This window comes from Crystallibacter permensis (genome assembly GCF_025960875.1).
Classification (GTDB): domain Bacteria; phylum Actinomycetota; class Actinomycetes; order Actinomycetales; family Micrococcaceae; genus Crystallibacter; species Crystallibacter permensis.
In genome coordinates this window covers 1-229189 of sequence record NZ_JAODLR010000004.1, presented here as the reverse complement: position 1 = coordinate 229189, position 229189 = coordinate 1, and the positions used below count along the sequence as shown (strand labels likewise).

Sequence of the window (229189 nt, the reverse complement as noted above, 5' to 3'; positions counted from 1 at the left end):
GACGGCGGCAAGACCGCCACACTGGAACCGCACGAGCTCGAAGACAAGTACTTCATGCTCCGCGTACGCATCGACGGCGGGGCGCTGACCACCGAACAGCTGCGGGTGATCGGCCGCATCTCCTCGCAGTTCGCCCGGGACACGGCGGACCTGACCGACCGGCAGAACATCCAGCTGCACTGGATCCGGGTGGAGGACGTGCCGGAAATCTGGAACCGGCTGGAGGCGGCCGGACTCTCCACCACCGAGGCCTGCGGCGACGTGCCGCGCGTCATCCTCGGTTCCCCCGTGGCGGGCATCGCGGCGGACGAAATCATCGACCCGACGCCGGCCATCCGGGAAATCTCCGAGCGCTACATCGGGGACGAGTCCTTCGCCAACCTGCCGCGCAAATACAAGACCGCCATCACCGGGCATCCGAGCCAGGACGTGGTCCACGAGATCAACGACTTCGCACTGGTGGGTGTGGTGCACCCCGAGTTCGGCCCCGGTTACGATCTCTGGGTAGGCGGCGGGCTGTCCACGAATCCACGGCTGGCTGAACGCCTGGGCGTATTCGTCCCGCCGGAGCGGACGGCCGAAGCATGGGTCGGCGTCACCAGTATCTTCCGGGACTACGGCTACCGGCGGCTGCGCAACAAGGCGCGGCTGAAATACCTGCTGGCCGACTGGGGGCCGGAGAAGTTCCGCGCCGTCCTGGAGGAGGAGTACCTCTCCGCCCCGCTGCCGGACGGCCCGGCCGCGCCCAAGCCCACCTCGCCCGGGGACCATGTCGGCGTGCACCGGCAGAAAGACGGCCGGTTCTACGTCGGTGTCACCCCCGTAGTGGGCCGCGTTTCCGGCAACACCCTGGTGCAGCTGGCCGACCTGCTGGAGGCCAAGGGTTCTTACCGGCTGCGGACCACACCTCACCAGAAACTGGTGCTGCTGGACATCGCGGAGGAACACGTGGCGGAGCTGACGGCAGAACTCGACGGGCTGGGCCTTAGCGCTGCACCTTCGCTGTTCCGCCGCGGCACTATCGCCTGCACCGGGATTGAATTCTGCAAGCTCGCCATCGTGGACACCAAGACCACCGCCGCCGCGGCGATCACCGAGCTGGAAACCCGGCTCAAGGACCTCGCGGATAGCGGGGAGTTGCCGCAGCAGCTGAGCCTGAACATCAACGGCTGCCCGAACTCGTGCGCCAGGATCCAGACGGCCGACATCGGGCTCAAGGGCCAGCTGCTACCGGACGGCAACGGCGGGCAGACCCCGGGCTTCCAGGTCCACCTCGGCGGGGGACTGGCCGCCGTGGACCGCGCGGAACCGGGCCTGGGCCGGACGGTCCGTGGACTGAAGGTCACTGCCGATGGTCTGGTCGACTACGTGGAGCGGCTCATCCGGCAGTACACCGCCGCAAAGCACGACGGCGAGACCTTCGCGCAATGGGCGCACCGCGCCGAGGAAGGAGCACTGAAATGACCGCACGTCCAACCACGACCGCCCTATCAACGCCGGCAACCACGCCATCGTCATCCCGTCTCCGGAGCGAGGAACAGCTGCGCACGCTGGCCGACGCCGGGGCGGCCGAACTGGGGTGGGACGCTCCGGCACCCGAGGTTGTCGCCTGGGTGGCGCGCAACTTCGGCACGCCTGAGGCCGCCGTCGCCTGTTCGATGGCCGATGCGGTGCTGCCGCATCTGGTCGCGCAGCAGTTGCCCGGCGTCGATGTCCTGTTCCTGGAGACCGGCTACCACTTCCCGGAAACCCAGGCCACGCGCGACGAAGTAGCGCGCTCGCTGAACGTCAACGTGGTGGACGTGCTGCCGGAGCAGACGGTGGCCGAGCAGGACCGCAGCCTCGGCACGGACCTGTTCTCGCGCGACGCGGCCTTGTGCTGCGAGCTGCGCAAGATGCGCCCGCTGAAAAGGGCCCTGTCCGGTTACGGCGTCTGGTTCACCGGCGTCCGCCGCGATGAGGCACCTACCCGGACCAACACCGAGTTGATCACTTGGGACAGCGTGCATGCCCTGGTCAAGGTCAACCCGCTGGCCGGTTGGAGTTTCGATGATCTGCTGGAGTACGCCGGCCGGAACGGCGTGCCGGTGAACCTGCTGCTGTCCAACGGCTATCCGTCCATCGGATGCAAGCCCTGCACCCGCCCGGTTGCCCCGGGCGAAGACCCCCGTGCCGGCCGCTGGGCCGGCCTTGCCAAGACGGAATGTGGGATCCACCAATGAACACCGCTTACCTGACCGAAGACCGTTTGCCCACCGGCACGCGCACAGGGCTGTCCTCGCTGGACGCGCTGGAATCCGAGGCCATCCACATCATCCGCGAGGTGGTCGCCGAGTTTGAGCGGCCGGCCCTGCTGTTCTCGGGCGGCAAGGATTCCGTGCTGATGCTGCACCTGGCCACCAAGGCCTTCTGGCCCGGCAAGGTGCCGTTCCCGGTGCTGCACGTGGACACCGGCCACAACTTCCCCGAGGTGCTCGAATTCCGCGACCGGACGGTGGAAAGGTTGGGCCTCCGCCTGGTGGTGGGCAGCGTGCAGGAGTTTATCGACCGCGGCGACCTCTCCGAGCGGGCTGACGGCACCCGCAACCCGCTGCAGACGGTACCCCTGCTGGACGCGATTTCGCGCCACCGGTTCGACGCGGTCTTCGGCGGCGGACGGCGGGACGAGGACAAGGCGCGGGCGAAGGAACGGATCCTGAGCCTGCGCGACGAGTTCGGCCAGTGGGACCCGCGCAACCAGCGCCCCGAACTGTGGAACCTCTACAACGGCCGGCACACCGTGGGCCAGCACGTCCGCGCCTTCCCCATCTCCAACTGGACCGAGCTGGACGTCTGGCGCTACATCGAGCGCGAAGGCATCGAGCTGCCGGGCCTCTATTACGCCCATGAACGCGAAGTGTTCCGGCGGGACGGCATGTGGCGGGCGGTCGGCGAAGTGTCGCAGCCCCGGGACGGCGAGGAAGTCCTGACCAGGACGGTGCGCTACCGGACGGTAGGGGACATGTCCTGCACTGGCGCCGTGGAATCAGTCGCCGCCACCGCGCACGACGTCGTCATCGAAGTCGCGGCCTCCACCCTGACCGAACGTGGCGCCACCCGGGCCGATGACCGCATCTCCGAGGCCGCCATGGAAGACCGCAAGAAGGACGGGTACTTTTAATGACCATCACCGACTTCCAGACCGCCACGCTGTTCAGGTTCGCCACGGCAGGTTCCGTCGACGACGGCAAGTCCACGCTGGTGGGCCGGCTGCTGCATGACAGCAAATCGATCCTCGCGGACCAGCTCGAGGCAGTCACCCGCACCAGCGTCGAGCGCGGCTTCGGCGGATCCGCTTCCGGCGAAGGGCAGGGCCAGCAGATCGACTTGGCCCTGCTGACCGACGGCCTGCGCGCCGAGCGGGAACAGGGCATCACCATCGACGTCGCCTACCGCTACTTCGCCACCGAGAAGCGCAGCTTCATCCTGGCCGACTGCCCGGGCCATGTGCAGTACACCAAAAACACGGTGACCGGCGCGTCCACGGCGGATGCCGTCGTCGTACTTATCGACGCCCGCAAGGGCGTGCTGGAACAGACCCGGCGGCATCTGGCCGTGGCCCGGCTGCTGCGCGTGCCGCACATTGTCGCCGCGGTCAACAAGATCGACCTGGTGGGGTTCAGCGAGGCTGTGTTCCGGGATGTGGAGGAACAGTTGCTGCGTGCGGCCGCGGAGCTTGGGCTGCCCGACGTGCGCGTTGTGCCGGTCTCCGCGCTGGAAGGCGATAACGTCGTCGAGCTATCCGCGCGCACACCCTGGTACACGGGGCCGGCGCTGCTCGAGGTGCTGGAAACGCTGCCCGCGGTGGACGAGCTCGAGAACGAATTCGAGGCGTTCCGGTTCCCCGTGCAGTCGGTCATCCGGCCGCAGGGGGCGCTGGCGCCGGGCCTGGACCCCGAGCCCTTCCGCGACTACCGCGGTTACGCCGGGCAGCTGGCCTCCGGTGTGGTCCGTGTCGGCGACAGCGTTACCGTGCTCGGCTCCGCCGCCGGGACCCAAATAACGACGTCGGTGGCCGGCATCGACTTCGCCGGCACCTCCCTGCCGCAGGCCTCCGCGCCGCAGTCAGTGGTGCTGCGGCTCAGTGACGATATCGATATCAGCCGCGGCGACCTGCTGGTGGAAGCCGGCACCTTCGCGGAGGCAAGCCAGGACCTGCACGCCTCGCTGTGCTGGCTCTCGCCCAAGCCGCTGCGTGAAGGTGCCAAGGTCCTGATCAAGCACGGCAGCAGGACCGTGCAGGGGCTCGTCCGCTCCATCAAGGGCTGGCTGGATCTGGCCAGCTTCTCCGAAGGGCCGGCGGCGGACCTTGGGCTCAACGATATCGGGACCGTGCAGATCCGGCTGGCCTCGGCGCTGCCCGTTGAAGACTACGAACGGCACCGCCGGACCGGGGCCTTCCTGGTGATCGACCCCGTGGACGGCAACACGCTCGCTGCCGGCATCGCCAGCGGGGTTCCGGACGGGGAGGGGGAGCCCCGTGGCGGCTAAACGGACCCGGAAGAAAGGGCTCCTGCTCTCCAACCGCACGTCCGAAGTCCTGCTCGCCGTCGGGCTGGCCGTCGCGATTGTTGCCGGAGCGGTCGCGGCTTCGAGCGCTGCCAACCGCAGCGGTAGTCCCGAGGCCGCGGTCCCGGTGAGCGATGCGCAGGAACTGCGGCTCGGCTACTTCGCCAACGTGACCCATGCACCGGCGCTGATCAGTTTGGACAAGGGGTTCTTCGCCGAGGAGCTCGGCGGGACTGCTCTGTCCACGCAGGTCTTCAACGCCGGTCCGGCCGCCGTGGAGGCGTTGAACGCCGGCGCCATCGATGCCGCCTTCATCGGACCCAATCCGGCCATCAACTCCTATGTCCAGAGCGAGGGACGGTCCCTGCGGATCGTCTCGGGGGCGAGTTCCGGCGGCGCCCAACTGGTGGTGCGCCAAGGAATCGACAACCCCGAAGACCTGCACGGGGCCACGCTGACCACGCCGCAGCTTGGCGGGACGCAGGATGTTGCCCTGCGGGTCTGGCTGAAGGAACAGGGGATTGCCATTGCCGCGGACGGCCAGACGGGCGCAGCCATCAACCCGACGGAGAATGCCCGCACTCTGCAGCTGTTCAAGGACGGACAGATCGACGGCGCGTGGGTACCGGAACCGTGGGCCTCGCGGCTTGTGCTCGAGGCCGGCGCGAAGGTGCTGGTCGATGAACGGGACCTGTGGCCGGAGGGCCAGTTCACCACCACGCTGCTGATTGTGAGCACCGACTTCCTGAACCGGCACCCCGGGCAGGTCAAGGCGCTGATCGCCGGCGAACAGCGGTCCGTGGACTGGCTCAACGAGACGTTGGCCGCAGATCCGGCCGCGGTGGCCGAAGCCATCAACGCTGGGCTCGAAGGCGCCCATGGCCTGCCGCTCACCGACGAGGTGGTCCGGCGCTCGCTGGCGAACATCACGTTCACCGTGGATCCCCATGCCGCCGTACTGGCCCAGCTGCTGGAGGACGGCGTCACGGCCGGCACCACCGAGCAGGCTGACATCAGCACCATCCTCGATCTGTCCATCCTTAACGGTCTCCGGACGCAGGAAGACAGGCCTGCCATTCCTGCCGCCGGCTTGGGCAAGGAGCAAGGACCATGACTTCTCAAAACACCGTGCTGCAACGCGCCGCCGCCCAGCTGGAAATCAGCGGCCTGTCCAAACGCTTCGGCCCGGACGCCCCGCTGGTGCTGGACAACGTCAATCTGAGCGTGGAGCGAGGCGAGTTCGTTGCGCTGCTCGGCGCCTCGGGCTGCGGCAAGTCCACGCTGCTGAACCTGGTGGCCGGACTGGAAGAACCCACGGCAGGAGAGCTGAAAGCTCCGGAAGCGGCGTTTATGTTCCAAGACGCCTCGCTGTTCCCCTGGCTGTCGGCGCAGGCCAACGTCGAGCTGGCGCTGGAACTGCGCGGGGTGGGACGGCAGGAGCGGACGGAACAGGCCGGGGAACTGCTGGAGCTGGTCCACCTCGGGGGTGCCGGGAAAAAGCGTCCGCACGAGCTGTCCGGCGGCATGCGCCAGCGGGTGGCCCTCGCCAGGTCGCTGGCCCAGTCCCGTGAGCTGCTGCTGATGGACGAGCCGTTCGCTGCCCTGGATGCCATCACCCGGGACCTGCTGCATGACGAACTTGAACGGGTCTGGCGCCGGACCGGGCGGACCATCATCTTCATCACGCACAATGTCCGTGAAGCGGTCAGACTGGGGCAGCGGGTGCTGCTGATGTCCTCCCGCCCCGGCCGTATCGTCGCCGAATGGAGCGTCTCCGAAGGGCTGGACGCCCGGGATCGGGCCGAGCTGTCCGGCGAGATCACCACTGTGCTGCGACGGGAGATCCGCCGTCATGCGGCTTGAAACAGACTCCGGCGACGACGTCGGCCAGCTCGAAGCCGGGCTGGATGCGCTGCAGGCCGAGCCACCGGGCAGGTCCAGAGTCAGGCCGGCCATCGGCAAGGCGCTGCTGCCCGTGTTCGCGCTCGCCGCCATCGTCTACGTGTGGCAAATGTACATCTGGATTGTGCAGCCGCGCCCGGACATCCTGCCCGGCCCGGCCGACGTGGCCGCGGCGCTGGGCTCTTTGTGGGGCGACGGCGCGGCGCAGGAGACCATCCTCACCAGTCTCGAACGCGGCGTGCTCGGATTCCTGATCGCAGCGGTGATTGCCACCCCGGCCGGCCTGCTGCTGTCCCAGCACAAGGGGCTGCGCGCAGCCTTCGGTCCGCTCATCTCCGGGCTGCAGGTCCTGCCCTCCGTGGCCTGGGTTCCCGCGGCCATCATCTGGTTCGGCCTGACCGATGCCACGGTGTACTTCGTGGTGCTCATGGGCGCCGTGCCCTCGATCATCAACGGGCTGATATCCGGTGTCGACCAGGTGCCGCCGCAGTTCCTGCGGGTAGGGCATGTCCTCGGCGCCAACCGCTGGCAGCAGGCAACCCGGATCATCCTCCCGGCCGCGCTGCCCGGCTACATCGGCGGACTCAAACAGGGCTGGGCCTTCTCCTGGCGCTCGCTGATGGCCGCCGAAATCATCACCGTCGGCGGGTCCATGGGCTTCGGCCTGGGCTCATTGCTTCAGCAGGGCCGGGACCTTTCCGATATGGCCATCGTCGTGTCGGCTATCCTGCTGATCCTGGCCATCGGCATCGTTATCGAGCTGCTGGTTTTTGCCCCCGTGGAGCGCAGGCTGCTGCGCGGCCGGGGACTGCTGAAGTCCGGCGAGGCATGAGTCCTGTAAGGCTCGCCCTCCACAACCTCTCTTCCCACTGACCTGAATTCCCCGAAAGGAACACACCAATGACCACGTCCCCCCTTGCCTCGCCCCAGTCAGGCGCAGGAAAGTCATCCGAGCCGGAGGCTGCACTGGCTCCTCAGTCCGACGGCGCCAGGCCGCTTCGCGTCGCCGTCGTTGGTTCCGGTCCTGCCGGTGTTTATGCCGCCGATATCCTGACGAAAAGCGAAGAGGTGGCCTCCGGCGCGGTGCGGGTCAGCATCGACCTGTTCGACCGCTACCCGGCCCCGTACGGCCTGATCCGCTACGGCGTTGCGCCGGATCATCCACGTATCAAGGGGATAGTGACCGCGCTGCACAAGGTGCTGGACCGCGGCGACATCCGGTTCTTCGGCAACGTAGACTACGGTACCGATCTGTCCCTGGCCGACCTGCGCGAACACTACGATGCCGTCATCTTCGCCACCGGGGCCATTAAGGACGCGGATCTGAACATCCCCGGCGTCGAACTTGAGGGCTCCTTTGGCGGGGCGGACTTCGTTTCCTGGTACGACGGCCACCCGGACGTGCCCCGCGAGTGGCCGCTGGAGGCCAAGGAAATCGCGGTGATCGGCAACGGCAACGTGGCCCTCGATGTTGCCCGCGTGCTGTCCAAGCATGCCGATGACCTGCTGGCCACCGAGATCCCGGACAACGTTTACCGGGGCCTGAAGAATTCGCCCGTTACCGACGTCCACGTGTTCGGGCGACGCGGTCCGGCGCAGGTGAAGTTCACCCCGCTGGAGCTGCGCGAGCTGTCCCACTCCAAGGATGTGGACATCGTGCTGTATCCGGAGGACTTTGACTTTGACGAAGGCTCGGACGAGCAAATCCGCTCCAACAACCAGACCAAGACCATGGTCAACACGCTGACCAACTGGCTCGTGGAGGAGCAGGACACCGGAGCCTCACGCCGGCTGCACCTGCATTTCCTGCACACGCCGGTGGAAATCATCGGGGGCAGCGGGGAAGCGGCGGGCCGGACCGCGGGCATCCGTTTCGAGCGCACCGAGCTCGACGGCAGCGGCAACGTGCGCGGCACCGGAGAGTTCATCGACTATCCCGTCCAGGCCGTGTACCGGGCGGTGGGCTACTTCGGATCCGCGCTGCCCGACATCGAATTCGACCACCAGCGCGGTGTGGTCCCGAACGACGGCGGCAAAGTGCTGGATGCTGACGGGAATCAGGTACCGGGGCTGTATGCCACCGGCTGGATCAAGCGCGGCCCGGTGGGCCTGATCGGACACACCAAGGGCGACGCGCTGGAGACCGTCACCCACCTGCTGGCGGACCGGACCGGATTGCCCGCTGCCCCACAGCCGGACGAAGCCGCGATCCTGGAACTGCTCGGGGACCGCGGGGTGGAGTACACCACGTGGGACGGCTGGCTGGCGCTGGACGCGCACGAGCGGGCGCTGGGCGCCGAAGCAACGGAATCGGGCCCGGTGGCGCGCGAACGGGTCAAGGTAGTCCCGCGGGAGGACATGGTCCGGATCTCGCGATCAGAGGAGGCCGTCGCAGTCGGGGGAGTGGCCGCAGCAGCCGGCACGGACCGCAGCTAGGAGGAACCGGACTCGGCCGCGAGCCGGCGCACGGTCAGGGCCAGCCAGAGATGGACCCGGTCCGCCGTGGACGCCGGGTCGTAACCGGTCAGCTCGATGATCTGGGCCAGCCGGTACCGCACGGAGTTGCGGTGTAACCCGAGAGTCTCGGCGACCGCGGCCACGGAACCGTTCAGTTCCAGATAGGTTTCCAGCGTGGACATCAGCTGGGCATCGTGGGCCGCGTCGAACTCGGACAGCGGATCCAGCGCCTCGGCGGCGAGGTCGGCCAGCGGCACGTCTTCGGAGGCCATCAGCAGCGAGGTCAGCGACAGCCGCTGCGGCACGTTCAGGCGCGCACCGTGGGTGAGGGCTTCCTTCGCCTCGAAGTAGCTCCAGCGCAGGCCGTTGGGCTGGGCATAACTGCCGCCCACGCCCACGGTGGCGGTGAGGCCGGCGTCGTACAGATAACTGCTGAGTTCCTCGCCGAGCCGCTCGCCGGACTCGGCGTCCTGGACCACCAGGACCAGCCGGTCATCGACGAGTCCGGTAGCGGTCCCTTCGAAGGCGGCGGGCAGCGGCAAGGTCCGCAGGGCGGGGCGCTGCCCGGTGGCGGTCTGGACCAGCATGACCAGCTGGCGCCGTGCGGTGTCGACGCCGATGGTGTTCAGCCTCAGGGTCGCATCCTGGCCGTGCAGGGTGCCGCGGACAATATCCTGCAGGATCTGTCCGGCGGCATTGCGCTGGGCCGTCCGGTGCTTGGCCTGGTTGCTCAGTTCCAGGCTGATCATGCTCTGCGCATAGTCGATGATGGCATTGCGTTCGTACGGCTCCGCCAACGCGAGCGTGCACCGGTCCTTCAGGCCGGTGGCAATGGGCACCTTGTTCCAGCTGCCGGTGGTGCCGGCTCCGGTGCTGAAGAGGACGGCCCCATACTGCGAAAGTTCGACGTCGGTACCCACCATTCCGGCCAGGGTGCGCAACAGCGCCGGCAGGCCGCCACCCCCCAGCAGCGAGGCCGAGAGGGCCTGATGGTCGGAGAGCAGCCGCTCAAGTTTGCGGTAGTGGTCGGCCGAGATCGCATCGGCCACCATCCGGCTGATCGCGACGAACGGCGTTTCGTACGGGATTTCGAACACCGGCAGGTTCAGTTCGTCCGCCTGGTTCAGAAACGCCGGCGGAACTTTGCTGTGCGAGAGGCCCAAGGCGAAGCCGATGGCAACGACACCGGCCTCGTGGACACGCGCGACGAAGCGCCGTTGCGCGGCAGCGGTCTTCTGGCGCAGCCCGGTTGTCAGCACCACCTCGCCGCCGCTGAGGAACGGCAGCGGGTCTTCCAATTCGGTAGTCGCCACCCAGGTGATGGCAGCATCGGGATTGCCGGTCGCCTTCCCCACGACGCGCAGGTGCAGGGACTTCTTGGCCAGAAGACTGGCGAGGGATACAGCCATAGGGTCACTATACGGGTATTCATTGTGCAGCTGCACTACAAGAGCTTGACTGCGCGACGGGAAAAACGAAGACTTTCAGAGCTGACAGGGATAACGGTTTGTGCGTTGACCAGCGGGGTGCTGTTCCTCGCGCATGGGGCCGGGTCTATGATGGGCGAAATCAGTCATTTTGCAATCGTTAAGAGGTCCTAGCATGAGCAATCTGCCGCACCCGAAAGGGGCGCCGCCGGCCAAGCCGCCGCGCGAGATGTGGTCCACCCGTAAAGTCTTCATTCTCGCCGCCATCGGTTCCGCCGTCGGCCTGGGCAATATCTGGCGCTTTCCCTACGTCGCCTATGAGAACGGCGGCGGGGCGTTCATCATCCCGTATCTGGTTGCACTTCTGACGGCCGGCATCCCGCTGCTGTTCCTCGATTATGCAGTGGGGCACCGCCACCGGGGCTCCGCGCCGCTGGCTTACCGGCGCCTGACGCCGAAAGCCGAAGGACTCGGCTGGTGGCAGGTCGCCATCTGCTTCATCATTTCCATCTACTACGCGGTGATCATCGCGTGGGCCGGCATGTACATGATCTTCTCGTTCACCGAGGCCTGGGGTGATGATCCGCAGGGGTTCTTCCTCGGGGAATTCCTTGAGGTCAGCGAGAACGTCAACATCGGCTTCGACTTCGTGCCCAATGTGCTCATTCCGCTGGTCATTGTCTGGGCCTTGGTGCTGCTGGTCCTGGCGGCCGGCGTCCAGAAAGGCATCGGCCGGGCCAACATCATCTTCCTTCCGCTGCTGTTGGTAATGTTCCTGATCCTGGTGGTCCAGTCGCTGTTCCTGCCTGGTGCGGCCGACGGGCTGGACGCTCTGTTCACCCCGGATTGGGGTGCGCTGACAAACACCGGAGTCTGGGCGGCGGCCTATGGCCAGATCTTCTTCTCGCTGTCCGTGGCCTTCGGCATCATGGTCACGTACGCGTCCTACCTCAAGCGCAAGACGGACCTGACCGGCTCGGGCTTTGTGGTGGCCTTCGCTAACTCCGGTTTCGAGATCCTGGCCGGCATCGGCGTCTTTGCCGCCGTCGGTTTCATGGCCTTCACCGCGGGCGCAGAGGTTGGCGATGTCGCCGGAGCCGGCGGCATCGGCCTGGCCTTCATCGCCTTCCCGACCATCATCTCCGAGGCCCCGCTGGGCGCGCTGCTCGGCGTCCTCTTCTTCGGATCGCTGGTCTTCGCCGGCTTCACCTCGCTGATCAGCATCATCGAGGTGATCATCTCGGCTGTGCAGGACAAGCTGGGCATGGGACGGGTGAAGACCACGTGGATCGTCGGTATCCCGCTGGCACTGATCTCGATCCTGCTGTTCCCGACCACCACCGGACTGAATCTCCTGGATGTCACGGACGCCTTCGTCAACAACTTCGGCATCATGGCGTGTGCGTTGGTCACGGTGCTGCTGCTGACGTACGCCTTCCGGAAGCTGCCGCTGCTGGGCGGGCACGTCAGCGACGTGTCCTCGATCAAGCTCGGGCTTGGCTGGCGGATCCTTGTGGGCATCCTGTCGCCGATCGTCCTGGGCTACATCCTGATCAGCGAACTGATCAAGAAAATCCAGGAAGGCTACGGGGAGATGCCAACGTGGTTTGTGGGCGTCTTTGGCTGGGGCATGGTGGTGGCGCTGATCGTGGTTGCCCTGGTCCTGTCCCTCATTCCGTGGAGCAGCAAATCCGCGGCCAACGATCCTGTGCTGGATGCGCCGAATAAGAAAGAGGTAAGCAAATGAGCACCGCGGCCATCGTCATGCTGATCATTTCCATCCTGACTGTTTGGGGAGGCCTTGGCCTCGCGCTGGTCAACCTCCAGCGGCACCCGGAAGACGACACTCGAATGCCCGAGGAGCACGCACCGGAGCTCTGATGCCCGTTCCTTCCTTCTGTCGATGCCCCGTTGCCTGCGCAGCGGGGCATCGACGCGTCCGGAGTACATGGCTGGCTGGACAAGTGCACGAACGGCAGCGCCGGTCCGTGTGCAGGAAGCTATGGCTGGGGGCCGGGCCGGGGGCATATTGTCGCAGTGTTGCGGCAATCACAGCCGCGGAACGGTTATGCGCGTTACGGCCTGAGGCCAGAAAAGGGATGTAAACCGTGGTTCAGACCCTGCAGAACTTCATCAACGGCGAATTCGTCACTCCCGCCGGAACCGAGCTGCTCGACATCATCAACCCGACCAACGGCGAAGTGGTAGCCCAGTCCCCGGTCTCGGTTGAATCCGACGTCGATGATGCGATGGCTGCGGCCGCGGCGGCGTTCAAGACCTGGAAGCACGCCACGCCCAGCCAGCGCCAGTTGCTCCTGCTCAAGCTCGCGGACGCGCTGGAAGCCCACAGCGAGGAACTGGTCGAGGCGCAGCACCGCAACACCGGCCAGGTCAGGGAAATGATTGCCTCCGAAGAGGTGGCTGCCGGTGCCGACCAGCTGCGCTTCTTCGGCGGAGCCGCACGCCTGCTCGAAGGCAAGTCCGCCGGCGAATACATGGAAGGGCACACGTCCTTTGTGCGCCGGGAACCGATCGGCGTGGTTGCGCAGGTGGCGCCGTGGAACTACCCGCTGCTGATGGCCGTCTGGAAGATCGGCCCCGCCCTGGCCGCCGGGAACACCGTGGTGCTCAAGCCTTCCGACACGACACCGGAATCCACCTTGGTGCTGGCCCGGCTGATCAAGGACATCTTCCCGGCCGGCGTCGTCAACGTGGTGCTCGGCAACGGCGGCACCGGCGCTGCCATGGTGGAACACAAGACGCCGGGCCTGGTCTCCATCACGGGCTCCGTCCGCGCGGGAATCGCCGTGGCCAGCGGAGCAGCCAAGGGCCTGAAGCGCGCACACCTGGAACTGGGCGGCAAGGCTCCGGCCATTGTCTTCGCCGACGCCGACATCAAGAAGAGCGCCGCGTCCATCGCCGAGTTCGCCTTCTTCAACGCCGGCCAGGACTGCACCGCCATTACGCGCGTGCTGGTGGAGGAATCCGCCCACGACGATCTGGTCAACGCGATGGTCGATCACACCAGGACGCTCCGGACCGGCTCCGGCAATGACGCCGAGAACTACTTCGGGCCGCTGAACAACATCAACCACTTCAATGCCGTGAACGCCGTCATGGACGCGCTACCGGAACACTGCACGGTCGCCGTCGGCGGCAAGCGTGCAGGCGACAAGGGGTTCTTCTACGAAGCGACCATCGTCACCGGGGCGAAGCAGACGGACGCTATTGTGCAGCAGGAAACCTTCGGCCCCGTCATTACCGTGCAGAAGTTCGGTACGGAGGCCGAGGCCGTGGAGATGGCCAACGACGTCGAATACGCCTTGGCCTCCAGTGTCTGGACCCGCGACCATGGCACGGCCATGCGCGTCTCCCGCGACCTGGACTTCGGCGCTGTCTGGATCAACACCCACATCCTGCTCACGGCAGAGATGCCGCACGGCGGATTCAAGCAGTCCGGCTACGGCAAGGACCTGTCCATGTACGGCGTCGAAGACTACACCCGCATCAAGCACGTCATGAGCGCCCTGGACGCTTAAGCACCAAACAAACCTACGTACCTGAACCAGTTGAAAGGCAAAGAAATGACCACTCAGGCTACCGAGCCCCAGTTCCGGCTCGAGCAGAAGCGCAAAATCCTCGGCGACTTCCCCGGACCCAAGTCCGTTGAACTCGCAGCCCGCCGTGCGAAGGTTGTCGCCGGCGGCGTCGCCTCCAGCGTGCCGGTCTACGTGGCCGACGCCGACGGCGGTATCGTCCAGGACGTCGACGGCAACTCCTTCATCGACCTGGGCTCGGGTATCGCCGTGACCAGTGTCGGTGCGTCCGATCCCGCCGTCGTCGGCGCGGTCAAGGAACAGGTGGAGCACTTCACCCACACCTGCTTCATGGTCAGCCCGTACGAGGGTTACATTGCGGTTGCCGAGCAGCTGAACGAGCTGACCCCGGGCGACCACGACAAGCGTACCGTGCTGTTCAACTCCGGCGCCGAAGCCGTTGAAAACGCCGTCAAGGTGGCACGCATCGCTACCGGGCGCACCGCCGTCGTCGCCTTTGACCACGCCTATCATGGCCGCACCAACCTCACCATGGGGCTGACGGCGAAGGCCATGCCGTACAAGTCCAGCCCTGCCGGCAGCTTCGGCCCGTTTGCACCGGAAATCTACCGCGTGCCGATGAGCTACCCGTTCCGCGAGGAAGCCGACATCAAGGGCGAGGACGCGGCCCGCCGCGCGATCACCATGATCGAGAAGCAGATCGGCGCCGAAAACGTCGCCGCGATCCTGATCGAGCCGATCCAGGGCGAGGGCGGCTTCATCGTCCCGGCCGAGGGCTTTCTGCCGGCCCTGGCCGCATGGGCCAAGGACAAGGGCGTGGTCTTCATCGCGGACGAGGTCCAGGCCGGCTTCTGCCGCACCGGTGAATGGTTCGCCTCCGACCACGAGGGCATTGTGCCGGACATCATCACCATGGCCAAGGGCATCGCCGGCGGCATGCCGCTGTCCGCGATCACCGGGCGCGCGGAGCTGATGGACGCTGTCCACGCCGGCGGACTGGGCGGCACCTACGGCGGCAACCCCGTGGCCTGCGCCGCCGCGCTGGCCGCCATCGAAACCATGAAGGAGCAGGACCTGAACGCCCGGGCCCGCTCGATCGAGTCCCAGGTGCGGGCCCGGCTGGAGAAGCTGGCGGCCGAGGTGGATATCATCGGCGAGGTGCGTGGCCGCGGAGCCATGCTGGCGCTGGAATTCGTGCAGCCGGGTACCGCCGGCACCACCAAGGATCCGAACGCCGAGGCGACCAAGGCGATTTCCGCCGCCTGCCTGAAGGAAGGCGTCATCATCCTGACCTGCGGCACCTACGGCAACGTGGTCCGTCTCCTGCCGCCGCTGGTCATCGGCGACGACCTGCTGTCGGATGCCCTCGACGTGCTCGAAGGTGCCATCCGCGCAGCCGCTGCCTGACGGTCCAGCGTATTTATCCGAGGGGACAGGATCCGGCCTTCGCCGGGCACTGTCCCCTCGGCGCTTCCGGAAACCGGCTGGTGAAATGTGTCCTGCCTCACGGTAGAGTCGCCTCATAATGCTCATGCGGTAACCGCCGCGGCGGTGGAGGGTGGAACGGATGCGATATGTCGTGGGGTACCAGCCGGATGACCGGGGAGCCGATGCCATCGCGCTGGCGGTAGCCATTGCGCGGGCGCAGGGGACCGGGCTGGACATCGTCTACGTTGTGCCGGAGAACGCGCCCTATGTAGCCGTCAATCCGCAGGGCAAGCGCATCAGCGCCGGCGAACAGGAGGTCCTGACCGCGCGCCGCGAAGCGCTGAAACTGGTGCCTTCGGATATCGACGCCGAATTCCGGGTGGTGGACTCGGATTCTTTCGCCGAAGGCCTGATCGAAACGGCCACTGCGCAGTCGGCAGCGCTGATCGTCATCGGTGCCGCTTCCAACGGGTTGTTCAAGCGGTTCTCGGTAGGCAGCGTTGCGAACGCCTTGCTGCACGCCTCACCGGTGCCTGTGGCCCTTGCGCCGCGCGGCTACCAGCGGAAGGGGCCGCTGACCCGGCTCACGGCCTTCATTGGCGAGCGGCAGGGCGCGCAGATGGCACGGGATGTGGCACTGCGGGCCGCGGGCCGCCGTGGCCTGCCGCTGCGGCTGGTCTCGCTCGTGGCACTGGACACGCAGGAACGCTCGGACTCCGGCGAGGCGATCCACCAGGCGCATCTGCATGCCAATTCGGTGCTGGCGGAAGCCGCCACCACCGCGCTGGACGGAACCGCAACCGTCACGGTGGCGCACGGACGAAGCATTGAAGAGGCCATCGACAGCCTGGACTGGGACGACGGCGAACTCGTGATCATCGGTTCCAGCCGGCTCGCCCAGCACAACCGGCTGTTCCTGGGCAGCACGGCGCTGAAGGTGCTACGGGCGCTGCCAGTGCCTATGGTCGTGGTCCCGCGCGAAGGCGTTCACGGGCTGGATGCGCCCGGCCACGTTTGACCGGTTCAGGCGGCAACGGGTTGAGACAGCTTGCGGTAGGAAGCGAACATGTCCGTGGTCAGGATGATCAGGGACAGCCAGATCAGGCCGAACCCGATCCACCGTTCCAGCGGCATCGGCTCGTTGAAGACGGCCAACGCGATGATGAACTGGATCAACGGGGCCAGATACTGCAGCATGCCCACCATGCTCAGCGGCAGGCGCCGGGCCGCAGCTCCGAAGAACAGCAAGGGCAGTGCCGTGATGAGTCCGCCGGCTGCCATCAACCAGAAGTGCCCGGGCCCGTTGTCGAGCAGGGTTGCCTGCCCCTGGACCATGAGCACCGCCATCACTGCCCCGGCGAGGGGAGTCAGCACCAAGGTCTCCACGCTCAGGCTTGAGACGGCGTCCACCTTGGTACCGACGTTCTTCTTGACCAGACCGTAGAAGCCGAAGCTGAAGGCCAGGACCAGCGACAGCCAGGGCACGTTGCCGTAACCGAAAGCCAGCACCAGGACGGCGATGAACGCCACGGCCAGGGCCACCCATTGGGTCCGCCGGAGCCGTTCCTTCAGGATGAGCACCCCAAGCAGGACGGAAATCAGCGGGTTGATGAAGTAGCCGAGCGAGGCCTCCACCGTACGTTCGCTGAGTACGGCGACGGTGTAGGTCAGCCAGTTGACAGCGATGAGCGCGGCTGCCAGCGAAAGCGTGCCCAGGGTGCGCTTGTCCGTCAGTGCGGCCTTGAACGGGCGCCAGCTGCGCATGGCCGTCATCAGCAGCACGCAGAACAACAGCGACCAGACTACCCGGTTGGCCACGATCTCCAGCGGACCGGCCGGTTCCAGGATGGCGAAGTAGAGCGGCAGGATGCCCCACAGCCCGTAAGCAGCCAGCCCGAAGAGCAGGCCCGTGCTGTGTTCGCTGCGCGGTTTCCTGCCTTTGGTGCCGGCTCCTACTGCATCCGTCTCCGCCGCGGCGTCCAGATCCGGGGCGACGGCAGTTAGCTGCTGGCGGGGAGGGGAGGCGGGATCGCCGTCGTTAGTTGACACAGAGCCCATAACATCACCGGCAGGCTCGGTATTCCAACCCATCGTCTGGTGGGCTCATGCGGCGGTGGCCTCAGCCGGGCAGCTGGCCGGAAAGTTTGCCCGTGAGTTCTGCCCAGGCCTCAAGCGGGTGTTTCCCGCCGGGGGCAGGTTCCTGCGCGTAGTTCACGGCCAGGGACTCCACCGGCGGAACCCCGATCAGCCGAGCGCGCGGCCCCGCGGCTGCCAGCGCCTGCTGTGCGCCGTAGTCCCGCAGCGTCTCGGAGCCGAAGAACGCACAGGCCGGAACGGACATCCCGGTGAAACGCGCCGGGCGGGCAAGATTGCTGAAGCCCACGGCATGGCCCAGGACGGCGGTGCGGGCGTGGCTGCGGTGCATCCGCGCGGCAAAGGCGTCCAGCTGGTCCGGGTCCAGCGGATCCGCGCTTTCCGCCAGGAGTTCCACGCTTTCGTGCACCCCGGCCGCGGATCGTTCCACCGTAACGACGGCGATCGCAGCTGCCGCCGTCCCCACCCGCGGCTGCCCCACGGCGGCCAGCACCGAGGTTTCCGGTGCCCGGTCATAGCAGTGGGCCGTGATCGCTGCGGTGTCCCAGGGTTCGCTGACCGGTTCGGCACGGCCCCATCCGACGGGCGGGTGGCCGGTGAGTTCGGTGAACAGCTGCGCGGTGAAGTCCCCGATGCGGGTGCCCAGGCTCGCCGGGTGCATAGTCTCGGCCCGGACATGGAGCAGGCCGCCGGGCGTGCGCGGGGTCAGCAGGAAGTCCTCGGCGAGTTCGTCGAGCGGTTCGAAAACCTCGCCGTTCCAGGTGTGGACCCGGCCGGTGAAGCCGTCATAGAACGTGCCGTCCGCACTGGTGGCCAACCATTGGCAGCCCGGCTCCGAGAGCAGCATGCTCAAGGGCAGGCTGATCGCGGCAGTACCCGGTGTCAGCACGGCGAAGCGCCGTCCGTCTTCCTGGGCGGCCGCATGCGACTTGGCGATCCAGGGCGAGAGGTAGGTGACGGGTTTGTCCTGGAAAAGGACGCCCGTGGCGGGGCTGCTGAAATCGAAAGCGGAGGCGTGGCTCACGGCTGCACCTGCCCGGGAACGACGACGGCGCCCTCGCACCGGCGGGCGAGGGCATGGCAGAGGGCGTCCGCCCTGGCCGTGGCTTCGGGAAGCCCGCCGCGGACGTGGACGTCCTGCCACCAGAGCGGTTCGGCGGCGGGATCTCCGGTACCGGGGGTGAAGACGGCCGGCACCCGGACGCCGGGCACCGCGGAGACTTCCGCTCCGGCGAGCAGCCGCTGCACCTCCTGCGGGACCCGGACCAGGCGCGGCAGCTCGAGCACCAGCTCGACCTCGCCGTCGTCGGTGAAGAGTTCCAGCAGGGAGTTCTCCGCGGTTTCCCTGACATTGAGTTCCGGCACGGTGGCGACCATGGCCTCGACCACGGTGCGCTGGTCCGGTTCCCGCAGGCTGATGACGGTCCAGTCACTGCTCATCGGTGTCGGCCTCCGTTGCGTTGTAGTAGAGCTGGACGGTGTTCACGGGCTTGCCCGACTGCACCAGCTGCGCCCGGCCTGGCGGCAGCGCCCGGGCGCGAATGCCGTTGAGCAGCGCGCCCTCGCCACGGTCGCCCGACATCAGGAGGCCGGTGCTGCCCGAATCGCGCAGCGACATAAAGAAGGCCTCGTACATGCCGCGGCTGGCCCCGCGCACCCGGCGCGAGAGCACCGCGTGCAGGCCGATCTCCGGGCCCAGTGGCAGGTACGGTGTCAGCCGGCTCAAGGGGGAGGATCCGCCCGCAGTGAGAATGTCGTAGTCGTCGATGATGAGCACAACGCGCGGAGGATTCCCGCCGTTGTTGGCACCGCCGTCGTTGTTTGCATTGACGCGTTTGTCCAGTTCCGATGCCACGGCCCCGGCCAGCTGTTCGGCCAGCGCGGGGCTGGTGGCATAGCCGCCCAGGTACTCCTCGGGCACCTCGTCGGCGAGGCCGCGCCGGGGGTCGAAGACCGCGAAGACCAGGTTGTCCGGCGTATGCTGCTCGGCCAACCGCCGGATCACCGAGCGCATGACGTTGGTCTTGCCGGCGCCGTCGTCGCCGAGGACCACCAGGTGCCGGTCCTTGACGTGCATGTCCAGGTGCTCGGTGCCCAGATCCGTCTCGCGCAGGCCCAGCGGGACACGGCCAGGCCGCGCCGGGGTGACGGCCGTTTCCGCCCCGACCAGCGGCGGCAGGACGCGGACCTGCATGGCCCGGTCATTGGTGGAGGCCGCGACGGCGGCAACCAGGTCCCGCATGCCCTGGACCGCGGTGTCAGGATCCGGCTCGGAGTCGATCCGGGGCAGGGCGATGTGGCCGATGAGCTTCTGCTCCATCAGGCCGCGGCCCGGCCGGTCCGCGCTGATGGATTCGGCGAGTTTGCGGCCGAAGTTTGATTCCGCCGGATCGCCCAGGCGCAGTTCGATCCGGTTGCCGAAGAAGCTCTGCTGGGCAATGCGGACCTCGTTGGTGCGGGTGGAGGTCACAATTGTGTGGATGCCGTAGCCGCCGCCGCGGGAGATGATTGAGTGGACCTTCTTTTCGACGTCGTCGAACTCGTCGCTGAGCTGGCCGTAGCCGTCCAGCACCAGCACGATGTCCGCGCTGGCGAGTTCCGGAATCATGCCTTGGGCGCACATCCGGCGCAGCGTCTGCAGCGAATCGATCTGGTACCGCTCGAACAACTGCTCGCGGGCATCCAGCATGGCCGCGATCTCCTCGATGGTGCGGCGCACCACTTCGCGGTTGGTGCGCACCGCCACGCCGCCCACGTGCGGCAGTCCCTCCAGCGGCAACAGGCCGCTGCCCAGAAGATCGACGGCGTAGATGCCCACCTCGGAGGGGCTGTGCGTGAGGGCCAGGCTGCAGACAATGGTCCGCAGGGCCGTGCTCTTGCCCGACTGGGGACCGCCGACAATGATGGCGTTGCCGCCGGCATTGTTCAGGTCCAGTTCCCACAGGCCCTGCCACTGCTTGGCCGGATCATCCAGCAGGCCGATGGGGACACGCAGGTTGCCGCCCTTGGCCAGCCGGATGCCCTGGCTGGTGGCGGCGACGGAGCCGGCCGCGGTGTCCAGCGCGATGCCCTTCGGCAGCGGCGGCAGCCAGATGGGCTGGACCGAGCGCGGGAAAGTGCGCAGGGTTTCCATCAGCGTGGACATGACGGTGGGCCCGGTGGTCCGCTGCGAGGCCTTGGTCCGCAGCCCCGACTTTGCCGGCTTGCTGCCGGCCGCACCTGCTGCGGCGTCTTCGAGAACGGCGGCGTAGCGCGGGACAGCCAGCACCAGCTCCTCGGACTCTTCCTGTTCCTCTTCCGGTTCCTCCACCTCTACGGGGCCGGAAACATAGCCCGATTTGAACCGTGTGTAGGTGGTGGTGTCCACCTTCAGGTAGCCGAAACCGGGGACCGGTGGCAGATGGAAGGCATCCGGGGTATCCAGCACCGTGCGGGACTCGGATTCGGAGAGGGTGCGCAGGCCGATCCGGTAGGAGAGGTAGGTGTCCAGGCCGCGCAGCTTGCCGCCCTCGATCCGCTGGCTGCTCAGCAGCAGGTGCACGCCGATGGACCGGCCGATGCGGCCGATGGAGAGAAACAGTTCGATGAAGTCCGGCCGCGCGGTCAGCAGTTCGCCGAACTCGTCGATAATGACCACAAGATGCGGCAGCGGGTCCATTTCTTCGCCCCGGGCCAGCCGTTCCTGGCGGTGCAGCTGGTAGTCGGTGATGTTGGCGATGTTGCCGGCGGCCTTGAGCAGTTCCTGCCGACGGAGGATTTCGCCGTTCAGGCTGGCGTAGACGCGCTCGATCAGCGTCAGGTCATCCGAAAGGTTGGTGATGATGCCGGTGACCTGCGGGGCACCCTCGAACGGGGCGAAGGTGGCGCCGCCCTTGAAGTCCACCAGCACCATCGCCAGCACATCGGGGGAGTGGGTGGCCAGCAGCCCGAGCACCAGGCTGCGCAACATCTCCGACTTGCCCGAACCCGTAGCCCCCACGCACAAACCGTGCGGGCCCATGCCGAACTGGGCGGATTCCTTCAGGTCAAGCATGGTGGGCTTGCCCCGGTCATCCGGACCGAGCGGGACCCGCAGGAAGTCGATCTCGCTGCGAGGCTGCCACAGCCTGCGGATGTCCGCGGCGTCCAGCCGGGGGGAGAGGCCCAGCATCTCCAGGTAACCTACGGAACTCTCGGCGCTGTTGTGCTCAAGCGAGTCCGCCGAGAGCCGCATCGGCGCCAGTTCGCGGGCCAGCGACTCCGCGGTGGCCAGCGGCAGCTCGTCCAGCAGCCCTTCCTCGATCACCGGGTCAACCGGATCCTCGCGGTAGTTCTGGCTCAGGAAGCTGCGCGGGCCGGCGAGCGTCTCGCTGATCCGGATGCTCACCTCGCCGGGTTCATGCCGGCGGTCGTCGGTGAGGTAGATGACCGTGGCGCCCAGCTGGCCGGGGGAGGACAGCTTGTCCGGCAGCGCCAGTTCCTGCGGCGGCTCGCCGTAGGTGTCGGCGATGATCAGCAGCCGCGGCATGGAGTTGCCCACGCCGGCCTTCAGATAGTTCTTGCGCGCTTCGGCGGCGATGGTGGAGCGGTTCTGCAGGTCGTCCTTGAGCAGGTCGGAGAGGGAATCGAGCGAGGGCGCCAGCCGGAGGACGGGTCCGGTGCGGTGCGTCCGCGACTGGTCCGCCAGATGCGGCAGCCACGTAGCCCAGGCCCAGTCGTCGTACCGGTCCTCCGGGACGGACAGGGCGATGTGCAGATCCTCCGGGGAGTGGAACGCGGCGGCCTCTACCAGTAGGTTCCGGCAGACGGCCAGGGCGAACTCGCGTGAACCGACCAGGCTGACGTTCCCGGCCGAGTCCAGTGGAATGGTCAGCGGCAGCTCGGGGGAGGCCTCGAAGCGCTGGCGCAGGATCTGCAGTTCGGTGGTCATGAACTGGTCCGTCTGCTGCAGACCGGAAGTGGAGTCGTTGACCCTGATCTCCCGGTTCCGCCGCTCGCCGCTGCCGATCCGCACATCCAGGAAGTCCTCGTTGCGCCGGCGGCGTTCCCAGATCCGTTTGGGATTGCGGATGATGTCGAACAAGGCCGACGGCGGGGGGCTGCTCACGCGGGCCACCTTGATGGCGCGCTGCTCATCGGTGCGCAGCTCGGTCCGCGCGCGCTCCAGATACTCCAGGTAGTGCTCGCGTTGGTCGCGGCTCTGCCGGGCCTGCTTGCCTTTTTGGCTGACCATCATGGCGATGGAAGCCAGGATGGTCACGATCATCATCAAGGCACCGACGGCGGCCAGGGACGATCCCCGGAAGAGCATCATGACCGTCATGGACGCGCCCGCACCGAGCAGCGGCACCAGCGACATCATGTTCATGCCGCTGCGGCCCTCGTTCACGGGCGGCGGCGCATCCAGGGCGTAGGGTTCCACGGTGCGCGCCGGCGGTGTGGTCCGGGCCGGGCGGTGGATCAGTTTGACGCTCATATCACCGGTTCCCGTTGGCTGCGTGCAGCGCCGTGGATGCGAGCGTGGTGGCATCCAGCCGGGTCTGCGGTGCCAGCAGGCCAAGGTCGATTTCGACGCCGGCGGCCAGATGCCGGTCGTAGGGCAGGGCGAGCACGTCCAGGCCTTCGCGGCTGAGCCGGACCGCCTCCTTGACCGGGTCCAGCGGGGCGTCGGAATCGGTGCTGGTCACTACGGTCAGCAAGGGCAGCGCGTGGGTGGCCGGATCCTGCCGCCAGGCCCGGGCGTAGCTGAGCGCGTCGTTGACCCCGGACACGGTGGCCGGGACCACTTGCACCACGGCGTGCGAGGACTTGATGGCCCACACGCTGTCCGGATGGCTGATGCCGGTGGGACAGTCGAGCAGCGTGATCGGGAAGTAGCGGCTGACGGCAGTCAGGGCGTTCCCCAGCGCCGGGTACTCCGCGCGCGGCTGCCACAGCCGGACGCCGGTGGCGTAAAGATTGGCCCCGGCAGCCCCCATCCGGCCGGCCAGCTCGGCATGGCTCGCAGGGGTTCCACTCACGACGGCGGAGGCCAGCTCGTCGACGGACGGCGCCTGTTCGAGGCCAAGACGCAGCGTCAGGGAGCCGAGCCCAGGATCGTTGTCCACGGCGGCCACAGAGTCCTGGCGCATGGCGGCAAACACGGAGGCGAGCAGCGCCGTCGTCGTTGTTTTGCCGGCACCGCCACGCGAACTGATGACGGCGATGCGGCGGCCGGTGGTGACCGATTCCTGAGCTCCGGCGGCGGCCGCGCTGAGCCGCTGCGGATAGTCGTCGGAGCGGAAGAGGCTGGTGAGCTGGCGCAGAACACGGGCGCCGGCGGGCAGTCCCTGGCGGGTGCGCAGGCGGCGGCGGAAGGTGTCGGTGGAGGTTTCGAAGCCGCCGAACCCGCTTTCTGCGGTGGCGTGTGCGGCCTGTGCTTCGCGCCGGGTCTGCGGCGCCGGCTGGGGAGTCCACGGATCGTACGTCACTGGGGCTTCCTTCCCAAGGAGCGGGGTCGTGCTGGGGTTGCGGGCCGGCCTGCGGTCGCGGTGCGCGCCGGACTCATGAGCCGAAGCTGGTCAGCAGCTGGGCGAAGAGTCCGAACAGCCCGAGGATCAGCGGCACGGCGGCCAGGATGGCGATGGTCTCGATCTTGTTCCCGGCCAGCCGCAGGCGCGCGGCGGTGTGCGCCGGCAGGCTCAGCGTGAGGACAGATCCGATGGCCAGCGCCGTCACCAGCAGGAGCAGGCCCACCAGCCATTCGGAGCCGTTCAGCAGCCGCAGGGCGGACAGCGCCAGCCCAGCGACTCCCACTGAGGCGGCGATGTAGAGCGAGACCCGCTCGGCGGCCAGCGGAAAGGAACGCGCACGCAGGCTTGCGGCGAGGACCAGTGCTGCCAGCAGCGGCAGCGTCCACGCCTGCTGGGCCGAGTCCGTGCCCAGGATCCACAGCGCCGCGGCGATGGACAGCGCCGTCAGCACAGTGCCCAGCGCCAGGGTCCGGTGCGCGGCGCGGATGGCGTCCAGCGCATCGGCACGCCGGATGGAGCCACCCTGGGAACGCTGGTCATCCAGGGTGGCCAGGCCGGAGACGGACAGGGCGATCTTCGGCGTCAGGCCCAACAACACAATGCTGATGGCCCCGGAGATGGCTGCTGCCCGGACCGGATCACCGGAGAAAAACCCGCACGCGGCCCAGATAACGGTCAGGGCGGCCAGCGTTCCCGCCGCACCGAACATGGCCTTGGACCGGCCCAGCACTGCCCCGACGGCGGCAAAGGCCGCAGTAGAGAGCAGCGCAAGAACAAGCAGCTTCAGCTCAATACCGAAGTCCAGATGCAGGACGGAGCCGAGCCCGAAGAGCCAGCCGGTGCCAGCCAGCGTCAGTCCCACGTTCCTGCGCTGCTGCATCCCGAACATAGCGGACCCGGCCAGCAGGACAACGGCGACCGCCAGCAGGATCCACCAGCTGCTGCCGCCCGCGAACGAGCCCAGCAGAATTTCCGCGGCGCCCCAGCTGCCCAGTGCTGCGAAGGCACCCGCCATTAGGTGGCGGAAGCGCTCGTCCCAGCGCCCGCCCACCGCCTCTGTTTCTTCGACCACCGTATCCGTGACGTCATAGACGACGGCGGGCGGCGGAGCATCGGAGGCGTTGAACAAGGTGAGCTTGCCGCCGTCGCTGACACCGGCGTCGGACAAGGTCAGCTGGTCGGCCAAAGGTTCGCCGGAGGCCTGGACCAGCACCTTGGCCGCGACCTCGTCACGCGGTGAATCCGCCATCAGGTCGAGGATCTGCGGCATCAGGGTACCTACCGGCTGGTCCGCCGGCAGCAGCAGATCCAGGTGCCGGCTTTCGCCGATCAGCGTGACGCGGGTAAAAGCGAGGGGCATCGGTCAGGCTCCAGGACGTAGGTTTTCGAGGGGCAGCGCCCCGTGCTGGGGATCTTCATGCAGCTGCACCCAGGCCGAGGCCGAGCGTTCCTGCTGCTTCTGCCGCTGTTCGGCCAGCAAGTTGCTGACGAAGGAGTAGCCCACGCAGATTGCGGCGATGAGTGCGGCCAATGCAATGCTGAACAGGAACAGCCTCAAGCTATCCATCCAGCGGCGCTGGTTCGGATTCCCGCCGTACAACAGCGCAGAGGTCAGCCGGTTGCGCCGGACCACCACAGACTCGATGAGCTGACTGTCGTAGTCGTTGGCCATGCAGGCACTCCTCTTCTGGCGTCGGTTTCGTGTGGCGGGCGGTGCTCGTCGGCTCTGCGGCCCGGCAACGCGTATCCATCATGTCATCCCGAAACCGCCAAAAGGCCGGATGACCGGCCGAGTGGGGAGTTCTACCCATGCTGAACGGTTGCGACGGATGTGGCATGTGGGATTCTATTGAGTTAACCGGTTACCGCAGACCCCTTACAGTCTCCAAAGCTTCTGCTGGTAATTCTTGCGAAACGATCAACCAGTACAGACGAGAGCGCAGCCGAGCGCCATAAAGGTGGTAATGATGAAATTTGATATGGGCTCACAGACCCTGTCGCAGCTGACCTCGCAGACCGGAGGCTCCAACGAGGACATGGGCCAGCTGGTCCGGAACCTGGTTGACGCGGTGGCGCCGCTTGAAGGCAAGTTCAACGGCCAGGCCCGCGTAAAGTTCGACGAGTTCAAGGCCCGCGCCGATGAAATCGCCAACAACCTCAATGGTGCGCTCGCCGCGATCCTCACCGGCCAGAGCGAAATGGACCTGGCGTTCCACACCGGCGACCAGGAGTCGGCCGACAACGCCTCGCAGCAGCAGGGCACCGCGAATTTCGACGCCGCCAACTTCAGTTCTTCGCGCTAGTCGCTCCGGCCCCCAGCAGCGGCCATCCCTGAAAGATTTCATTTCCCCGGCACCACCGCCGGATCTCCGAAAGGAACAGCTATGTCCCAGGACCGTCTTACTTACGACACTGACATCTCCGCCCAGGTACAGGGCGAAATCCAGTCCATCGTCGGCCGGCTCGAGAGCCTGATCGCCGAGCGCGACAAGGCCGTTGCCGCCGCCATGTCGGATTACCAGGCCGACGGCGTCTCCGAGGAGTACCAGGGCGTGGAATCCCGCTGGAAGAACGCGGCCGGCGAGGTCAAGGAAATCATCCGCCTGGTCCGGAACACCCTTGAGCAGAATGACCAGACCGCGGCGAACACGGGTGCCCGCGCCCGTGCCGCCGTCCAGAACATCGGCTAACCAGCCGGATAGGGCAGCGCCGAAACCCCGGCGCTGCATTTCGTACGGATCAGGCACGCCAGGCATGGAGGAAAGATGGCAGCGGACTGGGACATTGAATCGGCGACAATCCAATCCATCATCGGCAAAGTGCAGACGCAGACGGAGAAGTACGCGGACCTGTTTGTGGAGTTCGGCGCGGAAGTGAGTTCCATCATGGAAGCCTCGAAGTCGCAGATCATCGGCGAGGCGCTGGTCGGATTGTCCGAAGAGAAGCTGCAAGCAGCCATGACGCAGGTCCAGGGCCGCAGTGTCCAGGCCCTCAACTCCACATCTACCGCGGTCAACGCCATCATCACCGGTGACCAGACGATGGAACAGAACGTCCGGGCGGCCCAGGACACTGCCAACGACGAATACATACCCGAGCCCGCGCCTGCGCCGCACCGGAACGGACCGGTTCCCCAAGCGGTCTGAACGACTTTTGCACCGCCGCCGCACATTCACTCATTCACTCACTCGCACACATGAGGTATTGAACCATGGGCTGGAATCCCTCTGAGTTTCCGCCGTTGCCGGACGGCGATGTGCTGGAACAGCACGCCGGCAAGCTGCGGACCAAGGCAGAAGGCATTCAGTCGGCGGCCGAGGAATCGCACACGCTGTGGGCCGGCATGTCCACCGCGTACAAGGGCCCGGGGGACTGGCAGGTCCACACTGCCTTCAACAAGGTGGCCTCCGAGGCGGACGTTGTCCTGGAGGACGCGAACGCCGTCACGGCTGCCATCGACACCTTCGCCGAGTGGGCCAGGGAAGCCAAGCGGCGCTTCAACGCCCTCTACGCCGACTGGCTCGCGGTGCAGTCCCGGATCGACGACGGCGGCGATGACTGGCGTGAGGACCAGGACCTGGTCAATGACGACAACAACATCCTCAAGTCCGCCGACGCGTTGCTGGCCGAACATATGGAGGCGGAACGCACGTGCGCGACGGCGATCTCCGGTCTCTTCGATGGGCCATCGTATGTCGTAACAACGCAGGATGGGCCGGGAGCCAACCAGGTCGCCTACGGGTATACCGCTGACCAACTCGACGCCGCGGCGGCGGAAGGGAACATTCCCTGGGGCCAGCCCACCGAGTGGGACAAGCCCTGGTACCGCGACGCGCTCGACGGCGTGGTGTCCTTCGGCAAGGGTGTCTGGAGCGGCATTACCGGTACGGTGACCGGTCTGTGGAACATGGTGAACTTCACGGACATGGAGACCTTCTCCGCGACGTGGAAGGGCATTGGCACGCTGGCACTGGACGTGGCCATTGTTGCCAGCCCGGTTGCCCAGGTCGCCCTGCGCGCCACCGGAAACAAACACATCGTGGACCAGTCGGCGGAGCGGCTGGTGGCCGTGGGCAAGGCCGCCGTTCATTGGGATGACTGGAAGCGCGATCCTGCCTATGCTGCCGGCGCGTCTGCTTTCGATCTGGCTTCCATCCTGCTCACGGCCGGCGGCGGCGCCGTGGCCAAGACGGGGTCCGTGGCCTCGGCCGTGACCCGGGTCGGCAGCACCGGCAGCCGCGTGGCCAGCGTCGTGAACGCCACCGGACTGACAAAGATCGCCGGCTACACCGGCCGGGTCATCGACCTGGGCAGCGCGCTGAAGATCAACACGGTCAACTTCGCCACGGATACCGCCCGTGTCACCCTCGGGCGGGTGGCACCTGCCGCCGTCCGCGTGGACAACTTCATTAACGACGTCGGCACCTCACTTTCCGGTCCGCGTCCGGCCTACGCCGGGGTTCCCACCGGCAACGGTCCGGGCCCGGTTAGCACGCGCATCGACAACCTGATCAACCGCTTCGATGCCGAAGGCCCCGCTAGCCCCACCCGCGGAACCATTCCGGAGACGGCACCAGCCCGCGGAACCAGCGGTGACACCACGGCGCGTCCTTCCGGCCCGGCCAGCCACGATAGCCCTCAGCCATCCGGCTCTCCTGCGACGCGGGGGGCAGTGCCTTCCAGCCGGAACGCGTTCGACGTCGACGGTCAACGTATCAATGATCGTTTTCGCCACCCTGAAGCTCCCGAGCGCGGAACCGGACAGCCGGACGTCATCAGCGACCCGGCCCGGCATGAAAGCTACGGGCTGTCCCGTGGCGACGCTGATCTCCAAGGCCGAAGCTTGGAGAACGGAGCGCGGTATCCGGAAAGCATCAGCGACGACCTAGCCGGCATCGTGGATGAAAAGCAGCCGAAGTTCGGGGTCGACGAGAACGGCACGCCGCTGAGCGAACAGGAGTACGCGAACCGTTACGGGGAGATCAATGACTCAAGCGGCGCGCTCGAATGGGACAGCTATCCCGACAACGCGGGCGCTGTGGAAGGCACTATCCGCACCTATGATTCGCTCGATGACCTGCGCGGAGATATCGGCGAAGTGCCGCTGGACCGCATCGGTCCCAACGGCGGCGCTTACCTCGCCGTGGACGGTACTCCGTGGCATATGCGGAGCCTGCCGGTCAACACATTGGGCAAGGAGCTGCACCATTTCGACTTCAACGAACTACCCGACGGCGTCCGTATTGAAGTTTCGGAAATCGCGCCGGCATTCGGCCGTCCCGGCGGAGGCACCCAGCTGCGGTTCCTCGACGACAACGATGTCCCTGTCGGTGTAGACGAAGCCATCCGCAGAGGAGGGCTGCAGGAAACCGGTCCTCGTACCTTTGACAGGCCATGGGCTTCGAACGCGAGCAACCCTGTTGACCTCCTGCAGGAACATGGGCTCAAGGTTTCCAGCCGGGCATCTGTCCTCGACGCGGTAGCTAAAGCAGACATCGAACTCAAGCCGAACACAGTCTATGAGGTTGCCGGGCGAGGAAAGTTCTACACCAATTCATCCGGCAATATCCAGCACATAGAGGCCACGAGTGGCGAGAAGGGCGGCTGGAACCCGGAACTGAATAATCCCCGCCCGCTGGTGCGTTACCACATTGACGACAACGTGGTCATCCACACTGATGCCGGGGCCCGCCCTGTGGCGCTGCACGCTCACGACATTGAGTACTTCAGCAAAGACCAGGCCGAGAACTGGCGGCACGAATCAAACCAGCAGAAAGTCGGAAACCTGGGCGGTACGGACTACGATGGCGGCCACTTGCTGGCCGCAATGTTCGGGGGACCGGGCGAGAAGATCAATCTCATTCCCCAGCTGAACATCCAGAACCGCAATCTGGGCCTGGCCGACCTCACCTCCGTTGAGCGGAGAAAGCTCACCGGAAACGCGCGCACCTGGTATGAGACCGAACTATGGATCCGGGACAGGCTTAAAGATGTCCCGCAAGGGACCGCAAAGCCTGCGGTAACGTGGGACGTGAAGCCGGTCTACGGCTCCGGTGATCCCTCTGCAGTACCTGGCAGAGTCGAGCTGAAGGTCACTATTGACGGGCAGCAGCAGAAGTTTTACTTCCGGAATAAGAGAGGCTGATATTTCATTGGCACAGCTGATCGGCAGCGCCGAATTGGACAGGCTTAATACCCTTGCCAGAGCGAAGTATCCCCAAGCCGCAGAAATCCGCCTTGAGATCAACATGTTCGGTACCGCTTTGAGTCTGACCGAATCAGCCCTCGGGGAAGACGGCCGCTGGAAGAACACGGACTTCACGGACAAAGTTGAGTTTGACCCGCAGCTGCTGGATGACGACAAGGTGGCGAGCTACAGCAAGGGGACAGGATCTTGGTTCGAAGCCCGGCTGAGCCTGCGTCGAGATGCGGAAGCATTGTTCGAACGATTCCCGCAGGACCCGATGGACCGTATCTCGGAAGGGATCGGCATGCCTCTTTCGACGGAATCGATCCAGGACGAGCTCGTGATTTTTCCCCGGTATCGGGAGAACATTCCGTCCTGGATGGTCGATTCACTGAACGCTCAGGGGGAAGCCGTTCCGTACCTCGACCCAGCCGATGATCAGGTTGTGTTCGGCGAAGAACGCATCCCGTACGAGGATCCGAGCCTGTGAGGCGTCGATCCGTTCCGACACACATTTCCCGAGGACGACAGACAGATGACTGAACGAACGCCCATCATGGTCCGTCAGCAGGAGCTGGTCGAGAGCTTGGCCGCTTGGATGCTCTCGGCCGTTAACACGGAACCGGGCTGGGACCGGATGGTACTCGAGCTCAAGCCGTCCGCCGGTGCCATCCTGATGCGGATCACTCAGGAACGGCAGGGGGTATCCGGGTCCAACACCGGCCAATTGCAACCGGGTACCACCGCGTTCAATGATGCGGCCGAACTGCACCAGTTGACCGGAGGCACTGACGGCAGGTCGTGGAAGAACGCCGCCATCAACGTCTCGGCCCACGGCTGGCCGGACCCGCGCTACAACCTGGATACGTACTTCAACTACGATCAGCCTGCACCGGATTTCGGGCTCGGGGAGCCCGAGGATGCCGCCCGGGGCAATGGGACCGGAGAACATCCCGCTCGGGGTGCCGGCGTCGATAACCGTCTCGTTCGGGAAGCGATCGAGGAGTTCAGCCGCAATCCTGGTCAGCAGGCGGCCGTCAACGTCCTGCGGCAGGTCATCGGATCGGAGCTGCTCCTTGACATTACCGATGCCGGGAACGGCAGGCCGGGCATCTCGATTGTCGAGGCCAATGGGGTCCCAGCGGTGCTTGCCTTCACTTCGCAGGAGACGCTGGCCGCATTCAGGGCCAGTACCGGGCGGCCGGGCGCGCCTGCCTCCTGGGTGCAGCGGGGGGAAGAACTGTTGAAGTTCGTCGACAGCAAGCCAGAAGTCCATTACCTCTATCTCGACCCTGCGGGACCGTCCTGCGCTCTTGGCCGGCCGGAGATCAAGTTCGCTGTGGCCAGCATGGTCAATCCACGTCTGAAGGCCGCGGCTGGAACGGAGTCTGCGGCGCCCGCCGTGGCGGAGCTGTCTGCCCAGGGTGCGCGCGTCCTGCTTGCAGACAACAAGGACCAGTCGGGCCAGGGTCGCGGTCCGCTGGTGCTGGCCGGCCCCGAGGGGCAGTCGGTCCTCCCAGTGTTTTCCTCCGGTGTCGAAGTGGCAGCGTTCGATTCTTCTGCCCGCTTCACCGAAGTCGATGCAGCCTGGGTCCTGGATACTATCCGCCGGAACCCCGACCGTGAACTGGTGATCAACCCGGCTGGCCCGTCTGTGGTCATCCGGCACGGCGACCTCTAAGCGTCTGCGGTAATGCAAAAAAGCGCGGAACCACCGCACACGGATCTTGCTGCCCTGGACCAAACGGTACTGGCAACGGCGGCGCGCTGGTATGGAAGCGGGCCCGCGATTGTGCGCCAGGGTAATTGGTCGGTCTTTGATGAAGAAGACTACCGAATGGTGATCAAATGCTCCGGCAGGAACTATGTGGTCTACGACCGTCTTTTCCAGTCCAATGCCGAGCGGCGGCCGCAGTATTTGATCTCGCCAGACCCGGGAACTGTGAACCGCTGCGTCCTATATATAGCGTCGCAGCGTTATAGGAAACAGCAGGGGCTGCCTTCCCTGCCGCTGGAGGACCACGCGAACGAAAGATTCAGCGGCCGGACAGTATCACCGGAGGGGATATACCCGACGGTGATCGAAGGCAGCCGCGGGGGAGTGCCCTATTCGGCGGCATTCAGTTTCCGGAACGCGGCCAGGGCGTTCACCCATTATGCCGGTGCCCCGCTGGATGAGTTGGTGGAATCCCTTCAAGCTCCGGATGGGAGCCCCCTCTTTCCGCTCCTCTCCCAACCGCCTACACCATCCCCGGCCGGCGCGGCGGCAGCGGTACGTGCTGCACGGGACTACCTTCCGGCGCCCGATCCCGGCGAAGCCCTGCCCACATCGGGCGCACGGCGTAGCGAACGGCTTGCGCAGCATTACGCCCTCCTGTGCCGTGCGAAATCGGGACTCGACGCCATACGGCTGTTTCCACCGCTGGACCGGACATCGATCAGCCCCGGGCCGGAGGAACTGGTTGCCCTGCGGGCGTTGGGAGACGGCCAGGAACGTTCACCGGAAGCGACGCCCCTGTTCGGCGATTTCTGGTATCTGCCCCAATCGGAGCTGGCCGGCCGAGGCGAGGAACTGATGAAGTGGCACCAGAGTACTGCGACGCGCAACCGCAACCGCCACTCCGATGACAGGCTTCGTCCGTCAATGTTCGATGCGGGCTGGATTCCGTTCGCGGCCGCTTCTGACGGTGAAGTCCTGGCCGTTGATACCAACCCGGGACCGGAGGGTGAGGCGGGGCAGCTGGTCAGTTCCGGGGACCGGATTGACCATGAACCGACGTACCAGGCGCCGTCCCTGCCAGCCTTGCTGGAACGGCAGATCCGGCTGCTTCACGCCGACTGCAGCTACTGGGAACTCGGCGACAACGACGACGGCAGCGAGGATTCGCTGCGGCCGATGGTGTCCTATCTGTCCCGGTTCCTCCGGCTGGCCGCCGGACTGCCGGAACCCGAGGAAGGTATGGGTCCTGCGGAAGCCGTTGCCGCCGTCGTGCCCTATCTGGAATTGCTCGGCGTGCAGGTCCAACGCATGGGGGACCGGAGCAGTTGTGAAGCCGGGGAGGTGCAGATTCAGTGGCATGTGCCCCACAACCCCGGAGCGCCGGACATCACTGTGACCGGTCAATCCGGCGAGTGGTCGTTCCTGCGTGCTGCCGACGCCGCCCGTTGCATTCTGTGGCAGGCCATGTCCGCGTTGAGGCGTCACAGGGCTTCGGAAGCCGGAAGGTTGTCCGACCTGCTCCTGGTACCGCAGCCCCTGCCGCATGAGATAGCGGTCTCGCCGGATGATGACCGTGTGTATATGCAGTACGGAAATCAGCCACTGAAAGAGATCATCGGTTACTACGGCCTTCCGCTCTTTCGGGAAGGTCAAATGTACGGTGCATATGAACCAGGCGACTGAATCATCTCCCGGTATGCGGCTGTGCCACCGCAGGAGCTGGTCATATCGCTGGTAGCCCCGGATGGCAGGCCGTTGTTCGCCCGGTTCCAACGTCCGACGGTGCGCGCCACCTCACTTAGTACGCCGGCGCTCCGATTGACGAGCTGACCGCATCCATCGAACCCGACGACGGAGTTCCGCATTTCACGCCTGATCGTCTCGGGTCCGACGGCTGAGGCCACGGGCTGGACTGTTCAAGCCTGGATACGGCCGCGCATAAGGCGACGGCCTGTGGCCAATGCCACCGTTTTAGGACGTGGGCGACTGCGGCATTTAGAATAGGAAACTGTGCGCTTATTGCGCAGGAGGATTCCCCCGAAAGAAGGACGATCAGTGTCTAACTCAGTTACGGACCGGGAGCAGCGCCCGTTGCGGGTCGCCATCATCGGAGCCGGCCCTGCAGGTGTCTATGCTGCCGACATCCTGACCAAGGCCGAGCGTGACTTTGAAGTCAGCATCGATCTCTTCGACCAGTACCCTGCGCCCTACGGGCTGATCCGTTACGGTGTTGCACCGGACCACCCCCGGATCAAGGGCATCGTGAATGCGCTGCACAAGGTGCTGGACCGCGGTGACATCCGGTTCCTGGGCAACATCAACTACGGGCGCGACCTCACGCTGAAGGACTTCCGCGACTTCTACGATGCGATCATCTTCGCCACCGGCGCCATCAAGGACGCAGACCTGGATATCCCCGGCGTCGGGCTGGAAGGCTCCTTCGGCGCCGCGAACTTCGTTTCCTGGTACGACGGCCACCCGGACGTGCCCCGCGAGTGGCCGCTGGAGGCCAAGGAAATCGCCGTCATCGGCAACGGCAACGTGGCCCTCGATGTTGCCCGTGTGCTCTCCAAGCATGCCGACGACCTGCTGGCCACCGAGATCCCCGACAACGTTTACCGGGGCCTGAAGAACTCGCCCGTTACCGACGTCCACGTCTTCGGGCGCCGTGGTCCGGCGCAGGTGAAGTTCACCCCGCTGGAGCTGCGCGAACTCTCGCATTCCCGCGACGTCGACATTGTCCTCTACCCGGAGGACTTCGACTTCGACGAAGGCTCGGACGAGCAGATCCGCTCCAACAACCAGACCAAGACCATGGTCAACACGCTCACCAACTGGCTCGTGGAAGAGCAGGACTCCGGAGCCTCCCGCCGCCTGCACCTGCATTTCCTGCACACCCCGGTGGAAATCGTCGAAGGAACCGGCGACGGCGCCGGCAAGGTTGCCGCGATAAAATTCGAGCGCAACGAGCTGGATGGTACCGGCAACGTCCGAGGTACCGGCGAGATCGTTGAGTACCCGGTCCAGGCCGTCTACCGCGCCATCGGCTACTTCGGTTCCGAACTGCCCGAGGTCGGTTTCGACGAACGTCGCGGCGTCATCCCCAATGAGGGCGGCCGCGTGATCGACACCGAAGGCAACCCGGTTCCAGGCATCTACGCCACGGGCTGGATCAAGCGCGGCCCGGTCGGCCTCATCGGCCACACCAAGGGCGACGCGCTGGAGACCATCGGCTTCCTGCTGGAGGACCGCCTTGATCTGCCTGCGGCAAAGAACCCCGGCGAGGACGCAATTATCAGCCTGCTCGAAGAGCGCGGCGTCGAATACACCACCTGGCAGGGCTGGCTGAAGCTGGATGAGTATGAGCGCAAGCTCGGTGCCGATTTCGCAGCGGCGAATGACGACGGCGGTGCTCCCGCCGTCCAGCGCGAACGCGTCAAGGTTGTGCCGCGCGACGAAATGGTGCGCGTCTCCCGCGGCTGACCCCGGAAACGTTGGCCGGACGCAAGGAGTGCGCCGGGGACGTTAGCCAGTTGCGTCAGCTACGGATTGACGTAGAAGCGCAGCACGTCGCCGCTGGGCAGCTCGAGCCGGATCTTGTTCCGGCTCGGAGTGCTGATCCGCGCCTCCGGATAGACGGTCCGCAGGCTGTTGATGAGCGGCTCCGGACCTGGGTCTTGAGCGCCCTGCCCCGAACGCGATTGTTCAGCCGATCTGCCTCGGCCGGCCAGCTTAGCGGTGCTCCGTTGCAGCCAAGTCTGTGTTGTAGCCACGATACCCATCCTCAGTTGATGGCTTAACCGTTTCCGGCTGGTCCGACCCCCGTGCCGTCCCTATACCAGTATGCGAGCCATTGCTCTCTACCTTAGGACGGCACACATAGAAAAAGTTATGAAAATCAAACTTCATATGGTGCCGCACTATGCTGGGGTCCAGCAGAGCATCCAGCCAGGATGCCGTGGGAGGACGAGGAGCGCGCACGGGGCATGGCCAGACCGCAGAACCTCCAGCGCAAGCCGCAGTTACTGGCGGGCATTCTGGATTATTTGCAGGACAAGAACCTTGCCGGGCTGTCCTTCCGGTCCCTGGCGGAGGGACTGGGAATCAGCAGCTACATGTTGGTTTACCATTTCGGCACCAGGGAACAGCTGGTCGCTGAAATCGTGGCCCAGGTCCAGTCCGGGCTGGCAGCGCCGCCTCGCGGCCAAATGCTCCAGCTGGCACCCGACGGTTTCCGCGAGCAGATGCTCCGGTTGTGGAGCCTGTCCATGACGGTCCGTGGCCGGCAGCTCCAGCGGCTCGGTTTCGAAGCCGCCATGCAGGATCCGGAAGGGGTGTTCGGCAGCCACTCCGCCGACCTCTATGGGGCCTGGCGGGACGTGGCCACCGCTTGGCTGCAGGCAAACGGAGTGGGGCCGGAGTCGGCAGAGGCCGAGGGGCGCCTTTTTGCGGCAGGTGTCCACGGCCTGCTGTATGAGCACGTGCTGACAGGACAGGCGCAGCAAACGACGGCGGCCTTCCGCCGATTGCTCGATCGATACCTTTCGAACGCGGAGTCTTCGCCTACGCTGGACCTGTGACCAACAATATTCCACTTAATGATGAACAGGCCGGACGGGTTGTCGGGATCGCCATGGATCTGGCCCGCGAAGGCAAGACCAGTGAACTCTCGGAGTTTCTCGACCACGGACTGCACGTGGACGTGCTCGATTCGGACAACAACACCCTGCTGATGCTCGCCGCCTACCACGGGCACGAAGAGACTGTCGGGATGCTGCTGGAGCGCGGTGCCGATCCCGATATCCGAAATGCCCGCGACCAGACGCCGATTGCCGGCGCGCTGTTCAAAGGCGAAGATGCCATAGTCGGCAGACTGCTGGCGGCCGGAGCCGACCTCGATGCAGGCACGCCAACCGCGCGCGACGCAGCCAAGATGTTCGGCCGGGAGCACCTGCTCGAGAAATAAGAAATGCCCGGGACCAGCCGCATGACTGGTCCCGGGCATATTCTTTGGCTCTTAGACCGAGTCGGAGTTTACATCCGTCTCGGAAAGCTCGCCGGCCCGCAGTGCCTCAATGGCCTTGCGGACGCCTTCGCCGTAGGCCGGGTCGGCCTTGGTGCAGTTGGCGATGTGCCGCTCGATGGTGGCTTCGGAAGCCCCGTCGATGCCGCGGGCGGTGTTCTCGAAGAGCACCTGCTTCTGCTCGGCGGACATCTTCTCGCGGAAGAGGATGCCGGGCTGCTCGAAGTAGTTGTCGTCGTCCTCGCGGTAGTTGAACCGGTCGGCGATCGCGCCTACGGCCTGCGCCGGATCGCGGTACTTCGGCTGCTCCTGCCAGCGGCCGTAGGAGTTCGGCTCGATGCCCGGGGTTGCACCCTGGTTGCCGTCAACGCGCATCGTGCCGTCGCGGTGGTAGGAGTTGACTACCTTGGCGCCGCGCGGGTAGTTCACCGGGATCTGGTGGTGGTTGACACCCAGGCGGTAGCGCTGTGCGTCGCCGTAGGAGAACAGGCGGCCCTGCAGCATGCGGTCCGGGGAGAAGCTGATGCCCGGCACGACGTTGGCAGGCGAGAACGCGGCCTGCTCGACGTCGGCGAAGTAGTTTTCCGCGTTGCGGTTCAGTTCCCACTCGCCAACCTCGATCAGCGGGTAGTCCTTCTTCGACCAGACCTTGGTCAGGTCGAAGGGGTGGTACTTGTACGTCTCCGCGTCGGCCTCGGGCATGATCTGGACCATGAGCTTCCACTTCGGGAAGTCGCCGCGGTCAATCGAATCGAGCAGGTCGCGCTGGTGCGATTCGCGATCGTCGCCTACGAGCTTGGCAGCTTCCTCATCGGTGAGGTTCTTGATGCCCTGCTGCGTACGGTGGTGGAACTTAACCCAGAACCGCTCACCGGCGTCGTTGATGAAACTGAAGGTGTGCGAGCCGAAGCCGTGCATGTGGCGGTAGGAGGCCGGGATGCCGCGGTCGGACATAACGATGGTGACCTGGTGCAGGGCCTCAGGCAGGTTGGTCCAGAAGTCCCAGTTGTTCTCGGCGTTGCGCAGGTTGGTGCGCGGGTCGCGCTTCACAGCGTGGTTGAGGTCGGGGAACTTCAGCGGATCGCGGAAGAAGAACACCGGGGTGTTGTTGCCCACCAGGTCCCAGTTGCCCTCTTCGGTGTAGAACTTAACGGAGAAGCCACGGATGTCGCGCTCGGCGTCGGCTGCGCCGCGCTCCCCGGCAACGGTGGAGAAACGGGCGAACAGTTCGGTCTTCTTGCCGACCTCGGAGAAGATCTTGGCGCTGGTGTACTTGGTGATGTCATTGGTCACCGTGAACGTGCCATAAGCACCGGAGCCCTTGGCGTGCATCCGGCGCTCGGGGATGACCTCGCGGTCGAAGTGCGCCATCTTCTCCAGGAACCAGACGTCCTGGAGCAGCATCGGGCCGCGCGGGCCGGCGGTCAGGCTGTCCTGGTTGTCCGCGACGGGCGCGCCCGCAACGGTTGTCAGCGGCTTGGTGTTTTCAGCCATGTGTTCTATTGCTCCTTGTCGGATCTTCTATTGTGAAGGTCTTTTTGGCAGTGCAGTCCGGGCAGATGCCCCAGTACGTGACCTCGGCTTCGTCAATCGTGAAGCCGTGGTCATCGGAGGCCGAGAGGCACGGTGCTGCGCCAACGGCGCAGTCCACGTCTTCTATCCCTCCGCAAGACCGGCACACCAGATGGTGGTGGTTGTCGCCAACCCGGGCCTCGAAGCGGGCCGGTGAGCCTGACGGCTCGATCCGGCGCACCAGCCTGGCGTCGGTCAGCGCTGCGAGCACGTCATAGACGGCTTGCTTCGAAACCGTGCCCAGTTCGGTCCTCACCACACCGGTGATGGTGTCGGCATCGGCGTGCGGGTGGGCACGAACGGCCTCCAGCACTGCAGTCCGTGGACGAGTCACACGAAGCATGGCTTCGCGCAGCAAGTCCTCCGGCTCCCTCATATCGACCATGGCACCGATACTTTCACGTTTTCTGGAATCAGTCCAGAAAAGATTCGCTCTGGGCGTGTCGCGGATCACGGGAGTGGTTCGGTTATTTGGCGGCGCACTAATCGCCTATCGTCGTCCGCCGGTGCCACCCCGTAGCTTACGATGACATTCACTTTAGGAGGTGCGCACTTTATGTCTCCAACCCAGGAATCCACGGTGCAGGTAGAAGGCCGAGAACTCAAAATTCTGACCCGGGGGAGCGGCCCGGAAGCCTTCGTACTGGTACCCGGCATCGGTGTCTCGCCACGGTATTTTGCCCCGCTGGCCCGCGAACTGGCTGCCTTCGGTGCCGTGCACTCTGTTGAGCTGCCAGGATTCGGCGGAACCCGGGCTCCACGGCAGCCGCTGTCGATGCAGGGTTTCGCCCGGCTGGTGCGGGGTGCGCTGGATTCTGCCGGCATTGGCCCGGCGGTGCTGGTGGGGCATTCAATGGGGTGCCAGATCACCGCGGAGATGACCGTCGCCCACCCCGAGTTGACGCGCGCCCTGGTGCTGCTGGGGCCGACGACGAACCGGAAGGAGCGAAGCGCCCTGCAGCAAGGGTGGCGGCTGTTCCAGGACACGCTGAGGGAACCACCACAGGTCAACTATGTGGTGCTGAGCGATTATGCGCGGTCCAGCAAGCGCTGGTACTTCACCACCGTCCCCGAAATGGTCGGGCACCGGCTGGAGGAAACAGTGGCCAAAATTGACGTGCCCACGCTGGTGCTGCGCGGTGAACGCGACCCGATTGCGCCGCGCGAGTGGGTTGCCGAACTCGGAAGGGCCTGCCCCGGCGCGCGGATTGCGGAAGTCCCGGGCGAGGCCCACGTGGCGATGTTCCGCCGGCCCAGAACCGTCGCGGGCTACTGCCTGGAACTGGCGGCACGGGCATGAGCGGCGGCCGGGCCCGGGGCGTTGGAATGACGCTGCGCCGCGGCTGGGCATGGCTGCAGGACTATGCCTATGTCGCCTATTGGCAGGTGCACGGTTTCCTGTTCCGTGATGATCCTGCGCCTTATCTGCAGGCAGCGGGCCGGGAGGACCAGCCGGTGCTGCTCATCCCGGGCATCTACGAAAAATGGCAGTTCCTCAGGCCCATCGCCGACGACTTGAGCCAGGCGGGCCATCCGGTCCACGTAGTGGAGCCGCTCGGATACAACCGGGGCGCTGTGGCCAGGATGGCTGAACTGGTCAGCGCCTACCTGGCGGCGGCAAACCTGCAAAACGTGACCATCGTCGCCCACAGCAAGGGCGGGCTCATCGGCAAGTACGCCATGACCATGCCGGGCGCCGCCGGACGCATAGCCCGTATGGTTGCCATTAACACTCCGTTCTCCGGTTCAATCTACGCCCGGTTCTTCCTGGTTCCCAGCATCAGGGCCTTCTCGCCACGTAACGGCGCCCTGCGCTCCCTCGCCGCAGAACTGTCCGTGAACCATCGGATCACCTCGGTCTACAGTTCCTTTGATCCCCACATCCCCGGTGGCAGCGAACTGCCCGGCGCGGAGAACATCGAGCTGGACCTGATGGGCCACTTCCGCATCATCGGCGACCCCAAGGTCCTCGAGGTGATCCGCAGCGTGCTGGCAGGGAAAGGTGCTTCCGGCAACTAGAATCTGGTCCATGCCCAAACTGTTCGCCGACACCACGCCGCTCAAGGAGAGCCTGGATTTTCGGCGGATGTGGATCGGGACCTCGCTGTCCTCGATCGGAGCCCAGCTCACGCTCGTGGCGGTCAGCCTCGAGGTCTACCAGCTGACGCAGTCGACCCTCGCGGTCGGCGCCATCGGCATCGTCGGTCTGGTCCCGCTGGTGCTGGCGGGACTGTACGGCGGCTCGGTGGTGGATGCGCACGACCGCCGGAAGGTCGCCCTCTACTCCGGTCTGGTGCTCTGGACCTGCGCCGGGCTGTTCGCGCTGCATGCCTGGTCCGGGCTGGGCCAGATCTGGCTGCTCTACCTCCTGATTGCCATCCATTCCGGCGCCGCCGGCCTCAACCAGCCGGCCCGCAGCGCCATTGTGCCCCGGCTGGTCCGGCGGGAGATCCTGCCTGCTGCCAACGCCCTGACCATGATGACCTTCGGACTGGGCATGACCATCGGCCCGCTGCTCGCCGGTGTGCTTGTGGCCAACGTCGGGTTCGGCTGGACCTACACCATCGACGTCGTGACCTTTACCGCCGCCATCTGGGCCGTATTCCGGCTGCCGTCGATCCCGCCGGAAGGCGAGGTCCGCAAGGCCGGGCTCCGCTCCGTTCTTGAGGGACTGCAGTTCCTGCGCACCCGGCCCAACATCCGCATGACCTTCCTGGTGGACATGGCCGCCATGGTCCTTGCGCAGCCCCGGGCCCTGATGCCGGCCATCGGCGCAGTAGTCATCGGCGGCGGGGAAGCGACGGCGGGAATCCTGCTGGCAGCGGTGGCTGCGGGCGCGTTTCTCGCGGCTCTCTTCTCCGGGCCGCTGGGCCAGATCCGCCGGCAAGGGCTGGCGGTGCTGTGGTGCGTGGCAGTTTGGGGAGCCGCGGTCACAGCCTTTGGCGTCGTCGTCGTTCTTGCCAGGAAAGCCGAAGCGGCGGCGGATGGAAGCATCAGCACCTGGCTGGTTCCGGCGGTGGCCTGCCTGATGGTCGCAGGGGCGGCGGATACGGTCAGCGGCGTGTTCCGCAATACCATCCTGCAGTCGGCGACTCCGGACGCCATGCGGGGCAGGCTCCAGGGCATCTTCATCGTCGTCGTTGCCGGTGGGCCGCGGCTCGGGGATGCGGTGGCCGGTGGTAACGGCGAGTGGCTGGGCGAGGGGTTCGCTGCAGTCGCCGGGGGACTAGCGTGCATCGTGGCGGTCTGGCTGCTGCATAAATGGCAGCCGCGCTTTGCCCGCTATGACGATAGGAACCCGGAGCCGTAAGGAACACGGCGCCGCCGCTGTACGTTATATGGAGTGCTTGGTCAGAAGATGGCCGGGCGTGCCACGCTGGTCTCCGACGGCCGGCGTAGAAGGAGACCTGACGCGGTGCACAATCATTTCAACGGTTTGAAGACAGCCGGTTTGCTCGGCGTGCTGTTTGCGATCCTGCTGGGCATCGGTGCCCTGCTGGCCAGCGGCACGGGCAGCAGTAGCTGGATCTGGATTATGGCCCTGATCGGTGTCGGCACCACGGCGTACAGCTACTGGAACAGCGACAAGCTCGCCATCCGCGCGATGCAGGCGTACCCGGTCACCGAGCAGCAGCAGCCGCAGATGTACCGGATTGTCCGCGAGCTTTCCACCCGCGCCAACCAGCCGATGCCGCGGCTGTACGTCTCGCCCACGCAGGCGCCGAACGCGTTCGCCACCGGCCGCAATCCGCAGAACTCCGCGGTGTGCTGCACGGAGGGCATCCTCCGCTTGCTCACGGAGCGCGAGCTGCGCGGGGTGCTCGGCCACGAGCTGATGCACGTCTACAACCGTGACATTCTCACGTCCTCGGTAGCAGCCGCCGTCGCCGGCGTCATTACGTCGGTTGCCCAGTTCATGCTGTTCTTCGGAGGCCGGGACCGCAATGCCAACCCCATTGCCCTGCTCGCCATGTCGCTGCTGGCACCGGTCGCAGCCATGCTGATCCAGATGTCCATCAGCCGGACCCGCGAATACGACGCCGATGAAGACGGTGCGCAGTTGACCGACGATCCGCTGGCGCTGGCGTCGGCACTGCGCAAACTGCAGTACGGCACGCAGCAAGCCCCCTTGCCCCAGGACCAGAAACTGGTCAACACCAGCCACCTCATGATCGCCAACCCGTTCCGCGGCGGTGGGCTCAAGAAGATGTTCAGCACCCATCCGCCGATGGATGACCGGGTGGCCCGGCTCGAACGCATGGCGGGACGGACCCTTGGCTAAGGAGCGGATCAGATGCGCCTGCTGCTGATCCGCCATGGCCAAACGCCGTCGAATATCAAAGGCCTGCTGGACACCGCGGTTCCCGGACCCGAGCTGACCAAGCTGGGCCGCAAGCAGGCCCGGGCGCTGCCAAAGGCGCTCGACGGCGAGCCGATCGACGCGCTGTTCGCCTCCACCGCGATCCGTACGCAGCTGACCGCCTCGCCGCTTGCCACCGGGATGCAACTGGACATGGAAATTCGCGACGGCGTGAAGGAAATCTCGGCCGGGCAGCTCGAGATGCTCGGCGACATTGAATCGGTGCGGACCTACATGATCACTGTTTTCGCCTGGTCCGGCGGAGAACTGGATCGGCGCATGCCGGGCGGGCCGGACGGCCATGAGACGTTCGGCCGTTTCGACGAGGTGGTCGCCGAGGCCGAGTCCGCAGGCCTGGCAACAGCTGCCATTTTCAGCCACGGGGCCATGATCCGCAGTTGGGCCGGAGCGCGGGCCGGAAATCTGAGCGTTCCGTTTGTGGCGCGTCAAATTCTTAGCAACACCGGCGTGGTTGTCCTTGAAGGCAGCCTGGCCACCGGCTGGAGGGCACTGACCTGGATGGGCCAGGCCGTGGGCGGAGCCGAGTTGGCGGACACATTGGCCGACGGCCCGACGGGCGATCCGGTTCCCGCCCGGGAAGACCAGTAAGTGTTCAGGCCGGCTGGGCGGACTCGGCGCGGCAGCGGGACAGCGCTGCCGCGCCTTGAGGTTTTAGCGGTAGTTGATGAACTGGAGATCTACGTCCAGGTCGGCTGACTTCAGCATCCCCATGACCGACTGCAGGTCGTCCCGCGACTTGGAACTCACGCGCAGTTCATCGCCCTGGATCTGGGCCTTCACACCCTTGGGGCCCTCATCACGGATGAGCTTGGAAATCTTCTTAGCCTGATCCTGGGCGATGCCCTCCTTGATCGAGGCCTCGATCCGGTATTCCTTGCCGGATGCGTACGGCTCTCCGGCGTCGAGGGACTTCAGCGAGATGCCGCGCTTGACCAGTTTGGACTGCAGGACATCCAGGACGGCCTTGACCCGTTCTTCGGAGTTCGCCTTCATCAGGATCTTCTCGCCGCTGAAGTCCACCTCCGCGCCGACGCCCTTGAAGTCGTACCGCTGCGCGATCTCCTTCTGCGCCTGGTTGAGGGCGTTGGCAACTTCCTGGGTATCTACCTTGCTGACGATATCGAATGATGACTCACTGGCCATGATTCCTCCTTCGGTGTGGGAAACGTAGTCTGCCACTAGCCTACTGTCTGTCCTCAGGGCCGGGCTGTACGTTCACAGCCCTTACTCAGGTTGCGCTCAGTCCTTATGCATCTTCCGGCGAAAGACTCGAGTAATTGATTCACCAAGCGAAGCATTTGAGGAGACAGTTGATGTCCAGCCGCCAGCGGTACCTTGTCCGTTCGATGAGGGTAGCCGCCGGCTCATTCCTCACGGCCGCAACGGTGGCTACCCTGACGGTCATCGGTTCCGGACCGGCGGTGGCAAGCTCATCAACCTTGAATGCTATGCACACCCATCTGGCCGTGACCGGAGCCGGCACGTTGGTCCGGCGCGAGTCCGACTTGCTGGAGAAACGGCTCGCAGAGACCCGGTTCACTGGCGGCCCGCGGCAGTCCGAACGCGAGGAGCGACTGGCGGGCTACGTGCCGAGATGGACCAGGCCGTTGTCTGGGGGATGGTGACTCAGTCGCAGGCCGACGGCTTCATCTCCCAGCTGTCCTCCCGCATTGATCGCGGGTTTTAGGCCGTGAAACAGGGGGTCAACAGCTCGATTCGATTCTCGGCCCGATCTTCTGTAAGGTTATCTTGCTTCCACTTACGGAGGCGGTCTTCAATGAAGACGTTCGGCAGATTACCCGAGCGGCCAAAGGGGGCTGACTGTAAATCAGCTGGCAATGCCTACGGGGGTTCGAATCCCTCATCTGCCACCGGACGTAAGCTCCCCGGAACTTCACCATAGTGAGGTTCCGGGGATTTTTACTTAACGAACCATCGGGCCGACTTCCCTCTGTCTCATATGTCCCAGATGTCAATTACGTCACATTTCGGACGTCTTACAACACTGCGGCAACATTCCCTTGTGCACGGTGTGCGAGGACGTACTCTGTACATACCGCTCGCCGGTGGCCACAGTGAGGTGGTCTTGCCAGATCTGCGTTCGCTGTCGTCAGGAGTACTAGATGGGACGAAAAAACGCGGCATTGACAAGTCTCCATGAACTCATGGGGTCTGCTCGGTCGGGTTATCCGGAGAAGGAACGTGCCTGGCCGGCACGGCTGGCCGTGTGGGCCGGAGCCGTAGCGGTTGTTGCGCTAAGCGCAGGGACGCTGGTCGCGCCGGGAGCCGTTGCGGTCTCGGCGGGAGCGAACACGCTGGTGGGCCTCTGGGAGGAACTGCCCGAGGATCTGCCGCTGGAGCGCTCATTGCCCCAGCACACTGTGTTGCTGGACAAGGACGGCAAGGAGTTCGCCCGCTTTTACAGCGAGAACCGGATCGACATCGACGTCGAAGATGTGTCGCCGACGTTCCTCGAGACGCTGATCGACACCGAAGACGCGCGCTTCTACGAGCACAACGGAGTGGATCCGTTCGGCATTACGCGGGCATTCGTGAACAACGCCGTCAATACCAGCCAGCAAGGTGCCTCGACCCTCACCCAGCAGCTGGTTCAGAACATCCTGGTCAACAACGCCCGCGACGAGACCGAAGAATCGGTCGCGGTGGGGGACACCTACAACGCGAAGATCCGCGAGTCGAAGTATGCGGTCCGGCTCGAACAGCAGCTGAGCAAGGACGAGATCCTGAAGATGTACGTCAACGCGGTGTATTTCGGCAACCGCGCCTACGGCATCGAGGCGGCCGCCCGGATCTACTTCAACACTTCGGCGTCCAAACTCAACCTGACGCAATCGGCGTTGCTGGTCGGCATGCTCAAGGGGCCTGCGGTTTATGATCCCGTGGTCCATCCGGAAGCGGCGACGATGCGGCGGAACACCGTGATCTCCGTGCTGGAGCGCCGCGGAACGATCACCGCCGAAGAAGCGGATGCCGCGCGGAAAGCGCCACTGGGCCTTGAACGCGGATCTGTTCCCTCCAGTTGCGGAGACTCGGAGTATCCGTTCTACTGCCACCTGGTCCGCGAGGAAATTTTGACCAATCCGGCCTTCGGAACCACACCCGAGCAAAGGGCTGACCGCTTGTCCCGCGGCGGGATGACCCTGACGACGGGCTTGGACCGGCAGGCAATGGAGTCGTCCCGGAAAGCGGTGACGAAAGCACTGGGCGACAAGAACCGCGCCGCCCTCGGCGTCGCCGTCGTTGAACCGGGAACGGGCCACGTTGCTGCCATCACCCAGAACCGGAAGTGGGGGAAGGGCAAGGGCGCCACGGAGGTGGTTTACGCCACCAGCGAGTTCCAGGTCGGCTCCTCGATGAAGCCGATTGTGCTGGGCACGGCCCTGAGCCAGGGGGTTCCGGCCTCGCAGCGTTACTCGGCGAACGGACCGTACTACTCGCCGTCGCTGGATGATCCGGTGGAGGGATTCCATAACTACGGATACATCAACCACGGCAGTGTCGACGCCTACGAGGCCATCCGCAAGTCCATCAACGTGTATTTTGTGCGGCTGATCGAAGAGACCGGTGTGGTGGATGTGGCCAAGTTTGCCGAAATGCTGGGAGTGACGTCGCTGCCCACGGATAAGCTCAGCGGCCGGGAAGCATCGCTGGCCCTGGGAGCGTATGAGATTTCGCCGCTGGAAATGGCCAACGCCTATGCCTCGTTCGTCAGCGGCGGTGTGGTGTGCAAACCCGTGACAGTGATCGCCGGGGTCCGCAGCGATACCGGCGAGAAAATCCCGGTTCCCGATGCCGACTGCCATCAGGGGATTGATCCGGGCGTTGCCGATACGGTCGCAGACGCTCTGAAAGAGCCGTTCAAGTCCGGCGGCACTCTCTCCGGACTGGGCAAGCTCAAGGGGCGCGAGGCCGGAGCCAAGACGGGCACCACCAACGATTTCTCCGCCAACTGGATTGTGGGAATGACGCCGCAGTTCTCGACAGCCGTGTGGCTCGGCGACCCGCGCGGCGGCGGCCAGTATCCACTCGACGAAGTCGACGCCTACGGGACCACCTTCTACGATCTGACCGGTTCCGAGGTGGCCGGGCCCGTTTGGAAGGCCACGATGGAAGGTGCACACAAGGGGCTGCCGGCGGTTCCGCTGCCCGATTCGGCACCCGTTGGCGTAGGGACAGTTACCGCTAAAGCCATTCCCGACGTCCGCGGCCTGAAGGTCGACGAAGCCATCACGGTGCTCCTGCGGAACAACCTGACGCCCGTGATTAATAAGGAGCCGGCCAAGGAGAATCCCCTGTACACACCGGATATGGTCACCGCGCAGACTCCGACCCCGGGCAGCTCCTTAAAGTACCGGCAGGAAGTGGCGATCACTTTGAGCGCCGGCAGCGATACCTCGATCAGTGTCCCGGCCGAATAGCAGTTGAGGAGCCATCGTGTCTGTATTCGAAAAGCGCCCAGGCATGGCACTGGCCGCCGGTGCCGTGGCACTGACGGCTGTCGCAGGGAGCGGTCTCTGCGCGCTGTATCTGTCCGGAATGCCTTTTGTTGCCTCCGAACAGGTTTCCGTTGAGGAAAAGGCATCAGAAAGCACTGCAGCCAAACCGGTCTTCGCCGAGATCCGGGACATGCCGGCGGAAAAGGTGCTGTCAGGCGCATTGGCGGAGCCGCCGAAGGGCTGGCGGCCTTCCGGTACGCTGCAGCGCTCGGCGTCGCAGCCGGTGCCGTACTCCTGCGCCGTCAACGACACGGCCCCGTCGGTAGCCCTGTCGCGGCTGTTCAGCGTCGACGGCGATCGTGTCCAGGTTGTTACTGCCGCCTACACCGCGGGACTTGGCGCCGAGGTCATGCGGCAGCAGGTGAAGGAGGCTCAGTCCTGTGCCGGAAGCGCCGTCGCAATCAACGAGAGCAAAGTCGGCGGGAAAGATCCAGGCGCGGAAGCGCATCGTGTCTTTACCTATAAAGGCAGCAACGCCGCCCAGGTAGTCTCCTTCCGCCGTGGAGATGTGCTTGCCTTTCTGGTCGGTGCGCCGGATACGCCGCTGAGCCGGATCGCGAGGGAACTGGACGAGCATCTTGCCGCCGGGCTCAAAGACGTCTGTGTAGACCAGAAATCAGTGGCCGCGGATGCCTCGCGCTCGCCGTGGTCTGCCGCCGGATATAAGCCGTACACGGTCAAGGACAAAGTAGCGGTCAGGGACGTGCCGTTGCCCGCGGTGCCCGCCGCCTCCGGGATCGAAGCAGTTCCGCTGCCGGGCCCGGAGATCAAGGTTGAATACGTCGAGCCGGCCGCTGATCCCTATTACGCGGTATGGCCGCCGATGCCCAAGCGGATGGACGTTCCGAAGCCGCCGAAGAGCCCGGCAAAGGCTGCCGTTACCGAAACCAGCATCAGGATTCTGGCAGAGGACAAGCAGGGACCCGGCTGCGGCTGGGCGTTTACCGGGATGAGCCCCATGGTATTCGACGCCCAGGCAGCAGAGCAGACGAATACCGGACGGCGTCAGGAAGCCAGCAAGAAGCTGGCTGCCGGTACCCAGCAGTGGCAGCAAAGCGTGCTTGACTACTGGACGGCGTACGACAAGTACGGCCAGGCCGCCGACGATTACAAGGGCTATGCCAAGGAAGTCCGCGAGGTCAACAAGGCCTGGGCGGCCATCGGTGCCGAATGGGATGCGTACTGGGTTTCCTACGCAGCTTATGAAAGCGCCTTGGGCGTACGAGCACAGTTCTTCCGTGACCAGGAGAACGCCGAGCAGTCATACGTGAACGCGCTGGCCCAGTGCGAGGCTGACAACCGGAGGGTGGCTGAGCAGCCCAAACCGAAGCCCAAACCCGAGCCGGAAGACTCCGACGACAAGGATAAGGACGAGGACAAGGAGGAGCCCAGGGAGGAGGAGCAGGAACAGCCCGAGGCGAAGCAGGTTGACTGCGACTCCGCGGTAAGCGTTCCCGCCATCCTGGACTGGGCTCCGCCTCCCGTACCCTCGGAGCCCGCACCGCCGGCCGATCCGCGTCCGGAAAACCGCCGCTAACCGGCGGGCGGCGGAGGCGGCTTCAAGCGGCCTCCGCCCGGGCGAGCGGGTAGATGTCCCAGAGGAAGCAGGTGGCGTCCGCCTCCACAGCGTGCATCAAGTTGAAATGCAGCCATTTCCAGGCGGAGGCACCGTTATTGTCTGCGGGAGCGGGCGGACAGCTTCCTGGTGTATACCAGCTGCCGCGGCACCAAATGTGGTGCAGTTTGCCGTTGATAGTCGCGTACGGATCGTCGCCGGCGCTGCCCCTGGGTAGGTCCAGCTTGGACCTCAGCGAGGCGGCCCGGCCAACGGCATAGAGCTCGGTCCTGGACGGATCGTGGCCGAAGGGCAGCTCCTCCACCAGTTCATCAATCAGGGCCGTGCTGAGGAGGACCGCGTCATCGATAGTCGAACCCTCGGTCAGGATCAGTGCAGTCTGGCGTTCCATCGGTTGCTCCTTCGATTGTGGTTGATCCGTCGAAACCGAGATTAGGCGGCACCCGAGGCGGCGGGTAGGGGAGCGGCAGACCTGTGGAAAACACGTGCACGATCCGGGTGCCGGGCACCAACGCTCATGCGCTGAGCGAACAGGGGGCGACATATTCGGCTGACCCCGTTAGCGTGGAAGCATGGCAACGATTAATATCACCGAAGCCCAGTTCCCCCAGACCATTGAAGAGAACGACATTGTGTTCGTCGACTTCTGGGCTGATTGGTGCGGCCCATGCAAGCAGTTTGCCCCCGTATACGATTCAGTCTCCGAACAGCACGAGGATATTGTCTTCGCAAAGGTAGACACCGAGGCCGAGCAGGGCCTCGCCGCCGCAGCCGGCATCACCTCCATCCCTACCCTGATGGCGTTCCGCGAGAAGGTCCTTGTCTTTTCGCAGCCCGGCGCCCTGAATTCAGGCCAGTTCACCGAATTGGTGGATGCCGTCAAGGGCCTGGACATGAAGGAAGTCCACGCCCAGGTGGCATCCCAGCAGCAGGCCCAGCAGGCCGACGCCGAGTAGTATGCTGCTCCCGCGACAATTAAAGCTCCCCGCCGTTCCGATACGGCGGGGAGCTTTTTGGGCTTGGTCAGTGGAAGCGGTGGTCCTGCGGGGCCAGCCGCGGACCGAAGGCCGGTTTGCGGAAACCGCTGAGGTAAAGCATCCGCACCACCCGCTGCCGGTGCCCGCGCCAGGGCTCAAGCAAAGCCAGCATCCCGGCGTCGTCCGTTTTCTTTCCTGTCAGGGCGTAGCCGACGAAGGCGGCCAGATGGAAGTCTCCAACTGAGACCGAATCCGGATCGCCATGGGTGCGCTGCGCGATCTCGGCTGCGCTCCACGGGCCGATGCCCGGCACAGAACACAGCTTCGCCGTCAGCTCCGGGCCCGGGGCAAGGGTGGCCAGCCGCTCCAGGCCGGAGGCAACATTGCAGGCGCGAAGAATTGTGGCGGAGCGCTTGGCATCCACACCGGCGCGGTGCCAGTCCCAGGAAGGGATACGCCGCCATTGCGCCGCGGACGGGGCGACCTTCAGTCCTGCAGGCGCCGGCCCCGGGGCAGGCGTACCGTACTTGCTGACCAGATACCGCCAGGAATAGCGGGCTTCGATGGTGGTGATTTTCTGCTCCAGCACCACTGGCACCAGGGCGTCCAGGATGCGGCCGGTACTAGGCAGTCGCAGGCCTCGATACCGCCGTCGCGGTTCGGCGACCAGCTTCGGGAGCGTGGCCTGGAACGCCGTCCGATCGAAGGCTGTCCAGTCATCATCTGCCCCCAGCAGGGCCGGCAAACCGGGTAGGGCCGTCTCGGCGCCGGGACCCCACGCGAGGACCCGGATGACGGTCGGATCGGCGCCGGCATTGGGGCCGGTGTCCTCGCTGGCCAGACGCAGCGTCACCGGCCCTTGGGCAGTAGCGAAAGCCAGCCACACGCCGTCGTGCGTGGTTTGAAAGGTGGGGTCCTGCTTGCCGCGGGGAATGATGCCCAGGGTGCCGCGCAGATCGTAGCCGGCGGGAAGTTCCACCGTTGCCGCAGCATCTGCGGTCGGGGCAGCGGTGGCGGCAAACGTGGAAGGCACATATCCATGGTCGCACGCGCCGGGGATCGCAGGGCGGCCGGGTTGAGTCGCCGGGTTTCGTTCCGGCTATGAGGGTTGTGGACGGGCCGGTAGATTTGGGCGCATGAAGTTTGCCAATTCTGTACTGGACCTGATCGGGAATACGCCGCTGGTCAAACTCAACAATGTGACCGAAGGCATCAGCGCCACCGTGCTGGCCAAAGTGGAGTATTTCAACCCGGGCGGGTCCATCAAGGACCGGATCGCGGTCAAGATGGTTGAAACCGCGGAGCAGGACGGACTGCTCAAGCCAGGCGGAACCGTGGTGGAACCCACCAGCGGCAACACCGGCGTGGGCCTGGCGCTCGTGGCACAGCAGAAGGGCTACAAGTCCATCTTCGTCACCCCGGACAAGGTGGGGGTGGAGAAGCGCGACGTGCTCAAGGCCTACGGCGCCGAAGTGGTTGTCACGCCCACGGCCGTGGCACCGGACAGCCCGGAGTCCTACTACGGCGTATCCGACCGGCTGGTCCGCGAGGTGGAAGGCGCGTACAAGCCGGACCAGTTCTCCAACCCTGCGGCTCCGCTGAGCCACTACGAAACCACCGGCCCGGAGATCTGGCGGGACACGGACGGACTGGTCTCGCACGTGGTCATCGGTGCCGGCACCGGGGGCACCATCACCGGCACCGGCCGCTACCTCAAAGAGGTCTCGGCGGACCGTGCCTCGGGTCCGGTCCGGATCATCGGCGCCGACCCGGAAGGCTCCGTCTACTCCGGCGGCACCGGACGCCCCTACTTTGTGGAGGGCGTCGGCGAAGACATGTGGCCGGCGAACTACGACAAGTCCGTGCCGGACGAGGTCATCGCCGTCAACGACGCCGAGTCGTTCGCCATGACGCGCAGGCTAGCCCAGGAAGAGGGGCTGCTGGTCGGCGGCTCCTCCGGCATGGCAGTGGTCGCCGCGCTGAAGGTCGCCCGGGAGCTGGGACCTGACGACGTCGTCGTCGTTATTCTGCCGGACTCCGGCCGCGGTTACCTGGGGAAGATCTTCAATGACGAATGGATGAAGTCCTACGGATTCATTTCCGGCGGCGAAGAGGCCACGGTGGGCGAGGTGCTCAAGGGCAAGGCCGGACACCTGCCAGAACTGGTCCATACCCACCCCACCGAATCGGTCCGCGACGTCATCGAGATCATGAACGAGTACGGCGTCTCCACGCTGCCGGTCTTCTCGCAGGAACCGCCCGTGGTGATGGGCGAGGTGCTCGGCTCAGTGGATGAGCGCAACCTGACCGCCCAGCTGTTCAAGGGCGAGGCCAAGCTGACCGACAAGATCGGCGACCACATGGGTGAACCGATGCCGCTGATCGGCTCGCTGGAATCCATCTCCGCCGCCCGCGAAAAACTCCAGTCCAACAATGCGCTGATGGTGACCTTTGTGGGCGCCCCCATCGGCGTGCTGACCCGCCACGACCTGCTGACCTACCTGACGAGCTGAAGGAGATTTCCATGACTGCAGAGAAGAACCAAGGCTTCAACACCCGCGCCGTGCACGGCGGCCAGGCCTTCGAACCGCGTACCGGGGCGGTTGTCCCGCCCGTCCATTTCAGCTCCACCTACGCGCAGGACGGGATCGGCGGCCTGCGCGACGGCTACGAGTATGGGCGCGGCACCAACCCCACCCGTGATTCGCTCCAGGAACAGCTGGCGGCGGTGGAGGGCGGCAAGCATGCGTTCTCCTTCGCTTCCGGCCTCGCCGCCGAGGATTCGCTGATCCGCGCGCTGCTGGCGCCGGGCGAACACATCGTGCTGGGCAACGATGCCTACGGCGGCACCTACCGACTGATCAACCGCGTACTCGGGGACTGGGGCGTGGGCCACACGGTGGTGGATATGTCCGATGAGTCCGCCGTGGCTGCGGCCGTGAACGAAAACAAGACCCGGTTTGTCTGGGTGGAGACGCCGTCCAACCCGATGATGAAGATCACCGACATCGCCGCGCTCGCCGACGTTGCGCACGGCGCCGGCGCGCTGCTGGTGGTCGACAACACCTTCGCTTCCCCGTACCTGCAGAACCCGCTGGCGCTCGGTGCGGACATCGTGGTGCACTCCACCACCAAGTACATCGGCGGCCACTCGGACGTGGTCGGCGGTGCCGTGGTGCTCAACGATGACGCGCTGGCCGAGAAGATCGGCTTCATCCAGTTCGCCGTAGGGGCGGTGTCCGCACCGCTGGACGCGTTCCTGACCACCCGCGGACTGAAGACGCTGGGCGTGCGCATGGACCGGCACTCGGCCAATGCACAAGCCGTGGCCGAATGGCTGCAGGGCCGGCCGGAGGTTGAGGCCGTCTACTACCCGGGCCTGCCGAACCATCCCGACCACGAGCTCGCGAAGAAGCAGATGCGCGGCTTTGGCGGCATGGTTTCGGTTTCCTTCACCGGTGGCGAGGCCGCTGCGCGCAAGGTTGCTGAAAACACCACGATCTTCACGCTGGCGGAGTCGCTGGGCGGCATCGAATCCCTGGTCAACTACCCGTCGGAGATGACGCACGCCTCGGTGAAGGGTACGGAGCTGGAAGTCCCGGCCAACCTGATCCGCCTCTCGGTGGGCATCGAGGACACCGAAGACCTGATCGCCGATCTGGAGCAGGCGTTCAAGCAGCTCTAGCGGTTTAGAACCCTTAACAACGACGGCGGTGCCGGACTTTTGGGAGTCCGGCACCGCCGTCGTCGGTTGCGAAGCAGGTGTCCCTAACGCCTGGTCGGGACCGAAACCTCGTGATTGGTGACGTCCTCGGGGCTCCAGCATTCGACTCCGTCCAGATCCGGCATGTCGTCTGCGGTGAAAACCGGGTCAACGCCCTGCCTGGATTGGGCGGTGTAGTGCTTGAGCAGCCGGAAGGCGACTCCGGAGAGCAGTCCGATGGCGATCAGGTTGGTTAGCGCCATCAGCCCCATGATGCCGTCGGCGAGATTCCAGATCAGCCCGGCCGAGGCAATGGAGCCGAGGAAGACTGCCGCGGTGGCCAGCGTCCGGTACATCATCAGGACGGTTTCGTGCTCGGTGATGAAACCGATGTTGGTTTCCCCGTAGTAGTAGTTGCCGATGATGGAGCTGAAAGCGAGCATGAAAATAATGACCGCCAGCATGATGCTTGCCCAGGAACCCAGCTGCGAGGTGATGGCGGTCTGGGTGAGCTCGATTCCCTGCGATGCTCCGACCGGGTTCTCTACCGTGCACAGAATGATGAACGCGGTGATTGAGCAGACCAGGAAAGTGTCGAAGTAGACCCCGAGGGTCTGGACCAGCCCTTGCTTGACTGGGTGGGTGACGGACGCAGTGGCGCCGGCGTTGGGAGCCGAACCGAGGCCGGCTTCGTTGGAGAACATCCCGCGTTTGACGCCCTGCATGATCACCGTGCCCAGGCCGCCGCCGATGGCCGACTGGAAGTTGAAAGCCTCGCCGAAGATCGCGCCCAGGACGTCGGGTACGCGCTCAAGGTTCATGCCGACGATGATCAGGCCAAGGAGCACGTAGAGCAGCGCCATGGCGGGGACCAGGGCTTCCGTGACATGGGCGATGCGTCGGATACCGCCGAAGACCACCAGTGCAGTGAGCAGTGCCAGCACCAGGCCAACGGTCCAGCCAAAGATCGGGGTGACCGCTTCGGCGCCGAAAGCACCGGCCACCGATTGGGAAATGGTGTTGGCCTGCAGGGAGCTGAACGCGAAGGGGAAGCAGATGATGAGGATAACCGCGAAGATGATGCCCATCCAGCGCTTCTTCAGGCCGCGCTCCATGTAGTAAGCGGGGCCGCCGCGGTAGCCGTCCTTGGTCCGGACTTTGTACAGCTGGGCCAAGGTGGATTCGACAAAACTGGAGGCACCGCCGACGAACGCCATGGTCCACATCCAGAAGACGGCGCCGGGGCCGCCAACCGCAATGGCCGTGGCCACGCCGGCCACGTTGCCCACGCCCACGCGGGATGCAGCCGAAACGGTAAAAGCCTGAAACGAGGAGATCGATTTGCGCGAGCCGTCCTCATTGATCAAGGCCTTATCCGTCAGCGTCTTGAACATGGCCGGGAGCAGGCGCAGTTGCACCACGCCTGAGCGGACGGTGAAGTAGATTCCGAGAACCGCTAGGACAGGGAGCACCACCCAGGTCCACAGTTCGTTGCCCCACGTGCCGAATAACTCTTCCAGTAATTCCATGGGTACACCCTACTGACCAACAGGCCGTGGCCACACCCCTGCTGGCGCCCGGGGCCGCTCTGCGAACAAAACCCGCAGTGGTACCGGCCCTAAACTGGGGCAATGACTTCCGGATTGCTGCTTGCCGTGTGCTCTGTCCATGCCCTGAAGCCCGACGAGAGCATTGTCGGCGTGACCGCCATCGACAAGCGGGGCGTGGCAGGCCCGGTCCTGGTACACCAGCTCGGGCTGCGGACGGATGTGCAGGCGGACCGCAAACACCACGGCGGCGAACTGAAGGCGCTTTACGCTTATGCCGAGGAAGACGCGGAGCAGTGGGCGGCCGAGCTCGGGCGCGACGTGCCGGCCGGTCTGTTCGGCGAAAACCTGCGGACCCGGGGCCTGCCGGTCAGCCAGGCGCTGGTGGGGGAGCGGTGGCGGATCGGCAGCAAGGTCATCGCCGAGGTGACCATGCCGCGGATTCCCTGCGCCACCTTTGAACGGCACATGGCAGAACCGGGCTGGGCCAAGCGTTTCCTGCGCAAGGGACTGCCCGGTGCTTACTGCAAAGTGGTGCAAGCCGGGGAAATCGCAACCGGCGACAGCATTGAAGTGGTTTTCCGTCCCGGGCACGGCGTGAGCGTGGCAGACGTTTTCGGCGGGTTGGACAAGGCCCAGGCTCAGGCTCTGCTGGACTCGGAAGCGGCCGGCGAAATCAGTATCGGCGGCAACGTCAACAAGGCGGTCAAGCTGGCCCTGCGCCGCGGCTGACCCGCCGCTATTGCCGGGAAGCGTCCGGCACCTTAGTCTTTATGCAACTAGTTGTGCAAAGGAGTGCATAGTGCCATCGTCTGCCTTCCCCCGGTTGCTTGAGCCACTGGACCTTGGCTTCACCACGCTGCCCAACCGGGTCCTGATGGGCTCCATGCACGTGGGCCTGGAAGAGTTGCCCCACGGTTTTGAACGGATGGCTGCCTTCTATGCCGAACGGGCTCGCGGGGGAGTCGGCCTGATAGTCACCGGCGGCATTTCGCCCAACGAGGCCGGGCGTCCGCTGGCCGGCGGCGCCAAGATGACCACGGCGGCCGAGGCGGAGCAGCACAGCACCGTAACGCGGGCCGTGCATGAGAACGGCGGGCGGATCGCGATGCAACTGCTGCACAGCGGGCGCTACGCCTACCATCCGGACCTGGTGGCGCCGAGCGCCGAACAAGCACCGATCAATGTCCATGTTCCCCGCGAGCTGGCTCCGGAGGAGATCGAAGAGACAATCGAGGACTTCGCCAACGCCGCCGCACTAGCCCAATCGGCGGGCTATGACGGCGTCGAAGTCATGGGCAGCGAAGGCTACCTGATCAACGAATTCATTGCGGGGCGGACCAACCACCGCACGGACGATTGGGGCGGTTCCTACCGCAACCGGATCCGCTTTCCGCTGGAGATCGTCCGCCGGACGCGCGAACGGGTCGGCACGGACTTCATCATCATCTACCGGCTTTCCATGCTGGATCTGGTGGAGGGCGGATCCAGCTTCGAAGAGGTGCTCGAACTGGCCCACGGGATCGAGGCCGCCGGCGCCACGCTGATCAATACCGGAATCGGCTGGCACGAGGCCCGGGTCCCCACCATCGCCACGTCCGTTCCGCGCGGCGCCTTCGCCTGGGTGACCCGGAAGCTGATGGGCCAGCTCGGCATCCCGCTCATCACCACCAACCGCATCAACACCCCTGAGGTCGCCGAACAACTGCTGGCGGACGGCTGCGCCGACATGGTTTCGATGGCCCGCCCCCTGCTGGCAGATCCGGCCTTTGTGCTCAAGGCCTCGCGCGGGACGTCGGACGAGATCAACACGTGCATCGCCTGCAACCAGGCCTGCCTCGACCACACCTTCGTCGGCAAGGTCACCTCGTGCCTGGTCAATCCGCGGGCCTGCCACGAGACCGAGATCCTCCTGGAACCGGCCGCGGAGAAGAAGAAGGTCGCCGTGGTCGGCGCCGGTCCCGCGGGCCTGGGGTTCGCCGTCGCGGCGGCCGAGCGCGGCCACCGGATTACCGTCTTCGAAGCCGCCGGCGAGATCGGCGGGCAGTTCAATCTGGCCAAACAGATCCCGGGCAAGGAAGAGTTCAACGAGACCATCAGGTACTTCGGCCGCCAGCTTGAACTGCGCGGCATCGAACTGCGGCTCAACACCCGGGCCACCGCACAAGACCTGCTTGCCGAGGGCTTCGACGAGGTCATCCTCGCCACCGGTGTGCTGCCCCGGCTCCCCGGAATCGAGGGCCTGGACCATCCCTCGGTGCTGGGCTACCTGGACGTGCTCCGCGAAAAGAAGCCGGTGGGCAACAGTGTCGCCGTCCTGGGCGCCGGCGGCATCGGCTTCGACGTCGCCGAGTACCTCACGCAGTCCGGACCGAGCGCCACGCTGGAATCGGAGCTGTTCTACGAGCACTGGGGCATCGACCCGCACTACGGAACGCCGGGCGGTCTGGCCCGGCCACGCCCGCCCAAGCCTGCGCGCAAGATTTACCTGCTCCAGCGCAAGAACAGCAAGATCGGCGCCGGCCTGGGCAAGACCACCGGCTGGATCCACCGGGCCGAGCTCAAGGCCAAGGACGTCACCATGATTCCCGGCGTCACCTACCGAAAAATTGACGACGGCGGACTGCACTTCAGCGTGGACGGCACCGACCAGGTACTCCCCGTGGATACGGTGGTGCTGTGTACCGGCCAGGAGCCGCAGCGCGAGCTGCAGGCGGAACTGGAGGCAGCCGGACAGACGGTCCACCTGATCGGGGGAGCGGACGTGGCGGCCGAGCTCGACGCCAAACGCGCCATCAACCAGGGCACCCGGCTGGCGGCGGCCATCTGATGTCCCTGCCGCACGCCATTCTGACCGCGCTGCTGGAACAACCCGGCTCCGGGGCGGAGCTGGCGCGCCGCTTCGACAAGTCCTTCGGGTTCTTCTGGCCGGCCACACACCAGCAGATCTACCGCGAACTCGGCCGGCTGGAGGAAGACGGGATGATCCGCTCCACGGGCCGCGATTCGAGCCGCGGACGGGCCAAGGACTACCAGGTGCTCAGCGAAGGGCGCCGCGAGCTGCAGCGGTGGACGGCCGCACAGCAGGACCCCCGGCCGGTCCGGGAGGCACTGATGATCAGGCTGCGCGCCGCCTCGGTGCTCGGCGATCCCTCGATCGCGGACGAACTGGAACGCCACCTCCAGCTGCACCGCGAGCAGCTGGCCACCTACCAGCAGCTCGATGAGCGCGGGAACTGGGGCGGGGGTAATGAACTCCAGCGCGCAGTGCTGACGGCCGGCATCATGTTCGAAGAGACGTGGATTGCTTGGGCCGAACAGACTCTCGAGGCACTCTGAAACCGGCTGTGCCCAAGGTCACCGGCCGCCGTCGCGCATTCGGGCCTAGAGAAGTTGCACCGTACCGTACACTGGATACATCCCCCACTCCGGTATTCCCTTATTTCGACGCGGAAAACGCGTCTGATGGTGTGTAGGGTCCGCATAACGCGGACAGTTTTCATTTTGGGAGCGCCGGCTGAGAAAACGCCATACAGACTGCCGTGAGGCAGCCAGCAAAGTTATGGCGGGAAGTCCTGCCAAGGGATTGGAACAGCGCCGGACTTGTGTCAACAGGCCTCTCGGATCATCACCGCCCATAGCTCAATCGAGTTCTATGGTGATGCTTTGTGCGGCCACGGTCCCCAAATGAATATGAGGAACCCCATGTCTGAAACTCCCACTGCCACCATGTCTGAAAATGCCGCCACTGAGCCGGCCACGGACAACAGCGCCGCCGAAGCGACAGAAGAAAACACAGTGTTGTTCACTGATTTCGGTCTTGACGGCCGCGTGCTCGCAGCCCTGAGCGACGTCGGCTACGAAAAGCCGTCCCCCATCCAGGCCGCCACCATTCCCGTGCTGCTCGAAGGCCGCGACGTCGTGGGCCTGGCCCAGACCGGTACCGGCAAGACCGCCGCTTTCGCGGTCCCTGCGCTGTCCCGGATGGCCGAACTGCCGCCCACCAAGAACACCCAGATCCTGGTGCTGGCCCCCACACGTGAGCTCGCGCTCCAGGTAGCCGAAGCCTTCTCCTCGTACGCCTCGCACATGGAGAACTTCACTGTTCTTCCGGTCTACGGCGGATCCCCTTACGGCCCCCAGCTTGCCGGCCTGCGCCGCGGCGCACAGGTAGTTGTCGGTACCCCCGGCCGCGTCATCGACCACATCGAGAAGGGTTCCCTGGACCTCTCGGAACTGCAGTACATGGTGCTGGACGAGGCCGACGAGATGCTGCGCATGGGCTTCGCCGAAGAAGTTGACCAGATTCTCTCGAAGACTCCGGAAAGCAAGCAGGTTGCCCTGTTCTCGGCCACCATGCCCACCGCCATCCGCCGGATCGCCAAGAAGTACCTGAAGGATCCGGCCGAGATCACTGTCAAGGCCAAGACCACCACGGGCACCAACACCCGCCAGCGCTACCTGCAGGTCATGGGCCCGCACAAGCTGGATGCCATGACCCGGATCCTGGAAGCCGAAGATTTCGACGGCGTTATCGCCTTCGTGCGTACCAAGATGGCTACTGAGGACCTGGCCGACAAGCTCAAGTCCCGCGGCTACCGGTCCGCCGCCATCAACGGCGACATCCCGCAGCAGCAGCGTGAGCGCACGGTCGAGGCCCTGCGCGACGGCAAGATCGACATCCTGGTTGCCACCGACGTGGCCGCCCGCGGTCTCGACGTCGAACGGATCACGCTGGTAGTCAACTACGACATCCCGCACGACACCGAGTCCTACGTACACCGCATCGGCCGTACCGGCCGTGCCGGCCGCTCGGGCGATGCCATCCTGTTCATGACTCCGCGCGAGAAGTACCTGCTGCGGGCCATCGAGAAGGCCACCCGCCAGCCGGTCGAACAGATGCACCTGCCTTCGGCAGAAACCATCAACAGCCTGCGCATGAGCAAGTTCGCCGAAAAGATCACGGAGACGCTCTCGTCCGAAGATGTCTCCATCTTCCGCGACTTGATCTCGAACTACGAGACCGAGCATGATGTGCCGGCCGCCGAGATCGCCGCTGCACTGGCCGTCATGGCCCAGGGCGGACGCCCGCTGCTGGTCCAGGACCTGCCGGAGGCACCGAAGGGCCAGCGCGAGCGCGCCACCGGCGGACGTGACGCTATGGGCTCCCGCGGCCCGACCCGTACACTGACCGAAGGCAATGCCACGTACCGCATCGCCGTCGGCCGCCGCCAGCGCGTCATGCCGGGCTCCATTGTCGGCGCCATCGCCAACGAGGGTGGCCTCAGCGCCGCTCAGATCGGCGGCATCGACATCCGCTCGGACCACTCCTTGGTGGAACTGCCCGCGGACCTCTCCCAGGACCAGCTGCGTGCCTTGTCCCGCACCCGCATCGGCGGCGAGCTGATCCACCTTGAGCTGGATTCGGGCCGCAAGCCGCGCCGCGACCAGGGCGACTTCGGCGGCAGCCGCGGCGGCTACGGCAGCGACCGTCCGTTCAAGAAGAAGTTCGAAGGCGACCGTCCGTACAAGAAGAAGTTCGAAGGCGACCGCAGCTTCAGCAAGGACCGCGGCGAGCGTTCCGACTTCGCCGGCCAAGGTGCCGGAGCGCGCAAGCCCCGCCACAAGAGCTACTAAACCGCGGCCGGACCCTGCAGTTCCTGCTGGGAACCGGCGGCTGAAGTAACCTTACGCAAAAAGGCACCCGTTCAGACGGGTGCCTTTTTGCACGCCCGGGGGCAATTTCCAAGCCGTTCATGCTTCGATGTGACACGCGCCACGCCAAGCATGAGAACTCTCTCATAAAGGTTTCATAAACGATTCATCATCCTGCGCCAAAGTGAACAAAGACGCACGAAGAGTTTGAAACCTATGGAGGACCGATGTATACCAACCAGCAGGACAGCGGTGAGTTACGGATAGTTCTCTACTCCCATGATTCCCAGGGCCTGGGGCACACCCGGCGCAACCTTGCCATCGCCCATGCGCTGGCGGCCCGCCTGCCGTCGCTGTCCGGACGGAAAGTGTCGGGCCTGCTGGTGACCGGCGAGGGAACCGCCACCAGCTACCGGCGGCCCGAAGGCTGGGACTGGATGGTCATTCCTGGTATCAGCAAGCGCGAGGGCAACTACGCTCCGCGCCATCTGGATGTGCGGATGAGCCGTCTGATCAGCCTGCGCTCCGCCGTGATCGAGGGGGCGCTGACGGCCTTCCGTCCCCACCTGGTCATCGTGGACCGGCATGCCTTCGGCGTGGACGGTGAGCTGGTGGACGCGCTGGCGGCGGTGCGGGAAGCCAATCCCGGCTGCAAGGTCATCCTCGGCCTGCGTGAGGTCCTTGACGATCCCGCCGTTGCAGCCCGTGAATGGACTGCGCTCGGGGACCTGTGCCACGTCCGGCGCACCTTCGACGAGCTGTGGGTCTACGGCGACCCGGCCGTGCACAATCCGGTGGCCTCGGGCGAAGTTCCCGCTGCCCTCAGCGACAAGGTCCGCTTCACGGGTTATCTGGCCGCAGGCCGGCCCTGCTCTTCGCGCAAGCCCCGGGCCCGCAAGCCGTACCTGCTGACCATGGTTGGCGGCGGTTCCGACGGATTCGATCTGACCATGGCGGCTGCCCGGGCCAAGGTTCCTGCGGGGTACCGCCATCTGGTCATTACCGGCCCGCAGATGGCAGCAGACCAAAGGCGCCAGGTCGAGCGGGCCGCCCGGAAGCGGACCGACGTGATCGCCAGTGTCCCGGATGCGCTCGTCGAGATCAATGCAGCGGCGGCCATCGTGACCATGGGCGGCTATAACTCGGTCTGCGAAATCCTGAGTACGGAAACTCCTGCCCTCGTGGTGCCGCGGGTATGGCCCCGGCAGGAGCAGCTGATCCGCGCACGTTCGCTCAGCAACCGCCGGCTCGTGGATGTCTGCGAGCCGGCCCAGCTGAGTAGCAAGGTCCTCGGCGACTGGTTCGAAACGGTTGCCGGAACAGCTGTCGGTCGCACGGATATCGAGCTGGACGGGCTCACCTCGGTGGCCCGCCTTGCCGCAGTCCTGCTGGGAGCCGCCCGCGCCGAAGACACAGTGAGCCCTGCGGGGCAGAAGGAGTTGAACCGTGTTGGAGGCTAAGCCCAATATGCCCAGAGTAGGCTATGTCCTCAAGGTCTATCCGCGCTTTTCCGAGACCTTCATTGTCACGGAGATCCTGGCCCGGGAAGCCTCCGGCGAAGACCTGGAGATCTTCTCGCTGCGGCCGCCGGCGGATCCGCGTTTCCATCCGGAACTGGCCCGAGTACAGGCCCCGGTGAACTATGTGCCCAAGCCGGCCAAGCTCAGCGAAGGCTGGGCCATTGTCGCCCGCGCCCAGGAGCTGAATCCGGAATTCGCAGGACGGTGGGCGCAACTGCTGCCCGAACTTGCAGGTTACGACCCTACGGAAGTGCACCAGGGCATCGAGCTGGCCACCATGGCACTCGAGCGCGGCATCACGCACCTGCACGCCCACTTTGGCTCGCTGGCAGCCCGCACCGCGGAAATTGCGGCCGCGCTGGCGCGCATCACCTATTCCTTCACCGCCCACGCCAAGGACATTTTCCACCAGGAGGTGGACCGCGACCGGCTGGCCCGGACCCTGGCCAATGCGTCGCACGTGGTCACCATCAGCGAGTACAACTACCGCTATCTGCGCTCCACGTATGCCGCGGAAACGGCCAACCTGCACCTGGTCTACAACGGGCTGGAACTCGATCGCTTTCCCTACACCGCGCCGCAGGTACCCGGACAGACGCTCCGGGTTGCCGCCGTCGGACGCCTCGTGGAGAAGAAGGGCTTTGACCTGCTGATTGAAGCGGCTGCCGAACTGCGTAGACGCGGCCTGCGGCTGGATGTCCGGATTGCCGGCGGCGGCATGCTTGAAACCGAGCTGGCCGAACAGATCACCTCGCTCGGTCTGGAAGGCACGGTGTGCCTGCTGGGCCCGCGGACCCAGCGGGAAGTCGCCGATCTGCTGCGCTGGGCCGATGTTTTTGCCGCGCCCTGCGTGATCGGAGAAGACGGCAATGCCGACGGGTTGCCCACCGTCCTGCTGGAAGCCATGGCCATGGGCGTGCCCTCCATCGCCAGCGATGTCACCGGCATTCCCGAGGTCATTCATCCGGCCCATGGCGGTGCGGCGCAGACCGGCATCCTGGTCCGTAACGGTGTGGTGGCGGACCTGACCGCCGCACTTGAGGAGGCGGCCCGGCCGGACTTCGACCGGGAGGGCATCGCCGCAGCCGCGCGGCAGTGCATCGAAGCGAATTTCGACTCCTCGAAGCAGGCGGTGCGGCTGCGGCAGTTGGTGGGAGCCCCGGCGCCCACCGTACCTGCCGTGGAAAGCATGGAGGTGGCGTGATGCGAGTGGCATATCTGTGCGCTGACCCGGGAATTCCGGTCTTCGGTACCAAGGGAGCCTCGGTCCACGTCCAGGAGATCATCCGCGCCTGGCGGGCACGCGGCGCCGAGGTGCGTGTGTACTGCACGCGCACCGGCGACGACGTTCCCGCGGACCTGGCCGACCTCCCGGTGACCTGGCTGAAGGTACCCAAAAGCCAGGGACCCGAGCGCGAAGCTGCCCAGGCCGCGGCCGCCGCGGAGCTGGCCCGGAAAATTATCGACGACGGCGCCGACCTCGTCTACGAGCGCTACAGCCTCTTCAGCGCCGGACTGGCCCAAGCCACCGCGGCGCTGGGGATTCCGGGCATCCTCGAGGTCAACGCCCCGCTGATCGACGAGCAGCGCACTCACCGCTACCTGCATGACGAAGCCGCTGCCACCGCTGCACTGCGCGCACAAGTGGCCGCAGCGGACCGCACCGTGTGCGTCTCCGCACCGGTTGCTCGGTGGGTGGAAGGCAAAACGGATGCTGCCCACCATGGCGGCATCGCCGTCGTACCTAACGGTGTGAACACCGACCGGATCCTGCCTGCCTGCCCCGACCCCGAGGCCGTGCCGGTAGTGGCCTTTGTCGGTACGCTCAAGCCGTGGCACGGGGTGGAGGTGCTGCTGGAAGCCGCCGCGCTGGCCTCGCAGGCGTGGCAACTGCGCATTGTCGGCGATGGTCCGCTGGCGGCCGAACTCCAGCGGCGTGCCGCGGAACTCGGGCTGGCGGTGGACTTTACGGGCGCCGTGGTGCCCGAACAGATTCCCGCGGTGCTGGCAGACTGCTCGCTCGCCGCCGCGCCGTACCCGACGATGGACTCGGACGCGGACCAGTACTTCTCGCCGCTGAAGATTTACGAGTACCTCGCGGCTGCGCTGCCGGTGGTGGCCTCGAACGTGGGCCAGATTCCGGAAATTATCGACGACGGCGGAACCGGGCTGTTGGTGGAACCATCGAATCCGGCCGCGCTGGCTGCCGCGATTGACCGCTTGGTAGCCCAGCCCGAACGGCGCCAGACCATGGCACTGGCGGCCCGGGAGCAGACGGTCGCCCGGCACAGCTGGCACCAGGTGCTGGCGCGCAGCCTGGCCGGAATCCGCCTGCCCGATAAGAACCAGGAGCTGACGGTATGAGCCGGAAACAAGCCAACCCGGCGGCCCTGCGCCGCACCCTCGGCATTATCAGGCCGCACCTTGGCCGGCACAAGCTCCTGATGGGCGGCGGCATCACTGCCCTGCTGTTCGAGGTGGTGTTCCGGGTGCTCGAGCCATGGCCGGTCAAGTTTGTGGTGGACGCGGTCACGCGCAGTCTCGGCGCGGACCTCGCCGGCAGCGGGCCCACGGCGACTCCGGCGCTTCTGCTTTCCTGCGCCCTGGCCACTATCTGCATTGTGGGCTTCCGCGCGCTGGCGAACTATCTGGCCACCGTCGCCTTTGCGCTCGCCGGCTCGCGGGTCGCCGCGGCGCTGCGCGTGCGCGTCTTCTCCCATGTCCAGGCCCTGTCCGACCGGTACCACTCCTCGGCGCGGACCGGCGATACGGTGCAGCGGCTGGTGGGCGATATCGGCCGGCTCCAGGAAGTGGCGGTCACGGCCGGGCTGCCGCTGGTGGCCAACGTGATCACCCTGGTGGTGATGGCCGGCGTCATGTTCTGGCTGGATCCGCTGCTGGCCCTCGTGGTGGTCCTCGCGGCCGCCGCGTTCCTGCTCATCTCCCGCGGCAGCACCGGCAAGATCACCGCTGCTTCCCGGAAGACCCGGAAGGGCGAAGGCGCGCTGGCCAACACCGCGCAGGAGAGCCTCGGGGCTATCCGGGTGGTGCAGGCCTACGGCCTGGAACGGATCCTCGCCGGCAAGTTCTCCAACAGCAATAAGCAGGCCCTGACCGAGGGTGTGCAGGCCCGGCGTCTGGCCGCCGGGCTGGAACGCCGCACCGATGTAATCGTCGGCGTCGCGACGGCGGCAGTGCTCTTCGGCGGCGGCATGCGGGTGGCGGAAGCGGCGATGACACCCGGGGATCTGGTCATCTTCCTGACGTACCTGAAGACCGCCATGAAGCCGCTGCGGGACCTGGCCAAGTACACCGGGCGCATCGCCCGTGCCACGGCTTCGGGCGAACGCGTCGCCGACCTTCTGGACGAACGTGTGGACATCCAGGACGCGCCGGACGCGGTGGAGCTGTCCGGCGTCCGCGGCGAGATCCGCCTGCAGAGTGTGCGCGCAGCCTATGGCGACGGACGTCCCGTGCTGCACCACGTGAACCTGCACATTCCGGCCGGGCAGAAGGTGGCCGTGGTTGGACCATCCGGTTCCGGGAAGTCCACGCTGGCTTCGCTGTTGGTGCGCATGATGGATCCGGTGCACGGTTGCGTCAGCGTCGATGGACACGACCTGCGGCAGGTGACGCTGGCTTCGCTGCGCTCGCAGGTGAGCCTGCTGCTGCAGGACTCGGTGCTCTTCACCGGTACCATCCGCGACAACATCCGCTACGGCAGGATGGAGGCCACGGACGAGGAAGTGGAGCAGGCTGCACGGCGTGCCCAAGCCCACGGCTTCATCACGGCCTCGCCGGACGGCTATGAGACCGTGGTGGGGGAGCGCGGCAGCACGCTCTCCGGCGGACAGCGCCAGCGGCTGGCCATCGCCCGTGCCTTGCTCCGGCACGCACCGGTGGTAGTGCTGGATGAGGCCACCACGGGACTGGACCCCGAAGCAGCAAGTGAAGTGCTCGCAGCTCTGGGCACCCTGACCGAAGGACGTACCACTGTGACGATTACGCACGACGCCGGACCGGCACTGGCCACCGACCGTGTTCTCTGGGTCCAAGACGGCAATGTGGTGCTGGACGGCACTCCTGAACAACTGCTCGATCATCCTTCCGGCACCTTCAAGGCCTGGGTGGAACAGCAGCAGGCGGCCAATGCCAGCGAGGCGCGGGTCGACGTCGGGAATCCCGCCGGCGCTACCGTATCGGAGGTGGTGTAGGTGCCCGGTTCCGTTGTTGATCGAGCCCTCCCGGCGCTGGACGTGGTGATGGACCCGGAGCGGCTGAGCAGCCTGTTCGGCCGCCCGGTCGCCGCGGCGCATTTGCGGTATAAGCCCGGTATGTCCGTGGTGGCCCGGCTTTCCGGAAGCGACGGACCCACCTGGATCGCCGGATACTCACGCAGCCAGGACTCGAAGCTGGCCAAAACGTTCAAACGCGCCGAGCAGCAGGGAGTGCAGCTTGAATCCTTGGAGCTCCCCGAAGCCCCCGGACATCTGGTGGTTTCCGGACCGCTGGCGCTGGACGCCAAACTGCACCGCGTTCTCGCCCGGACCGGTCTGCTGTCCGGCCGTGCCGGTGGAATCGATGTGCTGAACTACAACCCCCACCGACGTCTGGTCGCAGCGTTCGGGCAAGGCGACCAGCGCAGGGTCGCCAAGGTCACGGCCGGACGGGCGCGGGTGCACGCAGAGATGCTGGTACGGCTGCAGGACGCCGGCGTCCCGGTCCTGGAACAACAATCTCCCGGGGACGAGGCAGGTGCACATCCGGACGGTGCGGACGCCCGGCACGCCGTGTACTACCCCTGGTTCGGCGACACCGACCTGCAGCGCCTGCACCGGCAGGAGCCGGGGACACCTGAGCAGGACGCACTTGAGCAGGGCGCACCTGAGCGGGGCGGTCCGGATGCGCTGGCGCTCGCCGCCGAGGCGGGCAGGACCCTGGCCCTCCTCCACGCCCAGCCGCCGTGGGCAGGCCGTGACCCCGCCCAGCCAGCGACTGCGGGCCAAGGCGGAACCGGAACCGGCACCGCTTCGAAGGTTCCCGCGCCCGGCCACGTTGCAATGCCGGGCCTGCAAAAACTGGCTGCCAATACCGGCCAACTGGTGCCCGCGGCTGCTGAGAGACTGCATCATGCCGCCGACCTTTTGACAGTGCGGCTGCGCGGGCCGGGCCGGGCAGGCTTTGTGCACGGCGATTTCTCTGCCGACCAGATCCTGGTCGGCAGCGAAGGCTTGCGCATTATCGATCTGGACCGCTTTGGCTACGGTGCTGTGGTGTCGGATCTGGGCTGCTTCGCCGCGGTCGAACTGCTGGACACCGGCACGGGAACCCTTACGGCCGCCCTGCTCGAGGGATATCAGGAAGGCCAGGGCGCAATGTCCGGCGTCGGACTGGACGCCGACGAATTGAACGTGTGGACGGCCTGCCACCTGTTCTCGAGGATTCTGGAGCCGTTCCGTTCCTGCGAGCGGGACTGGCGGCAACGCATTCTCGACCGGCTGGCACAGATTGAGGGGATGCTGGCATGACCGCCGTCGTTCCTTCAACAGTTTGTGATCAGGCCGGCGCACCCGTGTCGATCCGCCGCGCGTGGCCCAAGAGCGGACGCCGGCTCACCTTCGAGGCCGTGGATGAATACGGCCGCCTTCGGGCGGGCACGATCGACGACGGCGGGAAAGCCACCGTTGCCGGCTTCAGGACGGACCCCGCGCTGCCTGGACTGGGGGAGGCCGGCGGAAAGTTGCTGGTCCACCGCTATAAACGCCGCGCTGTGCTGCAGTCCGAGGACGGAGCCCGCTACACCAAGCTGCTGGCCCACGGTAAGGCCGCCACGGTTGCCGGGCAGTCCGCGCTGATGCACAAAGCAGGTACCCGCGCAGGCTTCGCGGTGCCAGAGGTCATACGCAGCGGACCGGACCGCGTGGTCTCGACTGCGCTGGCCGGCACCAGTCTGCATGAACTCGGGGACGCAGATGGCTCGGGCACCTGGGACCGGGCCTGGCAGCTCTGGGCAGAGCGGTGGCCGTCGTTGGTCCGGGACGGTGCCGGAGTGCAGGAGCTACCGCTGCATGACGGAACGGCGGAAGCGGCCACGGTGGGCAGGTGGGTGGCCCATCTGCTGGACTTCCAAGCGCTGGAAGCCGATCCGGCTGCTGTCCGAAGCCTCGCCGATGAGGTGTGTGGAGCCCTGGCGGAGGGGAGCGGCCGTGGGGAAGCTGGCCTTGCGCACCGTGACCTCCACGATAAACAACTGCTCTACTGTGCAGACGCTGGATCGCTTGGACTGCTGGATTTCGATACCGCAGCGCTGGGCGAGCCTGCACTGGATCTGGCAAACCTGGCCGTCCACCTGCGGTTGCGGGCAGACCAGGGGACGGTCACCACGCTGGCCCGCAAGACGGCTGAAGTAGCGGTGGACGCAGCCGCTGCAGACCTGTCGGTGACGGCCCGCCGGCTGCATCTCTACACCGTGGCCACCGAACTGCGGCTGGTCTGCGTCTACGCCTTCCGTCCTCAATGGCAGCATCTTGCCCAGTCATGGTTGGACAGCTTGCTGGCGCCCCAGACAAGAAAGGGAATCTCGTGAAGATCTTCTCGTCCATACTGGCGTTGCTGCTGGTCGGCGCAGCGAGCGTGATGTTGTGGAACGTAGCCGTGGCACAGCCGGAGGATTCCACCATCGACGTCTCGCACCTGCAGCAGGCCTCGTCGCCGCCGGAACCGACCCCTGCTGCCGATCCCGATGCCAGTGCAGATCCCAAGCCCGAAGCGCCGGCGAAACCTTCGCCCGAGAAGGAACCTCAGGAGCCCAAGGGCAAGGATGAGCCGGCCAAGCCGGCGCAAGACTCCGCCCCCAAACCACAGCCGGCCCCGGCCCCGGTGCCGGAACAGGTCGCGCCTGCGCCGCCGGTTGTCGTTGATGACGACGATTGGGATGACGATGTCGAAGATGACTGGGACGACGGCGGCGGAGACGATTAGCCGCCGTTTTTGGGCCCTTGATGAGGCGAAACAGCGTCGGTAGTAGCGGCCGGAATTGTGGGGCTGGCCACAACCGCCGATTCCGATTTCACACGGGGCTAAACTGCTGGTAAAGTTTTTCTCCGTTGCCCCCCTAGCTCAGTGGTAGAGCGCGTTCTTGGTAAGAACGAGGTCACCGGATCGATTCCGGTGGGGGGCTCTGAATAGCGAAGCCCGCGTCTGTGTCGCAAAGACGCAGCGCGGGCGTTCCTATTCGTGGCGGTGTAGCTCAGCTGGTTAGAGCGCACGACTCATAATCGTGAGGTCCCCGGATCGAGTCCGGGCACCGCTACCAATAAGAAGGCCCCTGACTTGGAATTATCCCCAGTCAGGGGCATTCTTTTTGCCCTTATCAGGCAAGCGTCGCAAATCGCCACTTCTTGCTACCTCATTCGTCCTCGTGACCGCACAATGTTTCCTCTGCCGCCATCACAATCGCAGAATAGTCTCGGACCATGTCTTCTGTTGGTTCCGGGTCGATGGCACCCATGGAGTAGACGAGTCTCAGGCGCGCAGGATCCTCGCCGGCATTGATTAGTCGGCACGTATAGGATGCGAGTTCCATGGCCTCCTGATCGGTGCGTTGTTGCTCTATTCGTTTCTCCAAGCCCGATTCCAGAGTGGTTTTGTAGGCGGTGAGGAATAGTTCGTAGTCGCCCGGTTCGGGGCGCTGCCCGTCAGGGGGATCGAGCGGGTCGGCTTCTGGTATCGGCTCGGTCGAAGGGTCCGGTTCAATCGACTCCGGTATCGGTTCCGCTTGATGCGACGTCTCCGTAGCCGCTGGCGTGGACGTATCATCGGCCGGTGCCGAACATCCCGCGACCAGTATCAACCCGGCTACTACGACAAAACCCCTCTTCATGGTCTCCCTCGCTGGCGCTCCTCAAAAGGCTACACGGTGGAGGTTGGACCATTCACCGCTGATGAAGTGCCCAGGAGACAACCCGGTGTCACTGTCGAGCTTGGCCGGACCTCAATGATCAGCTTGCTTACTGAATCCTTCTGTGGCTAGCGTGGAGGGTACGGGGCTGGCCCCGATCCGGCCCCTGGGAAGTGGAGGAATGATGTCTGAACAGAATATTTCCGGTAAGAAGGTAGCCTTCCTGCTCACGGACGGCGTAGAGCAAGTCGAGCTGACCAGCCCCTGGCAGGCGGTTAAGGATGCCGGCGGAGAGCCCGTCCTTGTCGCACCCAAATCCGGGACCTTGCAGGGGTTCAAGGGTACCGAGAAGGCCGACACCTTCCCGGTGGACGTAACTGCTGACCAGGCCCGCGTTGACGATTACGACGCGCTGGTCATTCCCGGCGGTGTCGTGAATGCGGACCATCTGCGCGCGGAAAAGTCCGCCGTCGACTTCACCCGTTCCTTCTTCGATAACCAGAAGCCCGTGGCCGTCATTTGCCATGGCCCCTGGGTTCTCATCGAGGCCGGAGTGACCGATGGCCGCAGGCTCACTTCGTATCACACCCTGGCCACGGACCTGAAGAATGCCGGAGCCAAGTGGGTTGACGAGGAGGTAGTGGTGGACCAGGGGCTGGTGACCAGCCGGAATCCTGATGATCTGCCCGCTTTCAACGCCAAGCTCGTGGAAGAAATCGCCGAAGGCAGGCACCGGGGCCAGACAACGTAGGGCTGTCCGTGTAGGGTCCAGGGACTTTCAACGCCCGACGGCGGACGCCTCCCGAGTGCGGCCGTCGTCGGGCTTTGCCATGGCGTGATGCCGGGTGCATTACGGGCAAGCCTGCGTCTTAGAGTAGCTACATGGACGGTACTTTCCTGTGCCACGGCATAATCTGGAACACGACGGGGCCACGGCTGGCATTGGCAAGGCCTGACGGCACGACTGCCGCTATGGATGTCGCCGAGGGGACTCGGCTGGGCTTCCGGGTTCTAGAAGCAGGGAAGTTCTGCCTGGGCAGCCACCGGGTCCAGGGTCCGCAGGCCAGGCACCATGTGCCATGCCCCCTTCAAGCACCCGCGGAACGCGGCTACCAATGCATCAACTGCTTTCTGAACGATGATTTGCGCTTCCTCCATGACGCCCACCGCAGCGGGTCGGCTCCAGACGGACTGCGCGCCTACCTCGCCCAGCCGCACTGGCTGTACGTGGCAACGTTCGCCTCCGGCGCGAGCAAGGTAGGCACCTCCTCGGACCTGCGCAAGCGGCTCCGACTAGCCGAACAAGGCGCCGTGGCTGCCCGCTACGTGGCCAGAGCCGAGGACGGCAGAATTGTCCGCGTGCTGGAGGACATGGTTTCCCAGCAAACGGAATTGACCCAGGCCGTGCGCTCTACAGCGAAACTGGCCGGTCTACAGGCGCCGCGGAGCCCGGCCGAGCTGGACAGCATCAACGCCGACCACGCCCGCACCGTTCGGAACCTGCTGCCAGGAGTGGAGCTGGAAGGCTTTGTCAACGTCGACCAGACGTGGGAACTGCCGGAACCCGGCAGGCGGGTGATCGGTTCGGATTCACGCACGGCTTATCCGCTGGAGCTGGCGGCGGGTACTCACGGACTGGTGCTGGAGGCGTTTCTGGGCAGCATTGCCTTGGTCCGGACCCGGGAGGCCGGCCCGGAATATGTGGCCGACCTGAACGGGCTCAAGGGCAGGCGGATTGAGCTGGGCGCTTACGAGTCTCAGCTGCCCCCGGTGCAGGTTTCGTTGTTCTGAACCGCTAACCTTGAAGTATGAACCCCTGGGATACTGGCTCGCCGCTCTACCGCAAACTGGTCATCTCAGCCATGGTTCTTATCGGCGCCGGTATCCTGCTGTCCATTATCGCCGCCGGTGCCGGCCTTCAGCCCCTTGTATGGGCAGCGCTGGCCATCATCATCACCGGCCTGCTCACGCATCTGGCCGGACTGGTGGTGCGGGCGCGGGACGCCAGGGCCCGCCGGGCTGCCGCCCGGCCGCAGAAGAATTGATGCACCCCTGCACTAGGCTTTGAAGAGACTTTCTGCCCTTGAGAAGGAGATCCATGTCAGAACAGATCGGGGTCAACCCGCAGCTGGCCGGCCGCGTTTATCCGGCCGGGGAAGCCTACACCGTAGGCCGTGAGAAGATCCGGGAGTTTGCGCGCGCTGTTAAGGCAACGCACCCGGCCCACTTCGAGGTGGAAGCTGCAAAGGACCTGGGTTATCCGGACCTGATTGCGCCGCCGACATTCGCGATCATTGTTGCGCAACGGGCAGACGCACAACTGGTTGAAGATCCCGAGGCTGGCATTGATTTCTCCCGCGTTGTCCATGCCGATCAGCGGTTCGTCCACCACCGTCCCATCGTGGCAGGCGATCAGCTGGTAGCCGAACTACACGTGGACCAGGTGCGGGCGATGGGCGGCGGAGCCATGATCACCACCCGCGCGGAGATCAGCACTGCCGATGGTGAGAAGACCGCCACTGCAACGTCTTCGATTCTGGTGAGAGGGGAAGGCCAGTGATGCCCGCATTGAACGATCTGTCCGTCGGACAGGAAATCGGTTCCACGACCATCGATATTTCCCGGGCTGATTTGGTGCGGTACGCCGGTGCCTCCGGTGACTTCAACCCGATTCACTGGAACGACCGTTTTGCCGAGCAGGTCGGGCTACCCGGAGTGATCGCCCACGGCATGTTCACAATGGGGGCAGCCGTCCAGCTGGTCACCGATTGGGCCGACAACCCCGCGGCCGTCGTCGATTACCAAACCAGATTCACCAAACCGGTGGTTGTGGAGAACCTGGACACCGGCGGGGCCACTCTTGAGGTCACTGGAGTCATCGGAGCCATCGACGAGGCGAATTCGTCGGTCCGCGTGGATCTCACCGTAACGGCCGCCGGGCAGAAGGTCCTGGTCAAGGCGCAGGCCGTTGTCCGTGCCTGGTGAGGTTGCCATGAGACTGGCGCCTCTTACTACGGTCGGAGTGGGCGGACCCGCCCGGCGCTACGTCGAAGCCACAACGGAGCGGGAGATCATCGACGGCGTCCGTGCCGCGGATGAGGCAGGCGAAGACCTGCTGATTATCGGCGGAGGATCCAACCTCGTGATTGCGGATGAGGGGTATCCGGGAACGGTTCTGCGGATTGCCAGCACCGGCTACGACGTGGATGACGCCGATGCAACCTGCGGCGGCGTCATGGTCACCGCCCGGGCCGGGCAGCCGTGGGACGAGCTGGTGGAGGCCACCGTTCTGCACGCGTGGTCCGGGCTGGAGGCGCTGTCTGGAATCCCCGGTCTGACTGGAGCTACGCCGGTCCAGAACGTGGGAGCCTATGGCGCGGAAGTCTCGCAAACCATTGCGAGTGTGCGGACGTGGGACAGGGAAGCCAACGCGGTTAAGACGTTTGCCAACTCGGACCTCCGATTCGGCTACCGTGACTCCGTCCTGAAGCAGGCAACAACCAACGGGTCACCGCGCTTCGTGGTACTGACGGTCCAGTTCCAGCTGGAACCGAGCCGGATGAGCGCGCCCATTCGTTATGGTGAGCTGGCGCGTTCTCTTGGTGTTGAAGCCGGTGAGCGGGCCAAGGCGAATGATGTACGCAGCGAGGTCCTGCGGCTGCGTGCCTCGAAGGGCATGGTCCTGGATCCGGCCGACCGGGATACGTACAGCACCGGTTCCTTCTTCACCAATCCAATCGTCACTGCCGAAGTGGCCGGCCAACTGCCTGAAACGTCACCCCGGTGGCCCGTGGGCGGCCAGATGAAGCTCAGCGCCGCCTGGCTGATCGACAAGTCCGGCTTCGGCAAGGGCTTCGGGCTTGAGGGCACGGCCAACGGCAGCATGGATGGATATTCCGTCGCCGGAGGCAGGGCGTCGCTGTCCACTAAACACACCTTGGCCATCACGAACCGCGGGAGCGCTACTGCCGAGGATATCGTGGCTATTGCCCGTACGGTCAGGAATGGGGTCCAGGACAAGTTTGGAATCCGGCTCGTTCCCGAACCGCTGCTGATCGGCTGCGCTCTCTGACGCTGGCGTAAGACCGTGCATCACGGCTGTACCCGTAGTGCTTGGTCAAGGGCGCTCCGGAAGTGCAGCAGATCCATCCGGTGGGCCCGGAAGTCCACCAGCCGTTCCCCGCAGATCCAGCGCACCAAACGGTCGCTGTGGCTGATCTGTACCTTGCGGTCTACCCCATGGTTCATCAGCCATTCCGGGGCGAGGAATTCGGGCAGTGCCGCAAGCAGCTCGCCGGCATGCATCAGCCGCGCGAAAGCCGAACCATGCGGCTGGAACTGGCGTTCCAGCTCCAGCAGCTGGCGCTGCTCGGGCGCCACGTAATCCTCGCCGCAGAGGTCCAGGAAGTGCCGGAGATGGATTTCGATCCTGTTGCACCGGTCTACGGTTACCGGCTTCTGGCTCAAGCTGTACCTGAGGAAGAACATCCTGAGCAACTTGTCGACGTTGGGGCTGCCAGTCATGATTCAGCCCTTGCTCTCCGGACTGCTCCCTCTACCTCCAGGACGGCGCAGCTGTGCCAGAAGCGGTCAACGTAGCCGCTCTTGCACAGCCAGCTCATCAGGCGTGCAGTCTGGCTGATTTGGATGCGGCGGTCCGTCGGGTTGCTGTTGAGCCATGGCGGGTCAAGGAAGCCGGGCAGAGCGTAGATGACCTCCTCGGCATAGAACGACCGGCAGAAGGCATCGGAAGGATCCTTGTGCTGTTCCCTGCGGAAATAGGGGAGTTGCTGGGTCTCCAGGATCCGGTGTCCGGATTCTTCCAAATAGCGGTGCAGCTGTGCGTGGACCAGCAGGTAGCGCTCTGCGGTCGCCTCCTGTTTGCAGACGCACGACTGAACCAGAAACTGGTGCAGCAGTTCGCCTGCTGTTGGCGTCTTCATCGAAATAGCCCCTCCCGGCGTGCGGATTCTGATATGCCTTCACGCTATGCCGGGGAATAAAAGGGATCGAACAGGTATTCGAAGTATGTGGACCGCAGTGCTCACGGTCGGGCCTGTGGAGGTACGGTGCCGGCCGGTGGCCCAAAGCCGTGTGGGCATCGCCGTTAACGGCAGCAGTCCGCTTCCCGAAGGAAACGGACTGCTGTAGAGGTTGGAAGGGCGGCTTGGACGCCCATCCGGCTAGAGGTTGCCGGTGGCGATCCGCAGCATGCGGCGCAGCGGTTCGGCCGCACCCCACAGCAGCTGGTCGCCGACAGTGAAGGCGCTGATGTATTCCGGCCCCATTTCAAGCTTCCGGATACGTCCGACCGGAATCTCCAGGGTGCCGCTGACGGCCACGGGGGTCAACTGCTCCATGGTGGCTTCCTTGGTGTTGGGAACCACCTTGGCCCATTCGTTGTCGGCGTCGATCAGCCGTTCGATTTCGTGTACAGGCAGATCTTCCCGGAGCTTTAGCGTCAGCGCTTGGGAGTGCGAGCGCATGGCGCCGATCCGGACGCAGAGCCCGTCGAACGGGATCCGGCTGCCTGCGGCAACGTCGAGGCCAAGAATCTTGTTGGTCTCCGCACCGGCCTTCCACTCTTCCTTGGACTGGCCGTTGCCGAGATCCTTGTCGATCCACGGGATGACCGAACCGGCCAGCGGTACGCCGAACTGGGAGGCATCCAGGTCCGGGTTCCGCTGTTCGGCCAGCACCTTCCGGTCGATCTCCAGGATGGCGGAGGAGGGGTGTGCCAGTTCGTCGGACACTACGGAATTCAGGCTGCCGAACTGGTTGAGCAGTTCGCGCATGTGCCGTGCGCCGCCGCCGGAAGCGGCCTGGTACGTCATGGAGGTGCCCCACTCGACGAGGCCGTTCCTGAACAGGCCGGCGAGGCCCATGAGCATGGCGGAGACGGTGCAGTTGCCGCCGATGTAGTTCTTGACGCCGCGGGCCAGACCCGAGTCGATTACGTCGCGGTTGACGGGATCCAGCACGATGATGGAATCCTGGTCCATCCGCAGGGTGGAGGCCGCGTCAATCCAGAGACCGTCCCAGCCGGCGTCGCGCAGCTTGGGATAGACCTCGGCGGTGTAGTCCCCGCCTTGGGCGGTGACAATAATCGGCAGCTTGGCCAGCGTCTCGATATCGTAGGCATCCTGCAGGGTCCCGGCTCCCTCGGCGAACGCGGGGGCCTGGCCGCCGGCGTTGGACGTAGAGAAGAAGACAGGGTTGATCAGATCAAAATCGCCCTCGTCCTGCATACGCTGCATAAGGACTGAGCCGACCATTCCGCGCCAGCCGATAAGGCCGACTGATTGGACAGTGGAACTTGCTGCGGGAGAAGTCATACGCTCCATTTTAGGCCAGTTTCCGGTCCGACCCCCAAATAGGTGACGTATACCACCATATTGTGGTCGGTCTGTACCTATTATTGTGCGTGTCGTAGTAACTCAACGCGCGTGTTCGACGACCAGGTCCCCGTACTCCGGGAAACGCTCAAGATACGACTGAACATACGTGCACAGCGGAACCATGACCTGCCCTTTGGCCCGCATGTCCGTCAGGATCATCGTGACCAGGGCGCGGGCAAAGCCCCGGCGGCCGTATTTCTCGTCGATGATGGTGTGCTGCAGGGTGATGACGCCGTCGTCGTCTGTCTCGAAGCCTTCGAATCCGATGAACGTATCGCCGCAGTGGAGCTCATAGCGGCCCCGGCTGGAGTCTTGGACCAGAGTGAGGTTCTCGTGTGAAACAGACATGCTTCCTCCTGCGCATTCGACCGGCGGCACTGTTGGCGCCCGTAGTCCGATCCTAGCCACATCGGCGGCCCGGCGGCAGGGCCAATGTACCTGCTACGGATCCTGCGGCCGGAATGGTCCTCAGCGGGCGGGATCCACCTGCTGCGTCCACAACGCGATGCGGTACCGGGTGCCGTTGGAAGAGGTGAGCCAGCCCTCGGCCGGCTCGGCGGCGTCGAAAGTCCATCCTGCCCCCAGCTTTGGAGCGAAGGTGTCGCCATCCGTCTCCAGATCGATCACCGTAACGACGGCGGTGTTCGCCAAAGCGGTGGCGTTGCGGAAGATTTCGCCGCCACCGATAATCCAGACCTCGTCGCTGCCAGGGCTGGCTGCTCCCTCGGCCAGTGCCTGCTCGAGGGACCCGACGGCGACCGCGCCGGAACTGGCCAGCTCTTCCCGCCGTTCCGGGTTGCCGCTAATGACGATATTGGTCCGGCCCGGCAGCGGGCGGAACTTCGCAGGGAAGGAGTCCCACGTCCTGCGGCCCATGATGACCGGATGGCCCTTCGTGGTCCGTTTGAAGTGGGCCAGGTCTTCGGGCAGGTGCCACGGCAAGTCGCCGTCCTTGCCGATCACGCCATTGGAGCTTTGCGCCCAGATCAGGCCCAGTACCGGTTGCTTCCGGTCTGCATGGGTGCCCGAGGGGGTATCGGCGGGGATCATACGGCCACCGGTGCCTTGATAGCGGGATGGTGCTGGTAGTTCAGCAGCTCGAAGTCTTCGAAGTCGTAATCGAAGATGCTCGCCGGCTTCCGCAGTATGCGCAGCTGCGGGTAGGGATACGGTTCGCGGCCCAATTGCTCGGTCACTTGGTCCACGTGGTCGTCGTAGATGTGGACGTCGCCGCCGGTCCAGACAAACTCTCCGGGTTCCAACCCTGCCTGCTGGGCTAGCATCAGCGTCAGCAGTGCATAGGATGCGATATTGAACGGAACGCCCAGGAACATATCGGCGCTGCGCTGGTACAGCTGGCAGGACAGCTTGCCGTCGGCCACGTAGAACTGGAAGAACGCATGGCACGGCGGCAGTGCCATGTTCTTGATCTCGGCCACGTTCCAGGCAGAAACGATGTGCCGGCGCGAGTCCGGGTTGTTTTTCAAACCCTCGACGAGGTCGGCGATCTGGTCGATATGCCCGCCGTCCGGCGTCGGCCAAGAGCGCCACTGCACACCGTAAATGGGGCCCAGCTCGCCGTTCTCGTCCGCCCACTCATTCCAGATTTTCACGCCGCGTTCCTGCAGCCACTTGGCGTTGGAATCACCGCGCAGGAACCAGAGCAACTCCAAGGCGACGGATTTGAAATGCACCCGCTTGGTGGTAATCAGCGGGAAACCTTCGGCCAGATCGAACCGGATCTGCCGGCCGAAAACGCTGCGCGTTCCGGTGCCGGTACGGTCCGATTTCACGGTGCCGGAGGTCATGACCTCACGCAGCAAGTCTTCGTACGGGGTGGGAATGGCATTCACGCTGACCAGTCTAGACCAGGCGGTAGCTGGGTCGAGCCTGGCCAGCGGTGATGCCCAAGAGGTGTGCCTAGACGGAGCCGCCGGCAGTTTCCGGTGCGCCGTAGTCACGGCCCTCATCGCCCACGGATTCGCGGGCCAGGAAGTTCTCGATGTCGAACAGGTTGTCCGCACGCTCCGCGATGGCCAGCAGGGTAGACATCGAAGCGACCTCCTCGACCTGCTCTTTCAGGAACCACAGCATGAACTGCTCGCCCAAGGCATCGGTTTCGGCCCGGGCGGCTGCGAACAGCGCTTCGATCTGGGCCGTGACTTCCTTTTCCTGCTTCAGGGCCAAGCTGATCGGCTCCACCACATTGGCGAAATCATTGTGGACCTGGTTAATCGCCGGAATGGTCACCTTGAGGTCCCGGTCCAGCATGTAGCGAACCAGCATCATGGCGTGGTTGCGCTCCTCGAGCGACTGCCGGTAGAAGTGCTTGGCCAGTTGGGGCAGGTCTTCGTTATCAAACCAGACGGCGATGGCGATGTATTGCTGCGAGGCAGCGAATTCGTTGCCGACCTGGTCCGCGAGAAGTTCGTTGAATGTGCTCATGGAAGCACTCTAGGACCTCGACTGGGACTTGGATAGGCAGGTTAGGCTAGCCAGATTTACCGTGGCCGGGCCCTGCAACGGCCCAACCGCTGGCCGCTCCCCGCACGGGGACGCGTCAGTCGTCGTAGGCGTCGAAGTGTTCCAAGGAGACGATTCTGTTCGGATTCTTGACGCTGATCTGGCAGACGAGCATCGCACCGGGCTTCAGATACGGGTCTCTGGTGGGCAGCTGCTCTGCAAGTTCCTCAGGCAGCCGGTCACGCAGGACCTTGATGACCTGGGGCAGGACCGGCCGGTGGGTGCAGACTGCCGTGGACTTGCGTTTATCCAGCAGATACTCGATGGCCGACCGGGCCTTCTGCGGATTCCGGTGTGCACTGTGCTCCGTGATGGCCTCGACCGAACGGATCTTGCTTTTTTGGGAGTTGGCGTAGGGCGTGATGGTTTGCATGCAGCGCAGCCAGGGGCTGGAAACCACCCGTTTGGGCTGCCAGGACGCGAGCAGGCGGCAGACCGCCAGCGCCTGCCGCAGGCCGGTGGCAGCAAGCGGTCGTTCACCCTCAGCCCGGGTCCAGGACGACCGCGGCTTCGCTTTGGCGTGGCGGACGACGATGAAGGGGTAGGTCTCCAGGTCACCGTTCTCGTAGGCCTTGACCAGAGCAGCCAGCGGTTCCTTATCCGAGGGGTTGCTCAGCAGCTCGGCTGCTTCCTCCGGGGTGCTCCAGCGGACTTGGTCCACTTCCTTGCCGTCCGGTTTGGGTGTCGCCTTGTCCAATTTGGCTGCCCAGTACAGGACTTCCTTCAGTCCCGAGGGTACCTGGTAGTGGATGGTGGGCAGGGGGATGCCAAGCTTCACCCGCACGCCGACTTCTTCCTCAACCTCGCGGACAGCGCACTCGGGATTGGTTTCCCCGCTGTCCAGCTTGCCTTTGGGCCAGGACCAGTCCTTGTACTTCGGGCGATGGATGAGCAACAGCTCCAGGCGGCCCTGGCTGACACGCCAGCACAATGCGCCGGCCGCGGTGACGCTGATTTTAGCGTGGGCTTCGGTCAGGTCCGTTGTCTTCAATTCCGTCATCACCGGCGCGTCACTGCACGTTGGCGCGCGCGCGAAGCCAGCAGCCATGACTGCACGTCGCTGAGCGGGTTGCCCTCGGCATCCTTGTGGTGCCGGGTCCACCGGCCTTGATTGTCCAGATGCCAGCTTGCTGTGCCCGGGTCCATGTACCGGTCCATCAAGGCCACCAGATCAGCGACGTCTTCACTCGAACTGAGCTGCACGAGCGCTTCCACCCGACGGTCCAGGTTCCGGTGCATCATGTCCGCCGATCCGATGAACACCACCGGGTCACCGCCGTTGGCGAAGGCGAACACGCGTGAGTGCTCCAGGAAACGTCCCAATATGGAGCGCACCCGGATGTTGTCGCTCAGGCCGGGCACTCCGGGCCGGACGGCGCAGATGCCGCGGACGATGACGTCCACCTGCACGTCCGCCTGGGATGCGCGGTACAGGGCATCGATAATTGCTTCGTCGACCATCGAGTTGACCTTGATGACCACGCGGGCCCGCAAACCGGCCTTGCGGTTGGTGATTTCCTTCTCGATCCGGTCAATGAGTCCGCTGCGCACCGACCGGGGTGCCACCAACAGCCGTTTGAACGTGGACTTGGGGGCGTAGCCGGAGAGCTGGTTGAACAGCTTGGACAGATCCTCGCCCACTTGGTCGCTGGAGGTCAGCAGGCCCAGGTCCTCGTAGTAGCGGGCGGTGCGGGGGTGGTAGTTGCCGGTGCCGATGTGGCTGTAGCGGCGCAGTCGATCGCCTTCCTGGCGTACCACCAGCGAGAGCTTGCAATGCGTCTTGAGCCCGACAATGCCGTACACCACGTGCACACCTGACTGCTCGAGCTTGCGGGCCCAGTCGATGTTGGCCTGCTCGTCGAAACGGGCCTTGATTTCGACCAGCGCCAGGACCTGCTTGCCTGCCTCCGCGGCGTCGATCAGCGCATCGACGATGGGGGAGTCGCCGGAGGTCCGGTAGAGCGTCTGTTTGATGGCCTGGACCTTGGGATCCGATGCCGCCTGTTCCAGGAAGGCCTGCACCGAGGTGGAGAAGGAGTCGTACGGATGGTGCAGCAGGATGTCCCGGCGGCGCATGGCCGCAAAGACGTTCGCTGCCTTGGACGTTTCGCTTTCGTTCAGGTGGCGGCTGGTATGCGCCAACTGCTTCGGATAGTGCAGGTCACTGCGGTCGATGTCGGAGATAACGCTCAGGCCCCGGAGGTCCAGCGGCGTCGGCAGTGCGTAGACCTCGGACTCCTCCACACCGAGCTCGCGCACCAGCAGTTCGCGGATGCTGGGGTTAATGTCCGTGGTGACTTCGAGCCTGACCGGAGGACCGAAACGGCGGCGCAACAGTTCCTTCTCCAGCGCCTGGAGCAGGTTTTCGGCGTCGTCCTCTTCCACTTCGAGGTCTTCGTTGCGGGTCACCCGGAAGCTGTGGTGTTCCAGGATCTCCATGCCCTGGAACAGCAGGTCCAGGTGCTGGGCGATGACGTCTTCGAGCGGAATGAAGCGGGCCGTCCGCCCGGGTATCGAGCCGGCACGGGGGCCGTCGAGCGAGATCATGCGCGGCAGCTGGTCGGGAACCTTGACGCGGGCAAAGAGCTCCTTGTCGCTGACCGGGTTCCGGACCACTACGGCCAGGTTCAGGGACAGTCCTGAAATGTAGGGGAAGGGATGGGCCGGGTCCACCGCCAGCGGGGTCAGGATCGGGAACACCTTTTCCCGGAACATCTTCGTCAGCCAATCCCGCTCGCCATCCGTGAGCTCTTCCCACCGGACCATGTAGATGTGCTCGTAAGCCAGCTCCGGACGGATAATCTCCGCGAAGATACGGGCATGGCGCACCTGCAGTTTGTGGGCCTCCACCATGATCTGTTCCAGCTGCTCGATCGGGCTGAGCCCGGCAGCGGACGGCACCGCCAGGCCGGCAGCGATGCGCCGCTTCAAACCGGCGACGCGGACCATGAAGAACTCATCCAGATTTGAGGCGAAAATGGAGAGGAAGTTCACTCTCTCCAGCAGGAACAGGTCCGGATCCTCGGCCAGTTCGAGCACCCGGGCGTTGAAGTCCAGCCAGCTTACTTCGCGGTCCAGGAACCGGTCGTCCAGGCTGAAGTTGCCGTCGGGCAGGAGCGAGGGCGCGAATTCCGGGATGTCGATGCGGTCCTGCGTAGCGCGGGCCGGCGCCACTTCCGAGGATCCGAGCCGTACCGGCGCCGGGGTTACCGATTCAGTGGCCATGGCGTCTCCTGTGCTGTTGCTGGGGGAGCCCTCATTGTATGGGGCAGCAGTACCTACAAGATTAACCGCTTTTCAGCTGCCCTCGGTCCCGGCCGGTCCGTACATGACATCGGTATCCCAGCGGGTGAAGCCGAGTTTGCGGTAGAGCGCGACCGCAGCCTCGTTGTCCGCGTCCACGTACAGCATGATCGCCTGCTGCCCCTGTTCGTGCAGATGCTTCATGCCGGCAATGGTCAGGGCCTTGCCCAGCCCGGTGCCCTGTGCCTCGGGGGTGACTCCGACGACGTACACCTCGCCGATGGACGGATGCGTACCCGTACGCGGATGCACCTTGGTCCAGTGGAAGCCCAGCAGGGCGCCGTCGTTGTTCCGCACCGCGAGCAGGAAACCTGCGGGATCAAACCAGTCTTCCGCCATCCGTGCCTGCAGGTCTGCGAGGGTTGTGGACCCCTGCTCCGGGTGGTGCGCAAAGGCCGCGGCGTTGGCCGCCAGCCAGGCCTGCTCATCCCGGCCGGGAACGAAGGCGCGGATCGAAACCCCGTCCGGAAGCACGACGTCGGGCAGCTGCGGCACGTGCGTCAGCCGCATGCGCCAGAGCTCGCGCACCGGGGCGAAGCCGAACCGGCCGGCCAGTTTCGCGGCTCCCTCGTGGTCGCCGTGGGACCAGGCCTTCAACGCAGGCAGTTCCGTGTGTTCCTGCAGGGCGGTGACCAGCCCGGTGCCTACGCCTTGGTTGCGGTACGTCGGATGCACCACCAGTTCCAGGACCCCGTTGGATTCGCCGTGTGCCGGCAGATTAACGACGGCGACGCCGGCCAGCGATGTGGCCGTGGACGGGTCGGAGCGTTCCTCGCCGGCATAGGAGGCGAGCACCAGCAGATTGTCGGGGTCCACGGATTTCAGATTGACCCAGGTCTGTTCCGACAGCGGCGGGTTGCCGTCCGCCTCCGCGGCTGCATCGGTCAGCGCGCGGATGTCGCCGAGCACCTCCGGATCCGGCGAGCCCTTAATGCTCAATACGGGCCATTCAGCAGAAGTCTGTGCACTCATGCCTTCAGCGTAACCCGCGTGCCGTGGCTGCGGGAGGAACCTTTACGCGGATTGCTCCAGGTCCGCGGCGTTGGGCTCCGGGCTGCGCGCCAGCGTGAACCGGTAGCCCACGTTGCGCACGGTCCCGATGAGCTGTTCATGGTCCGAGCCGAGCTTGGCCCGCAGCCGCCGCACATGGACATCCACGGTGCGGGTGCCGCCGTAATAGTCATAACCCCAGACCTCATGGAGCAACTGGTCGCGGGTGAACACCCGGCCCGGGTGCTGGGCCAGGTATTTGAGCAGCTCGAACTCTTTGTAGGTGAGGTTCAGCGGCGTCCCGCCCACGCGGGCCGTGTAGCTGGCCTCATCAATAACGACGCCGGAGGCATGGATTTCGCTGTTGGCCTCCTCGTCATGCTGGTTGGCCCGGGCGATGGCCAGGCGCAGCCGTGCCTCCACTTCGGCCGGACCCGCGCTGTCGAGCAGGACATCGTCCGCGAGCCAGTTTGCCGAGACGGCGGCCATGCCGCCTTCGGTCAGGATCAGCATCAGGGGTGCGGTCAGGCCGGTGGCCTTGAGCAGCTGGGTCAGGGACCGGGCACCCACCAGGTCCTTACGGGCGTCAATCATCACCACATCGGAGGGATCGGTCTCCAGCAGCGCGGTCGGTTCCGCGGGCAGGACATGCACCTTGTGGTTGAGCAGCTCGAGGGCAGGGAGGACGCCAACGGAAGGGCCCGGGGCGTTGGTCAAGAGCAGAATGTGCGGCATGTTTTCCTCCAGGGATCATTTAGGCGCACATCATCGGGCGAACGCCCGGCAGGAACCTGCCTGAGACCGTGGGAGTTGCCGGACGGTTGCGCATAAGTATAACGCCGCGGTGGTCCGCGTCACCGTGTTCTCGCACTCATTCTTGAGATAAGGCAGGATGACAAGGGTGAGAATCTGGATGGTGGCGGTCGCTTCAGCCGCAGTGTTGTGTGCCCTAGTGGGTGCCTCCTATTGGTCGCAGACGGCTGTTGTCGTGGTGGCCTGCGTGGGAGTCCTGCTCGTTGGCATCGGCTGGCCGCAACTGCTCGGCGTGCCCGCCAAGAAGACGCTGGCAACCGTTATCTCGCTGGGCGGTATTGCCGCTGTCCTGCTTTCCGCCGTTGCGCCCACCGGGATGTCGATGGCGTGGTCGGTGGTGGTGGTCGCGCTTGGCGTGATGGCCGTCTTCCTGGTCCAGTTGGTCCGTGGAACGGGACAGCCCCACCGGCTTGAATCCACCTTCGGCGCGAGCACGGGCCTGGTCCTGGCGACCCTCGGCGCGGGCTGGGTGGCGGCGGAGCGCCTGGCCGCCAACTCCGCGAATTCGGGCATGATGCTCATCACCGGCGTGAGCATGCTGGTGGCCATCGGCGTGTGTGTGCTGCCCTGGCCCGACCGGCTCGTGGCGCCGCTCGGCGTCGTACTCGCAACGCTGGCAGCGCCGCTCGGCGCCGCGCTGAGTTCGAGCATTTCGCTCCTGCCGGCCGCGGTGGTGGGTGCGCTCGGCGGCACGGTCATTGTCTGCTTCCGCCGGCTGGTCCTCGCCGACGGCGGGCCGCGCAAAATCCCGGCCATCCTCGCCATCGGGTCGGCCCCGATCATGGCCTCGGGAGCGCTGGTGTACTTCCTCGAAAAGCTGCTGCTCCACTGATCCACGCCCCGCAGTCACGGGTTGACCGACGTCACACGGCGCGGTGCGTAACGCGGCGGCACCACCGGCGGCCGCCGGTTAGTATGGAGGCATGTCGCATCTAGCACTTGAGATTTTCTTCATTAGCCTGCTCGTTGTCGCCGGTCTGTCCATGGCCTGGTTCGCCGGTCTGGTGGTCTGGCGCCTGTTCAAGGGCCAGAAGTAAAGGTTTCCCCTTCAAGCCATGGCCATGGAAATACCTACTGACCTGACACCGGAAATCGTTCCGCTGTCCTGGCTTCTGGGTACCTGGGAGGGGTCGGGGCGGCTTGGCGCCGGTGACGAGGGATCGGAACATTTCTTCCAATCCGCCACGTTCAAGCACAATGGCTTGCCGTTCCTGCAGTACACCGCGGAAAGCTGGCTCACGGACGAGGACGGGACCAAGCTGCGTCCGCTGACCGTGGAAACAGGCTTCTGGGCGTTGGAACGCAAACTCAACGACGCCGACGTCGGACCGGGCCTGATCCCAGCCGATATTGTCCCCGCGATGAAGTCGGCGGACGAGGTCGAAGAACTCCGCAACGGCAACGGCGGCTTTGATATCACGGCCACCATCGTCCACCCGGGCGGCATTTCCGAGCTGTACTACGGCCAGATCAAGGGTCCGCAGATCCAGTTGGCCACGGACATGGTCATGCGTGGTTCCCAGTCCAAGGAATACAACGCCGCTACCCGGATCTTCGGCTTGGTCAACGGGGACCTGTTCTGGCGCTGGGACGTCGCCGCCGCCCAGGGCAAAGAGCTCGAAGCCCACGCCTCGGCGATCCTCAAAAAGGTCTCCTGACCATCCCTCGTCCCGCCGGCACCGACGCCGCGGGGAATACCGCAGCCGTTAGGACGTTGACGCTGGTATGACTTATCAAAGCCCTCTGTTGTCCCGTCCCGGTGCCGTCGAGGCCACCGCCCCCGATGCCGGCGTTGCCGCCCACTACGGGGACCCAATGCGCGAGCAGCGGCTGCTCGCACGCGGCGAGGCCCTTGCCGATCTGTCCCACCGCGGTGTTGTCACCATTACCGGACCCGACCGTCTGAGCTGGCTCAATACCTTGTCCTCCCAGCTGCTGCTCGGGCTCAAACCGGGGGAGTCCAGCGAAGCCCTGCTGTTGACCGTCCAGGGCCGGATCGAATACGACGCCCGCGTGGTCGACGACGGCGAAACAACATGGCTCATCGTCGAGGCCTTCGAAGCCGAAGGCCTCGCCGAGTGGCTGAACAAAATGAAATTCATGCTCCGCGTGGAGATTGCGGACGTCTCGGCACAGTGGGCTGTTGTCGGGGCAGCGAAGGCTGTAGCCGGTTTTGAGGACCGGCTTGTGTGGCGGGACCCGTGGCCGAAGATCGGCGCGGGTGGCTTCGCCTACACAAGGATCGAAGAGCCGCAGCACCCGGGCCTGGACCGGACCTGGTTTGAATACCTGGTCCCCACTGCGGAACTCGAAGCGGCAGTGGACGGCAAGGAACTGGCAGGCATATTGGCCGTGGAAGCCCTGCGCATTGCCGCGTGGCGGCCGCGTTTCGGGACCGAGACCGACGAAAAGACCATCCCGCACGAACTGGACCTGATGCGCACCGCCGTGCATATGGACAAGGGCTGCTACAAGGGCCAGGAGACCATTGCCCGGGTCCACAACCTGGGCCACCCCCCGCGCCGCCTCGTGTTCCTGCAACTAGACGGTACGCAGCACACCCTCCCCGCCGCCGGCAGCGAAGTCCGGCTCGCGGACCGCAAGGTCGGGACGGTAACGTCCGCAGCCCTCCACTATGAGATGGGCCCGGTGGCGCTGGCAGTCATCAAGCGCTCCGTCGACCCGGAAACACAGCTGCTCGTGGCAGATGAGGACACGCTGTACGACGCCGCCCAGGAGGTCATCGTGGCTCCGGACGCCGGCTCGGTGGTAGGCCGGCCAAAGGGACTGTTGCGCGGCGGGCCCCGCTGATCCTAGCTGCAGGCAGGGGCGGGATTCAGCCCTGGCCGCCTGCCTGCAGGTAGGCAGAGGTCTGCGTGCCGGATTCGATGAAGCCCAGCGCCTGCGCGGTGGCCCGCGAGGCCTCGTTGGTTTCGTGGCAGCGCCACTGCGGGATCAGTCCAGCCGTGAGAGCCTCATGGCCGGCTATGGCCCCGATCAAGGTTCCGATACCGCGCTGGCGGTATCTCGGCGCGGTCAGCACACCGATATGGCCCAGGATCTGCTGCCACTCCTTGTAGCCGGAGCCGGCTATCGGTTCGGTTCCATTGACCAGGACAAAGGACTTGTCCATCGCGGACAGGGCCACCTCGTGGATGTCATCCGGCGGGCACAGCGCCTCCAGCCGTGAGGCGTCCTGAACAGCCGTCGAAACCATGACGTCTTCGTCCGGCTGGACCACGGGGAGGTCATCGGCGAAGTACAGCTGGGACTTGCCCAGACCGTGGCCGCCTTGGCCTTTGGTCAGCTGGAGCAGCGTCTGGTACTCGGCCAGCTCGGCGTCGGAATGGCCTGCCGCGGCCTCAACAGCCCATTCCGGACCGACCAGCGCCGATCGGCCGAACAGCCGCACAAAGGTGAGGGTGTCGGCGTCGTTATCTATCCGGGTCAACCGGCCCGACGGCGACGCGAAGGCGGAATCCTCAAAGCCGAGCATCCGCGCCCAGGCCAGCATCACGATATCCGCGGTGCCTGAGTCCAGTTTCATGGTTGCCGCCCTACTCCGACGCAGTTCCACACCGGCTCAGCCAAAGAGGACTGCCGCCTCGTCGTAGCGGTGCTGCGGCACGGTTTTGAGGTTACCCAGCGCCTCTTGAAACGGAACAACGACGACGTTGGTACCGTGCAAGGAAACCATGGTTCCCCAGCGCTTGTCCGAGACGGCGTCGACTGCAACCATGCCGAGCCGGGTGGCCAGGACGCGGTCATAGGCGGAGGGGACGCCGCCGCGCTGGATGTGCCCCAAGGTCGCGGCCCGGGTCTCGATTCCGGTCAGGGCCTCGATTTCCGGCGCGAGGTGTTCACCGATGCCGCCCAGCCGGGGACGCCCGGAAGCATCAGTGCCGCGTTCGGCCCACGGCTCGGCGTCGCCTTCCGGAACCCAGCCTTCGGCCACCACTACCAAGGGGGCGCGGCCGCGGTCGTGAGCCTCGCGGACCCACTCGGCGACCTGGGTCGTGGTCACCTTCTGCTCCGGGATGAGGATGGCATGGGCGCCGGAAGCCATGCCGGCGTGCAGGGCAATCCAACCGACGTGGCGGCCCATGACCTCGGCGATCATGCACCGGTGGTGCGATTCGCCGGTGGTGCGCAGCCGGTCGATGGCCTCGGTGGCGATCTGGACGGCCGTGTCGAAACCGAACGAGTAGTCCGTGGCGTCAAGGTCGTTGTCGATGGTCTTCGGGACACCGATGATCGGCAGGCCCGCGTCCGTCAACTCGCGGGCGCCGGCCAGCGTTCCTTCGCCGCCGATGGCGATGAGTGCATCCACGCCGAGCCGGTCGAGCGTGGCCGCGATCTTCTCCGGACCGCCGTTGGGCCCGTCATAGGGATTGGTTCGGGAGGTGCCCAGGATGGTTCCGCCCTGTTTGGAAATGCCGCGCACCCGATGGCGGGGCAGCTCGATAAAGTCGCCCTCGACCACACCCCGCCAGCCATCGAGGAAGCCGACGAACTCGTGGTCATATGACTTGATGCCCTTGAGCACAACGCCGCGGATCACCGCGTTCAGGCCGGGGCAGTCGCCGCCGCTGGTCATGATGCCGATTTTCACTCAGGTCCAACTTTCGTCGCGAGAATTGCCGAATCGTCTCCAGAGCGCACCGTCGGGCTCCCTTCGATTCTAGGCACCTCCACCCGTGAGGGCACCCCTGACGCTGCATACGCCTGCCGCAGAACCCAAAAAAACGCCGCGCGGGAACAGTAGAAGGTCCCCGCGTGCATCTCGCGGGGACCTTCAGCCGGCCGTAGTGCGGCAGGAGCTGGCGGCAAAAGCCAGCGGCAAAAGCCAGCGGCAATGCCGGCGGCAATGCCGGCGGCAGCAGCCGGCGATGGGTGCGCTCAGCGGCGGCGAATGCCCTTGCCCTGGAGCAACCTCTCCAACGCGATGCTGCCGTCGTATTTGGGCAGCAGCAGCCAGGCCACCAGATAGGCGGCGACGCCTATGCCTGGAAAGAGGAAGAGCAACAGGGTGGCGATGCGGACCACTGTGGCGTCCCAGCCGAACTTTTCGGCAATGCCGCCGCAGACGCCGCCTACCCAGCGGTTGGGGCCGCGGCGGACCGGGATGGAACGGAGGGTTTTGTAAAGGGTGTCCATGGGTTCAATGCTTTCGTGTTTGGGACTGATTGTCACTTGTCGTCCGCGTCGGCCGTATTGTCCTTGTTGCGCAGCATGCTCCAGATGCCCCCGGCCACCAGCGCGATGCCGGAGCCGATCAGCAGGACAATCAGGACGTGGCCGACATTGAAGCTGATATCCCAGAGCACGCTGAGCAGGACCAGCAGGCCCACTGCTATCGCGATCAGGCCCCAAACAATGGTGCCCGTGCTCGGGCCGGTGATGCCGTCGTCGTTGGCTTCAGTGCTCATTGCGATCCTTCCCTTCCCTGCGCTTCAACAATGTCCACATCGCTGGCTGCGCCCTTGATCTGCAGAATGATGTCCGGCCCGGAGCCGTCGTCGTTAATGATGAAGGACCCCGGCTGCCACATGCCCGCGGTCTGCCGGCTTTGGCCGCCCGCCTCGTATTCAACGTTGCCCATGGCCATGGCGGCTTGGACTTCTACCGGAACGTCCTCGGGCACAATCACCGTCACGGACGCGGCAGCCGCGTTCACCGGCACGACCACGGGGCCGCCGAAGGTACTGGCGGTGACACCCGTCAGATCCACCGTTCCGTTGCCGGCCACAATGCTGTAGCCCTCGCTGGCCGGTGCGCCCGATTCGGCGGTCCAGGTGGTGTTCGTGCCGAGGGCATAGTTGGCGGTCTGCCACTGCACGCCGGCGGCAAAGACCAGCGAGAGAACGACGCCGACGGCTGCCAGGAATCCGAGGATGCCGGAGGTGCGGCCGCGGATGCCTAGAACCACGATGCCCAGGCCGATGCACAACAGTGCGGCCGCTGTGGCTACCGGCAGCCAGGCGCCGCCCAAGGCAATGTAGCCCAGCTGGTTCAGGGCCAGCAGGATGCCGCCCGCCAGCAGCGCTGCTCCCAGCGTGAGGGCGATATCGGCACCGGAGGGACCGCGGCGCCGGGGCTTCGGCGGGACCGGAGGACGAACCGGCCGGGGGGTGTAGGCCGGCCACTGCTGTTCCGCTGCCGGCTGGGATCCCATGTGGGATCCCATGGTGTAGGGGTCTTCGCTGGCAGCAGCGGTGTGCTGCCGGTCAAGCGGACCGAGCGGGATGGTCGGATCCTGGTCCTGTCCGGCCGCGCGGTCATTGGGCGGGCCATAGGCGGCACCGGCAGCCGGGCCATAAGCCGGCGGAACCGGCGCTCCGGGAGTGCCAGGGGCGGCGAAGCCCTGCGGCGCAGGTCCGTACGGGCCGTAAGCCGGCGGCGGTGTGCTGCGGTTGCGGGTAGCGAGCCAGTAGATGAAATAGACAATGGCACCTAGCCAGATCACCGCCCAGAGGAAGCCGCCGAAGTCCCAGCCCTCGGAGAAGAAGCCGAAGGGCCATGCGAACAGCCCGAGGACGGTGACGATCAGTGCTCCGGTCATGCCTGAGGTCCAGCGGCCCCGGCCGGCTTCTTCGGCATGGATCCTGCCATCCGGTTCCGGCAGCAGCGCCCACGCGAGGCCGTACAGCAGCACGCCGATGCCGCCAAAAATGAATAGCAGCACGAAGATGCCGCGGACCAGAATCGGGTCGAGCCCGATTCGGTGGGCGATGCCGGAGGCCACGCCACCGATCCAGCGGTCCTGTCCGCGGGGCGTGCCCAGGCGGCGGAACCAGTCGAAGAAGCTGTTGCTGCCGGACGGCTGTGGGGGCAGGTAAGGAGGAGGCGTCGGCGAATCCTTACCGCGGGCGTCCTCGTCGCCGGGAAGGCCGGTAGAGCCTTCCGGGCGGGACGGTTCAGAGGGGTGTGAGGTCATAGTTTGATCATTCCAAGCCGCGCCGGTTGATTCTATGGGGGGCTACCCTGAAGCTTCCCTGACCGATGGCTGAGGGGCCCTGAGATCCGCGCGGATTGGTTCAGACCCGAGGCCGGGCGTGCTTGGATTGACCTATGTACGCTCCTCTTGTCCGTCCCGCCGACCGCATTATTGCGGGCGTCTGCTCCGGGCTGGCAGCCCATCTGGGGCTTTCGGTCAAGGTGATCAGGATTTCGATGGTCGTGCTCACCCTGGCCAGCGGCGCCGGGCTGTTGCTCTATGCCTGGCTATGGCTATTGGTTCCGACGGCGGACGAGGCGGCCCGGGCCGAAAACGCGGCCTTCAACCCGCGCAACATCGCCGGGAACTTCGCCCGCAATTTCGGCGGACCGAGGCCAGCGGGGATTCCAGCGCCGCCCGGGCCGCAACCGGGAACCGGCGCGCCGCCTCAACGCCCGGCCGACAATCCGGCTGCCACAGCCGCTGCCGCGGGTCCCACCGGCCGGACCCGCACCGCCGAACTGATGCAGCGTGGCGGCTGGGAAATCGCGGTCGGCGCCGCGCTGGTCCTGGCCGGCGGAGCCTTCATCGCCCAGTTGGCAGGCTTCAACGTACCGTGGGAAACCTGGCTGCCCATGCTCGCCATCGTCACCGGGGCCGTGCTGGCCTGGATGCAGCTGGATAACTCCAGGCGCAACGGCATCATGGACCGTGCCGGGGCCACCGGCGCGCAGGGTGTAGTACGGCTCATCGCGGGCCTCGTTTTCGTGGTGGCCGGCATTTTCATCCTGATCTCCGGCTCCATCAGCTGGGACGTGATGTGGCCGACGCTGCTGGCCACGCTGGCGGTCCTGGCCGGCGTCGGACTGGTCCTGGCCCCGTGGGTCGTCAAGTACTGGACTGATCTCGAAGCGGAACGCTCCGGCAGGATCCGGGAGACGGAACGGGCCGAAATCGCGGCGCACCTGCACGATTCGGTGCTGCAGACGCTGGCCCTGATCCAGAACCGGGCCGCCTCGGAACAGGACGTCACGCGGCTGGCCCGAGCCCAGGAACGCGAACTGCGCGAATGGCTGTACCGGGACAAACGCAGGGAAGAAGGCAACCTGGTGGACCGGATCAAAGCCGTCGCGGCGGAAATCGAGGACGCTTACGGGCAGCCGATCGACGTGGTGGCGGTGGGCGATGCACCGATGACGGAACAGTACGAAGCCCTGATCCATGCCACCCGGGAAGCTATGCAGAACGCGGCCAAGCACGCCGGCGGCAGCATCTCCGTCTACCTGGAAAAGACACGGGGCAGCACGGACGTCTTCGTCCGCGACCGCGGGCCGGGATTCGAGCTTGCCAATGTGCCCGCCGACCGGTTGGGCGTCCGGGAATCATTGATCCGCCGGATGCAGCGCCACGGCGGCGAGGCACGTATCCGCAACACCGGAAACGGCACCGAAGTACATTTGAGCCTGAAGCATCCTGAGGAAGGAAACCACTCATGACCGACCCCATCCGCATCGTCGTGGTCGATGACCACGCCATCTTCAGATCGGGGCTGAAGGCAGACCTGGACTCCAGGATCGACGTCGCAGCGGAGGCTGCAACCGTGGAGGAAGCCATCGCCGTCATCCATGAGGTGAGGCCCGCCGTCGTTCTTCTTGATGTGCATCTGCCCGGCGGCCGCGGCGGCGGGGGCGCCGAAGTGGTTGCCGGCTGCGCGGATCTGCTGGCCACCACCCGGTTCCTGGCACTGAGTGTTTCGGACTCCGCCGAGGACGTTGTGACCGTTATCCGCGCCGGTGCGCGCGGCTATGTCACGAAGACCTTTTCCGGAGCGGAGATTTCGGATGCGGTGGTCCGGGTGGCCGGGGGAGATGCGGCCTTCTCCCCGAGGCTGGCCGGATTCGTGCTTGATGCCTTCGGCACTGCCGCCGTTGCTTCCGTTGACGACGAACTGGACAAGCTCTCGGCCCGTGAGCTGGAGGTCATGCGGCTGATCGCCCGTGGCTACAGCTATAAGGAGGTGGCCAAGGAACTGTTCATCTCCATCAAGACCGTGGAAACCCATGTGTCGGCGGTGCTGCGCAAACTTCAGCTGTCCTCGCGCCACGAGCTGACCCGTTGGGCCGTGGACCGCCGGATTCTTTAAACCGCCGGATTCTCTGAACGGGGTTAACAGACGGGGTGCCGGCTTCCCGAAGGAGACCGGCACCCGATGAGGCGGCGCTTGGCTTATTTGGCGGTGCCGAGGAAGTCCTGCAGTCGGCCGATGCCGGTGGCCAGGTCCTCGTCGCCGAGGGCGTAGGAGAGCCGCACGAAGCCGGACGGGCCGAAAGCTTCACCGGGAACGATGGCTACTTCCACCTTGTCCAGCACCAGTGAAGCCAGTTCGGCCGAGGTAGACGGGCGGACGCCGTCGATCTCCTTGCCCAGCAGCCCGCGGACATCCGCGTATGCGTAGAAGGCACCCTTCGGCGTCGGGCATTCGATGCCTTCGATGGCATTGAGGCCGTCGACCATGGCCTTGCGGCGGCGGTCGAACGCGACCTTCATCTCGTCGACGGCGGTCAGCGGCCCGGAGACGGCGGCCAGCGCTGCCATTTGCGAGACGTTCGCGACGTTGGAGGTGGCGTGGGACTGCATGTTGGTGGCGGCCTTGATGACATCCTTCGGGCCGATCATCCAGCCCACCCGCCAGCCGGTCATGGCATAGGTCTTGGCCACACCGTTCAGGATGACCACCTTGTCTCCGAGCTCTGGAGCTGCCGTGGCAATGGAAGTGAACGGCACGCCGTCGTACGTGAGGTGTTCGTAGATTTCGTCGGTAATGACCCAGAGGCCCTTGGACGCGGCCCACCGGCCGATTTCCGCAACCTGCTCCGGCGAGTACACGGCGCCGGTGGGGTTGGACGGCGAAACAAACAGCAGGACTTTGGTGTTCTCGGTCACCGCTGCTTCGAGCTGGTCGATGTTCACCAGGTAGCCCTGTTCGGGACCGGCGAAAATCTCCACCGGGACACCACCTGCCAGCCGGATTGCTTCCGGGTAGGTGGTCCAGTACGGCGTCGGCACCAGAACCTCGTCGCCCGGATCCAGCAGGGTGGCGAAGGATTCGTAGACGGCCTGCTTGCCGCCGTTGGTGACCAGCACCTGGGCGGGATCAATCTGGTAGCCCGAGTCCCGCATCGTCTTCTCGGCAATGGCCTGCTTCAGTTCCGGAAGCCCGCCGGCGGGGGAGTAGCGGTGGAACCGCGGCTCGCGGGCGGCCTTCACAGCGGCTTCCACCACGTAGTCCGGGGTGGGGAAGTCCGGCTCGCCCGCGCCGAAGCCGATAACCGGCCGCCCGGCCGCCTTCAGTGCCTTGGCTTTTGCGTCAACAGCCAGGGTGGCGGATTCGGCGATGGAGGCTATGCGCTGTGAGATGCGCGCGTTGGCAGGCATTGATTTCCCGTCTTTGAGGCGTCAGAACAAATGGTCCACGGCCCAGTTTAGGGGCTTGCCCCGCGGCCTGTCCTGCCTTGGAGCGGGAAATGCGTCCAGATGAACGCCCGCGGAGCTTTCGGTTTAATGACGACGACGGAAATGTTGCATAATGGAGAGTCGCTTAGTGAAGGCGGCCTGAGGGCTGGTTCGACGTGAGGGTTTCCCTGACGTAGACTTAGACCTCGGTGTTGAAAAACGCCATGATGGTTTGTGCCCGTATTTCGGATGCTTACGTCGTGGATTCAACACATAGGGTAGTGGCGCAATTGGTAGCGCAGCGGTCTCCAAAACCGCAGGTTGCAGGTTCGAGTCCTGTCTGCCCTGCGCATAACCGTCTTGGACGGGAAGCAGCAGTTCAGCAATCCAAAGTATGAAGCTAGCGGCGTTGCCGGCCTCCGCCGGCGGGCCGTGTACCGGACTAGATGAGTGAGGCACAGGTTGACCGAAACGGCTGCCAACAGCTCCAAGGGACGCCCCTCAGGCAGGAAGTCCGACAAGCGCGGATTCTTCGGCAAGATCGTCCTTTTTGTCCGCCAGGTAATCGGTGAGCTGAAAAAGGTCGTCACACCCACCCGCAAGGAACTGCTGAATTACACCCTCGTGGTGATCGCGTTCGTGGTCATCATGATGCTGATCGTGACAGTTTTGGATCTGGCTTTCGGCCAGGGCTCGCTCTACATCTTCGGTGACGGAGCGCCCGAACGGTAGCGTCTTTGCTCAGGATTCTGCCGTGTGCACCGGAGACGGCAACGCGCCGGGCCTGAGAATCAGGCGCCATTGAATCAACAGAGCTGAAGAAGAAAGCAGGAAGCTAAGTGTCCGAGCAGGAACTCGAGTCGCAGACCACCGAGGAAACCGCTGATCTGGAAGCCGAGGATCAGGCTACTGAGACCGGTGCCGATCAGGCACCGGCTTCCGACGTTCCCGGGGAAGTTTCCGAGGAAACGGAACCGGCCGACGAAGCAACCGTTGAAACAGCAGCGGCCGAAGGCGACGAGCTGGCCGAAGCTGACGAGCCGGCAGATGCCGACGCAGCAGGAGAAGACGAATCTTCCGCCGAGGAGCCCGCCGCAGCCCCTGAAGAGGACCCGGTCGAGGCGTTCCGTGCCAAGCTGCGCCGCCAGGAGGGTGACTGGTACGTCATCCACTCGTACGCCGGCTACGAAAACCGTGTGAAGGTCAATCTGGAGACCCGTATCCAGACCCTGAACATGGAGGACTACATCTTCGAGATCCAGGTCCCCATGGAAGAGGTCGTGGAGATCAAGAACACCACGCGCAAGATCGTCAACCGCGTGCGCATCCCCGGCTACGTGCTGGTGCGCATGGAACTGACTGACGCTTCGTGGGGCGCCGTCCGACACACTCCCGGTGTGACAGGCTTTGTTGGCAACGCCCACAACCCGGTTCCGCTGAGCCTGAACGAAGTGTTCTCCATGCTGGAGCACACCGTCACCGCGGGCAAGACTGAGGGCGGCAAGCCCGGCAAGGCCGCACAGCCTTCGGCGCCGATCACCGTGGACTTCGAGGTCGGCGAATCGGTTACAGTCAACGACGGTCCGTTCGAAACCCTTCCGGCGACGATCTCCGAGATCAAGCCGGAATCACAGCAGCTGGTGGTGCTGGTGACCATCTTCGAGCGCGAGACCCCGGTTACGCTCTCGTTCAACCAGGTCACGAAGATCCAGTAGTCAAGACTTCGCGTAGCCCGGCCCGCTTTAGCCGGACCTGCGCGGGCGGCCGCCACGCCATGGCGGCCAAACCACCGTCGGCACGCTCCTGTGTCTGCGGTACGTAAATTAGAGAAGGACCCGATATGGCCCCGAAGAAAAAGGTCACCGGCCTCATCAAGCTGCAGATCCAGGCAGGCGCCGCCAACCCGGCACCGCCGATTGGTCCGGCACTTGGTCAGCACGGTGTCAACATCATGGAATTCTGCAAGGCGTACAACGCCGCAACGGAAGCCCAGCGCGGCAATGTGATCCCGGTTGAAATCACGGTTTACGAAGACCGTTCCTTCACCTTCATCACCAAGACTCCGCCGGCTGCAGAGCTGATCAAGAAGGCTGCTGGCGTGCAGAAGGGTTCCGCAACCCCGCACACCACCAAGGTAGCCAAGCTGACCAAGGCTCAGGTTGAAGAGATCGCCTCCACCAAGATGGATGACCTCAACGCCAACGACATCGCGGCTGCTGCCAAGATCATCGCCGGCACCGCCCGCTCCATGGGCATCACCGTCGAGGGCTAATTCCCCTAGGCATAACCGCTGAACGGCTGCAGGTTTTCCACGGCTGTGAAGCAAACAAGACAAAACTAAAGAACGACGGCGCCGAAACGTCACCTTTTCAAGGTGGCAACGCCGTCGTAGTGGCAGGGCCGGGCGCGGTCCGCAGACCACAACTGCACAAGGAGAAAAAGCAGATGGCAAAGCGCAGCAAAGCATATGAGGCAGCTGTAGCCAAGATCGAGGCGGACAAGCAGTACGCCCCGATCGAGGCAATCACCCTGGCGAAGGAAAGCAATCCTTCCAAGTTCGACGCCACCGTTGAGGTTGCACTGCGCCTCAGCGTCGACCCCCGTAAGGCTGACCAGATGGTCCGCGGTACGGTCAACCTGCCGCACGGCACCGGTAAGACCGCCCGCGTCCTGGTTTTCGCCACCGGTGACAAGGCTGAAGCCGCAATCGCGGCCGGCGCCGACTTCGTTGGCTCCGATGACCTGATCGAAAAGATCCAGGGCGGCTGGACCGACTTCGACGCCGCCGTGGCAACCCCGGACCTGATGGGCAAGGTTGGACGCCTCGGTAAGGTCCTCGGCCCGCGTAACCTGATGCCGAACCCGAAGACCGGCACCGTGACCCCGGACGTGGCCAAGGCTGTCAACGACATCAAGGGCGGCAAGATCGACTTCCGCGTCGACAAGCACGCCAACCTTCACTTCATCATCGGCAAGGTGTCCTTCGACACCAACAAGCTGGTGGAGAACTACGCAGCCGCACTGGAAGAGGTGCTTCGCCTGAAGCCGTCCGCTTCCAAGGGCCGCTACATCTCGAAGGCCACCGTGGCGACCACCTTCGGCCCGGGCATCTCCATGGACCCGAACGTCACCAAGGTTTCCATCGAAGCCTAAGGAAGTATTCCTTTTCGGATCTTCCGCAACAGAACGGCCCAGCATCGCGCTGCGGCCGTTCTGTTCTTTTAAGCGGCGTTGACCCGGCCGCGGGTGCCCGCATGCGGGAGGGATTTAGGCGCCAGCAAGCGGTCAAAGACGAGCCCCGTTGCCTGGGCCTGGACATAGATGTCGACGACGTCCACGGCCCAGTCCTGTGCGCTCCATTCGGACGGCCTGGAGAAACCCGACAGCGATCCGCCCAGCAACCCGCCCGCGTACACCACGGCGAAGACGGTATTAATGGCCTTCTGGCCGCGCAGCCCCAGTGCTGCGGCGGTGCCGTAAGCTGCGCCCCACATGGCTCCGATGGCGAAATGCGCACTATAGTTCAGCAGCTTGCGTCCGCGGATGGACTCGACTTTCGCCGGCAGGAACTTCTCTGCGAGTTCCGCCGGCGCGTAACTGTCCGGGCGACCGGTGAGCGGCATTTCGACCAGCTCCTGGAACGCTGTCATCACCGCGGTTCCCGCCATTCCTGCCAGCATGCCTCGGCCGATGAATGCCGCAGCCCGTTTTCCAGCGTGTCCGCTCAAGAGTTCCATAGTGCATGGTAGGGCCGTTGAGGGGCGGCAGGGAAAGGCTTTCAGTAAATCGGACATGCCGGTCCGCTGGCATCGAATCAGGCGAGCGGGTAATCTGATTGGGGAATATCAATCACTTGAGCGAGGAACGCCATGTCGACGACGTCGATCACCATACAACCTATCCGCATCCCCGCCTCGTTGGAGTCTCGGTATGCTGAGGATTTCGTTGCCTCCTCGGAGCTGTCGAACCTGGTGACCGGCCTGCTGTGGGGCAATAACGACCTGTGGGTCAGTCCTGCCGTGCGGCTGGAGGGCGCCCGCCCCAACGATTACGAGCAGTCGTTGCTGTGGGCGGCCAAGGACGGGGACAGGCACGTTGGCCGTGCCGTCCTGGAAATGACGAAGCAGGACAACTTGCGCAGCGCCTACGTCCACGTCATGGTCCATCCAGGCTTCCGCAGGCAGGGGATCGCGCGCGAGCTGCTGCGGACTGCTGAAGCCTCGGCCCAAGACCACGGCAGAAGGGTGCTGCAGTCATACAGTGAGCACCCGTCGGACTTTGACCCGGACGCGGCGGACGTCCTGCGGCCGAGGACAGGTACAGGCTCGCTGCCAGGCAATTCGGCGGCCGTCCGCTTCGCCCAGTCCCATGGATATGAGTTGGAGCAGGTGGAGCGCTTCAGCGTACTTGGGTTGCCGGCGGACGCCGCCAAGGTTGAGTCTCTGGAGGCGCAGGCGGCTGCGAAGGCGGCGGGGTACCGGCTGCTGGTCTGGGAAGATACTTGCCCGGAGGAATTCGTCGACCAGTATGCCTTGCTGCGACAGAGAATGAGCACAGACGTGCCGTTGGGCGAGATCGATTACGAGGAGGAGGCCTGGGACCGCGCGAGGGTCCGCCAAGGGGAAGAGGAACTCCGGCGAAAAGGTGCCCATACCCTTGTCGTCGCAGCCCTGCATCTGCAGAGCGGGGAACTTGCCGGACATACTTTTCTGGAATGCTACCCGGAGAAGCCGGACGTCGTTTACCAGGAGGACACTTTGGTCCTGCATGCCCACCGCGGTCGTAGCCTGGGCATGCTCATGAAAGCGCATAATCTGCTGCGGGTCGGCGAGCTCTGGCCTGAAGGTCAGCGGTTGCTGACCTGGAACGCGGCCGAGAACGAGCACATGCTCGCCATCAATGTTGCCCTTGGTTTTGTCCCCGCCGGGTATGAGGCGGCGTGGCAGAAAAGACTGGGCGACCGGGCCTGACGGAGTACGCCGCTAGGGCTGAAGCCGGCAGCTCCCAAGCATCGGCTTAACCCCTCGTCATTATTCGGTTGTGCGGAAGCTATGGCTTTAGTCACATTCGTTTCGTAGGGTGAACCCATGGCAGCCGGACCGATCAAACCTGGAACCGATGGCAGCGCTTCCGACGCGATGTTGGCAGTGGGGCGGTTTTTTACCCGCTGGGACCAAAGCGACGACGGACGCGCGGTGTACCGAGAAGGCGGGCGGAAGGGTGATGTTTTCTACCGCGACCGCTGGAGCCACGACAAGGTAGTCCGCTCCACCCACGGGGTGAACTGCACGGGGTCGTGCTCCTGGAAGGTGTATGTCAAAGACGGCATCATCACGTGGGAGTCGCAGCAAACGGACTACCCGTCCGTCGGCAATGACCGCCCCGAATACGAGCCGCGAGGTTGTCCCCGCGGCGCGGCCTTCTCCTGGTACACCTACTCGCCCACCCGCGTGCGCTACCCGTATGCCCGCGGGGTGTTGCTGGAGTTGTATCGCGAAGCGAAGTCACGGCTGAAGGATCCGGTCCTGGCTTGGGCCGATGTTGTCGGGGATCCGGTGCGGCGGAAGAAGTACCAGCAGGCCCGGGGCAAGGGCGGGCTGGTCCGGGTGTCGTGGCAGGAATCCATCGAGATGGCTGCCGCCGCGCACGTCCACACCATCAAGACGTACGGACCGGACCGGTGTGCAGGTTTTTCGCCCATTCCGGCCATGTCCATGGTCAGCCACGCGGTGGGGACGCGGTTCATCCAGTTGATCGGCGGGGTCATGACCTCGTTCTACGACTGGTACGCGGATCTGCCCGTGGCCAGCCCGCAGGTCTTCGGTGACCAGACGGACGTGCCCGAATCCGGCGACTGGTGGGATTCCACCTACCTGATGATGTGGGGCTCCAATGTGCCGGTCACCCGGACTCCGGATGCGCACTGGATGGCGGAGGTCCGCTACCGGGGCACCAAGGTGGTTACGGTCAGCCCGGACTATGCGGACAACACCAAGTTTGCGGATGACTGGCTGCCCGCCCAGGCCGGCACTGATGCAGCACTCGCCATGGCGATGGGGCACGTGATTCTCAAGGAATTTTTCGTTGAGCGTCACGTGCCTTTTTTCACGGACTACGTCAAGCAGTACACGGATCTGCCGTTCCTGATCACGCTCACGCCCTCGCCGGACGGCTCGTCGCTGGTGCCTGGCAAGTTCCTGACCTCGGCTGACCTGCCGGAACTGGCCGGCAGCGAGGACGCCGAGTGGAAGACGGTGCTGCTGGACGAGGTCACGGATAAACCGGTCGTCCCCAACGGATCGATGGGCTTCCGCTACAGCGAGTCCGGCACGGGCAAATGGAATCTGGAACTCGGCGACGTCAAACCCCGGCTCAGCCTGTACGAGTCCGGTGGTGAGAATGCCGAGGTCCAGTTGCCGTGCTTCGAAGCGCCGGACGGCTCCGGTTCCGTGCTGCGCCGCGGCGTGCCGGTGCGCCGGATCGGCGACAAACTGGTCACCACCGTCTTCGACCTGATGCTTGCCCAGTACGGTGTCGGCCGCGACGGCCTGCCGGGAGAATGGGCAGGGGAGTACGACGACGGCGCCACGCCTTACACTCCGGCGTGGCAGGAAGCGATTACGTCCGTACCGGCCAAGATGTGCATCAAGATCGCGCGGGAGTTCGCCCGGAACGCTGAGCAGTCCGGCGGCCGGTCCATGATCATCATGGGTGCCGGAATCTGCCAGTGGTTCCACGGCGACGCGACCTACCGGTCCATCCTGTCACTGCTCCTGCTCACCGGTTCGATGGGCCGCAACGGCGGCGGCTGGGCCCATTACGTCGGGCAGGAAAAGACCCGCCCGATTACCGGCTGGGTATCTTTGGCCAATGCACTGGACTGGTCGCGCCCGCCGCGGACAATGACCGGTACCTCGTACTGGTACATGCACACCGGCCAGTGGCGCAATGACGGTTACTCCGCGGACTCACTGAACTCACCGCTGGCCGAGGGCCACCTCAAGGGCATGCATACGGCGGACACCATCTCCAAGTCCGCGCGGCTGGGCTGGATGCCGTTCTATCCCCAGTTCGACAAAAGCCCGCTGGACCTGGCAACCGAAGCGGAGCAGGCGGTAGAGGACGGACAGGCCGCCAATGCCGCGGCCTACGTGGCCAACCAGTTGCAAGAGGGGACACTCAACCCTGCCGTCGAAGACGTGGACGCACCGCAGAACTGGCCGCGGACGCTGATGCTGTGGCGCTCAAACCTCATGGGCTCATCGGCAAAGGGGAACGAGTATTTCCTGAAGAACCTGCTGGGCACCCACCACAATGTCATGGGCAACGCCGCCGAAGCGTCGATGACACGCCCCGAGGAAGTCAAATGGCACGAGGAAACTCCCGAGGGCAAGCTGGACCTGCTCGTCTCCGCCGACTTCAGGATGACGTCGACCACGCTGCTCTCCGACATCGTGTTCCCCGCCGCCACCTGGTACGAGAAGCACGATCTGTCCTCCACGGACATGCATCCGTTTGTCCACGCTTTTACCCCTGCCATCGATCCACCGTGGGAGGCCAAATCCGATTTTGAAATGTTCCACCAGTTGGCGGAAGAGTTCTCCCGCCAGGCGAAGACCCACCTCGGAGTGCGCAAGGACCTGGTCAGCGTCCCGTTGCAGCATGACACCGCAGGACAGATAGCCCAGCCGGGGGGAGTGGTCCGGGACTGGCGGGACGGGACCACCCCTGCCGTACCGGGCAAAACCATGCCCGTCTTCACCGTCGTCGAACGCGATTACACGGCCATTGCGGACAAGATGGCCGCCGTCGGTCCGCTGGCGGACAAGCTGGGCTTTACCGTCAAGAACATCAACTACAAGCTGGACCATGCCTTGGACTGGCTCGCCAAGAAGAACGGGGTGATGCTCGGCGGTTCGGCGGACGGGCGGCCGGCCATCGAAACCGATGCTAAATTCGCGGAAGCCATTCTGACGTTCTCCGGTACCACCAATGGCGAACTGGCAGTCCACGGGTTCCGGGAGCTGGAGAAACAGACGGGCCGTGAACTGGTTGACCTGGCCCTAGGATCAGAAGAGAAGCACATTACCTTTGCGGACACACAATCCGCGCCGGTGCCCGTGATTACCTCGCCGGAATGGTCCGGTTCCGAAACCGGTGGCCGCCGCTACGCGCCGTTCACCACGAATATCGAACGGCTCAAGCCCTTCCACACGCTCACCGGCAGGATGCACTTCTTCCTTGACCATGACTGGATGCGGGATCTCGGCGAGGCATTGCCAATCTACCGGCCGCCGCTGGACATGCACCGGCTGTTCGGCGAGCCACGCCTTGGCCAGGACGGATCGGCCGAGATCACGGTCAGGTACCTGACCCCGCACAACAAATGGTCCATCCACTCGGAGTACCAGGACAACCTGTTCATGCTCTCGCTTTCCCGCGGCGGGCCAACCTGCTGGATCAGCAAGGAAGACGCCGCGGCCATCAACGTCACGGACAACGACTGGATCGAGTGCGTCAACGCCAACGGCGTCTATGTCTGCCGGGCCATCGTCAGCCACCGGATGCCCGCGGGCGTGGTGTTCGTGCACCATGCCCAGGAACGGACCATCGATGTGCCGAAGTCGGAGGCCACGGGCCGCCGCGGCGGTATCCATAACTCCAATACGCGGCTGCTGGTCAAGCCTACGCATCTCATCGGGGGATACGCCCAGCTGGCTTATGCCTTCAACTACCTTGGCCCCACCGGAAACCAGCGGGACATGGTCACGACAATCCGCAAGCGCTCGCAGGAGGTCAGGTACTGATGAAAGTCATGGCTCAAGTAGGCATGGTGATGAACCTCGACAAATGCATCGGTTGCCACACCTGCTCGGTGACCTGCAAACAGGCTTGGACCAACCGGGCCGGCACCGAGTACGTCTGGTTCAACAATGTTGAGACCCGGCCGGGGCAGGGCTATCCGCGCCGCTACGAGGACCAGGAGAAATGGCGTGGCGGCTGGGAACTGAACCGGCGGGGACGCCTCAAACTCAAGGGCGGCGGCCGGCTCAAGAAGCTCTTCGGAATCTTTGCCAGCCCCGTCCAGCCGGAGCTGGACGACTACTACGAGCCCTGGACCTACGATTACGAAACGCTCACCGATGCCCCGCTTGGGGACGACTTTCCGGTGGCCAGACCCAAGTCGCTTATCACCGGCAAAGACATGAAGGTTGAATGGTCTGCCAACTGGGACGACAATCTGGGCGGCACCTCGGAGCTGGGCCATCTGGATCCCATCGTCGAGAAGATCCGCAAGGAGTCCGAGGACAAGATCAAGTTCGAGTTCGAGCAGACGTTCATGTTTTATCTGCCCCGGATCTGCGAACACTGCCTTAACCCGTCCTGCATGGCTTCCTGCCCGTCCGGAGCCATCTATAAGCGCGAAGAAGACGGCATCGTCCTGGTGGATCAGGACCGTTGCCGCGGCTGGCGGCAGTGCATCACGGGCTGCCCGTACAAAAAGATGTATTTCAACCACAAGACCGGCAAAGCCGAAAAGTGTACGTTCTGCTACCCGCGCATCGAGGTGGGCATCCCGACCGTCTGCTCCGAAACCTGTGTGGGACGCCTGCGCTACATCGGGATCTTCCTCTACGACGCGGACCGGGTTACCGAGGCCGCGTCTATCGAGGATGAGAAGGAGTTGTACCAGGCACAGCTGGACCTCATGCTGGATCCCGATGATCCGGAAGTGATCGCCGGAGCCCGCGCTGAGGGCATCCCGGAGGACTGGATGGACGCTGCGCGGCGCTCGCCGGTCTACAAGATGGCCAAGGTTTACAAGGTCGCGCTGCCGCTCCATCCGGAGTACCGCACCATGCCGATGGTTTGGTATGTGCCGCCGCTGTCTCCGGTTGTCGATCTGCTGAGCGAGCAGGGCCATGATGCTGAGGACGCCGGGAACCTGTTCGGAGCCATCGAATCGCTGCGCATCCCGGTTGAATATCTGGCGGAGCTCTTCACCGCCGGGGACACTGAGATCGTCACCGGTGTACTCCGCAAGCTTGCCGCCATGCGTTCCTTCATGCGCGGGATCAGCCTGGGCAACGATCCGGACGATTCAATACCGGAAGCCGTGGGCATGGAACCGGAGGCTATGTACGAGATGTACAGGCTGATGGCGATTGCCAAATACAACGAACGCTACGTCATCCCCAAGGCCCACGTTGAACAGGCGCACAATCTCGAAGAGATGGGCTGCTCCCTGGATTTCGACGACGGACCGGGCATGTATCCCTCCGATCCCTTCGGTGAAGCCAGCGGCAAGCCCACACCCGTAGCGGTGGAGAACTTCTACGCACTGAAACAACGGCAGACCACCGATGGCCAGACGGAACCAGGGGAGTTGCGGGGAAGGGTCAACCTGCTTAACTGGGACGGCCGGGGCGTCCCGCGGGGGCTGTTCCCAAAAACCGAGGACAATCCGCAAATGTCACCTGACTCTCCTGCCCATGGCGGTGGCGCAGCAGGTCCGGGGCCGGACTATGGAGGGCCCAGTTCCCAAGCCGGACCGAGCGGAAACCCGCTGGAGAGCCAACCACCCCGGGAGCCATGATGCAGCGGCAACGAGTAACCTACCTGGCCGCATCCTGGTGCCTGGGGTACCCGGATGAGGAATTGCTGGAACGGATGCCCCTCATTCGGTCCGCGCTGGCTGAGTTCAATGGGCTTAATGGCTCGTTCGACGACGTCCTGAACGCACTTACTGCCAAACCGCTCGCCGAAGTGCAGGCCTGGTACGTCCAGGAGTTTGACCTCAGCAAGAGGCACGCCCTGCACCTTTCCTACTGGACCGACGGCGATACGCGCCGCCGCGGTGAGGTCCTGATTGGCTTCAAGCAGGTCTACCGGGACAGCGGAATGCTGGTCAATACACACGGCGAACTGCCCGACTACCTGCCGATGGTCCTGGAATTCGCGGCAACGGTGGACATGGCAGCCGGGCGGGAACTGCTGATCCAGTACCGGCCGAGTCTCGAAATGCTGCGCCTGGCGCTGGTCGACGACAACCTCCCGTACGCACAGGTCCTGCAAGCTATCTGCGATACCCTGCCGGGCGCCTCGCCGACTGACCGGCAGGAAGTGATGAAGATGGCTGGCTACGGCCCGCCCACTGAAAGTGTGGGTCTGGAACCGTATGATCCCCGTTTGCTTCCGATGCAGGGAGGGCAATGATGGATATTCTGCTCTGGGGCGTGCTGCCCTATGTCATGGTCGCCATCTTGGTCGGCGGCAGTATCTGGCGCTACAAATATGACCAGTTCGGCTGGACCACGCGCTCCTCGCAGCTCTACGAGTCGAAGCTGCTGCGCATCGGCTCGCCGATTTTCCATTTCGGTATCTTGGCGGTCATCGCCGGGCACTTCTTCGGCTTGGTTATTCCGAAGTCCTGGACCGAAGCGGTCGGCATGAGCCAGGACTTCTACCACTTCAATGCACTGTTTGTCGGCGGCATCGCTGGCATCGGCACATTGGGCGGCATCATCCTTTTGATCATCCGCCGCCGCACTACGGGCCCTGTCTTCATGGCCACTACGAAGAACGACAAGCTCATGTATGTGGTGCTGGTAGCGGCGATAGTGTTCGGACTGTGGACAACGCTGGCCAGCGTCTTCCTAGGCGACCACGGCCACAACTACCGCGAAACCGTCTCGCCGTGGTTCCGGTCCCTGTTCATCTTGCAGCCTGACATCGCGTCAATGGCCGCCGCTCCGTTCTCCTTCCACCTCCACACCCTGGTGGGCATGCTGCTGTTCTGCATCTGGCCGTTCACCCGGCTGGTGCACGCTTTCACCGCACCCCTGCACTATCTGTTCCGGCCCTACATCGTCTACCGCAGCCGCGATGTCGGCCCGGCCCCCGGAAGCCGGGCACGCCTGCCGGGCTGGCAACCGGTAGGCACCCGGGACCGCGACCGGAAGTAGAAAGGACCTCCGGTGGAAAAAGGCGCTCCGGGCCAGACCCGCAACCTTGTCCTTGCCACTCTCGCCTCGGTCATGGCCTTCTGGGCCTGGACCATTATCGCCCCGCTCAGTGCGAGCTACACCCAGCAAATGGACTTGAGCTCCACGCAGACGTCCATCGTCGTCGCGATGCCGGTCTTCGTCGGTTCGCTGGGCCGCATTGTCATGGGAGCGCTGACAGACCGCTTTGGCGGACGAGTGATGTTCACGGCGGTCCTGGTGGCTACGGCGCCGGCAATCTTGCTGGTCGCGCTGGCCGGTGTCCTGCAGTCCTACCTGCTGCTGGTCATTTTCGCCTTCCTGCTCGGCGTGGCAGGCACGATCTTCGCCGTCGGTATTCCCTTTGTCAGTCCCTGGTTCGAGGCGTCACGACGTGGCTTTGCTACCGGCGTGTTCGGTGCGGGCATGGGCGGCACGGCGCTGGCCGCGTTTCTGACCCCGCGCCTGGTGGGCTGGATCGGCTACTTTCCCACGCACCTGCTGGTCGCGGTCCTGCTGGTGGCGATGGCCGCCGTCGTATGGTTCTTCCTGCGTGAAGCCCCGGGCTGGACACCGAATACGAAACCTGTTGTGCCCAAGCTGCTGGCAGCCGCCAAGCTTAAGGTGACCTGGCAGATGTGCTTCCTTTATGCCGTGGTCTTCGGCGGCTTTGTCTCGTTCAGCAACTACCTGCCGACCTACCTGCGGGACATCTACGAGATGGACCCCACGGGAGCAGGCACGCGCACGGCCGGGTTCGCGCTGGCGGCCGTGCTGGCGCGGCCGGTAGGCGGCATCCTCGCCGACAAGATCGGGTCCAAGCCCGTTGTGCTGGTCTCGCTGGCTGCGGTGGCGGTACTGGCATTCGTCGTCAACCTGCGGCCCGACGGCGAAATCCCAGCAGGCCTGACATTCCTGGGCATGGCCTTTGCCCTCGGGCTGGGCACCGGAGGTGTCTTTGCCTGGGTCGGCACCAGTTCCCCGCCCGAACGGGTAGGGTCCGTAACCGGTATTGTGAGCGCGGCCGGCGGACTGGGCGGCTACTTCCCGCCGCTGGTCATGGGCGCCACGTACAACGCGGAGGACAACAGCTATGCCATCGGGCTGCTCCTGCTCGCGGCAACGGCCTTGGTAGCGCTGCTGTACACCTGGCTCTACCTGAAGCGGCAGCCGTCCCGGAAGGTATCCGCGCCCGAGACTGCGTAACAGGTACGGTGCGGCGGTAACGGCACGCCATGCGGCAGCAATCACAGCGAGGTGGCAGGAACGGTCGATTTGGTCGTGGTCACCCCTTCGCGTAGGCTTGAACTACCAAAGACCGTCGGTCGTTGATTTCCCCTAAGAATTCAACCGAAAGTCCCATGCCTGGGACGGCCTGCGCAGGTGAACGAAGCAATCCTCCATTTCCGGTGCTGCCGGATATGTGAAGGCCAAGCCCCGTGCATCTGCCCGGGGCGTTTTTTATGCGTGCGACCCGAACCACCGGCACTATTCCCCGGAAGGAGGGTTATGGCAACGCCAAACAAGGTGGCAGCAGTTGAAGAGATCACCACTGATTTCAAAGAATCCAACGCTGCAGTCCTAACCGAATACCGCGGGCTTACCGTTGCACAGCTCAAGGAACTGCGTGTTTCTCTCGGCCAGGAGACCAAGTTCTCTGTCGTCAAGAACACCCTGACTGGCATTGCAGCCAAGGAAGCCGGCATCGATGCATTCGATAACCAGCTCTCCGGACCCACTGCTATCGCCTTCATCAAGGGTGACGCTGTTGCAGCCGCAAAGTCCCTGACGGATTTCGCAAAGTCCAACCCGCAGCTCGTCATCAAGACCGGTTTCTTCGAGGGCAAAGCCCTGGATGCACCCGGTGTTGCAGCGCTGGCCGCACTCGAGTCCCGTGAGTTCCAGTTGGCACGTGTTGCCGGCGTCCTCAAGGCTCCGATGGCTGCCCTGGCCCGCACTGTCGAGGCACTGCGCGTCAAGCAGGAGGAGGAGAACGGCGGTGCGGCAGACACTGCTGCTGCCGAAGCTCCGGCCGCAGAAGCACCTGCTGCTGAAGAAGCTCCCGCTGCCGAGGCAACCGAGGCTCCGGCCGAGGCTGCTGCCGAAGAGAAGTAAGACTCTCTTCCCAATCCAAAACTCTTGGTGCGCGGCCAATGCGCTGAACACCACCTATAGGAAGGACGCCAATCATGGCGAAGCTCACCAACGAAGAGCTCATTGAAGCTTTCAAGGAACTGTCCATCATCGAGCTCTCCGACTTCGTGAAGCTCTTCGAAGAGACCTTCGACGTCACGGCTGCTGCCGTTGCCGTTGCCGGCCCCGCTGCCGGTGGCGCCGCTGAGGCTGCTGAAGAGCAGACCGAATTCGACGTCATTCTCGAAGCTGCTGGCGACAAGAAGATCGCAGTGATCAAGGAAGTTCGCGCCCTGACTTCGCTGGGTCTGAAGGAAGCCAAGGACGTTGTCGACAGCGCTCCGAAGGCTGTTCTCGAAGGTGCAACCAAGGAAGCTGCCGACAAGGCCAAGGAAGCTCTCGAAGCTGCCGGTGCCACCGTCACCGTCAAGTAAGCTTTCCGCAACATCCAAAAGAGCCCCGCACTCAGGTGCGGGGCTCTTTTGTGTGCTCTGGCGGAATGCCGTGGCGTTATTCCGGGTCGCTGATGTCCGCGACGGTAGCATCCAGTGCCTTGATCAGGGCATCTGAATCCACAAAAGCCGAGTAGCCGTGCTCCCCGGCGCCCATGGAGATGCGCCGGCCGGTGATCGCGGCATCTGCATAGACCGGCCAGGCCGTGGTGCTGCCCAGCGGCGTGATGGTGCCACGCTGGTAGCCGGTGGCCTCGAAGGCGACGTCGGCAGCAGGCATGGACAGCTTGTTCACCCCGATCAGGGCACGCAGCTTCGGCCAGGAGATCTGCCGGTCACCGGGAATCAAGGCGAACAGGAACGTGCCGTCCTTGTGCTTTACCACGAGGGACTTGACGATGTCCGCCGGTGCGATCCCGAGCAGCTGCGCCGCCTCCACCAGGCTCCGAGCAGCCGGGCGTGGGATCAGTTCCACGTCCAGCCCTCGGTCGCCCGCGTCGGCCAGGAACCTGTCCTTGCCGGCAGCGATGTCAGCCACAGGCCTACTCCTCGTCGCGGTACAGCAGCAGTGCCTCGCCCTGCCCTCCGCCGCCGCACAGCGAAACGGCAGCCTTGCCCTGCCCACGGCGCTTGAGCTCATGGGCCGCATGCAGCGCCAGCCGTGCGCCGGAAGCGCCGATCGGGTGTCCGAGTGCGATGGCCCCGCCATGGAGATTGCACTTCTCCAGCGGGTAATCCAGGTCCTTCAGGGACTGCACGGCAACGGAGCCGAAGGCCTCGTTGATTTCGATGAAGTCGAGATCCGAAGTGCTCCAGCCGGCGCGCTTCAGGGCCTGGGCAATGGCGTTGGACGGCTGTGAATGCAGGGTGGTGTCCGGTCCGGCCACTTGACCCGGTTTGCCGACGACGGCGAGCCACTCGAGTCCGTTGTCCTCGGCATAGCCGCGGGTCGCCAGCACGACGGCGGCTGCGCCGTCGGAAAGCGGTGAAGAGTTGCCCGCCGTGATGGTGCCGTCCTTGTCGAAGGCCGGCCTCAGCGGTGCCAGCGATTCCACCGTGGTCTGCGGGCGGATGCCTTCGTCCTTGGTCAGTACCAGGTCATCGCCCTTGCGTTGGGGGACAGTGACCGGGACGATCTCCGCAGCGAACACACCGGACTCGGTGGCAGCGGCGGCGCGCTGGTGCGATGCCGCGGCAACCTCGTCCTGGGCGGTGCGGTCGATCGCAAGTTCGGCATTCCGCCGTTCCGTCGAGGCGCCCATGGATTCGTGGTCGAAAGCATCGGTCAGTCCGTCATGGGCCACCGAGTCGACGACGTTGATGTTGCCGTAGGTCCAGCCCTGCCGGGAACCGGGGAGGACGTGCGGTCCGTTGGTCATGGACTCCTGGCCGCCGGCAACCACTACCTCTGCCTCGCCGGCGCGGATCAAGCGGGCTGCATCGGTGACCGCCGCCAGGCCGGAGAGGCACACCTTGTTGATGGTCACGGTGGGGACGTCCCAGCCGATGCCCGCTCCGATGGCGCTCTGGCGGGCGGGATTCTGCCCGGCGCCGGCCTGGATTACCTGCCCCATGATGACCGAGTCGACGTTCTCCGCCGGCACGCCGGAGCGCTCGAGGGCCGCCGCGATGGCCTTGCTACCGAGTTCGACGGCGCTGAAACCTGCCAGCTGTCCGTTGAGCCGGCCCTGCGGAGTGCGGGCGCCGCCGAGAATTACCACGTCGTTTCTGTTACCTGACACTGTCCTGTGCTCGCTTTCATCCTTGAAATAGCTGTTCCCGACAGGCTACAGTTAGCTGGCGCGGGAGTTCGATAAGGTTCCAATCTGTGGAACGCGGCAACAGCCGCAGATGTTCCGCAGGATGGCTGCCGCAGGATAAGCAGGGAAGCTGCTGCAGGCGAAGCCGCGCGGAAGACAGGCGCTCCGTTGGCAGGGGAGCAGGGCCGGGGCCGGAGATTACGATTCGGCTTCCGCCGCCCGACACGCCGGATGCAGTTCACCGGCACGGACAGGCAAGGGGATAGTCTGCCTGCTGGACAATTTAGGGGCCGTGGCGTAGAGTATAAATCTGCGTCTTCCCTCTTAACCTTCAGCCTTCATATAGCGGTGGGCTTTGCCACGCCTTCCTGTATTTAACAGGAATTCGGGCGGGCCTGGATCATATAGCGGATCCGGTCTGGTTGTGCTTGGCATCTCATGATGCCGGTAGTGCGGAAGCGCGTACAAGCCTGAAGGTCTGTGGAAGGATCCCTCTCTTGGTCGCCTCGAGCACCTCTAATACTGATACCGCTAACAGCCTGCTTGACGCTTCATCGAACGATGGCGCCACCCGCAGGATCTCATTCGCTAAGATTCACGAACCTCTGGACGTTCCCAATCTTCTCGCCCTGCAGACCCACAGCTTCGATTGGCTGATCGGCAACGAGCGCTGGAAGACCCGCCTTCAGCAGGCGCTGGCCGAAGGCCAGAAGGGCATGGCCACCACGTCGGGTCTGGCGGACATCTTCGAAGAGATCTCCCCGATCGAGGACTTCCAGGGCACCATGTCCCTGAGCTTCTCCGAGCCGGAGTTCGCTGATCCGAAGTACACGATGGCGGAGTGCAAGGACCGCGACGCCACCTATTCCGCTCCGCTGTACGTCAAGGCGGAGTTCATGAACAACAACACGGGCGAAATCAAGCAGCAGACCGTGTTCATGGGCGACTTCCCGCTGATGACCGACAAGGGCACCTTCGTCATCAACGGCACCGAGCGTGTTGTCGTCTCCCAGCTGGTCCGTTCCCCGGGCGCCTACTTCGAGCGTTCCGCCGACAAGACCAGTGACAAGGACATCTTCACCGCCAAGATCATCCCGTCCCGCGGTGCCTGGTTCGAGCTGGAGATCGATAAGCGCGACCAGGTCGGCGTACGCCTCGACCGCAAGCGCAAGCAGTCCGTTACCGTCCTGCTGAAGGCTCTCGGCTGGACCGAAGGCCAGATCCTGGAGACCTTCGGCGAGTACGACTCCATCCGCGCCACGCTGGAGAAGGACACCACCGAGACCCAGGAAGACGCACTCCTGGACATCTACCGCAAGCTCCGTCCGGGCGAGCCGCCCACGGTGGAAGCTGCCCAGTCCCTGCTGGACAACCTCTACTTCAACCCGAAGCGCTACGATCTGGCCAAGGTTGGCCGCTACAAGATCAACCGCAAGCTGGGCATCGACAAGCCGCTGGATGATCCGGACGCATCAGTCCTGAACAATGACGACATCGTCGCCATGATCAAGTTCCTCGTTGCCCTGCACGCCGGCGATAAGTCCATCGCAGGCAAGCGCGACGGCGAGGACCACGAGATCCGCGTCGAGGTCGACGACATCGACCACTTCGGCAACCGCCGTATCCGCGCCGTCGGTGAACTGATCGAGAACCAGGTCCGCACCGGCCTTTCCCGTATGGAGCGCGTCGTCCGCGAGCGGATGACCACCCAGGACGTGGAGGCCATCACTCCGCAGACCCTGATCAACATCCGTCCCGTTGTGGCAGCTATCAAGGAGTTCTTCGGAACCTCCCAGCTGTCCCAGTTCATGGACCAGAACAACCCGCTCGCCGGCCTGACGCACAAGCGCCGTCTGTCCGCGCTGGGCCCGGGCGGTCTGTCCCGTGACCGTGCAGGCATGGAAGTCCGTGACGTCCACCCGTCGCACTACGGACGTATGTGTCCCATCGAAACCCCTGAAGGCCCGAACATCGGCCTGATCGGTTCGCTGGCTTCCTACGGCCGCATCAACGCTTTCGGCTTCATCGAAACTCCGTACCGCAAGGTCGTGGAGGGCCTGGTCACGGACCAGATCGATTACCTGACTGCAGACGACGAGATCGAGTGCGTCATCGCCCAGGCCAACGCGCCGCTGGACGAAGACAACCGCTTCTCCGAAGAACTGGTCCTCTGCCGCGAACGCGGTGGCGGTGGCGAGCCGATCCTGACCGAGCCGGCCGAGATCGACTACATGGACGTTTCCCCGCGCCAGATGGTGTCCGTGGCAACCGCCCTGATCCCGTTCCTCGAGCATGACGATGCCAACCGTGCCCTCATGGGTGCGAACATGCAGCGCCAGGCTGTGCCGCTGCTGCGTTCGGAGGCTCCGCTGGTTGGTACCGGCATGGAGCGCTACGCCGCTGTTGACGCCGGTGACTCCGTGGTTGCCGCCAAGGCCGGTGTGGTCACCGAGGTTTCGGCTGACATGGTCACCACCTTGAACGACGACGGCACCGAAACGCACTACCCGATCATGAAGTTCGCGCGCTCCAACCAAGGCAACGCCTACAACCAGCGTGTGCTGGTGGCCGAAGGCCAGCGGGTTGAGGTCCAGAGCATCATCGCCGACGGTCCCTCCACGGACCAGGGCGAACTGGCCCTGGGCAAGAACCTGCTCGTTGCGTTCATGTCCTGGGAAGGCCACAACTACGAGGATGCGATCATCCTGAGCCAGCGCATCGTCTCCGACGACGTGCTGACCTCCATCCACATCGAGGAGCACGAGGTTGACGCCCGCGACACCAAGCTTGGTGCCGAGGAAATCACCCGCGACATCCCCAACGTGAGCGAAGAGGTCCTCTCCCAGCTGGACGAGCGCGGCATCATCCACATCGGTGCCGAGGTCGAAGCAGGAGACATCCTGGTTGGCCGTGTGACCCCGAAGGGTGAAACCGAGCTGACCCCGGAAGAGCGTCTGCTGCGCGCCATCTTCGGTGAGAAGTCCCGCGAAGTCCGCGACACCTCGCTGAAGGTTCCGCACGGCGAGTCCGGTACGGTCATCGGCGTGCGCATCTTCGAGCGCGACAACGACGACGAACTGCCCCCGGGCGTGAACCAGCTGGTCCGCGTCTACGTGGCACAGAAGCGTAAGATCACCGACGGCGACAAGCTCGCCGGCCGCCACGGCAACAAGGGCGTCATCTCCAAGATCCTGCCGATCGAGGACATGCCGTTCATGGAAGACGGCACCCCGGTCGACATCGTCCTGAACCCGCTGGGTGTTCCGGGCCGTATGAACGTCGGCCAGGTACTGGAAATCCACCTTGGCTGGGCCGCCAAGCAGGGCTGGACCATCGAAGGGGACCCGGAATGGGTCAAGAACCTGCCGAATCTGCCCCGCGAGAGCGGTTCCACCACGGTCGCCACCCCGGTGTTCGACGGTGCTTCCGAGTACGAGATCACCGGCCTGCTGGACTCGACCAACAAGACCCGCGACGACGAACGTCTGATCGGTTCTTCCGGCAAGGCGCGTCTGTTCGACGGCCGTTCCGGCGAGCCGTTCCCGGACCCGATCGCCGTGGGCTACATGTACATCCTGAAGCTGCACCACCTTGTCGATGACAAGATCCACGCACGCTCCACCGGTCCGTACTCCATGATCACCCAGCAGCCGCTTGGTGGTAAGGCCCAGTTCGGTGGCCAGCGCTTCGGTGAGATGGAAGTGTGGGCCCTGGAAGCCTACGGTGCCGCGTACACCCTGCAGGAACTCCTGACCATCAAGTCCGATGACATCCACGGCCGCGTCAAGGTCTACGAAGCCATCGTCAAGGGCGAGAACATCCCCGAACCGGGTGTTCCGGAGTCCTTCAAGGTCTTGATCAAGGAAATGCAGTCGCTGTGCCTGAACGTGGAAGTCCTTTCCACCGACGGCACCACGATTGAAATGCGTGACTCGGATGAAGAAGTCTTCCGGGCCGCGGAGGAACTGGGTATCGATCTGTCCCGTGCAGAGCCCAGCTCCGTCGAAGAGGTCTAGATGAGCGGGCTGGCACGGAACCTTCGGAACCCGTGCCGGCTGCCGCCGTCGTACCTCTTTCCGTACCCGACACAAGACATTCAGATTTAGAGAACAAGAGAGAACAGGGACCATATGTCCAGCGAATCCTCCTTCGGCCTCATGCGAATTGGCCTTGCCACCGCGGATGAAATCCGCGACTGGTCTTACGGCGAGGTCAAGAAGCCGGAAACCATCAACTACCGCACCCTCAAGCCCGAGAAGGACGGACTCTTCTGCGAGAAGATCTTCGGCCCGTCCCGGGACTGGGAATGCTACTGCGGTAAGTACAAGCGCGTGCGTTTCAAGGGCATCATCTGTGAGCGTTGTGGCGTTGAGGTCACCCGCGCCAAGGTACGCCGTGAGCGCATGGGCCACATCGAACTGGCCGCACCTGTCACGCACATCTGGTACTTCAAGGGCGTGCCCTCCCGTCTGGGCTACCTCCTTGACCTGGCACCGAAGGACCTCGAAAAGGTCATCTACTTCGCCGCCTACATGATCACCAGCGTGGACGAAGAGCGCCGCCACGAAGAACTGCCGAACCTGCAGGCCGAACACGACCTGGAGAAGAAGCAGCTCTCCGACACCCGCGACTCGGACATCGCCGCGATCGCCCGCGATCTGGAAGACGAGCTTGCCCGTCTCGAGGGCGAAGGCGCCAAGGCACCCGAGAAGAAGAAGGCCCGCGACTCTGCCGACCGCCAGATGGCCAACGTCCGCAAGCGTGCGGATGCCGACATCGAGCGTCTCGAGCAGGTCTGGGACCGCTTCAAGAACCTCAAGGTCGCCGACCTCGAAGGTGACGAAGGCCTGTACCGCGAACTGCGCGACCGCTACGGTCTGTACTTCGAGGGCTCCATGGGTGCAGAGTCGATCAAGAAGCGTCTGGAAACCTTCGACATGGTTGCCGAAGCAGAGTCACTGCGCGACACCATCAAGAACGGCAAGGGCCAGCGCAAGACGCGTGCCCTGAAGCGCCTGAAGGTTGTCAACGCGTTCCTGACCACCACCAACAGCCCGCTGGGCATGGTGCTGGACGCCGTCCCGGTGATCCCGCCGGAACTGCGCCCGATGGTCCAGCTCGACGGTGGCCGTTTCGCCACCTCGGACCTGAACGACCTGTACCGCCGCGTGATCAACCGCAACAACCGCCTGAAGCGCCTGCTGGATCTCGGTGCCCCCGAGATCATCGTGAACAACGAAAAGCGCATGCTCCAGGAAGCTGTTGACTCGCTGTTCGACAACGGCCGCCGCGGCCGTCCGGTCACCGGACCGGGCAACCGTCCGCTGAAGTCGCTGTCCGACATGCTCAAGGGCAAGCAGGGACGTTTCCGTCAGAACCTGCTGGGTAAGCGTGTTGACTACTCCGGCCGTTCCGTCATTGTTGTTGGCCCGCAGCTGAAGCTGCACCAGTGTGGTCTGCCCAAGCAGATGGCGCTGGAGCTCTTCAAGCCGTTCGTGATGAAGCGCCTGGTTGACCTCAACCACGCGCAGAACATCAAGAGCGCCAAGCGCATGGTGGAGCGTTACCGTCCGCAGGTTTGGGACGTGCTCGAAGAGATCATCACCGAGCACCCCGTCCTGCTGAACCGTGCACCAACCCTGCACCGCTTGGGCATCCAGGCCTTCGAGCCGCAGCTCGTTGAAGGTAAGGCTCTCCAGCTGCACCCGCTGGTTTGTGGCGCGTTCAACGCTGACTTCGACGGCGACCAGATGGCAGTCCACCTGCCGCTGAGCCCCGAAGCCCAGGCTGAAGCCCGCATCCTGATGCTGTCCTCGAACAACATCCTGAAGCCGTCGGACGGCCGTCCGGTCACCCTGCCCTCGCAGGATATGATCATCGGTCTGCACCACCTGACGACCAAGCGCGAAGGTTCCGCCGGCGAAGGCCGTGTGTTCACCTCGCCGGCCGAGGCCATCATGGCGTTCGACGCCGGGGCGCTGCACCTGAACTCCGTGGTCAAGATCCGGATCTCCTCCGGGTACGTGCCCAGCGTGGACCAGCCGGCTCCGGAAGGTTGGGAAGACGGCCAGCCTGTGCTCCTCGAGACATCGCTGGGCCAGGTCATCTTCAACCAGACGCTGCCTGATGACTACCCCTGGGTAGAGAAGGTTGCCGACAAGGGCCAGCTCTCCACGATCGTCAACGACCTGGCCGAGCGCTACCCGAAGGTTGTTACCGCGGCAACGCTGGACAACCTCAAGGACGCCGGTTTCTACTGGGCTACCCGCTCCGGTGTGACTGTGGCTATCTCCGATATCGAGGCGCCGGCCGAGAAGGCCGCCATTATGGAGGGCTACGAAACGCAGGCTGCCAAGGTGGAGTCCCAGTACGGCAAGGGCCTGATTGCGGATGACGAGCGCCGCCAGGAACTGATCGACATCTGGAACAAGGCCACCAACGAGGTTGCCGACGCGATGCGCAAGAACATGACCAAGGAGAACACCATCAACCGCATGGTGTCCTCGGGTGCACGTGGTAACTGGCTGCAGGTCCGCCAGATTGCCGGTATCCGTGGTCTGGTGGCGAACCCGAAGGGTGAAATCATCCCGCGGCCGATCAAGTCCTCCTACCGTGAGGGCCTGTCGGTTCTGGAATACTTCATCGCCACCCACGGTGCCCGTAAGGGTCTTGCCGATACCGCTCTGCGTACCGCCAACTCGGGTTACCTGACCCGTCGTCTGGTGGACGTGTCCCAGGACGTCATCGTCCGCGAAGAGGACTGCGGTACCGAGCGCGGCCTGAACACCCCGATTGCAGTAGCGGACGCCAACGGCGAGCTGCACCTGCATGAGGACGTGGAGAACTCGGCGTACGCACGTACCCTTGCCACCGACGTCGTAGACGCCGACGGCAAGGTACTGGCAGCAGGCGGTTCCGACGTGGGCGACGTGCTCATCCGCGAGCTGTTCAACGCCGGCATCACCGACATCAAGGTCCGCTCCGTACTCACCTGTGAGTCCGCCGTCGGTACCTGTGCACAGTGTTACGGCCGCTCCCTGGCCACGGGTAAGACCGTGGACATCGGCGAGGCCGTCGGCATCATCGCGGCACAGTCCATCGGTGAGCCCGGTACCCAGCTGACCATGCGTACCTTCCACACCGGTGGTGTTGCCTCTGCAGGCGATATCACCCAGGGTTTGCCGCGTATCCAGGAGCTCTTCGAAGCACGTACCCCCAAGGGTGTCGCTCCGATCTCCGAGGTTGCCGGCCGTGTCACCATCGAGGATGGGGAGCGCCAGATGCGCCTCATCGTCACTCCGGATGACGGCTCCGAGGAAATCGCCTACCCGGTGCTGCGCCGTGCGCGTCTGCTGGTCGAAGACGGCCAGCACGTCGAGGTCGGCCAGCAGCTGGTGGTCGGTGCCATCGACCCGAAGCAGGTTCTGCGTATCCTCGGCCCGCGCCAGGCACAGAAGTTCCTGGTAGACGAGGTCCAGCTGGTGTACCGCAGCCAGGGTGTTGGTATCCACGACAAGCACGTCGAGGTTATCGTCCGCCAGATGCTTCGCCGCGTGACCGTCATCGAATCCGGTGAAACGGATCTGCTGCCGGGCGAACTGGCAGAGCGCAGCCGCTTCCAGAAGGAGAACCGCAAGGCGGTATCCGAGGGCAAGACCCCGGCCAACGGCCGTGACGAGCTCATGGGTATCACCAAGGCCTCCTTGGCGACCGAGTCGTGGCTGTCCGCGGCTTCCTTCCAGGAGACCACCCGCGTCCTGACGCAGGCGGCCATGGAAGGCAAGTCGGATCCGCTGCTGGGTCTGAAGGAGAACGTCATCATCGGTAAGCTGATCCCGGCCGGTACCGGCCTGGACCGCTACAACAACGTCACCGTTGAACCGACTGAGGAAGCAAAGGCCAACCTGTTCACCGGCCCGAGCGCGTTCAGCGACTTCGATTACCCCGGTGTCGACGGCGGTCTGACCCCTGAGTTCCACGCCATCCCGCTGGATGACTACGACATGGGCAACGACTACCGCTAGGAACCGGACCCGGGCGTGACCGCATTGCCGCCAACCCGGGGCCCTCTAGGCACGTAGCAACAGAACACCCCTTGTACCCGGAAACGGGCGCAAGGGGTGTTCTGCGTTAATCGCGGAGCCGCTTCCTGGTTTTGGGGCCAGTGGTCTTCTGGGCCGTGGCTCTTGAACGCGAGATCGTTCCGTGGCTCCGAGATCGTCCCTTGCACGAGAGCCGGTGTACCGGCAGGAACGTTCTCGCGGGAACTGGCAGTTGTGAGAACCTGTTGCCATGGCCAATTCGCGTTCGGGTGACTCCATGCTGGAGCGGTTTGTGCGCATCCTCAGCGCCTTCGACGCCACCCGGTCCTCCATGAGCGTGGCCACGCTGTCGCGGCGTGCCGAGGTGCCGCTGGCCACCACCTATCGGCTGGTGGACGAAATGGCCCGTCATGAACTGCTGAGCCGGGAGCCGTCGGGGGAGGTCCGGCTCGGGCTGCGGCTGTGGGAGCTGGCCAACCGCAGCTCGCCGGCGGTCGACCTGCGCCAGGCGGCCATGCCGTTTATGGAGGACATCCAGTCCGTGGTCCGCCAGCACACCCAGCTGGCGGTGCTCAAAGACGATGAAGTGCTGATCATCGAGCGGCTTTCGAGCAGGGGATCGGTAGTGAACCAGGCCAAAATCGCCGGCCGGATGCCGGTACACCGTACGGCGATGGGCATGGTGCTGCTGGCCTATGCGCCCAACCATGTGCAGGAGTCATATCTCGCCCGACACCCGGAAGCAGTGGCCGTGGTGGACGCGGTTTCCTTCGACTTCCGCCGGCATCTGGCGGACATCCGCAAGCGGGGCTATGCCTCCTTCGACGGGCGGGTCGACACCGACACTACCGGCCTGGCTGTTCCCGTTTTGGGCAAGCATGGGCAGGCGATCGCCGCGATCGGCGTGGTGCTGCCGATGGGCCTCGAGAACCTGACCGCGATCGTTCCGGTGCTGATGGCCGGGGCCCGTGGCATCGCCCGTGCCGTGGGGGAGCTGCCGGCGTCGTCGTCGTAATTCTCATTCAATGCGAACAGGGGCGCGGGAACGCTGTCGCCGCAGTCACACTGGTTCAAGACGTGCCCCACATTCCTCGAGGAGATTCTCTATGGCTGCCAATGCTCAGATCATCAAGACCCAGGTCGGGATTGTCGGCGGCGGCCCGGCCGGCCTGCTGCTCTCGCACCTGCTTGCGAAGAGCGGCGTCGAGAACATCGTGGTTGAATCCCGCGACCACGACACGATCACCCACACCCATCGCGCAGGCATCCTTGAGGCAGGCTCGGTCAAGCTCCTCACCGATACCGGCGTGGACGGCCGCGTGCTGACCGAGGGTGATGAGCACGCCGGCATCGACCTGCGGTTCAACGGCGAGTCGCACCCGCTGGACTTCCGCGATCTGGTTGACGCCACCGTCACCCTCTACGCGCAGAACGAGGTCTTCGTCGATCTGGCGGCGGCCCGCAAGCGCGACGGCGGCGACGTACGTTACGAATCCGCGGTCGCCGAGGTGTTTGACCTGGAGACCGGGACCCCGAAGTTCCGTTTCGCTGACAAGGACGGCGCCGCGTTCGAGGTCCATTGCGACATCCTCGTGGGCGCGGACGGCTCACGCAGCTTCTGCCGCCGCGCCGTTCCCGGTACCCAGGACTACAAGACCGAATACCCCTTCGCCTGGTTCGGCATCCTCACCGAAGCACCGAAGAGCGCGCCGGAACTGATCTACGCCAACTCCCCGCACGGCTTCGCGCTGATCTCCCAGCGGAGCGAGACCGTCCAGCGCATGTACTTCCAGTGCAGCCCGGACGAGGACGTCAACCAGTGGAGCGATGACCGGATCTGGACCGAACTGCAGAAGCGCGTGGACGGACCGGACGGCTTCGAGCTGAAGACCGGCCCGATCTTCGACAAGACGGTGCTGGGCTTCCGCTCCTTCGTCCGCGAACCGCTGAGCCACGGGCGCATGTTCCTGGTCGGCGACGCCGGGCACACCGTTCCGCCGACGGGCGCCAAGGGCCTGAACCTCGCGCTGGCCGACGTGAAGGTCCTCTTCGAGGCGATCGACTCCTTCTACTCCACGAAGGATGACGCCTTGCTGCAGGGGTACTCGGACCTGGCGCTCAAGCGCGTCTGGAAGGCGCAGAACTTCTCCTACTGGATGACCTCGATGCTGCACACCTCGCCGAACGCCGACGCGTTTACGCTCAAGCGCGCGCTCGGGGAGCTGGAGACCGTGACCAGCTCGCGCTATGGGCAGCAGTACGTTGCCGAGTCCTACACGGGCTGGCCGCACAGCTAACCGACACCACTGAAACACTCCAGGAAAGGAGCGAGACCATGACAGCAAATACCGACGAGACGTTCGACGAGAGCCACGTGATCGAAAATGACAGCGCCGTGATTGATTCCGACGCAGCCGCTGACAGCCAGGACTTCATCACCAACCAGATCAACAAGATCCACGATGAGTACCAGCAGCGCAAGGCCGAGGGTAAGCCGGAGGAAACGCAGCCGCGGATCGACTTCGCCCCGTACCGCAGCTCCGTGCTGCGCCATCCCACCAAGGACCTGCACCACGCGGATCCGGAGACCATCGAACTGTGGTCGCCCGCCTTCGGCCACCGCGATGTGCACGCGCTGGAAGCGGACCTGACCATCCAGCACAACGGCGAGCCCCTCGGTGAGCGCATCGTGGTCCGCGGCAAGGTGCTCGACGGCGCCGGCCGGCCGGTCCGCAACCAGTTGGTGGAAATCTGGCAGGCCAACGCCGCCGGCCGCTACATCCACAAGCGCGACCAGCATCCGGCCCCGATCGATCCGAACTTCACCGGTGTGGGCCGCTGCCTGACCGGCGACGACGGCTCCTATGAGTTCACTACCATCAAGCCGGCACCGTACCCGTGGAAGAACCACCACAATGCGTGGCGCCCGGCGCACATCCACTTCTCGCTGTTCGGCACCGACTTCACCCAGCGCATGATCACGCAGATGTACTTCCCGGGCGATCCGCTCTTCTCCCTGGACCCGATCTACCAGTCCATCACGGACCAGAAGGCCCGCGACCGCCTGGTCGCCACCTACGACCACAATGTCACCAGCCACGAGTGGGCCACCGGCTACACCTGGGACATTGTGCTCTCCGGCAGCAACCGCACCTGGATGGAAGACGAGGACGCAGAGTAATGACGCAGAACTCCACAAAGCTTGTAGCAACCCCCGGCCAGACCATCGGTCCGTTCTACGGTTATGCGCTGCCGTACGAGAAGGACAGCCAGCTGGTCCACCGCGCGCACGCCGGCTCCATCCGGCTGCACGGCGTGGTCTACGACGGCCAGGGCACACCCATCCCGGACGCCCTGCTGGAAATCTGGCAGGCCGACGAAACCGGTGTCATTTCCCGGGAGACCGGCTCGCTGGTGCGCGATGACCATACCTTCACCGGCTTCGGCCGCGTGGCCGTGGACAACGAGGGTCACTACACCTTCACCACGGTCAACCCGGGCGCCACGCAGGAGGGTAAAGCCCCGTTCATCTCGCTGGTGGTTTTCGCCCGCGGCCTGCTGAACAAGCTGCACACCCGCATCTACCTGCCGGAGGACACCGACGCACTGGCCAAGGATCCGCTGCTTTCCTCGTTGCCGGAGGAGCGCCGCAAGACCCTGATCGCCACGCGCGAGGCCAACGGTGACCTGTACTTCGACATCCGCTTGCAGGGTGAAAACGAGACGGTCTTCCTGAGCTACCCGGGAGCATAACTACAGATGAATCCAGCGGACAACGCTGATTTCGGGCTGCTGTCCCCGGCTACGGCCGGGACAGCAGCGTCCCGTTTAACCAGTGATTACCAGTTCATCCAGGCCATGCTCGACGTCGAACTCGAGTGGGTCCGCGTCCTCGCCGATGCGGGCTATATCGACGCCGGCCTCATCCCCGCGGTTGAAGCGGCCTCCACCGCCGGGCAGTACGACGCGGCCTCCGTGGCCGAACGCGCCCAGGGCGGCGGCAACCCGGTCATTCCGTTGCTCGGCGACCTGCGGGCACGGGTGAAGGAGGCCTCACCCGCGGCCGCGGCGGCGATCCACAAGGGCGCCACCAGCCAGGACATCCTGGACAGCGCCCTGCTGCTGATGGCCAACCGCACCCTCGAGGTCATTCTCGCGGACCTCAAGGCCGCCGCTGCGGCACTGGCGCGGCTCGCCGATGCCCACCGCGGCACCGTCACGGTGGCGCGCACACTGACCCAGCACTCGCTGCCCAGCACCTTCGGGCTCAAGGCCGCGAACTGGCTTTCCGGCGTCGGCCAAGCCGGCACCCAGCTGTCCGAGGTGGCCGGCAAGCTGCCGCTGCAGTGGGGCGGCGCCGCCGGAACCATGGCAGCACTGACCGCCGTGGCCGCCAAGGGTCCCCAAAACAACACCGCAAACAACGACGGCGGGGCGCTGGCTTTGGCCGCGCAGCTCGCCGATCGTCTGGGGCTGGCCGACGCGGTTGCGCCGTGGCAGACCAACCGGCTGCCGGTCACCGCGCTGGCCGCAGCCCTGGCCGATGTGCTTGCCGCCGCGGGCAAGGTGGCCAATGACGTGCTGCTGCTCAGCCGCCCCGAATTCGGCGAACTGTCCGAACCCCGGGCGGAGGGGCGCGGGGTCTCCTCGGCGATGCCGCAGAAACAGAACCCGGTGCTTTCCGTCCTGATCCGCAGCGCAGCGCTGGCCGCCCCGGGCCACCTGGCCCAGGTCCAGGCCGCCGCCGCGGGCGCCATCGACGAGCGGCCGGACGGTTCCTGGCATGTGGAGTGGCAGGCCCTGCGCCAGCTGCTGCGCCTGGCCGGGGGAGCGGCGGCCAAACTGGCCGAACTCGCGGACGGCCTGATGGTGCACGCGGACCGGATGCAGGAGAACCTGGCCATCACCGGTCCGCTGGTGGTGAGCGAGAAGATCATGGCCACCGTCGCCCCGCTGCTGGACGACGGCGCGGCCGGATCGGGCAAGCCCAAGGTGCAGGCACTGGTCAACGAGTCCCTCTCCGGCGGGACGCCGTTCGCGCAGCTGCTGCGCGGTGCCGTGCCGCAGGACAAGCTGTCCGATGCGGACCTGCAGGCGCTGCTGGACCCGGCCGGCTATCTGGGCCAAAGCGACGAACTGATCACCCGGATCATTGAACATTTTTCAGATTGGAGCCAAGCATGACCATTCCCCAGATCACCCCCACCCTGCTGTCCGAGGGCCGCGGCAAGCCGGTCCTGATCGCGGGCGCCGGGCTCGGCACCGGCACGAAAGCCCTGTGGATCGACGCCGTGCCGTTCCTGGATGACTTCCAAGTAGTCGGCGTGGACCTGCCCGGCCACGGTGCCAGCCCTGCCTCCACCGAAACCTTCACCGTGGCCGGGCTCGCTTCCGGCGTCGTTAATGCGGTGGAGAAGCTGCGTGAGGCCGGCGACATCGCCGCGGACCAGAAGATCTATTACGCCGGCGTCTCGCTGGGCGGCGCCCTGGGGCTGCAGCTGGGCCTGGACTATCCGGAGTTCTTCGCCGGCATCGGCGTCATCTGCTCGGGCGCCAAGATCGGCGAACCGCAGGCCTGGCTGGACCGCGCGGAGACCGTCCGGGCCTCCGGCACGCCCACCATGGTGACCGGATCGGCGCAGCGCTGGTTCGCCCCGGGCTTCATCGAGAAGAACGCCGAAGCCACCACCCGGCTGCTGCACACCCTGCAGGACGCAGACCGCTTTGCCTACGCGCACTGCTGCGAGGCGTTGGCTGATTTCGACGTGCGCGAGCAGCTGGGCGAAATCTTCACCCCGGTGCTGGCGATCGCCGGGGGCCAGGACGAGGTCTGCCCGCCGCCCTTCGCCGAAGCAACGGCGGCCGGCGTACGAAACGGCCGTGCCGCCGTCGTCGATTCGGCAGCCCACCAGGCACCGCTGGAGGCACCGGAGGAAACGGGCAAACTGCTGCGCGAATTCTTCCTCGCCGGCTAGCACTGAACGCAAACCACCTGAAGAGACCATCACCAAGCAGACAAGGAGCACCACCGGTGAGCGAGACAACCCCGACATTCGATCCGGCCCAGACCCAGCAGGACGTGTACGACGGCGGCATGAAGGTACGCCGCGAAGTGCTCGGCGATGCACACGTGGACCGGGCCAACAGCTCGATCGATGAATTCACCCAGGAGTTCCAGGAACTGATCACGCGTTACGCGTGGGGGACCATCTGGACCCGCGAGGGGCTGCCGCGGACCACGCGCAGCGCCATCACGCTGACCGCGATGATTGCCAACGGTTACTGGGAGGAGCTGGCCATGCACGTACGGGCCGCACTCACCAATGGCATGACCCGGGACGAGATCAAGGAAGTCATCCTCCAGTCCTCCATTTACTGCAGTGTTCCCGCCGCCAATGTCGCGTTCAAGGTGGCCCAGGGCGTGTTCGCCACCCTTGACGAGGATCCCGCGAAGTAGCTATAGTTCATATCACGTACATCTGTTCGTTCAGCGAACACTTACTCCCGGTGTTCAGCCGGCGGACAGAGGCGAGAACTTTTCAGCACCTCATCCGGGCCGGCCGCACAACCTGCGAAAGGTTGCGTGGCCGGGACCGGGACTGAATCCGCGCCCCGAGCAAAGGGCCGCGGTCTAAGGAGCCCGTAGTGAACCAGGCGTACCTCTATGACGCTATCCGTACCCCCTTCGGCAAATTCGGCGGTGGCTTGGCAGGCGTGCGGCCTGACGATCTGGCCGCCGAGGTAGTCAAGGCATCCGTGTCGCGGGCACCCGGCCTGGACCCGGAGCGCATTGACGAAGTGATCTTCGGCAACGCCAACGGCGCCGGCGAGGAAAACCGCAACGTGGCCCGCATGGCTACCCTTCTGGCAGGCCTGCCCACCTCCATCCCGGGCACTACCGTGAACCGTCTCTGCGGCTCCAGCCTGGACGCGGCCATCATGGCTTCCCGCCAGATCAACGCCGGTGAAGCCGACGTCACGCTGATCGGCGGCGTCGAGTCCATGAGCCGGGCCCCCTGGGTGCTGCCGAAGACCGCCAAGCCTTACCCGGCCGGCGACATGACGCTGGCGTCCACCACGCTCGGCTGGCGCCTGGTGAACAAGAACATGCCCAAGGAGTGGACCGTCTCCCTGGGCGAGGCCACCGAGCAGCTGCGCGAACGGCACGGCATCAGCCGCGAACGCCAGGACGAATTTGCTGCCGCCTCGCACAAGTTGGCCGACGCCGCCTGGAACGAGGGCAAGTACGAGAACCTCGTGGTCACCGTCCCCGGCACCTACCTCACCCGGGACGAGAGCATCCGCCCCACTAGCACACCGGACGTCCTGGCCGGTCTGAAGACCGTGTTCCGCCCGGTCGGCGACGGCCCCGAGGGCGGCACCGTGACCGCCGGCAACGCCTCACCGCTTAACGACGGCGCCTCCGCGGCGCTGCTGGGCAGCGAAGCCGGCGCCGAGGTGCTCGGCATGGAACCGCTGGCCCGCATCGCCGGCCGCGGCGCCGCTGCCTTGGAACCGCAGTTCTTCGGGTTCGCGCCGGTCGAGGCCGCCAATCAGGCCCTAAAGCGCGCCGGCATCAGCTGGGGCGACGTTGCCGCCGTCGAACTCAATGAGGCTTTCGCCGCGCAGTCGCTGGCCTGCATCGACGCCTGGGACATCGAGCCGGCGATCGTCAACGCCTGGGGCGGCGCCGTGGCGATCGGCCACCCGCTGGGCGCCTCCGGCATCCGCATTCTCGGCACCCTGGCCCGCCGTTTGCAGGCCAGCGGCCAGCGCTGGGGCGTGGCCGCAATCTGCATCGGCGTGGGCCAGGGCCTCGCCGTCGTGCTTGAAAACGTCAACGCCAAGTAAGTAATTAGGAGAGGCTTGAGCATGCTCAACATTGCACAAACAGCCCAGGAAGCGGTGGCGGGCGTTCATGACGGCGCCACCGTGCTGATCGGCGGCTTCGGCAATGCCGGCCAGCCCATGGAGCTGATCGACGCGCTGCTCGAATGCGGTGCGAAGGACCTGACCGTGGTCAACAACAACGCGGGACAGGCCGACGCCGGTCTGGCGCTGCTGATCAAGGAGCGCCGGGTCAAGAAGATCATCTGCTCCTTCCCGCGGCAGTCCGATTCCTGGCACTTCGACACCGCCTACCGGGCCGGCGAGATCGAGCTGGAACTGGTACCGCAGGGCAACCTGGCCGAGCGCATCCGCGCCGCCGGCGCCGGCATCGGCGGTTTCTTCACGCCCACCGGCTACGGCACCATGCTGGCCGAGGGCAAGGAAACCCGCGAGATCGACGGCCGGGGCTATGTCTACGAGACGCCGATCCACGCTGACTTCGCGCTGATCAAGGCCCTGAAGTCGGACAAGACCGGCAACCTGGTCTACCGCAAGACCGCCCGCAACTTCGGCCCCATCATGGCCGCCGCCGCCAAGAAGTCCATCGTGCAGGTTTCCGAGATTGTGGAAACCGGGCAGCTGGATCCCGAGGTGGTCGTCACCCCGGGCATCTACGTGGACACCGTCGTCAAGATTGCGGCGCCCGCAACCGCCGCGGCAGAACAGAAGGTAAGCAAGTGAGCGAGAAAATCGGCCGCGACGAGCTGGCCCAACTTGTAGCCAAGGACATCAAACCCGGATCCTTCGTGAACCTGGGCATCGGCCAGCCGACGCTGGTCTCGAACTACCTGACCCCGGAGCAGGACATCACCCTGCACACCGAGAACGGCATGCTGGGCATGGGCCCGGTGGCCCAGGGCGACGAGATCGATGAAGACCTGATCAACGCGGGCAAGATTCCGGTCACGGAACTGCCCGGGGCGTCCTACTTCCACCACGCTGACTCGTTCGCCATCATGCGCGGCGGCCACCTGGATGTCTGCGTGCTCGGGGCCTTCCAGGTCTCCGCCACCGGCGACCTGGCCAACTGGCACACCGGTGCCCCGGACGCCATTCCGGCCGTGGGCGGGGCCATGGATCTGGCCACCGGTGCCAAGGACGTCTACGTGATGATGTCCCTGTTCACCAAGGACGGCCAGTCCAAGCTGGTTCCGGAATGCACCTACCCGGTGACGGGTGTGAACTGCGTGACCCGCATATACACTAATGAGGCTGTATTCCTGATTACGAAGGACGGCGTCCGCGTGCGCGAAACCTTCGGTACCACCATCGAGGAACTGCAGGCCAAGATGGAAGTGAAGCTGCTTCCGGCCGAATAACCGCAACTGACCTGCGCATTGCGCAGTAGGGAATGATGACCGAGACCAAACTGCCGGGCGACCAGTTCGTCCAGTCGCTCGCCCGCGGCCTTGCCGTGATCCGTGCTTTCGACGCCGATCACATCAGCATGACCCTCAGTGAGGTCTCCAAACGAACGGGACTGACCCGCGCCACGGCCCGCCGTTTCCTGCACACCCTGGTTGACCTGGGGTACGTGCGGACGGACGGGCGGGTCTTCGAATTGACGGCCCTGGTGCTGCAGCTCGGATACTCCTACCTGGCCGGGCAGTCCCTTCCCCAATTGGTGCAGCCACTGCTCGAAGAGCTCTCCGAGGAACTGCACGAATCCACCTCGGCCTCAATTCTCGACGGCGACGACATCGTCTACATCGCACGCATCCACACCCGGCGGATCATGACGGTGGGCATCACGGTGGGCACGCGGTTCCCGGCCTACGCCACGTCCATGGGACGGGTGCTGCTCGCCGGGCTGCCGGCCGACCAGCTGGACGAATACCTGTCCCATGCGGAACTCAAACCGCTCACTCCGCGGACCATCAGCGATCCCGAGCGGCTCCGCACCGAACTGGATAAGGTCCGCGGGCAGGGCTGGGCGTTGGTGGACCAAGAGCTCGAAAACGGCCTGCGTTCCGTGGCCGTCCCGATCCTGCAGCCGGACGGCACGGTGGTGGCCGCGCTGAACATGTCCATGCAGGCCTCGCTGGCCGACGGCACGGACCTGGACCAGGCCGTCTTCGAGGCGCTGCCCAAACTCCAGGCCGTTTCCGCCAAGATCACCGACGCCCTGCGCGCCCAGCACTAGTTTTCTGCCGGCAGTTTTCTACCGGCTGTGGAATCCTCTAGGCCGAGGAGTTCCTGTTCGAATAGCTCCTGACTACTCACGTGCGGAGTGTGGATGGGTGCTCAGCCAAATGGTGTACCAAATGATGGCGCGACTCCTCCGGCCACATCGGCGTCGTCCTCGGCCCTCACGGCCCCTTCTACAGCTGCGACATGAACACACCGAGGTGCCAACGCGTTGGCACCTAAGACTCTAGGTTCCGGTGACACAACTGGCCTTCATATGACGTCGTATGCACTGACGCTGAGGGCAGGTTGTTGACTATCCAGGTCGCTGCATTCATCCGGGCAAAGTAAAGGTGGCAACGGTGTCCGATTTCAGCTTTTTGGCGTGGTTCATTCCGGCATTGACCGGCTCCTCCGTACTCACCGGCGTACTCGTTCAATTTATGATTCATCGCACTCGCCGACATATCACTCAGAACATCGTTGACCTCGCCGAGGCAGCTGTGAAAGTGGGTGATCGGGAAGTGCTTGGGCAAGTTGCTCAACTCATCAGCAGGGAGACTGTGGCTCAATCGCCTAGACGCATCAACAGACGCAGGCGCTACGAGGCTGCAGCTATTGTTCTGGTTGTCACGATCTCCTTAGCAGTGGGTCTCATAGTAGGCGGATCCATGTATGTCGATGAGGTCTTGAAGGCAGGAACGATGAGATCCGAACAGGCAGACTCGATCATGACAGGCGGGCTCACAGCTTTACTTATTACTGTGGCAGCGGCCTACGCATTTTTTGAGTACGCAAGGCTCAAGCATTCAGCCGGGGAAGATGTAGAGGCCGGAAGCATAGGCTCCGTAGTCACAGAACCCCTACGTTCATAGATAACGATGACGTTGGTTGTCGGTGAGCTCGGGCACGGCGAGCAAGCCCAGGGCTGTGAGATGCTCACGAAACTCAGTATGCTCACTGAGGCTCATTGGAGGGTGCCTTGAGGAATCCATTCCGTCCCAAGGCGAGTGCAACGCCGTCGGTCGTCATCGGCCAAACCGCGTCTTCTAGACGAATTCGCCTATGGACTGAGCCTCGGCTCCGGCATCCTGGTCTGCTGACTATCTCTACCGGCGCCAGGGGAGTGGGTGAGACCGTGATGCTTGGAGAAGCCGAGGAGATGGCCCGCGGAGCAGCAATGAATCGTGATTTCGGAGGTCGCGACCGATGGGTTTATGCATCCGATCGGTGAATCCTTGCGGCAGCATCAGGGCGCAATCTGGACTTCCAGTGCGGGCAACTACCGCGTTAAACACGTCGATGCGGCCTGATCGATCCGCAGGTCATGGGAGGATTTGCTTTGCCATCCCTGGTTTGCGTGAGCACCTGAAAAGCTACGGTCGGTGCATTGCGCTTTCGGCGGTGCTCGCGGCATGGTGCTGCTGCCTGTTATCTTTTTGTTATATTGGCTGTCTATGCCTGAACTGACCAGACAAGCCGCCGAAACCGGGGGAGAGCAGCCCGCTGCCGAGCCGCAGCGGCGCAAATTCCTGCCCGAAGTCCAGGCCCTGCGCGCCCTCGCCGTGCTCCTCGTGGTGATTTACCACCTGCAGCCCGGCTGGCTTCCCGGCGGGTTTGTCGGGGTCGATGTCTTCTTCGTCATCTCCGGTTTCCTGATCACAGGGCACATGCTGCGCGAAGTCCAGCGGACGGGCAAGCTCTCGCTGTCCGCGTTCTGGGCCGCCCGGGCCCGGCGCATCCTGCCGGCCGCCCTGGTGACCATTGCCGCAGTCTGTCTGGCCACCTTCCTGCTGAGCCCTGCAACCCAGTGGGGCAGGATCGGTTCGCAGGCGCTGGCCTCCACGTTCTACACGCAGAACTGGGTGCTCGCCGCCGACTCCACCGACTACATGGCGGCCGGCAACAGCGCCACGCCGCTGCAGCACTTCTGGTCCCTGGCGGTGGAGGAACAGTTCTACCTGTTCTGGCCGCTGCTGATGCTCCTCGCCGTGGCGCTCGGCCGGCGCTGGCGGGTCAAACGCGGGCAGCAACTGCCTGCCGTGGTGCCGGTCTTCGCCGTCGTGGCGGCGGCGTCGTTGGTCTTCAGTATCTGGTTTACGGCCACCGGCAATCCGGCAGCGTACTTCATCACCCCCACCAGAATCTGGGAGCTCGCTCTCGGCGGCGTGCTCGCCGCGACCTTGACCTACACAGACCGCTGGCTGCGCACCCGCAAGGTCCTGGCGCTGGCCGGAGCAGCCGCCATTCTCACCGCTGCCCTGGCCTTCAGCGGCGCTACGCCCTTCCCTGGTGCCGCCGCGCTGCTGCCCGTGCTCGGGACCATGGCCGTCATCGCCGCCGGCCGCACCACCGGCACCGCGTCGCTGCACACCGTCATCGACCGCAGGCCCGTGCAGTGGCTGGGGAACGTCTCCTACTCCCTCTACCTCTGGCACTGGCCGCTGGTGGTGTACTACCGTACCCTCGCGGACCGGCCGCCGGGCCCGTGGGAGAGCCTGCTCCTGCTGGTTGCCTCGCTGGGACTGGCGGCGGCGAGTTACTACTTCATCGAGACCCCGGTCCGTAAAGCCGGCTGGCTGTCGGCGCATCCGTGGCGTCCGATCGGCGCCGGCATTGTGGCCATGGGGCTGATCGGGACGCTCGCGCTGGCCCCGGGACAACAGCGCGAGCAACTGGTAGCCGAGCGCGCGGTGCAGACGCAGCAGTTGCTGGACGCCCCGCCGTCGCAATTCGGCGCGAAGGCGATGGATGCCAGCGCCGACAAGAGCTTCGCCGGCGCGAACGAAGCCATCGTGCCGGATCCGAACAAGGCCGTGGAGGACGAGTTCGACTTCGGCGACTGCGTGGCGCAGCAGCGCGACGCCAAGACGCCGGAATGCGAATTCGACTACCGCAAGAACGACGGCGGACCCACCGTTGCGCTGGTGGGAGACTCGCATGCGGGGCAGTGGGCGCCCGCACTGGACGTTCTGGCCAAGGAACGTGGCTGGAACCTGGTCACCTACATCCACAACTCGTGCCCGTTCACGCCGGAGCGGAGGGTGCTCGAAGCCGAGGGCAAATCCGTCTGCACCGAACCCAACAGGCAGACCTTGGAGCGGCTGGTCGACCGGGGAGGCGTGGACGCGGTCATCACGTCCTACTTCTCTTCCTCGGTCTTCGAGGACACCGACACCGGCCATCGCCCCGGGGTTGCAGGCATGGCCGGGTACTGGAACACGCTGGCCGACGCCGGCATCGATGTCTATCCGATCGTGGATACGCCGGCACCACGGCCGGGAGCGGACCCGAGGGACTGCGTGGACCTGCACTATGGCGAGCCCGAGCGCTGCAGCCAGCCGCGGACCGAGGGCTTCGACGGCAAGGACATCACCCGCGAGGCAGCAGCCCTGGCGCCGCGGGCCCGGGTGGTCGACCTCTCGGACAAGTTCTGCGGCGCGGATTCCTGCCCGATGGTCATCGGCAACGTCATGCTCTACCGGGACTTCAACCACGTCACCCGGACCTACATGCTGACACTGGTGGACCGGCTGGGGGAGGAGCTCGCGGCCGCCAAGGCGGAGTAAAACCTAAGCGGAAAAATGCCGCGTTCATGTCGGGTGCACCGTTTGTTTACCTGGGCATGACTGACTTAGCACCCATGGAGACCAAACAGGCGGAAGGAAAAGTACGCAAGTTCCTGCCCGAAATCCAGGCCCTGCGGGCGTTGGCAGTCCTGATGGTGGTGGCCTATCACCTTGAGCCGCGGTGGCTGCCCGGCGGGTTTGTCGGCGTCGACGTTTTCTTCGTCATTTCCGGTTTCCTGATTACCGGACACATGCTGCGCGAGGTGGCGAAGACCGGCACCATCTCGCTGCGCCACTTCTGGGCTGCACGTATCCGGCGCATCTTGCCCGCCGCGCTGCTCACCGTCGTCGTTGTCCTGGTGGTCACGCTGATGATTGCTCCGATGACGCAGTGGCCGCAGATCGGCATCCAGGCGCTGGCCTCGACGTTCTATGTGCAGAACTGGGCCTTGGCCTCCAACTCCGTGGACTACCTGGCCGCCACGGAGTCCGCCACCGCCCTGCAGCACTTCTGGTCCCTGGCTGTGGAGGAGCAGTTCTATGTGTTCTGGCCGCTGCTGGTCCTGCTGGCGGCCTACCTGGTCCGCAAGGCCAACGCGCGTCTGCACACCGGCGGGCAGTTGCGCCGGGCGGGTTACTCGGTCACCCGCTGCGCGGGCCTGCTCTTCGCGCTGGTCACCGCGGCCTCGCTGGTCTTCGGGATCTGGTACACCGCAGGCGGCAGCCCGGCTGCCTACTTCATAACGCCCACCCGGATCTGGGAACTCGGGCTGGGCGGGTTGCTGGCACTCACCCTGACCTATACGGACCGCTTGCCCCACCTGCGCAGCCTCCTGGCTGCCGCGGGCCTGGCCTCGATCCTGGCAGCGGCCTTCCTGCTGGACGGTGCAACGCCCTTCCCCGGCACCGCCGCATTGCTCCCGGTCCTGGGCACTATGGCGATCATTGCCGCCGGCCGCACCGGCGGAGAGCTGTCGCTGCACCGGCTGGTGGACCTGACGCCGGTGCAATGGACCGGCAACATCTCCTACTCCCTCTACCTGTGGCACTGGCCGCTGATCGTCTTTTACAAAACCTTGGCCGAAAAAGAGCCGGGCCCCGTGCCCAGCCTGCTGCTGCTGGCCGCCTCCTTCGGCCTGGCCGCGCTGAGTTACTACTATGTGGAAACCCCTGTACGCCGGTTCGGTTGGCTGAATGCCCAGGCTTGGCGCCCGCTGGGCGCCGGCGCCGTTGCCACTGCCCTGGTCGGTACGCTGGCTTTCGTGCCCGGCAACCAGCAGGAGCGGATCCTGGCGGAACGAGCAGTCCAGGCATCGGCGCTGCTGGCCGCACCTCCGGAGGACTTCGGAGCAGAGGCAATGTCGCCGGCAGCGGACCGCGCGTTCGCCGCTGAGTCCGATGTAATCGTGCCGGACCCCAGTCTGGCGAGGGAAGATAATTTCGACGTCGGCGACTGCGCCTCGCTGGCATCGGATCCGGACACGAAGGAATGCGAATTCGGGGACGAGGATGCGGAGAAGACCGTGGCGCTGGTTGGGGACTCGCACGCCGCGCAATGGCTTGCCGCGCTGGAGCCGGTTGCCGGGAAGCAGGACTGGCGGCTGGTGACGTACCTGCACAACTCGTGCCCCTTCACCACGGAGATGCGGGTGGCCGAACGTGACGAGGACCTGCAGTGCACCGAGCCGAACCGCGAAACCCTGGACCGGATCATCGACAGGGGAGACGTGGACGCCGTCGTGACCTCCTACTACGCCAACGTGAACTTCGTGGATTCCGGTACCGGACACCGCCCGGGCGCTGCCGGCTTTGCCGAGAACTGGAACGCGCTGGCCGACGCCGGAATCGAGGTCTATCCCCTGATGGATACGCCGCGGCCGCGCGAAGGGGCCTTAGCGCCGGACTGTGTCTCGCAGTCCTATGACGAACCGCAGGAGTGCGGCCAGCCACGCAGCGAAGGGTTCGACGGCCAGGACCTCACTCGGGAAGCCGCGGAACTGGCACCGCGGGCGCGGGTGCTGGACCTCTCGGACGCCTTCTGCGGCGTGGATGCCTGCCCGGCCGTGATCGGCAACGTGCTGCTCTACGCGGACAAGAACCACATCACCAGGACTTACATGAACACACTGGCGCCGCGGCTTGAGGAAGAGCTGCTGGCAGCCATGGAGGAGGCGCAGTGAACGTGCGGTCAGCAGCTTCCTTAATCTCTGATAGACTATTACCCGATTGTTTTGTGTGGCAGTGGATGAAGGCCGTTCCAAAGTTTCCGCAGGTTGGGATTCTGGGGTGGAGCCTGTTTCCGGTCCGCGGGGTTCTTGCGCGGTGAATGCCACACCTTTGCATGCCTACGGTCGTTTCAATCCGCAGTAGGCGTGGAGACGACTGGAAAGTGCCTGGCCTCGCAAAAGTGGCGGGGCAAAGCCTAGATAAACGGAGATCACGTAAGTGCCTACGATTAACCAGCTGGTCCGCAAGGGCCGCACACCCAAGGTCAATAAGACCAAGGCGCCCGCGCTCAAGGGCAGCCCCATGAAGCGCGGCGTCTGCACCCGCGTTTACACCACCACCCCGAAGAAGCCGAACTCCGCTCTTCGTAAGGTAGCCCGTGTCCGCCTCAACGGTGGCATCGAAGTTACCGCCTACATCCCCGGTGTAGGCCACAACCTGCAGGAACACTCCATCGTGCTCGTTCGCGGCGGCCGTGTTAAGGACCTGCCGGGTGTCCGTTACAAGATCGTCCGTGGTGCACTCGACACCCAGGGCGTGAAGAACCGCAAGCAGGCTCGTAGCCGCTACGGCGCGAAGATGGAGAAGAAGTAATATGCCCCGCAAGGGTCCGGCCCCCAAGCGGCCGCTAGTTGTAGATCCCGTCCACGGTTCCCCCATGGTTACCCAGCTGATCAACAAGGTTCTGGTTGACGGCAAGAAGTCCACCGCGGAGCGCATCGTTTACGGTGCCCTTGATGGTGTCCAGACCAAGACCGGCGGCGATCCCGTTGCCGCTCTGAAGAAGGCCTTGGACAATGTCCGGCCGACCCTCGAGGTCCGCTCCCGCCGTGTCGGTGGCGCCACGTACCAGGTTCCCGTTGAGGTCAAGCCGGGCCGCGCCACGGCTCTGGCCCTGCGCTGGCTGGTTGGTTACTCCAAGGCCCGCCGCGAGAAGACCATGACCGAGCGTCTCATGAACGAGATTCTGGACGCCTCGAACGGTCTCGGTGCCGCTGTGAAGCGTCGCGAAGACACTCACAAGATGGCCGAGTCCAACAAGGCCTTCGCCCACTACCGCTGGTAAAAAACCTTTACCGACGACGGCGGCTGGATCGCTCAGCTGCCCACCGCCGTCGTTGGTTGGGGCTCACCTAAAAAGGGAGAAACTGTGGCACTCGACGTGCTTACCGACCTTAATAAGGTCCGCAATATCGGCATCATGGCCCACATCGATGCCGGCAAGACCACCACTACTGAGCGCATCCTGTTCTACACGGGTGTCAGCCACAAGATCGGCGAAACGCACGACGGCGCTTCGACGACTGACTGGATGGAACAGGAAAAGGAACGCGGCATCACCATCACCTCTGCCGCGGTGACCTGCTTCTGGGACAACAACCAGATCAACATCATCGACACCCCGGGCCACGTGGACTTTACGGTTGAGGTCGAGCGCTCCCTGCGGGTCCTCGACGGTGCCGTTGCAGTCTTCGACGGCAAGGAAGGCGTCGAGCCGCAGTCCGAGACCGTGTGGCGCCAGGCTGATAAGTACGAAGTGCCGCGTATCTGCTTCGTCAACAAGATGGACAAGCTCGGTGCGGACTTCTACTTCACCGTCGACACCATCATCAACCGCCTGGGTGCCAAGCCGCTGGTTATGCAACTGCCGATCGGTGCCGAGAGCGAGTTCGTCGGTGTTGTGGACCTGCTGACCATGAAGGCCCTGACCTGGCCCGGCGACTCCAAGGGTGACGTCACCATGGGTGCCGCCTACGAGACCGGCGATATCCCGGCGGACCTGCAGGCCAAGGCCGAGGAATACCGCGCCCTGCTGGTCGAGGCTGTTGCAGAATCTTCCGACGAACTGATGACCAAGTTCCTCGAAGGTGAAGAGCCCTCGATCGAGGAGCTCAAGGCCGGCATCCGCAAGATGGTTGTCAACTCGGAGATCTACCCGGTCTTCTGTGGCTCCGCGTTCAAGAACCGCGGTGTGCAGCCGATGCTGGACGCCGTCATCGATTACCTGCCTTCCCCGCTGGACGTTGCGTCGATGATCGGCCACGACCCGCAGAACGAGGAAAAGGAACTGACGCGCAAGCCGAGCGAGGACGAGCCGTTCTCCGCGCTTGCGTTCAAGATTGCCGCGCACCCGTTCTTCGGTCAGCTGAACTTCATCCGCGTTTACTCCGGTAAGGCCGTGGCGGGTCAGCAGCTGCTGAACTCCACCAAGGGCAAGAAGGAGCGTCTGGGCAAGCTGTTCCAGATGCACGCCAACAAGGAGATGCCGGTCGACGAGCTGCATGCCGGCCACATCTACGCCGTCATCGGCCTCAAGGACACCACCACCGGCGACACCCTGTGTGCACCCGATGCCCCGATCGTCCTCGAATCGATGTCCTTCCCGGAGCCGGTGATCTTCGTGGCCATCGAGCCGAAGACCAAGGGCGACCAGGAGAAGCTGTCCACAGCTATCCAGAAACTCTCCGCTGAGGACCCGACGTTCACCGTCAGCCTGAACGAAGATACCGGCCAGACCGAAATCGGCGGCATGGGCGAGCTCCACCTGGACATCCTGGTGGACCGCATGCGCCGCGAATTCAAGGTCGAGGCCAACGTTGGTAAGCCGCAGGTGGCGTACCGCGAAACGATCAAGAAGGCCGTCGATAAGGTCGACTACACCCACAAGAAGCAGACGGGTGGATCCGGCCAGTTCGCAAAGGTCCAGGTGGCCTTCGAGCCGCTGGACACTTCCGAAGGCGTCTTCTACGAGTTCGAGAACAAGGTCACTGGTGGCCGTATCCCCCGCGAGTACATTCCCTCGGTGGACCAAGGTATCCAGAGTGCCCTGCAGCTCGGTGTGCTGGCCGGCTACCCGCTGGTCGGCGTGAAGGCCACTCTGCTTGACGGCGCCTACCACGACGTCGACTCTTCGGAAATGGCGTTCAAGATCGCCGGTTCCCAGGTGCTGAAGGAAGGCGTCAAGCGCGCCAACCCGGTCCTGCTCGAACCGCTGATGGCCGTTGAAGTGCGTACCCCTGAGGAATACATGGGTGACGTCATCGGTGACCTGAACTCCCGCCGCGGCATGATCCAGTCCATGGAAGATGCCTCGGGCGTAAAGGTTGTCCGCGCCAACGTGCCGCTGTCCGAGATGTTCGGTTACATCGGCGACCTGCGTTCCAAGACGCAGGGCCGTGCTGTGTACTCGATGCAGTTCGACAGCTACTCTGAGGTCCCGAAGGCAGTTGCCGACGAGATCATCCAGAAGACGCGCGGCGAGTAAATTTCGGTAGCGTCCCGGTTCGCCGGGACAACACCAAAGGCAGTGGGCCGGTCACTCCGGTGGACGGCCCACTGCACCGCAGGCCGAGGGTAACGGCAAGTTGCCGGTACCTGAAGAAATCTGTAATTTCACCAAATACAAAAGCCCGAAGTAGACTTGTTCAGGTTTCGGTAACGAAAAGCGTTACCGAAGAGCAATTCTTCTCAAAACGTTCTAGGAGGAACCCGTGGCGAAGGCAAAGTTCGAGCGGACTAAGCCGCACGTCAACATCGGCACCATCGGTCACGTTGACCACGGTAAGACCACGTTGACCGCTGCTATTTCCAAGGTGCTTGCTGACAAGTACCCCGATCTCAACGAGCAGCGTGACTTCGCAGCTATCGACTCTGCCCCGGAAGAGCGCCAGCGCGGTATCACCATCAATATCTCGCACATCGAATACCAGACCGAGAAGCGCCACTACGCACACGTAGACGCCCCCGGTCACGCTGACTACATCAAGAACATGATCACTGGTGCAGCTCAGATGGACGGCGCAATCCTCGTGGTTGCCGCTACCGATGGTCCGATGGCTCAGACCCGCGAGCACGTTCTGCTGGCCCGCCAGGTTGGTGTTCCCTACCTGCTGGTCGCGCTGAACAAGTCCGACATGGTTGAAGACGAAGAGCTCCTCGACCTCGTCGAAATGGAAGTTCGCGAACTGCTCAGCTCGCAGGACTTCGACGGCGACAACGCTCCGGTCATCCGCGTTTCGGGCCTGAAGGCTCTGGAAGGCGACCCGCAGTGGGTCAAGTCCGTTGAGGACCTGATGGAAGCCGTTGACGAAAACGTTCCGGACCCGGTCCGCGACAAGGACAAGCCGTTCCTGATGCCGATCGAGGACGTCTTCACCATCACCGGCCGCGGTACCGTTGTTACCGGCCGCGCCGAGCGTGGTACCCTCGCCATCAACTCCGAGGTCGAGATCGTCGGTATCCGTCCGGTCCAGAAGACCACGGTTACCGGTATCGAGATGTTCCACAAGCAGCTCGACGAGGCATGGGCCGGCGAGAACTGTGGTCTGCTGCTCCGCGGCATCAAGCGCGAAGACGTAGAGCGTGGCCAGGTTGTTGTGAAGCCGGGTTCCATCACCCCGCACACCGACTTCGAGGCCAACGTCTACATCCTGTCCAAGGATGAAGGCGGACGCCACAACCCGTTCTACTCGAACTACCGCCCGCAGTTCTACTTCCGTACCACGGACGTAACCGGCGTTATCACCCTGCCGGAAGGCACGGAAATGGTTATGCCCGGCGACAACACTGAGATGACCGTTGAGCTCATCCAGCCGATCGCTATGGAAGAGGGCCTCGGCTTCGCTATCCGTGAGGGTGGCCGCACCGTTGGATCAGGTCGCGTTACCAAGATCATCAAGTAATTACTTGGTTCCTGGGTAATCGTACCGGTGCAGTTGCACCGGTTAGAGACCAGGAAAACCCCCGCTGTTTACAGCGGGGGTTTTCTGTCTTAACTCCCGGTTGTCCGGCTCCGGCTGATCACGACTGGCCCGGACGGTCGTGCTGGCTGAACTCCTCTCAGACAGGTTGGTGGAGGCAGAGAACGTTCCCTTCCGGGTCGGCAAACCATGCGCAGCGGAGATTGTCGCTGGTCGCGATGTGGTTGATGGTCTTCAGACCCGGCAGGTCGTAGTCTTCGAACCTGATGCCCCGGCCCTCGAGATCCTTCATCTCCGCTTCCAGATCCGCTACCTCGAAACTGACGGCCGTGTTCTGCGACGGAGTGGCATCCGGCCGGCGCAGCAGTTCGAGTGCAGTGGTTCCGTCGGTGGAGAAAATGAACGTGTCGTCGTCCATGAGCCCCTGAGGTTCGAGGCCCAACGACTTCTCATAGAAATCGCGTGCGCGGTCCAGATCCTTCACGGGCAGGACCGCTGTCATTTTGGTAGTGCTGAGCACTGCGTCCAACTCCCTTCGTGCAATCGGCGTGCGGACATCTACAGAATAGTCTTCCGCGGGCGCGATGAACCTGCCGATTAGCGACAATTTTCAGCACGCCAATGGCTGCTCGATACAGCCGGGATCGGGGACAAGCTCCGGCTTATCCACAGCCCCGGAATGCGGTGTGGTGCCCCACCAGATGACTCATATACTGAGCGGAACAGTCTCAATAATGAAGAGGTCCGGGGGACATGGAGCTATTCGCGGTCATCCTGCTGGCCGGCGTGGCGTTTATTGCGGGATGGTTCATCAGCCTCCGCCGCGCCGGTACCAATGAAGTCCAGGGAACCTGGGCAGCCAAGTTGCCTCCGCCGGCCCAGATTTACGAGGAGGGCTACCGCCAGGGGTACCTGGATGCACAGGCGGCCATGGTGCCCGCTGGCGGCGTTCAAACGGGTTCCGCAGGACAGGCTCCGGAACCCCAGGTTGCTACGCAACTGGAACCTGCACCGCAGACCACGACGGCGCAGCCAACCCCCGCCTTCGGGCCGCCTTCGCAGGACTTGCCGCAGGGGCCTCTGGCTGGGCATCAGCCCGGGCTTCACCAGGAACAGCCTCTGCCCGGTTACCATCCCGTGCCGGGGCAGCACCCCGTGCCGAACGTTTCGGAGCAGGCTCCCGTCCTCGATCCTGCAGTGGCCGCGCGTCACCGTGAAGAAGAGGAACGAAAGCGGGTACGGGCCAAGCAGCGGCGGGATCTGCGCAATATCAACATCACCCTCTACTCCGCGAGCCTGCTGCTCGTGGCCGCGGCGGCGCTGTTCATCGGTTCCGCCCTGCCTGCCAGTGCCCGGGCGGTGACGATATTTGCCGTGACCTTGCTGTTTTACACTGCCGGCTTGGCTGTTTATACGCGAGCACCACGGCTGCGTCCGGCTGGCATAGCCTTCACCGGCACCGGGCTGGCACTGCTGCCCGTGGCCGGCCTGGCGCTGTACAACTTCGTCCTCGCCGACGCCGCCGGTAGCTGGTTGTTAACGGCACTTGTGGGCACGGCAGCCTACGCCTACGCCGCCGTGCGGATGCAAAGCCAGGTGGTGGCATACCTGAGCTTGCCGTTCTTTATCTCCATCGCCTGGTCGGCAGTGGCCGTGCTGGGCGGTGCACTGGCCTGGTACTTCACCTTTTCCATTGCCCTGGCGGCCACATTCAGCCTCGTCTCCTACTTCCGCCCCCGGTGGGTGCCCGGCGTGTATGGCGCGGCCCTGGTAGCTGTGCACCGTTACCTCACACCCTTGGCCGTGCTTGCCGCGTTCTTCGTGGGGGACCAGTTGCAGGCGGGCGACAATGCGCTGCTGCTCGCCATGGCTGCCGGCTATTACGGTGCCATGCTGTTCACAGGCGGAGCGCAGGACAAACTAGCCAACACCTATGGGCTCCGCATCACGGTGACTTTGGCTGCCATGTATCTGGTTGTGGCGGCCGGCGGCAGCTGGCCCTGGGCGTTGTTCACCATGGCCGCAGTGCTGGCGATTCAGGCAGCGGCGTTGGCGGTGTTCGCCCCGGTCTGGCTTCGGTTCCTCAAGGAGCGTCCGTGGGTCCGGCGCCGGACGGCGGACGGTGCCGGACCGGCCGCATCGATCTTCCGTATTGATCTGGGAACGGTCTTCGTCCTACAGGCATTGCTGACCTTGCTCCAGGTCCTTGATGGCATCGGCGCGACAGGCAGGCCCGGGCCGGAGCCGGTGCTCATGCTGCTGCTCCTTGCCGCTTCCGCCTTCACCATCGCGTGGAAATTCGGTGGCTGGGCGGAGTCGCTGATAGTGCTGCCGGCCCTGTCAGCCGCGGTCCTGCTGGAGTGGAATAATCCGTGGCGGCAGGAACTGCTGTTGGGACTGGCCCTGGTCTATTTGTTGGCCCGCATCCGCGCGTCGGCCGGGCGGGAGCGCCTGTGGGCCGTTTCCTCGGCACGCGGCGCAGCGACGCTGCTATTGCCGATCACGGCCCTGACCCATCTGCCGCAGCTGGGTATGGAGCAGGACCTGGCCGGACGCACGGCGCTGCTTGTCCTGGCTCTGGGTTTCGTGGTGAACCAGATCGCCAGCACCGTGCTGCTGGAACGCATGGTCGGCAGTGCAGCACCCCGGCTGACTGTGCTCGTCTCCGCAGCGCTGGGCTTCGGGACCACATGCGGGCTCATAGCCGCGGAACTGCCTGCAGCCCCGGGTGTTCAAGACGGCAGTGTCCACCTGGGGTACCCGGCGTTCTGGGCCTGGACTGCCGCCGGAGTGGCGTCTTCCTTCGTGCTCGCGCCGCGTAGCCGGCACCAACCCGCCAACCCCGGCAAACGGGCGGAGACCACGCTGGACGCCCCGGCCGGACTGATGGAACCGCTGGCTCCCGTTATCCTGGCCGCCGGCGCGTTGCTGGGGACATCATTCCTCGGCGTCCGGGGATACGAGATCCTGGTCGGCGTCGTTTTGGTTTACGCCGCGGCCATGGCAGCCGTCTTGCGGAAGCGTGGGCGCAAGGGCGTGTATCTGCTCGCGGCCCAGCTGTCGCTGACCGGGCTGGTGGCATTGATCGGGCAGGATCTGGACGCCAGCATCCATGTGCTTTTCGTCCTTGTGGCCTGCACAACGGCACTCCAGGAGGCCGCGCGCCTGCTCATCCGGCGGCGGCTGGGGGAGTACGGGCTGCAGAGAGTTTCTGCCTGGCTGGGCCTTGTTCTGCTCGCGGTTCTGCCGTGGGTCTATGGCGTGGCAGTTGCTGCGCCGCAGCGGGGCGTCGTCGTCCTGCAGTTACTCTTGTTGATCGCCGTTGCCGCCGCCCGGTTCCGGCAGCAGCAGGGCGCCGGGCCCAGCGGGTACGTCAGCGTGTACGGCGTGGCTTCGCTCACTGCCGCGGTCACCGACGCGGCGCCGCTGGCAGAGACGGGCTGGCTGCCGGCCCTGCTGTCGGCGGACGGCGGCGCACTGGCAGCGCTGCTGTTCGGGGCCGTTGCTGCAGTTCTGCGCGTGCTCAGGCCGGGGGAGCGGCTGCGCTATCTGCTCCTTGCCGCCACGGCCGTTTTCATGTTGGAGGCATTGGCGTTGTCGCTGGTGGAAGATGCTTGGATGACGCCGGTGGCCCTGTTCGGGGCGGCGGTGCTGTTCTTCGTACTGTCGCACCGCGAGCAACTGCCCTGGCTCTACGCCGGTGGTGCCGTTTCAGTCCTGGCAGCCGCGCTTACCTTGATGCAGCGACTGCAGGAAACGGCATTGCTGGACTTCGCCAGCGGGCCCGCACAATGGCTGGCCGCAGCATGGCTCACGGCAGTACTGCTGTACGGCTTCCGGCTCACGCTGCGTGAACGGGAAAATGCGGACCCGGTGCGGGCGGTCATCCTGACCGGTGTGGCTCTTGGTGTGCTGGGCCTGGTGTCAATGCTGGCCATCTTCCCCGGGCCTACTGCTATTGCGGCATCCTTGTCCATCATCGTGGCAGCGGCTCTGGCCGTGATCGAAACGCCGGAGCGGGCACGCGAGGCGGCGGCTGAGGGCGCCTTCTTTGTATTCGTCCTTGCTGTGCAACGGCTCTACGCAGTTGCCGCCGGTTGGATCGATCCGTTCTGGGCGTTGCAATGGTGGGTTGTTGCCGGTGCTCTGGTTGCTGCCTACGAGTATGTCCGCGGTCGGGATCAACGCGGCACGATCGTGTTGGCCGTCGCTGCCGGCGGGCTTTCGCTGTCCGGCTTCGGGACGATCATTCTGAACGACGCCGGCAAACAGATCTGGGCGTTGCTCGGCCATGGCGGACTGCTCGTAGCGGGAGTTGTGCTGTCGCGGAGACTGTTCACCGTGTGGGGAGCGGTGGGCATTGCTTTGGCGCTGCTGTGGTTTATGCGCGGCTTTACGTTCGTGCTGCTGGCCTTCGCCGCATTGGCTCTGCTGGCCTTCGCCGTCCGGAAATTGATGCGGCACGGCAAGCAGGACGCGGAGCGGCAGTAGGATCGGACCATGGAGTGGATAGTCTTTTGGATCGTTATCGGCATTGTGGTGGCTGTAGCCGGGGCCGCCGTGTGGGGCCGCAAGTACTTCCGGCATGAAATCGACCGGGCCAAGCGGATCCGCCGCGCCAACCAGGACGGCGAACGCTAAGCGCGTACGCGGTCGGGGCGCGAAGGGCCGGCCGATGCTGCGCCGGAGGCTGCGGACTGCCGTCGCCGGCACACATCAGCGACGGAGACTGCTGGTGTCGGCAGCCCGTAGCGAGGTGATTTCCTGCAGCCAGTTGTAGGAGGACTTCGGAATGCGCTGCTGGGTTTCGAAATCCACGTACACCAGCCCGAAGCGCTGGCTGTAGCCGGCGGCCCACTCGAAGTTGTCCATCAGCGTCCACACGTAATAGCCCCGCAGGTCGATCGACTCGGCAGGTCCGCCGGGAGCGGTGGCGTTCAGGGCCGCCGCCAGATGGTCACCGAGGTAGCTGATGCGGTTTACATCCGCAACGTGTGGCTCCAATGTCAGGGCATCCTGGACCACAACATCCGGAAAGCTGGCGCCGCCCTCGGTGATGAAGACCGGCGGTAACCCCGGATACCTGTTCGCCATTTCCGTCAGGGCCACGGCGAGGTACTCCGGCGCGATCGGCCAGCCGAAAGCCGTGCGATCGTACTGCGGCCAACCGGTGATGTGGAAGGGCAGGTCCGGACTGTCCTCGAGCATGTGCTCCGGCACCCCCTCCGGAATGGCATCTGGACCGGTGTTAGGTCCCGAGCCGGGCGCAATCCTGGTCGGGAAGTAGTAGTTGAGCCCGTAGAAATCCAGCGGCTGGCTCATGATCGCCAGATCCTCCGGGGAAACATCTGTGAGGTAATGCAGGAACGGTGTCAGCAGCGGATTGAAGTCCGAGTACCGGCCCAGCAGGACCGGGTCGGAGAACATCGCGTTGTGCAGGATGTCGAAGAGCTCCACCATCAGGTCATTGGCAAAGCCGCCGCGGGCGGAGACCACGGGAGAATACACGTTGGTAATGCCCAGCTCACCGGGAACGTTGGCACTGCGCAGCGCCTGGATGCTCAGCCCGTGGGCCAGGATCATATGGTGCGCTGCCGGCAAGGCTTCGAACAGGCCCGGATAACCCGGGGCATGGATGCCCAGGGCATAGCCGTTGAGGGCTACGGTGGTGGGCTCATTGATAGTGACCCAGCGGTGGACCCGGTCGCCGAAGGCCTCCGCGGCGAGACCGGCGAAGTCGGCCAACCGGTAAGCCGTATCGCGGTTGAGCCATCCGCCGGCCTGCTCGAGTGGCAGCGGGGTATCCCAGTGGTAGAGCGTGCACATGGGGGAGATGCCGCGCTCCAGCAACTGATCGAGGAGCCGGTCGTAGAAATCGATGCCCGCCTGGTTGACCTGACCGCGGCCGTCCGGCTGGATACGCGGCCATGAAAGGGAGAAGCGGTACGAGTCGACGCCGAGGGCATGCAGCAGTTCAACGTCTTCGGGCATCCGGTGATAGTGGTCGCAGGCGATGTCGGCCCGGTCACCGTTGACGATATGGCCTTCCTGCTGGGAGAAGGCGTCCCAGCCCGAGGGCCCGCGGCCGTCTTCGGCCACGGCACCTTCGATCTGAAAGGCGGCCGTGGCAACTCCCAGCGTGAAGTCCGGCGGGATCAGTGCTGCAAGGCTCTGCGGAGTCATGCCCATGTCCAAGTCCTTAGAACAAGCAGGCGGCGGCCGAAGGAGCCGTCGATAATCAGAAGCATCTCACTTCAAGCCCGTCGCGTCACGGCAATTTTTGGCGTCCGCAGACCAATGGCTATGCTGGGGAAAGAACACATTGGATGTTCAGGCCGGGCCGGAGTGTAGACCCGGCCGGTGCAGATGCCCGGCAACCCGGCGCAGATTGGCGTTTCATGCCGATATCTGCCACACTAGATGAGTTGTTCAAGCGCTTCCTTATGTCGTCGTGCGAAACCGCGTCCCGCCCGGGATAATGCCCGGGGCCAGGGTCAGGTTCCACTTAGGCGGAGAAGCCCAAATATAACCCGCCCCAATTTTGCATGGGTTTCGTGCGCAGAATATTCGCGACACGCCCGAGCGCGGGGGTCGGAGCCTCGGCAGGGTGAGGAACCCGGATATTTCCGGATTCAGTCTGTTGGAGGAGCGCCAGGCATGGACTTGATCCGGCCGGAGGGGCGCAGACCGGAAATTAACAGAGCAGCACTGAGAAAGAGAGCGGAGACGCCATGGCGGGACAGAAAATCCGCATCCGTCTGAAGTCATATGACCATGAGGTCATTGATGTTTCAGCACGGAAGATCGTTGAGACGGTCACGCGCGCAGGCGCAACGGTAGTCGGCCCCGTGCCGCTGCCCACCGAGAAGAACGTGTACTGCGTTATTCGTTCGCCGCACAAGTACAAGGACAGCCGTGAGCACTTTGAAATGCGTACTCACAAGCGCCTGATCGACATTATTGACCCCACGCCGAAGGCCGTTGACTCGCTCATGCGTCTTGACCTGCCTGCTGACGTGAACATCGAAATCAAGCTGTAGGGGAGTGCGGATAAATATGTCTACCACTACACGCCAGGTAAAGGGACTGCTGGGCACCAAGCTCGGTATGACTCAGGTCTGGGACGAGAACAACCGCCTTGTGCCGGTAACTGTCGTCCAGGCTGACTCCAACGTCATCACTCAGCTGCGCAATGCAGAAGTTGATGGTTACACCGCCGTTCAGATCGGCTTCGGCCAGATCGACCCCCGCAAGGTGTCCAAGCCGCTGGCTGGTCACTTTGAGAAGGCCGGTGTTACCCCCCGCCGCCACGTAGTTGAACTGCGCACCTCAGATGCAGACACCTACGAGCTGGGCCAGGAGCTCTCCGTGGAGACCTTCGAAACCGGCCAGAAGGTCGACGTCGTCGGAACCTCCAAGGGTAAGGGCTTCGCCGGTGTTATGAAGCGTCACGGCTTCCATGGTGTTGGTGCCTCCCACGGTGCCCACAAGAACCACCGCAAGCCCGGTTCCATCGGTGGCGCATCCACCCCGGGCCGCGTCTTCAAGGGCCTCAAGATGGCTGGCCGCATGGGCGCCGTCCGCCACACCACACTGAACCTGACCGTTCATGCTGTGGACACTGAGAAGTCGCTGCTCTTGATCAAGGGTGCCGTTCCCGGTGCCCGCGGCTCGGTCGTTCTCGTCCGTTCCGCTGTGAAGGGAGCCTAGTTCAATGGCTAACACTGTAAATGTCGATCTGCCTGCAGAGATCTTCGACGTACAGACCAACGTGCCGCTGCTGCACCAGGTTGTCGTCGCGCAGCTCGCTGCCGCCCGCCAGGGCACGCATAAGACCAAGACCCGCGCCGAAGTTTCGGGTGCAGGCCGCAAGCCGTTCAAGCAGAAGGGCACCGGCCGCGCCCGTCAGGGTTCCATCCGTGCACCTCACATGACCGGCGGTGGCGTTGTCCACGGTCCGACCCCGCGCGATTACAGCCAGCGCACCCCCAAGAAGATGAAGGCTGCTGCCCTGCGCGGCGCCCTGTCCGACCGGGCACGCAACGGCCGTATCCACGTTCTCGAGTCCCTGGTTGCCGGCGAGAAGCCGAACACCAAGGGTGCCCTCGAGTCCCTGCGGTCTATCTCTGACCGTAAGAACCTGCTCGTTGTTATCGAGCGCGCCAACGATGTTGCGGCCCTGAGCCTGCGCAACATCACGGAAGTTCACACGATTTACGTAGATCAGCTGAACACCTACGACGTGCTGGTTTCCGACGACGTGGTCTTCACCAAGGCAGCCTACGAGGCTTTCGTCAACAAGGAGGACGCCAAGTGAGCGCGACCACCGCAAAGGATCCCCGCGACGTCGTCATTGCACCCGTCGTTTCGGAGAAGAGCTACGGCCTGATCGACGAAGGTAAGTACACCTTCCTGGTCGACCCGCGCTCGAACAAGACCGAGATCAAGCTGGCCGTGGAGAAAATCTTCTCCGTCAAGGTCGACTCGATCAACACCATCAACCGTGCCGGTAAGCGCAAGCGGACCAAGTTCGGATGGGGACAGCGCAAGAACACCAAGCGCGCAATTGTCACCCTGAAGGAAGGCACAATCGACATCTTCGGCGGTCCGCTTTCTTAAGCGGAGACCACTTTAACGAGGAAATAAACTATGGGAATCCGTAAACACAAGCCGACTACGCCGGGCCGCCGCGGCTCTAGCGTTGCCGACTTCGCTGAAATCACGCGATCGACGCCGGAAAAGTCGTTGGTTCGTCCCCTGACCAAGTCAGGCGGCCGTAACAACTCCGGTAAGATCACTACCCGCCATAAGGGTGGTGGCCACAAGCGCGCCTACCGTCTGATCGACTTCCGTCGTCATGACAAGGACGGCGTGCCGGCCAAGGTTGCCGAGATCGAATATGATCCGAACCGTACCGCCCGTATCGCACTGCTGCACTACGTTGATGGCACCAAGCGTTACATCCTTGCTCCGGCCAAGCTGAAGCAGGGCGACGTTGTCGAGGCCGGCGCCAGCGCCGACATCAAGCCCGGCAATAACCTGCCGCTGCGCAACATCCCCGTGGGTACTGTTATCCACGCCGTTGAACTGCGTCCTGGCGGCGGTGCCAAGATGGCCCGCTCCGCCGGTGCCTCGGTACAGCTCGTTGCCAAGGAAGGCAAGTACGGCCAGGTCCGTCTGCCCTCCGGCGAAATCCGCAACGTTGACGTGCGCTGCCGCGCATCCGTCGGCGAGGTTGGCAACGCCGAGCAGTCCAACATCAACTGGGGCAAGGCCGGCCGCATGCGTTGGAAGGGCGTTCGCCCGACCGTCCGCGGTGTGGCCATGAACCCGGTCGACCACCCGCACGGTGGTGGTGAAGGTAAGACCTCCGGTGGACGCCACCCGGTCAACCCGAACGGTAAGCCTGAGGGCCGCACCCGCCGCCCCAACAAGGAAAGCGACAAGCTCATTGTGCGTCGCCGTCGTACTGGCAAGAACAAGCGATAGGAGCCTGGAGACATGCCACGCAGCCTGAAGAAAGGCCCCTTCGTCGATCAGCACCTCTTTGTCAAGGTAGCTGCAGAGAACGAAAAGGGCACCAAGAACGTCATTAAGACGTGGTCCCGCCGTTCGATGATCGTCCCCGACATGCTCGGGCACACGATCGCCGTACACGACGGACGCAAGCACATTCCGGTGTTTGTCACCGAGTCGATGGTCGGGCACAAGCTCGGCGAATTCGCCCCGACGCGGACCTTCCGCGGCCATGTGAAGGACGACCGTAAGGGCAAGCGCCGCTAGGCGCCTGCTCGTACGGCAGAAGACGAGAGAAGGAAAGCAATGGAAGCCAAGGCTATTGCGCGCCATATTCGCGTGACGCCTATGAAGGCCCGGCGCGTCGTCAACCTTGTTCGTGGCAAGCAGGCGAATGAGGCTCTGGCAATTCTGAAGTTTGCCCCGCAGGCAGCTTCAGAGCCGGTCAGCAAGGTACTCGCATCGGCAGTCGCCAACGCCCGCGTTCTCGCGGACCGTGACGGCGTCGCCTTTGACGAGAGCGACCTGTACATCAGCGAAGCATTTGTCGATGAAGGCCCGACCATGAAGCGGTTCCAGCCGCGTGCCCAGGGCCGCGCCTACCGCATCAACAAGCGGACCAGCCACATCACACTTGTTGTCGCTACCCCGGAGAAAGAGGAGGACCAGTAAGTGGGACAGAAAGTAAACCCGCACGGATTCCGACTCGGTATCACCACCGACCACGTTTCCCACTGGTTCGCTGACAGCAACAAGGCCGGCCAGCGTTACAAGGACTTCGTTCGCGAAGACGTCAAGATCCGCCAGCTTATGTCCACGGGCATGGAGCGGGCAGGTATTGCCAAGGTTGAGATCGAGCGCACCCGTGACCGTGTCCGCGTGGACATCCACACCGCACGCCCCGGTATTGTTATCGGCCGCCGCGGTGCAGAAGCTGACCGCATCCGCGGCGAGCTCGAAAAGCTGACCGGCAAGCAGGTTCAGCTGAACATCCTTGAGGTCAAGAACCCCGAGATCGAAGCACAGCTCGTTGCCCAGGGCATCGCCGAGCAGCTGACTTCCCGTGTGGCTTTCCGCCGCGCGATGAAGAAGGCCATGCAGTCCGCACAGCGGGCCGGCGCCAAGGGTATCCGCGTTCAGTGCTCCGGCCGCCTGGGTGGCGCCGAAATGAGCCGTTCGGAGTTCTACCGCGAAGGCCGTGTGCCCCTGCACACCCTCCGCGCGAACATCGACTACGGCTTCTTCGAAGCCAAGACCACCTTCGGCCGCATCGGCGTGAAGGTCTGGATCTACAAGGGCGACGTTACTGCCAAGGAACTGGCTGCGCAGCAGGCTGCAGCTCCGTCCCGCGGCCGTGGCGGAGACCGTCCGGGCCGCGGCCCGGCAGACCGCGGTGGCGAACGCCGTCGTCGTAATGACCGTCCTGCGCCGGCTTCGGCCGATGCAGCTCCCAAGGCCGAGGCTCCGGCTGCTGAAGCAGCTGCCGCTCCGGCTGCCGAAGGAGGACAGGCTTAAATGCTTATCCCACGTCGAGTCAAGCACCGTAAGCAGCACCACCCGGGTCGTTCCGGCGCTGCAACGGGCGGCACCCAGGTCAGCTTCGGCGAGTGGGGTATCCAGGCGCTCACGCCTGCATACGTCACCAACCGGCAGATCGAAGCAGCCCGTATCGCTATGACCCGCCACATCAAGCGTGGCGGTAAGGTCTGGATCAACATTTATCCGGACCGCCCCCTGACGAAGAAGCCGGCCGAAACCCGTATGGGTTCCGGTAAGGGTTCGCCGGAGTGGTGGGTTGCCAACGTCAAGCCGGGCCGGGTTCTGTTCGAACTCTCCGGTGTCAGTGAAGAGGTAGCTCGCGAGGCACTGCGCCTGGCGATCCACAAGCTCCCGTTGAAGGCACGCATTGTGCGTCGCGAAGGTGGTGAATAGAAATGGCAATTGGTTCAAAAGAATTGGCAACTGACCAGCTCGAGACTTTCGATAAGGACCGTCTCACAGAAGAGCTGCGCAAGGCCAAGGAGGAACTGTTCAACCTCCGTTTCCAGTCCGCCACCGGTCAGCTGGAGAACCACGGCCGCCTCAAGGCGGTCAAGCGCGACATCGCCCGCATCTACACGGTGCTGCGTGAGCGCGAGCTGGGCATCCGCCCCGACGTCGTAGCTCCCGTTGAGGAAGCTAAGACCGAGAAGAAGGCAAAGAAGTCCAAGAAGGCTGAGCCTGCAGAAGAAGCAGAGACTCCGGCCACCGAGGATGATGCCAAATGAGTGAGAAGGAAGCATCTGTGACTGAAGCAGCACAGGCTCGTGGCAACCGGAAGACCGCCCGCGGCTACGTTGTCTCGGACAAGATGGATAAGACCATCGTCGTCGAGATCGAAGACCGCAAGAAGCACGCCCTTTACGGCAAGGTTCTTCGTCGGAACTCCAAGATCAAGGCCCATGACGAGCAGAACACCGCCGGCATCGGCGACCTGGTCGTCGTCGCCGAGACTCGGCCGCTGTCCGCTACCAAGCGGTGGCGTCTGGTCGAGATCGTCGAAAAGGCCAAGTAGACCCTAGGGTTTACGGTTGGGCCCGTCCGTTTCGACGGGCGGGCCCAACCCCTTAGATTTCCCGCCCATAGCTGGTTTGCGGCAGATGCCGCAAACCGGTCGGGACCGGGTTTGAAGGGGAGCGATCCTCTTGAAAAATACGAGCCCCTGGCCGCCTAGTTCTCGGGAAAATCCGGTGAATTTCGCGTCTGGGGTGTCTTAGTAATAAACTAGTAATCTTGCCTGTGCCGTTTGGAAAGACTATCCACCTTTCCGTATGGACAGAATAGGCAAATTCCCACTTCCGCCTTCGGTCCGCGCTTGCGCGCGGGCAGGGGGAGCACGGGGTGGGGGTATCCCATATCCGTTCCGCAAGGCTCACATGATGAGAACCAGCGCGACGACAGGAGTAATAAGTGATTCAGCAGGAGTCGCGGCTTAAGGTCGCCGACAACACGGGTGCCAAGGAAATCTTGACCATCCGCGTTCTCGGTGGATCCGGACGTCGCTACGCAGGCATTGGCGACGTGATCGTTGCCACCGTCAAGGACGCAATTCCCGGCGGCAACGTCAAGAAGGGTGACATCGTCAAAGCTGTCATCGTTCGTACCAAGAAGGAACGCCGTCGTGTGGACGGTTCCTACATCAAGTTCGATGAAAACGCTGCAGTGATCCTGAAGAACGACGGTGACCCCCGCGGTACCCGTATCTTCGGCCCGGTCGGCCGTGAGCTTCGCGATAAGAAGTTCATGAAGATCATCTCGCTTGCTCCGGAGGTGCTGTAGTTCATGGCTGCTAAGTTCAAGATCAAGAAGGGTGACCTGGTTCAGGTCATCACCGGTGCTAAGCAGGAACGCGGCGGCGACCGCGGCAAGCAGGGCAAGGTCCTCAAGGTTTTCCCGGAGACCAACCGCGTGCTGGTTGAAGGCGTAAACACCGTAACCAAGCACACCAAGGTCGGTCAGTCGCAGCGCGGCACGAAGACCGGTGGCATCGAGACCGTAGAGGCCCCGCTGCACATCTCCAACGTTGCCGTTGTTGACCCCGAGACCAAAAAGCCGACCCGCGTTGGCTACCGCACCGAGACCGTCGAGCGTGATGGCCGTGAGCGCACTGTGCGTATCCGCGTTGCCAAGAGCTCCGGGAAGGATCTGTAATGACTGAGACCGTCACCAAGATCGTCCCCCGTCTGAAGACCCGTTACGCAGAAGAGATCAAGCAGACTCTGCGCGACGAGTTCAATTACGTCAACGTCAACCAGGTTCCGCGCCTTGTCAAGGTTGTTGTGAACATGGGTGTTGGAGATGCCGCCAAGGACTCCAAGCTCATTGACGGTGCAGTGCGCGATCTGACCCAGATCACCGGCCAGAAGCCCCAGGTCACCAAGGCCCGCAAGTCGATCGCACAGTTCAAGCTGCGCGAAGGCATGCCGATCGGTGCGCACGCAACACTGCGCGGCGACCGCATGTGGGAATTCGTTGACCGCCTGGTCAGCCTGGCACTGCCCCGTATCCGCGACTTCCGCGGCCTCAACGGCAAGCAGTTCGATGGCAATGGTAACTACACCTTCGGTCTGACCGAACAGGCGATGTTCCACGAGATCGATCAGGACAAGATCGACCGCGTCCGCGGTATGGATATCACCGTAGTGACTACCGCAAAGACTGACGACGAGGGTCGTGCGCTGCTCAAGGCGCTTGGCTTCCCGTTCAAGACCGAAGATTAATTCAACTACGTAAAAGGTCCCGTTCCGCTGGTTGAGCCTGCCGGAACAAGGAAACCGTTACGAGGAAGGGCAAGAGCCCACAATGACTATGACAGATCCTGTCGCAGACATGCTGACTCGTCTGCGCAATGCAAACTCGGCTTACCACGAATCCGTGTCCATGCCGTACAGCAAACTCAAGGCACGCGTTGCCGACATCCTGAAGGAGCAAGGCTACATCGCCGGCTGGAAGGAAGAGGAAGCTGAGGTTGGCAAGAAGCTGACCATCGAACTGAAGTTCGGCCCGAGCCGCGAGCGTTCTATCGCCGGTATCCGCCGCATTTCCAAGCCCGGTCTCCGCGTTTACGCGAAGTCCACCAACCTGCCGCACGTGCTGGGTGGCCTGGGTATCGCAATCCTGTCCACCTCTTCCGGGCTGATGACTGATCGTCAGGCCGGCAAGAAGGGCGTGGGCGGCGAAGTCCTCGCTTACGTCTGGTAACGGAAAGGAAGAGATAAAATGTCACGTATTGGACGTCTCCCCATCACCGTTCCCGCCGGCGTAGAGGTCAAGGTCGACGGTAACGTTGTCTCCGTCAAGGGCACCAAGGGAGAACTGACCCACGCGGTTGCTTCCCCGATTCAGGTGGCCCTGGACGAGAGCACGCTGACCGTGTCCCGCCCGAACGACGAGCGCGAATCCCGGTCTCTCCACGGCCTGACCCGCACCCTGATCAACAACATGATCATCGGTGTGACCGAAGGCTACAAGAAGAACCTCGAGATTGTCGGAACCGGTTACCGCGTACAGGCCAAGGGCTCGGACCTCGAGTTCGCCCTGGGCTACAGCCACGCGGTTGCCGTCAAGGCACCCGAAGGCATCACCTTTGCAGTAGAGGGTCCGACCAAGCTCTCTGTATCGGGAATCAACAAGCAGCAGGTCGGCGAGGTTGCTGCCAACATCCGTAAGCTGCGGAAGCCGGACCCCTACAAGGGCAAGGGCATCCGTTACGTAGGCGAGCAGATCCGCCGCAAGGTCGGAAAGGCTGGTAAGTAACCATGGCTCTCGGAATTAAGGGTAAGAGCAAGTCCGCTGCACGCGGCCGCCGCCACCTGCGCGTCCGTAAGCGCATCACCGGCAGCGCGGTCCGTCCGCGTCTGGTAGTCAACCGCTCCGCACGCCACGTATTCGTCCAGGTTGTCGATGACAGCAAGGGCATCACCGTGGCTTCGGCTTCCACCATGGAAGCCGATCTGCGCGGATTCGAAGGTGACAAGACCGCTAAGTCCAAGCGCGTTGGCGAGCTCGTAGCCGAGCGCGCCAAGGCTGCCGGCATCGAGGCCGTTGTCTTCGACCGTGGTGGTAACAAGTACCACGGCCGTGTCGCAGCTGTTGCCGAAGGCGCACGTGAAGGTGGGCTGGCACTGTGACCGCAGAGAATAACGAAAAGGATACTCAGGTGACTGAAGCAACTGAGACCACCGCAGCCGCGGGTACCGCCGATAAAGCTGCTTCTTCCCAGGATGACCGCCGCGGCGGCCGTCGTGGAGAGCGTGGCGACCGTGGTGGCCGTGGCGAGCGTGGTGGCCGTGGTGGCCGCGACAACGCACGCGACGCCGAGAAGGACAAGTACCTCGAGCGCGTCGTCACCATCAACCGTGTTTCCAAGGTCGTCAAGGGTGGTCGTCGCTTCAGCTTCACCGCTCTGGTAGTTGTCGGCGACGGCAACGGCCTGGTTGGCGTTGGTTACGGCAAGGCGAAGGAAGTTCCCGCAGCAATCGCCAAGGGTGTTGAAGAAGCCAAGAAGTCCTTCTTCCGCGTCCCGATCATCGGCGGCACGGTGCCTCACCGTGTCCAGGGTGAGGCCGCTGCAGGCGTCGTCATGCTCCGTCCGGCCGCTGCCGGTACCGGTGTTATCGCCGGTGGCCCGGTCCGCGCCGTACTCGAGTGCGCCGGTGTCCACGATGTGCTCTCGAAGTCGCTCGGCTCGGCCAACGCGATCAACATTGTGCACGCAACGGTGGACGCACTGCGCCGTCTCGAAGAGCCTCAGGCAGTAGCAGCCCGTCGTGGCCTGCCGCTGGATGAGGTTGTTCCTCCGATCCTGCTTCGCGCAATGCAGCAGCAAAAGGCAGGTGCGTAATGATCCAGACGACTCGTAACAACTTGGTTGCGTCTGATGCACAGTTGGAAATCACCCAGATTAAGTCCGTCATTGGCGGCAAGCAGAATCAGCGCGACACGCTGCGTTCATTGGGCCTGAAGCGTATCGGACACACCGTTGTCCGTAACGCCGATGCCGTGACCGTTGGCATGCTCAACACTGTTTCTCACCTGGTAAAGGTTGAGGAGGCGAAGTAGAGATGGCAGAAGAGAACAACACTCTGAAGGTCCACCACCTGCGTCCTGCCCCCGGTGCCAAGACCGCCAAGACCCGTGTTGGTCGTGGTGAAGGCTCCAAGGGTAAGACTGCAGGCCGTGGTACCAAGGGTACAAAGGCGCGCTACCAGGTCAAGGCAGGATTTGCGGGCGGCCAGCTGCCCCTGCACATGCGCCTGCCGAAGCTGCGTGGCTTCAAGAACCCGAACAAGGTGGAATTCCAGGTTGTGAACCTGGACAAGCTCAATGAGCTGTTCCCCGAGGGTGGCGAGGTCACCGTGGATAACCTGGTCGAAAAGGGCGCGGTTCGCAAGAACCAGCTCGTCAAGGTTCTGGGCACCGGCGACATCACCGTCAAGGTTGATGTGAAGGCTCATGCCTTCTCCGCCAGTGCTGTTGAGAAGATTGCCGCCGCCGGCGGTTCCGTCACGGAGCTGTAGCCAAACGGCTTCGGTAGTGATCTCTCACAACCAATGATTAAACTCTTGGTGGTCGGTGTATTCCGGCCACCAAGGGTTTCATTGGGTTAAAGGCAGTTTACTTTTTAGTCCGCGAGTTATTCCGGACGCGGCCGAGCAGATAGACTCGGTTCTTGTGCATCGCCGCTCGGCGGCATCAAAGACTTTTCAGGAGGACGCTTGCTCAGCGCAATTGGCCGGGTTTTCCGGACGCCGGACCTGCGGCGCAAGTTGTTGTTCACCCTCGGTATCATCACCATCTACCGCCTGGGTGCCTTCATCCCTGCCCCCGGTGTTGATTACGGAAACGTGCAGCAATGCTTGGCGCTCGGCAACACAAGCGGCGGGCTGTACCAGTTCGTCAACCTCTTCAGTGGTGGCGCCCTGCTGCAGGTGTCCATCTTCGCCCTCGGCATCATGCCGTACATTACGGCGAGCATCATCGTGCAGTTGCTGCGGGTGGTCATTCCCCGCTTCCAGGAGCTGCATCAGGAAGGCGCACAGGGCCAGTCCAAGCTGACCCAGTACACCCGCTACCTGACCATAGCCCTCGGCCTGCTCAACGGCACCACACTCGTCTCGCTGGCCCGCTCCGGCGCCCTCCTTGGCGACTGCCCGGTGCCGATCATCCCGGAAGACAGCCTGATGGTTATCGTGCTGCTCATCCTGACCCTGACGGCCGGTACCGGCCTGATCATGTGGATGGGCGAGCTGGTCACGGAAAAGGGCGTCGGCAACGGTATGTCCCTGCTGATCTTCGTTTCCATCGCCGCAGGCTTCCCGAGCTCGCTGGGTGAAATCCTGCGCGCACAGGGCGTCAACATCTTCATCGGCGTCATCATCATCGGCCTCTTCACCGTGGCCGCGGTCATCTTCGTGGAGCAGTCCCAGCGCCGCATCCCGGTTCAGTACGCCAAGCGTATGATCGGCCGCCGCACGCTGGGCGGCACCAGCACCTACATTCCGATCAAGGTGAACATGGCCGGCGTTATCCCGGTCATCTTCGCCTCGTCGATGCTCTACCTGCCCTCGCTGGTAGCCCAGTTCAACACCCCGACGGACGGCACCACCCCGCCGCCGGAATGGGTCAACTGGATCAACACTTTCCTGGTCAGCGGCGACCACCCGGTCTATATGGCCGTGTACTTCGGCCTGATTGTTTTCTTCACATACTTCTATGTGGCCATCACCTTCAACCCTGAAGAAGTGGCGGACAACATGAAGAAGTACGGCGGTTTCATCCCGGGGATCCGGGCCGGCCGCCCCACCGAGGAATACCTCTCTTACGTGCTGTCCCGGATTACCCTTCCGGGCGCGCTCTACCTCGGCGTGATTTCTCTGATTCCGCTGATCGCCCTGGTGCTGATCAACGCGAACCAGAACTTCCCGTTTGGCGGCGTCTCGATCCTCATCATGGTTGGTGTTGGTCTGGAAACCGTGAAACAGATAAATGCCCAGCTACAGCAACGTCACTATGAAGGACTACTGCGATGACAAAGATGCTCATTATCGGCCCGCCCGGATCCGGCAAAGGAACCCAGGCATCACGTATCTCCGAGCGGCTGGGCATCGTCGCCATTTCCACCGGTGATATCTTCCGCGCCAACGTCAAGGAAGAGACCCCGTTGGGCCTCGAAGCCAAGAAGTACATCGACAAGGGCGACTTCGTCCCGGACAGCGTCACCAACAACATGGTTCGCGACCGCCTTTCCAAGGACGACGTCGAACCGGGCTTCCTCCTCGATGGCTACCCGCGGACCACGGCACAGGTGGATGAGCTGGACAGCATCCTGGCCGAGAGCGAAGACCAGCTGGACGTTGTCCTGCAGCTGACCGCCGACGACGAGGAACTGGTCAAGCGCCTGCTGGGCCGCGCGGAGCAGGAAGGGCGCGCCGATGACAACGAAACCGTCATCCGGCACCGTCTGGACCTGTACCACGAGCAGACCGAGGCAGTCGTCTCCCGCTACCAGGGACGCGGCATCGTGGCCAAGGTAGACGGACTGGGCGCCATCGACGACGTCACCAACCGCATTATGGACGCGCTCAAGAGCGTTACCGCTTAGCCAACGGAGCTGCCGCTCCAACCTAGGCCCAGGCCCTGATCCTTCGGATTCGTTGGACGGGGCCTGCGGCATTTCGCAGAACAGAAGGAACACAGAGACCATGGCATTCGGCCAGCCCAGCATCGAGTACAAGACCAAGGACCAGATCCGCAAAATGCGCAAAGCGGGTCTGGTGGTCAGCCGCGCCCTCGACGCTGCGGTGGCCGCCGCCGTCGTTGGTGCCACCACCAGCGATGTGGACGCAGCCTTCGAAGCCGTGATCAATGAGGCGGGCGCCAAGAGCAACTTCAAGGGCTACCACGGCTTCCCGGCCACCGTCTGCGTTTCGGTGAACGAGGAAGTTGTGCACGGCATCCCCGGCCCCAGGGTGCTCCAGGACGGGGACATCCTTTCCATCGACGGCGGCTGCAGCATCGATGGCTGGCACGGCGACTCCGCGCGGGGCGTCATCGTGGGTACGGCCGATCCCGAAGACCAGCGGCTCTCCGACGTGACCGAGGAAGCCATGTGGCGGGGGATCGCTGCCCTGGCGAACGGCTCGCGCGTCGGCGACATCGGCAACGCCATCGATGACTACGTCAGCAGCGTTGAGGGCAAGCCGCTGGGCATCCTCGAGGACTACGTGGGCCACGGCATCGGCACCGCCATGCACCAGGCGCCGGACGTCCTGAACTACCGCACCGGCCACCGCGGGCCGAAGATCCGTCCGGGCCTGTGCCTGGCTATCGAGCCCATGCTGGTCCGCGGAGACATCGAGACCAAAACCCTGGATGATGACTGGACCGTCGTCACCACCGACGCCTCGCGCTCATGCCAGTGGGAACACACGGTAGCTGTGCACGACAAGGGCATCTGGGTTCTCACCGCCGAAGATGGTGGCACTGCCAAGCTGGCGCCGCTGGGCGTCACACCGGTTCCGCTGGACTGACCGGCCCTCATTTTCAAGCGAACGACGGCGGCCGTTGGCTTGGCCTTCGAGCGTTACGTTCCGCGGGTCTCGCCCGGGATGAAAAAACTTTCATTCCAGGCGAGACCTTTTGCATCCCCGGCACATTAAGTAAGTAGATGGCCCGCAAGGGACCTGATTCCGGCTGAGGAACGAACGGCCTTGGCCCGTCAGGATGCATTGCATGGAGAGAGGGTCATCGAGGGTATGGCCGCGGAGCGGTGGGAGCGAACGGCTCACCGCTCCGTTGGCCGGCCACACCCTTTCCTTCCAATCCACAGGGCTTTAGGAGCCCGGGAAGGGGCTCTTATATGGTGGAATTATGGGCCGCAAAGTACTGAAACAGCGCAAGCATGCCGTCTTCGCGGCAGTGATCACAGCAGGACTGATCGGAATAGGCGCCGTTCCGGCGGTCGCCGCCGCCAGCCCGGCTCCCTCCGGAACCTCGGAGACAACCTCGGCTCAGCAGTCCGCCGGCGCCGAACATTGCTGGTTCCACGCCGCTACCTCCGCGTCCGAATGCTATGGAACTGAAGCCGCATTGGACAGGTCACTGGAGCAGCTGGGTGTGGACCAGCAGGCCGCAACGACTCAGACGGCTGAGCCGGCAGCGGCCACGCAGCGAACCGTCGAACCGGCCGCGGCATCGCCGGCAACAGCAGAGCCCGCGATGGCAACCCAGCCAGCAGCTGAGCCGGCGCCCGTGACCGAGGAGGCGCCGTCGTCGTCGTTGGTTACAGCTGGAATTGTGTACGCGAACGCCGGCTACTCCGGGGCCTCGTACCGGATCCTGAACTACGGGGGCTGCTCCGCGGGAGGCTCGGCCTTCATCAACCTGGCCGATGTCGGCTGGAATGACCGGGTCACGTCCTTCCGCGGCTACAACGGCTGCACGGTGCGGCTGCACGAAAACCGCGACGGCGAAGGGGCGACCTATGGTGACTACCGGTTCTCGAGCTGGGTCGGTTCCTTCAATGACCGGGCTTCGTCGGCCAGTTTCTTCGGCTAGATGGCAGCCGATGACGAGCCGGAGGCCGAAGCGCCGCCGGATGAGTCCGCGCTGCTCCGGCGCTGCGGGCGCAGGGACGAAGACGCGTTCGGTGTGCTCTACGAGCGCCACGCCGACGGTGTGCTGCGGTACCTGGGCCGGATCACCGGCGACGTCGGAGCCGCGGAGGAGCTTGCGCAGGAGACGTTCTTCCTCATGTGGGAGAAGGCGAAGCGGATCAAGTGCATCAACGGCTCTGTGTTCCCGTGGCTTTACACGACAGCGAAATTTCTGGCGGCAAACCATCTGCGCAAAAAGGGTAACCAGCGCATGCTGGATATCGACCGGATGGATATTGGACGGGTCCTCGCCGAGGTCTCGACCGAAGAGAAAGTCATCGCGCAGGACACCCTCAGCCGGGTCCACCGCGCGGTGTCGGCCATGCCCGAAGCCGACCAGCGGATCTTCCTGGTCCACTTCGTCGGCGGCCGCCCGCGCGGCGACATTGCCAAGGAACTCGGCCTGACCAAGGCCGCGGTCAAGAACCGGGTGCTGCGCCTGCGCGCCCGGCTGAAGAACCAGTTTTCGGACGTGCTCACAGCGGAAGAAGGTGAATAGGAATGGACGAACTCCAGGTCAGTAAAGCGCGCGTGCGCTCGGCGCTGAGTGCCCGGATTACGCAGGACATCGCCCGCCGCAAACGACGACGGCGGGTGGTCACTGCCGCGGTCGCCGTGCCGGTGCTGGCCGGCTCCGCCACCGCGGGCTTTGCCATTCTGAACCTCACCGATGACCAAAAGCGCTTCACCGCCATCTGCTACATGGGCTCCACCCCCGATGCCCCGCAGCAGGAGGCCGGCTTTGCCAGCGGCGGCGAGATCGTCGGCACCAATCCGGATGGCAGCGTCATGGTGGACCTGTCCGGCGTGCCGCAGCGGATCGACCCACAGGAACTCTGCGGCGCACTCTGGAGCGAAGCCCCGCTGGAAGGGCAGGACCAGCAGTCGCCCGGAAGCGAGCCGCCGGCCATGGTGACCTGCATCCGGGACGACTGGCGCTACGCCGTCTTCGCCACGCCGGACGGGCTGCCCGCCAACGTCGAGCAGTTCTGCGAAGCCATCGACATGAAGCCCGGCACCATCGACGTCACCAAGCTCTGAGTCAGCGGGCTGCCGTTTCGCTCATTTCGGGCTGCGCAGGCTCTGCTTCGGCGTCGAGCGCTTCGGTGGCACCCTTGCCGGTCAGCAGGAAGAAGCCCGCTGCGGAGATGAGCGCCGCCAACGCCATGGCGATTGCCATGGGGCGGGCATCGTGCTCGCCCGCCAATCCGACGAGCGGCGAAACCGCGGCGCCCAGGATGAACTGGAAAGCGCCGAGGAACGCCGAGCCGGTGCCGGCGTGGTGCCGCGCTTCACCCAAGGCAAGGGCGGTGGCGTTGCCGTAGATGAACCCCAGCGAGCCTTGGAAGACGAAGAGCAGCAGCAGGGTGGGGATCATCGCGACGCCGGTGAACACCACCGTCAGCAGGGCCAGGGTTGCCAGGACGAGGGCGATGACGCCGCCGCCCAGCATCTTGCGGAAGTCCACGCGCCCGGCCAGCTTGGTGGCGATGATCGCGGAGATCATGATGGCCAGGGAATTGAGCCCGAAGACCAGCGAGTACGTCGTGGTGGACAGGCCCAGGATGTTCTGCAGGACAAACGGCGACGCCGAAATGTAGGCGAACATGGCACCGAAGGCGAAACTGAAGGTGACCAGGTACCCCACGTAGTTCCGGTTGGAGAGCACGGTCCTGCCGCTGCGGAGCATGGCCTTGAGGCCGCCGCCCTGGCGTTCGGATGCTGGCAGGGTTTCCTTGATGAAGCACAGCGCGGCGATGAACATCAGGGCAACCAGGAACGCGACCACCCAGAAGACACCACGCCAGCCCAAGCCGGCGATGATGGCGCCTCCGAGCACCGGAGCCAGAACCGGGGCGATGCCAAGGATGATCATCATGACCCCCAGCACCTTGGCGGCCTGGATACCCTTGGCAGAGTCGGAGATGACGGCGCGGGCGAGCACCACGCCGGCGGCGCCGCTCAAGCCCTGGACGAAGCGCGCCGCGATGAGCAGTTCGACGCTGGGCGCAATGGCAGTGCCTAGGCTGGCCAGCAGGCAGATGGCGGTGCCGATCAGCAGTGGCTTCCGCCGCCCCGTGCCGTCGGACAAGGGGCCGATGATTAGCTGGCCGAGTGCCAGCCCAATCAGGAACGTCGTCAGGGTCAGCTGGATGCTGGTGGCCGAGGCCCCCAGATCGCTTGCCATCTGCGGGAAGGCCGGCAGGTACATGTCGGTGGCAAGCGGGCTCACCGCGGTCAGCAGGGCCAGCACGCCGATCACCGCTCCCGTCAGGCGTGGGGCATCGCGTGGGGGAGTAATGGTCATCGCGGGGTTCCTAACCAGGAAGAGAATTGGGTTGGCCTCCAACTTAGTTATATTTTTATATATATGCCAACATGTGGACTAGGATTGGGCTATGTCGTTGCCCACAACCGGCGTTCCCTCCCACGAGTTGGGCTCGCTGCTCCACTCCCTCTCCTGGACCATCCACCGCATTCTTCCCTCGGCCGCTGGCATTGATCCGCTGCCCACCTCCGAGCTGGTGGTGCTCATGCGCATCCACGCGGAACCGGGCCTGACCGTTTCGGAGCTTGCCCTTCAACTGGGCTTGCGCCAGAGTAATGCCAGCGCTGCAGTGAAGGCGCTGGTTGACCGCGGACTGGTTGAGCGGAGAACCAGCCCGATCGACCGCCGGCTGGCCTTGCTGCACCCGAGTGAGAAGGCACAGAAAAACAAGAGGCTCATTGAGGAAGCATGGTCCGGTTCCATCAGCACGGCCCTGCTGAAGCTTCCGGCCGAGCAGGTCCAGGCCATCGTTGGCGCGGCCGAGGCCCTCGCCGCTCTCGAGGAAGAGCTGCGGACAGAACTGGCCAACGCACACTGACCACACGGGTGGCACGGTGAGGAGGATCCAATGAACGACGACGGCGGGCGGCAGTTGGGGGAGGGCGGCTGGACCAAGGTCGTCAGGATCGGGGACACAGTCCGCCGGCCGGTCCGTCCTTTCACTGCCACGGTTCAGCTGTACCTGGCGTACCTGCACGCGCAGGGCTTCGATGCCGCTCCGCTCCCGCTCGGCTACGACGACGCTGGACGGGAAGTCCTCTCCTACGTGCCGGGCGACATCCCGGTGGAACCACTGCCCGCGGAAGCAACCGGTGCAGACATCCTGGTCGAGCTCGCCCGGCTCATCCGCCGGCTGCATGATGCCGCACAAGGATGGTTGCCGCCCGAAGGCGTGGTGTTCGGTAGCCTCCCCGGTATCCATCCGTCAGGCGTTAGGCCACTGTTCGCCGCGCCCGAGCTGGTCTCCCATCAGGACTACTGCCCGGGCAATGTCGTCTTCCGCAACGGCGTTCCGGCGGCCCTGATCGACTTCGACCTGGCCAGGCCAACTACCCGGGTTGCCGACATCGTCAACGCACTCTACTGGTGGGCGCCGCTCCTGCATCAGACAGACCGGGCGCCGGCGCTGGCTGAAGCGGACATTCCCGCACGGGTGCGGTTGTTCGCCGACGCCTACGGCATGAACGCCGAGCAAAGAAGCAGGCTGGTTGACGTCGCCATTCAGCGCAGCCGCAACGCCTCGCTTACCGCCAAAGCTGCCGCCGACGCCGACCCTGTCTTCAAGCGCTGGTGGGACGAAGGCGTGAAGGACCGGATGCCGAGGGCCGAAGCCTGGCTCCGCGACAACGCCGATCTGATCCGGGCCGCCCTCTAGAGTGAAGGCATGACTTCCTCCATCACCGATGTCCCCGGAATCAAGGTCGGCCAGGTCCAGCGGATCGGCGAGGGCTGGTTGTCCGGCGTGACCGTGGTGCTGCCGCCGCCGGGAACCATCGGTTCCGTACACGTGGGCGGGGGAGGCCCGGCCACCCATGAAACCGACGCGCTTGACCCGACCACGCTGGTTCCGACGGTGGACGCGGTTGTCCTCACCGGCGGCAGCGCCTTCGGGCTGATCACCGCCCACGGCGCGCAGCGCTGGCTCGAGGAGCAGGACAGGGGCTTCCGGACCGACGCCGGAGTGGTGCCCATCGTTCCCGCGGCGGCCATTTTCGACCTCGGCCGCGGCGGCGACGCCAAGGCTCGCCCTACCGAGCAGATGGGGTACGACGCCGCCGCTGCAGCAGGTGCCTCTCCAGACTTTGCGCCGGTGCAGCGGGGCAACGCCGGTGCCGGCACCGGCGCCGCTCTGGACTACCAGCGTTACAAAGGGGGAGTGGGCAGCGCTTCGCTGCGGATGAGCGGCGGGAACTCCGAAGTAGTCATCGGTGCGATCGCGGTGGTCAATGCGGCTGGCGCCCCCGTAGGACTCGGCAGGGAACAGGTCTTGCGCGCTGCCCCCGCGCTGCCGCCGCTGCCCGGCCACGCGCCGCTGAACACTACGCTGTGCGTGGTCGCCACCAACGCCGTGCTGGATCCCGCGCAGGTTAAGCGCACTTCGTCGGCCTCGCACGCGGGGCTGGCGCGGGCGCTCAATCCCTCCCACACGCTGGGCGACGGGGACGTGGTCTTCGGTCTGGCCACCGGCGAGAAGCAGTTGGTGCAAGAGGGCCCGGTGACCCCGGTCCTTGAACTGCAGATTTTGGCGGCGGAAGCCGTCCGCCTTGCCATCCTTAACGCCGTGGCGAGTGCCGAGACTGTGGAGACTCCCGCCGTCGTACTTGCAAAGCATCCCGATTTAACTTAAAGCGGCTCGCGGAGTACAGTTATCTGTTGGTTGTCTCTACTTTCGTGCCCGTTCCCGGGCCGGGGGCCGCTCAACGAGCGCATTCCACCGGAAGTCTAGTGGCAAGCAACACCCAAAAACTAGCCCCACGCAAGTGGTGGTTACTGACGTTAGCGGAGGATATGGCTAAGAAAGACGGTGTCATAGAGATTGAAGGCACTGTGCAGGAAGCTCTGCCCAACGCGATGTTCCGCGTTGAGCTGACTAACGGACACGTTGTGCTTGCTCACATCTCGGGAAAGATGCGTCAGCACTACATCAGGATCCTCCCAGAGGACCGTGTTGTAGTGGAACTCAGCCCGTACGACCTCTCACGGGGCCGTATCGTCTACCGCTACAAGTAAAGACTTAGCTCCGCGGGCCACCGCGGTAATAGGTAATTACGCAAGCGACAACTGCAAACGCAAAGGATAACCATGAAGGTCCAGCCGAGCGTCAAGCGGATCTGTGATAAGTGCCAGGTGATTCGTCGCAAGGGCAACGTCATTGTGATCTGCGAGAACCCGCGCCACAAGCAGCGCCAGGGCTAAGCTTCCTGCTTCCAAGCAGGAACTACCCGCGCGTAGTAATTCAATAGGCAGTGCAGCAGGATTTCCTGCACACCCCCGGGCTCGGAGGCCGGGGACCTGGTAACAGGGATGCATTGCTTCAGACCTCCGGATACAACAAGGAGAACCGCCATATGGCTCGTCTCGCTGGCGTAGATATTCCCCGCGAAAAGCGGGTAATTATCGCCCTGACTTACATCTACGGCGTGGGTAGGACCCGTGCAGAGCAGATCGTCGCGGAAACCGGCATCAGCCCGGACACCCGCGTCAAGGACCTCACCGATGCAGAGCTCGTGCAGCTGCGTGATTACATCGAGGGCAACTACAAGGTAGAAGGTGACCTCCGCCGTGAGGTTGCCGCCGACATCCGCCGCAAGGTTGAGATCGGTAGCTACGAAGGTATTCGCCACCGTCGTGGACTGCCCGTTCGCGGTCAGCGCACCAAGACCAACGCTCGCACCCGCAAGGGCCCGAAGCGCACCGTCGCCGGTAAGAAGAAGACTCGCTAAACAGCGGTCTGCTAGCTACCAACCAACTTTGTAGGAGAAATATATGCCCCCCAAGACTCGTGGAGCGGTACGTAAGCCGCGTCGCAAGGACAAAAAGAATATTGCGCTCGGACAGGCGCACATCAAGAGCACCTTCAACAACACCATCGTGTCCATCACGGACCCGAACGGTGCTGTCATCTCGTGGGCTTCGGCCGGCGAGGTTGGCTTCAAGGGTTCGCGTAAGTCCACCCCGTTCGCAGCGCAGATGGCTGCTGAGTCCGCTGCAAAGCGTGCCCAGGAGCATGGCCTGAAGAAGGTCGACGTTTTCGTGAAGGGTCCGGGTTCCGGACGCGAGACCGCAATCCGTTCGCTGCAGGCCGCTGGCCTCGAGGTTGGCTCCATTTCGGATGTCACCCCCAGCGCCCACAACGGTTGCCGTCCCCCGAAGCGCCGCCGCGTCTAACCAGCCGCCTTTTGGTTCCTTCGGCCGCCGTCGGTCCCCATGTATTTGGGAATTACGACGGCGGCTGAAGGTTCCGCTCCCGGCTGTCTAGCCGTTCTTTTCCACCAATTCGTGCTGCGTCATATAGCGGACGCTCGCTGAAAGGAAATCTAAGTGCTCATTGCACAGCGCCCCACCCTTACCGAAGAAGTAGTGGCCGACAACCGCTCACGGTTCGTTATCGAACCGCTTGAGCCGGGCTTTGGCTACACCCTGGGAAACTCTCTTCGCCGCACCCTGCTGTCCTCGATCCCCGGTGCTGCTGTAACCAGCATCCGGATCGACGGTGTGCTGCATGAGTTCACCACCGTTCAGGGTGTGAAGGAAGATGTCACCGAGATCATCCTGAACATCAAGAACCTGGCTGTCTCCTCCGAGCATGACGAGCCCGTGGTCGCCTACCTGCGCAAGCAGGGACCCGGTGTTGTCACCGCTGCGGATATTGCACCGCCGGCCGGCGTGGAATTCCACAACCCGGATCTGCACATCGCCACGCTGAACGAGAAGGGCAAGTTCGAACTCGAACTGACCATCGAACGCGGCCGTGGCTACGTTTCGGCGAGCCAGAACAAGTCCGGCGACTCGGAGATCGGCCGCATTCCGGTTGACTCCATCTACTCGCCGGTCCTGAAGGTTACCTTCAAGGTTGAGGCAACCCGTGTTGAGCAGCGCACCGACTTCGACCGCCTGATTGTCGACGTCGAAACCAAGGATTCCATTGCACCGCGCGACGCCGTCGCCTCTGCCGGAACCACCCTGGTTGAGCTGTTCGGCCTGGCACGCGAGCTGAACACCCAGGCTGAAGGTATCGAAATCGGCCCGAGCCCCACAGATGCCGCCTTGGCAGCTGACATGGCTCTGCCGATCGAGGACCTTGAGCTGACCGTGCGGTCCTATAACTGCCTCAAGCGTGAGGGCATCCACACCGTGGGTGAGCTCGTTGCCCGCTCCGAGGCTGACCTCATGGACATCCGCAACTTCGGTGCGAAGTCCATTGATGAGGTCAAGGCAAAGCTTGTTGAGCTTGGTCTGTCCCTGAAGGATTCCCCTCCAGGATTCGACCTTGCCGCACGTGCCGCAGCCATCGAAGAGGACGAAGAAGCCTTCGGCGAGGACGAACTCTAAATCGCAAGAATTCTGCCGTGATGGTGCTCTGTAGCGCCAAGAGCGGCACCATTTGAGGAGAAAACATAATGCCTACCCCCCCTAAGGGTCCGCGCCTCGGAGGCGGTCCGGCGCACGAGCGACTGATGCTCGCCAACCTGGCCGCTGCTCTGTTCGAGCACAAGCGCATCACCACCACCGTCACCAAGGCAAAGCGTCTGCGTCCGTACGCCGAGCGCCTGGTCACCTTCGCCAAGCGCGGAGACCTGGCCTCGCGCCGTCGCGTGCTGTCCCTGATCAGCAACAAGGGCATCGTCCACGAGCTGTTCACCGACATCGCTACCGCCGTCGAGAACCGTGATGGTGGCTACACCCGCATCACCAAGATCGGCAACCGCAAGGGCGACAACGCTCCCATGGCTGTCATCGAACTGGTCCTGGATCCGGTATCCCCGAAGCAGGCCGTTGTGGCCGAAGCTGAGAAGGCTGCCGCCAAGTCCGCTCCGGCTCCGGTTGAGGAAGAGGCCGTTTCGGCCGAATCCGCATCCTCTGCCTCCGCATCCTCCGCTTCGGCTGAGTCCGCTGACTCACCGGCTTCCGCTCCTTCGGCTCCTTCCGCCGAAGAAGCAGCTGAGGCTCCGGAAGCAGACGAGAAGAAGTAATTCTTCCCCTCTGATTCCGGCTAGCATTTAGAGCATGCATTCCCAGAAGCCCGCTGTCCCGCAACCGGACAGCGGGCTTCTGCGTGTCCGGATGAATTTAGCGTACGACGGCGGTCCGTTCAGCGGGTGGGCAATCCAACCGGGATTGCTGACCGTCCAAGGGGCGGTGCAAGAAGCGCTTGCCACCTTGCTCCGCCGGCCCATCCGGCTGACCGTGGCCGGCCGCACCGACGCCGGCGTCCACGCCCGCGGCCAGGTGGTGCACTTCGATCTGGAACCGGGGGAGTGGGAGTCGCTGGCTCGGGGCAGGACGATCGACCCGTCGGTCTCCCTGCTGCGCAGGCTGCGCGGTGTCATTACCAAGGTCCTTGGTGGCCGGGTCGGGGCGCCCTTGCCGTACCGCGATCTTGCCGGTGCCATCGAAGTGCACACTGCCGAGCTGGCCCCGATCGGGTTCGACGCGCGGTTCTCCGCCCTCTGGCGCCGCTACAGCTACCGCATAGCGGACCGCGCCGAGTCGTGGGATCCGTTGACCCGCAACATTACCCTCTGGCATAAGCATGCCCTCGACGTCGACGCCCTGAATTCCGCGGCGGAGCGCATCCTGGGCGTGAACGACTACTTGTCCTTCTGCAAGCCGCGCCAGTTCTCCACCACCATCCGCGAACTCCAGGACTTCAGCTTCACCCGCAATAATGGCGGCGTAGTGGTCGCCACCGTGCGCGCAGACGCCTTCTGCCACAATATGGTCCGTGCCCTGATCGGCGCCTCGCTGACGGTCGGCGCGGGGGAGGAACGTCCGGACTGGCTGCACGAGCGGCTCGTCGCCAAGGTGCGGGACTCCAAGACGATACTGGCACCACCGCATCCGCTGGTCCTCGAAGAAGTAAAATACCCGGACGATTCCGCCCTCTCCGGCCGCGCCGAACTGACCCGGTCACGGCGCACTGCCGAAGACTGACTTCTCCGCGGGGTGTGGTCCCCACCCAACTCTCCGGCAAGCCCTGCCGACCCTCGCCTTCCCTTGCCAGCCGTCCGCCGCGATGGCAGACTCTGGTGGACCGGGGATGATGCCTGTCGTGGTGGTGTCGTTCCACTCTCGACGCATCAGGTAACGGCTCCAGGAGGCTGCAATGAAGATACTCCATCAGGTAGTGGAAACTGTGGAAGGCCTCGAATTCCTGGACAAGATTGCTGAACCGTATGCCGCTGTAGTCGGCAAGGTAGTGAAACCGCGTTTCCTGCGGAACTTGCTCAGCGGCACGTATGTGGGCCACCCGCTGCACCCCGTGTTGACGGATCTGCCCATCGGTGCCTGGAGCATGGCGGCCCTTCTCGATATTGTCGGCAGCGAGGCCACCGAGCCCGCCGCGGACCTGCTGGTCGTAGCCGGCATTGTTTTGGCTGTTCCCACCGCGGCTTCCGGCGCGAACGACTGGTCCGATACTCAAGGCAAGGAGCGCCGGCTCGGCCTGGTGCATGCCCTTGCGAATTCCACCGCTGTCAGCCTGTACACGGCATCGCTCATTGCCCGCAAACGGGGTAACCGCGGCGTTGGTAAGGCTCTCGGGCTCGCGGGCTTCGGAGTCCTGATGGCTGGCGGCTACCTCGGCGGCCATTTGGCATACTCCAAGGGCGTCAACGTCAACCGCACCGCCTGGCGCGAAGGGCCAGCCGAATGGCAAGCAGTCCTCGCCGAGGCCGAACTGGCCGAGGGCAATCTGCGAAAGGTAGAGCTGGATGGCGTGTCCGTGGTGCTGTACCGCGACGGCGGGCAGATCCATGCTCTCGACAGTGTGTGCAGTCACATGGGCGGGCCGCTGGAAGAGGGAACTGTCAGCGAAGGCTGTGTGACGTGCCCCTGGCATGGCAGCACCTTCCGCCTTTCAGATGGCGGCATTGTCCGCGGCCCGGCGAGCAATCCGCAGCCGGTCTACGAAGCCCGCGTTACCGACGGCGGGATCGAAGTCCGCCGCTCACCCGACTCCTGAAACCAGCGGCACCAGCAGTGTCGCCGCAATCATAGAAGGGCCAAAGGGGATCTCGGACTTCCTGTTCAACACCCGTCCCAGCATCAGCAGAAGGATCGCCACCGCGTTCAGGACGAATGCGCCGACCAGTACCAGCAGCCAGGCGTTCAAGCCAATGTAGCCCGCATAAAGCCCGACGACGGCGGCAAGCTTTACATCGCCCATGCCGATCCCGCCCGGCTTGATCAGCGCCATGATCAGGTAGACGGCGAACATGGCCGCCCCGCCCAGCAAGCCGCCAAGGAGCTGCAACCAAGCGCCGCTTATCAGGCTAGCGATTGCGAGCAGAGCGAGTGCACCGAGCAGGAATGGCAGGACCAGTCGATTCGGCAGCAACTTGTGCCTGGCATCAATCGTGCCGAGCAGCACACCCATCACCGCAAGGTAGAAGAACGCTGGCAGCACGGGACCGACGCCGAACATCCAAGTCAGCAGCCCGCACACCAATCCGGTCAGCATAGCCAGCGGCACACGCCAGCTAACTGGCAGCGACGTGCGTTCCTCCCGCTGAGCCATTGGAAAGACGAGCCAGCCAACCACCAATCCTGCAGCTACGGCGGCAGCAATAAGGACGATGTTCACCGTTGGAGCCTAATGCCCCTGGTCACTGACCACTGAACGTGGCGATAGTGTTGATCACCGCGGGTCCCAGAATAGCGATGAAGAGGACCGGAAAGATGAAGAACAGCAGGGGGAAGAGGACCATGACAGGGAGCTTCATGGCCTTCTCCTCTGCCCGTTGGCGCCGCTTTACTCGCATGACTTTGGCTTGGATCCGAAGGACGCCGCTAAGCGCAATTCCGTAGGCGTCAGCCTGGACAATGGCTTTCACGAAACTTCTAAGTTCCGGGACATTGGTCCTCTCTGCTAGCGCAAGGTAGGATTCTCGCCGGCTTCTGCCTACTTGCATATCCTGCAGCGTTCGTACGAGCTCCTCAGCCAATGGCCCCTTCCCATTGGCACCGGCGCGCGCCATGGCCGCTTCGAAACCAAGGCCTGCTTCCACAGAGATGAGCATCTGGTCCAACGTATTGGCCAGTTCCAGTTGCAGGGCCTTTTGACGTTCCTGGCCTTTGCTATAGAGCATCAGGTCGGGAATGAAATAGCCGAGCGCTGTCAGGAACATCCCTAGCAGGACCATGGTCGAGGCAGGGTTGGCTCTGATCATCACAAATGCCAGGAACATACCGAGGAGACCCAGCGCCGGCTTCGCCGCGAGGAGCCGGTTCAAGGGCATCGTTGCCGGCCGGCCGGCTAGGGCGAGCAAACGGTCCAGCTTCTTGGCATATCCGGCAGGCGTGAGCCGCTCGCCGAGCTGATACAAAAACCCTAGATCCCTAGGAGTCGCTCCACCCGTCGTATCAAAGCCCCGCGCAAGATTGGCACGGATGGCTTTCAACCCTTTTTTATCCTGCGCTAGGAGAGTCCATGCGATAAACCCCGTTGAACCGGAGACCAGCAATCCTCCAAACATCACAAGTAGATTCATATCAGGCCGTCGTCAGAACTTTAAGTCGATGATTTTGCGCAGCCACAGACCACCTATGACCATGAGGACAATAGACACGCCAATCATTACCCAGCCGAGCGGTTCAGTGTACAGGACGCCGATGTAGCCCGGATTCACCACACTCAGCATGACGACAATGCCGATCGGAAGGGCCATCAAAATGTATGCGGAGAACTTGCCCTCCGCAGCCAATGCCTTGATCTGTCCCTTGATCTCGCTCCGTTCCCGAATCGTCTCGCTTACCTGGTCCAGCACTTCGGCCAGATCTCCTCCGACCTCCCTGTTGATCTGGATGGCCTGGGAGATCCACATGAAGTCCTCGCTGGTCATACGCGTCGAGGTGTCACTCAAGGACTGGAGGAGGTCTTTGCCAAGGCTTGTCTCGGTGACGATGCGACGCATCTCCTCCGATGTGGGACTGTCAGCTTCAGTGGCAGCGGCGTCGATGGCACGGAGGATGCTGTGTCCTGCCCGCAATCCGCCTGTCAGCAGCTGCAGTGTATCTCCGAGCTGGGCATCGAACTTTGTTCGTCGCTGGTTGATAAGCATCACCAAAACAAAGTGGCCAGCAAATGGCGCCAGCAGGGCAATCAGGAGCCCGAGCCCGATGCCTCCAAGGAGCAGACCTACAAGGCCTGCGACTACAGAGCCTGATATGACGAGGATGATGTAGTCGGCTTGGCTGAGCCTGAGGCCCGCTAGTTCAAGAAGCTCCCGGCGGTAGAGCCGAGTGGGGCGCCGAGCGAGCTGTAGTTCAATGAAGCGGACAGCAGATCCGGCAAAGCGGGACAACTGCGAGGTAGATTCTTCTTCGAACGGACGACGACGGTCCCTCGGAATAGTGACGCTCTGTGGTTGCAGAGCGAAGATCAGGAGGAGTATGGCGCCGAGGATCAACACGGTGCCGATGATCAATAGCACACCCATCGTCAATGCCGGCCTGCCGGGTTCATGGTCTGCCCGAAAACCGCCGGTGAGACTGTGATTCCCATGTCCTCGAAGCGTTCGATGAAGCGGGGTCTTATGCCGGTCGGAACGGGCTTGCCGAGGAATCGGCCGTCGCTGCCCACGCCAGCAGAATAGTCGAACACGAAAGCGTCCTGAAGGGTCACCACGTCGCCTTCCATTCCCTGGACTTCGGTGACATGGGTGATCCGACGGCTGCCGTCGCGTAGGCGGGCAATCTGGATAATCAGATCCACAGCGGAGGCGATCTGCTCCCGTATGGCGCGCAATGGCAGGTCCATACCAGCCATCAGAACAAGCGTTTCCAAGCGGGCGACTGCATCACGCGGCGAATTCGAGTGCACGGTCGAGAGAGAGCCATCGTGGCCGGTATTCATTGCTTGGAGCATGTCCAACGACTCTCCGCCACGGACCTCGCCGACCACAATGCGGTCGGGACGCATACGGAGGGAGTTGCGCAGCAGATCGCGGATGGTGACCGCGCCCTTGCCTTCCGTGTTCGGCGGCCGGCTCTCCAACCGGACCACATGCTGCTGCTGTATCTGCAATTCCACCGCGTCTTCGATGGTGACGATTCGATCGGTTCCCGGTAAAAACGACGAAAGGACGTTCAACAATGTGGTCTTACCTGTTCCGGTACCGCCGGAGACGATAATGTTGAGCTTGGCCTTGACGCAAGCGTCGAGTAGTTCTGCCATCTCCGGCGTCATCGTGCCGTAGCTGATCAGGTTCTGAACAGTCAGGGGAACCTTACTGAACTTTCGGATCGTCAGCGAGGACCCGTTCACGGCAAGTGGTGGGATGACTGCATTCACGCGTGATCCGTCTTCCAGGCGCGCATCAACCAGAGGGGAGGACTCGTCGATGCGGCGGCCCACTTTGGATACGATGCGTTCGATGACCTTTCGCAGGTGTTCCTCCGAGCTGAACCGGCCGTCCGTCAAGGTCACGAGTCCTTTGCGTTCCACATAGATCTGGTCCATACGGTTCACCATTATTTCGGTGACACTCGGATCATCGAGGAATCGCTGCAATGGACCGTAGCCCATCACGTCGTCCGCGACATCCCGGATCAGGCGCCTGCGTTCCTCCGGCGAGAGGGGGACCTGCTCTTCGTCAATAATCTGTCCGAGTTCTTCGCGGGCGGCAGCGCGCAGGTCCTCCTCAGTTAGTGTGGAGTCATTGAAACGGGCACCCATTCGGTCAAACAACGCGTTCGCTGCCCTGTGCTTGAGCCCGGCGAGTGCGTCGGTTGGTACCGCGGTAACCTCAACCGGTTTGGAAACCGGAACCGGTGCGAGTTGGACGGCTTCCTCGAGCGCCACGGGAACCTGCGGTTCCTGCCCTAGCACAGAAGTCTCTGCGGGCGATTGCTGCTGACGCGCAGCGTTCATACGTTCCGACAGTCTCACTGGACTACCGCCCTCCTATGCAGCTTGCGGCGCTTTTCTCGCAACTGCGGATCAAACCGCTGCACCAGAGCTTTCAGGTTTTTTGTCGCAGGATCCTTCACCTCATCTTGCAATATGGGAATGCCTCGGTTTGTCGAGTAGGACAATGCCTTGGACCGTGGAATAGCGACATCAATGGGAGCTGCGAGACTCGCTTCGATGTCCTGAACGCTCAAACCGGACTTGGCATCCGCGAAATTCAGAACCACATGACGAGTTTCCGGAATCAGATCGAGCTGTCGGAGCGCGTCGAGTCCGGTCCGTAGGCTCCTGACACTTGAGACGTCCATCCCCGCAACCCAGACGGCGTCGGTGCACTGTTCCAGCGCGGCCAGCGTGTGCTCATTCAATCCCGGCCCGGTATCCACCACCACGTACTTGAACTGCGCGGTCAGCTGCTGCAGGACGTGGGTCACCTGATCCGCGCTAATCAGGTCGGCCATTACCGGTTCCAGAGGCGCGCACAATGCATAGATATTTGCCGGATGCACTGTCAGGAATGCCTTGAGTACCATGGAGTCCTGGCTCGCAGAATTTGAAACTGCATCCGTCATGGTGTGTTCGGGATCCAGATAAAGGGCGGAAGCAACGTCACCGAACTGTAGATCGAGATCGACGACGACGACATTCATCGGCGCTAATTTGCCCAGTCCAACCGCTAGATTGGTGGCCACGGTTGTTTTACCCACTCCGCCCTTTGGAGAAAAGACTCCGATAACAAGCCCTTGTTCGCTTGAAGGTGTCGCTCCCGGAAACATCTTGAGGTACTTGCTGGCGAAAACCTGGCTTGCCCGCTCCAGCAGGATCCGGATCGACGGGATGTCGGCCAGCGGGCTGATGACATCGCGGACGCCGGCACGCATCGCCTGGAGAACGAGTTCAGGAGTGGCTTCGGCAACCAAGACAACACTCAGCCCCGGGAACTGGACGTCCATCACGGTCGCCAGGCGCAATGCATCCTCTGTTGCAAGGCCGGGACCTAGGACTATCACTTCGGGCCGGTTGCCCATGATCAAAGAGAGCAACTCGTGGGCCTCACCTATTACGCTATCCGGGCTGATCGTCGCCATTTCTCCTGGTAGGCCGCCGGCCAGAGCTAGCCTAAGTTTTTGCTCGAATGAGGCATTCGAATCGATGAGGAGGAAGCGGCTCATCGGTAGACCTCGGACTTGTCGACGACGATCGGGGCCGACTCTTCGGCTTCGGCAGGCTCTTTCGTCAGCCAGATGGTCCCGTACTCGGCACTGAATACTATCTTCGTGGCATCTACATCGTCGCACGCGAGTGTAACCAACATTGCTCCTGAAGGAAACGCTGTTGCTGAATCATCTCCTTCTACTGCAGCTTCAGCTCGCTGGACTCCTGTAACCAAAACCTTGTGAAAGACCATCTTCGTCGTTGAGCCCTCTTCAGAGTCAATAGGCGTTTCTGATTTACCGGTGTCGGCTTCAGAAGTGACACCGTCAAAAGAGACGAAAAACCCTACGGTGTCTCCCGCACTGATCTTGCCGCCAACAATCCTTTGAGGTTCGAGCTGAATCGTAATTTCTTGCAAACCTTCCGGAACAGGAGCGCTTCCCGGGATAATAAGTTCCTTAGGATCAACAAGTCTGGAGGATAGGAGTTGTTCGCCGGCCTCAAGATTCACGGCAGTCACCTTTCCAGATTGATCCGAGAGGTCTCCTAGAGCTTGCGCCGAAATGGCGGACGAGGGTAGTGGCTGTACTTCCACAAAAGACGCAAGGTCTTTCACCGGTGTGCCTGCAGGTATATGCTCCTGGACGATTAACACGTTGGAGGGTTCAAGTCCGTGTTGTGCACGGGTATCAGCGTTCTGCACGTAAGTAGCAATTAGGATTGCTCCCGTGACAGCGAGCAACAGCGCAACCAGGCCCGCGAGCATGCGTGATTTCAATTTCCGTTCCTCAATCTAATGCTCATTTAGACAGCCTGACTGTTGTTCCGCCGAAGTCTGACGCTACGGGGTCTAGGCTGAGGCCTTCTTCCAAGCTGACAAAGCGGGTGAAATAGCCTTCTATACCGCGGCAGTTTCCGGTACAGCTGGTTAGACCGCCATTAAGCGCAGGTGTCCCGCTGAAACGGAAGCCTGTAATTTGGAATGCTGCGAAGCCAGCCAGTGTATAGGTAGCGGGCCCACCGGTGCCTGACGCGTTGTCAAAAAGCGGCACCAAGAACGGTTCCTTCATGAGCGAACTCAGGGCAGACATACAGGGTGAGGGAAAATTGACGCCGGGATTACTGCCAGCTTCGCCTGCGCTGATGTTAATGAGAGCGGAACACCCCCCGCCGTCCAGATCCAACCAACCAAAACCGCCCGGGGTGTAGCCGTTCTGGGCCGCGCAACCTGGATACGAGGGCGTATTCTCGTCATAGCGCAGCAGCACGCGGGTCGCACTCGGATTGCCCGTGAAGGATCCGGTTGAATCCAATTCCGAGCGCTGGGAACTGGAAAGAAAAGATCTGAAGACGCATTCGCTGATGGTCCAAGGGAGGCTGACAGCCTCCTTGGGGCTCCCCCAGGTCACTTCCGCGGAAGCTCTAACCTGCAAGAGATCAATGTCAAAAACTCGCGCGAAATAGGTGGACATTCCCAGAGGAGATGATGCCGATTCCCGTGTATCGACGTCCACGCGCACCGTTTTTGAGCCCGTGAATCTTGTGTCCGGGTGTGGATGTCCGGTATTCGAATTCGCAGTCGACAGAGATTGGGCCGTTGCGTCTTTAGTGCTGATACAGGGCAAGCCGCTTGCGCAGTCTTGTGCGATGGCAAGAGCAGAGGCATCCGCGGCGTTCTGGAGTTGGGCCTTCTGCGCATAGGCAGCGCCGACGTCGACAACAATAGCTGCAAATCCCAGAAGGACGACCATGGCGAAAGCGACAACCACGGCGGCGGCTCCGCGCTCACGTTTTGGCGGCCTTTTTCTGAATAAACCTATGCTCCCTAGCCACCGCATCTCATCACACCCTTGCCTATAAGAGCTAAATCGGGAATGAAGCCAGTCACTGAGGAGTGTGTGTATTCGATTGTGACAGTGACGTCGCCCGAAACGCATGTATTAGGGACGACAATGACTTGTCCTGGGCTCAGGGTCACCATTGGAGCTGCCGTATCTACCGCAGTCTGCTGTGCTTCTGCTTTGACGTCGTTTATGGCCATTTCGCGTACTGCTTCACGCGCGGAATGAGTTATCGTTGTCTGCGAGTTAAAGGCAAAACCGAATTCAACAATGCCTAGAACCAAAGCAACCAAGATCGGCGCCAATAACGCCATTTCGACGGCGATGGCACCTTGTTCTCCCGATTTCCGCATTTCATGGGCCTCGCTCATATCCGACATTCGCTAGCGCCTAGTGCTGTGTGGAGGACACTGTGATTCCTCCACACAGCAGGGCTGGTCGAGGCTGCCTACAATGGCCGCCACGTAGATTTGGATAAGCCGTGGCTACGGAGTGACAGTGCCGCCCAGTTTGGTGACAATGGCGGTAAAGTCGGTGTTCAACTCGGTACCGAGGGTAGCTACGGCGGCAATGATGACTACGGCGATAAGCGCAACCATGATGCCGTATTCGACGGCAGTCGCACCCTTTTCTTCGCGGGTAAAGCGGGTGGTCACGAAAGTGTGCAGAGCGGCGTAAATAGCAAGCATTGAAATTCAACTCCTGGAATACAACGACCAAAAGGCCATTGGATGGATATGGACCAACGGCAGGAGGTTATGCAGAAATGCCCCCAACTTTTCGAGATGGGAAGTCTCGAAGGAGTTGATTAGTTGCCCCCAACCAAGAACATAAAAGCACATATTTGAAGGTTTCACCAGTCCGTTATGAAACTGTTATTTGAATCTCATCACTTTTTGGCTTGCGCCGTGCATAGGCAGCCGGCGGAGGACATCACGAAGGGGCGACCTCTCACGCGGACGCGCAGCGCCGTACCGCCGACGAAGAGGCTTTATTCGGCGTCGAGGTCAGTTTCTAGACAATATGAAGGGGGCGGGGCTCCGTAAGTGGGGTCGGCTCCCCGGCCCGTCCGGTCGGCCATTATCGCCGGGCGGTCCCGCCGTGCCAGCTCCACCGGGGCCTGTCACCGGGTCTTGAGGGGCGGCGCGCGGGGCCTGTATCCCGGCGGCGATGTCCTCTATCCGGACGAACCGGTATGGGCTGGGGCCTCGGCTTCAAAACAGTCGTGGGTCGCCCGGTTACGCAGCACCTGTTCCCCTCATCGGGGCGGCAGGTGTGGACTGGTAGAGCCACATTTGAAGATCAGGAGGTCCCAGCTATGTTCGAGAGTACCTCAGTCGGACTGGATGTCCATGCCCGCAGCGTTGCCGCCTGCGCCCTGGATTCCGAGACCGGCGAAATCATCCGCCAGACCCTCGCGCCGGACGGCGTCACCGCCTGGCTGGAACAGTTGCCCGGCACGTACGAAGCCGGCCCGACCGGCTTCTGGCTGGCACGTACCCTCGCCGCCGCGGGTATCGACTGCCAGGTTGCCGCACCCTCACGGCTGCTGCGCGCACCGGGAGACCGGATTAAAACCGATAAACGCGACGCCTTGTCACTGGCAAGGATGCTCCGCCTCGGCGAGATCGTATCTGTCAGGGTCCCCACCCCGGGGCAGGAAGCTGCCCGGGACCTCTCCCGCGCCCACGCCGTCGCGGTGAAGGACCTGACCCACGCCCGCCAGCGGATCAACGCAATGCTGCTGCGCCAAGGCATCGTCTACCCGGAGGACTCGCATTGGACCCGTGAGCATACCGCGTGGCTGGGCCGGCAACGCTTCGAACAGCCGGCCGCCCAGGCCGTGTTCGTGTCCCAACTCGAGGCCGAACTGCTCGCCGTGCAGCGGCGCAAGAGTCTGGACAAGCTCGTCGCGCGACGTCACCAGGGCGAGTACGACGTCGGGATCCAAAGTTGCAGCGTCGGTCGGGGCAAGATCTTCGGCCATCAGGATGAAGGGGCGTGTCCGAGTCTGGAATGCCCGGAGCGGGGACGCCCTGCAGTTGGCCACGATCAGGGCGCGGACGTCGAGGACGTCGGTCGCGCGTTCGGCCATGTAGCCACCCAGACTGTGCAGCATCTCGGTGACGGACGTGCCGGCTTCCGACAATGGCACGCTCGGCAGAGCTGCCCGCGTTGATGGGCTTGGCGGCCGATTTCAGCAGCATGGTGTCTTTGGTGTCGAGGCGCTCGCCGGTAGGCGGCTTGCTGACTGGTTGGCATCTGGCGGACGGTGTCGATGATGTGGCCGGGGAGAGTGGCCCCAAGCCTCGCAATTTCTGCGCAGGGATATGTCGAGGCCTGAAAAACCTTGTGATTCACTTCATATAGCGGTGCTATAGGTGCTAGGGTAGCGGCTATGGGTGTCGATGACCAGCTTCCGGCTAAAACCCGGTTGCTTCGGGCGGCTGCGGAGCTTTTGGCGAGTTCGCAGGGCTCTGCGGTTTCTACCCGGCAGATCACCAAGCTGGCCGGCGTTACGGCGCCTACGCTCTATCACCACTTCGGCACCAAGGAAGGCCTTTTCGACGCCGTCGTTGCTGGCGGGTTCGAGGAGTATGTGGCGCGGGAGCGTAAATTTGCACCGACAGGAGATCCTCTGGAGGACATCCGGCGGATGTGGGACAACCACGTCCAGTTCGGCCTGAGCCAGCCGCACCTCTACCTGGTGATGTTCGGCAACATTCGGCCCGAGAGCCGTCCGGCACTTGTGGCCGATGCCGAGGCACTCATGGAGGAGATGCTCAACAAGGCGGCGATCGCGGGCAAGCTCAATGTGCCGCCCCGCGAGGCCGCAAGGAGCATCCTCGCGGCCAACGTGGGCGTGACCCTCATGCTCATCTCGGAACCCGCGGAGGAGCGGAACCTGGAGCTATCCACCATGACCCGGGACTCCATGATCTTCGCTATCTCGGCCGACCAGGCCAATGCGGCTGCAGCGGAAGACTCCGGCAAGTCCTCCGTCGTAGTTGCAGCCATCGCCCTGAATGCGGCCCTCCAGGCCTCGCATTCGGACCAACTATCCGGCTCGGAATTGAGGCTCTTCCTCGAATGGCTCCACAGAATATCGAGCAGCTCGTCATGAGCTCACTCCTTCGACAGGTATCGGCTGATCCCGCATCGCTGCGGGACTCACGTTAGGAATTCACATGGCAACAGAGACCGCTGCGAAGCCCAAAACAAGCTTGCGCGTGGGTGTCCAGAAATTCGGCACCTTCCTCTCCGGCATGATCATGCCCAACATCGGGGCCTTCATCGCCTGGGGCATCATCACGGCCCTCTTCATCCCGGACGGGTTCCTGCCCAACGAAACACTGGCCGCACTGGTCGGGCCGATGATCTCCTTCCTGCTGCCGCTGCTCATCGGCTACACCGGCGGCCGTATGATCCATGGCGTCCGCGGCGGCGTGGTGGGTGCTGCGGCCACCATGGGTGTCATTGTTGGAACCGATATCCCGATGTTCATCGGCGCGATGATCATGGGGCCGCTAACGGCCTGGATCATGAAGAAGCTGGACAAGGTCTGGGAAGGCCGGGTCAAGCCGGGCTTCGAGATGCTGATCGACAACTTCTCCGCCGGCATTCTGGCCTCCATCATGGCCATTGTCGGCATGCTGGTGATTGGCCCGGTGGTGACGGTTTTCAGCAACGCTGCTGCCGCCGTCGTCGAATTCCTGGTTAATAACGGCCTCTTGCCGCTGACCAGCATCCTCATCGAACCTGCCAAGGTGCTGTTCCTCAACAACGCCATCAACCACGGCATCCTGACCCCGCTCGCCACCGAACAAGCGCTCGCCGAAGGCAAGTCCATCCTGTTCCTGCTCGAGGCCAACCCCGGCCCGGGCGTGGGCATCCTGCTCGCGTACATGGTCTTCGGCAAGGGGCTGGCCCGCGCGTCGGCGCCCGGTGCCGCGCTGATCCAGTTTGTCGGCGGTATCCACGAGATCTACTTCCCATACGTCCTGATGAAGCCGATCATCATTCTCGCTGCCATCGCCGGCGGCATGACCGGCATCTTCACCCTGGTGCTCACCGGTGCCGGCCTGCGTTCGCCCGCCGCTCCCGGCAGTATCCTCGCTGTCTATGCGGCCGCGGCGAGCGATAGCTACTTTGGCGTGACACTGTCCGTGGTGCTCGCGGCGGCCGTTTCCTTCCTGATCGCATCCGTCATCCTCAAGGCCAGCAAGACCACGGACGTGGACGGTCTTGGCGAGGCAACCGCAAAGATGGAAGGTCTCAAGGGCAAGAAGAGCTCGGTCGCTTCCACCCTGGGCGGGGGTACCGGGGACACCGCAGTCCTGGCCGGTCCCGTCCGGAACATTGTCTTCGCGTGCGACGCCGGCATGGGCTCCAGCGCGATGGGCGCCTCGGTGCTCCGCAACAAGATCAAGGCGGCCGGCTTCCCGGACGTGAAGGTCACCAACTCGGCCATCGCCAACCTGAGCGACACGTACGACGTCGTCGTGACGCACCAGGACCTCACCGAGCGTGCCCGCCCGGTGACCTCGAGCGCGGTGCACGTCTCCGTGGACAACTTCATGAACAGTCCGCGGTACGACGAAATCGTGGAACTGGTCAAGGACAGCGCTGAAGGTTCCAGTGGCGTGCCCGCCGCCGAAGCTGCAGCCGAAGAGCTGACCGCAGATGGAGTTGCCGCGGCAGGTTCCGATCCTGCCGGTGTGGCCGCAGCTCCAGCCGCCGAGGTTGGTTCGGGGGCACATGCCGCTGAACCGGCCACTGGCAGGGGCGTCCTGTTGGAGGAGAGCATTGTTCTTACCGGAACCGCCACGGACCGCGACTCCGCGATCGATGAGGCAGGCCAGCTCCTGCTGGACCGCGGCGCCGTCGATATGAGCTACGTGCACTCGATGCATGAGCGCGAGGAATCCGTCTCCACCTACATGGGCAGTTTGCTAGCCATCCCGCACGGCACCAACGCGGCCAAGGACCACATCATGCACTCCGCGGTCTCGCTGGTTCGCTACCCGGAAGGTATCGACTGGAACGGCAAGCAGGTCAAATTCGTGGTCGGCATCGCCGGCGTCAACAACGAGCACCTCCAGATCCTGGCCTCTATCGCCAAGATCTTCACGAACAAGGCGCAGGTGGCACAGCTCGAGCAGGCCACCACGGTGGAGGAAGTCATGGAACTCTTCGGAAAGGTGAACGCATAGTGAAGGCAGTGCACTTTGGAGCCGGCAACATTGGCCGCGGCTTCGTGGGGCTGCTGCTCCACGAAGCCGGATATGAAGTAGTGTTCGCCGACGTGGCGGACGCCCTGATCGATCAGCTCGCCGCGGCATCCTCGTACGACGTCCACCAAGTGGGGGAGACCCCTTCGGTCAAGACCGTGGACAACTTCCGTGCGCTGAACTCCGGCAAACAGGAAGCCGACGTCGTCGCGGAAATAACGACGGCGGACGTGGTCACCACCGCTGTGGGGCCGCATATCCTCAAGTTCGTGGCCCCGGTCATCGCGCGCGGGCTGGCCGGACGCGGACCGGAGCTGCCGCCGTTGCAGGTCATGGCCTGCGAGAACGCGATCAACGCCACGGACATCCTCCGCGGGGAGATCGAGTCAGTCTGGGACGCCTCGGCGGGGGAGCTGTCCGACGTGGCGGTGTTCGCCAACACCGCCGTGGACCGGATTGTGCCGAACCAGGCGGAGGGCCAGGGCCTGGACGTGACAGTAGAGACGTTCTTCGAGTGGGTCATCGAGCGCGCGCCCTTCGGTGCGGCCACGCCGGAAATCCCGGGCGCCACGTTCGTGGACGAGCTGGGACCGTATATCGAGCGGAAGCTGTTCACGGTCAACACCGGCCATGCCTCCGCCGCCTACTTCGGCTACGCGGCGGGAATCGAGAAGATCTCCGACGCTATGGCGGACGCAACCGTGGCGGCAAAGGTGCGCGCGGTGCTGGACGAGACCAAGCAGCTGCTGGTCTCAAAGCATAATTTCGCCGAGGCCGAGCAGGAAGCCTACGTGCAGAAGATCCTCTCTCGCTTCACCAACCCGTACCTCCCGGACACGGTGAACCGGGTGGGCCGGGCCCCGCTGCGCAAGCTGAGCCGGCACGAGCGCTTCGTCGGCCCGGCGGCCGAACTCGCTGAGCGCGGTGTTGTGCCCGTGGCACTGCTCGAGGCGATGGCGGCTGCGCTGCGTTTCGACGACGCTGCGGATACGGAAGCCAAGGAGCTGGCGCGGATCCTGTCCGGCTCCGAATCTGCCGAAGCCACGGAACTGATCACGGGCCTGGCGGCCGAGCACCCGCTTTTCCCGCAGGTGCAGAAGCTGATCGAAGCCCGCCAGGCCGAGATATAGCCCGCAACCAAGGAGTTCTGGCCAGCGATAGTCGCGCTCACAGGCACGGAGATTCTGCACGTGGGCACCGTTTACGTGCCGTTAGAATGGACAGGCCGCCTCCACCGGACGCGGCCCCAAATCGCAGTGTTTGTTGAAGGAGAACCGTGGCAGAGAACCCCATCAGGGTCGCGATCGTTGGCGTTGGTAACTGTGCGGCCTCGCTGGTGCAGGGCGTCCAGTACTACCGGGACGCGGATCCGGATTCGACCATTCCCGGCCTGATGCATGTGCAGTTCGGCAAGTACCACGTGAACGACGTCGAGTTCGTTGCCGCGTTTGATGTCGACAGCAAGAAGGTCGGGCTGGACCTCGCGGACGCCATCGGCGCGAGCGAGAACAACACGATCAAGATCGCCGATGTCCCGGCCACGGGCGTGACGGTGCAGCGCGGGCACACTTTGGACGGCCTGGGCAAGTACTACCGCGAAACCATTGTCGAGGCGCCGGATGAGCCCGTGGACATCGTGGCGGAGCTGCGCGCGGCGAAGGTCGAAGTGATGGTCTGCTACCTGCCGGTCGGTTCCGAGGCCGCGGCGAAGTTCTACGCGCAGTGCGCGATCGACGCCGGCGTGGGCTTCGTCAACGCTCTGCCGGTGTTCATTGCGGGGACCAAGGAGTGGGCGGATAAGTTCACCGCCGCCGGTGTCCCGATTGTCGGTGATGACATCAAGAGCCAGATCGGTGCCACGATCACGCACCGGGTGATGGCGAAGCTGTTCGAAGACCGCGGCGTGGTCCTGGACCGGACGTACCAGCTGAACGTCGGCGGGAACATGGACTTCAAGAACATGCTCGAGCGGGACCGGCTGGAGTCGAAGAAGATCTCCAAGACGCAGGCCGTGACCTCCAATACCTCGGCGAAGCTGCACGCGGACGATGTGCATATCGGCCCGTCCGACTACGTGGCCTGGCTCGATGACCGTAAGTGGGCGTTCGTCCGTCTGGAGGGCCGCAACTTCGGCGACGCCCCGGTCTCGCTGGAGTACAAGCTTGAGGTCTGGGACTCACCGAACTCCGCCGGCGTGATCATCGACGCCGTGCGCGCAGCGAAGATCGCCCTGGACCGCGGCGTGGGCGGGCCGATCCTGTCGGCGTCGAGCTACTTCATGAAGTCTCCGCCCGAGCAGTACAACGACGACATCGCCCGCGACAAGGTCGAAGCCTTCATCCGCGGCGACATCGAACGCTAAAAAACCCACGGACCATTTCTCCCAAACGCGTCCGCAGTTTTGGTTCGAATACGGCTGGTTTAAGGTCGTATTCCGGGCATAACTGCGGACGCGTTTTGTGCATCCCTGAACGTGCATTCGGGACCGGTGGGGCAATTTCGCAGGTTATTTTGGGTTCTTTTGACGTGCCACGTCATGACGCGGTAATCTTGGTAGTCGTTGTGCGTGTCCAACCTCGATACGTCTATGTCCGTGAGACGGCTCAGTTGCAGAGTCACCTGGTCCATGGAAATAGCCGAGATTCTCTGGACCACTGGTTACATTTCAGTCCTCACCTGAAGTTCCGGTAGCGCATAGATGAACTTGCGTGCGTTTCCGCTACGGATGCGCCGCTACCCTGAGAACAACAAACGAAGGCAAAAACCGTGCGTACGTACACCCCGAAGCCCGGCGATATCAACCGCCAGTGGCACGTCATTGACGCCACCGACGTTGTCCTGGGTCGTCTTGCCAGCCAGACCGCAACACTGCTGCGCGGAAAGCACAAGCCGACCTTTGCTCCGCATATGGACATGGGCGATTTCGTCATCATCATCAACGCCGAGAAGGTTGCCCTGACCGGCGCCAAGCTCGAACAGAAGCGTGCCTACCGCCACTCCGGTTTCCCGGGTGGCCTATCCTCCGTCAACTACGCAGAACTGCTGGAGAAGAACCCGGTTCGCGCAGTCGAGAAGGCAATCCGCGGCATGCTGCCCAAGAACTCCCTGGCTGCCCAGCAGCTGGGCAAGTTGAAGGTCTACGCAGGTGCCGAGCACCCGCACGCTGCCCAGCAGCCGAAGACCTTCGAAATTACCCAGGTCGCCCAGTAGTCCTGGCCACCAAACTAAAGAATTTATTCAAGGAGAATCGTGGCTCAGAATACTGAAGAGCTGAACACCGCTGGCGAGAACCTCACCAGCTACACCTCGGAAAGCGGCACCGAGGCAACTCAGGCCGTTGCCAAGGAGCGCCCGGCCCTGACCGTCCCCGGTGCCGCCGTTGGCCGCCGCAAGGAAGCCATTGCCCGCGTCCGCATCGTTCCGGGTTCCGGCAAGTGGACCATCAACGGTCGCGAGCTGGCCAACTACTTCCCGAACAAGCTGCACCAGCAGGAAGTCAATGACCCGTTCAAGCTTCTTGAGCTGGATGACGCTTACGACGTTTTCGCACGCATCAACGGTGGCGGCCCTTCCGGCCAGGCCGGTGCGCTGCGCCTGGGCATCGCCCGCGCGCTGAACGAGATCGACCGCGAGAACAACCGTCCGGCACTGAAGAAGGCCGGCTTCCTGACCCGCGACGCCCGCATCATCGAGCGTAAGAAGGCTGGTCTGAAGAAGGCCCGTAAGGCACCGCAGTACTCGAAGCGCTAAATCTGCGCTTTCCGGGAAGCGCTATCAGCGCTACTTCGGACTGCTTCAAAACCCCGTCCAGTGGATTCCACCGGACGGGGTTTTGGCTTTAAGAGGTGCTTTGCGAGCCATATGTCATGCTGCCCGGTTTCCCTCCCGTAAAATGGTCTCCTGTGTCTAGATTATTTGGTACCGACGGTGTCCGCGGATTGGCCAATGGACTGATCACTGCAGAACTGGCCATGGAAGTTTCCCAGGCCGCCGCAGTAGTCCTTGGCCACCGGCAGGTTCAAGACGGAAAGCGGCCCACCGCCGTCGTCGCACGGGATCCCCGTGCCAGCGGCGAGTTCATTAGCGCTGCCGTCTCCGCAGGGCTCGCCAGTGCCGGCGTTGATGTGTACGACGCCGGCGTGCTGCCGACACCCGCGGCCGCTTACCTCGTGGCGGATCTGGGCGCGGACTTCGGCGTGATGATCTCCGCCTCGCACAACCCGGCGCCGGATAACGGCATCAAGTTCTTCGCCCGTGGCGGCCACAAGCTGGCCGACGAGGTCGAGGACGCCATCGAGACCGAGATGAAGAACCCCCGCCGCCGTCCCACGGGCGCCGAAGTCGGGCGTATCTCTCGTTTCGCCGATGCCGAGGACCGCTACATCGTCCACCTGCTCCAGACCCTGCCGGCGCGCCTGGACGGCCTCAAGGTTGTTCTCGACTGCGCGCACGGCGCGGCCAGCGGCTGCTCCCCGCAGGTCTTCTCCGATGCCGGTGCCGAGATCGTGGTCATCGGTGCCGAGCCCGATGGCCTGAATATTAACGACGGCGTGGGCTCCACCCATCTGGAGGAGCTGCAGAAGGCCGTGGTGGCCCATGGCGCGAACCTCGGCATCGCGCACGACGGCGACGCCGACCGCTGCCTGGCCGTGGACGAGAACGGCACCGTGGTTGACGGTGACGAGATCATGACCATCCTGGCCCTGGCCATGAAGGACGCGGGCAGGCTCAAGGACAATGTCCTCGTTGCCACTGTGATGAGCAACCTGGGCATGAAGCTGGCCCTGCAGGAAGCCGGCGTCCGGATCGAAGAGACCGCGGTGGGGGACCGCTACGTGCTCGAAAGCATGCGCGCGCATGGCTACTCCCTGGGCGGCGAGCAGTCCGGCCACGTGATCTTCTCCGACTATGCCACCACCGGCGACGGCGTCCTCACCGGTCTGCAGGTAGCGGCCCAGGTCGCCAAGACCGGGAAACCGCTCTCGGAACTGGCCAAGGCCATGAACCACCTGCCGCAGGTGCTGATCAACGTCAAGGACGTGGACAGGGCCGCGGTGAAGACCAACGCCGAGCTGCAGGCCGCCATCGCCGCCGCCAGTGCGGTTCTCGGCGAAACCGGCCGGGTGCTGTTGCGGCCCTCGGGCACCGAGCCCGTGGTCCGCGTGATGGTCGAGGCTGCCGACATGGCTACGGCCCAGACCACGGCAGACCAGCTCGCAGCGGCGGTCAAGCAGCACCTCGGCTTGCCGCAGCCGGTCGCCGCAGACTAGCCGCTAGTCTTCGCCGAAGGCGTCGACTATGACCACCTCATAGGTATCGGCCGTCGGCGGCAGCCCGGTGTCGAACTTGGCGTTGACCACGGCCAGATCATCCCCGATGAGGGCCGCCGTCGTCGGTGTTTGGAAGAGCTTGTCAGTGATGACTTCCTTTACTTCGCCGCGGCGCAGGTCATCGGCAACCCTGATCCGGCTAACCTGGTTGATCATGTTCTGAACGGCCCAGACATTTCGGCCGTCGACGACGATACCGTCCACATGGGGCAGGTCCAGATTTCGGATGAGCCTGCTTTCTCCGCTTCTGGTGTTCACAGTGAAGAGCGATGCCTTGGCCGAGTGCGCGACCACCAGCGTGCGGCCGTCGTCGGCTACCGCGATGCCGTTGAGGTTGAAGTCACCGGGTGTCTGGCTGGCCGGTCCCTTCAAATCCAGTGTTCTCGCCTTCCCAAGCTCGCCGTCGTGGCGGTCGATCGGTACGAAGTACAACTCGCCCTTGAGCGAGTTGGTGAACCAAGCACCGCGTCGGGTCAGCGTGACGTCGTTGATGAACGATGTCCCCGTCTTGGCCAGTTGGTACTTGGCCACGGTTTCGCCCGTGTCCGTGTCGTAGAAGTACGCCTGGCCGGTATCGCCGCCGGCGACGGCGAGCAGATCATGCCGTTTGCTGAAGTCCATACCGACTGCCTTGCGGCCGTCCGGAGCGTCGATGATCTCCTCGGCCGTTCCGCTGCGCAGGCTGCCGCGGTAGATGTCTCCCTCGAAGAGGTCGCCCGCGTAGAAGGAGTTGCCCCTGCCGGCGGTGATGCCCTCGGCCGATGAGGCGTCGGGAAGTTCGATGCTGTCCGGCGGATTGCCCGGCCGGTCATGGTGGCCGGGGTGGGCCGAGACAGGGCCGGCCGAGGCAACCAGGGCGGCTATGCCGAAAATTCCGGCGGCGGTCTTGCCGACCCGCGGGCGCCGTGAGGGAACTGGGGCTGGGTTGATGTGCATGGGTGTCTCCGTGCGGAAAGAAGTCCGGGAGTCACCGGAGCGGGCTCCCAGTGTCTTCTCCAATGCTACGCGGAAAAGAAGGCTTTTGGCCCTTGTAAATTGACCCTTTTCTATGGTGCTGGAACCTGCCCGGTGGGACAGTTATTACAGCAGCAGGATCAGTGGTGACAAAGGAGCAAGCCATGTCTTCCCCGGCTGAACGTCCGTCACAAGAACCGGCAATGGCAGGCGGCGGACGCACTAAAAAGAAGGACCGTACCCATCTGCTGTACGTGTCGGTCATCGTGGCGGTGGTGCTCGGCATCATCATCGGATTCATGGCGCCAGACTTCGCCCAGCAGCTCAAACCCTTGGGCACCGCCTTCATCGGGCTGATCAAGATGATGATCGCCCCGGTAATCTTCTGCACGATTGTGCTCGGCGTGGGATCGATCGCCAAGGCGGCCACGGTGGGCAAAGTGGGCGGCCTGGCGCTCGGCTATTTCATCATTATGTCCACCTTCGCGCTGGCCATCGGCCTGATCGTGGGCAACATCATTCAGCCGGGTGCGGGCTTGGACCTCGGCGCCACCGGCTTTGAAGCCGAAGCTGGCGAGGAAGAAGCTGCCGGGACAGTTGGATTCCTGCTGAGCATCATTCCGACCACGCTGTTCTCCGCGCTGACAGCCGGCAGCATTCTGCAGACGCTGTTCATGGCGCTGCTGGTGGGCTTCGCACTGCAGAAAATGGGACCCAGCGGTGTACCGATCCTGAGGGGTATTGGCTACCTGCAGACCCTGGTCTTCCGTATCCTGGTCATGATCATGTGGCTCGCTCCGATCGGCGCCTTCGGTGCCATCGCCGCCGTCGTCGGTGAAACGGGACTGGATGCGATCATTAGCCTGGGAACCCTGATGATCGCCTTCTACATCACCTGTGCCCTCTTCATCGTCGTTATTCTCGGCGGCCTGCTGAAGCTGGTGACGGGCATTAACATCTTCAAGCTCATGCGCTACCTCGCGCGGGAGTATCTGCTGATCGTGTCCACCTCGTCCTCCGAGGTTGCGCTGCCGCGGCTGATCGCGAAGATGGAACACCTGGGCGTTGCCAAACCTGTGGTTGGCGTGACCGTGCCCACCGGCTACTCCTTCAACCTGGACGGGACAGCGATCTACCTGACTATGGCTGCGCTGTTTGTCGCCGAGGCGTTGGGCAAGCCCCTCCAGCTGGGGGAGCAGATCTCGCTCCTGGTCTTCATGATCATCGCGTCGAAGGGCGCGGCCGGCGTCACCGGAGCTGGACTCGCAACATTGGCCGGCGGCCTGCAATCCCACCGGCCTGACCTTGTGGAGGGCGTGGGCCTGATCGTGGGCATTGACCGGTTCATGTCGGAGGCGCGCGCCTTGACCAACTTCACCGGAAACGCAGTGGCCACTGTCCTGATCGGCAAGTGGACCCAGGAAATGGACCCGGAGCAGGTGGACAGGGTACTGGCCGGAGCCGATCCCTTTGACGAGGCCACGATGGACGAGGACCACGGGTACACCGGAACGGAGCCGGTAGGAACACCTGGACATCCGTACAAGCAGCACGCGCACTGAGCCGGCCACACGGTCCACAAGGTGGAGCGAGCCGCGAACGCAAGCCCTAAGCTCGGGGTTCACGGCCCCCTCAACGTCCAGGCCTTGACAGGGGGATCGGTCCCAAGGTTTCCGCAGGAACATGGCCCTAGCATTTAAACCATCAACCTCCGGTTCGGCGGTTGATCTTCTTAGGCCGCAAAGCTGCACCGGCCTTAGACCGTCGTCACCGTTCACTCGCATACGGACGAAGACGACAAATGCCGGGGTGGCTGAAGCTTTTCAGCATAGGAGCACCTCGGTAGAAAGTGTCCCGGACCTCGACCTGCAACGAGGTCCGGGACACCTACTCCCAGGGCTTCCGCTGCGTAGCCTCTCGGATCACTGCGGACGCGGCAGCCGGCACCTCAGGCTTTTTTCAACATTTAACAGCCACGATGGCCTCCTCCTAACCAATCCATTGCAGGAGCAAGTCATGTTCAGAGCACGTTTGCTACAACCCCCAGAGCCGGTGGCAGCCCGGCGCACACCAGGGCGACGCACTGTCGCCACCCTCGCAGCGGTGGCATTGACCGCGACCGGAGCAGGTGCGGCAATCGCCGCAACGGAAGTCACCGTCAAAAACACTGATCACCTCACGACCGTGGGACCTGTCAATGCCGAGCACGGATTCCCCGCTTGGTATGGCGACAGCACAGGCACTCGAGTGGAGCTGTGCCTCGATCTCCAGAACCCCCTATGTGGACTCCTGCCCGAGGAAATACCGGCTCCGGAGTCGCCGATTTCATTCCCGGAAAACTTCCCGGAGGAAGCGTTCTACATGCTCGCAGGATCCGAACTCGACCTGCCCGGCGGCGGCTCGGCGATTCTGACCCTCGGACTGGAAGCCGCGTTCTCCAATACGGTGACTGCGGGCGACCAAGTCGTCTTCGGCCGCCAGCGCATTGTCGTCAAGGAAGGGCCCGCCAACACCACGCTGACGTTCCACCACCCCTACGGAACCGTCACTGTGGACACGGATGCCAGCGGCGACGGCCGGTTGGTGGAGGACATTTCGCCAGCCAACGGTAACTTCACTACTGCCCTGAAGAGCAACATCGGACCCTTCCTGAAATGGGATACGGGAGCGCCCGAGGGCTACCTGGGCAACCCCGACGTGGAACACAAGGTGATTGGCAGCCCGTCAAACTTCAACCAGTTCGCAGTCACGGGCGAAGGCATCAATCTGTCAACCGACCTCTTCACCGTCCAGGGCAAAATCGCCACCAACCACGGTGTACAGGCAGACCAGGCCATGGTCAACGGCAACATGATTGACGTTTTCGCCACCAGCGGTGGCACGCAACTCCAGGTCGAGGCGCAAGAGGGAATGTTTGCGACGACCCCGATGGTGACCGATGACGGATCCAACCGCTTCTACGCCCGTATCCAGTTGACGGGCGACACGGCGCCGACGCAGATCAAGATCACCAACATCAGTGACCAACCCGCCAGCAGCAATATCGTCGACGTGACAAAGCCGACCGGTATTAGCGTCACTCAGGCAACCTACGACGGCACACAGCTGACGGTAGCTGCTAACTCTGCCGTTGGCTGGCCGCTGGCCGTGACCGGTATGGGAGACCTCCCCGACACCCAGCCCGTGTCGTGGCCGGTCAAGGCGCCGCCGTCCAAGGTCACCGTGACGGCTGCGAACGGTGACACAGCAAGCCTGCCGGTCATGGTCACGGCGGGAGCCGCGACACCGATCGGTCTGGAGCCGACTACTCCGGCTCCCGATCCCGGACCGGTCACCGAAACCGGGGGCGGAACCACACCGACCGAGCCTGAGACTCCAACCCAGCCTGAGACGCCGACGGAGCCTGAAACCCCGGCAGAGCCCGAGACTCCGGCAGCACCGGAAGCCGTGGCAACGGCAGCATCGGCGAGCATCGCCCGAGGTGCCAGTGTGGTACTCGATGGCAGCACCTCCACAGGCGCCACCGCCTTCATCTGGTCTCAAACGAGCGGCCCGAAGGTGACCTGGAAGGATGAAACCACAGCGACGCCGACGGTCACGGTGCCATACGCTGTCAAGACCTCGGACACTGCGCCGGCAACGATCGACAATGATCCCGTCCAGCTGCAGCTGATTGTCACTGGCGAGGATGGGACGCAAAGCGCTCCGGCTACCGTGGAACTAGCGATTCAAACGGACACGGTGACTATCGGTGCGGATGCCCGTTACCGGCAGGGCAGGGAGTTCCGCGTCAACGGGACCTCGACCCTTGCGGGCAACACCGCAATCCTGACGCCGGCAACTTCGGTGGTCATTTATGACAACACGCCGGGCCGGGCAGTCAAGAAGCTGGGGACGGCTCAGGTCGACACGCTCGGCAACTGGACCCTGCGGATGCGGCCTCCGCCCAGCCAGGCAGTGCGCTCGGTTCTGGTCCAGTCCACTCGCGGTGGATCTGCGACCGGGACGGTAACAAACCGGTAGCAGCGCGAGACAACGAAAGAAGTCCCCGTCCTAACCGGATGGGGACTTCTTCGCTTGAGTGGACTGGGAAATTCTTACTGGCGGGAGCGCAGGGAATCGCGGATTTCGGTCAGCAGCACGACCTGCGGATCCGCTGGTTCATCCTCAGGGAGGATGCCCATGCGGCGGTTGCGGCGTTCAATCATATGGTTCATGGGAACAACGACGACGAAGTAGATGGCGGCGGCTACGAGCAGGAAGTTGATGACTACGGTGAGGAAAGCGCCGAACTTGACCGCACCGAAGACCAGGAAGTTGCTGAAGTCGGGCGTTCCGACCAGCATCGAGATCAGCGGCATCAGGACATCCCCGACGAGGGAGTTGACCACGGCGGCAAAAGCGGTGCCGATGACAACAGCGACGGCAAGGTCAATGACGTTGCCCTTCATGATGAATTCTTTGAATCCTTGTAACATGCGCCTAATGTACCGCTAGTCGTACCGATTGCAATGGATATTTAGCGGCTCTTAGAAAAACAGCTCAAAGATAATCAGGTGCTGCGGGCAAACCGTAGTAGGTCTCCAGAGCCTTCGCGCCGCTGTTGTACATGTCGGCTGCGTCGGCTTTGCCGATGAAACGCAGGTGCCACGGCTCGGGCGAATATCCCGTAATGCCTTGCTGCCCGTGCCGGTACCGGACCACAAAACCGAAGCGGTGGGCGTTCTGCGCGGCCCAGCTGCCGGCGGCGGTGTCCGCGAAGCAAGCGCTGAGGTTGCAGGTGCCGCTGCTGTCCCCGATGTCCAGGGCCAGGCCTGTCTGGTGTTCCGAGTAGCCCGGGCGAGCCGATACGTCGTCGGCGCCGGCCTTGCCATTGACCTTGACCCAGTGCTGGTAAGTGGAGACCTGCGTGTCGTAGGAGCGGAATCCGCTCACGATGGTCATGCCCACGCCCTCTGCAGCGGCGGCGGCAAACATTTCCTCGGCGGCACCCGCGGCGGCCGCGCGCAACTGCGCACCGGCGCCGCCCGGGCCGGCGGTCACAGAAGGGGAGCGCAGGTCGGCCGGGTAGTAATCTGCCGGTTCCAGCGGCCGGGCCTTATTAACAACGACGTCGATGCTCGCCGGATCTTCGTGGCCTTCCGCGCCGGGCTGGTCGGCTTGCTGGTCCGGTTCCTCCGGCTGTTCGGGCCGGCTGGTCTCCTCCGGCTCCGCAGGGGCCTGGGGCTCGTCCGTCTCGGGCACGCTGGTTTCTCCCGGTTCCGGGGCGGCAGTTCCCTCGTCGCGCCCCGCCCCCGAAGGTGATGGTGACGACGCAACTGCGGATGGCGCCGTCGTACTTTGGTTGGTGGGTTCAGGGGAGGGCCCGGCACAGCCGGTGAGCACGGCAACAGCTGCGGCGATGGCGACCGTCCTCGAGGAGATCCTGCGCGGGTGCATGTCAGGTCTTCCGCAGCAGCATCCGGCGGACCGAGTGGTCCGTGTCCTTGGTGAGCACCAGTTGTGCCCGGCCCCGGGTGGGAAGCACGTTTTGCTCCAGGTTCGGCTCGTTAATGCGGCGCCAGATGCTCAGCGCCGTTTCCACGGCTTCCTCGTCCGTCAGCGAGGCGTAGCGGTGGAAGTACGATTCCGGATTCGCGAACGCGGAGGAGCGCAGCTTCTGGAACCGGTTGACATACCACTGTTCAATATACGAGGTCTTGGCGTCCACATAAATGGAGAAGTCGAAGAAATCGCTCAGCGCCAGGCCGGAGCGGCCGTCCGCGCGGGGACGTGCCGGCTGCAGCACGTTCAGCCCCTCGACGATCAGCACGTCGGGGCGCCGGACCACAACTTCCCTGCCCGGAACAATGTTGTAGGTCAGGTGCGAGTACCAGGGAGCCCGGACTTCCTCGGCGCCGGACTTGACCTCGCTGACAAAACGCAGCAGAGCCCGGCGGTTATAGGACTCGGGAAAGCCCTTGCGGTCCATCAGGCCGCGGCGTTCAAGTTCCTCGTTCGGGTAGAGGAAGCCGTCCGTGGTGATCAGCTCGACGTTGGGGGTGCCCTCCCAGCGGCGGAGCATCTCGCGCAGCACGCGGGCGGTGGTGGATTTTCCGACGGCGACCGAACCGGCGACGCCGATAACGAACGGTACGCGCCTGGTCTGTTCGCCCAGGAAGGTGGTGGTGGCTTTGTGGAGCTCGCCGGCCGCTCCCACGTAGAGGTTCAGCAGCCGGGACAGCGGGAGGTAGACCTCGCGGACCTCGTCCATGTTCAGTTGTTCGCCCAGACCGCGCAGCCGCTCGACATCTTCCTGGTTGAGGGGCTGTTCAATCTCGTTGGAAAGTCGGGACCATGTTTGCCGGTCCAGCTCGACAAAAGGTGTGACGTTACTCTCACCATTGGACGACGCCGTCTTCGGTGTCTCATCACTCACTTAACGAATTGTGCCTGTTGGGCGGCACATTACCCAAAATCAAGACGACGGATACCCGGCGGCCGGAATTGGGTGCTAGCTGGTGGTGCCGCGTTTCATGCCCGGCCGGTGCGGCTCTCCGGCGGTGGGGCAGGTACGCTTTATGGCATGTGTGGAATCGTAGGTTATGTAGGCCGCCGCGACTTGCCGGCCGGAAGCAGCAATGCTGATCTTGCTCCTGGAATTGACAGCCACAGTGCCCTCGACGTGGTGCTGGAAGGGCTGCGGCGCCTGGAGTACCGCGGGTATGACTCTGCCGGCGTGGCCGTTATCGCCGACGGCGGCATTGAGTCCCGCAAGAAGTCCGGCAAGCTGAGCAACCTGGTCAACGAGCTGGAAGAGCGTCCGCTGCCGGTATCGCTGACCGGCATTGGGCACACCCGCTGGGCTACGCACGGCGGGCCGACCGACCAGAACGCCCACCCGCACCTGGCTGATGACGGCAAGCTTGCCGTCATCCACAACGGCATCATCGAAAACTTCGCCGAGATCAAGGAAGCCGTGCTGGCCAAGGGCCACACCCTGCTCTCCGAAACGGACACCGAGGTTGCCGCCGTACTGCTCGGCGACATCTACCGTTCGCTGGCTAAGGCCAACGGCGGCAAGGCCGTTCTGGCCGAGGCCATGCAGCAGGCCTGCCAGGAGCTCGAAGGCGCGTTCACCCTGCTGGCCATCCACGCAGACGAGCCCGACGTAGTCGTCGCCGCCCGCCGAAACTCGCCGCTGGTAGTCGGCCTGGGCGAGAACGAGAATTTCCTGGGCTCCGACGTTTCCGGCTTCATCGACTTCACCCGCCGCGCGGTGGAACTGGGCCAGGACCAGATTGTCACCATCACCCCTGACAGCTTCGAGATCACCGACTTCTACGGCAAGCCGGCCGAAGGCACCGAGTTCCACGTGGACTGGGACGCGGCGGCCGCAGAAAAGGGCGGCTTCCCGTCCTTCATGGAGAAGGAAATCAACGACCAGCCCGAGGCCGTGGGCCAGACGCTGCTGGGCCGCTCCGACGCCGATGGCCGACTCACTCTCGACGAGGTCCGCATCGACCCGGCCGAGCTGAAGAACGTCAACAAGATCATCGTGCTCGCCTGCGGTACCTCCGCGTACGCCGGCCAGGTGGCCAAGTACGCCATCGAGCACTGGGTCCGGATCCCCACCGAGGTGGAGCTCAGCCACGAGTTCCGCTACCGCGACCCGATCGTGGACGAGCGCACCCTGATCGTCTCGATGTCCCAGTCCGGCGAGACCATGGACACGCTGATGGCCGTGCGCTACGCCAAGGAACAGGGCGCCAAGACCCTGGCGATCTGCAACACCAACGGCTCCACCATTCCGCGTGAATCCGACGCCGTGCTCTACACGCACGCCGGCCCGGAAATCGCCGTCGCCTCCACCAAGGCGTTCCTGGCGCAGATCACCGCCGCCTACCTGCTGGGCCTCTACCTGGCGCAGCTGCGCGGGAACAAGTTCCAGGGCGAGATCAAGGACATCCTCTCCGACCTGGCCGCCATCCCGGCCAAGATCCAGTCCGTCCTGGACAACGCGGACCAGATCAAGAAGCTGGCCCGCGAAATGTCCGAGACCCGCTCCGTGCTGTTCCTGGGCCGCCACGTCGGCTACCCGGTCGCCATGGAAGGCGCGCTCAAGCTCAAGGAACTGGCCTACATCCATGCCGAAGGCTTCGCCGCCGGCGAGCTCAAGCACGGCCCGATCGCGCTGATCGAGGAGGGCCAGCCGGTCTTCGTCGTCGTGCCTTCGCCGCGCGGACGCCACTCGCTGCACTCCAAGGTTGTCTCCAACATCCAGGAGATCCGCGCCCGCGGTGCCAAGACCATCGTTATCGCCGAAGAGGGCGACGAAGCAGTCAAGGCCTACGCTGAGCACGTCTTCTACATCCCGGAGACCCCGACCCTGCTCGCACCGCTGCTGGCCACCGTGCCGCTGCAGATCTTCGCGTGCGAACTGGCCAACGCCAAGGGCTACGACGTGGACCAGCCGCGCAACCTGGCCAAGAGCGTCACCGTCGAGTAGAGGCTTCAAGCCATAACTGACGTAAACAATAGCTGTCCGATGGGATCTCCCAACGGGCAGCTATTGTTCATTCAAGGCCTGAGCGGCCGCTGTGTGGATAGGTTTGAATCATGATCGTGGGAATCGGCGTTGACGTGGTGGAGGTGTCGCGCTTCCGGAAGCAGCTGGAGCGGACGCCGGGATTGGTGGACCGGTTGTTCACGCCGGCCGAGCGGGTGCTGAATACGCGCTCCTTGGCGGCGCGTTTCGCTGCCAAGGAAGCCATCGCCAAGGCGCTTGGTGCGCCGGTTGGGATGAACTGGCAGGACTGCACCATCTGCGTCGACGACGGCGGGGACCCCTATCCGGAGTTCACCGGGACGGTGGCGGCGGCATCCGAGGCCAAGGGCGTGAAGTTCTGGCACCTGTCGATGAGCCACGACGGCGACCTGGCCACGGCGATGGCTGTCGCCGAGCGGTAGCTCCCGCAGGAGGATGACTGCGCCGCCAAAACGCTTGCAATAGGGAGAACCAATGGACGTTCGGCAACTGAAGTATTTCCTGGCCGTGGTGGATCACCAGGGGTTCAATCGTGCAGCCGAACATCTGCTCATCGCGCAGCCTTCGCTGTCCCAGACGATCAAGACGCTTGAACAGGAAGTTGGTCTTCCGCTGTTCCATCGCGTCGGTCGTCGGGTGGTGCTCAGTGATGCGGGAAAGGAACTCGTCGGCCCGGCGCGGATTGTGGTCCGCGACCTGGAGGCGGCCAAATCCGCCGTCGATGCCTTGAAGGGTGTGCGCAGTGGCAGGCTTGATCTGATTGCGATGCCCTCGCCCGGAATTGAACCGTTGACGACCATGATCGCGACCTACACCAAGAAGCACCCATCCATAACCGTGAACGTGGAGGCCGCGTTCACCCCCGACGACGTGCTGGCATCGCTGCGCAACGGGAGTTCGGAGATCGGCCTCCTGGGCACGGACCGCCCGGTCAGGCCCGCCGGCGTCGACGTAATGCAGCTCGAGCGGCAGCCCCTTATGCTGATCATCAACCCGTCCGCGGACCGCTTCGGCGGCGCTGACACCATCCAGCGCGAGGACCTCGGCGGCCACCGGGTGATCGTCTCGCAGCGCGGATCGTTGATGAGATGGCTGGTGGATGACATTCTGGCCAGCGGGGTGGACGTCGAGATCGTCGTCGAAGCTGCGCACCGGACCTCCATTCTGCCTTTGGTCCTCGCAGGCGTCGGGCACGCCGTTATGCCCTCATCGTGGTCGCCGCTGGCGCAGCAATCAGGGCTGCGGGTGGCGCGGATCGATCCGGAGTCCGAATTGCATGTCTCGGTCCTGAGCCGGCAGTCCGACCTCACCCCGGCAGCGCGCGCATTCCTGGAAGTGGCGGCAGATTACGCGGCGGCCCATCGCGACTGATAGATAGGCATTTCCTATTTTGCGCATGCAAATTCGGTCTTGGACGCTATTGCACCTCCGACTGTCTAATTGAATCTGACACCGCAGATGTGTTGCGGAGCACAGTCAATTAGGAGAGAAACACAATGAGTGAGCACCAGGTTTTCAAGATCGCTTCGATTCCCGCGGACGGTGTCGGCAAGGAAGTTGTCGCCGCAGGACGCCGCGTACTGGATACCCTTGCGCAACAGTCCAACGGCAAGTTCGCCTTTGACTGGACGGAGTTCCCCTGGGGCAGCGAGTACTACGCACAGCATGGTGTCATGATGCACCCGGACGGTCTGGAGACCCTCAAGGACTTCGACGCGATCTACTTCGGTGCGGTCGGTTGGGAGAACGTCCCGGACCACATCAGCCTGTGGGGCCTGCGCCTGAAGATCACGCAGAACTTCGACCAGTGGGCCAATATCCGCCCGGTGAAGTTTCTGCCCGGCGTCCAGTCCCCGCTGCGCAAGGCCGATGACACCGAGCTGGACTGGGTTGTCGTCCGTGAAAACAGCGAAGGCGAGTACGCCGGGCTCGGCGGACGCAACCTCAGTGGCCGCGGGCCGGGCAACGAAGTCGCCCTGCAGACCGCACTCTTTACGGAGAAGGGCTGCGAACGCATCATGCGCTTTGCCTTCGACCTCGCCCGGACGCGCACGGTGAAGAAGGTTTCCTCGGTGACCAAGTCCAACGCACAGCAATACGGCATGGTGCTCTGGGATGACGTTTTCAACCGTGTCGCCCTGGATTACCCCGATGTTCAGACCGAAAGCGTGCTGGTGGACGCGATGAGCGCCAAGTTCATCCTCCGCCCGGAGGAGCTGTCGGTGGTCGTGGCCTCCAACCTGAACGCAGACATCCTGTCGGACCTGGGCTCGGCACTGGCCGGCAGCCTCGGCTTGGCGGCCAGCGCCAACCTGAACCCGGAACGCCGTTTCCCCAGCATGTTCGAACCGGTCCACGGCTCGGCCCCCGACATCGCCGGACAGGGCATCAGCAACCCGATCGGAGCCATTGCCAGCGCCGCCCTGATGCTGGATCACTTCGGCCTCCACGAGGAAGCCCGCCAGGTCGAAGCAGCTATTGACGCTGCCACGGCTTCGGGCCATCTCACCCGCGATATTGGCGGCACCGCTGTCACCGATGACGTGACCGACTCGATCGTTGCCGCCCTGAGCGAAGCTCTGGCCGCGGTCTGACCGATCTGCCTGCCTGATCCGGCCGGTTTCGGCCGGCCGGATCAGAATTGCAACCGGAAGAAGAACTCTTCAGGTTGCCCCTTTACTGCCAAATCCAAGACTCCGCGAGAAAAGTGAACCGCGGAGCATGGCTTTTCCGACAATGAGGTAGGAAACATGGACCACACCATGGAAAGCGACACCCTCCGGCCCGCCCCTCGCAAGCGCTGGTATAGGCAACTCTATTTCTGGGTGCTGACGGCAATCGTCATCGGCATCCTCGTCGGTTGGCTGGCCCCCGCAACCGGGGAAGCGATGCAGCCGATCGGAACCACGTTCGTCGAAGCGATGAAAATGCTCATCGGGCCGATCGTGTTCCTGACCATCGTCGGCGGCATCGCCAGCGTGGCAGACCTGAAACGAGTAGGGGTCACCGGGCTGAAGGCCCTGACTTACTTCCAGGTCGGCACAATCTTCGCCATGATCATGGGTCTGGTGGCGATCAACATCTTTCGGCTCGGCGACGGTGTAAACGCCGACGCGAGCAAAATCGAAACCACGGGAACCGCTGCCGAACTGATCGAAAAGGGCGAAAACCAACAGTGGTGGGAGTTCCTCACCCACATCGTCCCGGGCAGCGTGGCCGGTCCCTTCGTTGAAGGCGATATCCTGCAGATCATTTTCATGGCGGTCATCTTCGGCATTGCCCTGAACGCCGTCGGCAAAGTCGGCGCTCCCGTCCTGGACGCCGTCCAGCGGCTGACCAAGATCATCTTCAAGGTGCTCAACTTCATCATGAAGGCCGCACCGCTCGGCGCGTTCGGCGCAATGGCATACGCGGTCGGCAAGTACGGCGTGGAAACCCTCTCCAGCCTCGGCTGGCTGATCCTGCTCTTTTACGGCACGTCAATCCTGTTCGTCGTCGTCGTCCTCGGCGGTGTGATGGCCTTCCTGAAGCTGAACATCTTCAAGATGTTCAAGCATTTCAAGGAAGAACTGCTGCTGATCTTGGGCACTTCGACCGCCGAACCTGCCCTGCCCGGACTCATGCGCAAGCTTGAGCACGCCGGCGTGAAGAAGGAAACCGTGGGCCTCGTGGTCCCTACCGGCTACAGCTTCAACCTCGACGGCGCCGCGATCTACCTTTCCCTGGCAGCGGTTTATATCGCCCAGGCCACGAACACCGAGCTCACCATAGGCCAGCAACTGGGCATGCTCGCGGTCATGCTGCTCACCTCGAAGGGCGCTGCAGGCGTCGCAGGCGGCGGGTTCATCGCCCTGACAGCGACCCTGAGCACATTGGGAACCATCCCGGCTGCAGGCATCATGCTCATCTTCGGCATCGACAAGTTCATGTCCGAGTGCCGCGCGCTGGTGAACTTCTGCGGCAACGCCGTCGCGACGCTCTTCATCGCTTGGTGGGACAAGTCCCTCGACGTGGACCGGGTCCGACGGGTCTTCAACGGTGAGGACGTCCCCCCGCTGAACTCATCCGCCCCGGCCCCGGCTCCTGCCGGCACCCTTCCGGACGCAGAAGGCGAAACAACGGCCCCCGCCATCGGAAATGATCCGACGCCTGCCTACCGCGACGAGGTTCCGGTCGAGGCTGGCGCACGATGAGTCCGATCAGGGTCCTTCTGGCACCGGATAAGTTCAAGGGATCGCTCAGCGCTTCCGAAGTTGCACACTGGCTCGAGACCGGCCTAACTGGTTCCAACCCGGAAGCGATCAGCTGCGTGTCCCTTCCCTTGGCAGACGGCGGGGACGGCAGCGTCCAGGCGGCACTCCATGCAGGATTCAGCCCCTATACCGTTCCGGTTACCGGTCCTACCGGTATCCCGGCAACAACAACCGTGGCTTTCAACGGTTCCGTTGCCGTCATCGAAGTCGCCACCACGTCCGGGCTGCAGATGCTGCCGCCCGGACGGTTGGCACCGCTGGGCAGCAGCAGTGTCGGATTCGGCCAGGCCATACACGCGGCGCTCGGACGTAACCCTCAGCAGGTTGTCCTGGCCCTGGGCGGCAGCGCCAGCACGGATGGGGGCGCGGGTATGCTTAGCGCCCTCGGAATGCGGTTCCTGGACGCATCAGGAACGCAATTCGTTCCCTCCGGTGGAAACCTGGCCGATATCGCCCGGATTGATCCGACCGGCGTCTTGTCCCTCGGCACTGTGGATCTCGTCGCCGCAAACGACGTGCAGAATCCGCTGCTGGGCCCCTTGGGAGCAGCGAGTGTGTACGGGCCGCAAAAGGGAGCAACTCCCGACGACGTGCTGCGGTTGGAAGCCGGGCTGGCCAATCTGGTCCGGCGGTTGGACGAAGCCGGCTGGCCGGGAACGGACTGTGCAGGAACTCCCGGGGCTGGCAGCGCCGGCGGGCTGGGCTTCGCGGCGATGCTGCTTGGCGCGCGGATGGCCTCCGGCGCCGACTTCTTCCTGGATCTGCTCGACTTCGAGCGGGCCTTGGAAAACTGCGACCTTGTTGTCACCGGCGAAGGAAAAATGGACGAACAAACGCTCTCAGGAAAGCTGCCTCTCATCGTCGCTCGCCGGGCAGCGCCGGTCCCTGTTGTCGCCGTCGTCGGACATAATGCGCTGGCGGGCGACCGGCTTCCGGAGCATGGCATCGAGTCAATCCATGCTCTGAGCACCCTGACCGACCAAGACAGCGCGAGCGATCCGTCCCTTTCCGCGGCGCTGCTGGCGGAAATCGGACGAACTATCGCCCATGCCCTTACCCACAGCGAGGAATCCATCCGGCCATGAGACGCGCGAAAATTGTTGCTACCTTCGGTCCCGCGATCGACACCTACGCCAAGACGCTGGCGGTTCTCGAAGCTGGTGTAGACGTGGCCCGGCTGAATATGAGCCACGGCGACCACGGCGATCATGAACAGACGTACCGCAACATCCGCAAGGCCGCTGCGGAACTCGACCGTCCGTTGGGCATCTTTGCCGACCTGCAGGGACCGAAGATCCGGCTCGGGAGGTTTGCTGACGGGCCGCACTACCTCTCCGTCGGAGACCATTTCACGATCACGATTGACGACGTCGAGGGAACAGCGGCAGCCTGTTCGACCACGTTCAAGGGGCTGCCTGGAGACGTCCGTCCCGGAGACATTTTATTGATCGACGATGGCAAGGTCTCGCTCAGCGCGCTCGAGGTTGACGATACGAGGATTCTGACCGAGGTCACCGTGCCGGGCTACGTATCCAACAACAAGGGCATCAACCTCCCGGGTGCGGCGGTGAGTATCCCGGCGCTGACGGAGAAGGACGAGACAGATCTGCGCTGGGCGTTGGAGACCGGTGTAGACATGATCGCGTTGTCCTTCGTCCGCGACGCTGCCGACATCCGGCGGGTGCATCAGATCATGGGCGAGGAAGGCCGGAAGGTCCCGGTGATCGCGAAAATCGAAAAGCCCCAAGCTGTGGAGGCGCTGGAAGAGATCATCGACGCGTTCGACGCGATCATGGTGGCCCGCGGCGACCTCGGCGTGGAACTGCCGCTTCAGGACGTGCCGCTGGTGCAAAAGCGGGCCGTCGAACTGGCGCGGCGCTGGGCGAAGCCTGTCATCGTGGCCACACAGGTCCTCGAATCCATGATTGAGAACCCTCGCCCCACACGGGCCGAAGCATCGGACTGCGCAAATGCCGTACTCGACGGAGCCGACGCCGTCATGCTCTCGGGCGAAACCAGCGTGGGCCAATACCCGGTGGATGCTATCCGGACGATGGCAAGCATTATTGAATCCACGGAAGAGCACGGCCTGGATCGGATGCCAGCGCTGGGAACCATGCCCAGGACCCGCGGCGGCGCCGTCACCCGGGCGGCCGTCGAGATCACCGATCAGCTGAACGCCAGCTGCATTTGCGCCTTTACGCAAACCGGTGATTCGGCTCGTCGACTTTCACGGCTGCGTCCGGGCCCGCCGGTTTACGCCTTCACCCCGTCGCTCGCCACGCTGAATGTGCTGACGTTGGCTTGGGGGATAAAGCCGCTCCAGACTCCATTCATAGACCACACCGACGAGATGACTGCGCACGTGGACCGGCTATTGCAGGAACAAGGCCTTGCCGGGCCCGGCGAGCTGGTTGTCATCGCCGCCGGGTCGCCTCCGGGAAAGGCGGGATCCACTAACTTGCTGAAGGTTCACCGCATCGGCGACCAGGACGACTGACCTAACCCATGGCGGATCCAGGCGAGACCAGGCCTGTCTCGTAGGCGAGGACTACCAGCTGGGCACGGTCTCGGGCGTGTAGTTTCGCCAGCAAACGGCTCACATAAGTGCGGGCGGTGGCGGGGCTGATGAAGAGCTTCTGTGCAAGCTCGTCGTTGGACAGGCCGCGGCCGATCTGGGCGAGGACTTCGCGCTCGCGGTCCGTCAGGTTCTGCAGGGGCCGGTCATCCACCTTCAGCACAGCGCCGCTGGCCATAGACTGCATAACCTTGCGGGTGATCGAGGGCGAGAGCAGAGACTCGCCCTCGGCCACCACCCGGATAGCGTGGCGGAGTTCGGTGGGCGAGATGTCCTTGAGCAGGTAGCCGGCGGCGCCGATCCGGATGGCCTCGAAGACGTTCTCGTCCTCGTCGAAGGTGGTCAGGATAAGGACGCGCACTCCGGCCAGGGACTCGTCGGCGATGATCTTCGACGTCGCTTCCAGGCCATCCATGACCGGCATCCGGATGTCCATAAGCACAACATCGGGCTTGTGCCGGCGGACGGCGTCCAGCCCGGTCCTGCCGTTGTCGGCCTCCGCCACGGCCTCGATATCGCCGTCGCGCTCGGCGAGGGTGCGCAGTCCCGTGCGTACCAGTTCCTGGTCGTCGACCAGCACTATCCGGATCATGGTTCCAGTCTCGCGGGTAATTGCGCGCGGACCACAAACCCAGCCGAGGTCTTCTCCGCACTCAGGTAGCCGCCCAGCTGGATGGCCCGCTCGCGCATGCCGATCAGCCCGTGGCCGGTAAGGTCTGCGGTTGCTGCGGCATCCGCCGCCCCGGGCCCCCGACCGTTGTCTGCTATTTCGAGTCGAAGCACGCCATCCTCCACAGCGGCCGATACTTCCACACGGGAGGCATCGGCGTGCCGGATCACGTTGGTCAGCGACTCTTGGACGATCCGGTAGGCCGCGGCATCGATAGTGCCGGACAGCTCGCCGGGCGCCACCGTGACTGAAGTATCCACCTCAAGTCCTGTTTCCCGCGCCGAGGCGAAGAGCTGCTCCACCCCGTCGAGCCCAACCGCGGTGCGGCCGTTGCCGGACTCCGGGGAGCGGAGCAGCTTGACCGTGGAGCGCAGCTCCTTCATCGTCTCCGAAGTAGCCGTGCGGATCTGTTCGATGGCGCGGGTGGCGGCGCCGTCGTCGTTCCCTATCGCTTCTGCGGCTACGTTGCTGTGGACCGAGATGACAGACATGGTGTGGCCGATGACGTCGTGCAGATCCCGGGCCATGCGAATGCGTTCCTCGTGGATGCGCTGCTCGGCCTCGCGCGCGTGCTGGACGGCGGTGAGCAGGTTCAGCCGCTCCTGCTGGGCGCGCGACTCGCGGCGCATCCGGACTGTCACGCCGAGGGCGATCGCCGCTGCAATGAGGGCGATATTGGTGATGAGCTCGTAGCTGACCAGGTACGCCGTGGGTTGGCCTTCCTTGATTCGGAAGTAGGCGGAGACGGCGATCAGCACCGCGCCCGCGCCGGCGGCCCAACGCGTGCGGTTTGCCTCGGCTGCGGAATAGACGGCGGCCACGGCGGGCAGCGAGATGCCGATGGGCGGGTAGCCCAGGGCGTAGTAGGCGAAGATGCCGAGGATGGTCACCGCCAGGACAGTCCGGGGGAAGCGCCTCCGTGCCAGCATCAGCAGGCCGAAACAGACAGCGAATAGATACGCCGCCGGCTGGGCCTGGCCGGTGCCTTCCAGATCCGCGGCGATGACCACCGAGACTGCCAGCGCCATGCCGACCGCCAGCAGGGCATCGACCAGCCGGGGATGGGCCGCTTCGGTCCTGGCAGTTCTATCCATGCTTGCCATCGTAGGAGCCTTGCCGCCGGGGCGCGTCCGCCTGCCGCTGTATTCCACTGTCGCTTTTCAACGACGCTCCGGCACACACCTGCCTACTGCAAGTGACGGCAGGAGGCCGATGTGGCCCGCCCGCCCGCTTCCTAGCGTTGAAGCCATGGAACACACACGCAAATCCTCCCTCCAATGGCCGCTGATTTTCGGGCTCGGCGCCCTGGGCCTCATCCATCCCCTCACGCACATGACAGGCGTCGCCGAGGCCCTCGGTGTGCAGGCTGTGGCTCCGGTCCTGATTCTCGCGATCGCGCTGGCCTGGATCCTGATTGTCGGACTGGGCAACGTTGGACGCCCTGTCCTGACGCTCGTGCTGGCCGGCGTGACGTACGCGGTCTACCTGGTGGTCATCAGCGCCCTCCTGACGCCGATCCTGACCGGCGAGCTGCAGGGGCCGCTGGCGATGCCGTTCGTCCTCATCCCGCTGGTACTGACTAACGCGTTCTACGGGCTGGTCGCCGGCCTATTGGCCTGGGGCGTGCAGGGGCTGCGGCGGGTGCGGACTGGACAGGCTGGGGAAGCACGATGAAGCGGCGCTCTCCCAGACTCCTGGCGCTCGGCGCCGCGGTGATGCTGGCGCTCGCCGGCTGCGGGTCAATCTCTGAAGTGACGGTGCCGGCCGACTTTGACCAGCCGCTGCACATCCCGCCGCTGGCTGAATCCACGATCGACGACGACGGCACCCGGGTTTTCGACCTGACGGCCCAGTCCGGCACAACCGACTTCTCCACCGGTGCTTCCGCCACCGAAACCATGGGCTTCAACGGCAGCTTCCTCGGTCCCACGCTCCGGGCCAAGCGCGGCGAGATGGTCGCCGTGAACTTCTCCAACGAGCTGGGCCGGACCACCAGCGTCCATTGGCACGGGATGCATCTGCCCGCGGCGATGGACGGCGGTCCGCACCAGGAGGTGGAGCCGGGCGGTACCTGGCGTCCCGAGTGGCAGATCGACCAGCCGGGCGCCACCCTCTGGTACCACCCGCATCCCCATGGCGAGACCGAGGACCAGGTGTACCGCGGCCTCGCCGGCATGTTCATCCTCGACGACGAAGACACGGCCGTTTCCGGCCTGCCCTCGGAATACGGCGTGGACGACATCCCGGTGATTGTGCAGGACAAGCAGTTCACCGGGGACGGCCAGTTGACCCTGCAGAACGATGGCAACGAGATCGGTCTGCTCGGCAGCACGGTCATGGTGAACGGGACCATCGGCGCGCACCACAAGGTGACCACGGAGAAGGTCCGGCTCCGGCTGCTCAACGGCTCCACCGCGCGCATCTACAACTTCGGTTTCGAGGACGGCCGGCCCTTCCAGCTGGTGGCCACCGACGGCGGGCTGCTGCGCTCGCCGCTGGAGCAGCGCAACATCCAGCTCTCGCCGGGGGAGCGGGCCGAGATTGTGGTCGCGATGGAACCGGGGACCACGGCGATGCTTCGCTCCTCGGAGCCGGACCTTGGTGCAGTGGCCGCTCCGTTCGCTTTCGGTGCCAACGATTCCTTCGACGTCCTGGAGTTGCGCGCCGCCGGTGAGCTGGCGCCGTCGTCCGCTGTTTCCCCCACCCTGAGCGATTTCGGAACGGACGAATTCGACGCCTCCGTGACCCGCTCCTTCGAACTCGAGGGACGCAGGATCAACGGCCGCACCATGGACATGGGCAGGATCGACGAAACCATCACGCTCGGCGCCACCGAGGTGTGGGAGGTGCGCAACAAGAACCTGTTCCCGCATAACTTCCACATCCACGACGTGCAGTTCCAGATCCTGAGCATCGACGGCGAAACCCCGCCCGCGCACCTGGCCGGCCGGAAGGACACGGTGTACCTGTCGCCGCAGAAGACCTACCGGCTGATCATGACCTTCGAGGACTACGCGGATCCGCAGGTGCCGTACATGTTCCACTGCCACCTGCTGCTGCACGAAGACGAGGGCATGATGGGCCAGTTCGTGGTGGTCGAGCCGGGGCAGTCTGCCGGTGCAATTCCAACGAACGACGGCGGTGCTCACCACGCGCACTAACCCCACCACTGCGGCAGCGGAAGCCACCGGCTAGGATCTGGTCATGGGAGATGCTGAGGATTTTTTCGAGGGACCCGCGGTTGAACTGCCTGAACCGATCCAGCGCTCGCGGGCGCTCTATCGGCCTGAGTCCGAAATCCAGCCGCCGGTCCGGCACGCGCGCGGGTACGCGCCGTTCGTCGCCTTCTGCAGTGAACAGGGCGTGGACGCAGCGCAGCTGGGCTCCGAACCGGCCCGGCTGGTGGAATTCCTGCACTCGTCCGGCGCCCGGGTCGCCAATGACAGTGCGCTCGAAGCCGCGGCCGGAGTGTTCGCCGGAAACGTGCTGGCCAGCCTGAGGCCGGACGCGCAGTGGCGGACTTTCGAGGGCAGTTCACCGACAGTCGGAAACGATGACCTGCAGTTCGAGATCGAGGGCCTGCCCGGACGGATCCGCGATGCCGATGCCGAGTGGCTGCAGGGCTTCATATCCGTCATTCAGGAGTGGGAGAGCGAAGAGGTGGAAAACCTGCCCGCCATGCAGCCGAAGCCGGCGCCGCCTGCGCCAGGCCAACCTCCTTATGTCCGGCCGGCGCTGCCGCTGGCAGAGTTCCGGTCCCCGGACGGGCAGCCCATTCCGTACGGGAGCAGGTGGGGCGCGGACGGACCGCCGCCGGAGGCCTACAGCATGGACAGCAATACCGAGCGTTTCGCCGGACTGCACACCGTGGCCCACGCGCTGATCGAGCACCTTCGCGACGTGTACGACGTCGATGCAGACCCTCACCCTGACCATGTTGCGGACCTGCTGGTGCACTCCGATGAGGTGCGGGAAGCGGTCCGTCTTCGTCCCCGCGACCCTGGCGCCGCTGACCTGACTTTCGGGTTTACCAGTTACCCCGGCGTGGTGGTGCATGCCGGGTTGCTGCACGAGTTCATCTTCCCGTCCTGCGGCTGCGACGCCTGCGACGAAACTGCCGAATCGGAGGCCGACCGGCTGGAGCGGCTGGTGCTTGCGGTAGCTGCCGGCGGCTACGGTGAGCGCTATCCGGTGGGCCGGCGCGGGTGGACCGAGTACGCGTTGACGGCGGCGGACGGTTCCTGGGAGGAAGGCGGCAGGGGAGAGCCCGATGCCGTCGCCGGGATCCGGCTCCGCGAGGCTGAGCTGAAGCTGCAGGAAGTTCCGGAGGGCTGGCGGCCCTGGCCGTTGCGGACCAGCTGATGGCCAGACCGTCCAGGCGGGCACCTGACTCGTCCGGCTCCCTCAGGCACGGATGAAGATCGCGGAGGCGGCGGCGGAGTCGACCATCAGGTCGCTTAGCCCGACGAGAACGTACCAGTACGTACGTCCCCGCACGGCTCCGGTATCCACGAACTTTTCGGGATTGCCGCGGCGGCGGTGCACGCGTCGCAGGGCCCCGGCCTGGGAGGGGATGAAAGCGCTGGAATCCGCTTTAGCCTCCCAGCGGTAGATGGCGTAATGCCGCGGCACGGTCCCGCTGTTTGAACCGCGCCAAATAAGCTCGACGCCGGAGCCGTTCCAGCGCGCACTGCTGATCACGGGAGTGTAGGGACGCTGGGCGCCAAGATGGGACATGACCGGCGTCATCGCCACCCGGTTGTAGTACTTGTCCTTCACCAGAGTGATGCTGCCCAGTTTGTTGGCCCGCACGGACTTCGCGGAGAAGTACACCTGACCGCTGACCCGCGACGTCGCCCGGCACTTGGCGGTGTGGTTGTACAGCTCGCGCCGGTCCTGCCAGTCGGCGCCCTGGGCAGGGTCGCCGACCTTGTAGGCTGCTTCGCCGATGTAGAGCTTGCAGTTGGTGCCGTTGACCTGTGCCGACCACCAGTTGACCAGCGTGTTGTAGTCTGCGGCCGGATTGCCCTGGTGCCAGTAGAGTTGCGGCACCACGTAGTCCAGCCAGCCCTGCTTCACCCAGAGCCGCGAGTCGGCGAAGATACCGTCGTAGCTCTGGAACCCGGAGGTCGCGGAGCCGCGGCTGTCCGTCGACTGGTTGCGCCAGATGCCGAACGGGCTGATGCCGAACAGCATCCGCGGTTTGGTGGCGGCGATCCTGGCACTCAAATCGCGAACAAAAACGTTCACGCTGCGCCGCCGGAAGTTCGCCAGGCTTTCGCCCGGCAGCCGGTAGGCGTTGTAGGCGGCCGAGTCCGGAATGCTTTGGCCGGTTACGGGGTAGGGATAGAAGTAGTCGTCCAGATGCACGCCGTCGACGTCGTACTTCGCCACGGCCTCGGCAATCACCTTGATGATGAAACTGCGCACGGCGGGGATGCCGGGGTTGTAGTAGCGGCGGCCGCCGTAGGCGAAGGTCCAGCTGGGATTCTTCCGCGCGGGGTGCCAGGAGATCAGATCCGAGAGGTTCGAGGTCATGCCGGCACGGAACGGATTGAACCAGGCGTGCAGATGCAGGTTCCGGGCATGGGCCTGGCTGACCGCGTAGGCAAGCGGATCGTAGCCGGGATTCCTGCCCTGGGTGCCGGTCAGGTAGCGGGACCACGGTTCGCCAACTTTTGACGGCCAGAAGACGTCGCCGGCCGGGCGGACCTGCAGCAGAACGGCATTCAGGTTCCGGCTGCGGGCCAGGTCCAGCCAGCCGCGGAGCTCGGTCTGCTGCACGGCTGCGGTCAGACCGGAACGGGACGGCCAGTCGATGTTGACCACGCTGGAGAGCCAGAACCCGCGGAACTCGTGCTTCGGGGCGTCCGTGACCCGGGCGCGCTCCCGCGCGGTGATGCGGTAGACACGGTTGGGAACGGCCGCGGCGAGGCTGACCGCGAGCGGGCGTGGGCCTGTTGCCGTCACCGCCCTGGACAGGCTGCCGCCGAGCAGACCTGCGGCGCCGAACACTGTCAGGGCCGGCCGCAGCATTGAACTGCCGCCGCGAGAATGTTGACCCCAAATCGCTGCCAGTCATGGCCAGCCCACCTCGATAAGAATGCTGCTAGCTCAACGATACGCTTGCGATCATCACCGCAACAGGGGAGTGTTGAAAGCGCGTTCGAAGGAGAAAAGCCGTGACAACACCAGACCAGTACGCAAGTGTCCGCTACCTCGTCGACGACGTTCAGGCGGCGGTCGATTTCTATACCACCCACCTCGGCTTCACCGTCAACATGCAGGCACCCGCCTTTGCCGACGTGATCCGCGGCCCGCTGCGACTGCTGCTCTCCGGACCGGCAAGTTCAGGCGCACGCGCCACTCCGGAGGATTACGCCGCGCCCGGAGGCAACCGCATCCACCTGATTTTCGAGGACCTCGACACCGAAATCGAGCGGCTGCGGAAGGCTGGCCTGTCGTTCCGCAGCGACGTGGTGGCCGGCCCCGGCGGGCGCCAAATCCTGCTCGCCGACCCCGCGGGAAACCTGATTGAACTGTTCGAATCCGCCCAGCGGCCCTGACCCTCAAACGACTATCGAAAGGCACGCTTATGACGACCAAGATTTCCAAGGGCATCGCCACCCTCGTGGCGCTGTGCGCGCTGCTCCTGACCGGCTGTGACAACCCCAACGAGGACGAAGGAAACAACCAGGACGTCCAGCAGGAACAGAACGAGAACAACGGCGAGGAACAAGAGAACGACGGCGGCGGCGAGGGCGGCGGCAACGAAGGCGGCGGCGAAGAAGGCGGCGAAGCCGACGACTAGCCGATAGTTTCCCGAAGCTTCACTCGGAGCCGAGGCTTTTCACGTAGGCATACGCCTCGCCGGTCACCGCCGCCCAGGAAAGCGAAAACCTTCCCGCCGACCTTCATGCCGGGGCTGCGGAACATGGTCCCGCTTTCGACCAGAGGATCCTCGGAAAACCGCGCCGTCAGCGTCTTCAGGAGGGCAAGCGAGGCCTCGTTGCCTAGCCTGTGCCGGTCCGCCATGATCCGGTCCTTCCTTCCCGCATAGGTGGGATTCGAGCGATAGCCGCTTCCCGCCGTCGTAATTCGTCCGATGTTCCCGAATCATCATCAAACTGTCTTTCGCATACTGTATGAAAGATACAAGAGCCTCGAGTGTCAGGAGCAGTACATGGAAGTTTGGCCCGGAGAAGCCTACCCGCTGGGTGCTACCTACGACGGCAATGGAACCAACTTTGCCCTGTTCAGTGAAGCAGCCGAGCGCGTTTACCTTTGCCTGTTTGATGAGGACGGCGAGGAGACCAGGGTCGAGCTTAAGGACGTGGACGGCTACGTCTGGCATTGCTACCTGCCGCATGTTTTGCCGGGACAGAAGTACGGTTTCCGCGTTGACGGTCCGTATGACCCGGCGAGCGGGCAGCGCTGCAACGTCAACAAGCTGTTGCTGGACCCGTACGCCAAGGCGGTCCACGGGGAGATCGACTGGGACCAGTCCCTGTTCGGCTACAACTTCGGCGACGAGAACTCGCGCAACGACGAGGACTCCGCCGCGCACATGATGATGGGCGTGGTGGTCAGCCCGTTCTTCGACTGGGACGGGGACCGCAAGCCGCGCATTCCCTACCACCGCTCGGTCATCTACGAGGCGCATGTGAAGGGCCTGACGCAGCTGCACCCGGACATCCCCGAGGAGCAGCGCGGCACCTACGCCGCCATTGCGCATCCTTCGGTGATCGCGCACCTGCAGAAACTGGGCGTCACCGCGATCGAACTGATGCCGGTGCACCAGTTCGTCAATGACAGCACGCTGCAGGAGAAGGGCCTGTCCAACTACTGGGGCTACAACACCATCGGCTTCTTCGCCCCGCAGAACACCTACTGCTCCACCGGGGACGCCGGGCAGCAGGTGCAGGAGTTCAAGGCCATGGTGCGCGAGCTGCATCTGGCCGGCATCGAAGTCATCCTGGACGTGGTCTACAACCACACGGCGGAGGGCAACCATATGGGCCCCACGCTGTCCTTCCGGGGCATCGACAACTCCGCGTATTACCGCCTCATGGAAGATGAGAAGCAGTACTACATGGACTACACCGGCACCGGAAACTCGCTCAACGTGCGCCACCCGCATTCGCTGCAGCTGCTGATGGACTCGCTGCGGTACTGGGCCACGGAGATGCATGTGGACGGCTTCCGGTTCGACCTGGCCTCCACACTGGCGCGCGAGTTCTACGACGTGGACCGGCTGTCCACCTTCTTCGAACTCTGCCAGCAGGACCCGGTGGTTTCGCAGAGCAAACTCATTGCCGAGCCGTGGGACGTTGGCCCCGGCGGCTACCAGGTGGGCAACTTCCCGCCGCTCTGGACGGAGTGGAACGGGCTCTACCGGGACACCGTCCGGGACTTCTGGCGCGGCGAACCCTCCACCCTGGGCGAGTTCGCCTCCCGCATCACCGGTTCGGCGGACCTGTACGAGGACTCCGGCCGCCGCCCCGTGGCCTCGATCAACTTCGTCACCGCCCATGACGGTTTCACGCTGCGGGACCTGGTCTCCTACAACGAGAAGCACAATGAGGCCAACGGCGAAGACAATAACGACGGCGAATCCCACAACCGCTCGTGGAATTGCGGTGTGGAGGGGGAGACGGACGATCCGAAGGTGCAGGGCCTGCGCGCCCGGCAGCAGCGGAACTTCCTGGCCACGCTGCTGCTGAGCCAGGGTGTGCCGATGATCGCGCACGGCGATGAGTTGGGCCGCACCCAGCAGGGCAACAACAACGTGTACTGCCAGGACTCCGAGCTGTCCTGGGTGGACTGGGACAAGGTGGACCAGCCGCTGCTCGAGTTCGTCGCCGCCGTGAACAAGCTGCGCACCGAACACCCCACGTTCCGCCGCCGTCGTTTCTTTGATGGCCGGCCGGTCCGCCGGGGCGAGGGCGAGGCGCTGCCGGACATTGTCTGGCTGACCGCGGATGGAACCCTGATGGAGCCCGAGGACTGGGACGCGGCCCTGGGCCGGTGCATCGGCGTCTTCCTCAACGGCCAGGGGATCCAGGGCCGCGACGAGCGCGGGCAGCGGATCACGGACGAGAACTTCCTGATCTACTTCAACGCGGACGATAACGATGTGGAGTTCGTGCTGCCGCCGAAGGAGTACGCGGAAAAGTGGGACGAGGTTATTGACACTGCCGGTAAATATGCCGACTCCGACCCGATTGCGGCAGGAAAGAAGATGACTGTGCAGGCCAAGGCGATGGTGGTGTTGCGGGCCTACACCCCGCCGGCCGACGAGCCTGACCACTCCGTGGCGGCGTCGCTGGCGGCCATGGCGGATGCCAAGGGCAGCGGCAAGGGGGCCGCGTGAAAACGCCGCTTTCCACCTACCGGCTGCAGATCCGCGAGTCCTTCAATCTCTACGACGCCGCGCGGCTGGTGCCGTACCTGCGCGAGCTCGGCGCGGACTGGGTGTACCTCTCGCCCATCCTCACCGCCGAGCCGGGCTCGGACCACGGGTACGACGTCGTTGACGTCACCGCGGTGGACCCGGCGCGTGGCGGGGCAGAGGGGCTGAAGGCGCTCTCCGAGGCCGCGCACGCCGCCGGAATGGGCGTGCTGGTGGACATCGTGCCCAACCACATGGGCGTGGCCACGCCGGTGAACAACCGCTGGTGGTGGTCGCTGCTGGCCGAGGGTCGCGGATCGCGGTATGCGGAGGCGTTCGACGTCGACTGGGACGCCGCGGGCGGGAAGCTCCGGCTGCCGGTGCTTGGCGACGGCGACACCGAACTGGACGCCCTGAAGCTGGTGGACGGCGAGCTGCGCTACTACGAGAACCGTTTTCCCGTGGCCGCCGGAACCGCCGATGACGGGGCCGATGCCCGGACCGTCCATGAGCGCCAGCACTACCAGCTAGTGAACTGGCGCCGTGCGGACAGCGAGCTGAACTACCGCCGGTTCTTCGGCATAAACTCGCTCGCCGGAGTGCGCGTGGAAGTGCCGTGGGTATTCGAGGAATCGCACGCCGAAATCAAGCGCTGGTTCACCGAGGGCCTGGTGGACGGGCTGCGCATCGACCACCCTGACGGGCTGGCGGATCCCGGCGGCTACCTGCGCCAGCTGCACGAGCTGACCGGCGGGGCCTATGTCCTGGTGGAGAAGATCCTGGAACCGGGGGAGAGCCTGCCCGCGGGCTGGTTCTGCCACGGCACCACTGGATACGACGCGCTCGCGGACGTGGACCGGCTGTTTGTGGATCCGGAGGGCCGGGAGCAGCTGACCGACGTCGCCCCTATGGAGCCCTACCGGCACATGATCCACGACACCAAGCGCGGCATCACGGACGGCATTCTGCGCTCCGAGGTGCTGCGGCTGACCCGGCTCATCCCCGTGGAAGCGGACCTGGAGCAGGACGTCGCGGCAGATGCACTCGCCGAACTGCTGGCCTGCTTTCCGGTTTACCGCAGCTACCTGCCGCAGGGCGCGGAGTACCTGGAGGAAGCGGTCATCGCCGCGCAGGTCCGCCGCCCGGACCTGGCCGATACGATCACCGCCCTGCAGCCGCTGCTGAATCCTGAAGGCGAGCTGACGGCGCTGGCCGTCCGCTTCCAGCAAACCTCGGGCATGGTGATGGCCAAGGGCGTGGAGGACACCGCGTTCTACCGCTACTCGCGGTTGACCTCGCTGAACGAGGTCGGCGCGGATCCGTCCATCTTCGCCATCGAGCCGTTCGACCTGCACACCAAGCTGATCCGCCGGCAGCTGGAACAACCGCTGGCCATGACAGCACTGAGCACGCACGACACCAAGCGCAGCGAGGACACCCGCGCGCGGATCAGCGTCCTTTCCGAGATAGCCGGCGAGTGGTCCGGAAAGTTCGCGGAGCTGGATGCGGCCGCACCGCTGGGCGATGTGCCGTTCGCGGACCTGCTGTGGCAGGCGGCCCTGGGCGCGTGGCCGTTCAGCCGCAAGCGCGCCCATGCCTACGCGGAGAAGGCGGCGCGCGAAGCGGGTAACAGCACCTCCTGGCTGAACCCGGACGAGCAGTTCGAACAACAACTGCACGCTGCCGTGGATGCAGCCTTCGACAATCCGGAGGTCAACCGGATCCTGAGCACACTGGCGGAAGAGACCAAGCTGCCCGGCTGGACCAACTCCCTTTCGGCCAAGCTGGTGCAGCTGACCATGCCCGGTGTTCCGGATGTCTACCAAGGCACCGAGTTCTGGGACCATTCGCTGGTGGATCCGGACAACCGGCGGCCGGTGGACTTCGATGCCCGGCACAAGGCCCTCGCCCGCCTGGGCGAGGGGACCGTTCCGGCGATCGACGAAGGTGCCCAGGCCAAGATGCTGGTGGTGGCAAGGGCTTTGCGGCTGCGCCGCGACCGGCCTGATTTGTTTACCGGTTACGAAGCTGTCAACGCCGAGGGGCCTGCCGCCGAGCATGTCTTCGGTTTCGACCGCGGTGGAGCCGTCACGCTGGCCACCCGTCTGCCGCTGGGACTGCAGCGCGACGGCGGATGGCGGGACACCGCCGTCGTCGTTCCGGCCGGACGCTACCAGGACGTGCTGACCGGACTGGTCTTCAGCAGCACCGGGGCGCTCCCGGTGGGGGACGTGTTCGCCGGCCTGCCCGTGGCCCTGCTGGTCAAGGAGGAAGAACAATGAGCACCGGATTTGCCCCAGCGCGCTTTGACGTCTGGGCGCCGCTGGCCAAGACCGTCGAGCTGAAGGCAGCCGGCCAACTGCTGTCTATGGAGCAGGGCAAGGGCGGCTGGTGGACGCTGGCCGATCCGGCCGCTGCGCCGACGGGGGAGACGGACTACGGCTACCTGCTGGACGGGGAAACAACCCCGCTGCCGGATCCGCGCTCGCGCCGCCAGCCTGACGGCGTGCACGGACTGTCCCGGACATTCGACGCCGGTGCCCACCAATGGACGGACGGCGGCTGGCAGTCGCCCGGGCTGAACGGCGGCGTGATCTACGAACTGCACCTCGGCACCTTCACCCCGGAGGGGACGCTGGATGCCGCCGGGGCGAAGCTGGACTACCTCGCCGGGCTCGGTATCGACTTCGTGGAACTGCTGCCGGTGAACGCGTTCAACGGGACGCACAACTGGGGCTACGACGGCGTGCACTGGTACGCGGTGCAGGAAACCTACGGCGGTCCCGCGGCCTACCAGCGGTTTGTGGATGCCGCGCACCGTCACGGCATCGGTGTGATCCAGGACGTGGTCTACAACCACCTGGGCCCCAGCGGGAACTACCTGCCGCGCTTCGGTCCCTACCTCAGCGCTGCCGGCGGCAACAGCTGGGGCGACTCGGTGAACCTGGACGGGCCCGAGTCGGACGAGGTCCGCCGCTACATCCTGGACAACGTGCTGATGTGGTTCCGCGACTACCATGTGGACGGGCTGCGCCTGGATGCCGTCCACGCGCTGCAGGACGAGCGCGCGCTGCACATCCTCGAGGAGTTTTCGGCCGCCACGGATGAATGTTCGCGCGAGCTGGACAAGCCGTTGTTCCTGATCGCGGAATCGGACCTGAACAACCCACGGCTGCTGGAATCGCGGAGCGTGAACGGTTACGGACTCACCGGGCAGTGGAGCGACGATTTCCACCATGCCGTCCACGTGAACCTGACGGGTGAAACGGCCGGCTACTACGCGGACTTCGAGGGCCTGGACGTGCTGGCCAAGGTGCTCACGGAGGGCTTCTTCCACAACGGCACCTACTCCTCCTTCCGGCACCGGCACCACGGCCGGCCGATCAACAAGGAGCGGGTGAACGCGCGCCAGTTGGTGGTCTGCACGCAGAACCATGACCAGATCGGCAACCGCGCGGCGGGGGACAGGCTGTCCGGCACGCTGGGCTACGGCCGACTGGCGATGGCCGCCGTGCTGAACCTGACGTCGCCGTTCACGCCGATGCTCTTTATGGGCGAGGAGTTCGCCGCGTCCACCCCCTGGCAGTTCTTCACCTCCCACCCGGAGCCCGAGCTGGGCGAGGCCACGTCGGCCGGACGGCTCCGGGAGTTCGAGCGGATGGGCTGGGACCCGGACCTCGTGCCGGACCCGCAAGCGGAATCGACCTTCACCAACTCCAAGCTGGACTGGTCCGAGCCGGAGCACGGGGACCACGCCCGTCTGCTGGCCCTGTACAAGGACCTGATTGCGCTGCGCCGGCAGACCCCGGAACTCACGGACCCGGATTTCGCTTCCGTCTACGTGGACTTCGACGAGGAACACGGCTGGTTCATCCTGCGCCGCGGCCGGATCAGCGTGTGCTTCAACTTCGCGGACAGAACCCTCACCCTCGATGCCGGAACGGGCCGGCTGCTCCTGGCCACCGAGGACGAAGTGAAGCTCGACGGCGTGCTGACGCTGCCAGCCAACTCCGCCGCGATCATCCGCGGGCAGGGCTAGGGGCATGATCAGCGCCTGGACCGGTGGCCAGATCCGCGCCGCCGAGCAACCGCTGCTCGACGCCGGCCACGGCGACCGGCTCATGGCCACCGCTGCCCACGGGCTGGCCAACACCGTGGTCCGCGCAGTACGGGAAACCCGTGGCCGGGTTTACGGCGCGCGGTTGGTGGTGATCGCGGGCAGCGGCAACAACGGCGGAGACGCGCTCTTCGCCGCGGTCGCCCTTGCTCGACGGGGAATGAGTACGACGGCGGTGCTCACCTCAACGCGCAGCCACCGGCAGGCGTTGGCCGCGTTCGAAAACGCCGGCGGCACCGTGCTGCGGCTGGCCGAGGGTGACGACGGTACTGCCGCGGGCACCGCTGTCTCCACCGCCGCAGCCCGTGCCTCCGGTGCCCCCGCCGAAGCCGTACACGTTAGCCCGACCTCCGCAGCAGCCTTCTGCTCCAGTGCGGACGTGCTGATCGACGGGATTCTCGGCACCGGCGCCTCCGGCGGTTTGCGCAGCCCGGCGAAGGATCTGGTGGAGGACATTATTGCGCTGGGCCCCCCGGCACTGACCGTCGCTTGCGACCTGCCGAGCGGAGTCTCTGCCGATACCGGCGAAGTCTTCGGCCCCGTCCTGCCAGCCGATCTCACCGTGACTTTCGGCGGAACAAAGGCTGGACTGCTCACTGATCCCGCTGCCGGACTCGCCGGCCGGGTGCAGACCGTGGACATCGGCCTCGGCCCGCATCTCCCGGCACCGGAACGTCGGCGGCTGGAACCGGCGGACCTGGCAGGCTGGTGGCCGGTGCCGCAGAGAACCAGCCATAAGTACACGCGTGGCGTGCTCGGCATCGTTGCGGGGTCGGCTCAGTATCCGGGAGCCGCACTGCTGTGTACGCAGGCGGCCGCGGCCACCGGCGTGGGCATGATCCGCTACCTGGGGCCGCAGGAGATCTGCCGCCTGGTCAACCTCTCGACGCCGGAAGCCGTCTGCAGCCAGGGCAGTGTGGGGGAGAGCAGGGTGCAGGCCTGGCTGGTGGGCCCCGGCGCCACTGGGGACCCGGACCAGCAGGCCCGCGCCAGGGACGCGCTCGCTTCCGGGGTGCCGGTGGTAGCAGACGCCGGCGCCCTGGACAGCCTGCCTTCCGACCTGGGACCGCAGGTCATCCTGACACCGCACGCCGGCGAACTCGTGCGTATTCTTGCCGAACAGGACGTGGAGGTGACGCGCGAGCAGGTGGAGGCATCGCCGTCGGACTTTGCACGCCTTGCCGCTGGGCTGACCGGTGCTACCGTGCTGCTCAAGGGAGCAGTCACCGTGATTTCTTCACCATCCGGTGCCCTCTTTATCCAGGACAACGCCACGCCCTGGCTGGCGACGGCAGGTTCCGGGGACACGTTGGCCGGGATCCTCGGCGCGCTCGCCGCCACAGTCAAGCGCGAACTCCTGACCGAAGACGGCATCGCGGAACCGGACCATTGGGCGGCAGTGGCCGCCATGGCCGCCGCCGTACACGGGATCGCCGGAACCAGAGCCGCTGCCGGAGGACCCGTCGCCGCCTCTGACATTAGCCGCGCCCTCCCGGAAACCGTGCGGACGTTGCTGAATCTCCGTCAGAACGGCTGAAGCTCCCACCTGATGGCTGGACCTCGGGCGGAGCTGCGGGGTTTCAGGCGGGATCGGGCGGCAGGATCCTGACGCAGCAGCGCCCGGGCGCGGGATCCAGCACCGCGGTGCAGCCCGCAGGGCCGGTCTTGCCGGTCACTGCCGACAACAGATCCAGGTTCAGCCCGCAGATGGTGGCCGTGTGGCGTTGCGACAGGCGGTGGAACGGACAGTTCTGCAGGACGATGCTGCCGTCCTCTTCCGTCTCGGGCTTGAACCCGTACTTCTCCAGGGCCTGCTCCAAGCTGTCCGCGTCCTTGCCGATGGAGTTCCCGGCCTCGGCGGCCACCCGCTGCAGGGACTCGTCGACCGGCGTTCCGGTCCGGTGCGAATTCTCTACGGCGGCCGCGAGGAGTTCGGCGGCTAGATCATAGTGGCGCTGGGGCAGGCTGACCGAGACTTCCCGGACCGCCGGGGCATACAGTTTGGTCGGCCGGCCCGACCCGGGCCCGCTGCGCCCGGTGAGCCGCCGGTAGCTGACAGTCAGCAGTTCTTCCCGCGCCAGCCGATCCAGATGGAAGGCCGCCGTGCCGCGCACCATACCCAAGGCGCCCGCGACGTCGTCCCGGCTCACAGGACCCTCCGCGTCGAGGATGTACTCGTAGACACCGCGCCGGGAGGAATCCGCTAACGCGGCAACTGCGCTGACCGAATCGGACTCCGTGCGTGCTTTCATACCTGCGATTTTACTCTAAAAACAACAACCATTGACATAACAGCCCGTACTTTCTAAAGTCAAGTATCACTTCTTTTAGAAAGGAACGGTCATGGTCACCAACCAGCACCGCCTAGCAGACCGCCCCGGCCTGCGCAGCCATACGCACCAGGCCTTTTTGCTGCTGCGTACCGTCTTCACCATCGCGCCGATTCTCTTCGGCCTCGATAAGTTCTTCAACGTGATGGTCGACTGGACCACCTACCTGGCCCCCATCGCGACCGATATCATCCCCGTTTCTCCGCAGGCATTCATGTATGCCGTCGGCGTTATAGAAATCCTCGCCGGCATTCTCGTGGCATGGAAGCCGCGGATTGGCTCGCTGGTCGTCGCTGCCTGGCTCGCCGGCATCATCATCAACCTGCTGCTGGTGCCCGGTTACTTCGACGTCGCCCTGCGTGATTTCGGACTCCTCGTCGGCGCTCTGGCCCTTAACCGCCTGTCCTCTGGCGACAAGCACTGAATTTTCGATTTGAAAGCGACGGAGGGTAAACGCATGATGGACGAATGACGTTTGAGGCCGCGGGCAACCGCTACGAGAAGATTCCATACCGCCGGGTAGGACGCAGTGGACTGCGGCTCCCGGCGGTTTCTCTGGGCCTGTGGCACAACTTCGGTGACGACAAGCCGTTCGAAACCCAGCGCGCCATCCTGCGCCGGGCCTTCGATTTGGGCGTCACCCACTTCGATCTCGCCAACAACTACGGCCCCCCGGCAGGCAGCGCCGAGACCAACTTCGGCCGGCACATGCGCGAGGACTTCCTGCCGTACCGCGATGAACTCATCATCTCCACGAAGGCCGGTTACTTGATGTGGCCCGGTCCGTACGGCGAATGGGGGTCGCGGAAGTACCTGCTCTCCAGCCTCGACCAGTCCCTGAAACGGATGGAACTGGACTACGTTGACATCTTCTACAGCCACCGTCCGGATCCGCAGACCCCGCTCGAAGAGACCATGGGTGCCCTGGACCAGGCCGTCCGCTCGGGCAAAGCGCTCTACGCCGGCATCTCCTCCTACACACCGGAGCAGACCCGCGAGGCCGCACGGATCATGCGCCAGCTCGGCACGCCGCTGCTGATCCACCAGCCGTCCTACTCCATGCTCAACCGCTGGGTCGAAGACGGCAGCCCGAATCTGCTCGAAGTCCTCGAGGAAGAGGGCTTGGGCTCCATCGCTTTCTCCCCGCTGGCGCAGGGCCTGCTGACGGACCGCTATCTCGGCGGGATCCCGCAGGATTCGCGGGTTGCGCAGAACAAGTCCTTCGCTGCGGACTGGCTGAATGAAGACCGGCTTTCGCGGGTCCGTGCCTTGAACCAGATTGCCGCCGGCCGCGGCCAGTCCCTGGCGCAGCTCGCCATCGCCTGGGTGCTCCGCGAGCAGCGCAAGGGCGGCCAGGTCACCTCGGCGCTCATCGGTGCTTCCAGCGTGAAGCAGCTTGAGGACAACCTCGCCGCCGTCGAGAACCTCGACTTCTCCCTGGAGGAGATCGACATGATCGACCAGTATGCGGTGGAATCCGGCATTAACCTCTGGGCCCAGCAGTAGCGTCAGGCACGGCGGCCCCGGCCTCCCCGGGACCGGAATCGTCGGATCCTGAATCGTCCCGCGGCGGCCGCAGCAGGGACGTGTACTTGTCCAGCAACCGCGCCAGCAGGTCCAAGGCCTCATCTACGTCCGACGGCATTGGCATGGTTGAGTGCGGGTCGAGCTGGGCATGGGTCACATGCTGGTCCACATAACATTTGATCCCCGCGGTCTTCTCGGTCAGCGCGGCCAGATCTGCGCGCGGTACCGCAGGATTCAGGTGCCCGAAGTCCAGCGTGTCTGCCTCTGCCTTGAAAGCAAGATGCAATTCACGACGGCGTTCCCCGGTTGCATCGCCGAGGAACCATTGCGCGGCCAACAACCTGGGCTCCTCCGCCATCTTCTGCAGGAGGCGCTTGAACGAGCCGGTCCGGCGGTCGCCGTCGACCATCCGCCGAATTCCCAGTGCCGCGTCGCGGTAGTAGAGCGACGCTACCCAGCTTTGCCCGCCAGATGAAGCTGCAGGTCCTACCCAGCTATTGCCACTCTGGAATTGGAGCCCTGGCTCTGCCTCACTGGAACGTCCAGTCATTCTCAACCATGTGCGCCGGTTTTCCAGTAGCTCTGTGACTTCAGCGGTGATCCGCTCCAGCAAGATAAACCAGTCGGCAGGAGGCTGTTGGAGTGCAGCCTGCCCTTCTTCCTTCTCCCCACCGTGAAGTGATGCCATGTAACCATCGTGTCAGTTCGCACTGGCGGTGAGCCAGGGAGCAGCAGTACCGCACTGGACTCATCTCATCGCACGTCTGCCGACTTGAATCGCAATCTGTGACCGTAACACTCCTAGTACGGTCACTCGATAAATGCGGTGTCGCATAGTCTTCTAACGTTATTCGCACTGTTGGGGAGAAATATTTTGAGGAAAGCACTGAGCGTTAGTGCTCTGGTACTGGCTCTGGCGCTGACTGCAGGGGCGGTTATTCCGATGGATGCATTGGGTGAAATCAGTATCGACCAACTTGGCGCGGTCAGTTGGATACTGGCCATCCTGATGGGGTTGTCGATGTACCTGTGGCATCCGCGAAAACTGCAATGGGCGACGCTTGGTGCCATGTTCACTTTCATCGCGGCCAACGTCGCTTTCGGGATATATGTGGTCGCACATCCGAAGGATCCACGTTGGACACATGACCCATCGCTGTCAGCACCATCGTTATCTGATGCCCCGATGATCGGGCAGCACCTGCAACCGCTGGACCTTGTTATGGACAGTGTGGTGGAAGGGATTAACGACTTCAGGGACTATCAGCAGGCCATTCCGGTCGCCCTCGACTTCTTCACGGCGGCCGGCTGGGGATGCTTGGCGGTGATTCCGTTGGTGCTATTCGCCCTCGTTTACAGCTACGTCCAGAAGAGGCAGCAAAAAGCAGAATTTGTGGGCTACAAGCAGACCATTCAAGCTCTTCAGCAGGAGCTCGACGACGTGAAGCGGTTCGTGAATTACCAGGGCTGACGATAAATCATGCCTCACGTGCAAGTTTGCATGGTGTGCAAATTTGGGCTTATCGTAGACGAGTGACATCGGAACAACCTCCATCAGCCGACTCGGGCGGCCGGCGCGAGCTGAACAAGCGCGCCACCCGGACCGCTATATCGACGGCGGCGCTCAGCCTTGCCCGCACCCATGGTCCCGGCGGCTTCACCGTGGACCAGCTGGCCGACGAGGCCGGAATCTCCCGCCGCACGTTCTTCAATTACTTCCCGTCCATCGAAGCCGCACTCACGCGCCCGGTGGAGGAGTTCCTGGAAGGCGCCTTCGCGCAGCTCTATGACCGTCCGGCCGACGAGCCGATCATGGACGCTGTGCTCGCCACCTTGGGCGGGGACGTGTCCCAGGAACAGATGGCGCTGCTCTGCGAGATCTACGCCATGGGGGAGGACGATCCCCAGCTGGAGCGCATGCAGCTCCAGGTCTGGAACAAGGCCCAGCAGAAACTCGAAGAGGGCCTGCACGTCCGTTTACCCCGGTCCGAGAGCGACCTACTGATTAATTCGCTCGCCGGTGCCCTGATCGCCTGCGGCCAGGCTGCCATGCGGGAAGCCGCCGCTGAAACAGTCGGCCGCTCGCCGGATGCGGGCTCGTTCCAAAAGCATCTGCTGGTGAGCATCGGCATGCTCCGCACCGGCTTCAATTCACTCTCGAAGGACTCCTGACCATGGCTTCGTTGCTGTATTCCCTTGGCAAGTTCGCCGCCCGCAAGCGGTGGTGGTTCGTCTCTGCCTGGCTGGCCATTATGGTGGCCGTCGGCGGTTCCCTCGTTGCGTTCAGCGGCACGTTGTCCAATAGCTTCACCATCCCGGGCACCCCTGCACAGGGTGTGCTGGATGAGCTGAAGGAGAAGATGCCGGAGGCCTCGGGCGGCCTGGGCACCATTGTCTTCACCACCGAGGACGGCACGGCCTTCACCGCTGAGCAGGAAGACGCGATCGCCGCGATCTCCGAGGAACTCACGGACAACGACGCCGTCAAGAGCGCCACGAATCCGCTTGAACTGCAGAGTTCCCTGGACAACGCGCCGGAGATGATCGACGACGGCGAAGCCGAGCTGGACGCAGCCAAGCAGCAACTGGAGGCTGGCCAGGCCGAGCTGGACGCCGGCAAGGCTCAGCTTGCACCGGCCCAGCAGCAGCTTGAGACCGCCGAGGCGCAGATCCAGCAACTTGAGGCGGCCGGCCAAGCTGCCATGGCGGAACAGGCCCGCGCCCAGCTGGAGCCGCAGCGCGCACAGCTGGAAGCAGCCCAGGCCCAGCTGGCCGAAGCCGAACAGCAGCTCGAAGACGGCCGCGCGGAGTACGAGTCCGGCGTCGCCGACCTTGAAGCAGCGAAGCTGCAGCAGCAGTCCTCCGAGGGCCTGCGCTTCGTTTCCGAGGACGGTTCTGCCGCCTTTGTGCAGGTCCAGTTCGAACAGCCCATGATGGAGGTCGCCAAGGCCGACCGCGACCAGGTCCAGCAGATCTCCGAGGCCGGCCTGGTCCCGGGCCTGCAGGCGGAGTACAGCAAGGACATTGTCGAGGACATTTCGCAGCTCTTCGGCGCCGCGGAGATCATCGGTATCGCGGTCGCGGCAGCCGTCCTGATCCTCATGCTCGGCACCCTCATCGCCGCCGGACTGCCGCTGCTGATGGCGGTCATCGGCGTCGGTGTTGGCGTCGGCGGCACCATGGCGCTCAGCGGCGTCGTGGAAATGAGCTCGATCTCGCCGGTCCTGGCCCTGATGCTCGGCCTGGCCGTGGGCATCGACTACTCGCTCTTCATTGTCAACCGTCATCGCACGCAGCTGCTCTCCGGCGTCCCGTTGGTCGAATCCATCGGCCGCGCCACCGGAACCTCGGGCAATGCAGTGCTCTTCGCGGGGCTGACCGTGATCATCGCCCTCGCCGCGCTCGCGGTCCCGGGCATCCCGTTCCTGACCGTGCTGGGACTCGCGGGCGCCGCAACGGTGGCGGTCGCCGTCGTCGTTGCTTTGACGTTGACCCCGGCCATGCTGGCCATCATGGGCAAACGAATCCTGTCCAAGCGCGCCTGGGCCAAGGCCGGAATGAGCGGCCCCGCCAGTGAAAACACCGCTCAAACAACGACGGCGGGTGGAGAGTTCCACAACGATCCCAAGCGCAGCTGGGGCAAGGCCGTCACCCGGCATCCGTGGCTGTCCTTGGTGGCCGGCGTCGCCGTTCTGGGGCTCATGGCGGTTCCCGCCGCCGAACTGCGGCTGGGCCTGCCCGACGGCAGCTCCGAACCCGCGGATTCCACGGCGTACCAGGCCTACACGCAGCTGGGCGAGAACTTCGGCGAAGGCATCAACGGCCCGCTGATCATCGTGGCGGACCTGCCGGAAGGGCTTGAAGGCACTGCCAAGGACGAGGCGCTGCTGGAGCTGTCGCAGGAACTGCGCGCCATGGACCACGTCTCCGCAGCCGTGCCCACCGGCACCAGCGAGGACGGCCGCACTGCAGTCCTGCAGGTCATCCCTGAGGAGGGCCCGGCCGCGCAGAGTACCGAGGACCTAGTCCACAATCTTCGGGCCGAAGCCAGCGCGCTCGAGGCGAGCACCGGCGTCGGGGTTTCGCTGACGGGCCAACCGGCCATGCAGATCGACGTCTCGGACAAGCTTGCCGATGCCATGCCGGTCTACCTGGCCATTGTCATCGGGCTCTCGCTGATCCTGCTGCTGCTGGTCTTCCGCTCCATCCTGGTGCCGCTGCTGGCCACCGCCGGCTTCCTGCTGTCGCTCGGCGCGAGCTTCGGCGCCGTGGTGGCGATCTACCAGTGGGGCTGGCTGAGCGAGGTGTTCGGCGTCCATCATCCGGGCCCGATCCTGAGCTTCCTGCCGATGATCCTGATCGGCGTGCTTTTCGGCCTGGCGATGGACTATCAGATGTTCCTCGTCTCGGGCATGCGGGAATCTTTCGCCCACGGCGAGGATGCGCGTACCGCGGTGGTCAGCGGCTTCAACCATGGCGCCAAGGTGGTTACGGCCGCCGCGATCATCATGGTTTCCGTGTTCGCCGGCTTCATCTTCTCCCATCTGACCATGGTCCGGCCCATCGGGTTCGCGCTGGCGCTGGGTGTGCTGCTGGACGCCTTCGTGGTGCGCATGACGCTGATCCCCGCGGCCATGCATCTGCTGGGCAAGTCGGCGTGGTGGATGCCGAAGTGGCTGGACAAGATCCTGCCCGATGTTGATGTCGAAGGGGCCAAGCTGGTTTCGGGCGGTCCTGCCGCCGCAGCAGACGGCGCCACGGATACGCTTGAGGAAGCATCCGTCCGCTAATCGGAAGCTGATATCTTTTGCACGGCGGACGGAAGTTGCCGCCCGCCGTGCAGCCATCCCGCGGCTGGCCTGGACAGAGGGGCACTATGTACATTCGCGACGCCACGGCCGACGACTGGCCCGGCATCTGGTCCGTCATGGAACCGATCATTCGGGCGGGGGAGACCTACACGCTGGACCCCGACAGCTCGGAAGAGTCGCTTCGCGCGAAGTGGCTGCATCTGTCCGGCCCGGGCCGCACCTTTGTAGCAATTGACGACGGCGGTGCGGTCACCGGGACTGCCGAGCTCCACCCGAACTACGGCGGGGCCGCGGCCCGGGTAGCCAACGCCGGGTTCATGGTGCACCCGGACCACGGGGGCAAAGGCATCGCGAGAGCCTTGGCCGACCACGTCCTGGAGCAGGCACGGGCAGGCGGCTACCGCGCGATGGTGTTCAACGCCGTCGTTGCTTCCAACGTCAGGGCGGTGCGACTCTGGCAATCCCTGGGCTTCGAAATCCTGGCGACTATTCCGGACGCCTTCGATCATCCAGCTGACGGGCTGGTGGGACTGCATGTCATGCACCGGAAGCTGGATTAGCGGGCTTTCCTGACCGTGCCTGCGATTCGGTAAGAATCATCCAGCAGTTCGGCCAGCTCATTAGCGGAGATCTGTTCCAGCCGCACCAGCACCAGTTCCGGCGAGCGTTCATGGTGCGGTGTCCAGAAGAAGGTATCCGGGGACGTTCCGGCGAGGGCGTCGCGTTCCTGGGTCTTGACCGTGAGCACGCCATCCTCCCACATGCGGGCCATCAACGTCCGCGCGAACCAGGCTGGATTGCCCCAGCTGAGTCTTTCGGTAACGCCGGGAAATGACAGGCAAATGCGGCGGACGCGGTCCTCGGTTTGCATGACACCACCTTGGCATGGCGGTTGTGGGAACGTCTAGGAACCTCTCCGCCGGACGTTCCCGACGGTACCTTTTCAGCTATTGCCGGCTCTGTTCGAGGCTTGAGGTACTTCACATGCGGCAACTATTGCCAGCTTGGCGGAACGGCGGTCAAATGGAGAAGTCGACACGGCAACAGCCATGTCGCCGAATTCATGGAGGAGGCCCAGCGCGGGTAGCTGGAGAAGGGATCTGACATGCCGTTCTCTGTTCTAAAGCCATCGGACGAGTTTCCGGAAGATCTTTCAGTTCTGTCCGAACCTGATCTGGAAGCTTTGCAGGGGCGCGTTAATGAGGAACTCTTTCAAGAGTGCAATGAACGGCTGGTCGCGGACACTGAAACGATGTTCAGGTTCAACGCAGTCGCCCACGAGGTAGCCATCCGTGAAGCCTTTCGCGATCTCAGCGGCCTTTAGCAGGTAACTGCACTTCTACACGATGGCGTATCTTCATCGCGGTTCCAGCCACCTTTTGCGCCGGCCCGTTGCTGGCAGAAGCCCTCTTTACTGGCGCGCAGGATACCCGCGGCCGGGCTGCAGCCGTACCGTATGGTCGGCGCCGGTGTGCTTTCTGCCGTGCTCAAGGAAACTGGTGCGGCAAAGAATTTTGAACAACTTCCGTGGAACCCGTCAGACGGTGTGAATAAGTCTCTGTATTGTCATGGCCGGATGATGGACTGGACTCATGGCAACGGAAGAGCAACCGGCACCGGTTTCCGGTTCCCCGGCCCCCGGACAAGAGTCCGCGGGGCAGGGGTTTTCGCTGCGGTGTCTTCAGCCGGCCCGTCCCACGACTGCCGCGCAGCGGCAGGAGGCCCTGCGCAAGGCCCTGGAGCGCCTGGACCACGATTGCGCCCGGGACCGGACACGCGGCCTGGCACAGGCACGCGAATATATCGCGGCCGGGAAACCGCCGAAGCATGCCACGATGGCCGGCTATATGGAGGAGATCTACGCCGAGGCGCGCGGCCCGGTCCTGGACCCGCCGAAGCTGGAATCCTACGGCGAGGATCCGCTGGCCGGGCAGGAGGTTCCGGGCCGGGTCGGGGAGCCGGAGCATCTGGGTGCCAGCGCAGGCCTCGATGACTTCGCGGCCTGGGAACGCGAGGAAGCCTGGGCCAGTTGGCCGCCGTCGGGCCCGTTCCCCGCGAACTGGGGCCCTGCCGAAGACCTCGAGGGACTGCCCGCGGAAGTGTTCTCCGAAACGCACGGGGAGTATTACGCCGAGCGCCTGCGCCGGATCACTGCCGGCACCCCGGCCGACTGGTTCCGCCTCTTCGAAGCCACCGCCACCGCCAGCAACACCAGCAGTAACGCGCTGAACCCTGCCAGTGCTGCCGGCAACGCCGAGGCCGCGACCAGCGCTGCGGGTACCGTTCTGGTTGCCGATGCCGATGCCGATGCCGATGCCGG

At 64.2% G+C, this 229189-nt stretch carries 219 protein-coding genes, 4 tRNA genes and 2 pseudogenes (1 of these 225 cut by a window edge); 165 read left to right on the top strand and 60 right to left on the bottom strand.

Features of this window, described 5'->3' with window-relative positions; translation table 11 throughout:
- The 8 genes from B0G38_RS06920 to B0G38_RS06885 form a co-directional block, all read left to right on the top strand.
- On the top strand, positions 1-1464 hold the 3' portion of the coding sequence (locus B0G38_RS06920; RefSeq protein WP_264668746.1) for a nitrite/sulfite reductase. 261 nt of this gene lie to the left of the window's left edge; only the last 1464 of its 1725 coding nucleotides appear in the window; its start codon lies beyond the left edge, outside the window; its stop codon occupies positions 1462-1464.
- Positions 1461-2222 carry a phosphoadenylyl-sulfate reductase gene (locus B0G38_RS06915; protein WP_264668745.1) on the top strand — a complete coding sequence of 254 codons (762 nt, stop codon included), beginning with the start codon at positions 1461-1463 and terminating at the stop codon, positions 2220-2222. The genes B0G38_RS06920 and B0G38_RS06915 overlap by 4 nt, the downstream gene beginning before the upstream one ends.
- On the top strand, positions 2219-3160 hold the full coding sequence (cysD, locus tag B0G38_RS06910) for a sulfate adenylyltransferase subunit CysD (protein ID WP_264668744.1): 942 nt from the start codon (positions 2219-2221) through the stop codon (positions 3158-3160). The genes B0G38_RS06915 and cysD overlap by 4 nt, the downstream gene beginning before the upstream one ends.
- Positions 3160-4530 (top strand): sulfate adenylyltransferase subunit 1, encoded by a 1371-nt coding sequence (locus B0G38_RS06905; RefSeq protein WP_264668743.1) that lies wholly within the window; start codon positions 3160-3162, stop codon positions 4528-4530. Before cysD ends, B0G38_RS06905 begins: the two co-directional genes overlap by 1 nt.
- Positions 4520-5662: an ABC transporter substrate-binding protein gene (locus B0G38_RS06900; RefSeq protein WP_264668742.1), complete on the top strand. Its 1143-nt coding sequence runs from the start codon at positions 4520-4522 to the stop codon at positions 5660-5662. The genes B0G38_RS06905 and B0G38_RS06900 overlap by 11 nt, the downstream gene beginning before the upstream one ends.
- A complete protein-coding gene (locus B0G38_RS06895) occupies positions 5659-6411 on the top strand; it encodes an ABC transporter ATP-binding protein (protein ID WP_264668741.1) in 753 nt (250 codons plus the stop codon). Before B0G38_RS06900 ends, B0G38_RS06895 begins: the two co-directional genes overlap by 4 nt.
- Positions 6401-7282: an ABC transporter permease gene (locus B0G38_RS06890; RefSeq protein WP_264668740.1), complete on the top strand. Its 882-nt coding sequence runs from the start codon at positions 6401-6403 to the stop codon at positions 7280-7282. The genes B0G38_RS06895 and B0G38_RS06890 overlap by 11 nt, the downstream gene beginning before the upstream one ends.
- 68 nt (positions 7283-7350) lie before the next feature.
- Complete coding sequence (locus B0G38_RS06885; RefSeq protein ID WP_264668739.1) at positions 7351-8886, top strand: FAD-dependent oxidoreductase; 1536 nt, start codon at positions 7351-7353, stop codon at positions 8884-8886.
- Here the strand turns inward: B0G38_RS06885 and B0G38_RS06880 are convergent.
- A complete protein-coding gene (locus tag B0G38_RS06880; protein WP_264668738.1) occupies positions 8883-10316 on the bottom strand; it encodes a PucR family transcriptional regulator in 1434 nt (477 codons plus the stop codon). The two genes, B0G38_RS06885 and B0G38_RS06880, sit on opposite strands and share 4 nt — an antisense overlap.
- 193 nt (positions 10317-10509) lie before the next feature.
- Here B0G38_RS06880 and B0G38_RS06875 point away from each other — a divergent pair, with 193 nt between their 5' ends.
- The 5 genes from B0G38_RS06875 (at position 10510) to B0G38_RS06855 (ending at position 16337) form a co-directional block, all read left to right on the top strand.
- Positions 10510-12081, top strand: a complete 1572-nt coding sequence (locus B0G38_RS06875; protein ID WP_264668737.1) for a sodium-dependent transporter — start codon at positions 10510-10512, stop codon at positions 12079-12081.
- On the top strand, positions 12078-12215 hold the full coding sequence (locus tag B0G38_RS06870) for a methionine/alanine import family NSS transporter small subunit (protein WP_169993406.1): 138 nt from the start codon (positions 12078-12080) through the stop codon (positions 12213-12215). The genes B0G38_RS06875 and B0G38_RS06870 overlap by 4 nt, the downstream gene beginning before the upstream one ends.
- 227 nt (positions 12216-12442) lie before the next feature.
- A complete protein-coding gene (locus tag B0G38_RS06865) occupies positions 12443-13873 on the top strand; it encodes an aminobutyraldehyde dehydrogenase (protein WP_264668736.1) in 1431 nt (476 codons plus the stop codon).
- Positions 13874-13918: 45 nt separating this feature from the next.
- Positions 13919-15298 carry a 4-aminobutyrate--2-oxoglutarate transaminase gene (gabT, locus tag B0G38_RS06860; protein ID WP_169993402.1) on the top strand — a complete coding sequence of 460 codons (1380 nt, stop codon included), beginning with the start codon at positions 13919-13921 and terminating at the stop codon, positions 15296-15298.
- Positions 15299-15458: 160 nt separating this feature from the next.
- Positions 15459-16337 (top strand): universal stress protein, encoded by an 879-nt coding sequence (locus tag B0G38_RS06855; protein ID WP_264668735.1) that lies wholly within the window; start codon positions 15459-15461, stop codon positions 16335-16337.
- A gap of 5 nt (positions 16338-16342) precedes the next feature.
- On the opposite strand, the gene rarD is transcribed toward B0G38_RS06855, so the two are convergent.
- The 7 genes from rarD to B0G38_RS06820 all read right to left on the bottom strand — a co-directional run bounded on the left by rarD (position 16343) and on the right by B0G38_RS06820 (position 25576).
- Positions 16343-17377: an EamA family transporter RarD gene (gene rarD / locus B0G38_RS06850; protein WP_264668734.1), complete on the bottom strand. Its 1035-nt coding sequence runs from the start codon at positions 17375-17377 to the stop codon at positions 16343-16345.
- 61 nt (positions 17378-17438) lie between these two features.
- A complete protein-coding gene (locus tag B0G38_RS06845) occupies positions 17439-18437 on the bottom strand; it encodes a DUF6177 family protein (protein ID WP_264668733.1) in 999 nt (332 codons plus the stop codon).
- Positions 18434-18853 carry a hypothetical protein gene (locus B0G38_RS06840; protein ID WP_264668732.1) on the bottom strand — a complete coding sequence of 140 codons (420 nt, stop codon included), beginning with the start codon at positions 18851-18853 and terminating at the stop codon, positions 18434-18436. Before B0G38_RS06840 ends, B0G38_RS06845 begins: the two co-directional genes overlap by 4 nt.
- Positions 18843-22868: a type VII secretion protein EccCa gene (eccCa, locus tag B0G38_RS06835; RefSeq protein ID WP_264668731.1), complete on the bottom strand. Its 4026-nt coding sequence runs from the start codon at positions 22866-22868 to the stop codon at positions 18843-18845. Before eccCa ends, B0G38_RS06840 begins: the two co-directional genes overlap by 11 nt.
- 1 nt (position 22869) lies before the next feature.
- Positions 22870-23862: a ParA family protein gene (locus tag B0G38_RS06830; RefSeq protein ID WP_264668730.1), complete on the bottom strand. Its 993-nt coding sequence runs from the start codon at positions 23860-23862 to the stop codon at positions 22870-22872.
- Positions 23863-23935: 73 nt separating this feature from the next.
- Positions 23936-25264, bottom strand: coding sequence for a type VII secretion integral membrane protein EccD (gene eccD, locus B0G38_RS06825; RefSeq protein WP_264668729.1), 1329 nt, complete (start codon positions 25262-25264; stop codon positions 23936-23938).
- 3 nt (positions 25265-25267) lie between these two features.
- Positions 25268-25576: a hypothetical protein gene (locus tag B0G38_RS06820; protein WP_264668728.1), complete on the bottom strand. Its 309-nt coding sequence runs from the start codon at positions 25574-25576 to the stop codon at positions 25268-25270.
- 295 nt (positions 25577-25871) lie between these two features.
- On the opposite strand from B0G38_RS06820, the gene B0G38_RS06815 reads away from it, so the two are divergent.
- The 8 genes from B0G38_RS06815 (at position 25872) to B0G38_RS06780 (ending at position 35294) form a co-directional block, all read left to right on the top strand.
- Positions 25872-26207 (top strand): hypothetical protein, encoded by a 336-nt coding sequence (locus B0G38_RS06815; protein WP_264668727.1) that lies wholly within the window; start codon positions 25872-25874, stop codon positions 26205-26207.
- Between the two features lie 81 nt (positions 26208-26288).
- Entirely contained in the window at positions 26289-26594 is a 306-nt protein-coding gene (locus B0G38_RS06810) for a pore-forming ESAT-6 family protein (protein ID WP_074701193.1), read from the top strand.
- A gap of 75 nt (positions 26595-26669) precedes the next feature.
- On the top strand, positions 26670-27050 hold the full coding sequence (locus B0G38_RS06805; RefSeq protein WP_264668726.1) for a DUF6507 family protein: 381 nt from the start codon (positions 26670-26672) through the stop codon (positions 27048-27050).
- Between the two features lie 65 nt (positions 27051-27115).
- Positions 27116-30049 (top strand): glycohydrolase toxin TNT-related protein, encoded by a 2934-nt coding sequence (locus B0G38_RS06800; protein WP_264668725.1) that lies wholly within the window; start codon positions 27116-27118, stop codon positions 30047-30049.
- Between the two features lie 7 nt (positions 30050-30056).
- Positions 30057-30581, top strand: coding sequence for a hypothetical protein (locus B0G38_RS06795; RefSeq protein WP_264668724.1), 525 nt, complete (start codon positions 30057-30059; stop codon positions 30579-30581).
- A 45-nt stretch (positions 30582-30626) separates the two neighbouring features.
- Entirely contained in the window at positions 30627-31772 is a 1146-nt protein-coding gene (locus tag B0G38_RS06790) for an SseB family protein (RefSeq protein ID WP_264668723.1), read from the top strand.
- Positions 31773-31928: 156 nt separating this feature from the next.
- On the top strand, positions 31929-33494 hold the full coding sequence (locus B0G38_RS06785; protein ID WP_264668722.1) for an SMI1/KNR4 family protein: 1566 nt from the start codon (positions 31929-31931) through the stop codon (positions 33492-33494).
- A gap of 372 nt (positions 33495-33866) precedes the next feature.
- On the top strand, positions 33867-35294 hold the full coding sequence (locus B0G38_RS06780) for an FAD-dependent oxidoreductase (RefSeq protein ID WP_264668721.1): 1428 nt from the start codon (positions 33867-33869) through the stop codon (positions 35292-35294).
- A gap of 59 nt (positions 35295-35353) precedes the next feature.
- On the opposite strand, the gene B0G38_RS06775 is transcribed toward B0G38_RS06780, so the two are convergent.
- The gene (locus B0G38_RS06775) at positions 35354-35584 is read right to left on the bottom strand and encodes a hypothetical protein (RefSeq protein ID WP_264668720.1); all 231 of its coding nucleotides are present in this window, start codon (positions 35582-35584) and stop codon (positions 35354-35356) included.
- A 213-nt stretch (positions 35585-35797) separates the two neighbouring features.
- On the opposite strand from B0G38_RS06775, the gene B0G38_RS06770 reads away from it, so the two are divergent.
- Both B0G38_RS06770 and B0G38_RS06765 read left to right on the top strand, forming a co-directional pair.
- Positions 35798-36391, top strand: coding sequence for a TetR/AcrR family transcriptional regulator (locus B0G38_RS06770; protein WP_264668719.1), 594 nt, complete (start codon positions 35798-35800; stop codon positions 36389-36391).
- A gap of 53 nt (positions 36392-36444) precedes the next feature.
- On the top strand, positions 36445-36777 hold the full coding sequence (locus B0G38_RS06765; RefSeq protein ID WP_264668833.1) for an ankyrin repeat domain-containing protein: 333 nt from the start codon (positions 36445-36447) through the stop codon (positions 36775-36777).
- 51 nt (positions 36778-36828) lie between these two features.
- On the opposite strand, the gene B0G38_RS06760 is transcribed toward B0G38_RS06765, so the two are convergent.
- Together B0G38_RS06760 and B0G38_RS06755 are read right to left on the bottom strand one after the other, a co-directional pair.
- Positions 36829-38328, bottom strand: coding sequence for a catalase (locus B0G38_RS06760; protein WP_264668718.1), 1500 nt, complete (start codon positions 38326-38328; stop codon positions 36829-36831).
- Positions 38321-38791 carry a Fur family transcriptional regulator gene (locus B0G38_RS06755; RefSeq protein ID WP_264668717.1) on the bottom strand — a complete coding sequence of 157 codons (471 nt, stop codon included), beginning with the start codon at positions 38789-38791 and terminating at the stop codon, positions 38321-38323. Before B0G38_RS06755 ends, B0G38_RS06760 begins: the two co-directional genes overlap by 8 nt.
- 171 nt (positions 38792-38962) lie before the next feature.
- On the opposite strand from B0G38_RS06755, the gene B0G38_RS06750 reads away from it, so the two are divergent.
- The 5 genes from B0G38_RS06750 to B0G38_RS06730 all read left to right on the top strand — a co-directional run bounded on the left by B0G38_RS06750 (position 38963) and on the right by B0G38_RS06730 (position 43375).
- Entirely contained in the window at positions 38963-39706 is a 744-nt protein-coding gene (locus tag B0G38_RS06750) for an alpha/beta fold hydrolase (protein ID WP_264668716.1), read from the top strand.
- Entirely contained in the window at positions 39703-40425 is a 723-nt protein-coding gene (locus B0G38_RS06745; protein WP_264668715.1) for an esterase/lipase family protein, read from the top strand. Before B0G38_RS06750 ends, B0G38_RS06745 begins: the two co-directional genes overlap by 4 nt.
- A gap of 10 nt (positions 40426-40435) precedes the next feature.
- Complete coding sequence (locus B0G38_RS06740) at positions 40436-41716, top strand: MFS transporter (RefSeq protein ID WP_264668714.1); 1281 nt, start codon at positions 40436-40438, stop codon at positions 41714-41716.
- A 105-nt stretch (positions 41717-41821) separates the two neighbouring features.
- On the top strand, positions 41822-42688 hold the full coding sequence (gene htpX / locus B0G38_RS06735) for a zinc metalloprotease HtpX (protein WP_264668713.1): 867 nt from the start codon (positions 41822-41824) through the stop codon (positions 42686-42688).
- Positions 42689-42700: 12 nt separating this feature from the next.
- Positions 42701-43375, top strand: a complete 675-nt coding sequence (locus B0G38_RS06730; RefSeq protein ID WP_264668712.1) for a histidine phosphatase family protein — start codon at positions 42701-42703, stop codon at positions 43373-43375.
- Between the two features lie 63 nt (positions 43376-43438).
- On the opposite strand, the gene B0G38_RS06725 is transcribed toward B0G38_RS06730, so the two are convergent.
- On the bottom strand, positions 43439-43930 hold the full coding sequence (locus B0G38_RS06725; RefSeq protein WP_169993377.1) for a YajQ family cyclic di-GMP-binding protein: 492 nt from the start codon (positions 43928-43930) through the stop codon (positions 43439-43441).
- Between the two features lie 170 nt (positions 43931-44100).
- Between B0G38_RS06725 and B0G38_RS06720 the strand changes: the two genes are divergently transcribed.
- The 4 genes from B0G38_RS06720 (at position 44101) to B0G38_RS06705 (ending at position 48841) form a co-directional block, all read left to right on the top strand.
- Entirely contained in the window at positions 44101-44412 is a 312-nt protein-coding gene (locus tag B0G38_RS06720) for a hypothetical protein (RefSeq protein ID WP_264668711.1), read from the top strand.
- A 164-nt stretch (positions 44413-44576) separates the two neighbouring features.
- Positions 44577-44658: transfer RNA gene (locus B0G38_RS06715), tRNA-Tyr, on the top strand.
- A 252-nt stretch (positions 44659-44910) separates the two neighbouring features.
- Complete coding sequence (locus B0G38_RS06710; protein ID WP_264668710.1) at positions 44911-47226, top strand: penicillin-binding protein; 2316 nt, start codon at positions 44911-44913, stop codon at positions 47224-47226.
- Positions 47227-47242: 16 nt separating this feature from the next.
- Positions 47243-48841 (top strand): hypothetical protein, encoded by a 1599-nt coding sequence (locus B0G38_RS06705; protein WP_264668709.1) that lies wholly within the window; start codon positions 47243-47245, stop codon positions 48839-48841.
- A 22-nt stretch (positions 48842-48863) separates the two neighbouring features.
- Here the strand turns inward: B0G38_RS06705 and B0G38_RS06700 are convergent, their stop codons facing one another.
- Positions 48864-49271 carry a hypothetical protein gene (locus B0G38_RS06700; protein WP_264668708.1) on the bottom strand — a complete coding sequence of 136 codons (408 nt, stop codon included), beginning with the start codon at positions 49269-49271 and terminating at the stop codon, positions 48864-48866.
- Positions 49272-49452: 181 nt separating this feature from the next.
- Between B0G38_RS06700 and B0G38_RS06695 the strand changes: the two genes are divergently transcribed.
- Positions 49453-49836 carry a thioredoxin family protein gene (locus tag B0G38_RS06695; protein ID WP_264668707.1) on the top strand — a complete coding sequence of 128 codons (384 nt, stop codon included), beginning with the start codon at positions 49453-49455 and terminating at the stop codon, positions 49834-49836.
- A 67-nt stretch (positions 49837-49903) separates the two neighbouring features.
- Here B0G38_RS06695 and B0G38_RS06690 read toward each other — a convergent pair whose 3' ends face one another.
- Complete coding sequence (locus tag B0G38_RS06690; protein ID WP_264668706.1) at positions 49904-50890, bottom strand: DNA-3-methyladenine glycosylase family protein; 987 nt, start codon at positions 50888-50890, stop codon at positions 49904-49906.
- 103 nt (positions 50891-50993) lie between these two features.
- Between B0G38_RS06690 and B0G38_RS06685 the strand changes: the two genes are divergently transcribed.
- Positions 50994-52370, top strand: coding sequence for a cystathionine beta-synthase (locus tag B0G38_RS06685; RefSeq protein ID WP_264668705.1), 1377 nt, complete (start codon positions 50994-50996; stop codon positions 52368-52370).
- Between the two features lie 11 nt (positions 52371-52381).
- Positions 52382-53542 (top strand): cystathionine gamma-synthase, encoded by a 1161-nt coding sequence (locus B0G38_RS06680; protein WP_264668704.1) that lies wholly within the window; start codon positions 52382-52384, stop codon positions 53540-53542.
- Between the two features lie 83 nt (positions 53543-53625).
- Here the strand turns inward: B0G38_RS06680 and B0G38_RS06675 are convergent, their stop codons facing one another.
- Positions 53626-55089: an alanine/glycine:cation symporter family protein gene (locus tag B0G38_RS06675; RefSeq protein ID WP_264668703.1), complete on the bottom strand. Its 1464-nt coding sequence runs from the start codon at positions 55087-55089 to the stop codon at positions 53626-53628.
- A gap of 102 nt (positions 55090-55191) precedes the next feature.
- Here B0G38_RS06675 and B0G38_RS06670 point away from each other — a divergent pair, with 102 nt between their 5' ends.
- The 13 genes from B0G38_RS06670 (at position 55192) to B0G38_RS06610 (ending at position 69597) form a co-directional block, all read left to right on the top strand.
- Positions 55192-55839: an MOSC domain-containing protein gene (locus B0G38_RS06670; protein WP_264668702.1), complete on the top strand. Its 648-nt coding sequence runs from the start codon at positions 55192-55194 to the stop codon at positions 55837-55839.
- Between the two features lie 70 nt (positions 55840-55909).
- A complete protein-coding gene (locus tag B0G38_RS06665) occupies positions 55910-57937 on the top strand; it encodes an NADPH-dependent 2,4-dienoyl-CoA reductase (protein ID WP_264668701.1) in 2028 nt (675 codons plus the stop codon).
- Positions 57937-58446 carry a PadR family transcriptional regulator gene (locus tag B0G38_RS06660; protein WP_264668700.1) on the top strand — a complete coding sequence of 170 codons (510 nt, stop codon included), beginning with the start codon at positions 57937-57939 and terminating at the stop codon, positions 58444-58446. The genes B0G38_RS06665 and B0G38_RS06660 overlap by 1 nt, the downstream gene beginning before the upstream one ends.
- Positions 58447-58812: 366 nt before the next feature.
- Positions 58813-60744 carry a DEAD/DEAH box helicase gene (locus tag B0G38_RS06655; RefSeq protein ID WP_264668699.1) on the top strand — a complete coding sequence of 644 codons (1932 nt, stop codon included), beginning with the start codon at positions 58813-58815 and terminating at the stop codon, positions 60742-60744.
- Positions 60745-60989: 245 nt separating this feature from the next.
- Positions 60990-62222: a glycosyltransferase family protein gene (locus B0G38_RS06650; protein ID WP_264668698.1), complete on the top strand. Its 1233-nt coding sequence runs from the start codon at positions 60990-60992 to the stop codon at positions 62220-62222.
- Positions 62209-63486, top strand: coding sequence for a glycosyltransferase family 4 protein (locus B0G38_RS06645; protein ID WP_264668697.1), 1278 nt, complete (start codon positions 62209-62211; stop codon positions 63484-63486). Before B0G38_RS06650 ends, B0G38_RS06645 begins: the two co-directional genes overlap by 14 nt.
- Positions 63486-64646: a glycosyltransferase family 4 protein gene (locus B0G38_RS06640; protein ID WP_264668832.1), complete on the top strand. Its 1161-nt coding sequence runs from the start codon at positions 63486-63488 to the stop codon at positions 64644-64646. Before B0G38_RS06645 ends, B0G38_RS06640 begins: the two co-directional genes overlap by 1 nt.
- A complete protein-coding gene (locus B0G38_RS06635; protein ID WP_264668696.1) occupies positions 64643-66496 on the top strand; it encodes an ABC transporter ATP-binding protein in 1854 nt (617 codons plus the stop codon). Before B0G38_RS06640 ends, B0G38_RS06635 begins: the two co-directional genes overlap by 4 nt.
- Positions 66497-67810 (top strand): phosphotransferase family protein, encoded by a 1314-nt coding sequence (locus B0G38_RS06630; protein ID WP_264668695.1) that lies wholly within the window; start codon positions 66497-66499, stop codon positions 67808-67810.
- Positions 67807-68868 carry an aminoglycoside phosphotransferase family protein gene (locus B0G38_RS06625; protein WP_264668694.1) on the top strand — a complete coding sequence of 354 codons (1062 nt, stop codon included), beginning with the start codon at positions 67807-67809 and terminating at the stop codon, positions 68866-68868. The genes B0G38_RS06630 and B0G38_RS06625 overlap by 4 nt, the downstream gene beginning before the upstream one ends.
- Complete coding sequence (locus tag B0G38_RS06620) at positions 68865-69263, top strand: hypothetical protein (protein WP_264668693.1); 399 nt, start codon at positions 68865-68867, stop codon at positions 69261-69263. Before B0G38_RS06625 ends, B0G38_RS06620 begins: the two co-directional genes overlap by 4 nt.
- A gap of 127 nt (positions 69264-69390) precedes the next feature.
- Positions 69391-69462, top strand: a tRNA-Thr gene (locus B0G38_RS06615).
- 58 nt (positions 69463-69520) lie between these two features.
- Positions 69521-69597, top strand: a tRNA-Met gene (locus B0G38_RS06610).
- A gap of 93 nt (positions 69598-69690) precedes the next feature.
- On the opposite strand, the gene B0G38_RS06605 is transcribed toward B0G38_RS06610, so the two are convergent.
- The gene (locus B0G38_RS06605; RefSeq protein WP_264668692.1) at positions 69691-70164 is read right to left on the bottom strand and encodes a hypothetical protein; all 474 of its coding nucleotides are present in this window, start codon (positions 70162-70164) and stop codon (positions 69691-69693) included.
- 202 nt (positions 70165-70366) lie between these two features.
- On the opposite strand from B0G38_RS06605, the gene B0G38_RS06600 reads away from it, so the two are divergent.
- From B0G38_RS06600 to B0G38_RS06575, 6 genes are all read left to right on the top strand, one after another.
- The gene (locus tag B0G38_RS06600) at positions 70367-70933 is read left to right on the top strand and encodes a type 1 glutamine amidotransferase domain-containing protein (RefSeq protein ID WP_264668691.1); all 567 of its coding nucleotides are present in this window, start codon (positions 70367-70369) and stop codon (positions 70931-70933) included.
- A 131-nt stretch (positions 70934-71064) separates the two neighbouring features.
- The gene (locus tag B0G38_RS06595; protein ID WP_264668690.1) at positions 71065-71973 is read left to right on the top strand and encodes a DUF2797 domain-containing protein; all 909 of its coding nucleotides are present in this window, start codon (positions 71065-71067) and stop codon (positions 71971-71973) included.
- A 17-nt stretch (positions 71974-71990) separates the two neighbouring features.
- Positions 71991-72227 carry a hypothetical protein gene (locus B0G38_RS06590; protein ID WP_264668689.1) on the top strand — a complete coding sequence of 79 codons (237 nt, stop codon included), beginning with the start codon at positions 71991-71993 and terminating at the stop codon, positions 72225-72227.
- Between the two features lie 65 nt (positions 72228-72292).
- Positions 72293-72742, top strand: a complete 450-nt coding sequence (locus B0G38_RS06585; protein WP_169993698.1) for an FAS1-like dehydratase domain-containing protein — start codon at positions 72293-72295, stop codon at positions 72740-72742.
- On the top strand, positions 72742-73167 hold the full coding sequence (locus tag B0G38_RS06580; protein ID WP_413542040.1) for a MaoC family dehydratase: 426 nt from the start codon (positions 72742-72744) through the stop codon (positions 73165-73167). Before B0G38_RS06585 ends, B0G38_RS06580 begins: the two co-directional genes overlap by 1 nt.
- Positions 73168-73174: 7 nt before the next feature.
- A complete protein-coding gene (locus B0G38_RS06575) occupies positions 73175-74254 on the top strand; it encodes a UDP-N-acetylmuramate dehydrogenase (RefSeq protein ID WP_264668687.1) in 1080 nt (359 codons plus the stop codon).
- A 20-nt stretch (positions 74255-74274) separates the two neighbouring features.
- Here B0G38_RS06575 and B0G38_RS06570 read toward each other — a convergent pair whose 3' ends face one another.
- The 11 genes from B0G38_RS06570 to B0G38_RS06520 form a co-directional block, all read right to left on the bottom strand.
- The gene (locus tag B0G38_RS06570; protein WP_264668686.1) at positions 74275-74706 is read right to left on the bottom strand and encodes a hypothetical protein; all 432 of its coding nucleotides are present in this window, start codon (positions 74704-74706) and stop codon (positions 74275-74277) included.
- On the bottom strand, positions 74703-75125 hold the full coding sequence (locus tag B0G38_RS06565) for a hypothetical protein (protein ID WP_264668685.1): 423 nt from the start codon (positions 75123-75125) through the stop codon (positions 74703-74705). Before B0G38_RS06565 ends, B0G38_RS06570 begins: the two co-directional genes overlap by 4 nt.
- Before the next feature lie 240 nt (positions 75126-75365).
- Positions 75366-76517: an aspartate-semialdehyde dehydrogenase gene (asd, locus tag B0G38_RS06560; RefSeq protein ID WP_264668684.1), complete on the bottom strand. Its 1152-nt coding sequence runs from the start codon at positions 76515-76517 to the stop codon at positions 75366-75368.
- 102 nt (positions 76518-76619) lie between these two features.
- Complete coding sequence (locus B0G38_RS06555; RefSeq protein ID WP_169993321.1) at positions 76620-76928, bottom strand: GNAT family N-acetyltransferase; 309 nt, start codon at positions 76926-76928, stop codon at positions 76620-76622.
- 120 nt (positions 76929-77048) lie between these two features.
- Entirely contained in the window at positions 77049-77630 is a 582-nt protein-coding gene (locus tag B0G38_RS06550; protein ID WP_264668683.1) for a dihydrofolate reductase, read from the bottom strand.
- Positions 77627-78388 carry a thymidylate synthase gene (locus B0G38_RS06545; RefSeq protein ID WP_264668831.1) on the bottom strand — a complete coding sequence of 254 codons (762 nt, stop codon included), beginning with the start codon at positions 78386-78388 and terminating at the stop codon, positions 77627-77629. The genes B0G38_RS06550 and B0G38_RS06545 overlap by 4 nt, the downstream gene beginning before the upstream one ends.
- A 112-nt stretch (positions 78389-78500) precedes the next feature.
- Positions 78501-79025, bottom strand: a complete 525-nt coding sequence (locus B0G38_RS06540; RefSeq protein ID WP_264668682.1) for a ferritin — start codon at positions 79023-79025, stop codon at positions 78501-78503.
- Positions 79026-79140: 115 nt separating this feature from the next.
- A complete protein-coding gene (locus tag B0G38_RS06535) occupies positions 79141-80103 on the bottom strand; it encodes an NUDIX hydrolase (RefSeq protein ID WP_264668681.1) in 963 nt (320 codons plus the stop codon).
- Positions 80103-82328, bottom strand: coding sequence for an RNA degradosome polyphosphate kinase (locus B0G38_RS06530; protein ID WP_264668680.1), 2226 nt, complete (start codon positions 82326-82328; stop codon positions 80103-80105). The genes B0G38_RS06535 and B0G38_RS06530 overlap by 1 nt, the downstream gene beginning before the upstream one ends.
- 72 nt (positions 82329-82400) lie before the next feature.
- Positions 82401-83378 carry a mycothiol synthase gene (mshD, locus tag B0G38_RS06525; protein ID WP_264668679.1) on the bottom strand — a complete coding sequence of 326 codons (978 nt, stop codon included), beginning with the start codon at positions 83376-83378 and terminating at the stop codon, positions 82401-82403.
- A gap of 42 nt (positions 83379-83420) precedes the next feature.
- Positions 83421-84131: a winged helix-turn-helix transcriptional regulator gene (locus tag B0G38_RS06520; protein ID WP_169993309.1), complete on the bottom strand. Its 711-nt coding sequence runs from the start codon at positions 84129-84131 to the stop codon at positions 83421-83423.
- 166 nt (positions 84132-84297) lie between these two features.
- Between B0G38_RS06520 and B0G38_RS06515 the strand changes: the two genes are divergently transcribed.
- The 3 genes from B0G38_RS06515 (at position 84298) to ygfZ (ending at position 87020) form a co-directional block, all read left to right on the top strand.
- Positions 84298-85041, top strand: coding sequence for a hypothetical protein (locus tag B0G38_RS06515; protein WP_264668678.1), 744 nt, complete (start codon positions 84298-84300; stop codon positions 85039-85041).
- A gap of 223 nt (positions 85042-85264) precedes the next feature.
- Positions 85265-85867: a nitrobindin family protein gene (locus tag B0G38_RS06510; protein WP_264668677.1), complete on the top strand. Its 603-nt coding sequence runs from the start codon at positions 85265-85267 to the stop codon at positions 85865-85867.
- A gap of 67 nt (positions 85868-85934) precedes the next feature.
- A complete protein-coding gene (ygfZ, locus tag B0G38_RS06505) occupies positions 85935-87020 on the top strand; it encodes a CAF17-like 4Fe-4S cluster assembly/insertion protein YgfZ (protein ID WP_264668676.1) in 1086 nt (361 codons plus the stop codon).
- 25 nt (positions 87021-87045) lie between these two features.
- Here ygfZ and B0G38_RS06500 read toward each other — a convergent pair whose 3' ends face one another.
- The 5 genes from B0G38_RS06500 to B0G38_RS06480 form a co-directional block, all read right to left on the bottom strand.
- Entirely contained in the window at positions 87046-87756 is a 711-nt protein-coding gene (locus B0G38_RS06500) for a GNAT family N-acetyltransferase (protein ID WP_264668675.1), read from the bottom strand.
- Positions 87757-87792: 36 nt separating this feature from the next.
- Entirely contained in the window at positions 87793-88821 is a 1029-nt protein-coding gene (locus tag B0G38_RS06495) for a 6-phosphofructokinase (RefSeq protein WP_264668674.1), read from the bottom strand.
- Positions 88822-89108: 287 nt separating this feature from the next.
- Positions 89109-89366 carry a PspC domain-containing protein gene (locus B0G38_RS06490; RefSeq protein WP_264668673.1) on the bottom strand — a complete coding sequence of 86 codons (258 nt, stop codon included), beginning with the start codon at positions 89364-89366 and terminating at the stop codon, positions 89109-89111.
- A gap of 32 nt (positions 89367-89398) precedes the next feature.
- A complete protein-coding gene (locus tag B0G38_RS06485) occupies positions 89399-89638 on the bottom strand; it encodes a hypothetical protein (RefSeq protein WP_264668672.1) in 240 nt (79 codons plus the stop codon).
- A complete protein-coding gene (locus B0G38_RS06480; protein WP_264668671.1) occupies positions 89635-91146 on the bottom strand; it encodes a PspC domain-containing protein in 1512 nt (503 codons plus the stop codon). Before B0G38_RS06480 ends, B0G38_RS06485 begins: the two co-directional genes overlap by 4 nt.
- A 134-nt stretch (positions 91147-91280) precedes the next feature.
- On the opposite strand from B0G38_RS06480, the gene B0G38_RS06475 reads away from it, so the two are divergent.
- Together B0G38_RS06475 and B0G38_RS06470 are read left to right on the top strand one after the other, a co-directional pair.
- Positions 91281-92642, top strand: coding sequence for an ATP-binding protein (locus B0G38_RS06475; protein WP_264668670.1), 1362 nt, complete (start codon positions 91281-91283; stop codon positions 92640-92642).
- On the top strand, positions 92639-93289 hold the full coding sequence (locus B0G38_RS06470; RefSeq protein WP_264668669.1) for a LuxR C-terminal-related transcriptional regulator: 651 nt from the start codon (positions 92639-92641) through the stop codon (positions 93287-93289). Before B0G38_RS06475 ends, B0G38_RS06470 begins: the two co-directional genes overlap by 4 nt.
- Positions 93290-93372: 83 nt before the next feature.
- On the opposite strand, the gene B0G38_RS06465 is transcribed toward B0G38_RS06470, so the two are convergent.
- Entirely contained in the window at positions 93373-94581 is a 1209-nt protein-coding gene (locus B0G38_RS06465; protein WP_264668668.1) for a pyridoxal phosphate-dependent aminotransferase, read from the bottom strand.
- Positions 94582-94874: 293 nt separating this feature from the next.
- Here B0G38_RS06465 and B0G38_RS06460 point away from each other — a divergent pair.
- The 5 genes from B0G38_RS06460 (at position 94875) to rplA (ending at position 97752) form a co-directional block, all read left to right on the top strand.
- Positions 94875-94947, top strand: a tRNA-Trp gene (locus B0G38_RS06460).
- Between the two features lie 114 nt (positions 94948-95061).
- Positions 95062-95331, top strand: a complete 270-nt coding sequence (secE, locus tag B0G38_RS06455; RefSeq protein WP_083339782.1) for a preprotein translocase subunit SecE — start codon at positions 95062-95064, stop codon at positions 95329-95331.
- 107 nt (positions 95332-95438) lie between these two features.
- A complete protein-coding gene (gene nusG / locus B0G38_RS06450) occupies positions 95439-96314 on the top strand; it encodes a transcription termination/antitermination protein NusG (RefSeq protein ID WP_264668667.1) in 876 nt (291 codons plus the stop codon).
- Positions 96315-96439: 125 nt separating this feature from the next.
- Positions 96440-96871 carry a 50S ribosomal protein L11 gene (rplK, locus tag B0G38_RS06445; protein WP_169993291.1) on the top strand — a complete coding sequence of 144 codons (432 nt, stop codon included), beginning with the start codon at positions 96440-96442 and terminating at the stop codon, positions 96869-96871.
- 173 nt (positions 96872-97044) lie between these two features.
- A complete protein-coding gene (gene rplA, locus B0G38_RS06440) occupies positions 97045-97752 on the top strand; it encodes a 50S ribosomal protein L1 (protein WP_169993289.1) in 708 nt (235 codons plus the stop codon).
- Between the two features lie 68 nt (positions 97753-97820).
- Here the strand turns inward: rplA and B0G38_RS06435 are convergent, their stop codons facing one another.
- The gene (locus B0G38_RS06435; RefSeq protein WP_264668666.1) at positions 97821-98327 is read right to left on the bottom strand and encodes a hypothetical protein; all 507 of its coding nucleotides are present in this window, start codon (positions 98325-98327) and stop codon (positions 97821-97823) included.
- A 141-nt stretch (positions 98328-98468) separates the two neighbouring features.
- On the opposite strand from B0G38_RS06435, the gene B0G38_RS06430 reads away from it, so the two are divergent.
- The 8 genes from B0G38_RS06430 to rplL all read left to right on the top strand — a co-directional run bounded on the left by B0G38_RS06430 (position 98469) and on the right by rplL (position 109150).
- Complete coding sequence (locus tag B0G38_RS06430) at positions 98469-99569, top strand: GNAT family N-acetyltransferase (RefSeq protein ID WP_264668665.1); 1101 nt, start codon at positions 98469-98471, stop codon at positions 99567-99569.
- 117 nt (positions 99570-99686) lie between these two features.
- Complete coding sequence (locus B0G38_RS06425; RefSeq protein ID WP_264668664.1) at positions 99687-103406, top strand: nitrate reductase subunit alpha; 3720 nt, start codon at positions 99687-99689, stop codon at positions 103404-103406.
- Complete coding sequence (narH, locus tag B0G38_RS06420) at positions 103406-105196, top strand: nitrate reductase subunit beta (protein ID WP_264668663.1); 1791 nt, start codon at positions 103406-103408, stop codon at positions 105194-105196. Before B0G38_RS06425 ends, narH begins: the two co-directional genes overlap by 1 nt.
- Positions 105193-105816 carry a nitrate reductase molybdenum cofactor assembly chaperone gene (narJ, locus tag B0G38_RS06415; protein ID WP_264668662.1) on the top strand — a complete coding sequence of 208 codons (624 nt, stop codon included), beginning with the start codon at positions 105193-105195 and terminating at the stop codon, positions 105814-105816. Before narH ends, narJ begins: the two co-directional genes overlap by 4 nt.
- Entirely contained in the window at positions 105813-106565 is a 753-nt protein-coding gene (gene narI / locus B0G38_RS06410; protein ID WP_264668661.1) for a respiratory nitrate reductase subunit gamma, read from the top strand. Before narJ ends, narI begins: the two co-directional genes overlap by 4 nt.
- A 12-nt stretch (positions 106566-106577) precedes the next feature.
- On the top strand, positions 106578-107789 hold the full coding sequence (locus B0G38_RS06405) for an MFS transporter (RefSeq protein ID WP_413542037.1): 1212 nt from the start codon (positions 106578-106580) through the stop codon (positions 107787-107789).
- Positions 107790-108092: 303 nt separating this feature from the next.
- Positions 108093-108698: a 50S ribosomal protein L10 gene (gene rplJ / locus B0G38_RS06400; RefSeq protein WP_264668660.1), complete on the top strand. Its 606-nt coding sequence runs from the start codon at positions 108093-108095 to the stop codon at positions 108696-108698.
- A 74-nt stretch (positions 108699-108772) separates the two neighbouring features.
- Complete coding sequence (gene rplL / locus B0G38_RS06395; protein WP_074701263.1) at positions 108773-109150, top strand: 50S ribosomal protein L7/L12; 378 nt, start codon at positions 108773-108775, stop codon at positions 109148-109150.
- Positions 109151-109226: 76 nt separating this feature from the next.
- On the opposite strand, the gene B0G38_RS06390 is transcribed toward rplL, so the two are convergent.
- Both B0G38_RS06390 and B0G38_RS06385 read right to left on the bottom strand, forming a co-directional pair.
- Complete coding sequence (locus B0G38_RS06390; RefSeq protein ID WP_264668659.1) at positions 109227-109706, bottom strand: aminoacyl-tRNA deacylase; 480 nt, start codon at positions 109704-109706, stop codon at positions 109227-109229.
- A 4-nt stretch (positions 109707-109710) separates the two neighbouring features.
- Positions 109711-110910, bottom strand: a complete 1200-nt coding sequence (locus tag B0G38_RS06385) for an acetyl-CoA C-acetyltransferase (RefSeq protein ID WP_264668658.1) — start codon at positions 110908-110910, stop codon at positions 109711-109713.
- Between the two features lie 515 nt (positions 110911-111425).
- On the opposite strand from B0G38_RS06385, the gene rpoB reads away from it, so the two are divergent.
- The 20 genes from rpoB (at position 111426) to tuf (ending at position 139464) form a co-directional block, all read left to right on the top strand.
- Positions 111426-114944: a DNA-directed RNA polymerase subunit beta gene (gene rpoB / locus B0G38_RS06380; RefSeq protein ID WP_264668657.1), complete on the top strand. Its 3519-nt coding sequence runs from the start codon at positions 111426-111428 to the stop codon at positions 114942-114944.
- A gap of 114 nt (positions 114945-115058) precedes the next feature.
- Positions 115059-118952 (top strand): DNA-directed RNA polymerase subunit beta', encoded by a 3894-nt coding sequence (locus tag B0G38_RS06375; RefSeq protein ID WP_264668656.1) that lies wholly within the window; start codon positions 115059-115061, stop codon positions 118950-118952.
- Positions 118953-119220: 268 nt separating this feature from the next.
- Entirely contained in the window at positions 119221-119985 is a 765-nt protein-coding gene (locus B0G38_RS06370) for an IclR family transcriptional regulator (RefSeq protein WP_264668655.1), read from the top strand.
- Positions 119986-120076: 91 nt separating this feature from the next.
- Positions 120077-121267, top strand: coding sequence for a 4-hydroxybenzoate 3-monooxygenase (locus tag B0G38_RS06365; RefSeq protein ID WP_264668654.1), 1191 nt, complete (start codon positions 120077-120079; stop codon positions 121265-121267).
- Between the two features lie 38 nt (positions 121268-121305).
- The gene (gene pcaH, locus B0G38_RS06360) at positions 121306-122151 is read left to right on the top strand and encodes a protocatechuate 3,4-dioxygenase subunit beta (protein ID WP_264668653.1); all 846 of its coding nucleotides are present in this window, start codon (positions 121306-121308) and stop codon (positions 122149-122151) included.
- The gene (gene pcaG, locus B0G38_RS06355; protein WP_264668652.1) at positions 122151-122723 is read left to right on the top strand and encodes a protocatechuate 3,4-dioxygenase subunit alpha; all 573 of its coding nucleotides are present in this window, start codon (positions 122151-122153) and stop codon (positions 122721-122723) included. The genes pcaH and pcaG overlap by 1 nt, the downstream gene beginning before the upstream one ends.
- Positions 122724-122729: 6 nt before the next feature.
- Positions 122730-124154, top strand: a complete 1425-nt coding sequence (locus B0G38_RS06350; RefSeq protein WP_264668651.1) for a lyase family protein — start codon at positions 122730-122732, stop codon at positions 124152-124154.
- The gene (locus B0G38_RS06345; protein WP_264668650.1) at positions 124151-124945 is read left to right on the top strand and encodes an alpha/beta hydrolase; all 795 of its coding nucleotides are present in this window, start codon (positions 124151-124153) and stop codon (positions 124943-124945) included. Before B0G38_RS06350 ends, B0G38_RS06345 begins: the two co-directional genes overlap by 4 nt.
- A gap of 56 nt (positions 124946-125001) precedes the next feature.
- Positions 125002-125427, top strand: a complete 426-nt coding sequence (gene pcaC, locus B0G38_RS06340; protein ID WP_264668649.1) for a 4-carboxymuconolactone decarboxylase — start codon at positions 125002-125004, stop codon at positions 125425-125427.
- Positions 125428-125615: 188 nt separating this feature from the next.
- A complete protein-coding gene (locus B0G38_RS06335) occupies positions 125616-126821 on the top strand; it encodes a thiolase family protein (RefSeq protein ID WP_264668648.1) in 1206 nt (401 codons plus the stop codon).
- Between the two features lie 21 nt (positions 126822-126842).
- On the top strand, positions 126843-127541 hold the full coding sequence (locus B0G38_RS06330; protein WP_264668647.1) for a 3-oxoacid CoA-transferase subunit A: 699 nt from the start codon (positions 126843-126845) through the stop codon (positions 127539-127541).
- Entirely contained in the window at positions 127538-128179 is a 642-nt protein-coding gene (locus B0G38_RS06325; protein WP_074701277.1) for a 3-oxoacid CoA-transferase subunit B, read from the top strand. Before B0G38_RS06330 ends, B0G38_RS06325 begins: the two co-directional genes overlap by 4 nt.
- Positions 128180-128214: 35 nt before the next feature.
- Positions 128215-129003: an IclR family transcriptional regulator domain-containing protein gene (locus B0G38_RS06320; protein WP_264668646.1), complete on the top strand. Its 789-nt coding sequence runs from the start codon at positions 128215-128217 to the stop codon at positions 129001-129003.
- A 346-nt stretch (positions 129004-129349) separates the two neighbouring features.
- Positions 129350-129862, top strand: a complete 513-nt coding sequence (locus B0G38_RS06315) for a hypothetical protein (RefSeq protein WP_264668645.1) — start codon at positions 129350-129352, stop codon at positions 129860-129862.
- Between the two features lie 582 nt (positions 129863-130444).
- A complete protein-coding gene (locus tag B0G38_RS06310; protein WP_264668644.1) occupies positions 130445-132556 on the top strand; it encodes an acyltransferase family protein in 2112 nt (703 codons plus the stop codon).
- A gap of 56 nt (positions 132557-132612) precedes the next feature.
- Entirely contained in the window at positions 132613-134736 is a 2124-nt protein-coding gene (locus B0G38_RS06305; RefSeq protein ID WP_264668643.1) for an acyltransferase family protein, read from the top strand.
- 265 nt (positions 134737-135001) lie between these two features.
- A complete protein-coding gene (rpsL, locus tag B0G38_RS06300) occupies positions 135002-135376 on the top strand; it encodes a 30S ribosomal protein S12 (protein WP_264668642.1) in 375 nt (124 codons plus the stop codon).
- A 1-nt stretch (position 135377) separates the two neighbouring features.
- Positions 135378-135848: a 30S ribosomal protein S7 gene (rpsG, locus tag B0G38_RS06295; RefSeq protein WP_264668641.1), complete on the top strand. Its 471-nt coding sequence runs from the start codon at positions 135378-135380 to the stop codon at positions 135846-135848.
- A gap of 84 nt (positions 135849-135932) precedes the next feature.
- Positions 135933-138047, top strand: coding sequence for an elongation factor G (fusA, locus tag B0G38_RS06290; RefSeq protein ID WP_264668640.1), 2115 nt, complete (start codon positions 135933-135935; stop codon positions 138045-138047).
- 226 nt (positions 138048-138273) lie between these two features.
- Positions 138274-139464: an elongation factor Tu gene (tuf, locus tag B0G38_RS06285; protein ID WP_169993248.1), complete on the top strand. Its 1191-nt coding sequence runs from the start codon at positions 138274-138276 to the stop codon at positions 139462-139464.
- Between the two features lie 157 nt (positions 139465-139621).
- Here tuf and B0G38_RS06280 read toward each other — a convergent pair whose 3' ends face one another.
- The gene (locus tag B0G38_RS06280) at positions 139622-140002 is read right to left on the bottom strand and encodes a VOC family protein (RefSeq protein ID WP_264668639.1); all 381 of its coding nucleotides are present in this window, start codon (positions 140000-140002) and stop codon (positions 139622-139624) included.
- Between the two features lie 233 nt (positions 140003-140235).
- Here B0G38_RS06280 and B0G38_RS06275 point away from each other — a divergent pair, with 233 nt between their 5' ends.
- Both B0G38_RS06275 and B0G38_RS06270 read left to right on the top strand, forming a co-directional pair.
- Positions 140236-143973, top strand: coding sequence for a hypothetical protein (locus B0G38_RS06275; protein WP_264668638.1), 3738 nt, complete (start codon positions 140236-140238; stop codon positions 143971-143973).
- 9 nt (positions 143974-143982) lie between these two features.
- A complete protein-coding gene (locus B0G38_RS06270) occupies positions 143983-144123 on the top strand; it encodes a hypothetical protein (protein ID WP_169993242.1) in 141 nt (46 codons plus the stop codon).
- A 75-nt stretch (positions 144124-144198) separates the two neighbouring features.
- On the opposite strand, the gene B0G38_RS06265 is transcribed toward B0G38_RS06270, so the two are convergent.
- The gene (locus B0G38_RS06265; protein WP_319801226.1) at positions 144199-145665 is read right to left on the bottom strand and encodes a GH1 family beta-glucosidase; all 1467 of its coding nucleotides are present in this window, start codon (positions 145663-145665) and stop codon (positions 144199-144201) included.
- A 548-nt stretch (positions 145666-146213) separates the two neighbouring features.
- On the opposite strand from B0G38_RS06265, the gene rpsJ reads away from it, so the two are divergent.
- From rpsJ to B0G38_RS06135, 26 genes are all read left to right on the top strand, one after another.
- The gene (rpsJ, locus tag B0G38_RS06260; protein WP_003803825.1) at positions 146214-146522 is read left to right on the top strand and encodes a 30S ribosomal protein S10; all 309 of its coding nucleotides are present in this window, start codon (positions 146214-146216) and stop codon (positions 146520-146522) included.
- 16 nt (positions 146523-146538) lie between these two features.
- Positions 146539-147192, top strand: coding sequence for a 50S ribosomal protein L3 (gene rplC, locus B0G38_RS06255; RefSeq protein ID WP_264668636.1), 654 nt, complete (start codon positions 146539-146541; stop codon positions 147190-147192).
- 4 nt (positions 147193-147196) lie between these two features.
- Positions 147197-147799, top strand: a complete 603-nt coding sequence (rplD, locus tag B0G38_RS06250; RefSeq protein WP_169993236.1) for a 50S ribosomal protein L4 — start codon at positions 147197-147199, stop codon at positions 147797-147799.
- A complete protein-coding gene (gene rplW, locus B0G38_RS06245) occupies positions 147796-148101 on the top strand; it encodes a 50S ribosomal protein L23 (RefSeq protein ID WP_264668635.1) in 306 nt (101 codons plus the stop codon). The genes rplD and rplW overlap by 4 nt, the downstream gene beginning before the upstream one ends.
- A 30-nt stretch (positions 148102-148131) precedes the next feature.
- Positions 148132-148971, top strand: coding sequence for a 50S ribosomal protein L2 (gene rplB, locus B0G38_RS06240; RefSeq protein WP_264668634.1), 840 nt, complete (start codon positions 148132-148134; stop codon positions 148969-148971).
- Between the two features lie 12 nt (positions 148972-148983).
- A complete protein-coding gene (gene rpsS / locus B0G38_RS06235) occupies positions 148984-149265 on the top strand; it encodes a 30S ribosomal protein S19 (protein ID WP_074701289.1) in 282 nt (93 codons plus the stop codon).
- A gap of 39 nt (positions 149266-149304) precedes the next feature.
- Entirely contained in the window at positions 149305-149670 is a 366-nt protein-coding gene (gene rplV, locus B0G38_RS06230) for a 50S ribosomal protein L22 (RefSeq protein ID WP_074701290.1), read from the top strand.
- On the top strand, positions 149671-150513 hold the full coding sequence (gene rpsC / locus B0G38_RS06225) for a 30S ribosomal protein S3 (RefSeq protein WP_169993233.1): 843 nt from the start codon (positions 149671-149673) through the stop codon (positions 150511-150513).
- Entirely contained in the window at positions 150514-150930 is a 417-nt protein-coding gene (gene rplP / locus B0G38_RS06220) for a 50S ribosomal protein L16 (RefSeq protein WP_074701292.1), read from the top strand.
- 2 nt (positions 150931-150932) lie between these two features.
- Positions 150933-151265, top strand: a complete 333-nt coding sequence (rpmC, locus tag B0G38_RS06215; RefSeq protein ID WP_264668633.1) for a 50S ribosomal protein L29 — start codon at positions 150933-150935, stop codon at positions 151263-151265.
- Complete coding sequence (gene rpsQ, locus B0G38_RS06210) at positions 151262-151552, top strand: 30S ribosomal protein S17 (RefSeq protein ID WP_074701294.1); 291 nt, start codon at positions 151262-151264, stop codon at positions 151550-151552. The genes rpmC and rpsQ overlap by 4 nt, the downstream gene beginning before the upstream one ends.
- Before the next feature lie 395 nt (positions 151553-151947).
- Positions 151948-152316, top strand: a complete 369-nt coding sequence (gene rplN, locus B0G38_RS06205) for a 50S ribosomal protein L14 (RefSeq protein WP_074701295.1) — start codon at positions 151948-151950, stop codon at positions 152314-152316.
- Between the two features lie 3 nt (positions 152317-152319).
- Positions 152320-152688 (top strand): 50S ribosomal protein L24, encoded by a 369-nt coding sequence (gene rplX / locus B0G38_RS06200; protein WP_074701296.1) that lies wholly within the window; start codon positions 152320-152322, stop codon positions 152686-152688.
- Positions 152688-153257, top strand: coding sequence for a 50S ribosomal protein L5 (rplE, locus tag B0G38_RS06195; protein WP_074701297.1), 570 nt, complete (start codon positions 152688-152690; stop codon positions 153255-153257). The genes rplX and rplE overlap by 1 nt, the downstream gene beginning before the upstream one ends.
- An 82-nt stretch (positions 153258-153339) precedes the next feature.
- Positions 153340-153738 carry a 30S ribosomal protein S8 gene (gene rpsH, locus B0G38_RS06190; RefSeq protein ID WP_074701298.1) on the top strand — a complete coding sequence of 133 codons (399 nt, stop codon included), beginning with the start codon at positions 153340-153342 and terminating at the stop codon, positions 153736-153738.
- 18 nt (positions 153739-153756) lie between these two features.
- The gene (rplF, locus tag B0G38_RS06185) at positions 153757-154293 is read left to right on the top strand and encodes a 50S ribosomal protein L6 (RefSeq protein WP_264668632.1); all 537 of its coding nucleotides are present in this window, start codon (positions 153757-153759) and stop codon (positions 154291-154293) included.
- Positions 154294-154295: 2 nt separating this feature from the next.
- Positions 154296-154667 (top strand): 50S ribosomal protein L18, encoded by a 372-nt coding sequence (gene rplR, locus B0G38_RS06180; protein WP_074701300.1) that lies wholly within the window; start codon positions 154296-154298, stop codon positions 154665-154667.
- On the top strand, positions 154664-155380 hold the full coding sequence (rpsE, locus tag B0G38_RS06175) for a 30S ribosomal protein S5 (RefSeq protein ID WP_169993227.1): 717 nt from the start codon (positions 154664-154666) through the stop codon (positions 155378-155380). The genes rplR and rpsE overlap by 4 nt, the downstream gene beginning before the upstream one ends.
- Positions 155380-155598 (top strand): 50S ribosomal protein L30, encoded by a 219-nt coding sequence (gene rpmD, locus B0G38_RS06170; RefSeq protein WP_139005753.1) that lies wholly within the window; start codon positions 155380-155382, stop codon positions 155596-155598. The genes rpsE and rpmD overlap by 1 nt, the downstream gene beginning before the upstream one ends.
- A gap of 2 nt (positions 155599-155600) precedes the next feature.
- Entirely contained in the window at positions 155601-156056 is a 456-nt protein-coding gene (rplO, locus tag B0G38_RS06165) for a 50S ribosomal protein L15 (protein ID WP_264668631.1), read from the top strand.
- Positions 156057-156254: 198 nt separating this feature from the next.
- A complete protein-coding gene (gene secY / locus B0G38_RS06160) occupies positions 156255-157568 on the top strand; it encodes a preprotein translocase subunit SecY (RefSeq protein ID WP_169993223.1) in 1314 nt (437 codons plus the stop codon).
- Positions 157565-158140 (top strand): adenylate kinase, encoded by a 576-nt coding sequence (locus B0G38_RS06155; protein ID WP_264668630.1) that lies wholly within the window; start codon positions 157565-157567, stop codon positions 158138-158140. Before secY ends, B0G38_RS06155 begins: the two co-directional genes overlap by 4 nt.
- A 100-nt stretch (positions 158141-158240) precedes the next feature.
- Positions 158241-159068, top strand: a complete 828-nt coding sequence (gene map / locus B0G38_RS06150) for a type I methionyl aminopeptidase (RefSeq protein WP_264668629.1) — start codon at positions 158241-158243, stop codon at positions 159066-159068.
- Positions 159069-159408: 340 nt separating this feature from the next.
- Positions 159409-160095, top strand: coding sequence for a hypothetical protein (locus B0G38_RS06145; RefSeq protein WP_264668628.1), 687 nt, complete (start codon positions 159409-159411; stop codon positions 160093-160095).
- The gene (locus B0G38_RS06140) at positions 160096-160692 is read left to right on the top strand and encodes an RNA polymerase sigma factor (protein WP_264668627.1); all 597 of its coding nucleotides are present in this window, start codon (positions 160096-160098) and stop codon (positions 160690-160692) included.
- Positions 160693-160694: 2 nt separating this feature from the next.
- Positions 160695-161234 carry a hypothetical protein gene (locus B0G38_RS06135; protein WP_264668626.1) on the top strand — a complete coding sequence of 180 codons (540 nt, stop codon included), beginning with the start codon at positions 160695-160697 and terminating at the stop codon, positions 161232-161234.
- A 1-nt stretch (position 161235) separates the two neighbouring features.
- Here B0G38_RS06135 and B0G38_RS06130 read toward each other — a convergent pair whose 3' ends face one another.
- Entirely contained in the window at positions 161236-162501 is a 1266-nt protein-coding gene (locus B0G38_RS06130) for a multidrug effflux MFS transporter (protein ID WP_264668625.1), read from the bottom strand.
- A 91-nt stretch (positions 162502-162592) separates the two neighbouring features.
- On the opposite strand from B0G38_RS06130, the gene B0G38_RS06125 reads away from it, so the two are divergent.
- The 11 genes from B0G38_RS06125 (at position 162593) to B0G38_RS06075 (ending at position 170206) form a co-directional block, all read left to right on the top strand.
- Complete coding sequence (locus B0G38_RS06125) at positions 162593-163060, top strand: MarR family winged helix-turn-helix transcriptional regulator (protein ID WP_264668624.1); 468 nt, start codon at positions 162593-162595, stop codon at positions 163058-163060.
- Between the two features lie 30 nt (positions 163061-163090).
- Positions 163091-163897, top strand: a complete 807-nt coding sequence (locus B0G38_RS06120) for a phosphotransferase (protein WP_264668623.1) — start codon at positions 163091-163093, stop codon at positions 163895-163897.
- Positions 163898-163906: 9 nt separating this feature from the next.
- Complete coding sequence (locus tag B0G38_RS06115; protein WP_264668622.1) at positions 163907-164869, top strand: P1 family peptidase; 963 nt, start codon at positions 163907-163909, stop codon at positions 164867-164869.
- Between the two features lie 161 nt (positions 164870-165030).
- Entirely contained in the window at positions 165031-165252 is a 222-nt protein-coding gene (infA, locus tag B0G38_RS06110; protein ID WP_005267757.1) for a translation initiation factor IF-1, read from the top strand.
- Between the two features lie 72 nt (positions 165253-165324).
- Complete coding sequence (gene rpmJ, locus B0G38_RS06105) at positions 165325-165438, top strand: 50S ribosomal protein L36 (protein WP_005267758.1); 114 nt, start codon at positions 165325-165327, stop codon at positions 165436-165438.
- Positions 165439-165590: 152 nt separating this feature from the next.
- Positions 165591-165965 carry a 30S ribosomal protein S13 gene (gene rpsM, locus B0G38_RS06100; RefSeq protein ID WP_264668621.1) on the top strand — a complete coding sequence of 125 codons (375 nt, stop codon included), beginning with the start codon at positions 165591-165593 and terminating at the stop codon, positions 165963-165965.
- Between the two features lie 43 nt (positions 165966-166008).
- Positions 166009-166410 (top strand): 30S ribosomal protein S11, encoded by a 402-nt coding sequence (gene rpsK / locus B0G38_RS06095; protein ID WP_074701315.1) that lies wholly within the window; start codon positions 166009-166011, stop codon positions 166408-166410.
- A 153-nt stretch (positions 166411-166563) separates the two neighbouring features.
- Complete coding sequence (locus tag B0G38_RS06090; RefSeq protein ID WP_074701316.1) at positions 166564-167574, top strand: DNA-directed RNA polymerase subunit alpha; 1011 nt, start codon at positions 166564-166566, stop codon at positions 167572-167574.
- A 68-nt stretch (positions 167575-167642) separates the two neighbouring features.
- Positions 167643-168215 (top strand): 50S ribosomal protein L17, encoded by a 573-nt coding sequence (rplQ, locus tag B0G38_RS06085; RefSeq protein WP_264668620.1) that lies wholly within the window; start codon positions 167643-167645, stop codon positions 168213-168215.
- Between the two features lie 34 nt (positions 168216-168249).
- Positions 168250-169176, top strand: a complete 927-nt coding sequence (locus tag B0G38_RS06080) for a tRNA pseudouridine synthase A (RefSeq protein ID WP_264668619.1) — start codon at positions 168250-168252, stop codon at positions 169174-169176.
- A 172-nt stretch (positions 169177-169348) separates the two neighbouring features.
- Positions 169349-170206, top strand: coding sequence for a Rieske (2Fe-2S) protein (locus tag B0G38_RS06075; protein WP_264668618.1), 858 nt, complete (start codon positions 169349-169351; stop codon positions 170204-170206).
- On the opposite strand, the gene B0G38_RS06070 is transcribed toward B0G38_RS06075, so the two are convergent.
- From B0G38_RS06070 to B0G38_RS06030, 9 genes are all read right to left on the bottom strand, one after another.
- The gene (locus B0G38_RS06070; RefSeq protein WP_264668617.1) at positions 170192-170827 is read right to left on the bottom strand and encodes a prepilin peptidase; all 636 of its coding nucleotides are present in this window, start codon (positions 170825-170827) and stop codon (positions 170192-170194) included. The two genes, B0G38_RS06075 and B0G38_RS06070, sit on opposite strands and share 15 nt — an antisense overlap.
- Positions 170828-170849: 22 nt before the next feature.
- A complete protein-coding gene (locus B0G38_RS06065) occupies positions 170850-171734 on the bottom strand; it encodes a type II secretion system F family protein (protein ID WP_264668616.1) in 885 nt (294 codons plus the stop codon).
- A 12-nt stretch (positions 171735-171746) separates the two neighbouring features.
- The gene (locus B0G38_RS06060) at positions 171747-172676 is read right to left on the bottom strand and encodes a type II secretion system F family protein (protein WP_264668615.1); all 930 of its coding nucleotides are present in this window, start codon (positions 172674-172676) and stop codon (positions 171747-171749) included.
- Between the two features lie 8 nt (positions 172677-172684).
- The gene (locus B0G38_RS06055; protein ID WP_264668614.1) at positions 172685-174133 is read right to left on the bottom strand and encodes a CpaF family protein; all 1449 of its coding nucleotides are present in this window, start codon (positions 174131-174133) and stop codon (positions 172685-172687) included.
- Entirely contained in the window at positions 174130-175326 is a 1197-nt protein-coding gene (locus B0G38_RS06050) for an AAA family ATPase (RefSeq protein ID WP_264668613.1), read from the bottom strand. Before B0G38_RS06050 ends, B0G38_RS06055 begins: the two co-directional genes overlap by 4 nt.
- Positions 175323-176087: a Flp pilus assembly protein CpaB gene (gene cpaB, locus B0G38_RS06045; protein ID WP_264668612.1), complete on the bottom strand. Its 765-nt coding sequence runs from the start codon at positions 176085-176087 to the stop codon at positions 175323-175325. Before cpaB ends, B0G38_RS06050 begins: the two co-directional genes overlap by 4 nt.
- A 22-nt stretch (positions 176088-176109) precedes the next feature.
- A complete protein-coding gene (locus tag B0G38_RS06040) occupies positions 176110-177078 on the bottom strand; it encodes a Tad domain-containing protein (RefSeq protein WP_264668611.1) in 969 nt (322 codons plus the stop codon).
- Between the two features lie 56 nt (positions 177079-177134).
- Positions 177135-177530: a TadE/TadG family type IV pilus assembly protein gene (locus tag B0G38_RS06035; RefSeq protein ID WP_264668610.1), complete on the bottom strand. Its 396-nt coding sequence runs from the start codon at positions 177528-177530 to the stop codon at positions 177135-177137.
- 105 nt (positions 177531-177635) lie between these two features.
- Positions 177636-177839 carry a Flp family type IVb pilin gene (locus B0G38_RS06030; RefSeq protein WP_264668609.1) on the bottom strand — a complete coding sequence of 68 codons (204 nt, stop codon included), beginning with the start codon at positions 177837-177839 and terminating at the stop codon, positions 177636-177638.
- A gap of 506 nt (positions 177840-178345) precedes the next feature.
- Here B0G38_RS06030 and B0G38_RS23320 point away from each other — a divergent pair.
- A pseudogene (locus tag B0G38_RS23320) lies at positions 178346-178885 on the top strand (IS110 family transposase); the annotation flags it as partial.
- 180 nt (positions 178886-179065) lie between these two features.
- Here the strand turns inward: B0G38_RS23320 and B0G38_RS23315 are convergent.
- Positions 179066-179412 (bottom strand): annotated as a pseudogene (locus tag B0G38_RS23315) (phosphoenolpyruvate--protein phosphotransferase); the annotation flags it as partial.
- Positions 179413-179548: 136 nt separating this feature from the next.
- Here B0G38_RS23315 and B0G38_RS06020 point away from each other — a divergent pair.
- The 7 genes from B0G38_RS06020 to glmM all read left to right on the top strand — a co-directional run bounded on the left by B0G38_RS06020 (position 179549) and on the right by glmM (position 187651).
- Entirely contained in the window at positions 179549-180274 is a 726-nt protein-coding gene (locus tag B0G38_RS06020) for a TetR/AcrR family transcriptional regulator (RefSeq protein ID WP_264668607.1), read from the top strand.
- Positions 180275-180338: 64 nt separating this feature from the next.
- Positions 180339-182363: a PTS mannitol transporter subunit IICBA gene (locus B0G38_RS06015; protein WP_264668606.1), complete on the top strand. Its 2025-nt coding sequence runs from the start codon at positions 180339-180341 to the stop codon at positions 182361-182363.
- The gene (locus B0G38_RS06010; protein WP_264668605.1) at positions 182363-183511 is read left to right on the top strand and encodes a mannitol-1-phosphate 5-dehydrogenase; all 1149 of its coding nucleotides are present in this window, start codon (positions 182363-182365) and stop codon (positions 183509-183511) included. The genes B0G38_RS06015 and B0G38_RS06010 overlap by 1 nt, the downstream gene beginning before the upstream one ends.
- Positions 183512-183657: 146 nt before the next feature.
- Complete coding sequence (locus B0G38_RS06005) at positions 183658-184743, top strand: inositol-3-phosphate synthase (RefSeq protein ID WP_264668604.1); 1086 nt, start codon at positions 183658-183660, stop codon at positions 184741-184743.
- A 404-nt stretch (positions 184744-185147) separates the two neighbouring features.
- Positions 185148-185591 (top strand): 50S ribosomal protein L13, encoded by a 444-nt coding sequence (gene rplM / locus B0G38_RS06000; RefSeq protein ID WP_169993178.1) that lies wholly within the window; start codon positions 185148-185150, stop codon positions 185589-185591.
- Between the two features lie 39 nt (positions 185592-185630).
- Positions 185631-186131 carry a 30S ribosomal protein S9 gene (rpsI, locus tag B0G38_RS05995; RefSeq protein ID WP_264668603.1) on the top strand — a complete coding sequence of 167 codons (501 nt, stop codon included), beginning with the start codon at positions 185631-185633 and terminating at the stop codon, positions 186129-186131.
- Between the two features lie 152 nt (positions 186132-186283).
- Positions 186284-187651 (top strand): phosphoglucosamine mutase, encoded by a 1368-nt coding sequence (gene glmM, locus B0G38_RS05990; protein WP_264668602.1) that lies wholly within the window; start codon positions 186284-186286, stop codon positions 187649-187651.
- Positions 187652-187654: 3 nt separating this feature from the next.
- Here glmM and B0G38_RS05985 read toward each other — a convergent pair whose 3' ends face one another.
- A complete protein-coding gene (locus B0G38_RS05985; RefSeq protein WP_264668601.1) occupies positions 187655-188647 on the bottom strand; it encodes an SMP-30/gluconolactonase/LRE family protein in 993 nt (330 codons plus the stop codon).
- 221 nt (positions 188648-188868) lie between these two features.
- On the opposite strand from B0G38_RS05985, the gene B0G38_RS05980 reads away from it, so the two are divergent.
- Positions 188869-190227, top strand: a complete 1359-nt coding sequence (locus B0G38_RS05980; protein ID WP_264668829.1) for a cation:dicarboxylate symporter family transporter — start codon at positions 188869-188871, stop codon at positions 190225-190227.
- Between the two features lie 454 nt (positions 190228-190681).
- Entirely contained in the window at positions 190682-192688 is a 2007-nt protein-coding gene (locus B0G38_RS05975; RefSeq protein WP_264668600.1) for a hypothetical protein, read from the top strand.
- Between the two features lie 74 nt (positions 192689-192762).
- Here the strand turns inward: B0G38_RS05975 and mscL are convergent, their stop codons facing one another.
- The 3 genes from mscL to coaA all read right to left on the bottom strand — a co-directional run bounded on the left by mscL (position 192763) and on the right by coaA (position 195083).
- Positions 192763-193143 carry a large conductance mechanosensitive channel protein MscL gene (mscL, locus tag B0G38_RS05970; RefSeq protein WP_264668599.1) on the bottom strand — a complete coding sequence of 127 codons (381 nt, stop codon included), beginning with the start codon at positions 193141-193143 and terminating at the stop codon, positions 192763-192765.
- A gap of 64 nt (positions 193144-193207) precedes the next feature.
- Positions 193208-194104: a M15 family metallopeptidase gene (locus B0G38_RS05965; RefSeq protein ID WP_264668598.1), complete on the bottom strand. Its 897-nt coding sequence runs from the start codon at positions 194102-194104 to the stop codon at positions 193208-193210.
- A gap of 1 nt (position 194105) precedes the next feature.
- The gene (gene coaA / locus B0G38_RS05960) at positions 194106-195083 is read right to left on the bottom strand and encodes a type I pantothenate kinase (RefSeq protein WP_264668597.1); all 978 of its coding nucleotides are present in this window, start codon (positions 195081-195083) and stop codon (positions 194106-194108) included.
- A 147-nt stretch (positions 195084-195230) separates the two neighbouring features.
- On the opposite strand from coaA, the gene glmS reads away from it, so the two are divergent.
- The 7 genes from glmS to pyk all read left to right on the top strand — a co-directional run bounded on the left by glmS (position 195231) and on the right by pyk (position 203945).
- The gene (glmS, locus tag B0G38_RS05955) at positions 195231-197153 is read left to right on the top strand and encodes a glutamine--fructose-6-phosphate transaminase (isomerizing) (RefSeq protein WP_264668596.1); all 1923 of its coding nucleotides are present in this window, start codon (positions 195231-195233) and stop codon (positions 197151-197153) included.
- Positions 197154-197263: 110 nt separating this feature from the next.
- Complete coding sequence (locus B0G38_RS05950) at positions 197264-197614, top strand: holo-ACP synthase (protein WP_169993166.1); 351 nt, start codon at positions 197264-197266, stop codon at positions 197612-197614.
- Between the two features lie 52 nt (positions 197615-197666).
- The gene (locus tag B0G38_RS05945) at positions 197667-198563 is read left to right on the top strand and encodes a LysR family transcriptional regulator (protein WP_264668595.1); all 897 of its coding nucleotides are present in this window, start codon (positions 197667-197669) and stop codon (positions 198561-198563) included.
- A 125-nt stretch (positions 198564-198688) separates the two neighbouring features.
- A complete protein-coding gene (locus B0G38_RS05940; protein WP_264668594.1) occupies positions 198689-199786 on the top strand; it encodes a tartrate dehydrogenase in 1098 nt (365 codons plus the stop codon).
- Positions 199787-199954: 168 nt separating this feature from the next.
- Positions 199955-201385, top strand: a complete 1431-nt coding sequence (gene dctA, locus B0G38_RS05935) for a C4-dicarboxylate transporter DctA (protein WP_264668593.1) — start codon at positions 199955-199957, stop codon at positions 201383-201385.
- The gene (locus tag B0G38_RS05930; RefSeq protein ID WP_264668592.1) at positions 201382-202530 is read left to right on the top strand and encodes a glycerate kinase; all 1149 of its coding nucleotides are present in this window, start codon (positions 201382-201384) and stop codon (positions 202528-202530) included. The genes dctA and B0G38_RS05930 overlap by 4 nt, the downstream gene beginning before the upstream one ends.
- Positions 202527-203945, top strand: coding sequence for a pyruvate kinase (gene pyk, locus B0G38_RS05925; RefSeq protein ID WP_264668591.1), 1419 nt, complete (start codon positions 202527-202529; stop codon positions 203943-203945). Before B0G38_RS05930 ends, pyk begins: the two co-directional genes overlap by 4 nt.
- A 1-nt stretch (position 203946) precedes the next feature.
- Here the strand turns inward: pyk and B0G38_RS05920 are convergent, their stop codons facing one another.
- Together B0G38_RS05920 and B0G38_RS05915 are read right to left on the bottom strand one after the other, a co-directional pair.
- A complete protein-coding gene (locus B0G38_RS05920; RefSeq protein ID WP_264668590.1) occupies positions 203947-204615 on the bottom strand; it encodes a response regulator transcription factor in 669 nt (222 codons plus the stop codon).
- A complete protein-coding gene (locus tag B0G38_RS05915) occupies positions 204612-205796 on the bottom strand; it encodes a sensor histidine kinase (RefSeq protein ID WP_264668589.1) in 1185 nt (394 codons plus the stop codon). Before B0G38_RS05915 ends, B0G38_RS05920 begins: the two co-directional genes overlap by 4 nt.
- Before the next feature lie 145 nt (positions 205797-205941).
- On the opposite strand from B0G38_RS05915, the gene B0G38_RS05910 reads away from it, so the two are divergent.
- From B0G38_RS05910 to B0G38_RS05900, 3 genes are read left to right on the top strand one after another with little or no spacing between them, the layout of a single operon-like run.
- On the top strand, positions 205942-206367 hold the full coding sequence (locus B0G38_RS05910; RefSeq protein ID WP_264668588.1) for a hypothetical protein: 426 nt from the start codon (positions 205942-205944) through the stop codon (positions 206365-206367).
- The gene (locus B0G38_RS05905) at positions 206364-207854 is read left to right on the top strand and encodes a multicopper oxidase family protein (protein WP_264668587.1); all 1491 of its coding nucleotides are present in this window, start codon (positions 206364-206366) and stop codon (positions 207852-207854) included. Before B0G38_RS05910 ends, B0G38_RS05905 begins: the two co-directional genes overlap by 4 nt.
- Positions 207855-207897: 43 nt before the next feature.
- Positions 207898-209055 carry a DUF6226 family protein gene (locus B0G38_RS05900; protein WP_264668586.1) on the top strand — a complete coding sequence of 386 codons (1158 nt, stop codon included), beginning with the start codon at positions 207898-207900 and terminating at the stop codon, positions 209053-209055.
- A gap of 42 nt (positions 209056-209097) precedes the next feature.
- Here the strand turns inward: B0G38_RS05900 and B0G38_RS05895 are convergent, their stop codons facing one another.
- Positions 209098-210729 carry a glycoside hydrolase family 10 protein gene (locus B0G38_RS05895; RefSeq protein ID WP_264668585.1) on the bottom strand — a complete coding sequence of 544 codons (1632 nt, stop codon included), beginning with the start codon at positions 210727-210729 and terminating at the stop codon, positions 209098-209100.
- 146 nt (positions 210730-210875) lie between these two features.
- Between B0G38_RS05895 and B0G38_RS05890 the strand changes: the two genes are divergently transcribed.
- Both B0G38_RS05890 and B0G38_RS05885 read left to right on the top strand, forming a co-directional pair.
- A complete protein-coding gene (locus tag B0G38_RS05890; RefSeq protein ID WP_264668584.1) occupies positions 210876-211259 on the top strand; it encodes a VOC family protein in 384 nt (127 codons plus the stop codon).
- A gap of 29 nt (positions 211260-211288) precedes the next feature.
- Entirely contained in the window at positions 211289-211504 is a 216-nt protein-coding gene (locus B0G38_RS05885) for a hypothetical protein (RefSeq protein WP_264668583.1), read from the top strand.
- Here the strand turns inward: B0G38_RS05885 and B0G38_RS05880 are convergent.
- Positions 211501-211728: a hypothetical protein gene (locus tag B0G38_RS05880; RefSeq protein WP_264668582.1), complete on the bottom strand. Its 228-nt coding sequence runs from the start codon at positions 211726-211728 to the stop codon at positions 211501-211503. The genes B0G38_RS05885 and B0G38_RS05880 overlap by 4 nt on opposite strands.
- 148 nt (positions 211729-211876) lie before the next feature.
- Here B0G38_RS05880 and glgX point away from each other — a divergent pair, with 148 nt between their 5' ends.
- The 4 genes from glgX to B0G38_RS05860 are packed head-to-tail and all read left to right on the top strand — an operon-like array spanning position 211877 to position 219738.
- Entirely contained in the window at positions 211877-214066 is a 2190-nt protein-coding gene (gene glgX / locus B0G38_RS05875) for a glycogen debranching protein GlgX (protein WP_264668581.1), read from the top strand.
- A complete protein-coding gene (gene treY / locus B0G38_RS05870) occupies positions 214063-216366 on the top strand; it encodes a malto-oligosyltrehalose synthase (RefSeq protein WP_264668580.1) in 2304 nt (767 codons plus the stop codon). Before glgX ends, treY begins: the two co-directional genes overlap by 4 nt.
- Positions 216363-218123: a malto-oligosyltrehalose trehalohydrolase gene (treZ, locus tag B0G38_RS05865; RefSeq protein ID WP_264668579.1), complete on the top strand. Its 1761-nt coding sequence runs from the start codon at positions 216363-216365 to the stop codon at positions 218121-218123. The genes treY and treZ overlap by 4 nt, the downstream gene beginning before the upstream one ends.
- Positions 218124-218127: 4 nt before the next feature.
- Positions 218128-219738 (top strand): NAD(P)H-hydrate epimerase, encoded by a 1611-nt coding sequence (locus tag B0G38_RS05860; RefSeq protein WP_264668578.1) that lies wholly within the window; start codon positions 218128-218130, stop codon positions 219736-219738.
- A 43-nt stretch (positions 219739-219781) separates the two neighbouring features.
- Here the strand turns inward: B0G38_RS05860 and B0G38_RS05855 are convergent, their stop codons facing one another.
- Complete coding sequence (locus B0G38_RS05855; protein ID WP_264668577.1) at positions 219782-220453, bottom strand: helix-turn-helix transcriptional regulator; 672 nt, start codon at positions 220451-220453, stop codon at positions 219782-219784.
- 91 nt (positions 220454-220544) lie between these two features.
- Between B0G38_RS05855 and B0G38_RS05850 the strand changes: the two genes are divergently transcribed.
- Positions 220545-220955 carry a hypothetical protein gene (locus B0G38_RS05850; protein WP_264668576.1) on the top strand — a complete coding sequence of 137 codons (411 nt, stop codon included), beginning with the start codon at positions 220545-220547 and terminating at the stop codon, positions 220953-220955.
- A 44-nt stretch (positions 220956-220999) separates the two neighbouring features.
- Positions 221000-222037 (top strand): L-glyceraldehyde 3-phosphate reductase, encoded by a 1038-nt coding sequence (mgrA, locus tag B0G38_RS05845; RefSeq protein WP_264668575.1) that lies wholly within the window; start codon positions 221000-221002, stop codon positions 222035-222037.
- Here mgrA and B0G38_RS05840 read toward each other — a convergent pair.
- On the bottom strand, positions 222015-222467 hold the full coding sequence (locus tag B0G38_RS05840) for a hypothetical protein (protein ID WP_264668574.1): 453 nt from the start codon (positions 222465-222467) through the stop codon (positions 222015-222017). The genes mgrA and B0G38_RS05840 overlap by 23 nt on opposite strands.
- A 465-nt stretch (positions 222468-222932) precedes the next feature.
- On the opposite strand from B0G38_RS05840, the gene B0G38_RS05835 reads away from it, so the two are divergent.
- The 4 genes from B0G38_RS05835 (at position 222933) to B0G38_RS05820 (ending at position 227429) form a co-directional block, all read left to right on the top strand.
- On the top strand, positions 222933-223529 hold the full coding sequence (locus tag B0G38_RS05835) for a hypothetical protein (RefSeq protein ID WP_264668573.1): 597 nt from the start codon (positions 222933-222935) through the stop codon (positions 223527-223529).
- A 62-nt stretch (positions 223530-223591) separates the two neighbouring features.
- The gene (locus B0G38_RS05830; RefSeq protein ID WP_264668572.1) at positions 223592-224230 is read left to right on the top strand and encodes a TetR/AcrR family transcriptional regulator; all 639 of its coding nucleotides are present in this window, start codon (positions 223592-223594) and stop codon (positions 224228-224230) included.
- A 2-nt stretch (positions 224231-224232) separates the two neighbouring features.
- The gene (locus B0G38_RS05825) at positions 224233-226848 is read left to right on the top strand and encodes an MMPL family transporter (RefSeq protein ID WP_264668571.1); all 2616 of its coding nucleotides are present in this window, start codon (positions 224233-224235) and stop codon (positions 226846-226848) included.
- Between the two features lie 86 nt (positions 226849-226934).
- On the top strand, positions 226935-227429 hold the full coding sequence (locus B0G38_RS05820) for a GNAT family N-acetyltransferase (protein WP_264668570.1): 495 nt from the start codon (positions 226935-226937) through the stop codon (positions 227427-227429).
- On the opposite strand, the gene B0G38_RS05815 is transcribed toward B0G38_RS05820, so the two are convergent.
- Complete coding sequence (locus tag B0G38_RS05815; protein WP_264668569.1) at positions 227426-227740, bottom strand: MmcQ/YjbR family DNA-binding protein; 315 nt, start codon at positions 227738-227740, stop codon at positions 227426-227428. The genes B0G38_RS05820 and B0G38_RS05815 overlap by 4 nt on opposite strands.
- 234 nt (positions 227741-227974) lie before the next feature.
- On the opposite strand from B0G38_RS05815, the gene B0G38_RS05810 reads away from it, so the two are divergent.
- Both B0G38_RS05810 and B0G38_RS05805 read left to right on the top strand, forming a co-directional pair.
- Positions 227975-228193 (top strand): hypothetical protein, encoded by a 219-nt coding sequence (locus tag B0G38_RS05810; RefSeq protein WP_264668568.1) that lies wholly within the window; start codon positions 227975-227977, stop codon positions 228191-228193.
- A 268-nt stretch (positions 228194-228461) separates the two neighbouring features.
- A partial coding sequence (locus B0G38_RS05805) for a hypothetical protein (protein ID WP_264668567.1) occupies positions 228462-229189 on the top strand: 728 nt, incomplete at its 3' end.

What these genes read in the sequence shown, in the direction of transcription:
- B0G38_RS06725 (WP_169993377.1), bottom strand. Translation starts at nt 43,930, where the DNA reads ATGGCCAGTGAGTCATCATTCGATATCGTCAGCAAGGTAGATACCCAG.
- B0G38_RS06480 (WP_264668671.1), bottom strand. Translation starts at nt 91,146, where the DNA reads ATGACCTCACACCCCTCTGAACCGTCCCGCCCGGAAGGCTCTACCGGC.
- B0G38_RS06570 (WP_264668686.1), bottom strand. Translation starts at nt 74,706, where the DNA reads ATGACTGGCAGCCCCAACGTCGACAAGTTGCTCAGGATGTTCTTCCTC.
- B0G38_RS06660 (WP_264668700.1), top strand. Translation starts at nt 57,937, where the DNA reads ATGTCCCTGCCGCACGCCATTCTGACCGCGCTGCTGGAACAACCCGGC.
- B0G38_RS06650 (WP_264668698.1), top strand. Translation starts at nt 60,990, where the DNA reads ATGTATACCAACCAGCAGGACAGCGGTGAGTTACGGATAGTTCTCTAC.
- B0G38_RS06875 (WP_264668737.1), top strand. Translation starts at nt 10,510, where the DNA reads ATGAGCAATCTGCCGCACCCGAAAGGGGCGCCGCCGGCCAAGCCGCCG.
- B0G38_RS06305 (WP_264668643.1), top strand. Translation starts at nt 132,613, where the DNA reads ATGACTGACTTAGCACCCATGGAGACCAAACAGGCGGAAGGAAAAGTA.
- B0G38_RS06470 (WP_264668669.1), top strand. Translation starts at nt 92,639, where the DNA reads ATGACCGACCCCATCCGCATCGTCGTGGTCGATGACCACGCCATCTTC.
- mgrA (WP_264668575.1), top strand. Translation starts at nt 221,000, where the DNA reads ATGACGTTTGAGGCCGCGGGCAACCGCTACGAGAAGATTCCATACCGC.
- B0G38_RS06120 (WP_264668623.1), top strand. Translation starts at nt 163,091, where the DNA reads ATGAACGACGACGGCGGGCGGCAGTTGGGGGAGGGCGGCTGGACCAAG.
- B0G38_RS06685 (WP_264668705.1), top strand. Translation starts at nt 50,994, where the DNA reads ATGAAGTTTGCCAATTCTGTACTGGACCTGATCGGGAATACGCCGCTG.
- pyk (WP_264668591.1), top strand. Translation starts at nt 202,527, where the DNA reads ATGAGACGCGCGAAAATTGTTGCTACCTTCGGTCCCGCGATCGACACC.
- ygfZ (WP_264668676.1), top strand. Translation starts at nt 85,935, where the DNA reads ATGACTTATCAAAGCCCTCTGTTGTCCCGTCCCGGTGCCGTCGAGGCC.
- B0G38_RS06805 (WP_264668726.1), top strand. Translation starts at nt 26,670, where the DNA reads ATGGCAGCGGACTGGGACATTGAATCGGCGACAATCCAATCCATCATC.
- narI (WP_264668661.1), top strand. Translation starts at nt 105,813, where the DNA reads ATGATGGATATTCTGCTCTGGGGCGTGCTGCCCTATGTCATGGTCGCC.
- B0G38_RS06375 (WP_264668656.1), top strand. Translation starts at nt 115,059, where the DNA reads ATGTCCAGCGAATCCTCCTTCGGCCTCATGCGAATTGGCCTTGCCACC.
- B0G38_RS06020 (WP_264668607.1), top strand. Translation starts at nt 179,549, where the DNA reads ATGGGTGTCGATGACCAGCTTCCGGCTAAAACCCGGTTGCTTCGGGCG.
- B0G38_RS06895 (WP_264668741.1), top strand. Translation starts at nt 5,659, where the DNA reads ATGACTTCTCAAAACACCGTGCTGCAACGCGCCGCCGCCCAGCTGGAA.
- B0G38_RS06710 (WP_264668710.1), top strand. Translation starts at nt 44,911, where the DNA reads ATGGGACGAAAAAACGCGGCATTGACAAGTCTCCATGAACTCATGGGG.
- rplR (WP_074701300.1), top strand. Translation starts at nt 154,296, where the DNA reads ATGGCTCTCGGAATTAAGGGTAAGAGCAAGTCCGCTGCACGCGGCCGC.
- rplK (WP_169993291.1), top strand. Translation starts at nt 96,440, where the DNA reads ATGGCCCCGAAGAAAAAGGTCACCGGCCTCATCAAGCTGCAGATCCAG.
- map (WP_264668629.1), top strand. Translation starts at nt 158,241, where the DNA reads ATGGCATTCGGCCAGCCCAGCATCGAGTACAAGACCAAGGACCAGATC.
- B0G38_RS06790 (WP_264668723.1), top strand. Translation starts at nt 30,627, where the DNA reads ATGACTGAACGAACGCCCATCATGGTCCGTCAGCAGGAGCTGGTCGAG.
- glgX (WP_264668581.1), top strand. Translation starts at nt 211,877, where the DNA reads ATGGAAGTTTGGCCCGGAGAAGCCTACCCGCTGGGTGCTACCTACGAC.
- B0G38_RS06270 (WP_169993242.1), top strand. Translation starts at nt 143,983, where the DNA reads ATGGAGTGGATAGTCTTTTGGATCGTTATCGGCATTGTGGTGGCTGTA.
- B0G38_RS06265 (WP_319801226.1), bottom strand. Translation starts at nt 145,665, where the DNA reads ATGACTCCGCAGAGCCTTGCAGCACTGATCCCGCCGGACTTCACGCTG.
- dctA (WP_264668593.1), top strand. Translation starts at nt 199,955, where the DNA reads ATGGAAAGCGACACCCTCCGGCCCGCCCCTCGCAAGCGCTGGTATAGG.
- B0G38_RS06855 (WP_264668735.1), top strand. Translation starts at nt 15,459, where the DNA reads ATGCGATATGTCGTGGGGTACCAGCCGGATGACCGGGGAGCCGATGCC.
- mshD (WP_264668679.1), bottom strand. Translation starts at nt 83,378, where the DNA reads ATGAGTGCACAGACTTCTGCTGAATGGCCCGTATTGAGCATTAAGGGC.
- eccD (WP_264668729.1), bottom strand. Translation starts at nt 25,264, where the DNA reads ATGCCCCTCGCTTTTACCCGCGTCACGCTGATCGGCGAAAGCCGGCAC.
- B0G38_RS06785 (WP_264668722.1), top strand. Translation starts at nt 31,929, where the DNA reads ATGGTGATCAAATGCTCCGGCAGGAACTATGTGGTCTACGACCGTCTT.
- B0G38_RS06430 (WP_264668665.1), top strand. Translation starts at nt 98,469, where the DNA reads ATGTCGACGACGTCGATCACCATACAACCTATCCGCATCCCCGCCTCG.
- rarD (WP_264668734.1), bottom strand. Translation starts at nt 17,377, where the DNA reads ATGGGCTCTGTGTCAACTAACGACGGCGATCCCGCCTCCCCTCCCCGC.
- eccCa (WP_264668731.1), bottom strand. Translation starts at nt 22,868, where the DNA reads ATGAGCGTCAAACTGATCCACCGCCCGGCCCGGACCACACCGCCGGCG.
- B0G38_RS06550 (WP_264668683.1), bottom strand. Translation starts at nt 77,630, where the DNA reads ATGATCCCCGCCGATACCCCCTCGGGCACCCATGCAGACCGGAAGCAA.
- B0G38_RS06800 (WP_264668725.1), top strand. Translation starts at nt 27,116, where the DNA reads ATGGGCTGGAATCCCTCTGAGTTTCCGCCGTTGCCGGACGGCGATGTG.
- B0G38_RS05915 (WP_264668589.1), bottom strand. Translation starts at nt 205,796, where the DNA reads ATGGCAAGCATGGATAGAACTGCCAGGACCGAAGCGGCCCATCCCCGG.
- rpsK (WP_074701315.1), top strand. Translation starts at nt 166,009, where the DNA reads ATGCCCCCCAAGACTCGTGGAGCGGTACGTAAGCCGCGTCGCAAGGAC.
- B0G38_RS06885 (WP_264668739.1), top strand. Translation starts at nt 7,351, where the DNA reads ATGACCACGTCCCCCCTTGCCTCGCCCCAGTCAGGCGCAGGAAAGTCA.
- asd (WP_264668684.1), bottom strand. Translation starts at nt 76,517, where the DNA reads ATGACTTCTCCCGCAGCAAGTTCCACTGTCCAATCAGTCGGCCTTATC.
- pcaH (WP_264668653.1), top strand. Translation starts at nt 121,306, where the DNA reads ATGACAGCAAATACCGACGAGACGTTCGACGAGAGCCACGTGATCGAA.
- B0G38_RS06625 (WP_264668694.1), top strand. Translation starts at nt 67,807, where the DNA reads ATGACCGCCGTCGTTCCTTCAACAGTTTGTGATCAGGCCGGCGCACCC.
- B0G38_RS06330 (WP_264668647.1), top strand. Translation starts at nt 126,843, where the DNA reads ATGCTCAACATTGCACAAACAGCCCAGGAAGCGGTGGCGGGCGTTCAT.
- B0G38_RS05910 (WP_264668588.1), top strand. Translation starts at nt 205,942, where the DNA reads ATGGAACACACACGCAAATCCTCCCTCCAATGGCCGCTGATTTTCGGG.
- rplD (WP_169993236.1), top strand. Translation starts at nt 147,197, where the DNA reads ATGGCTAACACTGTAAATGTCGATCTGCCTGCAGAGATCTTCGACGTA.
- B0G38_RS06345 (WP_264668650.1), top strand. Translation starts at nt 124,151, where the DNA reads ATGACCATTCCCCAGATCACCCCCACCCTGCTGTCCGAGGGCCGCGGC.
- B0G38_RS06050 (WP_264668613.1), bottom strand. Translation starts at nt 175,326, where the DNA reads ATGAGCCGCTTCCTCCTCATCGATTCGAATGCCTCATTCGAGCAAAAA.
- rpsM (WP_264668621.1), top strand. Translation starts at nt 165,591, where the DNA reads ATGGCTCGTCTCGCTGGCGTAGATATTCCCCGCGAAAAGCGGGTAATT.
- rplC (WP_264668636.1), top strand. Translation starts at nt 146,539, where the DNA reads ATGTCTACCACTACACGCCAGGTAAAGGGACTGCTGGGCACCAAGCTC.
- B0G38_RS06510 (WP_264668677.1), top strand. Translation starts at nt 85,265, where the DNA reads ATGGCCATGGAAATACCTACTGACCTGACACCGGAAATCGTTCCGCTG.
- rplV (WP_074701290.1), top strand. Translation starts at nt 149,305, where the DNA reads ATGGAAGCCAAGGCTATTGCGCGCCATATTCGCGTGACGCCTATGAAG.
- B0G38_RS06135 (WP_264668626.1), top strand. Translation starts at nt 160,695, where the DNA reads ATGGACGAACTCCAGGTCAGTAAAGCGCGCGTGCGCTCGGCGCTGAGT.
- B0G38_RS06035 (WP_264668610.1), bottom strand. Translation starts at nt 177,530, where the DNA reads ATGTCGGATATGAGCGAGGCCCATGAAATGCGGAAATCGGGAGAACAA.
- rplB (WP_264668634.1), top strand. Translation starts at nt 148,132, where the DNA reads ATGGGAATCCGTAAACACAAGCCGACTACGCCGGGCCGCCGCGGCTCT.
- B0G38_RS06115 (WP_264668622.1), top strand. Translation starts at nt 163,907, where the DNA reads ATGACTTCCTCCATCACCGATGTCCCCGGAATCAAGGTCGGCCAGGTC.
- B0G38_RS06565 (WP_264668685.1), bottom strand. Translation starts at nt 75,125, where the DNA reads ATGAAGACGCCAACAGCAGGCGAACTGCTGCACCAGTTTCTGGTTCAG.
- rplL (WP_074701263.1), top strand. Translation starts at nt 108,773, where the DNA reads ATGGCGAAGCTCACCAACGAAGAGCTCATTGAAGCTTTCAAGGAACTG.
- B0G38_RS06575 (WP_264668687.1), top strand. Translation starts at nt 73,175, where the DNA reads ATGAGACTGGCGCCTCTTACTACGGTCGGAGTGGGCGGACCCGCCCGG.
- B0G38_RS06065 (WP_264668616.1), bottom strand. Translation starts at nt 171,734, where the DNA reads ATGAATCTACTTGTGATGTTTGGAGGATTGCTGGTCTCCGGTTCAACG.
- B0G38_RS06545 (WP_264668831.1), bottom strand. Translation starts at nt 78,388, where the DNA reads ATGACCTCCGGCACCGTGAAATCGGACCGTACCGGCACCGGAACGCGC.
- rplF (WP_264668632.1), top strand. Translation starts at nt 153,757, where the DNA reads ATGTCACGTATTGGACGTCTCCCCATCACCGTTCCCGCCGGCGTAGAG.
- B0G38_RS06890 (WP_264668740.1), top strand. Translation starts at nt 6,401, where the DNA reads ATGCGGCTTGAAACAGACTCCGGCGACGACGTCGGCCAGCTCGAAGCC.
- B0G38_RS05980 (WP_264668829.1), top strand. Translation starts at nt 188,869, where the DNA reads ATGGCAGGCGGCGGACGCACTAAAAAGAAGGACCGTACCCATCTGCTG.
- B0G38_RS05855 (WP_264668577.1), bottom strand. Translation starts at nt 220,453, where the DNA reads ATGAAAGCACGCACGGAGTCCGATTCGGTCAGCGCAGTTGCCGCGTTA.
- rpmJ (WP_005267758.1), top strand. Translation starts at nt 165,325, where the DNA reads ATGAAGGTCCAGCCGAGCGTCAAGCGGATCTGTGATAAGTGCCAGGTG.
- B0G38_RS06745 (WP_264668715.1), top strand. Translation starts at nt 39,703, where the DNA reads ATGAGCGGCGGCCGGGCCCGGGGCGTTGGAATGACGCTGCGCCGCGGC.
- B0G38_RS06740 (WP_264668714.1), top strand. Translation starts at nt 40,436, where the DNA reads ATGCCCAAACTGTTCGCCGACACCACGCCGCTCAAGGAGAGCCTGGAT.
- B0G38_RS06880 (WP_264668738.1), bottom strand. Translation starts at nt 10,316, where the DNA reads ATGGCTGTATCCCTCGCCAGTCTTCTGGCCAAGAAGTCCCTGCACCTG.
- rpsJ (WP_003803825.1), top strand. Translation starts at nt 146,214, where the DNA reads ATGGCGGGACAGAAAATCCGCATCCGTCTGAAGTCATATGACCATGAG.
- rplA (WP_169993289.1), top strand. Translation starts at nt 97,045, where the DNA reads ATGGCAAAGCGCAGCAAAGCATATGAGGCAGCTGTAGCCAAGATCGAG.
- B0G38_RS05975 (WP_264668600.1), top strand. Translation starts at nt 190,682, where the DNA reads ATGTTCAGAGCACGTTTGCTACAACCCCCAGAGCCGGTGGCAGCCCGG.
- B0G38_RS06595 (WP_264668690.1), top strand. Translation starts at nt 71,065, where the DNA reads ATGGACGGTACTTTCCTGTGCCACGGCATAATCTGGAACACGACGGGG.
- B0G38_RS06555 (WP_169993321.1), bottom strand. Translation starts at nt 76,928, where the DNA reads ATGTCTGTTTCACACGAGAACCTCACTCTGGTCCAAGACTCCAGCCGG.
- cysD (WP_264668744.1), top strand. Translation starts at nt 2,219, where the DNA reads ATGAACACCGCTTACCTGACCGAAGACCGTTTGCCCACCGGCACGCGC.
- B0G38_RS06670 (WP_264668702.1), top strand. Translation starts at nt 55,192, where the DNA reads ATGACTTCCGGATTGCTGCTTGCCGTGTGCTCTGTCCATGCCCTGAAG.
- B0G38_RS06465 (WP_264668668.1), bottom strand. Translation starts at nt 94,581, where the DNA reads ATGCCTGCCAACGCGCGCATCTCACAGCGCATAGCCTCCATCGCCGAA.
- infA (WP_005267757.1), top strand. Translation starts at nt 165,031, where the DNA reads ATGGCTAAGAAAGACGGTGTCATAGAGATTGAAGGCACTGTGCAGGAA.
- gabT (WP_169993402.1), top strand. Translation starts at nt 13,919, where the DNA reads ATGACCACTCAGGCTACCGAGCCCCAGTTCCGGCTCGAGCAGAAGCGC.
- B0G38_RS06915 (WP_264668745.1), top strand. Translation starts at nt 1,461, where the DNA reads ATGACCGCACGTCCAACCACGACCGCCCTATCAACGCCGGCAACCACG.
- B0G38_RS05940 (WP_264668594.1), top strand. Translation starts at nt 198,689, where the DNA reads ATGAGTGAGCACCAGGTTTTCAAGATCGCTTCGATTCCCGCGGACGGT.
- B0G38_RS06365 (WP_264668654.1), top strand. Translation starts at nt 120,077, where the DNA reads ATGGCTGCCAATGCTCAGATCATCAAGACCCAGGTCGGGATTGTCGGC.
- B0G38_RS05885 (WP_264668583.1), top strand. Translation starts at nt 211,289, where the DNA reads ATGACGACCAAGATTTCCAAGGGCATCGCCACCCTCGTGGCGCTGTGC.
- B0G38_RS06905 (WP_264668743.1), top strand. Translation starts at nt 3,160, where the DNA reads ATGACCATCACCGACTTCCAGACCGCCACGCTGTTCAGGTTCGCCACG.
- B0G38_RS05920 (WP_264668590.1), bottom strand. Translation starts at nt 204,615, where the DNA reads ATGATCCGGATAGTGCTGGTCGACGACCAGGAACTGGTACGCACGGGA.
- B0G38_RS06130 (WP_264668625.1), bottom strand. Translation starts at nt 162,501, where the DNA reads ATGACCATTACTCCCCCACGCGATGCCCCACGCCTGACGGGAGCGGTG.
- B0G38_RS06370 (WP_264668655.1), top strand. Translation starts at nt 119,221, where the DNA reads ATGGCCAATTCGCGTTCGGGTGACTCCATGCTGGAGCGGTTTGTGCGC.
- rplE (WP_074701297.1), top strand. Translation starts at nt 152,688, where the DNA reads ATGACTGAGACCGTCACCAAGATCGTCCCCCGTCTGAAGACCCGTTAC.
- B0G38_RS05840 (WP_264668574.1), bottom strand. Translation starts at nt 222,467, where the DNA reads ATGGTCGACGGCGACCGCCGGACCGGCTCGTTCAAGCGCCTCCTGCAG.
- glmS (WP_264668596.1), top strand. Translation starts at nt 195,231, where the DNA reads ATGTGTGGAATCGTAGGTTATGTAGGCCGCCGCGACTTGCCGGCCGGA.
- pcaG (WP_264668652.1), top strand. Translation starts at nt 122,151, where the DNA reads ATGACGCAGAACTCCACAAAGCTTGTAGCAACCCCCGGCCAGACCATC.
- B0G38_RS06540 (WP_264668682.1), bottom strand. Translation starts at nt 79,025, where the DNA reads ATGAGCACATTCAACGAACTTCTCGCGGACCAGGTCGGCAACGAATTC.
- rpmD (WP_139005753.1), top strand. Translation starts at nt 155,380, where the DNA reads ATGATCCAGACGACTCGTAACAACTTGGTTGCGTCTGATGCACAGTTG.
- B0G38_RS06755 (WP_264668717.1), bottom strand. Translation starts at nt 38,791, where the DNA reads ATGGTCGATATGAGGGAGCCGGAGGACTTGCTGCGCGAAGCCATGCTT.
- B0G38_RS06635 (WP_264668696.1), top strand. Translation starts at nt 64,643, where the DNA reads ATGAGCCGGAAACAAGCCAACCCGGCGGCCCTGCGCCGCACCCTCGGC.
- B0G38_RS06605 (WP_264668692.1), bottom strand. Translation starts at nt 70,164, where the DNA reads ATGAAGAGGGGTTTTGTCGTAGTAGCCGGGTTGATACTGGTCGCGGGA.
- B0G38_RS06600 (WP_264668691.1), top strand. Translation starts at nt 70,367, where the DNA reads ATGTCTGAACAGAATATTTCCGGTAAGAAGGTAGCCTTCCTGCTCACG.
- B0G38_RS05950 (WP_169993166.1), top strand. Translation starts at nt 197,264, where the DNA reads ATGATCGTGGGAATCGGCGTTGACGTGGTGGAGGTGTCGCGCTTCCGG.
- mscL (WP_264668599.1), bottom strand. Translation starts at nt 193,143, where the DNA reads ATGTTACAAGGATTCAAAGAATTCATCATGAAGGGCAACGTCATTGAC.
- B0G38_RS06155 (WP_264668630.1), top strand. Translation starts at nt 157,565, where the DNA reads ATGACAAAGATGCTCATTATCGGCCCGCCCGGATCCGGCAAAGGAACC.
- B0G38_RS06320 (WP_264668646.1), top strand. Translation starts at nt 128,215, where the DNA reads ATGACCGAGACCAAACTGCCGGGCGACCAGTTCGTCCAGTCGCTCGCC.
- B0G38_RS05815 (WP_264668569.1), bottom strand. Translation starts at nt 227,740, where the DNA reads ATGCAAACCGAGGACCGCGTCCGCCGCATTTGCCTGTCATTTCCCGGC.
- narH (WP_264668663.1), top strand. Translation starts at nt 103,406, where the DNA reads ATGAAAGTCATGGCTCAAGTAGGCATGGTGATGAACCTCGACAAATGC.
- B0G38_RS06760 (WP_264668718.1), bottom strand. Translation starts at nt 38,328, where the DNA reads ATGGCTGAAAACACCAAGCCGCTGACAACCGTTGCGGGCGCGCCCGTC.
- B0G38_RS06680 (WP_264668704.1), top strand. Translation starts at nt 52,382, where the DNA reads ATGACTGCAGAGAAGAACCAAGGCTTCAACACCCGCGCCGTGCACGGC.
- B0G38_RS06500 (WP_264668675.1), bottom strand. Translation starts at nt 87,756, where the DNA reads ATGAAACTGGACTCAGGCACCGCGGATATCGTGATGCTGGCCTGGGCG.
- B0G38_RS06695 (WP_264668707.1), top strand. Translation starts at nt 49,453, where the DNA reads ATGGCAACGATTAATATCACCGAAGCCCAGTTCCCCCAGACCATTGAA.
- B0G38_RS06275 (WP_264668638.1), top strand. Translation starts at nt 140,236, where the DNA reads ATGGAGCTATTCGCGGTCATCCTGCTGGCCGGCGTGGCGTTTATTGCG.
- B0G38_RS06310 (WP_264668644.1), top strand. Translation starts at nt 130,445, where the DNA reads ATGCCTGAACTGACCAGACAAGCCGCCGAAACCGGGGGAGAGCAGCCC.
- B0G38_RS05860 (WP_264668578.1), top strand. Translation starts at nt 218,128, where the DNA reads ATGATCAGCGCCTGGACCGGTGGCCAGATCCGCGCCGCCGAGCAACCG.
- B0G38_RS06730 (WP_264668712.1), top strand. Translation starts at nt 42,701, where the DNA reads ATGCGCCTGCTGCTGATCCGCCATGGCCAAACGCCGTCGAATATCAAA.
- B0G38_RS05945 (WP_264668595.1), top strand. Translation starts at nt 197,667, where the DNA reads ATGGACGTTCGGCAACTGAAGTATTTCCTGGCCGTGGTGGATCACCAG.
- B0G38_RS06655 (WP_264668699.1), top strand. Translation starts at nt 58,813, where the DNA reads ATGTCTGAAACTCCCACTGCCACCATGTCTGAAAATGCCGCCACTGAG.
- rpsS (WP_074701289.1), top strand. Translation starts at nt 148,984, where the DNA reads ATGCCACGCAGCCTGAAGAAAGGCCCCTTCGTCGATCAGCACCTCTTT.
- rpsH (WP_074701298.1), top strand. Translation starts at nt 153,340, where the DNA reads ATGACTATGACAGATCCTGTCGCAGACATGCTGACTCGTCTGCGCAAT.
- B0G38_RS06530 (WP_264668680.1), bottom strand. Translation starts at nt 82,328, where the DNA reads ATGGCCACTGAATCGGTAACCCCGGCGCCGGTACGGCTCGGATCCTCG.
- B0G38_RS05905 (WP_264668587.1), top strand. Translation starts at nt 206,364, where the DNA reads ATGAAGCGGCGCTCTCCCAGACTCCTGGCGCTCGGCGCCGCGGTGATG.
- B0G38_RS05985 (WP_264668601.1), bottom strand. Translation starts at nt 188,647, where the DNA reads ATGCACATCAACCCAGCCCCAGTTCCCTCACGGCGCCCGCGGGTCGGC.
- B0G38_RS06075 (WP_264668618.1), top strand. Translation starts at nt 169,349, where the DNA reads ATGAAGATACTCCATCAGGTAGTGGAAACTGTGGAAGGCCTCGAATTC.
- B0G38_RS06140 (WP_264668627.1), top strand. Translation starts at nt 160,096, where the DNA reads ATGGCAGCCGATGACGAGCCGGAGGCCGAAGCGCCGCCGGATGAGTCC.
- B0G38_RS05850 (WP_264668576.1), top strand. Translation starts at nt 220,545, where the DNA reads ATGGTCACCAACCAGCACCGCCTAGCAGACCGCCCCGGCCTGCGCAGC.
- B0G38_RS06810 (WP_074701193.1), top strand. Translation starts at nt 26,289, where the DNA reads ATGTCCCAGGACCGTCTTACTTACGACACTGACATCTCCGCCCAGGTA.
- B0G38_RS06520 (WP_169993309.1), bottom strand. Translation starts at nt 84,131, where the DNA reads ATGCCGCACATTCTGCTCTTGACCAACGCCCCGGGCCCTTCCGTTGGC.
- B0G38_RS05880 (WP_264668582.1), bottom strand. Translation starts at nt 211,728, where the DNA reads ATGGCGGACCGGCACAGGCTAGGCAACGAGGCCTCGCTTGCCCTCCTG.
- rplJ (WP_264668660.1), top strand. Translation starts at nt 108,093, where the DNA reads ATGGCAACGCCAAACAAGGTGGCAGCAGTTGAAGAGATCACCACTGAT.
- B0G38_RS06590 (WP_264668689.1), top strand. Translation starts at nt 71,991, where the DNA reads ATGAACCCCTGGGATACTGGCTCGCCGCTCTACCGCAAACTGGTCATC.
- B0G38_RS06770 (WP_264668719.1), top strand. Translation starts at nt 35,798, where the DNA reads ATGGCCAGACCGCAGAACCTCCAGCGCAAGCCGCAGTTACTGGCGGGC.
- B0G38_RS06475 (WP_264668670.1), top strand. Translation starts at nt 91,281, where the DNA reads ATGTACGCTCCTCTTGTCCGTCCCGCCGACCGCATTATTGCGGGCGTC.
- narJ (WP_264668662.1), top strand. Translation starts at nt 105,193, where the DNA reads ATGATGCAGCGGCAACGAGTAACCTACCTGGCCGCATCCTGGTGCCTG.
- B0G38_RS06720 (WP_264668711.1), top strand. Translation starts at nt 44,101, where the DNA reads ATGTCCAGCCGCCAGCGGTACCTTGTCCGTTCGATGAGGGTAGCCGCC.
- B0G38_RS06815 (WP_264668727.1), top strand. Translation starts at nt 25,872, where the DNA reads ATGAAATTTGATATGGGCTCACAGACCCTGTCGCAGCTGACCTCGCAG.
- B0G38_RS06080 (WP_264668619.1), top strand. Translation starts at nt 168,250, where the DNA reads ATGCATTCCCAGAAGCCCGCTGTCCCGCAACCGGACAGCGGGCTTCTG.
- B0G38_RS05825 (WP_264668571.1), top strand. Translation starts at nt 224,233, where the DNA reads ATGGCTTCGTTGCTGTATTCCCTTGGCAAGTTCGCCGCCCGCAAGCGG.
- B0G38_RS06485 (WP_264668672.1), bottom strand. Translation starts at nt 89,638, where the DNA reads ATGAGCACTGAAGCCAACGACGACGGCATCACCGGCCCGAGCACGGGC.
- B0G38_RS06145 (WP_264668628.1), top strand. Translation starts at nt 159,409, where the DNA reads ATGGGCCGCAAAGTACTGAAACAGCGCAAGCATGCCGTCTTCGCGGCA.
- rpsG (WP_264668641.1), top strand. Translation starts at nt 135,378, where the DNA reads ATGCCCCGCAAGGGTCCGGCCCCCAAGCGGCCGCTAGTTGTAGATCCC.
- rplX (WP_074701296.1), top strand. Translation starts at nt 152,320, where the DNA reads ATGGCTGCTAAGTTCAAGATCAAGAAGGGTGACCTGGTTCAGGTCATC.
- B0G38_RS06870 (WP_169993406.1), top strand. Translation starts at nt 12,078, where the DNA reads ATGAGCACCGCGGCCATCGTCATGCTGATCATTTCCATCCTGACTGTT.
- B0G38_RS05930 (WP_264668592.1), top strand. Translation starts at nt 201,382, where the DNA reads ATGAGTCCGATCAGGGTCCTTCTGGCACCGGATAAGTTCAAGGGATCG.
- B0G38_RS05810 (WP_264668568.1), top strand. Translation starts at nt 227,975, where the DNA reads ATGCCGTTCTCTGTTCTAAAGCCATCGGACGAGTTTCCGGAAGATCTT.
- rpmC (WP_264668633.1), top strand. Translation starts at nt 150,933, where the DNA reads ATGGCAATTGGTTCAAAAGAATTGGCAACTGACCAGCTCGAGACTTTC.
- rpsQ (WP_074701294.1), top strand. Translation starts at nt 151,262, where the DNA reads ATGAGTGAGAAGGAAGCATCTGTGACTGAAGCAGCACAGGCTCGTGGC.
- B0G38_RS06490 (WP_264668673.1), bottom strand. Translation starts at nt 89,366, where the DNA reads ATGGACACCCTTTACAAAACCCTCCGTTCCATCCCGGTCCGCCGCGGC.
- B0G38_RS06580 (WP_413542040.1), top strand. Translation starts at nt 72,742, where the DNA reads ATGCCCGCATTGAACGATCTGTCCGTCGGACAGGAAATCGGTTCCACG.
- rplQ (WP_264668620.1), top strand. Translation starts at nt 167,643, where the DNA reads ATGCCTACCCCCCCTAAGGGTCCGCGCCTCGGAGGCGGTCCGGCGCAC.
- treZ (WP_264668579.1), top strand. Translation starts at nt 216,363, where the DNA reads ATGAGCACCGGATTTGCCCCAGCGCGCTTTGACGTCTGGGCGCCGCTG.
- B0G38_RS06765 (WP_264668833.1), top strand. Translation starts at nt 36,445, where the DNA reads ATGGATCTGGCCCGCGAAGGCAAGACCAGTGAACTCTCGGAGTTTCTC.
- B0G38_RS06030 (WP_264668609.1), bottom strand. Translation starts at nt 177,839, where the DNA reads ATGCTTGCTATTTACGCCGCTCTGCACACTTTCGTGACCACCCGCTTT.
- B0G38_RS06535 (WP_264668681.1), bottom strand. Translation starts at nt 80,103, where the DNA reads ATGACGGAATTGAAGACAACGGACCTGACCGAAGCCCACGCTAAAATC.
- rplO (WP_264668631.1), top strand. Translation starts at nt 155,601, where the DNA reads ATGGCAGAAGAGAACAACACTCTGAAGGTCCACCACCTGCGTCCTGCC.
- B0G38_RS06750 (WP_264668716.1), top strand. Translation starts at nt 38,963, where the DNA reads ATGTCTCCAACCCAGGAATCCACGGTGCAGGTAGAAGGCCGAGAACTC.
- B0G38_RS06350 (WP_264668651.1), top strand. Translation starts at nt 122,730, where the DNA reads ATGAATCCAGCGGACAACGCTGATTTCGGGCTGCTGTCCCCGGCTACG.
- B0G38_RS06840 (WP_264668732.1), bottom strand. Translation starts at nt 18,853, where the DNA reads ATGAGCAGTGACTGGACCGTCATCAGCCTGCGGGAACCGGACCAGCGC.
- B0G38_RS06820 (WP_264668728.1), bottom strand. Translation starts at nt 25,576, where the DNA reads ATGGCCAACGACTACGACAGTCAGCTCATCGAGTCTGTGGTGGTCCGG.
- B0G38_RS06125 (WP_264668624.1), top strand. Translation starts at nt 162,593, where the DNA reads ATGTCGTTGCCCACAACCGGCGTTCCCTCCCACGAGTTGGGCTCGCTG.
- B0G38_RS06700 (WP_264668708.1), bottom strand. Translation starts at nt 49,271, where the DNA reads ATGGAACGCCAGACTGCACTGATCCTGACCGAGGGTTCGACTATCGAT.
- B0G38_RS06640 (WP_264668832.1), top strand. Translation starts at nt 63,486, where the DNA reads ATGCGAGTGGCATATCTGTGCGCTGACCCGGGAATTCCGGTCTTCGGT.
- B0G38_RS06675 (WP_264668703.1), bottom strand. Translation starts at nt 55,089, where the DNA reads ATGGAATTACTGGAAGAGTTATTCGGCACGTGGGGCAACGAACTGTGG.
- B0G38_RS05820 (WP_264668570.1), top strand. Translation starts at nt 226,935, where the DNA reads ATGTACATTCGCGACGCCACGGCCGACGACTGGCCCGGCATCTGGTCC.
- B0G38_RS05965 (WP_264668598.1), bottom strand. Translation starts at nt 194,104, where the DNA reads ATGCACCCGCGCAGGATCTCCTCGAGGACGGTCGCCATCGCCGCAGCT.
- B0G38_RS05900 (WP_264668586.1), top strand. Translation starts at nt 207,898, where the DNA reads ATGGGAGATGCTGAGGATTTTTTCGAGGGACCCGCGGTTGAACTGCCT.
- B0G38_RS05895 (WP_264668585.1), bottom strand. Translation starts at nt 210,729, where the DNA reads ATGCTGCGGCCGGCCCTGACAGTGTTCGGCGCCGCAGGTCTGCTCGGC.
- B0G38_RS06425 (WP_264668664.1), top strand. Translation starts at nt 99,687, where the DNA reads ATGGCAGCCGGACCGATCAAACCTGGAACCGATGGCAGCGCTTCCGAC.
- rplP (WP_074701292.1), top strand. Translation starts at nt 150,514, where the DNA reads ATGCTTATCCCACGTCGAGTCAAGCACCGTAAGCAGCACCACCCGGGT.
- B0G38_RS06015 (WP_264668606.1), top strand. Translation starts at nt 180,339, where the DNA reads ATGGCAACAGAGACCGCTGCGAAGCCCAAAACAAGCTTGCGCGTGGGT.